This is a genomic window from Nocardia camponoti, from assembly GCF_014646135.1.
In the GTDB taxonomy this organism is placed as follows: domain Bacteria; phylum Actinomycetota; class Actinomycetes; order Mycobacteriales; family Mycobacteriaceae; genus Nocardia; species Nocardia camponoti.
Window position 1 is genome coordinate 997359 of record NZ_BMMW01000001.1, and the last position, 229528, is coordinate 1226886.

General features: G+C 64.9%; 225 protein-coding genes, 4 tRNA genes and 4 pseudogenes (2 of these 233 only partly in view). 83 read left to right on the top strand and 150 right to left on the bottom strand.

All coding sequences use genetic code 11. From position 1 onward, the window contains the following. A protein-coding gene (locus IEX78_RS04565) for an Rv2578c family radical SAM protein (protein ID WP_188827529.1) crosses the window boundary here: on the top strand, positions 1-722 show its 3' portion. Its footprint begins 304 nt before the window's first position; only the last 722 of its 1026 coding nucleotides appear in the window; its start codon lies off the left edge, out of view; its stop codon occupies positions 720-722. Here the strand turns inward: IEX78_RS04565 and IEX78_RS04570 are convergent. Continuing rightward, positions 719-1354, bottom strand: a complete 636-nt coding sequence (locus IEX78_RS04570; RefSeq protein WP_188827530.1) for a hypothetical protein — start codon at positions 1352-1354, stop codon at positions 719-721. The genes IEX78_RS04565 and IEX78_RS04570 overlap by 4 nt on opposite strands. 23 nt (positions 1355-1377) lie before the next feature. After that, positions 1378-2652, bottom strand: a complete 1275-nt coding sequence (gene hisS / locus IEX78_RS04575; RefSeq protein ID WP_188827531.1) for a histidine--tRNA ligase — start codon at positions 2650-2652, stop codon at positions 1378-1380. A gap of 85 nt (positions 2653-2737) precedes the next feature. Here hisS and IEX78_RS04580 point away from each other — a divergent pair, with 85 nt between their 5' ends. Both IEX78_RS04580 and IEX78_RS04585 read left to right on the top strand, forming a co-directional pair. Further along, the gene (locus IEX78_RS04580) at positions 2738-3634 is read left to right on the top strand and encodes a peptidylprolyl isomerase (protein ID WP_188827532.1); all 897 of its coding nucleotides are present in this window, start codon (positions 2738-2740) and stop codon (positions 3632-3634) included. A gap of 52 nt (positions 3635-3686) precedes the next feature. Continuing rightward, entirely contained in the window at positions 3687-4229 is a 543-nt protein-coding gene (locus tag IEX78_RS04585; RefSeq protein ID WP_188827533.1) for a hypothetical protein, read from the top strand. 61 nt (positions 4230-4290) lie between these two features. Here IEX78_RS04585 and IEX78_RS04590 read toward each other — a convergent pair whose 3' ends face one another. The 26 genes and pseudogenes from IEX78_RS04590 to yajC form a co-directional block, all read right to left on the bottom strand. Beyond that, the gene (locus tag IEX78_RS04590; protein WP_229683703.1) at positions 4291-4770 is read right to left on the bottom strand and encodes a DUF4913 domain-containing protein; all 480 of its coding nucleotides are present in this window, start codon (positions 4768-4770) and stop codon (positions 4291-4293) included. Further along, entirely contained in the window at positions 4767-6581 is a 1815-nt protein-coding gene (locus tag IEX78_RS04595) for a type IV secretory system conjugative DNA transfer family protein (protein ID WP_188827534.1), read from the bottom strand. Before IEX78_RS04595 ends, IEX78_RS04590 begins: the two co-directional genes overlap by 4 nt. Before the next feature lie 29 nt (positions 6582-6610). Beyond that, the gene (locus tag IEX78_RS04600; protein WP_188827535.1) at positions 6611-7120 is read right to left on the bottom strand and encodes a hypothetical protein; all 510 of its coding nucleotides are present in this window, start codon (positions 7118-7120) and stop codon (positions 6611-6613) included. Positions 7121-7167: 47 nt separating this feature from the next. Next, entirely contained in the window at positions 7168-8868 is a 1701-nt protein-coding gene (locus IEX78_RS04605; protein ID WP_188827536.1) for a peptidoglycan DD-metalloendopeptidase family protein, read from the bottom strand. 64 nt (positions 8869-8932) lie between these two features. After that, positions 8933-9241 (bottom strand): transposase, encoded by a 309-nt coding sequence (locus IEX78_RS04610; RefSeq protein ID WP_188827537.1) that lies wholly within the window; start codon positions 9239-9241, stop codon positions 8933-8935. Next, the gene (locus IEX78_RS04615) at positions 9238-11703 is read right to left on the bottom strand and encodes a putative type IV secretion/conjugal transfer ATPase (protein WP_188827538.1); all 2466 of its coding nucleotides are present in this window, start codon (positions 11701-11703) and stop codon (positions 9238-9240) included. Before IEX78_RS04615 ends, IEX78_RS04610 begins: the two co-directional genes overlap by 4 nt. 7 nt (positions 11704-11710) lie before the next feature. Next, positions 11711-13216 (bottom strand): SCO6880 family protein, encoded by a 1506-nt coding sequence (locus IEX78_RS04620; RefSeq protein ID WP_188827539.1) that lies wholly within the window; start codon positions 13214-13216, stop codon positions 11711-11713. Then, a complete protein-coding gene (locus IEX78_RS04625; protein ID WP_188827540.1) occupies positions 13213-14661 on the bottom strand; it encodes a hypothetical protein in 1449 nt (482 codons plus the stop codon). Before IEX78_RS04625 ends, IEX78_RS04620 begins: the two co-directional genes overlap by 4 nt. Positions 14662-14699: 38 nt before the next feature. Further along, positions 14700-15512, bottom strand: coding sequence for a DUF8175 domain-containg protein (locus IEX78_RS04630; RefSeq protein WP_188827541.1), 813 nt, complete (start codon positions 15510-15512; stop codon positions 14700-14702). Further along, on the bottom strand, positions 15509-16129 hold the full coding sequence (locus IEX78_RS04635; protein ID WP_188827542.1) for a DUF8175 domain-containg protein: 621 nt from the start codon (positions 16127-16129) through the stop codon (positions 15509-15511). The genes IEX78_RS04630 and IEX78_RS04635 overlap by 4 nt, the downstream gene beginning before the upstream one ends. 8 nt (positions 16130-16137) lie before the next feature. Next, positions 16138-16383: a hypothetical protein gene (locus IEX78_RS04640; RefSeq protein ID WP_188828233.1), complete on the bottom strand. Its 246-nt coding sequence runs from the start codon at positions 16381-16383 to the stop codon at positions 16138-16140. A gap of 5 nt (positions 16384-16388) precedes the next feature. After that, on the bottom strand, positions 16389-16685 hold the full coding sequence (locus IEX78_RS04645) for a hypothetical protein (protein ID WP_188827543.1): 297 nt from the start codon (positions 16683-16685) through the stop codon (positions 16389-16391). Between the two features lie 109 nt (positions 16686-16794). Next, complete coding sequence (locus tag IEX78_RS04650) at positions 16795-17430, bottom strand: hypothetical protein (RefSeq protein WP_188827544.1); 636 nt, start codon at positions 17428-17430, stop codon at positions 16795-16797. Next, positions 17427-18287 (bottom strand): MinD/ParA family ATP-binding protein, encoded by an 861-nt coding sequence (locus IEX78_RS04655; RefSeq protein WP_188827545.1) that lies wholly within the window; start codon positions 18285-18287, stop codon positions 17427-17429. The genes IEX78_RS04650 and IEX78_RS04655 overlap by 4 nt, the downstream gene beginning before the upstream one ends. Before the next feature lie 11 nt (positions 18288-18298). Continuing rightward, a complete protein-coding gene (locus tag IEX78_RS04660) occupies positions 18299-19159 on the bottom strand; it encodes a DUF8176 domain-containing protein (protein ID WP_188827546.1) in 861 nt (286 codons plus the stop codon). Between the two features lie 55 nt (positions 19160-19214). Next, positions 19215-20840: a cutinase family protein gene (locus IEX78_RS04665; protein ID WP_188827547.1), complete on the bottom strand. Its 1626-nt coding sequence runs from the start codon at positions 20838-20840 to the stop codon at positions 19215-19217. 155 nt (positions 20841-20995) lie between these two features. Continuing rightward, positions 20996-23398, bottom strand: coding sequence for a RelA/SpoT family protein (locus tag IEX78_RS04670; RefSeq protein ID WP_188827548.1), 2403 nt, complete (start codon positions 23396-23398; stop codon positions 20996-20998). A 140-nt stretch (positions 23399-23538) separates the two neighbouring features. Then, entirely contained in the window at positions 23539-24219 is a 681-nt protein-coding gene (locus IEX78_RS04675) for an NUDIX hydrolase (protein ID WP_188827549.1), read from the bottom strand. A gap of 745 nt (positions 24220-24964) precedes the next feature. After that, positions 24965-25960 (bottom strand): annotated as a pseudogene (locus tag IEX78_RS24705) (adenylosuccinate synthetase); the annotation flags it as partial. A 536-nt stretch (positions 25961-26496) separates the two neighbouring features. Further along, positions 26497-27399, bottom strand: a pseudogene (locus IEX78_RS04685) (hypothetical protein); the annotation flags it as partial. Positions 27400-27467: 68 nt separating this feature from the next. Next, positions 27468-29042, bottom strand: a complete 1575-nt coding sequence (locus IEX78_RS04690; protein WP_188827551.1) for an ABC-F family ATP-binding cassette domain-containing protein — start codon at positions 29040-29042, stop codon at positions 27468-27470. A 235-nt stretch (positions 29043-29277) separates the two neighbouring features. Further along, on the bottom strand, positions 29278-29850 hold the full coding sequence (locus IEX78_RS04695) for an adenine phosphoribosyltransferase (protein ID WP_188827552.1): 573 nt from the start codon (positions 29848-29850) through the stop codon (positions 29278-29280). Between the two features lie 20 nt (positions 29851-29870). Beyond that, a complete protein-coding gene (locus IEX78_RS04700; protein WP_188827553.1) occupies positions 29871-31577 on the bottom strand; it encodes an ABC transporter substrate-binding protein in 1707 nt (568 codons plus the stop codon). 24 nt (positions 31578-31601) lie between these two features. Continuing rightward, entirely contained in the window at positions 31602-32738 is a 1137-nt protein-coding gene (secF, locus tag IEX78_RS04705; RefSeq protein ID WP_229683704.1) for a protein translocase subunit SecF, read from the bottom strand. Further along, entirely contained in the window at positions 32735-34420 is a 1686-nt protein-coding gene (gene secD / locus IEX78_RS04710; RefSeq protein ID WP_188827554.1) for a protein translocase subunit SecD, read from the bottom strand. Before secD ends, secF begins: the two co-directional genes overlap by 4 nt. Positions 34421-34521: 101 nt before the next feature. After that, positions 34522-34881: a preprotein translocase subunit YajC gene (gene yajC / locus IEX78_RS04715; protein WP_188827555.1), complete on the bottom strand. Its 360-nt coding sequence runs from the start codon at positions 34879-34881 to the stop codon at positions 34522-34524. Between the two features lie 188 nt (positions 34882-35069). Between yajC and IEX78_RS24595 the strand changes: the two genes are divergently transcribed. Next, positions 35070-35648, top strand: a complete 579-nt coding sequence (locus IEX78_RS24595) for a DivIVA domain-containing protein (protein ID WP_188827556.1) — start codon at positions 35070-35072, stop codon at positions 35646-35648. Positions 35649-35664: 16 nt separating this feature from the next. Here the strand turns inward: IEX78_RS24595 and IEX78_RS04725 are convergent, their stop codons facing one another. From IEX78_RS04725 to IEX78_RS04770, 10 genes are all read right to left on the bottom strand, one after another. Further along, positions 35665-36177 carry a GtrA family protein gene (locus IEX78_RS04725; protein WP_229683705.1) on the bottom strand — a complete coding sequence of 171 codons (513 nt, stop codon included), beginning with the start codon at positions 36175-36177 and terminating at the stop codon, positions 35665-35667. 41 nt (positions 36178-36218) lie between these two features. Beyond that, complete coding sequence (gene ruvB, locus IEX78_RS04730) at positions 36219-37301, bottom strand: Holliday junction branch migration DNA helicase RuvB (protein WP_188827557.1); 1083 nt, start codon at positions 37299-37301, stop codon at positions 36219-36221. Positions 37302-37307: 6 nt separating this feature from the next. After that, positions 37308-37907 carry a Holliday junction branch migration protein RuvA gene (gene ruvA, locus IEX78_RS04735; protein WP_188827558.1) on the bottom strand — a complete coding sequence of 200 codons (600 nt, stop codon included), beginning with the start codon at positions 37905-37907 and terminating at the stop codon, positions 37308-37310. Then, positions 37904-38473 (bottom strand): crossover junction endodeoxyribonuclease RuvC, encoded by a 570-nt coding sequence (gene ruvC, locus IEX78_RS04740; protein WP_188827559.1) that lies wholly within the window; start codon positions 38471-38473, stop codon positions 37904-37906. Before ruvC ends, ruvA begins: the two co-directional genes overlap by 4 nt. 81 nt (positions 38474-38554) lie before the next feature. Beyond that, entirely contained in the window at positions 38555-38866 is a 312-nt protein-coding gene (locus tag IEX78_RS04745) for a MazG nucleotide pyrophosphohydrolase domain-containing protein (protein ID WP_188827560.1), read from the bottom strand. Positions 38867-39101: 235 nt separating this feature from the next. After that, positions 39102-40235 (bottom strand): ABC transporter substrate-binding protein, encoded by a 1134-nt coding sequence (locus IEX78_RS04750; RefSeq protein WP_188827561.1) that lies wholly within the window; start codon positions 40233-40235, stop codon positions 39102-39104. A 35-nt stretch (positions 40236-40270) separates the two neighbouring features. Beyond that, complete coding sequence (locus tag IEX78_RS04755) at positions 40271-41119, bottom strand: ABC transporter permease (protein WP_229683706.1); 849 nt, start codon at positions 41117-41119, stop codon at positions 40271-40273. After that, on the bottom strand, positions 41116-41925 hold the full coding sequence (locus IEX78_RS04760; RefSeq protein ID WP_188827562.1) for an ABC transporter ATP-binding protein: 810 nt from the start codon (positions 41923-41925) through the stop codon (positions 41116-41118). Before IEX78_RS04760 ends, IEX78_RS04755 begins: the two co-directional genes overlap by 4 nt. Before the next feature lie 68 nt (positions 41926-41993). Continuing rightward, positions 41994-43196 (bottom strand): amidohydrolase, encoded by a 1203-nt coding sequence (locus IEX78_RS04765; RefSeq protein ID WP_188827563.1) that lies wholly within the window; start codon positions 43194-43196, stop codon positions 41994-41996. A gap of 38 nt (positions 43197-43234) precedes the next feature. Beyond that, positions 43235-43996, bottom strand: coding sequence for a sulfite exporter TauE/SafE family protein (locus IEX78_RS04770; protein ID WP_188827564.1), 762 nt, complete (start codon positions 43994-43996; stop codon positions 43235-43237). Positions 43997-44170: 174 nt separating this feature from the next. On the opposite strand from IEX78_RS04770, the gene IEX78_RS04775 reads away from it, so the two are divergent. Together IEX78_RS04775 and IEX78_RS04780 are read left to right on the top strand one after the other, a co-directional pair. Continuing rightward, on the top strand, positions 44171-44827 hold the full coding sequence (locus IEX78_RS04775; protein ID WP_229683707.1) for a GntR family transcriptional regulator: 657 nt from the start codon (positions 44171-44173) through the stop codon (positions 44825-44827). 81 nt (positions 44828-44908) lie between these two features. Further along, positions 44909-46180, top strand: a complete 1272-nt coding sequence (locus IEX78_RS04780; protein ID WP_188827565.1) for an amidohydrolase family protein — start codon at positions 44909-44911, stop codon at positions 46178-46180. Positions 46181-46245: 65 nt separating this feature from the next. Here IEX78_RS04780 and IEX78_RS04785 read toward each other — a convergent pair whose 3' ends face one another. Genes IEX78_RS04785 through IEX78_RS04805 form a run of 5 tightly spaced genes read right to left on the bottom strand, consistent with a single transcriptional unit; the run spans position 46246 to position 51314 of the window. Beyond that, the gene (locus tag IEX78_RS04785) at positions 46246-47055 is read right to left on the bottom strand and encodes an ABC transporter ATP-binding protein (RefSeq protein WP_188827566.1); all 810 of its coding nucleotides are present in this window, start codon (positions 47053-47055) and stop codon (positions 46246-46248) included. A gap of 8 nt (positions 47056-47063) precedes the next feature. Further along, complete coding sequence (locus IEX78_RS04790; protein ID WP_188827567.1) at positions 47064-47945, bottom strand: ABC transporter permease; 882 nt, start codon at positions 47943-47945, stop codon at positions 47064-47066. Continuing rightward, entirely contained in the window at positions 47942-48913 is a 972-nt protein-coding gene (locus tag IEX78_RS04795) for an ABC transporter substrate-binding protein (protein ID WP_229683708.1), read from the bottom strand. The genes IEX78_RS04790 and IEX78_RS04795 overlap by 4 nt, the downstream gene beginning before the upstream one ends. Next, positions 48910-50196 carry an amidase family protein gene (locus tag IEX78_RS04800; RefSeq protein WP_229683709.1) on the bottom strand — a complete coding sequence of 429 codons (1287 nt, stop codon included), beginning with the start codon at positions 50194-50196 and terminating at the stop codon, positions 48910-48912. Before IEX78_RS04800 ends, IEX78_RS04795 begins: the two co-directional genes overlap by 4 nt. Then, positions 50193-51314 carry an acetamidase/formamidase family protein gene (locus tag IEX78_RS04805; RefSeq protein ID WP_229683710.1) on the bottom strand — a complete coding sequence of 374 codons (1122 nt, stop codon included), beginning with the start codon at positions 51312-51314 and terminating at the stop codon, positions 50193-50195. Before IEX78_RS04805 ends, IEX78_RS04800 begins: the two co-directional genes overlap by 4 nt. 175 nt (positions 51315-51489) lie before the next feature. Between IEX78_RS04805 and IEX78_RS04810 the strand changes: the two genes are divergently transcribed. Beyond that, positions 51490-52179, top strand: coding sequence for a FadR/GntR family transcriptional regulator (locus IEX78_RS04810; RefSeq protein ID WP_229683711.1), 690 nt, complete (start codon positions 51490-51492; stop codon positions 52177-52179). 47 nt (positions 52180-52226) lie between these two features. On the opposite strand, the gene IEX78_RS04815 is transcribed toward IEX78_RS04810, so the two are convergent. From IEX78_RS04815 to IEX78_RS04825, 3 genes are all read right to left on the bottom strand, one after another. Next, positions 52227-52982 (bottom strand): YebC/PmpR family DNA-binding transcriptional regulator, encoded by a 756-nt coding sequence (locus IEX78_RS04815; RefSeq protein WP_188827568.1) that lies wholly within the window; start codon positions 52980-52982, stop codon positions 52227-52229. Positions 52983-53066: 84 nt separating this feature from the next. Next, complete coding sequence (gene pdxT / locus IEX78_RS04820; protein ID WP_188827569.1) at positions 53067-53672, bottom strand: pyridoxal 5'-phosphate synthase glutaminase subunit PdxT; 606 nt, start codon at positions 53670-53672, stop codon at positions 53067-53069. 48 nt (positions 53673-53720) lie between these two features. Continuing rightward, positions 53721-54542: an acyl-CoA thioesterase gene (locus IEX78_RS04825; RefSeq protein WP_188827570.1), complete on the bottom strand. Its 822-nt coding sequence runs from the start codon at positions 54540-54542 to the stop codon at positions 53721-53723. An 81-nt stretch (positions 54543-54623) separates the two neighbouring features. Between IEX78_RS04825 and IEX78_RS04830 the strand changes: the two genes are divergently transcribed. After that, the gene (locus IEX78_RS04830) at positions 54624-55235 is read left to right on the top strand and encodes a nucleoside/nucleotide kinase family protein (RefSeq protein ID WP_188827571.1); all 612 of its coding nucleotides are present in this window, start codon (positions 54624-54626) and stop codon (positions 55233-55235) included. A 26-nt stretch (positions 55236-55261) separates the two neighbouring features. Here the strand turns inward: IEX78_RS04830 and IEX78_RS04835 are convergent, their stop codons facing one another. From IEX78_RS04835 to IEX78_RS04895, 13 genes are all read right to left on the bottom strand, one after another. Beyond that, positions 55262-55834: a Fic/DOC family protein gene (locus tag IEX78_RS04835; protein WP_229683712.1), complete on the bottom strand. Its 573-nt coding sequence runs from the start codon at positions 55832-55834 to the stop codon at positions 55262-55264. Continuing rightward, on the bottom strand, positions 55831-56148 hold the full coding sequence (locus tag IEX78_RS04840; protein WP_188827572.1) for an antitoxin VbhA family protein: 318 nt from the start codon (positions 56146-56148) through the stop codon (positions 55831-55833). The genes IEX78_RS04835 and IEX78_RS04840 overlap by 4 nt, the downstream gene beginning before the upstream one ends. Before the next feature lie 98 nt (positions 56149-56246). Next, on the bottom strand, positions 56247-56747 hold the full coding sequence (locus IEX78_RS04845; RefSeq protein ID WP_188827573.1) for a WKL family lipoprotein: 501 nt from the start codon (positions 56745-56747) through the stop codon (positions 56247-56249). A 182-nt stretch (positions 56748-56929) separates the two neighbouring features. After that, complete coding sequence (locus IEX78_RS04850) at positions 56930-57664, bottom strand: sulfite exporter TauE/SafE family protein (RefSeq protein WP_188827574.1); 735 nt, start codon at positions 57662-57664, stop codon at positions 56930-56932. A 202-nt stretch (positions 57665-57866) separates the two neighbouring features. Continuing rightward, positions 57867-58775 (bottom strand): pyridoxal 5'-phosphate synthase lyase subunit PdxS, encoded by a 909-nt coding sequence (gene pdxS / locus IEX78_RS04855; protein WP_188827575.1) that lies wholly within the window; start codon positions 58773-58775, stop codon positions 57867-57869. Positions 58776-58880: 105 nt separating this feature from the next. Continuing rightward, positions 58881-59897, bottom strand: coding sequence for an NUDIX hydrolase (locus IEX78_RS04860; RefSeq protein WP_188828243.1), 1017 nt, complete (start codon positions 59895-59897; stop codon positions 58881-58883). Then, entirely contained in the window at positions 59897-61021 is a 1125-nt protein-coding gene (locus IEX78_RS04865) for a glycosyltransferase family 4 protein (RefSeq protein WP_188827576.1), read from the bottom strand. Before IEX78_RS04865 ends, IEX78_RS04860 begins: the two co-directional genes overlap by 1 nt. Further along, a complete protein-coding gene (locus tag IEX78_RS04870) occupies positions 61018-61941 on the bottom strand; it encodes a phosphatidylinositol mannoside acyltransferase (protein ID WP_188827577.1) in 924 nt (307 codons plus the stop codon). The genes IEX78_RS04865 and IEX78_RS04870 overlap by 4 nt, the downstream gene beginning before the upstream one ends. Further along, positions 61938-62606 (bottom strand): phosphatidylinositol phosphate synthase, encoded by a 669-nt coding sequence (pgsA, locus tag IEX78_RS04875; protein WP_188827578.1) that lies wholly within the window; start codon positions 62604-62606, stop codon positions 61938-61940. The genes IEX78_RS04870 and pgsA overlap by 4 nt, the downstream gene beginning before the upstream one ends. 5 nt (positions 62607-62611) lie before the next feature. Beyond that, positions 62612-63148 (bottom strand): ATP adenylyltransferase, encoded by a 537-nt coding sequence (locus IEX78_RS04880; RefSeq protein ID WP_188827579.1) that lies wholly within the window; start codon positions 63146-63148, stop codon positions 62612-62614. Beyond that, a complete protein-coding gene (gene thrS / locus IEX78_RS04885; RefSeq protein ID WP_188827580.1) occupies positions 63145-65205 on the bottom strand; it encodes a threonine--tRNA ligase in 2061 nt (686 codons plus the stop codon). Before thrS ends, IEX78_RS04880 begins: the two co-directional genes overlap by 4 nt. Before the next feature lie 121 nt (positions 65206-65326). Continuing rightward, the gene (locus IEX78_RS04890) at positions 65327-65947 is read right to left on the bottom strand and encodes a (2Fe-2S)-binding protein (RefSeq protein WP_229683713.1); all 621 of its coding nucleotides are present in this window, start codon (positions 65945-65947) and stop codon (positions 65327-65329) included. Continuing rightward, entirely contained in the window at positions 65920-66285 is a 366-nt protein-coding gene (locus tag IEX78_RS04895; RefSeq protein WP_373291536.1) for a TIGR02611 family protein, read from the bottom strand. Before IEX78_RS04895 ends, IEX78_RS04890 begins: the two co-directional genes overlap by 28 nt. A 201-nt stretch (positions 66286-66486) precedes the next feature. Between IEX78_RS04895 and IEX78_RS04900 the strand changes: the two genes are divergently transcribed. From IEX78_RS04900 to IEX78_RS04940, 11 genes and pseudogenes are all read left to right on the top strand, one after another. Then, positions 66487-66948: a YbaB/EbfC family DNA-binding protein gene (locus IEX78_RS04900; protein ID WP_188827582.1), complete on the top strand. Its 462-nt coding sequence runs from the start codon at positions 66487-66489 to the stop codon at positions 66946-66948. Beyond that, entirely contained in the window at positions 66945-67262 is a 318-nt protein-coding gene (locus IEX78_RS04905) for a hypothetical protein (RefSeq protein ID WP_188827583.1), read from the top strand. The genes IEX78_RS04900 and IEX78_RS04905 overlap by 4 nt, the downstream gene beginning before the upstream one ends. Before the next feature lie 3 nt (positions 67263-67265). Then, a pseudogene (locus IEX78_RS24860) lies at positions 67266-70724 on the top strand (toxin glutamine deamidase domain-containing protein); the annotation flags it as partial. A 103-nt stretch (positions 70725-70827) separates the two neighbouring features. After that, a complete protein-coding gene (locus IEX78_RS24865; RefSeq protein WP_505806205.1) occupies positions 70828-71355 on the top strand; it encodes an SUKH-4 family immunity protein in 528 nt (175 codons plus the stop codon). A 122-nt stretch (positions 71356-71477) separates the two neighbouring features. Beyond that, positions 71478-72830, top strand: a complete 1353-nt coding sequence (locus tag IEX78_RS24870; RefSeq protein WP_505806206.1) for a DNA/RNA non-specific endonuclease — start codon at positions 71478-71480, stop codon at positions 72828-72830. A gap of 1 nt (position 72831) precedes the next feature. Beyond that, positions 72832-73344 (top strand): hypothetical protein, encoded by a 513-nt coding sequence (locus tag IEX78_RS04915; RefSeq protein WP_188827585.1) that lies wholly within the window; start codon positions 72832-72834, stop codon positions 73342-73344. 29 nt (positions 73345-73373) lie between these two features. Then, complete coding sequence (locus IEX78_RS04920; RefSeq protein ID WP_188827586.1) at positions 73374-73733, top strand: hypothetical protein; 360 nt, start codon at positions 73374-73376, stop codon at positions 73731-73733. 21 nt (positions 73734-73754) lie between these two features. Further along, positions 73755-74465: a DUF6882 domain-containing protein gene (locus IEX78_RS04925; protein ID WP_188827587.1), complete on the top strand. Its 711-nt coding sequence runs from the start codon at positions 73755-73757 to the stop codon at positions 74463-74465. Between the two features lie 5 nt (positions 74466-74470). Then, positions 74471-75040 (top strand): IQM protein middle domain-containing protein, encoded by a 570-nt coding sequence (locus IEX78_RS24875; RefSeq protein WP_505806201.1) that lies wholly within the window; start codon positions 74471-74473, stop codon positions 75038-75040. Beyond that, entirely contained in the window at positions 75037-75609 is a 573-nt protein-coding gene (locus tag IEX78_RS04935; RefSeq protein ID WP_188827589.1) for a hypothetical protein, read from the top strand. The genes IEX78_RS24875 and IEX78_RS04935 overlap by 4 nt, the downstream gene beginning before the upstream one ends. Positions 75610-77306: 1697 nt before the next feature. After that, entirely contained in the window at positions 77307-78362 is a 1056-nt protein-coding gene (locus IEX78_RS04940) for a CHAT domain-containing protein (RefSeq protein WP_188827590.1), read from the top strand. 325 nt (positions 78363-78687) lie between these two features. Here the strand turns inward: IEX78_RS04940 and IEX78_RS04945 are convergent, their stop codons facing one another. From IEX78_RS04945 to IEX78_RS04990, 10 genes are all read right to left on the bottom strand, one after another. Further along, positions 78688-79434: an ESX secretion-associated protein EspG gene (locus IEX78_RS04945; RefSeq protein WP_188827591.1), complete on the bottom strand. Its 747-nt coding sequence runs from the start codon at positions 79432-79434 to the stop codon at positions 78688-78690. A gap of 7 nt (positions 79435-79441) precedes the next feature. Continuing rightward, positions 79442-80737: a hypothetical protein gene (locus IEX78_RS04950; RefSeq protein ID WP_188827592.1), complete on the bottom strand. Its 1296-nt coding sequence runs from the start codon at positions 80735-80737 to the stop codon at positions 79442-79444. Between the two features lie 2 nt (positions 80738-80739). Then, entirely contained in the window at positions 80740-81111 is a 372-nt protein-coding gene (locus tag IEX78_RS04955) for a hypothetical protein (protein ID WP_188827593.1), read from the bottom strand. Between the two features lie 18 nt (positions 81112-81129). Beyond that, positions 81130-81651, bottom strand: a complete 522-nt coding sequence (locus tag IEX78_RS04960) for a DUF3558 domain-containing protein (RefSeq protein WP_188827594.1) — start codon at positions 81649-81651, stop codon at positions 81130-81132. 142 nt (positions 81652-81793) lie between these two features. Continuing rightward, positions 81794-82111 (bottom strand): hypothetical protein, encoded by a 318-nt coding sequence (locus IEX78_RS04965; protein ID WP_188827595.1) that lies wholly within the window; start codon positions 82109-82111, stop codon positions 81794-81796. A gap of 72 nt (positions 82112-82183) precedes the next feature. Beyond that, the gene (locus IEX78_RS04970; RefSeq protein WP_188827596.1) at positions 82184-82705 is read right to left on the bottom strand and encodes a DUF3558 domain-containing protein; all 522 of its coding nucleotides are present in this window, start codon (positions 82703-82705) and stop codon (positions 82184-82186) included. Between the two features lie 95 nt (positions 82706-82800). Continuing rightward, entirely contained in the window at positions 82801-84288 is a 1488-nt protein-coding gene (locus IEX78_RS04975; RefSeq protein ID WP_188827597.1) for a DUF4246 domain-containing protein, read from the bottom strand. A 211-nt stretch (positions 84289-84499) separates the two neighbouring features. Beyond that, positions 84500-86686: a SulP family inorganic anion transporter gene (locus IEX78_RS04980; RefSeq protein ID WP_188827598.1), complete on the bottom strand. Its 2187-nt coding sequence runs from the start codon at positions 86684-86686 to the stop codon at positions 84500-84502. A 260-nt stretch (positions 86687-86946) separates the two neighbouring features. Continuing rightward, the gene (locus IEX78_RS04985; protein WP_188827599.1) at positions 86947-88404 is read right to left on the bottom strand and encodes a glyceraldehyde-3-phosphate dehydrogenase; all 1458 of its coding nucleotides are present in this window, start codon (positions 88402-88404) and stop codon (positions 86947-86949) included. A 98-nt stretch (positions 88405-88502) separates the two neighbouring features. After that, entirely contained in the window at positions 88503-88772 is a 270-nt protein-coding gene (locus IEX78_RS04990; protein WP_188828245.1) for a cation:proton antiporter regulatory subunit, read from the bottom strand. 177 nt (positions 88773-88949) lie between these two features. On the opposite strand from IEX78_RS04990, the gene IEX78_RS04995 reads away from it, so the two are divergent. From IEX78_RS04995 to IEX78_RS05005, 3 genes are all read left to right on the top strand, one after another. After that, positions 88950-89936 (top strand): sensor histidine kinase, encoded by a 987-nt coding sequence (locus IEX78_RS04995; RefSeq protein WP_188827600.1) that lies wholly within the window; start codon positions 88950-88952, stop codon positions 89934-89936. After that, complete coding sequence (locus IEX78_RS05000) at positions 89933-90580, top strand: response regulator (RefSeq protein ID WP_188827601.1); 648 nt, start codon at positions 89933-89935, stop codon at positions 90578-90580. The genes IEX78_RS04995 and IEX78_RS05000 overlap by 4 nt, the downstream gene beginning before the upstream one ends. 142 nt (positions 90581-90722) lie before the next feature. After that, positions 90723-90941, top strand: a complete 219-nt coding sequence (locus IEX78_RS05005) for a hypothetical protein (RefSeq protein WP_229683714.1) — start codon at positions 90723-90725, stop codon at positions 90939-90941. A 397-nt stretch (positions 90942-91338) separates the two neighbouring features. Here the strand turns inward: IEX78_RS05005 and IEX78_RS05010 are convergent, their stop codons facing one another. Continuing rightward, positions 91339-94764, bottom strand: coding sequence for a DEAD/DEAH box helicase family protein (locus IEX78_RS05010; protein ID WP_188827602.1), 3426 nt, complete (start codon positions 94762-94764; stop codon positions 91339-91341). 188 nt (positions 94765-94952) lie between these two features. On the opposite strand from IEX78_RS05010, the gene IEX78_RS05015 reads away from it, so the two are divergent. Next, a complete protein-coding gene (locus IEX78_RS05015) occupies positions 94953-95408 on the top strand; it encodes an Ltp family lipoprotein (RefSeq protein ID WP_229683715.1) in 456 nt (151 codons plus the stop codon). A 112-nt stretch (positions 95409-95520) separates the two neighbouring features. On the opposite strand, the gene IEX78_RS05020 is transcribed toward IEX78_RS05015, so the two are convergent. The 5 genes from IEX78_RS05020 to IEX78_RS05040 are packed head-to-tail and all read right to left on the bottom strand — an operon-like array spanning position 95521 to position 100088. Next, positions 95521-95745 carry a transposase gene (locus tag IEX78_RS05020; protein WP_188827604.1) on the bottom strand — a complete coding sequence of 75 codons (225 nt, stop codon included), beginning with the start codon at positions 95743-95745 and terminating at the stop codon, positions 95521-95523. A gap of 33 nt (positions 95746-95778) precedes the next feature. Next, positions 95779-96744 carry an Rpn family recombination-promoting nuclease/putative transposase gene (locus IEX78_RS05025; RefSeq protein WP_188827605.1) on the bottom strand — a complete coding sequence of 322 codons (966 nt, stop codon included), beginning with the start codon at positions 96742-96744 and terminating at the stop codon, positions 95779-95781. Between the two features lie 37 nt (positions 96745-96781). Continuing rightward, entirely contained in the window at positions 96782-97366 is a 585-nt protein-coding gene (locus IEX78_RS05030) for a hypothetical protein (RefSeq protein ID WP_188827606.1), read from the bottom strand. Beyond that, on the bottom strand, positions 97363-98559 hold the full coding sequence (locus tag IEX78_RS05035; protein WP_188827607.1) for a restriction endonuclease subunit S: 1197 nt from the start codon (positions 98557-98559) through the stop codon (positions 97363-97365). Before IEX78_RS05035 ends, IEX78_RS05030 begins: the two co-directional genes overlap by 4 nt. Then, the gene (locus IEX78_RS05040; RefSeq protein ID WP_188827608.1) at positions 98556-100088 is read right to left on the bottom strand and encodes a type I restriction-modification system subunit M; all 1533 of its coding nucleotides are present in this window, start codon (positions 100086-100088) and stop codon (positions 98556-98558) included. Before IEX78_RS05040 ends, IEX78_RS05035 begins: the two co-directional genes overlap by 4 nt. 181 nt (positions 100089-100269) lie before the next feature. On the opposite strand from IEX78_RS05040, the gene IEX78_RS05045 reads away from it, so the two are divergent. Beyond that, complete coding sequence (locus tag IEX78_RS05045; protein WP_188827609.1) at positions 100270-100680, top strand: hypothetical protein; 411 nt, start codon at positions 100270-100272, stop codon at positions 100678-100680. Positions 100681-100687: 7 nt separating this feature from the next. Here the strand turns inward: IEX78_RS05045 and IEX78_RS05050 are convergent, their stop codons facing one another. From IEX78_RS05050 to IEX78_RS05075, 6 genes are all read right to left on the bottom strand, one after another. Next, positions 100688-101311, bottom strand: a complete 624-nt coding sequence (locus IEX78_RS05050) for a HEAT repeat domain-containing protein (protein ID WP_188827610.1) — start codon at positions 101309-101311, stop codon at positions 100688-100690. 143 nt (positions 101312-101454) lie between these two features. Beyond that, on the bottom strand, positions 101455-102087 hold the full coding sequence (locus tag IEX78_RS05055; protein ID WP_229683716.1) for a HEAT repeat domain-containing protein: 633 nt from the start codon (positions 102085-102087) through the stop codon (positions 101455-101457). A gap of 136 nt (positions 102088-102223) precedes the next feature. Then, entirely contained in the window at positions 102224-102847 is a 624-nt protein-coding gene (locus IEX78_RS05060) for a HEAT repeat domain-containing protein (RefSeq protein ID WP_188827611.1), read from the bottom strand. A gap of 45 nt (positions 102848-102892) precedes the next feature. Next, positions 102893-103327, bottom strand: coding sequence for a type II toxin-antitoxin system VapC family toxin (locus IEX78_RS05065; protein ID WP_188827612.1), 435 nt, complete (start codon positions 103325-103327; stop codon positions 102893-102895). Beyond that, positions 103324-103578 (bottom strand): ribbon-helix-helix protein, CopG family, encoded by a 255-nt coding sequence (locus IEX78_RS05070; protein ID WP_188827613.1) that lies wholly within the window; start codon positions 103576-103578, stop codon positions 103324-103326. Before IEX78_RS05070 ends, IEX78_RS05065 begins: the two co-directional genes overlap by 4 nt. Positions 103579-103666: 88 nt before the next feature. Beyond that, positions 103667-104290, bottom strand: a complete 624-nt coding sequence (locus IEX78_RS05075) for a HEAT repeat domain-containing protein (RefSeq protein WP_188827614.1) — start codon at positions 104288-104290, stop codon at positions 103667-103669. Positions 104291-104854: 564 nt separating this feature from the next. Between IEX78_RS05075 and IEX78_RS24495 the strand changes: the two genes are divergently transcribed. From IEX78_RS24495 to IEX78_RS05095, 5 genes are all read left to right on the top strand, one after another. Next, on the top strand, positions 104855-104980 hold the full coding sequence (locus IEX78_RS24495; protein ID WP_268240874.1) for a hypothetical protein: 126 nt from the start codon (positions 104855-104857) through the stop codon (positions 104978-104980). Then, positions 104971-105570, top strand: coding sequence for a hypothetical protein (locus IEX78_RS05080; RefSeq protein ID WP_188827615.1), 600 nt, complete (start codon positions 104971-104973; stop codon positions 105568-105570). The genes IEX78_RS24495 and IEX78_RS05080 overlap by 10 nt, the downstream gene beginning before the upstream one ends. 120 nt (positions 105571-105690) lie before the next feature. Continuing rightward, a complete protein-coding gene (locus tag IEX78_RS05085) occupies positions 105691-105999 on the top strand; it encodes a type VII secretion target (RefSeq protein WP_188827616.1) in 309 nt (102 codons plus the stop codon). After that, positions 105999-108425 (top strand): TPR repeat domain-containing protein, encoded by a 2427-nt coding sequence (locus IEX78_RS05090; protein WP_188827617.1) that lies wholly within the window; start codon positions 105999-106001, stop codon positions 108423-108425. The genes IEX78_RS05085 and IEX78_RS05090 overlap by 1 nt, the downstream gene beginning before the upstream one ends. Further along, entirely contained in the window at positions 108422-109198 is a 777-nt protein-coding gene (locus tag IEX78_RS05095; protein WP_188827618.1) for a hypothetical protein, read from the top strand. Before IEX78_RS05090 ends, IEX78_RS05095 begins: the two co-directional genes overlap by 4 nt. A gap of 35 nt (positions 109199-109233) precedes the next feature. Here the strand turns inward: IEX78_RS05095 and IEX78_RS05100 are convergent, their stop codons facing one another. Together IEX78_RS05100 and IEX78_RS05105 are read right to left on the bottom strand one after the other, a co-directional pair. Beyond that, the gene (locus IEX78_RS05100) at positions 109234-109860 is read right to left on the bottom strand and encodes a DUF3558 domain-containing protein (RefSeq protein ID WP_188827619.1); all 627 of its coding nucleotides are present in this window, start codon (positions 109858-109860) and stop codon (positions 109234-109236) included. Then, positions 109857-110240: a hypothetical protein gene (locus tag IEX78_RS05105; RefSeq protein ID WP_188827620.1), complete on the bottom strand. Its 384-nt coding sequence runs from the start codon at positions 110238-110240 to the stop codon at positions 109857-109859. Before IEX78_RS05105 ends, IEX78_RS05100 begins: the two co-directional genes overlap by 4 nt. Before the next feature lie 99 nt (positions 110241-110339). On the opposite strand from IEX78_RS05105, the gene IEX78_RS05110 reads away from it, so the two are divergent. Both IEX78_RS05110 and IEX78_RS05115 read left to right on the top strand, forming a co-directional pair. Beyond that, positions 110340-112076 (top strand): hypothetical protein, encoded by a 1737-nt coding sequence (locus IEX78_RS05110; protein ID WP_188827621.1) that lies wholly within the window; start codon positions 110340-110342, stop codon positions 112074-112076. After that, complete coding sequence (locus IEX78_RS05115) at positions 112073-112810, top strand: ESX secretion-associated protein EspG (RefSeq protein WP_188827622.1); 738 nt, start codon at positions 112073-112075, stop codon at positions 112808-112810. Before IEX78_RS05110 ends, IEX78_RS05115 begins: the two co-directional genes overlap by 4 nt. Positions 112811-113521: 711 nt before the next feature. On the opposite strand, the gene IEX78_RS05120 is transcribed toward IEX78_RS05115, so the two are convergent. Then, positions 113522-114673, bottom strand: coding sequence for an FAD-dependent monooxygenase (locus IEX78_RS05120; RefSeq protein ID WP_188827623.1), 1152 nt, complete (start codon positions 114671-114673; stop codon positions 113522-113524). 206 nt (positions 114674-114879) lie between these two features. Further along, entirely contained in the window at positions 114880-115392 is a 513-nt protein-coding gene (locus tag IEX78_RS05125; protein ID WP_229683717.1) for an alpha/beta hydrolase, read from the bottom strand. A gap of 157 nt (positions 115393-115549) precedes the next feature. Between IEX78_RS05125 and IEX78_RS05130 the strand changes: the two genes are divergently transcribed. After that, complete coding sequence (locus tag IEX78_RS05130) at positions 115550-116122, top strand: TetR/AcrR family transcriptional regulator (RefSeq protein WP_229683718.1); 573 nt, start codon at positions 115550-115552, stop codon at positions 116120-116122. Positions 116123-116278: 156 nt separating this feature from the next. After that, positions 116279-116554 (top strand): hypothetical protein, encoded by a 276-nt coding sequence (locus IEX78_RS05135; RefSeq protein ID WP_188827624.1) that lies wholly within the window; start codon positions 116279-116281, stop codon positions 116552-116554. A 251-nt stretch (positions 116555-116805) separates the two neighbouring features. Here IEX78_RS05135 and IEX78_RS05140 read toward each other — a convergent pair whose 3' ends face one another. The 6 genes from IEX78_RS05140 to IEX78_RS05160 all read right to left on the bottom strand — a co-directional run bounded on the left by IEX78_RS05140 (position 116806) and on the right by IEX78_RS05160 (position 121350). After that, entirely contained in the window at positions 116806-117135 is a 330-nt protein-coding gene (locus IEX78_RS05140) for a transcriptional regulator (RefSeq protein WP_188827625.1), read from the bottom strand. Between the two features lie 274 nt (positions 117136-117409). Further along, entirely contained in the window at positions 117410-118582 is a 1173-nt protein-coding gene (gene hsaA / locus IEX78_RS05145) for a 3-hydroxy-9,10-secoandrosta-1,3,5(10)-triene-9,17-dione monooxygenase oxygenase subunit (RefSeq protein ID WP_188827626.1), read from the bottom strand. A gap of 211 nt (positions 118583-118793) precedes the next feature. Beyond that, positions 118794-119033, bottom strand: coding sequence for a hypothetical protein (locus IEX78_RS24880; protein ID WP_505806207.1), 240 nt, complete (start codon positions 119031-119033; stop codon positions 118794-118796). Between the two features lie 209 nt (positions 119034-119242). Then, positions 119243-120427, bottom strand: a complete 1185-nt coding sequence (locus IEX78_RS05150) for an NAD(P)-binding protein (protein ID WP_188827627.1) — start codon at positions 120425-120427, stop codon at positions 119243-119245. Then, complete coding sequence (locus IEX78_RS05155) at positions 120424-121074, bottom strand: TetR/AcrR family transcriptional regulator (protein WP_188827628.1); 651 nt, start codon at positions 121072-121074, stop codon at positions 120424-120426. The genes IEX78_RS05150 and IEX78_RS05155 overlap by 4 nt, the downstream gene beginning before the upstream one ends. Positions 121075-121278: 204 nt before the next feature. Then, positions 121279-121350: transfer RNA gene (locus IEX78_RS05160), tRNA-Val, on the bottom strand. Positions 121351-121782: 432 nt separating this feature from the next. Here IEX78_RS05160 and IEX78_RS05165 point away from each other — a divergent pair. The 6 genes from IEX78_RS05165 to IEX78_RS05190 all read left to right on the top strand — a co-directional run bounded on the left by IEX78_RS05165 (position 121783) and on the right by IEX78_RS05190 (position 124716). After that, positions 121783-121854 (top strand) — tRNA-Gly (locus IEX78_RS05165). 47 nt (positions 121855-121901) lie between these two features. Further along, positions 121902-121972 (top strand) — tRNA-Cys (locus tag IEX78_RS05170). Between the two features lies 1 nt (position 121973). Beyond that, a tRNA-Val gene (locus tag IEX78_RS05175) sits at positions 121974-122048 on the top strand. Between the two features lie 93 nt (positions 122049-122141). Next, positions 122142-122333 (top strand): hypothetical protein, encoded by a 192-nt coding sequence (locus tag IEX78_RS05180; protein ID WP_188827629.1) that lies wholly within the window; start codon positions 122142-122144, stop codon positions 122331-122333. Positions 122334-122447: 114 nt separating this feature from the next. Continuing rightward, positions 122448-123521 carry a phospho-N-acetylmuramoyl-pentapeptide-transferase gene (gene mraY, locus IEX78_RS05185; protein WP_188827630.1) on the top strand — a complete coding sequence of 358 codons (1074 nt, stop codon included), beginning with the start codon at positions 122448-122450 and terminating at the stop codon, positions 123519-123521. A 37-nt stretch (positions 123522-123558) separates the two neighbouring features. Further along, the gene (locus tag IEX78_RS05190; protein ID WP_188827631.1) at positions 123559-124716 is read left to right on the top strand and encodes a hypothetical protein; all 1158 of its coding nucleotides are present in this window, start codon (positions 123559-123561) and stop codon (positions 124714-124716) included. Here IEX78_RS05190 and IEX78_RS05195 read toward each other — a convergent pair. Continuing rightward, entirely contained in the window at positions 124706-125659 is a 954-nt protein-coding gene (locus IEX78_RS05195) for a hypothetical protein (RefSeq protein ID WP_229683719.1), read from the bottom strand. The genes IEX78_RS05190 and IEX78_RS05195 overlap by 11 nt on opposite strands. A gap of 394 nt (positions 125660-126053) precedes the next feature. Between IEX78_RS05195 and IEX78_RS05200 the strand changes: the two genes are divergently transcribed. Then, positions 126054-128813, top strand: coding sequence for a hypothetical protein (locus IEX78_RS05200; RefSeq protein ID WP_188827632.1), 2760 nt, complete (start codon positions 126054-126056; stop codon positions 128811-128813). 410 nt (positions 128814-129223) lie between these two features. Here IEX78_RS05200 and IEX78_RS05205 read toward each other — a convergent pair whose 3' ends face one another. After that, the gene (locus IEX78_RS05205) at positions 129224-130150 is read right to left on the bottom strand and encodes a LysR family transcriptional regulator (protein ID WP_188827633.1); all 927 of its coding nucleotides are present in this window, start codon (positions 130148-130150) and stop codon (positions 129224-129226) included. Positions 130151-130208: 58 nt separating this feature from the next. Continuing rightward, positions 130209-131720, bottom strand: a complete 1512-nt coding sequence (locus IEX78_RS05210) for a flavin-containing monooxygenase (RefSeq protein ID WP_188827634.1) — start codon at positions 131718-131720, stop codon at positions 130209-130211. Positions 131721-131772: 52 nt separating this feature from the next. Here IEX78_RS05210 and IEX78_RS05215 point away from each other — a divergent pair, with 52 nt between their 5' ends. After that, on the top strand, positions 131773-132312 hold the full coding sequence (locus tag IEX78_RS05215) for a GNAT family N-acetyltransferase (protein WP_229683720.1): 540 nt from the start codon (positions 131773-131775) through the stop codon (positions 132310-132312). On the opposite strand, the gene zapE is transcribed toward IEX78_RS05215, so the two are convergent. Next, a complete protein-coding gene (gene zapE / locus IEX78_RS05220; protein WP_188827636.1) occupies positions 132309-133325 on the bottom strand; it encodes a cell division protein ZapE in 1017 nt (338 codons plus the stop codon). The genes IEX78_RS05215 and zapE overlap by 4 nt on opposite strands. Before the next feature lie 35 nt (positions 133326-133360). Here zapE and IEX78_RS05225 point away from each other — a divergent pair, with 35 nt between their 5' ends. The 4 genes from IEX78_RS05225 (at position 133361) to msrB (ending at position 137605) form a co-directional block, all read left to right on the top strand. After that, complete coding sequence (locus tag IEX78_RS05225) at positions 133361-134122, top strand: pyrimidine reductase family protein (RefSeq protein ID WP_188827637.1); 762 nt, start codon at positions 133361-133363, stop codon at positions 134120-134122. 32 nt (positions 134123-134154) lie between these two features. Beyond that, positions 134155-135717, top strand: a complete 1563-nt coding sequence (locus tag IEX78_RS05230; protein WP_188827638.1) for an alpha/beta fold hydrolase — start codon at positions 134155-134157, stop codon at positions 135715-135717. A gap of 82 nt (positions 135718-135799) precedes the next feature. Then, on the top strand, positions 135800-137113 hold the full coding sequence (locus tag IEX78_RS05235) for a glycosyltransferase family 87 protein (protein WP_229683721.1): 1314 nt from the start codon (positions 135800-135802) through the stop codon (positions 137111-137113). 39 nt (positions 137114-137152) lie between these two features. After that, positions 137153-137605, top strand: coding sequence for a peptide-methionine (R)-S-oxide reductase MsrB (gene msrB / locus IEX78_RS05240; protein ID WP_188827639.1), 453 nt, complete (start codon positions 137153-137155; stop codon positions 137603-137605). Between the two features lie 51 nt (positions 137606-137656). On the opposite strand, the gene hemQ is transcribed toward msrB, so the two are convergent. The 4 genes from hemQ to hemE form a co-directional block, all read right to left on the bottom strand. Further along, positions 137657-138352, bottom strand: a complete 696-nt coding sequence (gene hemQ / locus IEX78_RS05245; RefSeq protein WP_188827640.1) for a hydrogen peroxide-dependent heme synthase — start codon at positions 138350-138352, stop codon at positions 137657-137659. Positions 138353-138357: 5 nt separating this feature from the next. Further along, complete coding sequence (locus IEX78_RS05250) at positions 138358-138540, bottom strand: hypothetical protein (RefSeq protein WP_188827641.1); 183 nt, start codon at positions 138538-138540, stop codon at positions 138358-138360. Between the two features lie 57 nt (positions 138541-138597). Then, complete coding sequence (locus IEX78_RS05255; RefSeq protein ID WP_188827642.1) at positions 138598-139941, bottom strand: protoporphyrinogen oxidase; 1344 nt, start codon at positions 139939-139941, stop codon at positions 138598-138600. Positions 139942-140161: 220 nt separating this feature from the next. Further along, positions 140162-141217, bottom strand: coding sequence for a uroporphyrinogen decarboxylase (hemE, locus tag IEX78_RS05260; RefSeq protein WP_188827643.1), 1056 nt, complete (start codon positions 141215-141217; stop codon positions 140162-140164). A gap of 202 nt (positions 141218-141419) precedes the next feature. Between hemE and IEX78_RS05265 the strand changes: the two genes are divergently transcribed. After that, a complete protein-coding gene (locus tag IEX78_RS05265; protein WP_188827644.1) occupies positions 141420-142052 on the top strand; it encodes a DUF3000 domain-containing protein in 633 nt (210 codons plus the stop codon). Positions 142053-142080: 28 nt separating this feature from the next. Beyond that, on the top strand, positions 142081-143328 hold the full coding sequence (locus IEX78_RS05270; protein WP_188827645.1) for a ribonuclease D: 1248 nt from the start codon (positions 142081-142083) through the stop codon (positions 143326-143328). A 6-nt stretch (positions 143329-143334) separates the two neighbouring features. Here the strand turns inward: IEX78_RS05270 and dxs are convergent, their stop codons facing one another. Beyond that, a complete protein-coding gene (gene dxs / locus IEX78_RS05275; protein WP_188827646.1) occupies positions 143335-145266 on the bottom strand; it encodes a 1-deoxy-D-xylulose-5-phosphate synthase in 1932 nt (643 codons plus the stop codon). Positions 145267-145445: 179 nt separating this feature from the next. Between dxs and IEX78_RS05280 the strand changes: the two genes are divergently transcribed. After that, on the top strand, positions 145446-146147 hold the full coding sequence (locus tag IEX78_RS05280) for an SIMPL domain-containing protein (protein WP_188827647.1): 702 nt from the start codon (positions 145446-145448) through the stop codon (positions 146145-146147). Between the two features lie 199 nt (positions 146148-146346). Here the strand turns inward: IEX78_RS05280 and IEX78_RS05285 are convergent, their stop codons facing one another. Both IEX78_RS05285 and IEX78_RS05290 read right to left on the bottom strand, forming a co-directional pair. Then, positions 146347-147699, bottom strand: coding sequence for a class I SAM-dependent RNA methyltransferase (locus tag IEX78_RS05285; RefSeq protein WP_188827648.1), 1353 nt, complete (start codon positions 147697-147699; stop codon positions 146347-146349). A 19-nt stretch (positions 147700-147718) separates the two neighbouring features. After that, positions 147719-149713 (bottom strand): APC family permease, encoded by a 1995-nt coding sequence (locus IEX78_RS05290; RefSeq protein ID WP_188827649.1) that lies wholly within the window; start codon positions 149711-149713, stop codon positions 147719-147721. A 148-nt stretch (positions 149714-149861) separates the two neighbouring features. On the opposite strand from IEX78_RS05290, the gene IEX78_RS05295 reads away from it, so the two are divergent. Continuing rightward, on the top strand, positions 149862-150527 hold the full coding sequence (locus IEX78_RS05295) for a potassium channel family protein (RefSeq protein ID WP_188827650.1): 666 nt from the start codon (positions 149862-149864) through the stop codon (positions 150525-150527). A 1-nt stretch (position 150528) separates the two neighbouring features. Next, complete coding sequence (locus tag IEX78_RS05300) at positions 150529-151200, top strand: potassium channel family protein (protein ID WP_188827651.1); 672 nt, start codon at positions 150529-150531, stop codon at positions 151198-151200. 1 nt (position 151201) lies between these two features. Here the strand turns inward: IEX78_RS05300 and shbA are convergent, their stop codons facing one another. The 3 genes from shbA to IEX78_RS05315 form a co-directional block, all read right to left on the bottom strand. After that, on the bottom strand, positions 151202-151801 hold the full coding sequence (gene shbA / locus IEX78_RS05305) for an RNA polymerase sigma factor ShbA (protein WP_188827652.1): 600 nt from the start codon (positions 151799-151801) through the stop codon (positions 151202-151204). Positions 151802-151914: 113 nt separating this feature from the next. Continuing rightward, a complete protein-coding gene (locus tag IEX78_RS05310; RefSeq protein WP_188827653.1) occupies positions 151915-152577 on the bottom strand; it encodes a DUF3159 domain-containing protein in 663 nt (220 codons plus the stop codon). A gap of 3 nt (positions 152578-152580) precedes the next feature. Further along, a complete protein-coding gene (locus tag IEX78_RS05315; protein ID WP_188827654.1) occupies positions 152581-152988 on the bottom strand; it encodes a single stranded DNA-binding domain-containing protein in 408 nt (135 codons plus the stop codon). A gap of 75 nt (positions 152989-153063) precedes the next feature. Between IEX78_RS05315 and IEX78_RS05320 the strand changes: the two genes are divergently transcribed. After that, the gene (locus tag IEX78_RS05320; RefSeq protein WP_188827655.1) at positions 153064-153786 is read left to right on the top strand and encodes an alpha/beta fold hydrolase; all 723 of its coding nucleotides are present in this window, start codon (positions 153064-153066) and stop codon (positions 153784-153786) included. Positions 153787-153904: 118 nt separating this feature from the next. On the opposite strand, the gene IEX78_RS05325 is transcribed toward IEX78_RS05320, so the two are convergent. Together IEX78_RS05325 and dut are read right to left on the bottom strand one after the other, a co-directional pair. Further along, positions 153905-154798 (bottom strand): DUF3710 domain-containing protein, encoded by an 894-nt coding sequence (locus tag IEX78_RS05325; RefSeq protein WP_188828250.1) that lies wholly within the window; start codon positions 154796-154798, stop codon positions 153905-153907. A 2-nt stretch (positions 154799-154800) separates the two neighbouring features. Beyond that, complete coding sequence (gene dut, locus IEX78_RS05330; protein WP_188827656.1) at positions 154801-155271, bottom strand: dUTP diphosphatase; 471 nt, start codon at positions 155269-155271, stop codon at positions 154801-154803. 85 nt (positions 155272-155356) lie between these two features. Here dut and IEX78_RS05335 point away from each other — a divergent pair, with 85 nt between their 5' ends. After that, positions 155357-155902 (top strand): DUF3093 domain-containing protein, encoded by a 546-nt coding sequence (locus tag IEX78_RS05335; protein ID WP_188827657.1) that lies wholly within the window; start codon positions 155357-155359, stop codon positions 155900-155902. On the opposite strand, the gene IEX78_RS05340 is transcribed toward IEX78_RS05335, so the two are convergent. Beyond that, positions 155899-156201 (bottom strand): DUF4193 domain-containing protein, encoded by a 303-nt coding sequence (locus tag IEX78_RS05340; RefSeq protein WP_188827658.1) that lies wholly within the window; start codon positions 156199-156201, stop codon positions 155899-155901. The genes IEX78_RS05335 and IEX78_RS05340 overlap by 4 nt on opposite strands. Positions 156202-156578: 377 nt before the next feature. Here IEX78_RS05340 and cei point away from each other — a divergent pair, with 377 nt between their 5' ends. Next, complete coding sequence (gene cei, locus IEX78_RS05345) at positions 156579-157262, top strand: envelope integrity protein Cei (RefSeq protein WP_188827659.1); 684 nt, start codon at positions 156579-156581, stop codon at positions 157260-157262. A 13-nt stretch (positions 157263-157275) separates the two neighbouring features. On the opposite strand, the gene IEX78_RS05350 is transcribed toward cei, so the two are convergent. Further along, positions 157276-158148 carry an inositol monophosphatase family protein gene (locus tag IEX78_RS05350; protein ID WP_188827660.1) on the bottom strand — a complete coding sequence of 291 codons (873 nt, stop codon included), beginning with the start codon at positions 158146-158148 and terminating at the stop codon, positions 157276-157278. Between the two features lie 74 nt (positions 158149-158222). On the opposite strand from IEX78_RS05350, the gene ppgK reads away from it, so the two are divergent. From ppgK to IEX78_RS05365, 3 genes are all read left to right on the top strand, one after another. Next, positions 158223-158981: a polyphosphate--glucose phosphotransferase gene (gene ppgK, locus IEX78_RS05355; RefSeq protein WP_188827661.1), complete on the top strand. Its 759-nt coding sequence runs from the start codon at positions 158223-158225 to the stop codon at positions 158979-158981. A 238-nt stretch (positions 158982-159219) separates the two neighbouring features. Beyond that, the gene (locus tag IEX78_RS05360; RefSeq protein ID WP_188827662.1) at positions 159220-160599 is read left to right on the top strand and encodes an RNA polymerase sigma factor; all 1380 of its coding nucleotides are present in this window, start codon (positions 159220-159222) and stop codon (positions 160597-160599) included. A 203-nt stretch (positions 160600-160802) separates the two neighbouring features. After that, on the top strand, positions 160803-161714 hold the full coding sequence (locus tag IEX78_RS05365) for an MHYT domain-containing protein (RefSeq protein ID WP_188827663.1): 912 nt from the start codon (positions 160803-160805) through the stop codon (positions 161712-161714). Here IEX78_RS05365 and IEX78_RS05370 read toward each other — a convergent pair. Genes IEX78_RS05370 through IEX78_RS05380 form a run of 3 tightly spaced genes read right to left on the bottom strand, consistent with a single transcriptional unit; the run spans position 161711 to position 163802 of the window. Next, entirely contained in the window at positions 161711-162892 is a 1182-nt protein-coding gene (locus IEX78_RS05370) for a cation:proton antiporter (protein ID WP_188827664.1), read from the bottom strand. The genes IEX78_RS05365 and IEX78_RS05370 overlap by 4 nt on opposite strands. A 6-nt stretch (positions 162893-162898) precedes the next feature. Beyond that, entirely contained in the window at positions 162899-163381 is a 483-nt protein-coding gene (locus IEX78_RS05375) for a cation:proton antiporter regulatory subunit (RefSeq protein ID WP_188827665.1), read from the bottom strand. Positions 163382-163415: 34 nt separating this feature from the next. Next, the gene (locus IEX78_RS05380; RefSeq protein WP_188827666.1) at positions 163416-163802 is read right to left on the bottom strand and encodes a DUF952 domain-containing protein; all 387 of its coding nucleotides are present in this window, start codon (positions 163800-163802) and stop codon (positions 163416-163418) included. Between the two features lie 351 nt (positions 163803-164153). On the opposite strand from IEX78_RS05380, the gene IEX78_RS05385 reads away from it, so the two are divergent. Beyond that, positions 164154-164348, top strand: a complete 195-nt coding sequence (locus IEX78_RS05385) for a DUF7455 domain-containing protein (RefSeq protein WP_188827667.1) — start codon at positions 164154-164156, stop codon at positions 164346-164348. Between the two features lie 79 nt (positions 164349-164427). Here IEX78_RS05385 and IEX78_RS05390 read toward each other — a convergent pair whose 3' ends face one another. Beyond that, complete coding sequence (locus IEX78_RS05390; RefSeq protein WP_188827668.1) at positions 164428-165159, bottom strand: TetR/AcrR family transcriptional regulator; 732 nt, start codon at positions 165157-165159, stop codon at positions 164428-164430. A 67-nt stretch (positions 165160-165226) separates the two neighbouring features. On the opposite strand from IEX78_RS05390, the gene IEX78_RS05395 reads away from it, so the two are divergent. Both IEX78_RS05395 and IEX78_RS05400 read left to right on the top strand, forming a co-directional pair. Then, positions 165227-167212, top strand: coding sequence for a DEAD/DEAH box helicase (locus IEX78_RS05395; protein ID WP_373291519.1), 1986 nt, complete (start codon positions 165227-165229; stop codon positions 167210-167212). Next, positions 167212-167754, top strand: coding sequence for a hypothetical protein (locus IEX78_RS05400; protein WP_188827669.1), 543 nt, complete (start codon positions 167212-167214; stop codon positions 167752-167754). The genes IEX78_RS05395 and IEX78_RS05400 overlap by 1 nt, the downstream gene beginning before the upstream one ends. On the opposite strand, the gene IEX78_RS05405 is transcribed toward IEX78_RS05400, so the two are convergent. Next, positions 167720-168496, bottom strand: a complete 777-nt coding sequence (locus IEX78_RS05405; protein WP_188827670.1) for an SDR family NAD(P)-dependent oxidoreductase — start codon at positions 168494-168496, stop codon at positions 167720-167722. The genes IEX78_RS05400 and IEX78_RS05405 overlap by 35 nt on opposite strands. 111 nt (positions 168497-168607) lie before the next feature. Between IEX78_RS05405 and IEX78_RS05410 the strand changes: the two genes are divergently transcribed. Then, complete coding sequence (locus IEX78_RS05410) at positions 168608-169213, top strand: TetR/AcrR family transcriptional regulator (RefSeq protein ID WP_188827671.1); 606 nt, start codon at positions 168608-168610, stop codon at positions 169211-169213. Between the two features lie 147 nt (positions 169214-169360). Here IEX78_RS05410 and IEX78_RS05415 read toward each other — a convergent pair whose 3' ends face one another. Beyond that, complete coding sequence (locus IEX78_RS05415) at positions 169361-171100, bottom strand: DEAD/DEAH box helicase (RefSeq protein WP_373291537.1); 1740 nt, start codon at positions 171098-171100, stop codon at positions 169361-169363. A 198-nt stretch (positions 171101-171298) separates the two neighbouring features. Here IEX78_RS05415 and IEX78_RS05420 point away from each other — a divergent pair, with 198 nt between their 5' ends. Further along, positions 171299-172375: a YihY/virulence factor BrkB family protein gene (locus tag IEX78_RS05420; RefSeq protein ID WP_188827672.1), complete on the top strand. Its 1077-nt coding sequence runs from the start codon at positions 171299-171301 to the stop codon at positions 172373-172375. Here IEX78_RS05420 and IEX78_RS05425 read toward each other — a convergent pair. Continuing rightward, positions 172348-172584 carry a DUF3039 domain-containing protein gene (locus tag IEX78_RS05425; protein WP_188827673.1) on the bottom strand — a complete coding sequence of 79 codons (237 nt, stop codon included), beginning with the start codon at positions 172582-172584 and terminating at the stop codon, positions 172348-172350. The genes IEX78_RS05420 and IEX78_RS05425 overlap by 28 nt on opposite strands. An 83-nt stretch (positions 172585-172667) precedes the next feature. Here IEX78_RS05425 and IEX78_RS05430 point away from each other — a divergent pair, with 83 nt between their 5' ends. Beyond that, on the top strand, positions 172668-173084 hold the full coding sequence (locus IEX78_RS05430) for a DUF3099 domain-containing protein (protein WP_188827674.1): 417 nt from the start codon (positions 172668-172670) through the stop codon (positions 173082-173084). Here the strand turns inward: IEX78_RS05430 and IEX78_RS05435 are convergent. Then, the gene (locus tag IEX78_RS05435) at positions 173074-174363 is read right to left on the bottom strand and encodes an MFS transporter (protein ID WP_188827675.1); all 1290 of its coding nucleotides are present in this window, start codon (positions 174361-174363) and stop codon (positions 173074-173076) included. The two genes, IEX78_RS05430 and IEX78_RS05435, sit on opposite strands and share 11 nt — an antisense overlap. A 136-nt stretch (positions 174364-174499) precedes the next feature. Here IEX78_RS05435 and IEX78_RS05440 point away from each other — a divergent pair, with 136 nt between their 5' ends. From IEX78_RS05440 to IEX78_RS05450, 3 genes are all read left to right on the top strand, one after another. After that, the gene (locus IEX78_RS05440; RefSeq protein WP_188827676.1) at positions 174500-175231 is read left to right on the top strand and encodes a VOC family protein; all 732 of its coding nucleotides are present in this window, start codon (positions 174500-174502) and stop codon (positions 175229-175231) included. A gap of 93 nt (positions 175232-175324) precedes the next feature. Then, on the top strand, positions 175325-176842 hold the full coding sequence (locus IEX78_RS05445; RefSeq protein WP_188827677.1) for a DUF7782 domain-containing protein: 1518 nt from the start codon (positions 175325-175327) through the stop codon (positions 176840-176842). 168 nt (positions 176843-177010) lie between these two features. Next, on the top strand, positions 177011-177979 hold the full coding sequence (locus IEX78_RS05450; RefSeq protein ID WP_188827678.1) for a sigma-70 family RNA polymerase sigma factor: 969 nt from the start codon (positions 177011-177013) through the stop codon (positions 177977-177979). A gap of 3 nt (positions 177980-177982) precedes the next feature. On the opposite strand, the gene IEX78_RS05455 is transcribed toward IEX78_RS05450, so the two are convergent. The 3 genes from IEX78_RS05455 to IEX78_RS05465 form a co-directional block, all read right to left on the bottom strand. Next, complete coding sequence (locus IEX78_RS05455; RefSeq protein ID WP_188827679.1) at positions 177983-178291, bottom strand: DUF4333 domain-containing protein; 309 nt, start codon at positions 178289-178291, stop codon at positions 177983-177985. Between the two features lie 85 nt (positions 178292-178376). Next, positions 178377-181097 carry a bifunctional acetate--CoA ligase family protein/GNAT family N-acetyltransferase gene (locus IEX78_RS05460; protein ID WP_229683722.1) on the bottom strand — a complete coding sequence of 907 codons (2721 nt, stop codon included), beginning with the start codon at positions 181095-181097 and terminating at the stop codon, positions 178377-178379. Then, positions 181090-182331 carry an acetoin utilization protein AcuC gene (locus IEX78_RS05465; RefSeq protein WP_188827681.1) on the bottom strand — a complete coding sequence of 414 codons (1242 nt, stop codon included), beginning with the start codon at positions 182329-182331 and terminating at the stop codon, positions 181090-181092. The genes IEX78_RS05460 and IEX78_RS05465 overlap by 8 nt, the downstream gene beginning before the upstream one ends. Before the next feature lie 129 nt (positions 182332-182460). On the opposite strand from IEX78_RS05465, the gene IEX78_RS05470 reads away from it, so the two are divergent. After that, entirely contained in the window at positions 182461-183147 is a 687-nt protein-coding gene (locus tag IEX78_RS05470; RefSeq protein ID WP_188827682.1) for an iron-dependent transcriptional repressor DtxR, read from the top strand. Between the two features lie 3 nt (positions 183148-183150). After that, positions 183151-184131 carry a UDP-glucose 4-epimerase GalE gene (gene galE, locus IEX78_RS05475; protein WP_188827683.1) on the top strand — a complete coding sequence of 327 codons (981 nt, stop codon included), beginning with the start codon at positions 183151-183153 and terminating at the stop codon, positions 184129-184131. A gap of 44 nt (positions 184132-184175) precedes the next feature. On the opposite strand, the gene IEX78_RS05480 is transcribed toward galE, so the two are convergent. Then, positions 184176-185339, bottom strand: a complete 1164-nt coding sequence (locus tag IEX78_RS05480) for a DUF4192 domain-containing protein (RefSeq protein ID WP_188827684.1) — start codon at positions 185337-185339, stop codon at positions 184176-184178. A gap of 140 nt (positions 185340-185479) precedes the next feature. Further along, entirely contained in the window at positions 185480-186181 is a 702-nt protein-coding gene (locus IEX78_RS05485) for a sensor domain-containing protein (RefSeq protein WP_229683723.1), read from the bottom strand. Between the two features lie 225 nt (positions 186182-186406). Between IEX78_RS05485 and IEX78_RS05490 the strand changes: the two genes are divergently transcribed. The 5 genes from IEX78_RS05490 (at position 186407) to IEX78_RS05510 (ending at position 192947) form a co-directional block, all read left to right on the top strand. Further along, a complete protein-coding gene (locus IEX78_RS05490) occupies positions 186407-187351 on the top strand; it encodes a PAC2 family protein (RefSeq protein WP_188827685.1) in 945 nt (314 codons plus the stop codon). A gap of 26 nt (positions 187352-187377) precedes the next feature. After that, on the top strand, positions 187378-189876 hold the full coding sequence (locus IEX78_RS05495; protein WP_188827686.1) for a DEAD/DEAH box helicase: 2499 nt from the start codon (positions 187378-187380) through the stop codon (positions 189874-189876). A gap of 81 nt (positions 189877-189957) precedes the next feature. Then, the gene (locus IEX78_RS05500; RefSeq protein ID WP_188827687.1) at positions 189958-191064 is read left to right on the top strand and encodes a type III PLP-dependent enzyme; all 1107 of its coding nucleotides are present in this window, start codon (positions 189958-189960) and stop codon (positions 191062-191064) included. Positions 191065-191071: 7 nt separating this feature from the next. Further along, positions 191072-192274 (top strand): adenosylmethionine decarboxylase, encoded by a 1203-nt coding sequence (gene speD, locus IEX78_RS05505; protein ID WP_188827688.1) that lies wholly within the window; start codon positions 191072-191074, stop codon positions 192272-192274. Between the two features lie 58 nt (positions 192275-192332). Continuing rightward, positions 192333-192947, top strand: coding sequence for a hypothetical protein (locus IEX78_RS05510; protein WP_188827689.1), 615 nt, complete (start codon positions 192333-192335; stop codon positions 192945-192947). Positions 192948-192950: 3 nt separating this feature from the next. Here the strand turns inward: IEX78_RS05510 and IEX78_RS05515 are convergent, their stop codons facing one another. The 4 genes from IEX78_RS05515 to IEX78_RS05530 all read right to left on the bottom strand — a co-directional run bounded on the left by IEX78_RS05515 (position 192951) and on the right by IEX78_RS05530 (position 195790). After that, the gene (locus IEX78_RS05515) at positions 192951-193550 is read right to left on the bottom strand and encodes an energy-coupling factor transporter transmembrane component T family protein (RefSeq protein WP_188827690.1); all 600 of its coding nucleotides are present in this window, start codon (positions 193548-193550) and stop codon (positions 192951-192953) included. Then, positions 193547-194227, bottom strand: a complete 681-nt coding sequence (locus tag IEX78_RS05520) for an energy-coupling factor ABC transporter ATP-binding protein (RefSeq protein WP_188827691.1) — start codon at positions 194225-194227, stop codon at positions 193547-193549. Before IEX78_RS05520 ends, IEX78_RS05515 begins: the two co-directional genes overlap by 4 nt. After that, positions 194224-194817 carry a biotin transporter BioY gene (locus IEX78_RS05525; protein WP_188827692.1) on the bottom strand — a complete coding sequence of 198 codons (594 nt, stop codon included), beginning with the start codon at positions 194815-194817 and terminating at the stop codon, positions 194224-194226. The genes IEX78_RS05520 and IEX78_RS05525 overlap by 4 nt, the downstream gene beginning before the upstream one ends. Positions 194818-194881: 64 nt before the next feature. Next, positions 194882-195790, bottom strand: coding sequence for a hydrogen peroxide-inducible genes activator (locus tag IEX78_RS05530; protein ID WP_188827693.1), 909 nt, complete (start codon positions 195788-195790; stop codon positions 194882-194884). 109 nt (positions 195791-195899) lie between these two features. On the opposite strand from IEX78_RS05530, the gene IEX78_RS05535 reads away from it, so the two are divergent. From IEX78_RS05535 to IEX78_RS05545, 3 genes are all read left to right on the top strand, one after another. Then, positions 195900-196487, top strand: coding sequence for a peroxiredoxin (locus IEX78_RS05535; RefSeq protein WP_188827694.1), 588 nt, complete (start codon positions 195900-195902; stop codon positions 196485-196487). A 37-nt stretch (positions 196488-196524) separates the two neighbouring features. Beyond that, the gene (ahpD, locus tag IEX78_RS05540) at positions 196525-197064 is read left to right on the top strand and encodes an alkylhydroperoxidase, AhpD family (protein WP_188827695.1); all 540 of its coding nucleotides are present in this window, start codon (positions 196525-196527) and stop codon (positions 197062-197064) included. A 76-nt stretch (positions 197065-197140) separates the two neighbouring features. Further along, the gene (locus IEX78_RS05545) at positions 197141-197848 is read left to right on the top strand and encodes a PhzF family phenazine biosynthesis protein (protein ID WP_188827696.1); all 708 of its coding nucleotides are present in this window, start codon (positions 197141-197143) and stop codon (positions 197846-197848) included. Here IEX78_RS05545 and IEX78_RS05550 read toward each other — a convergent pair. From IEX78_RS05550 to IEX78_RS05565, 4 genes are all read right to left on the bottom strand, one after another. Then, positions 197845-198855 (bottom strand): RskA family anti-sigma factor, encoded by a 1011-nt coding sequence (locus tag IEX78_RS05550; protein ID WP_188827697.1) that lies wholly within the window; start codon positions 198853-198855, stop codon positions 197845-197847. The genes IEX78_RS05545 and IEX78_RS05550 overlap by 4 nt on opposite strands. A 56-nt stretch (positions 198856-198911) precedes the next feature. Next, entirely contained in the window at positions 198912-199436 is a 525-nt protein-coding gene (locus IEX78_RS05555) for a DUF5134 domain-containing protein (RefSeq protein WP_188827698.1), read from the bottom strand. Between the two features lie 177 nt (positions 199437-199613). Beyond that, positions 199614-200840 carry an aminotransferase family protein gene (locus tag IEX78_RS05560; RefSeq protein ID WP_188827699.1) on the bottom strand — a complete coding sequence of 409 codons (1227 nt, stop codon included), beginning with the start codon at positions 200838-200840 and terminating at the stop codon, positions 199614-199616. Between the two features lie 48 nt (positions 200841-200888). Continuing rightward, a complete protein-coding gene (locus IEX78_RS05565) occupies positions 200889-201530 on the bottom strand; it encodes a Pr6Pr family membrane protein (protein WP_188827700.1) in 642 nt (213 codons plus the stop codon). A 138-nt stretch (positions 201531-201668) separates the two neighbouring features. Here IEX78_RS05565 and hrpA point away from each other — a divergent pair, with 138 nt between their 5' ends. Further along, positions 201669-205787: an ATP-dependent RNA helicase HrpA gene (gene hrpA / locus IEX78_RS05570; RefSeq protein WP_188827701.1), complete on the top strand. Its 4119-nt coding sequence runs from the start codon at positions 201669-201671 to the stop codon at positions 205785-205787. Here the strand turns inward: hrpA and nrdR are convergent. Genes nrdR through IEX78_RS05585 form a run of 3 tightly spaced genes read right to left on the bottom strand, consistent with a single transcriptional unit; the run spans position 205774 to position 208134 of the window. Beyond that, positions 205774-206241: a transcriptional regulator NrdR gene (gene nrdR / locus IEX78_RS05575; RefSeq protein ID WP_188827702.1), complete on the bottom strand. Its 468-nt coding sequence runs from the start codon at positions 206239-206241 to the stop codon at positions 205774-205776. The two genes, hrpA and nrdR, sit on opposite strands and share 14 nt — an antisense overlap. 51 nt (positions 206242-206292) lie before the next feature. Further along, complete coding sequence (locus IEX78_RS05580; protein WP_229683724.1) at positions 206293-207477, bottom strand: hypothetical protein; 1185 nt, start codon at positions 207475-207477, stop codon at positions 206293-206295. 57 nt (positions 207478-207534) lie between these two features. Beyond that, positions 207535-208134 carry a hypothetical protein gene (locus tag IEX78_RS05585; protein ID WP_188827704.1) on the bottom strand — a complete coding sequence of 200 codons (600 nt, stop codon included), beginning with the start codon at positions 208132-208134 and terminating at the stop codon, positions 207535-207537. A gap of 186 nt (positions 208135-208320) precedes the next feature. On the opposite strand from IEX78_RS05585, the gene lexA reads away from it, so the two are divergent. Beyond that, entirely contained in the window at positions 208321-209034 is a 714-nt protein-coding gene (gene lexA / locus IEX78_RS05590; protein ID WP_188827705.1) for a transcriptional repressor LexA, read from the top strand. Here lexA and IEX78_RS05595 read toward each other — a convergent pair. The 4 genes from IEX78_RS05595 to dapF form a co-directional block, all read right to left on the bottom strand. After that, entirely contained in the window at positions 209031-209759 is a 729-nt protein-coding gene (locus IEX78_RS05595) for a pirin family protein (RefSeq protein WP_188827706.1), read from the bottom strand. The genes lexA and IEX78_RS05595 overlap by 4 nt on opposite strands. A 119-nt stretch (positions 209760-209878) precedes the next feature. After that, positions 209879-210751, bottom strand: a complete 873-nt coding sequence (locus tag IEX78_RS05600) for a lysophospholipid acyltransferase family protein (protein WP_188827707.1) — start codon at positions 210749-210751, stop codon at positions 209879-209881. A 100-nt stretch (positions 210752-210851) separates the two neighbouring features. Further along, positions 210852-212276 carry a GTPase HflX gene (gene hflX / locus IEX78_RS05605; RefSeq protein ID WP_188828254.1) on the bottom strand — a complete coding sequence of 475 codons (1425 nt, stop codon included), beginning with the start codon at positions 212274-212276 and terminating at the stop codon, positions 210852-210854. A 147-nt stretch (positions 212277-212423) separates the two neighbouring features. Beyond that, positions 212424-213296: a diaminopimelate epimerase gene (dapF, locus tag IEX78_RS05610; protein ID WP_188828255.1), complete on the bottom strand. Its 873-nt coding sequence runs from the start codon at positions 213294-213296 to the stop codon at positions 212424-212426. Here dapF and IEX78_RS05615 point away from each other — a divergent pair. After that, a complete protein-coding gene (locus tag IEX78_RS05615) occupies positions 213295-213564 on the top strand; it encodes a hypothetical protein (RefSeq protein WP_188827708.1) in 270 nt (89 codons plus the stop codon). The genes dapF and IEX78_RS05615 overlap by 2 nt on opposite strands. An 18-nt stretch (positions 213565-213582) precedes the next feature. Here IEX78_RS05615 and IEX78_RS05620 read toward each other — a convergent pair whose 3' ends face one another. From IEX78_RS05620 to IEX78_RS05630, 3 genes are read right to left on the bottom strand one after another with little or no spacing between them, the layout of a single operon-like run. Continuing rightward, positions 213583-214407, bottom strand: a complete 825-nt coding sequence (locus IEX78_RS05620) for a TrmH family RNA methyltransferase (protein WP_229683725.1) — start codon at positions 214405-214407, stop codon at positions 213583-213585. An 8-nt stretch (positions 214408-214415) separates the two neighbouring features. Beyond that, positions 214416-215348, bottom strand: a complete 933-nt coding sequence (miaA, locus tag IEX78_RS05625; RefSeq protein ID WP_188827710.1) for a tRNA (adenosine(37)-N6)-dimethylallyltransferase MiaA — start codon at positions 215346-215348, stop codon at positions 214416-214418. After that, positions 215345-216100: a class III extradiol ring-cleavage dioxygenase family protein gene (locus IEX78_RS05630; protein WP_188827711.1), complete on the bottom strand. Its 756-nt coding sequence runs from the start codon at positions 216098-216100 to the stop codon at positions 215345-215347. The genes miaA and IEX78_RS05630 overlap by 4 nt, the downstream gene beginning before the upstream one ends. 264 nt (positions 216101-216364) lie before the next feature. Here IEX78_RS05630 and IEX78_RS05635 point away from each other — a divergent pair, with 264 nt between their 5' ends. Beyond that, positions 216365-217756 (top strand): DUF349 domain-containing protein, encoded by a 1392-nt coding sequence (locus IEX78_RS05635; protein WP_188827712.1) that lies wholly within the window; start codon positions 216365-216367, stop codon positions 217754-217756. A gap of 60 nt (positions 217757-217816) precedes the next feature. Here the strand turns inward: IEX78_RS05635 and IEX78_RS05640 are convergent, their stop codons facing one another. Then, positions 217817-218395 (bottom strand): Rv2732c family membrane protein, encoded by a 579-nt coding sequence (locus IEX78_RS05640; RefSeq protein WP_188827713.1) that lies wholly within the window; start codon positions 218393-218395, stop codon positions 217817-217819. 89 nt (positions 218396-218484) lie between these two features. Further along, entirely contained in the window at positions 218485-219951 is a 1467-nt protein-coding gene (gene miaB, locus IEX78_RS05645; RefSeq protein ID WP_229683794.1) for a tRNA (N6-isopentenyl adenosine(37)-C2)-methylthiotransferase MiaB, read from the bottom strand. Positions 219952-220262: 311 nt separating this feature from the next. Here miaB and IEX78_RS05650 point away from each other — a divergent pair, with 311 nt between their 5' ends. The 4 genes from IEX78_RS05650 (at position 220263) to IEX78_RS05665 (ending at position 223513) form a co-directional block, all read left to right on the top strand. Then, positions 220263-220991: an amino acid ABC transporter ATP-binding protein gene (locus IEX78_RS05650; RefSeq protein WP_188828256.1), complete on the top strand. Its 729-nt coding sequence runs from the start codon at positions 220263-220265 to the stop codon at positions 220989-220991. A 40-nt stretch (positions 220992-221031) separates the two neighbouring features. Continuing rightward, positions 221032-221868 (top strand): glutamate ABC transporter substrate-binding protein, encoded by an 837-nt coding sequence (locus IEX78_RS05655; protein WP_188827715.1) that lies wholly within the window; start codon positions 221032-221034, stop codon positions 221866-221868. A 92-nt stretch (positions 221869-221960) separates the two neighbouring features. Further along, positions 221961-222632 carry an amino acid ABC transporter permease gene (locus tag IEX78_RS05660; RefSeq protein WP_188827716.1) on the top strand — a complete coding sequence of 224 codons (672 nt, stop codon included), beginning with the start codon at positions 221961-221963 and terminating at the stop codon, positions 222630-222632. Further along, the gene (locus tag IEX78_RS05665; RefSeq protein WP_188827717.1) at positions 222629-223513 is read left to right on the top strand and encodes an amino acid ABC transporter permease; all 885 of its coding nucleotides are present in this window, start codon (positions 222629-222631) and stop codon (positions 223511-223513) included. The genes IEX78_RS05660 and IEX78_RS05665 overlap by 4 nt, the downstream gene beginning before the upstream one ends. A gap of 73 nt (positions 223514-223586) precedes the next feature. Here the strand turns inward: IEX78_RS05665 and IEX78_RS05670 are convergent, their stop codons facing one another. The 8 genes and pseudogenes from IEX78_RS05670 to recA form a co-directional block, all read right to left on the bottom strand. Next, on the bottom strand, positions 223587-224447 hold the full coding sequence (locus IEX78_RS05670) for a 3-hydroxyacyl-CoA dehydrogenase (RefSeq protein ID WP_188827718.1): 861 nt from the start codon (positions 224445-224447) through the stop codon (positions 223587-223589). An 89-nt stretch (positions 224448-224536) separates the two neighbouring features. Further along, on the bottom strand, positions 224537-225514 hold the full coding sequence (locus IEX78_RS05675; RefSeq protein WP_373291520.1) for a glycine betaine ABC transporter substrate-binding protein: 978 nt from the start codon (positions 225512-225514) through the stop codon (positions 224537-224539). After that, positions 225511-226308 carry an ABC transporter permease gene (locus IEX78_RS05680; protein WP_188827719.1) on the bottom strand — a complete coding sequence of 266 codons (798 nt, stop codon included), beginning with the start codon at positions 226306-226308 and terminating at the stop codon, positions 225511-225513. Before IEX78_RS05680 ends, IEX78_RS05675 begins: the two co-directional genes overlap by 4 nt. After that, positions 226305-227495, bottom strand: a complete 1191-nt coding sequence (locus IEX78_RS05685; protein ID WP_229683726.1) for an ABC transporter ATP-binding protein — start codon at positions 227493-227495, stop codon at positions 226305-226307. Before IEX78_RS05685 ends, IEX78_RS05680 begins: the two co-directional genes overlap by 4 nt. Next, positions 227488-228138, bottom strand: a complete 651-nt coding sequence (locus IEX78_RS05690) for an ABC transporter permease (RefSeq protein WP_188828258.1) — start codon at positions 228136-228138, stop codon at positions 227488-227490. Before IEX78_RS05690 ends, IEX78_RS05685 begins: the two co-directional genes overlap by 8 nt. Positions 228139-228296: 158 nt before the next feature. Then, the gene (locus IEX78_RS24710) at positions 228297-228554 is read right to left on the bottom strand and encodes a hypothetical protein (protein ID WP_373291538.1); all 258 of its coding nucleotides are present in this window, start codon (positions 228552-228554) and stop codon (positions 228297-228299) included. Next, positions 228528-229070 (bottom strand): annotated as a pseudogene (locus IEX78_RS05695) (regulatory protein RecX); the annotation flags it as partial. The gene IEX78_RS24710 and the pseudogene IEX78_RS05695, both read right to left, overlap by 27 nt. Positions 229071-229366: 296 nt before the next feature. Further along, a protein-coding gene (recA, locus tag IEX78_RS05700; protein ID WP_188827721.1) for a recombinase RecA crosses the window boundary here: on the bottom strand, positions 229367-229528 show its 3' end. Its footprint extends 876 nt past the window's final position; only the last 162 of its 1038 coding nucleotides appear in the window; its start codon lies beyond the right edge, outside the window; it ends in the stop codon at positions 229367-229369.

The following is a 229528-nucleotide window of genomic DNA, read 5'->3' on the forward strand; positions in this document are numbered from 1 at the left end:
TTGAGGTGCTGCGGCGCGAGTTGGCGCGGCCGTCGTGGAAACGGGAAACGGTCGCGCTTGGCACCAATACCGACCCCTACCAGCGCGCGGAGGGGCGGTACGCGCTCATGCCGGGGATCATTTCCGCGCTGGGCGAGTCGGGAACGCCGTTTTCGATCCTCACCAAGGGGCCGTTGTTGCGGCGCGACTTATCGCTGCTCACCGACGTGGCCGCGTCCGGCGTTGGGGTGAGCGTCGCGGTGTCGATCGCGATTCTCGACGTCGCGTTGCATCGCCGCATCGAGCCAGGCACACCCACCCCAGCCGCGCGCCTCGCCCTAGTGCGTTCGCTCGCCGACGCGGGATTCGACGTGCACGTGATGATCGCGCCGATCATTCCGCTGCTCACCGACAGCGACGCGCACTTGGAAGCCATCATCGCCGAGGTCGCCGCGGCGGGGGCAAGCACCGCGATGGCGTTCGCGATGCACCTGCGCGGCCCAACGCGGGGGTGGTTCCTGAACTGGCTTGCCGCCGAGGAACCGAAGCTGGTCCCCCGCTACCGCGAGCTCTATGTGCGCGGCGGATACGTGACGCCAGCGTACCGAGACTGGTTGCGCACCAAGGTAACTCCCCTGCTCGACCACCACGGCTTACGTTCGTCGCGCTCGATCGGCCCACCCCCAGCCGCCGTGGAAGCTCCCGACCCGACCGTCGCCCCGCAACTCACACTGTTCGGCTAACCGAGTTCGACAACTTCCTGATCGGTCAACACCACCGGCGACACCGCGTCCTTCGACCGCGCCAAGCCAACCGCCCGGTACAGCGGGCGATCCGCAAGCCCGGCGTCGCGCGCTTCCGCCCGCAACTGACCAACGAGCACATCCGAAATGGCAACGGCGGCAACGAGTTCACTGGACGAAAGCGCGTCCGCCAGTTTGCGCAACCCGAGCAGGTGGAGTTCACGAGCGCCGCCGGCGTCGGTGTACAGCGCGAGCGGAATCTGCTGGGCCCGACCGTCGCTCAAGGTGAGTTGCAGCGAAACGCGACTCACCCGTCCCGGATATACCCGCAGCTGCGCACCGGTGACCTGCGCGAGGTCAAACTTTCGCGTCCCCGAAAGCCGATGCGCCGCAAGGACATTCCCCGTCAGCGACAGCCGTCGTCGACTAAACGCGAACAGCGACAACATCGTTGGCAGCGAAACAAGCAGTCCAAGCCCCACCGCCCACGCCACCGACAACCAGATCGCCGAAACCAACGCGACAACGATCCCCACACCGGCCGCGACCAAGCTCAACTTGCGCAGCATCGGCGACAGCAGTTCCGGCGCGACGAGGTCGAGCCCGACCGCGTCGCCAGCCCGTTCAGTCACGGGTCATCCTCTCCACCAACGGTTTACGCGGCGAGCGCAGCGCGCAATTCAGCGACAACCGTATCGAGCGAAACCTGCCGCTGCTCGCCGGTCGCCATCTCCTTGACGCCGATCGAGTTGTCAGCGAGGTCGCGATCGCCAAGGACGAGCGTGTACTTCGCACCCGACCGGTCGGCACCCTTCATCGCGCCCTTGAGCCCACGACCGCCATAGGCGAGGTCAACGCTCACCCCGGCAGCGCGCAATTCGCCCGCCAGCGCGACGATCCGCGCACGCGCCTCGTCACCGAGCCCGACGCCGTACACCTGGCAACGCGCCGGGTCAGCGGCCGTTTTGCCTTCGGCAGCAAGCGCGAGCACCGTCCGGTCGACACCAATACCAAAACCGATGCCCGACAACGGCTGTCCACCGAGCTGCGCCATGAGCCCGTCATAGCGACCGCCGCCACCGATGCCCGACTGCGCACCGAGCTTGTCGTGCACGAATTCGAACGTGGTCTTGGTGTAGTAGTCGAGGCCACGCACCATGCGCGGGTTCACCACGTACGGCACGCCGAGTGCGTCGAGGTGGGCGAGCACCTCATCGAAGTGCGCCTTCGCCGATTCCGACAGGTGGTCGATCATCAGCGGTGCGTCGGCGGTGAGTTCGCGAACCTCGGGGCGCTTGTCGTCGAGCACGCGCAGCGGGTTGATTTCCGCGCGACGCCGCGTCTCCTCGTCAAGCGGCAGCCCAAGCAGGAATTCCTGCAGCAGCTCGCGGTACTGCGGACGGCACGTCTCGTCGCCAAGCGACGTGATTTCCAGACGGAACCCGTCGAGGCCGAGACTGCGGAACCCGGCGTCGGCAACGGCGATCACCTCGGCGTCGAGCGCCGGGTCGTCGATGCCGATGGCTTCGATGCCGACCTGCTGCAACTGCCGGTATCGACCGGCCTGTGGCCGCTCATAGCGGAAGAACGGGCCCGCGTAGCAGAGTTTGAGCGGCAGCGAACCGGTGCGATCAAGCCCGTGCTGGATCACCGCGCGCATCACGCCGGCGGTGCCTTCGGGGCGAAGGGTGAAGCTTTCGCCGTTGCGGTCGGCGAAGGTCCACATCTCCTTGCTGACCACGTCGGTTGACTCACCAACACCCCGCGCGAACAGGGCAGTCTGCTCGAAAACCGGCAGCTCGATGTGCCCGTAACCGGCAAGTCGCGCGGCCTGAATCAACCCGTCGCGCACGGCGACGAATTCGGCCGAGCCGGGCGGGGTGTAATCGGGAACCCCCTTCGGGGCGCTGAAGCTGCTGGTCTTGGTCACGATTGTTCAGTTTTCCTCACAGTCGACTCTCAAGTCCAACCGGTTACCCTCTAGGCGAACCTGACGACACGGGAGGAACGCGGTAGTGCCGAGTAACGAACAGCGACGGGCGGCGGCCAAGCGCAAGCTGGAACGCCAGCTGGCACGACGGGCCGAGCAGGAGAAGAAGCGCAAGCGCTGGATGATCGCGGGCTCGGTGGTGGGCGTCGTTGTCGTCGCCGCGGCGGTGACCGGCGTGTATTTCCTCACCAAGGGCGACGACGACACGTCGACGACGGCAACTTCGCAGGTGCCGACGACGCCATTCGTGAACACTCCGCTCGACCTGCCCGGGCCGCCCGCGCCCGCTGCCAAGCCCGCGACGGTCGATTGCACCTACCCGGCAACCCAGGGCGAGCCGCCCGCCAAGCCGGTCACCGCGCCGACGCAGACCACGGGCGTCGCGACGACCGGCCCTGAGGTGAAGGTCGCGATCGACTCGACGCAGGGTCCGATCGGGCTGTCGCTCAATAGCGCGGAAGCGCCGTGCACGGTGAACTCGTTCGTGAGCCTGGCCAAGCAGGGCTACTTCGATAAGACGAGCTGTCACCGCATCGTCGCCAAGCCCCAGTTCGGCATCCTGCAGTGCGGCGACCCGACGGCGAGCGGCATGGGCGGCCCCGGCTACGCGTTCAACAACGAGTACCCGACCGACCTCTACCCGCTCGGCGACCCCGCTCTCCAGACGCCGGTGAACTACAAGCGCGGGGTGATCGCGATGGCCAACGCGGGCATCAGCCCCGACGGCACGGGCACGAACGGCAGCCAGTTCTTCCTGGTGTTCGGCGACACCACATTGCCGCCGAACTACACGATTTTCGGCACGATCGACGAGGCTGGCCTCAAGACGTTGGACAAGGTCGCGGGCGCTGGCACCAAGGGCGGCGCTGAAGACGGCGGGCCCGCCATGCCGATCTCGTTTAACAGCGTCAAGGTGAGTTGATCAGGGTAGGCTCGGTTATCCACTCGCACAGCGACATCGGGGAGTAGCAGTCATGGCCGAACTCGACGACATCGGCAGCGAAACAGCGGCCATGATGCGCACCATGCTCCAAATGGCAACGTTGGTCGCGCTCAAATCGCGCGAGCACGGCCAGAAAGACGCCGAAGCGCGGGCCAAGGCCATTGAGGCCAAAATGAAAGAGGCCCGCGAACTGCAAATCCGCGAAGCACGCGACGCGAAGGCGAAGGACCCGCGCAATATCGAGTTGTTGCGTGGGCTCGCTCACTCTCGCGAGATTGGTGAGCGGTCACTTCAGCGAGAATCGGTCGGTGCGGCGATTGGTCGCACCATCGAGGGCCCGGAAATCGGGTACGACTCGGTGGAACGGCGTTCGGCTATCGCGGCGCATTTGCAGCGCGAAGGCGTCGCACCCGATTTGGCTGAGGCGCGAATGCTGATGGAAATCGGACGTGGCATTTCCCCTGAGGAAACGGCGCGGCGGGTGAACCCTGAGGCGCGCCGCATGAACGATCTGGGCCGTGAACTGGCACGCGAACGGGAGCGCGGCACGCGCGGTATCGAACGAGGGCGCTAAGCGCGCGACGACAAAGCCACCGTATCGACGGAAATCGATACGGTGGCTTTGTTATTACGGGCTATTCCGGCAGCACGTCAAAAGTAGAAGCTGTTCGTGCCCCTTCGGTGATGCGCGGTTCGATTGTTTTGTGCAGCAGCAATGTTGGTTCGCCGCCACGGCTTGGATCAGTGATCGCTTTCGGGTCGGGTTCATCGACCTGAAGGCTGGCAAGCATCTCTTTGTGTCCGTTGCGGACGCTGCAGTATTTGAAGGGCCCACTCGGGTCAAAGAGCTTGGCCATATGCGGGTCCGCATGTTGCAGGAACCAAATGCTGATGCCTACGCCACCTTGTAAGCGGTAGTGCTCCCAGCTTTGCCACAGCGCATCAAGGCGAATCAACGCTTCTGGGTGACGTTGCCATTCCGGGCACCACACGGTGTCGCTCACGTCGGTCACCTGACGGCGAAAGACGCGGCTTAGGTAATGCACGACGAATTCAACAACGTTCGGATAAGCGTTGGTGATTTCGGGTGCGATGACTTGGCTCTCGTCGGTCACAGTGGCTTCGCTTCCTGGATCTCATCCACATTTGTTTCTGGGAAATTGGCTGGCTCAGTGGGAATCGTGATCCGCGTCTTCTTCGTTGGATCATTCGCTTCGATGGAACTGCGCACGGCGTCGGCGTACGGCGATTCCCACCACGGCACCGTCCGCACGAGCACCGCTGGCTGGCCGGAGGTGAAAACAACCGCGCGCCCACGCGGCAGTGTCGCGAGACCTTGCGCGGTGAAGGTGACCGACGACGAAAGCGAACGCGAATAGCTCTTGCTATTGCCCGACTGCGACATCGATTGCGAAATCGAGTCGTATTCGCCAATGGCTTCGGAGCGGTCGCGCAGGAATGCCATGTCGTCGAGGCCGCTGCCGAGCACCTTAATATTCGCCGCCGACCACAGCGCGTTCATGCCATCTTGGCCCCAGCAGCGCGCTCCTTGGGCCCACGACTGCAACACCGTCATCACGACGATGCCGCGCGAACCAAAGTGGCTGTACTGCTTGGGCAGATCCTTCCACTTGACCACGTTCGCGGCCTCATCAAGCACCGCGAGCAGCGGGATCGGCAGGCGACCACCGGTCGACTGCGCCGCCTTGCGCATCGCCACATCGATCACCGCTTCCGTGAGCGCGCTCACGAGCGGAGCCGCCGAGCCACGACCCTCCAGCGACAGGCTGTAGAGCGTGCCGTTGCGGTCGATGAACTCGCTTTCATCGAAGCCGTACCGGTCGCCACCGGGGACGATCCACGGGTGCACATTGCTGAGCTGCAAGCAGCGGATCATCTTCTTCGCGGTACCGAAAATGCCACTTTTGGTTCGGCCTTCGGCGTTGTACTGCATCGCGAGGCCCGATGCGGTGAAGTGGTGGCCAGCTTCGCGCAGGTAGGCGATCGGCGCGTGGTTTTGGGCATCGGTGACCCACTCCCACACCTTGGTAATCGGCTCTCCCGCGATCGCCGCCGCGAGAAACAGTCCGGCGAGCAGGTCCTCTGCCTCGGGGTCGAAGAACGAGTCCTCACCGCTGTTGTCCCCGCTGTCGGCTTCGCTGTCGGCAAAATGTCCAGCCAACCGCGCCGCCCGCATCTCGCACCCGTCGGACAGATGATCAACCCACGCGAGCGGGTCCCAGAACCACGTTGCCCGCTCCCCCGCGACCCCCTGCGGGTCGAAGACGAACGTGCGACTTCCCTTGTTCTCCCGCACATTTCGCGTCGCGTCGACAACGTCGCGTTTGTTGGACGTGGTGAGCACCGGCCCGATCGCCGACAGGATCGCCGGGATCACGCGCGACGTCGACTTGCCTTGCCTAGGGCCCCAAATATCAAGGTGCAGATCCTCATACGAGCCGAACAGCGGCACCCCGTCGGCGATACCAACCCCAATCGGCACGCCGGGCGAATCCTGCGTACCGAGCGCGATGCCGAGTTCTTTGGCCTTCGCGCGCACCCCTTCCTCGGTAATCGCCGCGATCGCACTTCCGCTGCCCATGTAGTCGGCCTTGTCGTCGACGGCGAGTCGCCCGACCGATGCCCGCTTCTTCCGGTGCCGCTTGAGCAGGAAGAAACCGATGATCGCCGCGATTACCAGCGCGATGATGACCGTCGACATGGTCGGCCAGTGCAGTTTTCCGCGCACTAGCTCGGTAACGACGGCGATCGGATTGAGCGGAATCGACTGTGGCTCAGCCGAAAGCGCGTTGCCAAGATGCAGCGCGACGGCGACGGTGATGAAGGTCGCGAAACCCAGATATATCGACCACAGCGTCATGTCAGGCCCGATCGCGGCCGGGTCTGTCACCTTCTTCTTCGCCACCTGTGCCTCCTAAAGGGTTTCGTCGTTGGTCAGCGGAACGCGTCGAGTCGCCAGCCTTGCGGCGTGCGCACGACGGTCGCGATGACCGTGTTCGGGGGGAGCGCCTCGGTGCGCCCGTTGGGGTAGACCACGGTTTGTTCGATGCCGATTTTGTACTGGGAGATCGCGCTGTCGGTGCTGGTTGGCGGTCGCTCACCGGACGCGAACGCGAACGCGTCGACGCGTGCTTTTGCTTTGGCCCACTCTGCCCATTGGAGAGTAGGTTTCGGCGCTTCGCTTGCCGCTGGCGCGTCTAGCGTCCGAATCATGCTTGGCCCCAACAGGTTCCGCGCGCGAGCGAGCGAGTCGCCGGGTTGCTCGGTGACGGGCCTCCATGTGTAAATCTCGCGCAGCGCGGCAACCGCGACCCCATCGGGAGTGGTCGTATCGACGGTGGCGGCGGCTTCGAGCAATCGCGTTGTCGACGTGACCGCGCTCGCGGGCGATTCCGTCGAAGTTCCCCCACCGCAGGCGAGCACAAGCATCGCAACACCAGTCATGAGCAGCACCGCCCTCGTCACGCGGAATGGACTCTTCCAGTGTGCCCTCACAGCACCCTCCTCGCGCGCGCGTCGCCCGGCAGCGCCGTTTTCGCAACGCCGCCACCGCCACCGGAACTGGTCGGCGGCAACGCTTCGATGACCTGACCATCGCCGGTCGCGATCCCAACCCGGGTCGGACCGAGCCGGCCAAACGAACTGAAAACGAGGTCACCAGCGGCGACCTTGCTGATCGACACCTCAACGCCCGCTTCCCACTGCTGTTCGGCGGTGCGCGGCAACGTGACCGCACCGCCGGACGCCGCGAAAACCGCTGCGGCAGTGAGGCCGGGCGCGTCGAAACCGCCGTTGCTTGGCCCCTGCGCGCCCCCGCCACCCCACACGTACGGGGTGCCGAGCCAATCCTCGGCGGCGTGGGCGACCTGCCCGCCGCGCGCACCGTCTTCGGGGACGAACCGACCCTGGGCGCCCGGAGCGCGATACTGGGGCTCCATCGACAAAATGTTGGTGACGTACGGCTGCGTCTCGGAATAGTGGGCGGCAACCCGATTGGGCATGCCGCCCGAGGCGAGCACCGCGCCTTCGCCCGCGTTGTAGCCGGCGAGGGTGAGCGCCGGCAGGTCGCCCGAAACCTGGCCGGACGCAAGCCAACCGGCGACCTTGTGCGCGATCGAGCACATGTAGCGGGCTTGGCCGATGATCGCGTCCCCGTCGTCCCACACGCTCGCGGTGCCGTTGCCGTCGGCGTCGATCACGTACGGTTTGCCGTCATCGGGATTAATGCTTGCCGCCGTCCCGGGAAGGAACTGCGCGAGCCCCTGCGCGCCAGCGGGCGAGGTGAGACCACGGCGAAAACCCGACTCCTGCTTGGCCTGTGCGGCGAGCAGCGACGAGGAGATCTCCGGGCACACCGAACCGGCACGGCGGTACCAGATTTCGAGTTCGGCGGGGACTTTGCCGTCGGCCAACGCGCCGCCCGCGCTACCAAATCCGCGCACACAGTTCGCGTCAGCGGAAAACGCCCGCGCGCCACCAACATCCGGGGTTGGGGCACCGTCGAGCCACGGCAGCGGGTCGATCTGGCGACCACCGGTGAACCGACCGCCGGGCACGATTTCGAAGTGCAGGTGCGGCCCGCTCGACTCCCCCGCCGACCCAACCATGCCGATCGGCTGACCCGCCGTGACGGTTTCGCCGGTGCGGACTTTCACGCCGGTGGCCCACATGTGCCCGTAGACAGCCGAATACGCGCGGCCGTTGGTGTCGACCGAATCGACGACAATCCAGTTGCCAAAGCCCGACGCCGGTCCTGCCGCGACAACGCGCCCGTCGGAAACGGAGTAGATCGTTGTGCCGTCGGCGGCGGCCATGTCGACGCCGAGGTGTTGACCACCGCGCGCGCCGAAAACGTCAGAGACCGTGAACTTCCCACTCTCCAACGGCAGCGTGCGCCGCAGTGGGCCGACGCCAGCGGCGAGTTGCGGTGTCGCGGTGACGGACGGGTTCCCCGTCGAGGTGACCACTGCGGTTGAGGTCGCCGCCGTTGAGGTTGCCGCCGTTGACGTCGCCGCAGCGCGATTGCCAAAGGTCGACCCGCCCAGCTCCGGCAACGCCGAAACGGAAGGGTTCACGAGCACGTCGTCGGTCTCGCACGTGTCATCCGACGACGGCAACACGACCACCAAAATCAGCGCGACAAGTCCAACGATCGCGACCATTGCCGTCAGCGCGAGCGTGCGCACACTCATGCGAGACCACCTCGCGCCGGGCCGTTGGGATGGCCGCGGCGAACCGGGTCCGCCGCGGCCCGGCTCACGTGCGGCGCCTGGTCTCGTTGAGCGAGTCGGCGAGCACGCGATTCATCTCGGTGGCGGCGGCTAGTTGTTGTTGTAGCGCAACAACTTTGCGACGCAGCGCGGTGGCATCAAGCCGGTCGACGCTCGGATCTTGCGCGGCGCGCACCCAGTTGCGCACCGAATTGGCATGCACGCCAATCTGTTCGGCGACCGCACGGCACGCTTCGGACTCGCTGCGCAGTTTCTCGGTAAGCGCGTGCACCTGCTTGACCGCCGCGCTGCGCACCTCCGGCGACACGCGTCGATAGGAACGATGCGGCATCATGGCCGCTCCTCGTCGGTTCGGGTGTCGCCGAACTCGCTGAACCGCTGGTTGGTGTCGTGAATGCCGCTTGCCTTCTCCGACATCGTGAACTCCATGTGGAACGGGATTCCTGGCCTGCGATCCTCACCGATTTTGAGCAGGAACTTGCCGGTGCCGGGCGGCGACGGACGCTGCTGCCCCGGTTTCAATGCTTCACCGGTGAGCGCTTGGGGTGCCGACCACCCGGTGACCATCTCGGTTTCGGCGGTGGTGAACGGCACCGTCGAGTCGAGGCGCGTGAGTTCTTCGGCGGGGAGCGCCCCAAAGATCTTGGCGCGCGCGCGTTCCAGGAAGCCGAGCGCTTTGGCAATGGCCGCTTCGGAACCGAGCGCCTGCAAGTCCTTGATGGTGTGGCTGATCATGATCAGCGCGGTCGCCAACCCGCGCTGCAACCGGGTGAGTTCGTCGACGCGGTCGACCATGAAGTCGCCAAGTCCGAGGACTTGCCAGAGTTCGTCCATGACGACCTGGAAGTAGCGCTGCGGACCAAGGTCGGCATCGGCCAGGACGTGCGCAGCCTCAACCGAGGCGAACCCGTCGGCCCAACAGGCAAGCATCACTGCGGCTTTGAGCTTTTTGTCGCCCGTCGGGATGTGGGAGACGTCAATGCACACCGCGACGGCCCCGGTGTCGATCGGCACGCTGGTCTGCCCGTTGAAGATCGCGCCGAACGGACCCTGGGTCAGCGCGCGCAGCGAGCGACGGAGGTTCTTGATCGCGTGCGCGTACTCGTCTTCGTCATCCGCACCCGCGTCGAGCATCAATTCCGCACCGCCAGCGACGATCACCTCGAGGAGGTTCTCCATGATCGGCGGCTTGTCGGGCGCGTACTCCGAACCCGGCGCGTACAGCACGCGCAGTGCGGTGGCGATAAGCGTTTCCTCGAAGTCGGCAACCCGTGCGCCACGGACCAATTCGACGAGGCCAGCAATCAGGGTGACCTGCCGCGCGCGCAAATCCTGCAACACCTGACGTTGCAAAATGGGCTTGTCTTCGAGCATCGGCACCACCGAACCGAGCACCCCCGCCGCGAGCGGATTGAGTTTGCCGTGCCCGTACCCGAGGTCGATCACCTGACCACCGACAAGTTCGACGAGCTTGCGGTAGTCGGGTTTCACGTCGGCGAGGATGAGCGGCGTCACCCCTTGCGCGACGCCACCGAGCACGATCCGGCGAACCAGCGACGACTTACCAAACCCGTTGAGCCCCAACACAAACAAGCTCGGCGCGGTGATGAAACTGCCGCGCATGAACCAGTTCATCGGGTCGAAGCACACGGGCGCGCCGGTATGCAGATGCGAACCGAGCGGCGTTCCGATCAGCGGCGCGCCAGCACCCACCGACCAGGGCCACAGGCCAGCGACTTGTGCTGTGGTCGCGCGGTATTCGACCGGGCGGCCAACCACGTTCATCTTGCCGCCGCCCGCACCCGAGTATCCGCGATCGGTGAGTTCGGCGGTGGTGCGTTCGAACCCGTCCTTGTCGATGGCCTCATTGCGCGCCTGGGCGTTGTTGCGGCGCAGGTCGTCGGTGTGGATGCGGAAGGTGGCCCACGCGGCGCGCAACCCGGACTGCTCGCGCGCGATCATCTCGTAGCGTGCGCGCGCCGCGTCGTCGAGAAGACTCGGGCCGCTTCGCTTTTCGGGCTTCTTGGCCTTGGTCGGGCCGACGCCCATCAGCCGATCGGCGACGTCATCGTGGAGCGTGTCGCGATCGGGTTTCCCAACGCGCTGCGGTTTACGAGCACGCGTCTGCTTGGGCGGCTTCTTCGCGCGAGGTTCGGCATTCTTCGCGCGCGCTTCCGGATTCGCGCGCTCGTGCTGCAGGCGCGGACCGTGGTCTTCTGGGCGCAGCGAAGGAAGCGTGCGGCGCGGGATGCGCTTGCCGCGCGCGTCGACATCGCCCGCGATCTGCCCGCGGGTGCTCTCGCGACCGTCGCTTCGGCCGCCGCCAGCCCGCGCACCGCGAAGTCCGCGACCGCCTGAGTTTCGCGACCGCTCGCGATCGGCTGGCTCAGCAGGGTTATCGCGCCCGCGACGGACGCGGCCGCTCCCGGGTTCGCCAACCTCGGCGCGCCCACGATCGACGTCACGTCGCCGGTCCGCGCTCGGCCGCCACTCATCGTCGACCGCGCCGCGATGAGTGTCGGCCGCGTTGCGCAGTTCCTCTTCTTCCAGCGCGCGACGACGCTCGGCCCGCGCGCGTGCCGCCTCCTCGCGTGCGCGTCGATCCTGTTCTGCCAGTTCGGCATCCGAAAGAGAACGCGTGCCGCGCGCGGATGCCGTTTCGGTCCGTTCGCTGAGATCGAGCACGTCGTCGCTCACGCGCGACGCGCCGCCAGCCGGTCGTGGCTCGGCTTCACCGCGAATGCGGGGTGGCCGATGCACAGGCCGGAGCGCGATGTCTTCGTAGTCGCGTCCCATAGTCGCCTCACCCCGCCAATGCCTTCGGAATCGTCGCGTGCTCAGGCAGGATCACGCCGCACCCGAGCGAGGCCGCGAACGCCGCGGCCTGGTAGCGGTAGCACCGCCGAATCTTCAACCGCGCCTGCGTCGACAGGTCGCGCGTGATGGCTTCGATGCGCGGGAGGTCGCCGCGCAGCGGTTCGGTGATCGTGACGAGCGCGCCGAACCGGGTGACCCCGTGACCACGCGCTTGCTCTTCACGCGCCTGCTGCGTCGCGCCGACGCGCAGTGTCGCGGCTGCCGAAACAACGCCGCGCTCGCTTTGCTGGGCGACGAGCGCGTTCTTGAAGTCGTCATCGACGATTTCGGCGGCGTCGGCGGCTGAGTGCGGCCGGTAGACGATCGCGATGCGCTTGCGCGGCACTTCGGGATTCGGTGCGAGCAGGCGTTGCAGCACGCGCTCGTCAACGGCTCCCTCGGGCGCGGCATCCATTTCCCAGGTCACCGAACGACCGCCGTCGTGCAGGAAGTGGTCCCACTTCTCGTCGTGCGAGACCGGGCCCGCGTCGTCCCAACCGAGCCCATGACCACCCGGATCGGCAGCGGCGACCTCAAGGTCGGCCTGCGCGGCCGGGTCGTAACTGCGGCGAATGAACGAGATGACCTCTTCGGCCGACATCGGCTGCGCGCGCACGCCCGCTTCGGCCAACGCGGCGCAAATACCGGGCAGGCGACGCCCAATCTCGACGGCTTCCTCAGCCGGGTTCTTGCGTCGTTCGGCCGTTGTCGCCTTGAACGTGATCGCCACGCGCGGCAGCAATTGCACCCGCTCCTGCGGCAACTCGGTCGCCAACTCGTACATGACCTGCTGCGCGAGCTCCGGCGCTTCGGGCCGGGTGATGGTCGACACCTCGTTGAGCAACCGGTTGCCGGTTTCGGGGACGGTGTCGATGACCGGGACGACAGCGACGATGTCGCTGGTCTGGCCAACGGAGGCGAGGAAGGTGCCCCACGCTGAGACCCAGCGGTCAATGACCGGCTGGTCGACAGCCTCGTGGCCCTGCGGCCACGCCCGCAACACCACGGTGTACTGGGCGAACGCGGGCAGGTGGATCATGCCGAAGTGGTAGCCGCCAGCATCAATGCCCTCGTACAACTTCGACGGCGCGAGCAACCCGGGCAGCTTCGTGACACCACCGGGGATCTTGGAAAACCGACCGCCGCGATACACGTGCTCGCCTTTGCTTCGCGTGCGCATCCAGTTGAACATCATCAATCCCGTCTCGTAGCCCGAGCGGCCCCCCGTCCGCCAAACCAAGGGCAACATCACCAGCGCGCCAACGCCGCCGACGACGAAACCCCAGGAAAATCCACCAACCATCGCGCTGATGAGCGCCGTGATCACCACGACGAAACCGATGACGGTTTCTTCCCAGCGCAAGCCGAAAAGGCCAGCGCTACGCGGTTTTTGCCACAGCCCGTAGGAGCGGCGTTCGTACAGGTCGGCCGAGGTGCTCGTTGTGCTGCTCATCGCGGAATCGTGCTCCTGCCCAGGTCAGGTGAACGGTTGGCCCAGCGGTCGCCTGCCATGTCGCCCGCGCTCTGCTCGGCTCGACTCGCGGTTCCCGCCGCCGCGCGTGCGGCCGCGATGTTGCGTGCCGCACCGGATGGCACCGACCCCGAACTCGGCGAACCGGTCGTGCCGCCGCCCCCACCGCGCGGCGGCGGCGTGGCTCGCGGTCCGCCGCCAGCAGGGCCGACCCCACCTGGTCGCGGGCCGCCCGCACCGCCACCACCGCCGAAGTACCCCGCCGAACCTGGTGCGGCATGAGCGCGTGCGGCAACAGCTTTCGTGCCGATCGAACCGAGCGCCATCGCGCCAATCGCGGTGCCACCGGCAACCATCAGACCCGAACCGCCCGTACCAACCGTGGCGACCGCTGGCGCGACAAGTCGCATCAGCGCGGGCAACACGAACGCGACGCTGCACAGCAGTACAAGCGCGACCAACATGCGCTGCGCCTGTTCACCGTCGGGCAGCGCGGCACCGCCTGGCGTCGTCTCGTCCACATGACCAGCGGTGACGAACGCGATCATGTACACGATCGCGGCCACCGGCTTAAACAGCATGAACGCGATGATCCAGCCGACCAGTTTCTGATACGACTGCTTGCCCGTACCGGTCGCCGATGCCGCTGCCGCGAGAGGCAAGACACCGGCCGCGACGACGAGCAATCCCTGTCGAACGATGGCAAGCACGATCTGGGCGAGCGCGCCAAGCAAACCAACAATCGCGATGATCAACACCAAACCGGGCGAAAACGCTTGCAGCTTAGACGTTTTCACCATCAGCTCGGCCATGTTCTTGGCGTTGCCGCCAGTGGCATCAGCGATGATCCACTCGGAGAACTTGTCCGACGCGCGGGTGCCAGCCACGATCACCGCGCCAAGCATCCACGAGCTGAAAACCACCCGTGCGAAGAGCCGGAACGACTCAGCAGCCTCACTGACCGCGGCGCCGCGGCGCGCTTCCGCAAGTCGACCACCGGTGATGATCACCGACGCGATCAACAACAGCATCTGAATCTGATACGTGTAATCGTTGATCTTGGTGAACAATTCGCCCGAGTTGCTGACGGCCTCGTTCGGCACCTTCATCCAGAAGGTCAGCGCCAAAATCAGCGCCTCACCAAGGCCCTTCATCAGCGAGTCGACCACCTTGCCGAAGGTCGAATCCCACGCCTTGTCCTTCACGGCCGTGGCCGCGTCGCCCGGGTGCGACGCCGCGTTGCCCGCCTTGCACACCGCCGACGCGGCATCACCAAGCGAAACACCAGGAATCGCGACGCTATCGAGCGTGTCGTGAATCTCGTTGCACGTGGCATCGAAGCCGTAGGGCTCACCCATCGCCACCGTCGGGGTCGCGATCATCACGGTGAAAATCACCGCGAGAATGGTGACGATCCGCCTCAGCATTGTTGGCACCCCTCGCAAGTCGGCAGCAGCAGCACTATTCACCATTTCGTCCACCCCGCCAGTGATTCGACGAACTCCGTCTGAGCGTTGGTCGTGGTCGATGGCTTGAGCCGCCAGTCGCCCGAGTCCCACACCATGATCAACCGCATTGCCGCGTATGTCTGCTTACCTGCGATTACGGGCCCACGTGAGGCGAGTCGCACGATCGCCATATCGTCGGCGTAGTCATCAACTTTGAACGCATCCGAGGCAACGAAGTACCGCGTGACCTTCTCGGGCTGCTGCTTGGGTAGTCGATTCGCCGACAACGCCGACTCGTACGCGGCCAACTGCGTCGCGCTGACGCGCACCTGGCTGGTGTAGAGGTCGCGGTCGGCAGGCCGCGCGTTCAGGCGGTAGGTGATTTGCGCGGCGGCAAGCGCGGCACCCTGCGGGGTGTGCGCGTAGCCGACAACTTGACCGCCCTCGATGCGCGTCGGGCCGTCGGAGGTCGAAAACGGAACGGACGCACCGTAAACGCGCTGCCACCCATGCGAAGCGGTGGTGCCGACTGGTGCGGCGGTGAGCCAATCACCGTCGTTCGGCCCGCGCTGCTTGCTCGGATCTTGCGCCAACGGTTGACCGACCGGATTGTTGGGTATATCCACTCGGCGACCCAACACATCAACTTCGGGTTCGGCGAACCCCGTTCCGCCACTGGCCTGCGGAGGTGGTGCTGCCGCTTCGGCATTGGGATCACCGCCGGTGAAGTACACAACCGCACCGACAACGAGGATCAACGCGAGTAAGGCACCGGAGGCGATCATGCCGAAGGACGCGCGCTCGCGCGTGCTCGACTCCTTGTCGCTCACTTCGGTGCCTCCAATGCAACGATGCCTTCGGGTAGTGCGTCTATCGCGTCGATGGGTCGGGCCGTTGAGCCCGGATCGGGAAGTTGTAATCGCCAATCGTCGCCATACCAGCGCACCGTCGTGTGGTTCACCGCGCGCGATGCGTCGGAATAGGCGGTGTACACATCCACTTTCGACTGCTCAGCACCGTATTCGGTGATGTTGTAACCCAACAATTTTGGTGCGTACTCCACCTGCGCCGCAGCGGTAATCGACAATTGCACCCGATTGATCGCCCACTCGTCGCGGGCGGGACCCGGCACAACCTGCGCGTTCACCACTCCGCTCCACTGACTGTCGGGCGCTACCGACAGTCGAATGGTGTGGTTGATCGCGGCAAGCCCAGCCCCGCGCGGTGAGTGCTCGAATCCCGTTGCCACCCCGGATGATACCGAGGTCGGCCCCTGTTCGGCGACCGGTACCGCGACGCCCTGATAGTCCTGCCAACGCACGCCAGTGGGAGCGGCGGCGAGGTCGGGACCGTCAGCGTCGTGCCCGCACCCAGTCGTCGCGGCGAGCAAAACAACGCCAACGATGACCGGGCGCACTGCGGCACGACAAGCGGCACTGATTCCCATCGATCACCTCACGCCGGCAGGAACGCCAGCGCGATCCCGGAGGCGGTGCTTGCCACGGCTGCCCCGAGCAGACTCATCAGCACGCCATGCGACGCGTCGTTGACGGCGAGGTCGCTGCGGAAGGCGATCCACAGGCGACCAGCCGAGAGAATCATCCACGCGAGGCACGTGAGCAGCACGAACCACAACAGCCAGTTGAGCAACTGCATCATCGGGGCGAGCACATCGGCCGGAATCTGTTTGTACGCGAGCATAGTGATCACGTGCCGATGACCGCGTTCATAATAGTGCCCGCGCTCGTCGCAACAACACCGCCAATCATGGCTCCCGCCACCATCTTTGGTGACTCAAGGCCGCCGCCGGTCCAGCGTTCCCACGCGAATTTGCCACCGGCATAGGTGATCCCGCAGATGCCTGACAGCAGCACGAACCAGGTGAGGTAGCGAACGAGCTGCAAGATCTTCTCCGACCCGGGCGGAGCTTCCGGGGTCGGATTGCCCACCTGGGCAAGCACGGTGCCGTACGTGTCCTGCACGGCGAGGAGGAGCATGCTCATCGGGTGCCTTTCTCCCACTGTAAAGGTGTTGTGCCACAACCACTTCGACCTTGTCGAACGCCGTCACCGCTCACGTTTGTACACCAAGGTGATCGCCATCGCTCCATGATCATCGGCGATCCTCGCGAGACTCGCCGCGCAGCCGCTCGCGCACCGCCGCGACCAGGTCGATTCCCAAGTCGCCAACTTCGGGCGGCACTTCCTCGAAGGGGTCGGAACGCCGCTTGCGCGAAGGCGGTTCGTCGCCGGGCGACCACACCGGCAGTTCCGCCGATTCGACCAGCGTCCACTCTTCGAACCACGGCACCTGCCACACGTGTCCGGCAAGTGAGCCGACGACGTCGCGGTAGCGTCGAATCTCCGGTGCCATGCGGCCAGGCCGCGCGGCGACGGTAAGCAACCCAAGTACTTCGACCGAACCGGCGAGGCCCGCGTGATGCTGACGCAGCAGGTCGTGTGCGCGCGTGAGGCCCGAAATCGTCTCGCGTGCAACAAGAACCACGTACGGCGACTCGCGATCGAACCCGCCGGGCCACTTCCCCCGCGCATCAGCGGCGGGCGCGAGGACATGTTCGAGCGTGGAAGCACCCGAACCGCCGTGAACACCAAGCAACCACAGCAACGGGGCACGGCCGATCCCGGGAACCGGACGGTCCCAGATCGCCGCGCGACGCGACTCGGGCGGGGCGACAACACCTGCGGGCGCCTGCTCACGGCGACGACGAAGATTCATAGCGGCCGTCATGATGCCACCCCCGCGAGCAAGCTCGCATATGCCGAACGCGTGGCTTCGGCCAGCTCTCGGTGGGCGACGAGTTCGCCGCGCGCCAAATGCGGATCGTAGGGAATCTCGACGACCTCACGCACCCAGCCCGAAAGGTGTTCGCGCAAATGCTCGGCAACTCGGGAGTCGTCGTGCGAATACTGGTGCGAGACAACGATTGTCGTGTCGGCAACCACACCAGCGCCGTCGTCGCCATAGTGGTCGTCGAGCCATTCCAGCGTGACGCGCAGCCGGTTGGCCGCGTCGACGCGGGCGGGGATCGTGAGCACGAGCGCGATGTCGGCGTCGTCGAGCAGCGGGCGCAGTTGACGCCCGGCAATCGCGTTGCCGCCGTCGTAAACCGCGGTGTAGCCGTCGGTATCGAGGGCACGGGCGACAGTGAGATATGTCGCGCGCCGTCGCAACGGGGTGGCGTCGCGCCAGAGCAAACCGAAGCCCGACGTCGACCGCGACAGGCACTCCTCGATCGGGGCTGGTTCGTCGTCGCCGCGCCCGTACACCCAGGACTGCAGATTCACCGGGTGCAGGTGTTTGTCCGCGCCGCGCAAGGCGAGATCGCTGCCTGCGGCGGTGGCGTCGACGGCGACCGTCGCGACGCCGTCGGCCGCGAGTTCGGCGGCCAACCCCAAGGTGGTTGTGGTCGTGCCCGCTCCGCCGCAGCCGCCTACGACCAAAATCGGTCGGCCCGACCGGCCTTGCTCAGGCTTGCGTCGTAACCGCACAACCGGAGCCGAGTCTGCTACCGCCTCGCTCGATGCCTCAACCGAATCGTCTTCGCCTGATTCATCGAGCCAGCGGCTCCAGTCGTCGTCTGTCATCGCTTGCCTCCTTACGCTGCCGCGATGCCGATAATGAGCGTGCGGTCGCCGACCCGCTCGGTGCGGACCAGCTGTTTCGTGTAGGTCGCAGGGGCCCCGGCGGGCCGAAATTCGGTGACCTCAACAGTGAACCGGTCCGCGGCCAGTGTGGTGACGCGGACACAGTGGGTTGTGCCGACCGGAATGGAATCGATGCCGCGCTGGATGAGCTCGGCCGACGACACGTCCGCGTCGGGCACCACCACCGCGCGTGCCGCGGCACCCGACCGGGTGACGTAATACGCGTGCTGGAAAGCCAATATCGCGTTCGGTCCCGAATCGGTGCCGCCCGGTGCGGCACTTCGCACAGTGGTTGCTGAGGTTTCGGTCGGGCAGTCGCGGCTTGGCGTTGCAGTCGCCGCACCAGCGGTGACGAGCAGCGGATCAGCTGATGTGCCGTTGCCGCCCCGACCGAAAAGCAGAAAAACCACGCCGGTCGCCGCGAGGACGAGAATGAGCACGGAAATGCCAAGGACCAGCCATGCGCGACCACGACTCGGGCGAGCATCGGTGCGCCGCAACGGGCCCGACGGGGTGAGCACGGGCGCCGGTTCGTATTCGTCGTCGACGGAAGCTGACCACGGGAACGGCACGACAGCCGCTTCGCCCGCGTCGGCTTCGGCTTCGCGCGGGTCGACCCAGTCCGACCAGCCACCGCTGTATTCGCCTCGGCGATCGGCCAGTTGAGCGGGCGGGGTGAGTTCGGGTTCACGTTCGGCGGGCTGTGGTGCCACCTGCTCGGGCTCGGCGACGCGCGAGGGCTCAACGGCAGCATCAGGTTCGGGCTCGAGCGGCGTGTACCACCGCGATAGTTCGTTGTACGACTTCAACATTGCCTCCTCTCCACGGCACTGGACACGAACATCGACATCGTTGACCCCTCGGCGCTTAGTTCACCGAGGACGGACGGCTAGTTGGTGCGGTGGTGAGGGGTGTCGCGGCAGGCGGAGTCGTCGCGCCGCCGGATGAGGCGCCATCGGCTCCTGTCCCGAACGGAAATTGTCCCCCAGCAGTGGGTGTTGGTGTGGCTGACGCGCCGGTCGTCGTGAAGATTCCGACGGGCGGCTTGTCGGAACCGCCGACGGGCGTGACGCTGGCGCCGACGCCCGGCCCGCTTGACGCGTCGCGCGCCAACGCGGCAAACCATTGCGCGACATAGTCGGTGGGGGTAGTGCCATCGCTACCAACTCCCATCCGCGAGTAGCCGTCGTGACGTTGCATGGCGTCCCAATAACGCACCCACGTTGTCACGTCGAGCAGTTCCTTGTTGTCGGTGATGTTTTGCTGCACCGCCGTGAACGCCTCGTTGACGAGCCGCACCCCGGTGGTGGGTGGAATCAGTTGCGGGATCGCGCCGACGAGCTTGGTGCCGAGCAGCGTGAGCCCCGCGAGGGGGTTAACCAGCGTTGCCGTTGCCAATTGAGCGATGGTGGCCGGGTCGAGCACGGTTTTCACCACGGTAACCACCGCGTTGAGACCAATCATCCCAACCTTGAGCAACGCTTGGAACGCTGAGTTCACGTCGAGCGTGCTGCGCGGATCGGCGGCGTCAGCAAGTCGTTGGGAAATCGACTTCTTCGGCGAGATCGACAGATCGGCCAACGTGGAACCCGAGATGTCTTCGTTAACGACGGTACTCGCCGTTTTGATCGACGTGAAAGCCAAAGCTTGGGCGATCGAGACGAGCGAGCCGATGGGATCGCCGCCAGAGACCTTCATTTGGCTGACCAGGTTGGCCACCGCGCGCATGATCGGGGCGCCCTGCGGGGCATCGCACGCGAGATCGCCGGTGGCACAGAAACTTGCGACGCGACCGGTGAGCGCGCCGAAATTGGCGGCCTGCTGGCTTTGCGGTCCGATGCCCGCGCCGGGCGTTGGCGCTTGCTTGACTTCCGCGATCTCGGCGAGCGCTTTGCCGGAGGTGCCCGGCGCGCTCGCGGGTCGGGTGCGGTCGGCAGCGCCGGGGAACAACGCGGAGTTGGCTGCGCGAGTGGGGTCGGCGAAGAGCGCGACGGCGGCGACTTTGTCGGCAGCGACCGCGCCTTTGCCCGCGCCGACTTCTTGCGCGAAGAGCGAAACCACATGTGCGCCTTGGGAATACCCGACGACGGCCAACCGCGTACCTGGGCACCGCTGGGTGACCTGCTTGGCCATGTCGCGCAGGTTCGCGAGCCCCTTGTCGACAGATTGGGTGTAGGGCACCGCCTCGCCTGGCGTGACGCCGCCGGCGCCCGCCGGATACGGGACGTACGCGCGGTCAACGAGGCCGGGCTCGGCCGCTTTGGACAGCATGGGCCCAAAGACGGTGGACAGCATGCCCGTATCCGTGCTCGGGGCGGCATCCGGCGACGATTCGCCCGTGCCTTGCACGCCGAGGGCGAACAGGGCGGGGCAGGTGTCGATTGATACCTCTTCAGCGTTGGCTTCCCCCGCCGATACCGCAGTTGAGCAGACGGCAAGCGCGATGATTGTTCCCGCGAGCCGTGCCGTGTACCGAGCCAATTCGATCCGCATCACAGTCCCGTTCCGCCGACCATCCGAGCGTTGAAACGCACTAAACGGTAACAGATTCGGCGGGGCGAAATCCTCGCTTGGGCAGCGTTAGGGCAGGGGTACAGCAAACATGACGCGCGCAGCTAACTTCGGGCAGAAGCGACTATTCGCCCGGGTCAGGCTGCTGACGTAACGCGGTAGACGTCGTAGACGCCTTCCACGTTGCGCACCACATTGAGCAGATGCCCAAGGTGCTTGGGGTCGCCCATCTCAAAGGTGAACTTGCTGATGGCAACCCGATCGCCGTGGGTGGCAACCGAAGCCGACAGGATGTTGACCTTCTCGTCGGCGAGCACCTTCGTGACGTCGGACAGCAGGCGCGTGCGGTCGAGCGCTTCGATCTGAATCGCGACGAGGAACACCGACGACGGCGACGGCGCCCACTCGACATCGATGATGCGCTCGGCTTGCTCTTGGAGCGACCCGGCGTTGGTGCAGTCGGTGCGGTGCACACTCACCGCGCCACCGCGCGTGACGAAACCCATGATCTCGTCGCCTGGTACGGGCGTGCAGCATTTCGCGAGCTTGGCGACCGTGCCCGGCGCGCCGGGGATGAGCACGCCAGCGTCGCCGGTAATGCGTTGGCGCGCGGGCGTTGTCGACGGGGTCGACCGTTCGGCGAGTTCGTTCTCGACGTCACCAATGCCGCCGAGCTGAGCCATGAGCCGTTGCACGACGTGATGCGCCGAAACCTGATGCTCGCCAACGGCGGTGTAAAGCGCGGAGATATCGCCGTAGTGCAGTTCGTGGGCGACGGCGGTCATCGCGTCGACGCTCATCAACCGCTGCAGCGGCAGCCCAACACGCCTGACCTCCTTGGAGATCTGGTCCTTGCCGCTTTCGAGCGCTTCCTCGCGACGTTCCTTAGCGAACCACTGGCGAATCTTGGCCTTGGCACGGGGCGACACGACAAAGTTCTGCCAGTCGCGGCTTGGCCCGGCATTTTGCGCCTTCGAGGTGAACACCTCGACGACCTCGCCGTTCTCCAGCTGCCGTTCCAGCGCGACAAGGCGACCGTTGACGCGCGCGCCAATGCATTTGTGCCCCACCTCGGTGTGCACGGCGTAGGCGAAGTCGACCGGAGTCGACTTCTGCGGCAACGTGATTACGTCGCCCTTGGGCGTGAAGACGAAGATCTCGGGCGACTTGAGGTCGAAGCGCAGCGATTCAAGGAACTCGGCGGGGTCGGCGGCCTCCCGCTGCCAGTCGAGCAGCTGACGCATCCACGCCATGTCGTCGACTTCGGCCTGTTCGCCGGAGTGCTTGCCCTTGGTTTCCTTGTAGCGCCAGTGCGCCGCGATGCCGAATTCGGCGGTGCGGTGCATGTCGTGGGTGCGCAGCTGCACCTCAAGTGGCTTGCCGTCGGGGCCGACGACCGTGGTGTGCAACGACTGGTAGACGCCGTACCGCGGTTGGGCGATGTAGTCCTTGAACCGGCCAGCCATCGGCTGCCACAGCGAGTGCACAACACCGACCGCGGCGTAGCAGTCGCGCACGTCGTCGCACAAAATGCGCATGCCGACGAGGTCATGGATGTCGTCGAAGTCTTTGCCCTTGACGATCATCTTCTGGTAAATCGACCAGTAGTGCTTGGGTCGACCTTCCACGACAGCGGTGATGCGCGAGCTGGCGAGCGTGTTGATGATCTCGGCGCGCACTTTGGCAAGGTAAGTGTCACGTGATGGTGCGCGGTCGGCGACGAGGCGCACGATCTCGTCGTACTTTTTCGGGTGCAGGATCGCGAACGCGAGGTCTTCGAGCTCCCACTTGACCGTGGCCATTCCGAGTCGGTGCGCGAGCGGGGCGATGACCTCAAGGGTTTCCTTCGCCTTTTTCGCCTGCTTTTCCGGCGGCAGGAAGCGCATCGTGCGCATGTTGTGCAGGCGGTCGGCGACCTTGATCACGAGCACGCGGGGGTCGCGTGCCATCGCGATGATCATCTTGCGGATGGTCTCGGCCTCGGCGGCCGCACCCAGGTTCACCTTGTCGAGTTTGGTGACGCCATCGACGAGATGCGCGACCTCTTGACCGAACTCTTCCTTGAGTTGCTCAAGGGAGTAGCCGGTGTCTTCGACGGTGTCGTGCAGCAGTGCCGCGACGAGGGTGATGGTGTCCATCCCCAGCTCAGCGAGGATATTCGCGACGGCGAGAGGGTGGGTGATGTACGGGTCGCCCGACTTGCGGAACTGCTTCGCGTGCCGTTCGTCAGCGACGTCGAAGGCGCGTTGCAGCAGCGCGAGGTTGGCTTTGGGGTACAGCTCCCGGTGGACGGTGGCGAGCGGTTCGAGCACCGGCTTGACGGCGGCGATTCCGCGCTGACCGGTCATCCTGCGGGCGAGCCGGGCACGCACGCGACGCGACGCCGAGCTGGGCACCGATGCCGAAGGCGACGGTTTCACCGGGGGCTGCGTGGGGGGCGGGATGACGGGGCCAGCCTGGGTGGTGCCGTTAGCGTCGTTGTTGCGCGGGGCTTGAGTCAACTCCTGTCCAACCTTCGCCTCGCCGAGTTGTCGAGTCATGCCACCGCCTTCCACGCCGCATCCGGGACCCGCCCGGATCACCAACTTTACAGCTTGTCCGCCGTACCCGTCGCGCCTGTACATCGGGTGCGCCGCACGCCGATCGCGGCGCGTTTTTCCGGCCGCATCCAGCGCGAACGCTACTCGCTTCGCGCGTGTGTTCGACGCTGATCGGGCGAGTTGGTCTCGGGTTGATCGTAGGCCCACACGACGGCGGGGCGGCCGGTCGCCTTGACCCGTCGACGTTCGCCGGTGCGGGCGAGGCCGGGGATGGCGGCGAGGGTGCGATTGAGGTTGGCCGCGTCGGGGCGCGCGCCGGCGATCGAGGTGGCGAGGGCGACCGCGCGGCTCGCTGGGAATTCTGGGCCGGTCAGTGCGCGGGTGAGCGACTGGTCTTTCCACAGCAAGTCCGCGAGCAGGTCACGGCTGGTTTCGATGATGCGGTTGTGGTCGAAGGCGAGGAGCGGAACGGCGTCGAAGTCGACCCAGTCGACCTGGCCTGTCGCGGTGGGGTCGATCACCGCCCACATCGCGATGGACAGCGTCGGGCCGCGCGGGTCACGATGGGGTTCGTCGAAGGTGGCGAGTTGGCCGACGGCGGCAATCGCGTCGTCGGGCAGCCCCAGTTTGGTGACGACCGCCCGTCGCGCCGCCTCCGCAAGCCGTTCGCCCCTGCCGAGCAGGACACCGGGGAGCGCTAGTTGCCCAGTGAACGGTTCGAACGCGCGGGGCGCGACCCCAACTTTGACCGCGTCCGCGTCGGCTTCCCGCGTCGACCGACGCAACGCGACAACGTCAATGGACACCACCGATTGCTCCACGCGCCACATCCTGCCTGACGCGAGTGGGGTGGTCGATATTGGGCGAAGCGGCGAGCTTGACTTCGGCGCGATTTGAACGCCTGCCATTTGGAGTGCTGCCGCGAGCGGATTGGTCAGCGCTGACCGCAGCGTGGGTGCGACTGTCTGCGCGGGCTGGCCCGTGGTCGCCGAAGCCGATGGGGTGGTTAGCGTCGGCCATAGCAGCGACCTGGACCCGGGTCGGTCGGCGCGATTTCGCCCCGGGGCTGGCGAGAGCGCCACTCCGAGTGTGGGACTCGGCGTTGGGTGCGGTGCCCAGCGCGGCGTGGGCGCGACGGTCGGCGCGGGTTGGGCCGTGGGCGGTTAGGGCGAGGGGGATGTCTAGGGAGGTGCTGATCCAGGCGCCCATGTCGCCGTCGATGTCGTGGAGTTCGGGCTGTGCGGTGGTGATGAGGTCGGTGAGGTGCTGTTGGTGTGCGAGGTCTTGCCATGTGCCGAGCGGTAATTCGGTGATGCGACCGGATTCTTGGGTCGAGTAGGCGACCGCTGCGCGCCACGTACCCGCAGCGGGCGTGGGGTCGTCCGTGCCAGCGGCAATGGGCACAGTTCCGGCAGCCGCCGAGTTGCTGCACGTAGCCGCAGCGGGTGTGGCGTTCTCTGTGCCAGCGGCACTGCGCACACTTCCGGCCGCCACCGAGTTGGAGCCCGGCCGATGGTCGGCCGCGCCGGAGTTGCGACTGACTCGGTTGGCCCTGAGGTCAGGGACGACAGCGTCGAGGTGGTTGACCACCAACGCGTCGACGCGACCACATGCCGCAACGGCATAGCGAGCAAGAACCAGGTCGAAGTGACCCTGGCGGAAATCGCCCTGATAGTGACCAAAACCGTTGTGCGGCTCCGGTATTTCCAGCGGTGCTTCAGTCGGGAGTGGTCCTGCGCCATGCCGCGTGGCGTACGCGCGCGTCACCCCGAGCACCTGCCCGCTCGCGCCAACTTCCGCGAGTAGCGCGTGCGCGTTGCGCGGTTCCACCGTCGACCAAGTGGTGTGCGGGTGGAAGCCGCGCCACTCGTCAAGCAGCACACCCTGCGCGCCCTCGAACACCACCCGGCCACGCGCAACCATCCGCGCCAACTCAGCAGCCCCGTCGACAATCCTTACCGCGCAAGTGAATTCGCGATACATGCGAACAAGATCGTCGATGGGTTCGAACCCGTGCGCCGATCCGGTGAGCAGGGGCGCGTAGTGCGCGGCGAGCTGGTCGAGTTTCGCGCGAAGGAGCACCGGGTCGCGACAGTCACGGACGCGCGGGGCATCGTATTCGAGTGCGTACGAAGCGGTTTCGCCGATGCCGCGCCCGCAGGAACCGTGGCGCGAAGAACCCCTCGCGTCCTCGCGCGCACGGTTCGCGGCAATGTGGATGGGCGTGGTGAGCAGGGCGTCACCGTCAATGGCGACCAACCCGAGCGGATCAACCACCCCGAGCGCGGCCAACCGCTCGGATTCACTGGCCAGCGCCATCGGTTCAACAAGGCAATACCGCGAAAGCAGGGTCGGCACCCGACTGAACGTCCCCGCCCCGAACTGGGCGAAGCAGTGATGCCTCCCGTCGACCACCACGTTGTGCGCGGCTTGCGCGCCCCCGTTGAACCGCACCACCCCAGCGACCCCGAGCCCGGCCTCGGCGGAGCACAACCAGTCGACCGTCGCCCCTTTCCCCGCATCCCCAAACCCGAGGTCAACAACGATCAGATGCGCACTCACCGCGTCCTCCTGTCCGGTCCGTCCACCTCGTCGGGAGCAACCAACCGCCGCACCGCTTTCCGCCCCGCCGCCTCAGCCCGCCCCCGCGCATCATCGCGCCGACCAACGCCGCGCCGCACCCCCGCACCTCCATCACCCGATTCGCCATCAGCCGACACCGCACGAGCAGCGTCACCCCTCCGACCCGCACTCGACCCACTGCGACCACGCGAGCCCGCGTCACCGCCCGCACCGTCGACCCCTCGCGAACTCGCGCTCCGACCCGCGCCCTGACCGCGCCTTCCCCCGTCACCACCAGCGACATCACGAGTACCGGCACGGCCCCGCACTCGCGCACCCCCGTGGCTATCCCCACCGGAGCCCGTACGAGCAGCGCCACCACGTCGGCCAGCGCTAGTCCCGCCGTCACCACGCGAGACCGCCGCACCCCCATTGCGACGATCGTCAAGATCCCGCAAGTCCGCAACGCCCGCACCATCCCCCGCACGCGAGCCCCGACCCTCAGCACGCCGACGCGGCCCGCGACCCTCAGCCCCCGACAACGCCTGCTCAACCGCATCCGCCTCGGCAACCGAACCCAAGTCGCGCAAATCCGCCAAACCCTCGTCCAGTTTCACGCGCTGCTCCCCCAATCCGATGGCGAGCGCGATCAATTCGCATACCGCGCCCGGGTCTTCCAACTTGAGGAACCGCTCGCCAAGCAGCCCACTCCAGTGGTCGGCGATTTCGGGGTCGAGGTAGTACGACGACTCGTTCGGCAGGATGAAGTACACGTTCCAGCGCTCGGCGAGCACGCGGTAGATCGACTCGACGCTCACATCGGTGTCCACGTGGTCGCCGATGACAGCGCGGATGTGGCGAGCGGTGAGGCGGGGCTTGTTCAGCTCATCGCCGATGAGGAACAGGTAACCGCGCTTGCCCCGCTTCTCCCACGCGTCCGTCACCATGTGTCGCGCGACGAAATACGCTGCCAATTCATAACTTTCGGACTTCTGGCCGCCGCCTCCTCCTTCGAGGAGAATCTCGCGCAACTGGTCGTCCATGCGGTTGTCGGATTCGAACTGGCCGATCTGCAACGGCACCCGGTCGGACTCGGCGTCGCCGATCGCGCCGAAGCACACCTGCGGGTCGTCGGCGTAGCCGCGCGCGGCGAGCAACCCGTGCAGCTTGGCGAGTTTGGTCTGCATGATGCGCGGTACCCGGCCCATCGACCCGGTGACGTCGAAGAGCACAACAACCGGCAACGAATTGCCATGTTCGGCGCTGTCGCGGCTCTCCCGGTACGCGACGTCGAACGGATCGAGACTCGGGTGCGCGTGCCAGGTGTTGTAGTCCTGGTCGCGCATTCGCGCGGTGTACCCGAAGTCGTCGATGCCGTTGCGTGCGCGGTAAGTCTGGCCCGCACGGTAGGCGGTGTCGTCCCAATTTCCGTATCCCATGTGTTTTAGTCTAGATGACTAAAACAAGAACCGTCAAGGGGAAACCCACCGTGCGAGCGTTTTTCGCGTTACTCGACCAATCCGTCAGCCGTGAGCTCAAGCGTGCGCGTGACCCCGATATCGGCAAGGAACCGCTGGTCATGACTCACCACGATCAGCGCGCCCTCAAACCCCGACAGCGCCTGCGTGAGATGCGCGAGGCTGGGCAAATCGAGGTTGTTCGTCGGCTCATCGAGCATCAGAAAGCGCGGCGCGGGATCAGCGAGCAGCAACGTCGCCAACGCCGCCCGCAACCGCTCCCCACCCGACAGCGCCGCCACCGGCCGGTCGGCGTCGGCCCCGCGAAACAGGAACCGCGCGAGCTGTCCGCGAATGGTTTCCGCGTCCGCGTGCGGCGCGGCGGCAGCCACATTGGCGAACACCGACAGTTCCTCAGAGAACACGTCGAGCCGCTGCGGCAACATCCGCCACGCCACCTTTGGCCCAGCAGCCGCGATCTGCCGCAGCAACGTCGACTTCCCAGCCCCGTTGCGCCCGGTCAGCGCGATCCGCTCCGGCCCACTCACCCGCAGGTCAACGACAGGACCGTTAGCCAACTCGAGACCGGCCAGCTCGATCACGTCCTGTCCCGGATACAACCGCGTCGCGGGCAGTTCGATGCGCACCTCACGGTCGTCGCGCACCAATTCGGCTGCGCGATCAAGGTTTTCGCGGGCGGAGTCAAGCTTGTCGATGTGGGCGTTGCGCAGTTTGCCCGCCGACACCTCGGCGCTGTTCTTGCGCATTCCCATCACGATCTTGGGTTCACGCTTTTGGTCGTACATCTTCTGCCCGTAGCGAGCGCGTCGGTCGAGTTTGATCCGCGCCTCAACCAACTCACGTGCCTGCTTGCGCACGTCGCCACGCGCATCGCGCACCGCCGCCCGCGCCGCTTCCTGTTCGGCTTCGATCACCTCTTCGTAGTGCGTGAAATTGCCACCAAAGCAACGGATTTCGCCCGCGCGCACCTCGGCGATCACGTCGGCCCGATCCAACAATGCGCGGTCGTGACTGACAACCACAACCATCCCGTCGAACTGCCTGATCACCTCGTAGAGACGCTCGCGTGCCGCCGAATCCAGGTTGTTGGTCGGCTCATCGAGCAGCAGGACGTCGGGTTCGGCGAGCAGTTCGGCGACAAGCCCCAGCAACACCGTTTCACCACCGGACAGCGTGTCGACGGTGCGGTCAAGATCGGCAACCGACCCGGCGACGTAATCGAGCCCGAGCCTGCCAAGCAACGCGACAGCCTCGTCCTCAACCTGCCATTGCGTGCCGACGGTGTCGAAGTCGGCTTCGGTCCCCTCCCCCGCTTCAATTCGCGCGAGCGCGGCACGTTGCGGGGCGATGCCAAGCAGTTCGTCGACGCGCGAACCGACGCGAAGTCCCAGGTCCTGGCGCAAATAGCCAATACGCCCGGCCACGGTGACCGACCCGCGCGCGGGCGTCAGCTCGCCAACAACGAACCGCAACAGCGTGGATTTACCAGCGCCATTAGCGCCAACGAGACCGACAACCGTGCCGCTGAGCACCGCGTTGAGCCCGTCGAAAACGGGGGTGCCATCAGGCCAGGAAAAAGTGAGATCAGAAAAGGAAATAGACATGCGGACCGCCTCAAAGGGTGCAACGGAAAACGCGGTGCGCGAGTGCGGACCGCCCGAAAGCGCCTTAGAGGATCAACGCATGAACTCCGATCGTCGGGAATAAGACTCGACAGTTCTACACCCAACGCAACGACGAACGCAACCCCTTCGTTCGCCTAGCGTAGGAGTTTCCCGCCTGCCGCGAATGCGGAAAACCCCCGCTCACCTGCATGAACGGGGGCCGGTAAAAAAACTTCTACAACTTCACGATCGACTCGACCGGGTAGTCGCCCTGATGCTTGCGCCCTTCAAGGAACTCCAACTCAAGCACCACGGCAGCCGCGACGACGACCGCACCGACCTCGGCGAACAGCCCAGCGGCAGCGGCGAGCGTGCCACCGGTGGCGAGCACGTCGTCGAGCAGCAGGATGCGCTTGCCCTCAAGCTCGACCCCGTTGGCCGGGATTTCCAGTGCGGCAGAACCATATTCGAGCTTGTACTCGCGCGACACCACCGGCGGAGGCAGCTTGCCACCCTTGCGGATCGCGAGCACACCGGTGCCGAGCGTGGCCGCGACACCCGCGCCAAGCAGGAACCCGCGCGCGTCGACGCCAGCAACAATATCGATATCCGGCGCGACGGCGGCGAAGCAATCGATGACCGCGCGGAACCCGTCGGCGTCGGCGAAAACCGGGGTTAGGTCCGCGAAACGCACACCGGGAGTGGGGAAGTCGTCGTGCCAGCGGGTGAGCCGCTCGACCGCCTTCGCGGCCTGTTCGGCACGTGCTCCCGCGTGCTCACCGGACTCGACAACCGCGTGCTTGCTCATCGGCACCTCTCCACTACGACTCACCGCTGCAACACCCAGCGGTCCATGTTCCATCCAGTTCCGGCCTGCGTTGGTCCGGGGATTCCGTTCCGCATGCCGTTGCCGAACGCGATGAGGCGCGGCGTGGCGAACAAGGGGATGCTCGGCAGCTGTGCCCACAGCAGATTTTCGGCTTCGGTCAGCAGATTCAGCGTCGCGGTCGAGTTGGCCTCACCGGCGAGCTGGTCGGTAATGGCATCGTAGCGAGTGTTGGTGAACCCGCCGAAATCGAGCCCGCTACCGGCGCGCAACGCGCTGAACGCGGTGGTGTTGGTCGCCGAACCGGCTGGTCCCGGCATCGACCCTTGCCCAGCGAGCACGACGTCAACGGCACCTTCGGCCAGCCGCGACGGCGTGAAGTCGGGTGCGCCGGCATCGACAACACCAAAGCCAGCGCCTCGACACGATTCGGCGATCATCGCGACAGTCTGCGCGCGACGGGCGTCGGGACCCTGGTATCCGATGCGAATCGTCGGCTGACGGGCCCCGGCCGAAGCGAGCGTGGCCGTCGCGGCACCGACATCGGCACCAAGGTACTTCTCCCCCGCTCGCGACGCCGGGCCGTAATACAGCGAATCCTGTTGCACCACATGGGCGTTCAACGGTCCAGCGCCGAGCCCGTTGGGCGGAACCTGACCAGCCTTGCCGAGGGTGTCAAACAGCGCTTGACGCGGCACGCACTGCGCGAACGCGCGTCGCACATCGACAGAGGCGAACACCCCGCCGGTCGCGAGCACAAGCTGCTCAACGCCACGACTTGCGACGGTGTGCTGGTCGAACCCGTCGAGCTTTAAATTCGCGACCGAACCCGCGCCCAGGTCAACAACGCCGAGCGCGTTGTCCTTGGCCTTCGCCGCGTAGTCGGTCCCGCGTTCCCAGACAACGATGCGACTGGTCTTGGGTGGCGCGCCCCACCACTTCTCGTTCGCGACGAGCACCAAACCGTCTCGCGCACTGAAGGATTCGATGCGGTAGGGCCCCGATGACGGGAACTTGGTGAGGTCGAGGGCGCCGGGCGCGAGTGCCCAGCCGCCGTTCCAAAAGTCGGCGATGCGACCGAGCACGGCACCGTCGCCCGACTGCAACGCCGTCACCACGTCAGCCACGCCCGCCGCTTTCGCGACAACGTGCGCGGGCATCAGTTCAGCAGCGGAAAACAGTGTGCGCCAAGGTAAATAGCGTCGACCGGGTCGGAAGACGACGGTCGCGTCCTTGGACCCCGGCTGACAATCGATGCGCTCGATGTCGGCGTATCCAGCCGTGCTCGCCGCATCGAAGAATCCGGTCCGCTCGCCGGGCCGCGTGAAGCGACCCGAGCGGGCGGCCCAGGTGAGGTACAGATCGTCACAGGACGTTTTGACCCCGTCGGAATACACCCCGTCGGCATTGAGCCGATACTGCACGGTTTGGGTCTCGCCCGGCACTTCCTTCGCGGTGCCCGCGTCGGTGTCGGCCACTGGCTGACCGTCGGGTCCGGTGTAGAAGAACCCGGTCAGCACCCGGCCGAACACCGCGGTCGCGCCGCTCGCGGCCCCGACCGTGCTGCCGCCGTTGTAGCTGGCGATCTTGGCGTCGACGGCGTAACCAATCGACGGGACCGCGTTCGTCGTCGAACATCCGACGACGAACCCGGCGGCAGTCGCGGCCGTGGCGAGCACGGTGACTAGTCGGATCGTGCGCGTTCGCATGAAGAGACCCCTGTGCTCGGTGGGTTAGGTGCGCTTGTGCCGCTTTCCGCTTGGCCGTGCGCCGGGACGAGGCGCGCCCGTGCCAGCACTGGTGCGCGCGGGACGCGCCCCAGCCGACGACTTCACCAGCTCGGGAGCAGCAGCGCCCGCTTCGCGCTTGGCAAGCACCTTGCGCGTGTGCGCCGCGACCGGACCCCAGCGTTCCTTGATCGAAACCAGGATCGGCACCGCGAGGAAGATCGACGAGTACGCGCCGACGACCATGCCGACGAGCTGCACGAGCGCGAGGTCCTTGAGCGTGCCAACGCCCAACAGCCACACCGCGATCACCAGCATGCCGACGATAGGCAGGATGCCGATGACGGTGGTGTTGATCGAGCGCATCAACGTCTGGTTGGCCGCGAGATTGGCCTGCTCGGCGTAGGTGCGTTTATTCAGATACAGCACGCCGCGCGTGTTTTCCTCGACCTTGTCGAAGACGACGACGTTGTCATAGAGCACGTAACCGAGGATCGTCAGCAAACCGATGACCGCCGCGGGCGTGACCTCGAATCCGACGAGCGAATAGATGCCAGCGGTGACGACGAGGTTGAACAACAGCGACACGATCGCCGCGATTGACATGTCGCGTTCGAAGCGAATCGCGATGTAGATCATGGTCAACCCGATGAAGACAACAAGCGCGAAGAGCGCCTTCTTCGTGATCTCGCTACCCCAGGTTTCGCTGATCTCGGCGATCGAAATCGCGTCGCGGTCAACCTGTCCCGCCGAGTTCTTCGGCTGCAACTGCGTGAAAAGCGCATTCTGGAGCTGGTCGGTCTGGGTGGCGTCGAGCGTGTCCGAGCGGACCTGGATGGTCGCGCTCGCACCCGAACCGACGCGCTGCACGGCGACCGGCCCGTGGCCGAGGGTTTGGGAGTAGATGTCCTCGACCTGCTGGGTGCTGACGTTGTCGGCGGGCAACTGAATGCGCGACCCACCGGCGAAGTCGATACCGAGGGTGAACCCGCGCACCGCGATGCTCAGCAGCGAGATCAGCAGGAACGTCGCCGCCATCGCGTAGAAGAACTTGCGCCGCGACACGATGGGGAAACCACCGGTGCCGGTGTAGAGCCGTTCGAAGAAACTGTGCTCAGGCGCGTTGGAGTTGGGGTTGGTCATCGTGACATCTCCTTGGCGCGTGCTTCCTCGGCGCCGCGTTCGCGAGCGATCTGTTGCACCGCGCCGAGCCCGTTCACCGACGGTTTCGCCCAGAACGGCGAACGCGAGGCGAGCATCATCAGCGGCGCGGTGACCAGGTAAAGCACGATGACGTCGAGCACGGTGGTGATACCGAGCGTGAACGCGAAGCCCTTGACCTGACCCGCCGCGAGCACGTACAGCACCACCGAGGCGATAAGGCTGACGGTCTTGCCCGACAGGTTGGTGCGCTGCGCGCGCTGCCAACCACGTGGGACGGCCGAGCGGAAGCTGCGACCCTCACGCATTTCGTCCTTGATGCGTTCGAAGAACACGACGAACGAGTCGGCGGTCAGACCGATACCGATGATCAAACCGGCGATACCGGCGAGGTCGAGGGTGAACCCGATCCAGCGCCCAAGCAGCACGATGATGCCGTACACCGCGAATCCGGCCGCGATGAGCGAGAACCCGGCGAGGAAGCCGAGCATGCGGTAGTAGAGCAGGCAGTACAGCAACACCGCGATCAAGCCGATCAGACCGGCGAGCAGCGCGGCCTTGAGCGACGACAACCCGAGCGTCGCCGAGACGGTTTCGGCTTCGGACACCTGGAACGACAGCGGCAGCGAACCGTACTTCAACGTGTTCGCGAGCTCAGTCGCGCTTTCCTTGGTGAAGCTGCCCGAGATCGAGGTACGACCACCGAGCTGCGGACCCTGCTGTACCTGCGGCGCGCTGACGACCTTGGAGTCGAGCACGAACGCGACGCGCTTGTAGACGTATTCGCCGGTGAGCGCCGCCCACGCGTCAGCACCCGAGGACTTGAACTCAAGGTTCACTTCCTGACGTGCCTGCTGCGAGTTCAGGCCAGCGGTCGCGTTGGCGATTTCCTGGCCATCGATGCGGCTCGGCCCGAGCAGGAACACCTCGGTGCCGTCCTGGGAGCAGGCAACCAGCGGCAGTGCCGGGTCGTCGTTACCCCTGAGCGGGTCGGGCTTGGTGCAGTCGAGCGACTGCATCGCCAGCTGCTGGACCGTCTGATCGGTGCTCTGACGCAGGGCCTTCGCGTCGGCGATCTCCTTGGCCTGCTGCTGAGCGGGGGTGAGATTGCCGTTCCCGGGCGCTGGCGCGGGCGTGGTCGGTGCCTGTGCGGGGAACACGCGCGACTGCGGGGCGGGCGTCGTCGGCTCGGTCGGCGCCGGGGTTTCCCCCGTCGTCGGCGGGGTCGGCGCGTCGGTTGCCGGGGCGGGTGCGGGCGCGGTCGGCGCGGCACCACCCGCGGTCGGCTGACCAGCGGCGAGCACCGGGCGAATGTAGAGCTTCGCGGTGGTCGCGAGCGCGCGCGCCTGCTGGCTGTCGTCGCCTGCGACGGTGATGACGATGTTGTCGCCGTCGATCACAACTTCCGAACTGGAAACACCGAGGCCGTTGACGCGGCTCTCAATGATCGCCTGCGCCTTCTTGAGGCTGTCTTGGCTCGGTCGGCTGCCATCGGGCGTGCGCGCGGTCAGGGTGACGCGCGTGCCGCCCTGGAGGTCGATGCCAAGCTTGGGTGTCGGCGAATGATCACCGGTGAAGAACACCAGGGCGTAGATCACGGCCAGCAGCGCGGCGTAAACGCCGAGCAGCCGGTACGGATGCGCCGATCCTTTCGAAGGTGGCACAGCAGGTCATCTCCTAGGCGGAAGTCGAGGTTGAAACGAATGGGCACAGCGGTGCCCGGTCGGCCCCACAAACCGCGGGACCGACGGGTAAACGTGGGAATTTAGTCTTTGCTGAGCCGCGTCGCGGTCTGGTCGGCCGACTCATCGACGGGAGCGGCGTCGTCAGCGGTGTCCGCGACGGCGGCATCTTCGCTGGTGGTCGCGGTGTCGTCGACGCGCACCTCACGGATGGCCGCGCGCAGCCACGTGGTGACAACGTCTTCGGCGATCTCAAGATCAACGGTGGTGTCGTCGAGATCGACAACGGTGCCGTAGAGGCCCGACGTGGTGATGACCGGGTCGCCCACCTTCAGGTTCTCCTGCAGGGCGGTCACTTTCTCCGATTCCCGCTTCTGTTTGCGGATACCGAAGAACATCGGCACGAGCAGCGCCAGGATAAGCAGCGGAAACAGGAAGTCCATCGTCGAAGTCAGTCCCTAGTGGAGTGGGTGGGCGTGCGGGTACGCCTGACAGTCTGCCAGTAGTTGACATTGTTGCCACAGCGGCCACCGATCTGCCTGCTCAAGGGCCCTCCCTGACAGGTGTAACGCCGGTAACATCTTTCTGGGCGCATCGAAGGCGTTCATACGAGGGAAGAAGTACTGACACAATGACGACCGTGACGCCCGACGATGTGAGCCGCACCCACTTCGCCATGCCGAACCTGGGTCATCGCGGCTATCACGCAGACGAAGTCGACGCCTTTCTTGAGTTGGTGTCGGCCACTCTCGACGGTCAGGGTGCGCTGACCGCCGACGATATTCGCCATGTCCATTTCGGCGCGCCGCGTTTTGGCGGCCGTGGATATCAGGCCGACCAGGTCGACGACTTCCTCGACCGGGTCCGCACCGAGCTTGAGCATCGGCAAAAGGGCGGCCGACCAGTGCCCGCCGCGCGCGTCGACGACGACGTCACCCAAATGCTCACCCCCGACGATGTGCATCGCATGCGCTTCACCCAGTCGGCGGTTGGTCGTCGCGGGTATCACGAGGAAGAGGTCGACGCGTTTCTCGATTTAGTCGCCGCGACGCTCGCGCACAACGGGCCGGGCAGCCTCACCGTCGCTGACGTGCGCGGCGTGCGGTTCAACGACACCCGTCTCGGCACGCGTGGCTACGCGCGCGAGGAGGTCGACGCGTTCATCGACCTTGTTGTCACCGCGCTTGAGCACGCCGAGCGGTCAGCGTAGGAAAATTAACGTCGAATTAGCCTTGGATGGAATGCAATTCGGCTTCGCGCAGGTCGTGGGGGAAAACAAACCGGCGGAAAGCCCAGAACCGGAACGCCATCGCTAACAGCACGCCAAGGATCTGGCCGCTGATGAAGTTGGCGACGGCCTGGGTCACCGGTGCGACGTCGGGTACGCGCAGGTCAAGGGCATAAAGTGAGATCGCTTGCGGGATCATCGTCACGCCGATACCCAGCGCGCTGATCGCGAAGAACAGCGCCGCTTCGTGACTGCGCGCGCGTCCGCCGCGCGTGTTGAACGACCATTCCCGGTTGAGAATGTAGGAGGCGATGGTCGCGATCAGGGCACCGAGAAGCCTTGCGGTGAGCGGCTTTTCGCCAAGAACGGTCAGTTTTACCGCGTAGACGACGCCGGTATCGATGAACCAGGTGATCGCGCCGACGACGGCGAATTTCAGCAGTTCACGGTGCGTGAGAAGCCGGGCACGCAGCGGTTCGGGAATTCGCCGCACGATCGCATCAATAGCCACGACAAAACAGTAATGGACTCAACGGTCGCGCGCCTGGCGGGCTAATCGATAACGTCGACGCCCGGATGTGGTTCGCGCCCACGCACTTCGATCGTGCCAATCACCAGGTCAGGGGGCGGAACGAGGCCAAGGTGCTCCCATGCGGCTGCCGTCGCGACCCGGCCGCGCGGCGTTCGCGCGACCAGCCCGGCGCGCACGAGGAACGGTTCACAGACCTCTTCGACGGTGGCCGCTTCCTCGCCGACGGCGACCGCCAACGTCGAAACCCCAACGGGCCCACCGCCAAACGAACGGACAAGCGCGCCGAGGACCGCGCGGTCGAGGCGGTCAAGGCCGAGTACGTCGACGTCGTAGACCTCAAGCGCGGCGCAGGCGATGTCTCGGGTGATGAAGCCGTCGGCACGGACTTCGGCGAAGTCGCGGACGCGGCGCAGCAGGCGGTTGGCGATACGGGGCGTGCCGCGCGAACGGCCTGCGACCTCGGCGGCCGCGTCGTAGTCGATCGCGACGCCGAGAATGCGCGCGGACCGTTGCAGGATCGCGAGTAGTTCGTCGGGTTCGTAGAAATCCATGTGGCCGGTGAAGCCGAAGCGGTCGCGCAAGGGGCCGGTGAGCGCGCCCGATCGCGTTGTCGCGCCGACCAGCGTGAACGGGGCGATGTCGAGCGGAATCGACGTGGCGCCGGGGCCTTTGCCGACGACAACGTCGACGCGGAAGTCTTCCATCGCCAGGTACAGCATTTCTTCGGCGGGGCGGGCCATGCGGTGGATTTCGTCGATGAATAAGACGTCGCCTTCGACCAGGTTCGACAGCATCGCGGCCAAGTCGCCGGCGCGTTCGAGTGCCGGGCCTGAGGTGATGCGCAGGGCGGTGCCGAGTTCGGTCGCGATGATCATCGCCATGCTGGTTTTGCCCAGGCCAGGTGGCCCGGACAGTAGTACGTGGTCGGGCGTCGCGCCTCGCCTGCGCGCGCCGCGTAGGACCAGCGCGAGTTGTTCGCGGACGCGTGGTTGGCCAATGAACTCGTCGAGCGAGGTGGGGCGAAGACCCGGTTCGACGTCGGTGTCGGCGACCAAAGGCGTTGCGGCCAGCGCTGATTCGTCTGGGTCGAAGAATTCCGTCATCGGGCGCTACCGGTTCTTCCCGAGGAGACCGAGTGCGGAACGCAACGCTGACGAGGTGGTGGCGAGCGGGCTTTCGGCGAGCACCGAGTCGACGGCTTGTTCGGCGTGTTTGAGCGGAAAGCCAAGGCCGACAAGGGCTTCGGTGACTTGTTCACGGACGGGCGTCGCGGTGGTTTGCGCGCCGGGCGCACCGGTGGGGACGGGAACGGCGTTGACCTTGTCGCGCAGTTCAACGCACATGCGTTCCGCACCGCGCTTGCCGATGCCGGGAACGCGAGTGAGCGCGCTGATGTTGCTCTCCGCCAACGCTTTTCGCAACGCTTCCGGTTCGAGCACGGCGAGCACCGCCATCGCGAGGCGCGGGCCGACGCCCGAGACGGTCTGGAGCAGGCCGAACAGGTCGCGGGCTTCGGTGTCGGCAAAACCGTAGAGCGTCATGGAGTCTTCGCGCACGATCATCGATGTGAACAGGCGCGCTTGGTCCCCGCGATGCAGGCCCGACAGGGTGGCGGGGGTGACGTTGAGTCGGTAGCCGATGCCCGCTGCCTCGATCACGACATGGTCGAGTGCGATTTCGAGCACCTCACCGCGCACTGACGCGATCACGGGCGCACCACCTTCCGCTGTTGAGCTAGGCGCGCCTCGTACCGGCGCTTCACCTCTTCGGCTTGAGCTTGGGCCGCGGCCATCCGGTCGATGAGCGGCGCGCGCCAAGAATGACAGATCGCGAGAGCGAGCGCGTCGGCCGCGTCGGCGGGTTTCGGCGGGGCGTCGAGCCCGAGAATACGGGTGACCATGGCGGTGACCTGGGCTTTGTCGGCCGAACCATTGCCGGTGACAGCGGCTTTCACTTCGCTTGGCGTGTGAAAAACCACCTTGATCCCCCGCCGGGCCGCCGCGACCGCGATCACGCCACCGGCTTGCGCGGTCCCCATCGCGGTACTCACGTTGTGCTGGGCGAACACGCGCTCAATAGCGACCGCTTCGGGCTGATGCCGTTCCATCCACGCTTCAGCGGCATCAGCAACGGCCATGAGCCGCAGCGCAAGATCGCTTTCGAGCGGCGTACGGACCACAGTGACAGCAACCGGAACAACTTTCCTGCCCGGCCCACTGTCAACAACACTGAGCCCGCACCGGGTGAGCCCGGGATCAACCCCCATCACCCGCACGGGCTCACCTTCCGATCGAAACGAACAGTTGTTCGAGAGTCTAGGCCATCCGCCGCCGCACCCGACACAACGAAACGCCTTTTACCCCCGCTCCCCCCAGACCAGCCATTTCGCGGCGACCGCCGCCGGCAGGTCGACCCCTTGGTCGCGCGCGAGCAGCAAGGTCTGGCACAACACGTCGGCAAGTTCGTCCCGCACGTCGGCAGCTAGCTCATCAGCGGACTTTCCGCGCGCACGGCCCTGCCCGGTGCTAGCGAGGAACGCTTGCGTCAACTCCCCGACCTCTTCGTGGAGCTTGAGCAGAAACCACGTTGCGTCGCGGGTGATGGAGTTTTTGGCGGCATAACCAGCGGAGATCTTTTCGACCTGCTCGGCAAGTTCAGACAGTTCCATTGGGCCACAATAGGTTTGCGGCGCCCCATCGCGCACTGTCGGCCGTTCACTCGCCACCGTCCGCGCGGCACACGCGCACTCGCTCCAGCAATCCCTGCGGCAGCCCGGCCTGGTCGGCGAGGTCGCCATCGTTACACGGTCATGCGAAAGCACCACCCTAGATTTCTAGGGCGGCGCTTTCCGCAGCGACCTCGTCGGAGATGTCGACTCAAGCGGATCTGGTCTCGTGCCTCGCTTACGGTGTTGCGGGCAGACCAATTGCCGGATTGATGAACTTGTTCGTCACGATCGTGTCGGCGGTGATGCCGTCGCGGACGTCCAAGCCGCGCTTGCGCAGGATCGGGGTGACGACACCGATCACGCGGTCAACACGCGTGGTATCGAAGTTCCCCAGGGTCGCGTCGGGGCCGTTGCCCACAATCTTTTGGGCCAGTTGGACTTTCACCGAATCGGTGTTGCCGCCCGCGGTCATCGGCGGGCCGTCCGGGATGGTCTGGGCGATCCGAAGCAACGCCTGGTTGACTGGCTCCGGGTTGCGCACGTAGTCGACCTCGGCCTGCTGCAACATCGGAACGAGCTTCGTCAAACACGGGGAAAGCTTGTCCATGTCACCGGTGCGCACCGACCACGCGTGCGGGTAAATCTCGTAGCCCGACTCGTGCACGAGCAGCGACTTCACCGGCTTCAACCAGCCCTTCACGTCGTGTTCCCAACGGTAGGGCTCGTTGGAGACGTACCCCTGCTGCATCGCCTTGCCACGCTCGGCGACGAAGCGGCTTGGGGTGCCGTCGAACGACGCGTCAGCCTGGGCTGCGGAAACATCACCATGCGCGATCAGGTAGTCCATGAACAGCTTGCCCTCGCTGTACACGACGGGCGCACCCGTTGCTGGCACGTCCTTCCACGACTTGACCTGGGGATACGTCGCGGGATCGAACAGCACGATCTGCGGGTTCACGTCCAGCGACGCGAACACCCCGGTTACCGGGAACTTCGCCGCCGCACGCACCGCATCGTCGGTTGGGACGAACCCCAACGTGATGCTCTGATCCTGATACATCTGCGCGGGCACCGGCTGACCACCGAGGAACGGACCACCAAGGCGCACTTCAACATTCACGCCGGTGTCGCCGAGTGGCCCCGAGTACGCGCCCTTCTTCACGTCGACGGTCCCGTTCGGTCCGACGAGTTGATAGGCGGCGGCGCGTTCCGGGGTGGCGAACCAGTCGGTCTGGATGACGATGTTCGCCGGGCACACCCCGGCTAGCGCGCCGTTGCCGGTAGGCGCTGGCGCCGACGTCGCGCCGGAACAGGCGGTCAGCGCCGTGACGCTGGCCAGGACGGCCGTGGCTATGAGTGTTTTCTGCACCGGGTTTCCTTCGAGGTCGAGCGAGTACGAGAGGGTTAGACGTTGCGGCGGAGACCCTGTGCGCGGTCAACGCGACGGGCGAGAAAGTCGAAGAGCCAGAACAGAATCAGGCCGACGAGCGAAGACAGCAGCAGCGCGGTGAGCAGTTCCTCGGTGGCCAACTGCTGGCGGTAGACGTCGATCATGCGACCGATGCCGGGTTCGCCCTGTCGGAAGAAGAAGTCGGCGACGATCGACCCGATAATCGCCATTCCGCCGGAAATCTTGAAGCCCGAAATCATCGCGGGCAGCGCGGTCGGCAGTTGCAATTTCACGAGGCGCTGCCAACGGTTCGCGCCGTGCAGGGTGAACAGGTCGTGTTCGGCGGGCGCGACCGATTTCAGCCCGAACAGCGTGTTGGTCACGACGGGGAACAGCGACACCATCACGCACACGATCACGCGGCTAGAGAATTCGTACCCGAACCAGAAGCCGAAGAGCGGTACCACGGCGAGAATCGGAATTGTTTGCAGCACAACGGCATAGGGATACAGCGAATACTCGGCCCAGCGTGCCTGACTCATCACCACCGCGAAACTCACGCCAAGCGCGATGGCGACAACGAGCCCGACGAGCGCAACCTGCACGGTCGACCACAGCGCCGAGAGAATGGTTGTCCGGGCGAGCGGGTCGAGCAGGCCCTTCGCGATCACCTGTTCCGGCGCGGGCAGCAGAAACCGTGACGCCGGGTCAAGCAGCACGTGACTGACCAACGACCAGCACGCGAGCACCGCGATGAACACGACAATCGGCGCGAGAATTCGGATCGGAGCCACCCGAAAGGGCCACGCAACCTTCATCTTTGACCTTTCCCCAGCCACGCCCGCAGCGACTACGGCGGTCATGCGGCCGTCTCCATCTCAGCTCCACGCAGCGCCGCCGATACCTCGGCAGAGACGGCGGCGAACTCGGGCGTGTAGCGCAGCGCGGGCAGCCGCGGGAAGTCGAACGGCACGCTGATCTCAGCCGCCACGCGCCCTGGCCGCCCGGTCAAAACAACAACCCGCGTCGACATGAACACCGCTTCGCTCACCGAGTGGGTCACGAATACTCCGGCGAAGGCGTCGCGCCGAAAAAGCGCGCTGACCTCCTCGTTCAGGCGTTGCCGCGTGATCTCGTCGAGCGCGCCAAAGGGTTCGTCGAAGAGGAAAAGTTCCGGCCGCAGTGTCAACGCACGGGCGATGGACGCGCGCATGCGCATGCCGCCCGACAGCTGCGCCGGTTTATGTTTCTCGAAACCGTTAAGCCCCACCCGGTCGATGGCGTCTTGGGCGTCGGCGCGCCGAGTTGCCCGGTCGACGCCAGCCAGCTCGGCAGGCAATTCAACATTGGCGAAAACGCTGCGCCACGCAAGCAGCGTCGACTCCTGAAAGACGTAGCCGAGTCGGTTGGTTCCCAGTTTCACGCTGCCCGCGGTCGGCTTCTCGAAGCTGGCGGCCAACCGCAGCAGCGTGGACTTCCCGCACCCCGATGGACCGACCAGCGAAACGAATTCGCCTGGCTTAACAGCAAAGTCGATGTCCGACAGTGCCCGGGTGCCGTCGTCGAAAACAAGGGAAACGCCGTCGAAAGCTAGGGCCGGTTCGGGCTCGCTGCCACTGCTCGTATACGAGACCTCAGCGGGCGACGTGGTGGAAGCGGTTGCGCTCATGGACTATTTCTAGTGACTGGTCATTGCCGATCGCGGTCCAGCGGATTACACCCTTGTTTCGTATACGATCAATTCAGCACGGCGAGAACACCATTCGCGGCAACCACACGCCCCCGTTTAAGCACGAGGCGACGTGTCGGCACCGCGACGACCGCGTGCGCGGGTGTCGCGGCGTCAATGACGCACAGGTCAGCGGACGCGCCGGGCGTGAGCCCGTAGTCGCGCAGCCCGAGAACCGTTGCTCCGCCGTACGTTCCAGCGTGAAGCGCGAGTTCGATCTCAGCATCGGCGACAAGGCGGTCACGGTAAGCGACGGTGCCGATGCGGCGCAGCATGTCGCCGTCGCCGTAGGGCGTCCACAGGTCGCGGATGCCGTCGTTGCCGAACGCCAGCGTCGCGCCCGCGGTGTCCATGACACGCACGGGCACGACCGGCGCTTCCCCGACGGCGCAGGTCACCAGCGCGACGCCAGCGTCGGCGAGGTCTTCGGCGATCCGCCGCTGCTCGTCGGCTTCTTGCTGCCCCATCGCATAGGCGTGGCTGATGGCGACGCGGCCCGCAAGCCCGAGCGCACGGGTGCGTTCGGTGATCAGGCCAAACTGCCATGCACCGAGCGAGCCGCCATCGTGCAGGTGGATGTCAATTTTCGCGCCGTAGCGCTCGGCGAGTCCGAAGATGAGGTCAAGGTGACCTTTGGCGTCGTTGTCGTAGCCTGCCGGGTCGAGGCCGCCAATCACCTCGACACCTTCGAGCAGCGCCGCTTCCAGTAATTTCGCGGTGCCAGGACGAGACAGGAGCCCGCCCTGCGGGAACGCGACGAGCTGCACGTCGACGCGGTCGCGGTGTCGTTCGGCGGCTTCACGCACGACCTCGACGCCCTTGAGCCCGATTTCGGGATCGATGTCGATGTGGCTGCGAACGTGGGTGGTTCCGCCAGTGATCATGGCGCCCAACAAGTTTCCCGCGTAATCGACGTTAGGGATGTTGAGCTCAACGCGCCGACCCTCGCCATTGGCGATGCGGCCAGCCAGCGTGCGGCCGCCGGTGTTGGGCACCCACGGCGCGCTCCACAATGTTTTGTCGAGGTGGCAGTGCGTGTCGACGAGGCCGGGCAGCACCAGCGCGCCGTCGATGTCGATCACCTCGGCTCCGGGCGCGGCAAGGTCGGGGCCGAGCGCGGCGATACGCCCGTCGCGGATGTGCACGTCGGCCAGCGTTGCCACCTCGCCCGGCGTCCACGGCCTGCCGCCACGCAGAAGCAGTTCGGTCATGTCGTTCTCCTTAAAAGTTCTGTCTCAGTTCGGCGAGGTCAGGCGGTCAGCAACATGGCGGTACCAGCGGTTGCACCGAAGGCGATGACGACGTAGCGAAATACCTTGGGCTGCAATCGGTCTGCGAATTTCGCGCCGAGGACGCCACCCAGCAGGCACGCGGGCGCGAGCAGCGCGACCGCCACCCAGTGCACCGGACCAAACAGCGCGACCGCGATCATCGCCGTTGTCGACACCGCAACGGTGAGCACGCTCTTGAGCCCGTTCAGCAGTTGCGCCGATGCGTCGAGCCCCAACGCGAGCGCGGTGAGCAGCACGATGCCCATTCCGCCGTTGAAATAGGCACCGTAGGCACCACCGAGGAAGACACCAGCGAAGAGCATCACCTGCGAATCCGATTGGCGCGCGGACAGTTTTCGGGAAATCCAGGGTTGCGCGGCGAAGAGCGCGGTCGCGCCGAGCACCAGGTAGGGAACCAGCGCGGCGAAGACCGCTGGCGGGGCGGCAAGCAACATGAGCACGCCACCGACCGCCCCGACTGTCCCCGTGATGACTAAGCGCGGCAACAAGTTTCGATAGTCGGTGGCGCGTTTGCGTAGCGCGGCCGCACCACCCAGATAGCCGGGCCACACCGCGACCGCGTTGGTGACGGTCGCACTGACCGGCGGCAGCCCAAACGCCAACAGCGCGGGAAACGACAGCAAACTGCCGCCGCCAGCGATGGCGTTGCAGAAACCCGCCCCAACCCCAGCGGCCAGCAGCAGGGCCATGTGCACGGGATCCATGACAACCTTTCGCATTTCGATAAGAGCACGTCGCAGAAACAACGTGGCGAAATCGTATACGAATACGGCTTGACCGGCCTAGCGAGCGGCTCTCACACCGGAATGCCGTAGATTTGATGGCACATTCCTTGGCAATGGCCGCCGATCGTAGACAAGCGGCACTCCCCCGTACTCGCACCTGGAGGTGACGTGAGCAGCACCGTGCGCCGGATGACGCCGCAGCAAGTCTGTCGAGCCATCCGTGACGACATCATTCGCGGCGACTTCACCTCCGGCCAGCGGTTGACCGAAGACACCCTCGCTGAGCGCTACGGGGTTTCGCGGGTACCAGTGCGGGAGGCGTTGCGCACGCTTGAGGCCGAAGGTTTCGCCTCGTCACGCCCGTATGCAGGCACCTTTGTCGCCGAGCTCACCGAGGTCGAAGCTGCCGATCTGCTCGAGATTCGCGCGCTGCTTGAACCGTTGTGCGCGAGTCGCGCGGCGACGCGACGCACGCCTGAGCAGCTAGGTCGGCTCAAAGAACTCACGTCATTAGGACAGGAGGCGGTCCGCGATGGCCGACTCGATGAGTTGGCGCGGCTGAACAGTCGGTTCCATGAAGTGCTCGCCGAAGCGTCGGGCAGCGCGTTGCTCACGCAGTTGATCACCCAGCTCAGCTGGAAAATCGCGTGGGTGTACGCGGTGGAATTGCCTCGTCGCGCCGAGGATTCGTGGCACGAGCACGAGCAGATTTGCGCCGCGCTCGAAGCGGGTGACGCGGACCGGGCGCGGGCGGTCGTTGCCGAGCACATCGCGCACGCTGACTCGGCTTATCGCCTACGGAGTCAGCCGAGTCCCGACGTGTAACACGGACGCAGCATCGTTCGACCGCACTGGAAACACGAGCGTCGTATACAAAGACGGTCCCTCGCGTTTTTAGGAGCTTTCGTGGTCGATTTGGTGCTGCGGCGCGCCCGTGTTGCCGATGATGCCGACCTGGTTGATATCGCGGTTGTCGACGGGCACATCAGCGCGATCGAGCCCGCGGTTCCCGCGACAGCGGCGGTCGAAATCGACTGTGCAGCAAGGGTTGTCATCCCTGGGCTGATCGAGCCGCATCTACACCTCGACAAAGCATTGCTCGACGGTCGCGCGAGCACACCCGACGACACCCTCGCCAGCGCGATCGCGGTTACCGGCGAATTGAAACGGGGCTTCACCGCCGCCGACGTTGCCGCGAGGGCTCGCCGCGTGCTTGACCAGGCAATAACCAACGGCACCACCATGATTCGCGCGCACCCGGACGTCGATCCGATCGTGGGACTGCTCGGCGTTGACGTCTTGGTTGAGCTGCGCGAGGAATATCGGGGGCTGCTCGACTTGCAGATCGTCGCCTTTCCGCAGGAAGGGATTCTGCGCGCGCCCGGCACACTTGAGCTGATGCGCGAAGCATTGCGACGCGGCGCGGATGTGGTTGGCGGGTGCTCGTATAACGAGGTCGATGTCGACGATTGCCAACGACACGTCGACCTAGTCTTTGAGATGGCGGCGGAATTCGGTGTGCCCGTTGACATTCACGCGGATTTCGCCGACGACGCGACCGACCCCCGCTTCGCGATGGCCGACTACATCGCCACCACGACAACACGCGCTGGTCTCGCGGGACAGGTCGCGATTGGTCACGTGACTTCACTCGCTGGCCGCCCGTTCGCTGAACGCCAGTCGACAATGGCGCGACTGGCCGAGGCAGGTGTGGCGGTGGTCCCGCTGCCCGCGACGGATATGCACTTGGGCGGCCGTGCCGACGAAGTCGCGGTACGCCGTGGCGTCGCTCCGGTGCGCGAACTGTGGGACGCCGGCGTGCGAACCGCGTTCTCGTCCAACAATATTCGCAACGCGTTCACCCCGTACGGCAATGCCGACCTGCTTGACATCGGGTTGTTCCTCGCCCAAACAGGCCACCTGTCGAGTCCTGCCGACCTACGCCGCGTCTTGTCGATGGCGACAACAGACGCGGCCGCGATCGTCGGCATCGCCGACCGGCACGGCATTCGCGTTGGGGCGCAAGCGGATTTGGTCGTGCTTGGCACGCAGCGAGTAGCCGACGCGCTACTCGACCGCCCCGATCGGTGCTATGTGGTGAAAGAGGGTCGCGTTGTCGCCCAGACAACGCGAGTGGTGGAGCTCATGAAACATCCAGCGCGGGCCGCACTGAGTTAGGTGTTAGCTGCGGAACCGCTGGCCGACCCTAGCAGCGACGTGGAGGCGTTCGCACCGTGCGGCCCTCACGATGCGGCAGCCGTGGTCCCCTCGTGCACCAGCGCGTCGATCCGTCGCTTGTATGCGTTGAATTCCGGGGTGGTCGAATCACGTTCGCCGGGCAGGTCGATGTCGATGATCTCGCGCACGTGGCCGGGAACGCCGTGCGCTGCGCCGCCCGCCATCACCACGACCCGGTCAGCCAGGTACACCGCCTCGTCAATCCCATGCGTCACAAAAACGACGGTCACCGCCGTCTCACGGTGGATGCGTTTCAATTCGGCCTGCATGTCGGTGCGGGTGAGCGCGTCGAGGGCCCCGAACGGTTCGTCCATCAGCAGCACCGCCGGACTGTTGGCAAGCACCCGCGCGATCGCGACGCGTTGCTGCATCCCACCAGAAAGTTGATGCGGGAACGACTTTCGCACCCGAGTAAGCCCAACCGTCTCCAGCCACCGGTCGGTGACCTCCCGCACGTCGGGCCGCGTCATGCGCGCCTGCTTGGGCCCGTACGCGATGTTCTCGGCGACGGTCAACCACGGGAACAGCCCGTAGTCCTGGAACACGACGCCACGGTCGGGGCCTGGCCCCGTCACGGGTTCGTCGCCAACGGTGACGGTGCCGACGGTGGGCTCTTCGAAGCCCGCGAGGATGCGCAGCAGCGTTGACTTTCCGCAGCCGCTCGCGCCGACGACGCAGACGAATTCGCCTGCGGCGATATCGATTTCGACGCCGTCGACAGCTAACCCCGGCGCGTCGGGGTAGTGCTTGCCGAGCCCGTTGATCGCGATCGTCGCTGGCCGGTGCGGGCGACGTCGCGTGGTGTAAATCTTCATGCCGATCCTTAGCGAAGCAGGGGCCTGCGGCCCGCGATGAGCCGGACCGCGAGCATCAGCAGCCGGTCGGCGAGAAATCCAGCGAGCCCGATCACGATCATCACCGCGATGATGAGATCCGTGCGCGACTGTTCGCGCGCTTGAGTGATCAACGCGCCCAACCCAATTCGAATGCCGACGGTCTCGCCGACGACGAGGATCACCCAGGAAAGCCCGAGCGCGATCCGCAATCCCGCGACAATGCTCGGCACCGCTGCCGGCAGCACGACTTTGTAGAGCGTGTGCGCGCGTGGTGTGCCGAGCATCGCGGCCGCTTCGAACAGTCGTTCAGGCACGGCGTGCACGCCCGCGATGGTGTTGAGCAGGATCGAGAACACCGCGGCGAGGAACACGAGGAAGATCGTCGAGCGGTCGCCGAAGCCGATGATGAGCAGCGAGAGCGGTGCCCACGCCGTCACCGGGATCGGGCGGACAAGGTTGATCGTCGGCTCAAGCATGCGGTAGACCAGCCGGGAGCGACCCATGATGATGCCGAGCGGAATCGCGATGACGGCAGCGAGAGCGAAACCCTGCACCACGCGCAGCGTGCTCGCGTAGAGATGCAACCAGAGGGTGCCGCTGTACGTGTCGTTGATGATGCCGCCCGCGGCGAGGTCGGCCAGCCGTCTGCCTACTTCGTAAGGGGTTGGCAGAAACCGCATTTGGATGCCGAAGGGCAGTGTCCACCCGCCAGCGACGCCCCGGTCCCACAGCAGTCCGAGGAGCAGCGGGACCGGAAGCGCCCACAGCACGGCGACGAGTCGACCCGGCAGGCGGATGGCGCGTCGGCTAGCCCGCGCGGCTACCGGCGGCACGATCACGGTGGCATCAACGGGTTTGACGGTGGTCATCGTCCCAGGCTCGCGGGTGCGAGAAACTGCGGATCGACCAGTTTCGCCAGATCCGGCTCCTTCGCCAACTGGTCGAAGGCGCGCATCTGCGTGGCGAGCGCGGTCAACCGACCCCGGTATTCGTCATCGAGTTCCCAACGCAGCCAGACGTTTTGCGATGCCGTCTCGACGATGGTGCGATCGAGCCCGAAGGTGGTGACCAGCCCGTCGACCCACGCTTTGCGGTCACCCTTCATGAATTCGATGGCCTGGACGAAGGTGCGGACGGTCTGTTGCACGCGGTCGCGGTCGGAGTTGACGAGCGTGCCGCGCGTACCGAAGACGATGTTCACGCCGCCAATCGGGGTGTCATAGGGCGACAGAATGTCGTGTGCGCCAAGCTGTTTGACGATCGACGGCGCGGTTTCCGCGCTCAAGAACGCGTCAATCTGCCCGGATTTGTAGGCATTGGCCATGTCCGAGTAGGCCAGGTTGACCAGTTGCACGTCGGTCGCCGGGTCGATGCCGTTCGCACGGAGGGTCAGCTTCAGCACGATTTCTTGCGACGATCCCGGCGGGAAACCAATCTTCTTCCCGCGCAGATCATGTGGCGTCTTGATCTCGGGCTTGCCGACGAAAGCCGACCCGCCGTTGGCTGCCGACGCGACGATGCGCACGTCCTGCCCACCCGCGCTGCCCGCCAACATGGACGGGGCACCGAGGACACCGAAGTCGATGGCTCCCGACGCGATGGCGTTCTTGATGTCGGGTGAGTTTTCGAAGAGGACGATGTCGTAGGTAGTGCCGGGCGGCGCGAATCGCTGCATGAAGTAGGGCGCGTAAAGGTGGGGTTGGCCGCGCAGGGTGCCGATGCGGATGGCGGTTGAGTTGCCGCCGCCGTCGGGGGTGGAAATACAGGCGGTCAGCGCACCGACGAGCAGGAGGGCGGCGATCAGCATCGAAAGCAGGTGGCGCAGTTGGGGTCTCATGATGGGGTTCCTTCGCAAGCAGGTTCGACGAGTGCCGCACCGCAGCGGGCGGCGAGATGGATCAGGTCGCGGTCGGTGTTCGGCGCGCCGATGAGGCACAGGCCGACAGGTGGTCCGTCGCGAAGGGGAAGCGGGACAGTGACGGCGGGCAAACCCGCAATGGAGGCGAGGCAGGTCAGTCGCAGAGTCGCGGTGCGGACCGCTTCGGTTGTCGCGGCGTCGGCATCGCGGTAGGGCGGAGGCCCGGCGGTGGTTGGCAGGAGCAGAACACGGTCGGCGATCACGTCGCGGATGCGGATGGCTGCTTCGCCGACGAGTTCCCTTGCCCGCGTCGCACTTTCGTCGTCCACGGTGGACGCCCATTGGAACCGTTGCGCGACTTCGGGTGCGAGCGCGTCGGGATGCGCGGATATCCAGGCACCATGTCGCCTCCACGCCTCGTTGGCTTGGACGGTGCGGAACGCGATGAACCAGTCATCAAGGGGCGCATCGAGCGAGATCCGCGATGCACCGAGAGACGAAGCGGCACTGAGGCACTCGTTGGCTGTCACCGGCTCGGCTTCGCGATAAAGCGCTTGGTCAATGACAAGGGGCTGAGGGCTGCTGGCCGATTGAGTCGCGGCCGACCGATGGCCGTATGCCCGCGAACCGCTATCAACCGGGTCGCTCGCGTTCCGGCCAAATACCACGTCGGCGACAGCGGCGAGGGTCGCGGAGTCGTGCGTCAACCAGCCGATTGTGTCGAACGACGGTGCGAGAGGAAGCAATCCAGCGGTGTCGATACTGCCGTGCGTAGTCCTGATGCCCCACAGCCCTTGATACGCGCCGGGCACCCGGATCGACCCAGCAGTGTCAGTGCCGAGCCCGATACTCACCTCCCCTCGCGCGACCGCGACGGCGGGCCCACTGGACGATCCGCCCGGAACCCTTCCGGGGACAAGCGGATTCACCGGCATCCCGGACCGCCCGTTACCACCGGTGATGCTGTAGGCGAACTCGTCGGTCGTCGCGATCCCCGCGACGTCAGCCCCGGCCGCAAGCAGCTCCGCGACAACGGCCGCGTGCCCCGTCTCGACCGCCTGTTCGGCGAGAAACGCGGCGACACCACCGCCCACTCGCTGCCCCGCAACGGCGAACAGGTCTTTCACCGCGACACTTTGGCCAGCCAGTGGTCCGCCCGGCGTCCCCGCGACGAGCGGAGCACCCGTCACCCGCCACACCGTCTTATCCGGCGCGGACATCGAGCCCACCGGCTTGCGCTCGCCGCGCCCGACGGTGCTCACCCCGCTCTCCCCAACACATACCGCGCCAACGCGCTCCCCGACGTATGTGCGAAGTCGGATACGCGAATCTTCCCGTGGACTCCGCGCGTCAGGTCAACGGCTTGCGAAATCGTGAAATCCGTTGCGGCACTGAGGTAGAGGTACGCACTGCGCGGGTCGGTTTCAAACAGCGCGCCCAAAAGGTCAACCGCGTTGCCAACACACGTCGACAGCGCCACGTTCAAATCAGGGTCGAGTCCAGTCGGGATGACAAGGCCATGCCCGGCGGCGAACGGCCCGATCCCGACATCAGCAACCTGCTCGGCTGGGATCACATCCAGGTGCAGGGTCGCGCGCAACGGCGCTTCCAACGCGGTCAACGCCACTTCGCCGTCGCCTTGCGCGAAGTGGGGGTCGCCAACGTAGAACAGCGCGTCCGGCACCTGGACCGGCAGGAAGAGCGTCGCACCGGCGGTGAGCAGCTTGACGTCGATGTTGCCGCCATGCCGACCAGGCGGTACCGAATGGACGCGCTCGGCAGTGTCGGTCGCCACGCCCATGATTCCGAGGAACGGCGCGAGCGGAAACCGGGCAAGATGCGGGCTTCCCGGTGCGATCGGCATCGTCCCGAAGCGCCCATCCTCAGTCACCGTGCAGAACTGGCCGTACGACCCGTCATACGGCGTCCCCGCCAGCATCCCCCGACCATGCCGTGTCGAAATCACCCCGTACGGCGCGCGCAGCGCGAGGTTGTCGACCCGAATCGCGAGCAAATCCCCCGGTCGCGCCCCGTCGACCGCGATCGGCCCGGTCACGACGTGCGGACCCGCTCCCGGTTCCCGCGTCCGCCGCGCGACCACCTCGACGGCGTCGGCAAGCACCTGATCCCGCGCGACCCCGTGTCCACCGAAGTAGGCAACCGGATCCGACCCTTGATCATCGAGCAATCCCTCGTGACTGATCGTGTCGACAACGACGGTCGCGCCGGGTTCGACCGTCGCCACCGGGACGTCGCCGCGCCGGGGCAGTCGCCCCCACAGCACTTGGGCGGGGTCCGCGGGGACGTACGTGGCGTCGGCCGGAACACCATCGCCGGATTGCAGGACTGAGAAAAGGGGCGCGCCTTGCACTGCCGTCACCGTGAGTCCTCCGCTTTCGCACTATTGGTCGGACCATTTGCCGTAACCGTAAGCGACGTCGAAAGCTGTTGCGACCGGGCGAAATAGGCGTAACGGAGGTTTTACGCCCCGGCAATACGGGCTATCGCGCACACATCAAATAAGATTGGCCGGACCAATGTGAAGGAGGCTGCTCGTGAGTTCCATTCCCCCACTGCGTCGCCGCACCGGCAGCGTCAGCGCCGAAGTGGCCGCCCACCTGGAACGCCTCATCATCGACGGCACCCTCCGCGCGGGCGACCGCCTCCCACCCGAACGTGAGCTCGCGACCAGCCTGAACGTCTCCCGGTCATCGCTGCGCGAAGCGATGTTCGAACTCGAATCCAAGAAGCTCGTCGACCGCAAACAGGGCAGCGGAAGCACGGTCGCGGCGTTCCCCGTCGGCGCGACCGAGCTGCACGACAACCTCGCCGACCTCGACACCGAACTCGCCTACGCGACCGAACTACGCGATCTCGTCGAGCCCCGCATCGCCCAACTCGCCGCGCAACGTGCGGTTGAGTCGAATCTGCTGTCACTGCACGACGTCATCGAGCGGTCCGACGAGTCGCTGAGTCCCGAGGAGTCGATGGCGCTCGACATCGAATTCCACACGCTCCTCGCACATTCCGCGCAAAACCCGCTGCTTGTCACGCTGTGCGCGATGACAACCGCATGGACGCGCCGCACCCGCGTCCTTTCTCACCGCACCCCACTCGGCCGTCGCGTCTCCCTGCACGGCCACATGGAAATCCTGCGGGCGGTCGACGCCAACGACGGCCCGTCGGCCGCCGCCGCGATGGAACAGCACCTGCGCGAGGTACGCGAAATCAGCTCGCCACATTAAAAAGCACCGCCCCGGATGTCCAGGGCGGTGCTTGTTAAGCGCGAGTTTTACTCGTCGTCCAGTTCCGCGGCGACCTCGTCGGAGATGTCGACGTTGGTGTACACGTTCTGCACATCGTCGGAATCTTCAAGGGCGTCAACGAGTTTGAACACCTTGCGCGCGGTGTCGGCGTCGACGGCAACCGAAACCGAAGGCTGGAAGCCCGATTCGGCCGAGTCGTAGTCGATGCCAGCGCCCTGCAACGCGGTGCGGACGGCGATCAAATCGCCTGGCTCGCTGATGATTTCGAACGCGTCGCCAAGATCGTTGACTTCCTCAGCGCCCGCGTCGAGCACGGTCTCAAGGATGTCGTCTTCGGCGAGGCCGTTCTTCTCCAGCGTGACCACACCCTTGCGGCCGAATAGGTACGACACCGAGCCCGGGTCGGCCATGTTGCCGCCGTTGCGGGTCATCGCGACACGCACCTCGCCAGCGGCGCGGTTGCGGTTGTCGGTGAGGCACTCGATCAGCACGGCGACACCGTTGGGGCCGTAACCCTCGTACATGATTGTCTGCCAGTCGGCGCCGCCAGCTTCTTCGCCGCCGCCACGCTTGCGGGCCCGCTCGATGTTGTCGTTGGGCACCGACGACTTCTTCGCCTTCTGAATGGCGTCGTACAACGTCGGGTTGCCGCCCGGGTCACTACCACCGGTGCGGGCCGCCACCTCGATGTTCTTGATCAGCTTGGCGAAAAGTTTGCCACGCTTGGCATCGATTCCCGCCTTCTTGTGCTTGGTGGTGGCCCATTTGGAGTGGCCGCTCATGCCCTACTTCCTTCAAGGTCGGTTGCGCGTATGCCCGGGCGGACAAGCTTGATCAAGCCTACTCGGCCGCTTAGCGGCGGTGAGTCAGACCCGGTTACGAACAGCGTTGACGAACAAATCGTGCACGCGAAGGTCGCCGGTGACCTCGGGGTGGAACGACGTGGCGATCACGTCGCCTTGCCGCGCCGCGACGATGCGTCCTTCGGCTGGTCCGGTCGGCACGGTTGCCAGCACCTCGACACCGTCGCCGACCCGCTCGACCCACGGCGCGCGAATGAACACCGCGCGCACGGGCGAGTCGAGCCCGGTGAAGTCGACGTCGGTTTCGAACGAATCCACTTGCCGCCCAAAGGCATTGCGCCGCACCGTCATGTCGATACCCGACAGGTGCTGGGCGTCAGCGCGGGTGTCGAGGACCTCGCTGGCGAGCAGGATCATGCCCGCGCAGGAGCCGAACGCGGGCAGCCCGTCGCGCAACCGGGCGCGCAGGGGCTCAAGCAGTTCGAAGGCTTGCAGCAGTTTGGAAATGGCGGTCGATTCGCCGCCGGGCAGCACGAGTCCGTCGATCTTGTCCAGCTCGGACTCGCGTCGCACCAGCACCGCTTCGGCACCGCAGTGGGCGAGCGCGTTGACGTGCTCGCGGACGTCACCTTGCAGGGCGAGGACACCGATGGTGGGGCGTGTAGTCACAGCCGATGAGCTTACGAGTTCAGCGGCTGTGCGCCCGCTCACGCCCGGTCAGTTGTGGCGCAGGTGGCGGATCAGACCTTCCTGGACCACCGACGCGACCAGGTCGCCTTGCTGATTCCAGATCTTTCCGCTGGTCAGGGCGCGACCATACCCGGCGGACGCCGATGTCTGGTCATACAGCAACCACTCGTCGGCGCGGAACGGGCGGAGGAACCACATCGCGTGGTCAAGGGAGGCGTTCTGGGTCGGCTCATCGGGATGGATGACCTTCGACGAACCGAGCAGCGTCATGTCGCTCATGTACGCCAGGGTGCTCACGTGGAAAAGGGCGTCGTCGGGCAGCGGGTGCCGGTAGCGGAACCACACCTGCTGCTGCGAAACCTCGCCAGCGCGACGGAAAATCACGTCTTGGGGAACGGTACGGATGTCCCAGTGTTCCCATTCGCGCATGGCCCAGAGCCGCTCGGGAGTGAGGGTCACGCTGGCGTCGGGGAGGTCGTCCGGCGGCGGGACAACCGGCATTTCGTCCTGATGTTCGGGGCCTTCGTCGCCGTGGTGGAACGACGCCGACATCATGAAAATCGCTTGCCCGTCTTGCACGCCCGTCACGCGACGGGTGCAGAACGAGCGACCATCGCGGATGCGTTCGACCAGGTAGACCGTCGGTTCTTCGGGGTTGCCCGAGCGGATGAAGTACCCGTGCAGCGAGTGGACGGCGAAGCCGGGGTCGACGGTGCGCACGGCCGAAATCAACGCCTGGCCAGCAACTTGCCCGCCGAACGTGCGGGGCAGCTGCGACTCGGTTGACGCACCACGGAAGATGTCGCGTTCGAGCCGCTCGATCGCGAGGGCCTCTTCGATTGTCGCCATGAGCTACAGAGATTATCGCCTTTGGCGAAGATCGGTTTGTCCGGCTCGACGCGGCGTCGCGAGATTTGCTGTGATATTCCGATGCCGACTTTTACGCCCATCACGCCGTCCGCGTTGGCTGGGCTGGTCGCTGAGCGGCTGACCGAGCTCCCGGGCCGTCGCGTTGTCGCCGTCGATGGGGCGGATGCGGCGCGGCCGACCGAGTTTGCCGAGCTGGTTGTCGCGGCCGTCCGCGCGACGGGCCGATCGGCGGCAGCGGTTTCCTTGCACGATTACGTGCGCCCGGCATCGTTGCGGATGGAGTACGGCCGCACCGACGAATTGTCTTACCGCACAGCATGGTTCGACTATGCGGCCATCGACCGCGAGGTGCTCACGTCCCTACGTGAGTCGGCGCGCTGGTTGCCAGCATTGTGGGACGAGGCGACCGACCGCTCAGCGCGCGCCCGCGTTGTGCAAGCCCCTGAGGACCAGGTGTTACTGGTGGCGGGCCCGATGCTGCTAGGTCGCGCACTCCCTTTCGACCTGTCGGTGCGTTTAGAACTGAGCGAGCCAGCCCTGCGCCGCACGACCCCGCCCGACGAGCACTGGACCCTGCCAGCGTTAGCGACCCACACTCGCCTTTCCCGCGAAGAGGCGACATGGACGGCCCGCTGGGACCACCCGGCCCGCCCAGCACTGCGTTCCAGATAGCGCTGTCGTCGAGCGGTTACCTAGGCTCAGTTCGCGCACAGTTTCTCGAACAGCGAATGCAGGGCCGTGTTGTCCCCCCGCAACGAACTCATCGATGCGAATGTGTTCTCGGTCGCGTCGAGACGCGGCCAGTCGATCGGCCACCCGGCTTCCCGCGCCAGCTGTCCGAAGAACGCCCGTTGTGTTCGTCCGTTCCCCTCGCGGAAAGGGTGGAGCGCGTTGACTTCCGCGAAGAAATGCGTCAGCCCGACGATGAAGTCCGCGCGCGTTCGCCCTCGCAAGTAACGCTGCTTAGCGAGACCGTCGAATACTTCGGTCGCGTAGTCATCGATGTGCTGCGGCAGGCAAAACGGCTCAGTTTTCGCGATCACGACCGTGCGAATTTGTCCCGCCCATGGGTAGATGTCGCCAAAAATTTCGCGGTGGAAAGCGCAGAGATGCGCGAGGTCGTATCGCCCCCGCAACGGCAGTACGCCCAGTTCGGCCAAAGCCGCTCTGCTGAGGTCGGCTTCGACTTGCCGCAGTGCCTCCGCATCGGTAATGCCGAGAAGGTTACGAAGGATACGGGATTCGGGATCAAGATACGGGTCGGTGATCACGCGACGTTGTGAAGCGCGCGAATCTGATCACGCATTTGCGCGGTGCTGAGTTCCCCGCGCGACCAACTCTGCATGATCGCGTCTGCGGGAGCGCTCCCCGTCTGGCCTTCGGCCCGCAAGGAGGCGTCCGCATCAGCTAGCGAACGCGCGCGCTCGGCCGTGAGTTCTTCAAACACACCGATCGGGACGAGGACAGCCTCGGTTTTGCGATGTGAGCCGACGCGTACGGGGCGGCGGTCGCCGCGTCGAAAGCGCGCTAAGGCTTCAGACAGTTGCGCGCGCGCTTCACGCACCGAGAGCGTCTCGATCAGCATTCCTAAAGTGTACCCGAATGTGTACACGTTTCCCCTTGACTGCCCTAACCAGGTGGCCCGCACCGACTCGATCGATGAGGGCCACGCTCGCTACTACATCAGGCGCAAGCCGGGGAGGTCTGGCCGAAGTTGGTCAGCATCGTGCATGCCCACGCCTTCTGGATCTTCCACTTGCCGTCTTCAGCGACGAACGGGACGTCGACCACGTTGGTCTGGCCGTTCACGGTGAAGTTGGCCTTCGCGTTCACCGCGTCGCCGAAGGAGGTGACCTCGGTGACCTCAACCAGCACGTTCGCGTCCTTGGCGGCCTGCGCGAGACGGTTCGGCAGGCCAGCATCGGCCTGGCCGCCCTGCACGAAGTCGAGCTTCTCCTCGTTCGGCACCGACGGGTCGAGCGCGGTGGTGAGCTGGGCGCTGAGGTCGGCGACCGTGGGCACCGGAGGCAGGTTCGTCGCCGCTGACGTGGTCGTCTTGATGCTGGTGGTGGCCTTGGCGGCCGGCTTGGTTGTGCCCTTGTCGTCGCTGCACGCACTCATGCCAAGCGCGGCAACAACCACGAGTCCAGCGATCGCGACACGTCCGGTCTTACGAAACTTCATCCACTCGTCCTTATTTGTTCGGTCAGCAGCGCGAGTCGCGCTGTCGTGCGCGCCGACGCTACCGAGTCAGATTGTGGAAACCCTGAGATCCACGCCTTGACCGCCGTCGACGTGCAGCACAGTACCGGCCGCGTCGCCGTTACGCGCAACGGCGAGAACAACTTCGAACGCTCGCGACGGCGTTAAGGCAGCAGATACAGCGCGAGGCCGAGTCCGCCTATGCCAACCCCAACGCGCAGCGCGTTTGGCGGGATCACCTTTACCGTCGGCGGCCCACACCAGCCGCCGACGAACGCGCCGAGTCCCAGCGCGACAGCCGCCGCCCAATGCACCGGTCCGAAGATCGCGAAGCCAACGGCGGCAACGAGATTCGCGATGCCGAGCAGGAAACTCTTCAAAACTGAAGCGCTCCACACCGTTTCGGAACTGACGAGCATCATCATCGACAGGTAGATCACGCCAGCGCCCGCGCCGAAGTACCCGCCATAAATCGCGATCAGGAACACCCCAAGCGGCACCACCCACGGCGCGTTCAGCTCACCGATGTGCCGCCGCACCACCGGTTGCACAAGCAACGCGAGCGACGCGAGCGCGACAAGGAACGGCACGATCACCTCGAATGCCCCCGCAGGAGCGACAAGCAGCGCGACCGCGCCAATCACCCCGCCGATCGCCGACAGCACCGACCAGACAACAAGCGTCTTGCCGCGCCCAACGAGCTCGCGCCCCGAATTGGCGGTCGCCCCGACCCCAACGGCCACCATCGCGACGGTGTTCGTCACGTTCGCGGTCACCGGCGGCAGCCCGGCAGCAAGCAACGCTGGGTAGGAAACAATCGAGGCCATCCCAGTGACAAAACCGATCAAGCCGGTAAAGAATCCCGCGACGACCAGCAAGAACAAGTCGAGCGCAGTCACAAGCCGACTGTACGGTATGCACCGCGCCTCACCCCGCCCGGGCCGTTAGCCCCCGAAACCACTTCGCGCGGCACCGTTACTCGCCTCGGTTCTACAGCGCGTCCCGCAAAGGCCCCGATCGGGGTCACGCGGAACACCTGCGCAAAGAAAACGGGCGGGTGCCGCTAAGCACCCGCCCGGAAACTCGCTCAGTGAGCGAAGATCACCAACCGCGCTCGGCCAGGCGGTGCGGCTGCGGGATCTCTTCCACGTTGATGCCAACCATCGCCTCACCAAGGCCGCGCGACACCTTCGCCAGCACGTCCGGGCCGTCGTAGAACGTGGTGGCCTTGACGATCGCGGCCGCGCGCTGTTCGGGGTTGCCGGACTTGAAGATGCCCGAGCCGACGAACACGCCTTCGGCGCCGAGCTGCATCATCATCGCCGCGTCGGCCGGGGTCGCGATGCCACCGGCGGTAAACATGACGACGGGCAGCTTGCCGGTCTGGGCGACCTCGCGCACCAGCTCGTACGGCGCCTGCAGTTCCTTCGCGGCGACGAACAGTTCGTCTTCCGACAGCGACGTCAGGCGACGGATCTCCGCGCGAATCGTGCGCATGTGCGTGGTCGCGTTGGAAACGTCGCCGGTGCCCGCCTCACCCTTCGAGCGGATCATCGCCGCGCCCTCGGTGATGCGACGCAGCGCCTCGCCCAGGTTCGTCGCCCCACAGACGAAGGGAACGGTGAAGTTCCACTTGTCGATGTGGTTGGCGTAGTCGGCGGGGGTGAGCACTTCGGACTCGTCGATGTAGTCGACGCCGAGGCTCTGCAGGATCTGCGCCTCAACGAAGTGACCGATGCGCGCCTTGGCCATGACCGGGATCGACACCGCTTCGATGATGCCGTCGATCATGTCGGGGTCGCTCATGCGCGACACGCCACCCTGGGCGCGAATGTCGGCGGGCACACGCTCAAGCGCCATCACGGCGACGGCACCCGCGTCTTCAGCGATCTTGGCCTGATCGGGGGTGACCACGTCCATGATCACGCCACCCTTGAGCATTTCGGCCATGCCGCGCTTCACGCGCGCGGTGCCGACGGTGTTAGTGGTTTCAGGCGTCGTCGATGTCATGGCGCCCATTCTAGAGCCGCCCGAAAGCGGCCTTCATAGCCAGTTGCAGTGCACTGGCCTTGCTACAACCTGCGGATTTGCCGACGACACGCCCGACTGGACCGCTCAGCGAATTGACCGAACAACCGGTTCCGTGTCGGCGGCGGCCGCCAACGCGGCCTCGGCGACCAACTCGTCCAAGTGGTACGGATATACCGATTCTCCGCGCGCGTCGAGCGCCTTGATATCGGCGGGCGCGCACCAGCGGTGGCCCGTAATCGTGTCTCGCTCAAGCTGACTCAGCCCCACCGGGCGCGGTTCGAAACGCGACACCCGCAGCGTGAAGAACAGTTCTTCCGACCGCGTGAGCTCCCCATCGAAGGGAAAAACCGCGACGCGTCGCCAAATCGGGCCCCGTAACGCCGATGGGTCAGCGCGATGCCCGGTCTCCTCATGCAGCTCGCGCACCGCCGCTTCGCGCAGGTTCTCCCCCGGCTCAACTCCACCGCCGACGGTGAACCAAAATGACACATCCGGCGCCTGCGGATCGTGCCCGCGCAGCAACAGCACACGGTCGCGCTCATCGAGCAGCACAACGCGCGCCGACGTGCGGGTGGTGTGCACCTCAAGCCCGGTCGACGCGGCGGGCGTTGCCCGTTCGGTGATTTCGAAATAGTGCGGCAGCGGCGCGGTGCCGCCGAGGTGCAGCAACCGAACCGGTCGACGCGTTCGCAAAGCCAGGGTGTCGCGAACGGCGTCGTTGTGGAAGCGACGGGCGATGAGCACCCGCGCTTCGGCATCAGCCAACTCCGCGACCAACTGCGGTCGCAGATCGCCAATATCCACCGTCGACAGTGCCGCTGACAATTGGTTTTCCACCGTTTCGCGTTCCCCGCGATCGGCCCGCTCGGCACGATCAGCGAGCGAAGCGAGCGCGGTGGTGTCGGCAGCGACCGACATCGCGATCGCGCGCGCGACCACCGCCCGCCGCGCCAACGCGGCGTCGAGGGCCTGCCATGACTGGTCCGAACGCACGTGCAGCCGGTCGAGCCGGTTGGCCGTCGACGCGGCCCAAATACCCAACGCGAGCACGAGCAGTGCGACGATCCCCAGAATCAGGATCGTTGTTGCGGAGAAGGTGATCATCCGGCGGCCCGCACACGGTAATCGCCAACGGTGACGGTCTCGTACACCCGCAGGATCTGTTCGGCAACGACAGGCCAGTCGTATTCAGCGACGACCTGAGTTGCGGTGCGCACCAAGCGATCTCGCGTTTCCGAGTCGGTGAGCACGGTGTCGATCGCGCGGGCGAGCGCGGCCGAGTCGCCGATCGGGGTGAGCATCCCGGCGGCACCGTCACGCAGCACGCGCCGGAACGCGTCGAGTTCGCTCGCGACAACGGGCGTGCCCGCGGCCATCGCCTCGATCAGAATGATGCCGAAGCTTTCGCCGCCGAGGTTAGGCGCGATGTAGACGTCGGCGCTGCGCATCGCGGCAGCCTTCTCCTCGTCGGAAACCTGCCCAAGGAACCGCAGATGCGACGCGAGATCGCCTGCCTCCCTACGCAATCGGTCTTCGTCACCGCGCCCGACAATCAACAACTCAACGTCGGGGTACCGCTCAACCACCTCGGGCAACGCGCCGAGTAACACGTCCATCCCCTTGCGCGGCTCGTCGTATCGACCGAGAAACAGCACGGTTTTGCCCGCGCGCGGGTACCCGTCAAGGGGCTCGCCGCGCGTAAACGCCGACACGTCGACACCATTGGGGATTTCCACCGCGTCCGACCCGAGCGCTTCAACCTGCCAGCGGCGCGCGAGTTCGGACACGGCGATCCGCCCAGCGATCTTCTCGTGATACGGGCGCAGCACACCTTGAAAAGTGCTGAGCACCAACGACTTTGTCGTCGACGTGTGGAACGTCGCGACGATCGGCCCCTCGGCGATCTTGAGCGCGAGCATCGACAAACTGGGCGCGTTCGGCTCGTGAATGTGGAGCACGTCGAAGTCGTTCGACTCGATCCACCGCCGAATGCGGGTGTAAGCCATCGGCCCGAACGACAGTCGCGCGACCGACCCGTTGTACGGGATCGCGACAGCGCGACCCGCCGAAACGACGAAGTCGGGCAGCGGCGTGTCGTCGGAGGCGGGCGCGAGCACGCTCACCTGATGACCACGCTCGATGAACACGCGCGCGAGCTCGACGACGTGCGCCTGCACCCCGCCCGGCACATCAAACGAATACGGGCAGACCATGCCGATTTTCACCGGCTGCCCCCGGCCTGTTGCTGAGCGATGCGCGCGAGCCGCTCGGGCGACAGATCCGCTTCCCACAGCGGCTGCAGCATGTGCCAGTCGGCGGGGTGTTCGGCGATATTCGCGGCGAAACAGTCGGCGAGCTGTTGGGTCGCGTCGGCAACACCACGCGAAACGTCAAGCGGCGCACCGGTTTTCAAGCCCCAGTTTTCGCTGCCGTCGGGGTTGGTGGTGAACCACGCGTGCACCGGCATCAACGCCGCGCCAGTTTCGATCGCCAATTTGGCCGCCCCGGCGGGCATCCAGGTTCGTTCGCCGAAAAAGTCGACGGGGACACCTTTGCCGGTGAGGTCACGTTCGCCCATGAGACACACGATGCGATTGTGCCGCAAGCGGTCGGCTAATTGCGTGAACGGCGGGGCTTCGCCGCCGGTCAGCGGGAACACTTCGAACCCGAGGCTCTCGCGATAGGCGACGAACCGCTCGAAAAGCGACTCCGGCTTGAGCCGTTCGGCGACGGTGGTGAGGTTGCCGTAATGCTGAATCAGCCAGACGCCAGCCATGTCCCAGTTACCCGAATGCGGGAGGACGAAGACAATGCCGTTGCCGCGTTCGAGGGCGGCGTCGACGTGTTCGAGGCCGTCGACGTAGTAGTCGATCTTGGTGTGGTCCATGCTCGGCAGCCGAAACGCCTCACGCCAGTACCGCGCGTACGAGCGCATGCTCGCGCTCATCAGCTCGGCAGGCACCTCAGCGGGCGCGACGCCAAGCACGCGCGCGAGGTTGCGCCGCAACTGTTCGGGGCCACCCTTGCGCACCGCGCGGTTCGCGCCAGCATCAAATACTTTGCGCACCAACGATTCTGGCGCGCTACGCACCAGTCGCCAGCCCGCGGCATAGCCGAGGTCACTCAGCCGCTCGGCAACTGTCACGAACCCGACCCTTCCGTTGACTCCTGAGGTGCGATCACCGTGCGCGCACCGGGCGAATTCCGCACGGCGAGCACCCGCTGAAACACCGTGATCACGCTCAACACGGCAAGCACCCACATCGCGACATACACCGACCAGGTGAGCCAGCCGATACCGAAATACCCACCGATGCCGGTGAACCCGGCGCCAACAAGCCCGATGACAAGGCGGTCGGGACGCTCGATGAGCCCGCCGTCGGCCGAAAGCCCGCTCGCTTCGGCACGCGCCTTCGCATAGGAGATGACCTGCGAGGTGACGAGCACGATCAACGTGGCGACGAGCAATGACTTGCTGTGCTCGTGATAGATCGCCCACCACGCGAGACCGGCGAAGATCGCACCGTCAGCGACCCGATCGCAGGTGGCGTCGAGCACCGCGCCGTACTTCGTTCCGCCGCCACGCGCGCGGGCCATCGCCCCGTCGAGCATGTCGAACATGACAAAAAGCCAGATGACCATCGCACCCCAAAACAGGTGCCCGGTCGGGAACAGCGTGACCGCCGCGACAATCGACGCGACGGTCCCGATGAGCGTCATCGTGTCCGGTGTTAATCCGGTACGCACGAGCGCTTTGCCCAGCGGCGCAGTCGCTTTCGCAAACGTCTGGCGGCCGAAGATGCTGAGCACTTGAGTTATTCCTCCCACGCCTCCGCCAGTAACTGTCGCGTTTCACGCAACAGTTGCGGCATGACTTTCACCCCGCCGACCACGGTGATGAAGTTCGCGTCCCCACTCCAGCGCGGAACAATGTGCTGGTGCAGGTGGTCGGCAAGCGAACCACCGGCCACGCCGCCAAGGTTGAGACCAACGTTGAATCCGGCAGGTCGCGAGACCCGCTTCATCACGCGAATGGCCTGCTGGGTGAACGACATCAGCTCCGCGCTTTCGGCGGCGGTGAGGTCTTCCAAATCAGCTACTCGGCGGTAAGGCACCACCATCATGTGCCCTGGGTTGTACGGGTACAAGTTGAGGACGGCGTAAACGTGCTCACCTCGGGCGATGACGAGCCCGTCTTCGTCCGACATCTTGGGAATGTCGGTAAACGGATGCCCAGTCGCATCTTTGGGTTTCACCTCACCGGTGATGTAGGACATCCGGTACGGCGTCCATAGCCGTTGCAGGCGGTCGGGTGCGCCCGCGCCCGCGTCGGTGACGGCGTCCTCGCTCATGCGGGGGTGCCTGAGACGATTTCGAAGCCCTCAGCGGTCGGCGACGCGTTTTCGCGGTTGCCCACCCATGCGGTGATGGTCGCGATCGCGTCGGCGACCGGCACCGAGTTCACCTGGGTGCCGTCGCGGAAACGGAAGCTGACCGCGTTGGCTTCCACATCGCGCGCGCCGGCGAGCAGCATGAACGGCACCTTTTGCGCGGTCTGGTTGAAGATTTTCTTCTGCATGCGGTCGTCGCTGCGGTCGACCTGGGCGCGCACGCCCGCCTTGCGCAGTGCGGCGATGACGCCGTCGAGGTGCTCGGCGAAGTCGGCGGCAACCGGAATGCCAACCACCTGCACCGGCGCGAGCCAGGCCGGGAACGCGCCAGCGTAATGCTCGGTGAGCACGCCGAAGAACCGTTCGATCGAGCCGAAAAGCGCACGGTGAATCATCACCGGACGGTGCTTGGCACCATCGGCACCGGTGTATTCGAGTTCGAAACGCTCGGGCAGGTTGAAGTCGAGCTGAATGGTCGACATCTGCCAGGTGCGCCCCAGCGCGTCCTTGGCCTGAACCGAGATCTTCGGGCCGTAGAACGCGGCGCCGCCCGGGTCGGGAACGAGGTCGAGCCCGGATGCCTCAGCCACCGACGCGAGCGTGGCGGTTGCCTCTTCCCACAGCTCATCGGACCCGACGAACTTCTTCGGATCCTTGGTCGACAGTTCAAGGTAGAAGTCGTCGAGGCCGTAGTCCTTGAGCAGCGACAACACGAAGTTGAGCGTGGTGGTGAGCTCCTCGTGCATCTGCTCTTTGGTGCAGTAGATGTGCGCGTCGTCCTGGGTCATGCCACGCACGCGGGTGAGGCCGTGAATCACGCCGGACTTCTCGTAGCGATACACCGAACCGAATTCGAAAAGCCGCAGCGGCAGCTCACGATACGAGCGACCGCGCGCCCGGAAAATGAGGTTGTGCATCGGGCAGTTCATCGGCTTGACGTAGTAGTCCTGGCCGGGCTTGCGCACGGTGCCGTCTTCGTTGAGTTCGGCGTCGAGGTGCATGGCCGGGAACATGCCGTCGCGGTACCAGTCGAGGTGGCCGGAGGTTTCGAACAGCGTGCCCTTGGTGATGTGCGGGGTGTTGACGAACTCATAGCCAGCGTCGATATGGCGCTGACGCGAGTACTCCTCCATCTCCTTGCGGATGATGCCGCCCTTGGGGTGGAACACCGGCAGGCCCGAGCCAAGCTCGTCGGGGAAGGAGAACAGGTCGAGCTCAAGACCCAGCTTGCGGTGATCGCGACGCTCCGCTTCGGCGAGCAGGTGCAGGTACTCGTCCATCGCCTCGGTCGACTCCCACGCGGTGCCGTAAATGCGCTGGAGATCTTCGCGGTCCTGGTCGCCACGCCAGTACGCGGCCGAGCTGCGGGTGAGCTTGAACGCCGGGATGAACTTGGTGGTTGGGATGTGCGGGCCGCGACACAGGTCGCCCCACAGCTTCTCGCCGGTGCGCGGGTCGAGGTTGTCGTAAATGGTCAGCTCGTTGCCGCCGACCTCCATGATTTCGGGATCATCAATGCCCGACTTGTCGCTGATCAGTTCGAGTTTGAACGGCTCATTCGCCAATTCGACTCGCGCATCATCGATTTCGACGACGCGACGCGAAAAGCGTTGCGCGCCTTTGATGATCTTCTTCATCCGCGACTCAAGCTTGGTCAAGTCTTCGGGTGTGAACGGCCGGTCGACGCGGAAGTCGTAGTAAAAGCCATCCTTGATCGGCGGGCCGATGCCCAGCTTGGCATCGGGGAATTCCTGCTGAACGGCCTGCGCGAGCACGTGCGCTGCCGAGTGCCGGATGACGCTGCGGCCATCTTCGGTGTCGGCGGCGACGGCTTCGACCTCGACGTCTTCTTCCGGGCTCCACGACAGGTCGCGCAGGTTGCCCTCGGCGTCGCGAACAACGACGATCGTGTCGGGGCCCTTCGTCGGCAACCCGGCCTCTCGCACCGCCGCTCCCGCGGTAGTCCCGGCCTGCACCCGGACGAGGGCGGCTGGGCTCAAGGGTGCAGAGATGGTCACGGGAACGACTCCTCGACGTCTCGTCCGGACGAGACGATCCCGCCCGGTGCAGGCAAATGCTGCGAACGCGACAATATTAGCGTCACCCACTGACAGGGATTTCGCTCAGCCGCTGGCTTCTTTAGATTCGTGCTAGGCGCGCGTCGCGCTCGGCTTTCGGCCGTTTCGGGCAGCTTGTGCACATCTCGCAGGTCGGGACCTCGAAAACGAGGCAGCAGGAGATGCGGTTCACGAAGGTGCGGGCGTTGACTTCGATGAAGCGCGGCGTTGGGGTGCCGATGTCGGCGGCTAGCTCGGTCGCGATTTTCGCGCCATGCGCCTGGGTGCCCGCAGCGTCGAGCGCGCGGTTGCCGATGGCGTCGGCGACGACCGCCCAGAGCGCCGCCTTGCCCGCGCCGGACACCGTCGCGACCTGGTCGATGACGGTGGCGAGCGTTTGGTGCAACGCGGTCGGCTCGGTGGTCGCGGTGCCATAGACACGGTCGATCCCGCCGTCTGGGCGGAGTTCGCACTCGATGCTGTCGAGCGCCATCGTCGGCTCGGCCGTATTGACTAGCCGCGCTCTAATGACAGGATCGACGAGCGCCGAGGCGAGCATGCACCACCAGAGCGTGCCACCGACGCGGGCCGCGTCGGTCCCCCACGACGCGCTCATCGCGGCGATCGCGCGCTCAACGAACGCGGGCTCGGCGAGCACGTCGCCGCGCACGCGACTCATGACATCAGCGGACTCTTCAACCATGGCCAATCGACTCCGATCCACCCATCGACTAAAGCGAACGTGCCAAGCAACCACATCGTCAGCACAACAACAGCGAAAGTTAGTGCGGCACCGGCAATTTTGATGAACCACCCACGCGAGGTGTACCAGTCCATCGCCGTCCGATACTTGCCGCGCACCCACTGCAAACTGTGGTGCGCCCACACGAATTCGGTGGCGAGAATGCCGAACCCGGCGAACACCAGCGCCCACCCGGGCCCGGGATAGGGAATGGCGATGATGCCCGCGATCAGCACGAGCCCGCCAATGAGCGCGACGCCGACTCGGTAACCGGCGTTGAGCGTAGGGCGCGCGGCAATGCTGGCCCGGTAGGCGCGCCCACGCGCCCGCCACCGCCCGACCTCTTCGACCTCAACCTCGGTCTCACTGACTTCGCTGTTCACGTTGTCCAGGGTACGAGGGGTTGTTGGTGAGACGTCACTCACAGCGTGGAACGGATGGTCGGTGGGGTACGTCCAAGACCAGTGAGTTGATCTTTTCTGCGAGTGAGTGAGCTTTACATGGATGACTGGCCGACCCGCGCTAGCAATGACGGGCTGCGTCAGCAGGTCGACGCGATGGTCGCGGCGTACGCCGACCAGCGATCGGTGCTGGCCGCGGCGAAAGCGGCTGCCGACGAGCCCGTGCAGTGTTGGTCGGCCAACAACCTCGTGCGCGTCACCGGCAATGCGTCCGGTGTTTCCGAGGTGCACCTAGTACCCGAGGCGTTCAAACGGTCAACACCGGAAACTCTCGCCCGCTCGATCACCGAAGCGTTAGGTGAACTGTCCGCTCGGGTCGCGCTGTCGCGGGAACGTGCGCTTGGCGCGCTGGGCGACCTCAGCGACGAGATGCCCGAGCTAGCTGAACTCATCCCAGGCGCACCGCCGCTGCGGGAGATCGCCGAGCAAGTTTTGCCCGCTGATCGCGCCCCCTACGTCGACGAAGACGAGTACTACCGCAACGGGGGCTACTTGCGATGACCTCCTTTGAAGCCAACACTGGCGCACTGCGTGCCACCCAACCGGCGTTCGCCAGCGCCGCGTCAGCGATTACCGCCGCAGGTCAAGCGCTCGCGAAAGTGATTGCGGCTGAAGGCAAATGCTGGGGTGGCGATGAGGTCGGCACTAACTTCGAGAAGGGTTACTTGGGCGGGGTCGAGCCCGCACAAAAAGCGATCGAGGGACTCGCTAAGGCGATGTCGAACCTGGGAACGAACGTCGTCACGATCGCCAATGCCCTTGATGGGCAAGACAATTCGAGCGCCGTCGATATCAGTAAGGCGGCCGGTTCCTAGCTCATGGGCATTGAGATTCCAGGCGAGCTGCAATGGGTCGCGAAATACGTTCTAGGCGCGGGTGATTGGCCCGACGGTGATGAGACCGCGATGCGGCGCGTCGCCGACGGGTGGACGGCGATGGCGTCGGCGCTCAACACCATCGACGACGATGCGTTGAAGGCGCTGAACTCGTCGCTGAGCGCGTTATCGGCAGGACAAACCCACACCGAACTCGCCACGATCCGCGACGCGTTGCTCAAAGGCGACCAGTCCGGGTTCACATCACTGCGTAAATGGTGTGAGAAACAAGCCGAGATTCTCGAAGACGGCGCCAACGACATCGAACACACCAAACTCGTCATCATCGGCACGATGGTGATCGCCGCGATCGAAATCGCGGCAACCGCCTGGACCGGGATTGGGTTGATCGCTTCGGCCGCTGGTCGCGTTGCCGCCCAGGTCGCGGTGCGGATCGCGGTCCGTCAACTCATCGCTCGCATGCTGACCCGGGGTGCGGCGAAAGCAGCGGGTCGACTTGCCTTGCGCGGCGCAGCTTTTGAAGCGTTGGAAGAAGGTGGGACCGACCTTGGTGCTCGCCTGATTCAGGTCGGCCAGGGCAATCGTTCGCTCGACAAATTCGGCGTCAGCGACTTCTTGCTAGCGACCGGCGCGGGTGCCGTTGGTGGCGCGGTGGGCGGCGTGCTCGGTGGGGCTGGCGGCGCGTTAGCTGATAACGCGTCGGGTGCTGCGAGCAAGTTCGTCGGGCACACGGTCGCGGGTGCGACCACCGAACTCGGCGCGGACCTGTCCGCGCAGGTCGCCGCTGCCGGAGCGAACTCGCTGCTGACGGGTCAGGACTTCAAGCTCGATATCGGTGTCGACACGTTCACCAGTGCTGGCGCGGGCGGGGTGCAGAGCTCGATTGAGAATGGGGTGCACTCGGCGCAGCACGGCGCGCCGTCGGTGCCGGAGGTCGGGGACCTGTCAGGCTCGGCGCTTGGCGCGACTCCTGCGGTGGCTCCTTCGAGTCTGAACGGCGGAAATCCTACTGCGCCAGCGGGATTGGATGCCGCCGCGAACCCCGGTGCTGAGGCACCGGTGGACTCGGCTGGCGGGGCACCGACAGCGCCGGCGGGACTGACCGATCCCGGTGCGAACGGGAATGTGGGGTCAACTGTTGGGCCTGGCGCGCCTTCCGCACCGGGTGATGCCGGTTCGAATGCTGGATCCCCATCGAACGTTCTTGGCGGAACCTCAACTGCGCCAGCTGGTTTGGGCGATACGGGCGCGAGCCCGTCTCCGGGTCTGGTTGACACCGGCGCGCCCACTTCCGCGCCAGGAGCGGGCGAGAGCGGCGCGCCTACTCTCGCACCGGGATCGGGCGATGCAGGCGCGCCTACCTCTTCACCAGGATTGAGCGACACCGGTGCACTTGCTCCCGCGCCAGGGTCGGGCGACCCGGGCGCGCCGACCGCCTCACCAGGATTGGGCGACACCGGTGCACCTACTCTCGCGCCGGGATTGGGCGACCCGGGCGCGCCAACTGGCTCGCCAGGATTGGGCGATGGCACGAGCGCACCCGCCGTAGGCCCGACGAACGGCGGGACGCCAAGCGCTCCTGCGGATCTTGGCGACACGGGATTGAGCGCCACTCCTGACACGTCCGCTCCCCAGAACTCGCCGGGTGATTCGAACCCTGCGCCTCCCGCGACGACTGGGGCGCCCGGTCCTGTGGCACCGCTCCCGGACAGCACCGGCAGTGACAATCCCACCATCCTGGGTGCACCCGACGCGCCCGGCTCGACCACGATCGTGCCCGGCGACACCCCACCTGGCCAGCCGTCGAATACTGGACAGCCAACTCCCTCACTTCCGACCAACGGGGCGAATCCTGCTGCACCGCAGACGGATTCCCCGGCGCCAGCTTCGAACCCCAACGCGAACCTTGGCGTCACCGCACCCAGTCCCGCACCGCCGTCGACCCTCAATCTGCCGCCGATTAACCAACAGCCGGGTCCGGTCGATCAGTCGACCCCCACGGTTGCGCCGACAGTCGTTGCAGCACAGTCCCTTTCGGCGACAGCTAGCCCTGATTCGCTACCTTCGACGTCGGCTCCCGTCAACACCGCTCCGCCTGCCCAAGCCTCCGGCCCACAGGCCGCCCCAGTGCCGAGCGCACTGCCAACCACGGACGCGGCCGCACCCGCGCGGCCAGCGAGCCAGTCACCGTCGGCCAGCCCGTCACCGCTGTCCGGTCCGCCCTCGCCGAATGCGGCACCTTCGACGCTGGCACCGCAGTCGAACACTCCCGCGCCTAGTCATACGACGCCGGGCACCACGCCGAGTTCGGTTCCGCCTTCGTCCACCCCCTTTGGTCCCGCGGTCGGCCCGGTCCACGCCCCGCCTCACAGCCCGACCGCTCCGAACGCAAGGGCGCTGCGCGAACAGTTGCGCACCCAGACCCCACCCGACGCTCGGACGGTCGACGTCGAAGCGCGCCGCAGTCCGTTCGACCCGAACCCGACACGCTATCGAGTACGCAGGTTCCCGCTCGGCCCGAATGCACACGTCATGGTCGCGAGCGTGCGCGCGCACATCCCGAACGCGCACCTGTTGAGCCCCACAGATCAACAACGCGTTGCGGAGAGCATCCAGGCGACGGTTGACGCGACCCTCAACCACGCCCAACGCCTCCTTTCTGGCGACCAGTTCCTCTTCGATCTCGACTTCACGGCCGACCCCGCAGCGGCGGATATCTCGTTGTCGCCGATGCAGACTCCTGCCGACATTGCGCGGTCGCTGCGCGAGCACTTGGGCTTGTTCCCGCCCTTCGACGGAGGGTTGAGCCCGACGGACCTGCGCGAAATCAGCAATGACATCGCACGGGCGAATACGCCGTCGAGATTCTCGGATCCTTCTGACTCGCGCGATTTCGGCCACTTTCGACTGGCACACATCGAAGACGCGACCTATCAAGCGTACGTTGAGGATTCACTCCGCGACGGCAACCAATTCACGGTTGGTGCCGACCCCCGCACGCACCCTTACGGCGGCCTTATCAACGACGGTGGCCGCGCGGTCGCGGGTCGCGCCAACAACTGCCTTGACTGTTCGCTGTCGGCGCTGTCGTCCTTCTTTGGCGTGCCAAACATCTCCGCGCCGCGGTATCCCGATTGGAACGAAGACGGGGCGCGCGACGAGTCGAATGGCGAACGCGGTGGGTCGGAGCGAGCAGCGAACTGGCTGTCCAGCCAGGCGGAGCATTTCCCGAATCTACCGATTGCGGCTCAGTTCGACGCGCTACACAACCTCATGACCGAGCTTGGTCCTGGTTCAGCAGCATTGGTGTGCAACGCCTGGCACGCGGTGGACGACAACGGAAATCCGCGATACAACGACGACGACGGTACCCCGATCTACGACGGCAGCCACGCGACGGTCATCGTCTTCCCGCCGGGCGCGACAGGGCCCGTCTGGTGGGATCCACAGGCTGCGACCACCTCAGACATCCCGCCACCCGGAATGGTGGCAGACTCGGCGGCTCTCGTATTCACGATTGTCGATCCCAGCGAAGGAGCGCAGCATGGCGGAACCAATTTCAACCAGGGAGTCGGCCAGGGAACTGCTCAGCCGGGTGTATCCACGCCGCGAGTTCCGGATCTTGGAATGCCAGCACGGGTGGGTATGCCGCGGAGTCCTGAGCCCGGAACAGATAGCGGCGGGCGCGGGCCTGGGCCAAGGCAACCTGGTGATCAACAAGCAGACAGGGACGGTGACCGCGCACTCGAGCCTGTCGCCGAGAATGATAGGGGAGGAATACGACCAAGCGATCGACTCGGGCCAACCAGTCCAGGGCTACCAGGTTTACCCACCTCGGAATCGGATTCACCTACAAGTGTCCAGCGAGGACCAGCAGACGATCACGTATCAAATGACGGTGATCAACCTGCAGCAGCCCAACGACCAGGGCCGCACCCACCAGTTAGTGATCGACAAGGCGACGCAGCGCTACCAACCAACGGACACGCTGTCGTCGACAGCCCTGTCGTGGGTGATGGCCCGCGCCCAAGCGACGGGAGCCTGGCCCCAGACAGCGACCTTCGACAGCTAGCGGACGTCGCGCCCGAACTCGACAGTGCGCCAAGCCTTTCCGCAGTCGAGCTCGACTCGCTCCACGCCCGCTACGCCGATGACACGCAGGCGGGCGTCTCGTATCACCGTGGCGACCCCGCGATGGGCGACCTCCCCCACCGCGTCCCCGCCGATCCCACTCGCTTCACCGCCGACACGCACGTCACCCCAGACGGTTTCGCGCGCATCGGCGACCAGACGCTGACGCCAGAGGAATACGGCGACCTACTCCGCCGCTCAACGTGGGACGGCCAAACCCCCATCCACCTGATTGGCTGTGATGCAGCAAGCAACGATTTCGCCGCCCGCCTGTCAACCCACTTGGGCGTCGATGTCCTAGCCCCAACGCTGCCCGCGTGGACAGACGCCAACGGAAACGTTTACACCGCAACAGCTTTGACGTCCGCCGACGGCACCCGCCACCCCCGAATCCCCCCGGACGGCCAGTGGCAGACTCACCACCCGAACGGCACAACGACGGCCCACAACACCGCGACGTCGCCGGGCACCGTCGACCCGACCAGCTACAACACTGACTCGGCCCGCGACCGAAGCGCCTTCCACCGCCCCGCGCACAACCAACCCAACGACTACACCGCCGCCGCGCGAGGTTTGCCCATTGAGAACATCACGCGATCAGATCCACGCGCGCCGACGGGAACGCGCCCTTTCGGCCGCGAACGCCGCCGCAGCTTCTCTTTCCTCAACCCTCCCCCTGCGACCCCGCTCGAACCAAACCGCGCATACCGCGTGACGGACACCTCCGGCCGCGACCGTGGTCTGTTCATCACCGACGACAACGGCAACATCATCGAGGTCGTCACGGATTCAGGCGAACGCAACAACCCGGCCTTCAACCCCGACCTGCGCGCCCCCTTCCCGAACTGCACGTACACGGTCGACGGCGGGCGATTCACGTACCAGACCGACGATCAGCGGCGAGTTGTCGAGGCCCGAGGCCGCTTGGACCTGGTCCCGTCGTTGGAATCGCGGCGCGGGCCGGGCCAGGGACCCGTCGGACACGTGGGTCAACGGGAGTACGCCGAGATCAACCAGCGAATTCGCGACACGTTCGTAGCGGAGAACGGCCGCGAGCCATCCGAGGCCGAGGTTGTGCTCTACCAAATCGTCAGCTTCGACGGCGGCCACCTGTTCGCTACGCAGTTCCTCGGTCCGGGCGAAGAACTGAATATGGTCTCCCAACTAATGACTTTGAATCGCCGAATTGGCGAGAACCGCACCGTAGACGATTGTTGGCGTGTGCTGGAACAGAGCATTGCCGAGGCACTGAGCCGAGTTCCGCCACCCCAGGCCGACTTCCATATTTCGCTAGAATACGATCCCGATCGGCCAGACATGCGAACACCGACTGCGATAGAAGGACTTCTGCTGCTCGACGGTGTCGAGCTGTACCACAACCACTATGTAAATGTTCCAGCATTGGAGGGAGAATAACGTGGTAAAGAAATACGCCAAGGCAGACGCCACGAAGCAGAATGAATACCTACAAGACCTGGTGGCCAAGTTCGTAGAATCCGCACCAGAGGGTTGGCGGCGACTAAAATACGTCCAGGCCGCCACAATGTATGTCAGCAGCATTTTTGCAACTGTAACTCTGGAAGACGGCGTGGAAAAAAGAGTGCGAGGCCCTCGCGGGGTGGCGATTTCAATGAGCCGTCTCCGTTCGGGGATGTACGAGCCCTTGGTGGGCACCTGGTACACACTAACCGTCACGATCGAGCCATCGGGAGAGTTTTCCGCGGCATACGACTACGATTCAAAGCCGGACGCGATGCCGCCATTCCCTGACAGTGCTTTCATCTCCGATTTCGAATTCTTTCCCCGTGATCGCGAACACACTCCCGACTGGCTCAGTGAAATACTTCACAAGGAGTTCACGCCCGAACAACTCGCACTCATGCACAACGGTGAGGGACCGGAACCGACGTTCGTACCGGCATTCGGATAACTGATTCACGAAACCTAAAGGATCAACAAATGCGAATAGTCGCGGTTATAGACGGAACAGACCCGAGCGGACGCCCCATCGTCAACCGGCAGCAACTTCATCCCGAGGTCGCGAACTCACTTCTCCACTACCTGCAGAACGCTCCCGTAGTGCTCGCCGCCCGCAGCTACGACACCGACATGTTCGCCCCATCTGACCGCGATGTCCCGATGAATTTCCACACCGACGGCACCTTCATCTGGCCGGGCGCAGTCTGGCACTACCTGCGCAAATACGGCCTACCGCCGTCGCCCGAACTGATGGAACACGTTGCGCGACAAGGTTATCGGGTGCCTGACGTGAGCGAAGCCGCACGCCAGGCCGCAGTGCAGACGATCGTCGGCCAATAACGAAATAGGTAGAGTTCGAGCATGTCTGAAGTCACGTTAACGAATTTGCTGGACGACGCCGCGCTGTTGTCGTTGGAGTACCAGTTGCGGTTGTCGGAGGTCGCGAGTGGGCGTCCGTTCAGCGTGGATCTTGCTGGCGGCGGCCAGTTTTCGTTCACGGGAGACCAACCGCTGGTCGCCGACCGTGTGCACCTGCTGGGTTCAGCGGCACCGGGCCCGCGGTCGTGGTTGTGGGCGTGGGCGAACCCGAGCGGCTATTCCGCCGAAGTGACCGCTCTCGCGCAATCCGTGCGCGAGTTCGGCAAAGAGCACGGAATTGCGGAGCTCAGCGAGCCGGAAGTTCCTTTCGATGCGCTCCCAGGCGCGCCAACTGACCCCGTTCGTGTGGTCACCCTGCTCACCGACGCTGCGAAAGTCATTACCGGCAAATGGACTTCATACAACGCGCCGGTCGGCCGAGGCTCGCGCGCTTCCCTCGTGATCGAGCACCCATCATTCGCCCTGCCAGCCCCAACCGGCCCGCATCTGGCGACAATCCTCGAACAGGGAATCGCTGCCCTTCCCTTGTATGACCAGCGTCGAGCGGTGCATAGCTACGCGCTCAAGCGCGGCCTAACGCCCAGCTGGAATCCCGATTGGTCTCACCTGACCATCCCGGGCCCAGATTTCGAGGCAACCCTCACTTTCGATCAGAACGCCCGAACACAGAGCATCAACGTTAAGAGCGCTTGAACACAATGCCACCGAATTGCTGGCGCTCAGCCATTAGCCGAATAACGGGTCGAAGCCGCCATCAAGACGATGCGGCCGGGTCAGAGAACTACGCGACTACTCCAGTAAACGCGGAATTCGTCGGGGAGCATGTCCCTGGCAACCGGGTTTGGAATGGGACACACGTCAAATACCTGACGGAACAGGAACGTCAGCTGTATCTGCTTCGAGCTGCCGACGGCCTGCTATATGACAGCCAGGGCAGAATTTACGACACTAGCGCCGCCCGGACGCTTTGGTCACCCGAAGGCGGCCGAGCCATATTCGCGATGGACCGCAACGGCCGCATCTACTCGGCCCCGCACCACATCCTCGGCCAGTTTCACCATTCAAGTTTCCTTGCTGGCCGGCCCGTCGCCGGGGCAGGCGAAATCGAGGTGCGCCAGGGCCGAGTGGTACTGATCAGCGACCACAGCACCCACTATCGACCCGCCCGCGAGTTCACCGCACAGGTCCTGGACAGCTTGAACAAGCAGGGAATTCCCGCCGAGGAAATCACCGTCGAATTTCACCAGCCACCGAGCGTTGGCTCGTGACTACCGTCAACGTGCAGGGCTGGGGAATTGTCGAAGTCGGCACCGACATCGACGCCGACTTTCTCGTCAACGAGTGCCGACGGACCTCGATCCCGGCGTTGTCGGATTGCCAGCCAAACGCTTTTCGCATGAGTATCGAGGTGCAACAGCGTTGGGGCGGGATCGCACCTCGCGCCCTACTCGGCTGCGAATTCATTCCTAGCAAGGGCACGTCGACGGAGCTCGAAGTTGGTGTCTCATCGTTCGGAATGCTCGACGCTGGCGGTGAACGGACCTGTCCGAGTCGCCTCTGGAAATTCCCCTTCACTGCGGGCCTGCCGACTGATCTCGCTGAAGCAGTCATGAGCGGCCTCACGCGCACGCTCGCCATCCGGTTGCGCCCAGGAACACTGCGCATCGATCGCGCCGGTTTCGACGTGGTGAATTCTGCAGACCCCGTCTTTGCATCGGCGGCTTCGCTACTTATCGTTGCCGTCGCCGCCCAAGCAAATGGCACGAATCCTGTTGCGGCAGTGCGCATGACAATGGAAACGTGGCGCCGAGAGAAGGAGGATCCCCAGCGATCCTAAAACCAGTGGTCCTGAAGGGGCCGCAGGCTCGGACGAACGGTCTGTGACCGTTTTGATCAAACCGGCCGCAGACGTTCCAGGGCTGGGCGCACCAGGATCCAATTAGCTGCGGCTCGGACCAACGGCGAATAGTCGCAGACCACGTCGGATCTTCTCTACCTGTGCGCCGACTCCGCTGCGCAGTTCGTTATCACAGCTCGCATCTTGCAATGTTTCACCGAAATACGTTCTTACAGAACTTCTTTCAACGCAGTACGATTGCGCGGTGAGTTTGCAGCAACACCCCGGCAGCCCGGTCCCGAACCAGCCTTTCACGCCAAACGGAAATCACCCGGTGCAAGGAAATACACCTCCACATCAGCAGCAGCCTGCGGCGTCGCAACCACGTCGCTTCAGCGAGCATGGTCCTGCGTGGATCACTGCTATCGCGGCAGTCGTTGCATCCGTGGCTGCGCTGTCGGGAGGCGTCGTCGGACGTGCGACTGCGCCCTCGGCAAGTGTTTCTTCAACCGAAACGCGCACTGTCACGGTCGTTGCTAGTCCGTCCGTAACAGCGACACCGTCGCGTCAACCTGGTTCGTCGTCGCCGTCGGTGTCCGCCCCTCCAACGTCAACAGTCGCGGCGGGAACCGTGATTGTTGAGAATTGTGCTATCGACGTTCCCGAGGGTTACTCCCTCAATATTCATAGCAAGATAACTACGTGCCCTACTCCTATCGCGGACACCTCCGCAGGGATTGCGATCCGCTCGTACAACCCGTACATCGTGGTCGAGGGGAAGGGGACACTAGCGCCCCACGACGACGCCGAGCCGACTTTCCAGTCCTGCAGCAAGAACACGCGGTACACACAGTCGGTTCAGTTCCGCGCGGGAAGCGCAGTCTGCTTCATCGGAAACCAGACCGTTGCGTTGATTACCACGCCCACTGGCAGTGCTGGCAAGTACACGCCCGTGGTCGTTACTATCTGGGCCGCATGAATCACAGACCCTGGTACTTCCATTAGGAGTCGAACTCGGAGGCTGCGGGTCAAAAGTCCATGTCCTCGACGTCGGTGCGGCAGGTAGGTCCGTCTATCACCTTCGCCAACATCTCGTTCATGATCGTCGCCAATGCCGCGCGGACTCGGGTCGGATCTGCTGGCTTGATGATCAAAGTTCTTGTGCCGCAAAGGACGTGGCGGGCCGTCTGGGCGGTTATCAGCTGGAAATCGTCTGAGCGCTCCACGAGCCCGTTGCCATGCTGCCGTAAGGGTAAACGGCGATGTGGTAGTCCGCGTCCTTGTGGTTCTCCCAGAAAGCGTCGAATTGTTTTCGGGGAGTGGCGTTCCACGGTCGCGGGCATGCAGGTGTGCGCGGCATCGCAATCGATTCCGCAGTTCAGGCGATCGACGAGCAGATCACGACACTGACCCGCTCACTCGCCGCTGGTTGAGACGCGCGCGACCACCCCACTGAAGGCTTGCCCTCCTGCGCGGTGAGAGTCAGTCCAGATCCCAGTAGCCATGCAATGTCGAATACTCGTTGTCGCTATTCGGCAACGCCGCCAACTGCTTGGTCCGCCGCTCGGGTGCCGGATGATGGCATCGTGGCGGCGGTTTCAGCATCTTCGAAGTCGTTCAGAATGTGTCAGTGCCGCGGCGTAGCGTGACGCCGCCCGACCGTCGTCGAGCGAACAAATCCGGGAGAGGCGACAACCATGAGCGTGAACCAGTATCGGAGCCAGCTCAACAACAAGCGTAAACAGCGCGTCGAGGCCGAGAAGAAGGCTGGTGAATTTCGGACGAAGGAGTCGAAGAAGCGTGCCGAGGCCGCGGCGGCTCGCGCGGCAGCCTCGAAGACCACCACCGCGTCCACAGCAAAGAGCAAGCTCGGCGAGGCCACGCGCAAAGACAAGGACGCTGCAACCGCCGGAAAGGACGCTGGCCGTTGGCAGTCCAAGGCCAGCACCTACGCCCGGGAAGAGTCGGCGATCCAGTTGAAGTTGTCCAGGGCCGAGAAAACTGCAGCCGACACCATCGAACGTGATCGCAAGCGGCAGGAGCAGCAGACCCGACGGCTGAGCGCAGGGCTTGAGGCGGCGCTAATGTCAAAGCCTTCGCAGACCCTTCGAGAGCTGCGGGCACCCAAGCCTGAGAAGCTGCGCCTGCTCATTCTCGGGGCTTCGTCGGAGGGAGACATTCGCGTGGGCCGCGAGCAGAAGCGGATCCGCGCAGCGGTCGAGTCCGCTCTTCACCGCGACAGGATCGAGTTCGACGTTCGACCTGCGGCAACGGCGGCCGATCTGCTCGATGGGATCTCCCGATTCCGTCCGCACGTTGTTCACTTCTCCGGTCACAGCGATGAAGGCTTTCTCGAATTCGAGAAGGATCTTGACGAGCGCCACACTGGGATCGACGTCCGTGCTGGTGCGTTTGCCCGGGCGATTCAGGCGACCGATACTCCCCCGCTGCTGGTGCTGTTGAATTCGTGCAATTCCGCATCTCAGATCGATGACCTCGTCGCAAAGGTAGTGCCGTTTGCGATCGGCATGGCTGATGCGATCGAGGATGCCGACGCGATCAACTATGCGGCCCAGTTCTACGCCGCAGTTGCCAACGGGCAGTCCATCAACGCAGCACATCTTTCGGGACAAGCCGCCCTCGAGCTCGCGGGATTGAACGGCGCTGACCTGCCCACTCTTGCCTCCGCGCCCGACGTCGACCCCCGCTTGACGATCTTGGTCGAGGCCACGAGACAGACCAGTTTCGATTGATCAGGACCGTCACACCGTGCCCGACCCACCACGTGGAATGCCAGCTCACGGATTCCAGGTCCTGGAACCTCACGAAATTCGGCCTTGTCGGCGGCCACGCGCACCGTCCACACAATCCGGTCCTGGCCTACGGCAAAGAGAGAGGGACGGTCGACGATGAGCAGTTACTCGATTGGCCCGCGACGAGTACCACAAACGCGTAGGCGAGGATGAAGCCGCCCGCCGCCGCGCCGCCATCATGGAAGAACAATGGGTCAGCGCGCCTACTGCCCCTTCTCCAATCGGTCCTCGCCGATCTCACAAATGACGGTTGGCGACGGTCGGTCTAATGCGGCAGGTAGGTCCCGTCTAACACCTTCGCCAACATCTCGTTCACGATCGTCGCCAACGTTGCGCGGACACGAGCTGGATCTGCCGGCTTGATGATCAAAGTCCTTGTGCCGTAAAGGACGTAGCGGCCGTCGGGGCGGTCCGTTAACTGGAAATCGTCTCGGCCCTCCACGTGGCGGTTGTCCATGCTGCCGTGGGGGTAAACGGCGATGTGGTAGTCCGCGTCTTTGCGGCTGGCCAAGAAAGCGTCGAATTGTTCTCGGGGAGTGGGGTTCCACGTGTCGCGGACGTAAGGACGTGGAGCATCGAGTTCCGTTGCGGGAAGCTGGATTTGGGGTGCGGTGCCCGGCGCGCGGCTCGGCAAAAGGGACAGGGTTGCAGCGGGAAGGTCCGCGGCTGCGAGCAACGTGAGTTCCACTGTGCCGTTTGCCGATTGAGACGCCAGACTCGCGTAACCATCACCGATAGCGCCGTGCGCACGCACCGTACGCTCCCGACCCACAAACCCCGCAACCTCAACGCGCACTTGCGGATTCAGCAGCAGGTGCACAGCGTGAGCCAAGTCGTCATTCAGCTGTGGAACCACTACGCTGGCCGCCTCGGCACGTAAACGATTCGCGTCGGACTGTAGTTCGACCGACCATTCGTGATGCAGCGGATACGGCAGCACGTCGCGGCCAGTCGACTCCCACAAGGTGCGGAATTCCAGTGCGGTGAACCGCCATTGAGCGTATGCGGGCATCGCGGGACTACTCTCCGATCACTGGCGGCACCACGCTGGGCAGGTTGCCCAAGCCGGTGAGTTCGTCGCTGTTTTCCTGGGTGATCAGGTAGTCGGGGATGCCACGCGAACGCTCGTCGTCCTCGCCGCGGCCGCGTCCCGCGCCCGGCATGCCCATGCCCGGCGTTCCCGCGCGGCCAGACGTCGCGCCGCCAGCGGTAGCGGCCGCAGGACGTGCCCCGCCTGGGTTGCCCGGGGTTCCGGGGACGGAACTTCCCGGCGTTTGCGCGGGACTTCCACCGCCAGGACCGGTGCCACCGGGCGAGCCGGGGCTTCCGCCTGGCGTGGTCCCTGCCGGAGTGGTTCCTGTCGGCTTGGTCGCGTTCGGGTCGGTGGTTTGTGGCGTTGTCGGGTTCGTGCCGTCCGACGGGGAGTCGGAATCGTTGCCGTTGTCGTCGCCGTTCGACGGCGAATAATTCTGCGGCGTACCAGGATTCGTCGGTGAGCCTGGCGCGTTCGGGTTGCTCGGTTGACCGTTGTCGGGCACCCCAGCCGGCCGACCGGTCCCGCCGGGATTGCCGCCCCCGGGATTCCCGCCGCCATTGTTGACGAGCGACTCAGGTTTAGGAATCACCGGAACCTGATTGTCGGATTCGTGAACAACGGGCGCGTACACCGTTTTCAGTACGCGGCGCGCTTCGGCGGCCGAATTTGCCTCTGCCACATCGTCATTGCGCCAGCCGCGCCCGACGATCCAGGAACGTGCGTTGTCGAGTCCGCTGCGATGGTCTGGTGCGTGCGGAACGAGCTGCTTCGTCGGCTCAAGTCCGGTCCGCAATTCGTCAATCTTGTTGCCCGTCAACGCCGCTGCGGTCGACACCCGCGTACCCGTGACGTGGTAATCCGCGACAGTCTTAGCCGCAGCCGCGCTCGCCGCACCACTCCATACGTCGGCGGACGTGCCTTTAGCGATCATCTTCTGGAACTCGTTGATCGATGTGGTGTTGTCGGTCTGAATCTTGCGCCAGGCGGCACTCAAGTCGGCGACAGCTTGAAGGTCGATCTTGTCGACCTTGGCCCGCAATTGTGCTGTGCTGCCTGAGAATTCGTCGGTGTTGAGCACTTCGAGCGGACGGTAAGTACCGGTATAGCCGAGTTGACCTGCTTGGCCGCGCACGGTGTCGCGCTGCTTGTTGTATTGAGTTTGGACGGCGTTCGCGTCGGGGGTGTTCTCGGCTTCGCCGCCCGCGATCACGTTGGCGAGGCCGTGGGTGATGTTGGGGACGAGGTTCTGCCACGGGAGTTGGGGGGCGACGTAGGTCATTACTACTCCTTGCCCGCGTATTTGATGGCGTTAGCGGATTCGACGTCTTGGCCGGTTAGGCGTTTAAAAGAGAGTGCGAATACTTCGCGGAGTTCGGTAACCACCTCGACGTCTGCGGCAATCACCGCGTCAATCGAATTGGGTTCTCCGGTTGCCTGCTTGCGGAACTTCGCCTCTAGCTCGCGCCCCATCACGAAGTCGCCAAAGCCGCTGACTCGTTGAGTCAGCGCCGCTGTCCTGTCCAGCGCGCGAAGATCTGCTAATCGCTTGTCACACGCTTTGAAGCAAAAGTACGCAGCGACTTCGTCGTCGAGATAGACCTCCCCGGCCTTCACCTGCGCAAGTAACTGGCTGTACGCCGTCGATTCAGTCATTGAAGTAATTCCCTGCTATTACCGTGGAAGTCCCGGAACGACAACTTCGCCAACCCGTGCGAGCACAGTGCACGGATCTTCGAGCTTGGACCGGTAAAGGATGGGGTTGTCGAGGACGTTCAGTTGCAGCACGCCCTGCTGAGCAGGGAAAACCACGTCACAGGCGCGATCCTTGGATGCACCTTCGACGCGGAACTGTCGGCCCTTTCGTCCGGCGATCGTGACATCTTGGAAGTCAACGTTGCCACCCTTAGCCTCAAACTCGGCCACGGAGCGCCCCGTAGATAACACTGCGAGGCTGTATTCGGGCGCGTCCCACGAGCAGATTTCCCACCCCGACTGATGCACCCCACCCGCCCCACTCACCTTGCTTGCCGGATCCACCCCCGCCGCCCGCAACACATCCTCCGAAATCTGCGTACACGGATCAAACAACGCCGCCGCCGCAGTGGTAGTCGCTCCCCCACTCCCACCCTGCTCAGGCCCGCACCCAGCGGCAACAAGCCCACAGGCAACAAGCACCAAAACGCTGCGCTTCATCCCCACCCCTCCCACCTTCGATCAGTTACTTCGCGAGCCGAACTTACCAGGGAGCTCTTCGAACCGACGTCTCCCTTGGACGGCTCCGAGCGCTTCCCGTGTTCGCCAACTCCCACGCCAATCGCGCGGGGGTCATCGCTCTCTACGCTTGCCCGGCGTATTTGATGGCACTGGCGGATTCGACGTCTTGGCCAGTTAAGCGTTTAAACGACAGGGCGAACACTTCGCGCAATTCTTTGACGACCTCGATATCCGCCCGGATTACCGCATCGATCGAGTTCGGTTCGCCCGACGCTTGCTTGCGGAACTTCGCTTCCAATTCGCGACCCATGACGAAGTCACCGAAACCGCTGACTCGTTGGGTGTACTTGGCAGCAGTCATCAGCGAGTCAAGGTCTGCAAGCCGCTTGTCGCACGCCTTGAAACAGTGATACGCCGCAGCCTCGTCGTCGAGGTACACCTCCCCAGCCTTCACCTGCGCGAGCAGCTGCGTATAAGCCGTTGACTCACTCACTATCGAATCCCCCGTTGTCTACCGCGGAAGCGCCGGAACGATGACTTCGCCCGTCCGGGCGGCCACCACGCATGGATTCTCCAGCTTGGCCGCGTCGACGATGGCGCTATTAATGATGTTTAGAGCGACCGCCCCCTGGCGCGCAGGGAAGACGATGTCGCAATCGAGATCGTCCGTCGCGCCCTCCACTCGGTACTGCCGACCCTGCCGACCAGCGACAATCACATCCTGAAAATCAACATTGCCCGGCTTGTTCTCAAACTCGGCGACGCTGCGACCAGTCGAGAACACGCCCAGTCTGAAGTTGTGGCCAGCCCACGAGCAGATTTCCCAGCCCGACTGATGCACCCCACCCGCCCCACTCACCTTCGTCGCCGGATCAACCCCCGCCGCCCGCAACGCATCCTCCGAAATCTGCGTACACGGATCAAACAACGCCGCCGCCGCAGTGGTAGTCGCTCCCCCACTCCCACCCTGCTCAGCCCCACACCCAGCGGCAACAAACCCACAAGCAACAAGCACCCAAACGCTGCGCTTCATCCCCACCCCTCCCATCGCCTATCTACTTCGCGAGCCGAACTTACCAGGAACAGCCAACGAGCAGGCAGATGGCCCAAGCCGTCAAACGTCCGCGATCAATGCTCGCAGAGCGAGAATTCGCGCTCGTAAATGTCGTCATTGTGCTCGTCAACAAAATACTTCCGCTCGTGCATCAGTTGCTCACGAAATTCCATTGCCTGCGCGCGTGACATCGTCGACGTCGGCGCCCACGGCTGTTGCGGCGGGATGTCGGAGGTCGACGTAATCGTGACGGTTGGGTCGACGAGGAAAAAGGCGAGAATCTTGCGGTGACCTGGGCGGGCCTCGTCGGCAAGTCGGAACGGCGCGACGCGGTGCTGGTAGATGTTGGGGAACGCGATGCACCGGCCTTCGGGCGTGCGCACAGACCCTAATTCCTGATTAAGCGGGTCCTCGTCGTTGAGCCCAAAGATGTCGCGAACACCGTTGGTATCGCTCTGCTGATACGCCGGATCGTCTATCGCCGCACGGAAACCGAGCTTGCTTTCGGTGATATTCGAACTGTTCCAGTAATAAATCGCTGTCGACACAATTCTTTCATTCAGCATTGCCTCCACATGCCACGAACCGCCGGGATATTCCGGATTGTCAGGCGTCAGGTGAATATTCGCAAGTTTGACAATTACCTGCAAGCGTCGGCCGTTGAGGGCAACGGGAATCGGCAGCTCGGGCATCACGAATTCCGGTGCATCCGGCTGCGCCGGGCGGCGGTTCGCCCACCACTCGTCCCACGCGGCTTCATACGCCTCGTACAACGTGCCCTCTTCGTCGTCGTCTTCTGGCTCCTGTGGCTCGCTGTCGCCGTACCACGACCACGGGTCAACCTCGATGCGCGGCGGTCGCGGGTGCTGTAAGTCACCCAAAACGTTCGAGAACAGCGGAAGCACCTTGGTGAATACCTCGGGCAGCAGTTTGTCGAGCGCATGATGTCGAGCTGGGTCGACGTTGTTCACATACGACAGGAAGACCGGACCACCCTCGACGTCGACGTCGACGTCGGTCGGCAACCATTGAAACTTCGGCGAAAGCGCGTACGTCGCTTCATCTTCGGCGAGCTGCGGCCACGGCGCGCTCTCGGGTTGACTCACTCCGCGCACCCGGCAATACAGCGACGGATGAACGAGATCGAGCACCTGTCCCTTCGATCCAGGATGCCAATCCTCTTCGGCCGCAGGCACATCCTCCAACACCGCGACAGCAGCACGCAGCCGGTCCCGCAATTCATCGCCGATCAGCGAGTCCGATTGCCACACCCCGTCAACCGCCGCGACCTCAATCCCAGTGGCCGCATCACGCCGCAAGGCGTAGTAGCCCAGCTCAGCTAGGACAAAAGCGATTTGGTCGTCGGTCGCGCCCTGCTCGGACGCCTCACGTGACCATCGCGCGACGATCCCCGCATCGAGCATCTTCTCGTGCCACTGCGGCTTGCTGCGAATACCCGCACTCAGCCGCGTCATCTCAAGCTCACGCACCGTCTTTGGTGGCGCGACGGCAACCAGGTAGTCGACGCGAAACGGCAACGGGAACGGGGCTAACTCGGTCAACGCGCAACTCTCTTAACAACTTTCCGACGGCAAGCGGCGTCGACGACAGTAGTTGACCGCTCAATCACGACTTTGTCGGTGTCCTCGAACGCAAGGAGGGTGGCCTCAGCACTTTCGCATGCAACGACGTGACCGAGACCGAGGTCACCTGGGAGCTGAAAGCAGTTGGGGCGCCGCAGATCCCGAAGTTCGTGTTCTGCGTCGCCGACGTTTAGCGCACCGCCAACGCCGCCCGGTCGTCAATCGCACGCACGCCGTCGACCGTCACCTCAAGCACTCGCGCGCCCGCGATGTCAAAGAACAAGCCCGACAACGTGATTCCCCGTTCCCGGAGCGCACGGCGGACGGCTGGGTGGCGGTGCAGGGTTTCCAATTGCATCGCCACGTTCACCATGCCGAGCTGGTCGACCTCCTCGTACCCCAATGCCCGCGCGGCAACCGCCACCGGGTGACCTGCCCGGAAGCGACGCAGCGACGGTTCGGCATGCCGCAACCACGAGCTCAACCCGCCGCCCGGCTCGGCGTCGTGCAGCAGCGATTTCATTGCGCCACAAGAGGAATGACCGCACACCACCACCGAACGCACCGACAACTGCGCGAGCGCGAAGCTCAACGCGGCTTCGACGGAATCGTCGCCACGCACCGGGACCAGGTTGCCCACGTTCCGGACGGTAAACAGGTCGCCGGGGCCGCTGTTGGTGATCACGTTCGGGACGATGCGTGAATCCGAGCAGGTGAGGAAGAACGAGTCGGGGTCTTGGCTGTCGTGGAGGTGGTCGAGGTGCGGGCGCACGACGTGCGCGTGCCGGCGGTGGAACGCGGCGATGCCCGCGGTGACCTTGTCGACGCCGGTGCCGTGCGGACGCCACGGGCCGAGCAGGTCTTCGATCGCGGCGCGGCCGAATCCGCGCGAAGGTGGGGCGTCGGCGGTGCCCTCCATACGCGCGCTGCCGATTTCGATGAATTCGACTGCGCCGCCGGTGGTTTCGTGCTGCCGTCGCCAGTCTTCGATCGCTTCGACAGCGGCGTGGTCGAGGAAGTCGACGGCCATCTCGACGGTCACGTCGGCACCGGCCGGGACCTTCGCGAGTTCGCCGGTGAGTTTGGGCAGCGCGAGGAACGTGGCTGAGCCGTCGAGGTGAACGTGCCAACGGCCGTCTGGGAGTGCCGCCGCGCTGATTTGCACACGCACGACGCGCCACAACAGCAGCGCGAACGCGACGGCGAGTCCGATGAGCACCCCTTCGAGCAGGTTCGTGAAAACCACCGCGACGACCGTGGTGACGTAAACGAACAGTTCGCCCGTGCGGCGCGCGAGGCGGATATGCGCGAGCTTCACGAGATTCATGCCGATCACGATCAACAGCCCAGCGAGCGCGGCCTTCGGCACCTGCTCAACCAGCCCGACGAGCACCACCGCGAACAGCAGAATCCACACGCCATGCAGCACCGCCGACGCTCGCGTGCGTGCGCCCGCAGACACGTTCGTCGCGCTGCGGACGATCACGCCGGTGATCGGCAGACCCCCGACCAGGCCCGATACGACATTCGCTGACCCTTGACCGATGAGTTCGCGGTCGAAGCCAGTGCGTTGGCCGCTGTGCATTTTGTCGACGGCGACCGCCGACAGCAGACTCTCGACGCTCGCGATGAGCGCGATGGTGACGACAGTCAGCGAGACGGCGAACCAGTCGCCGGTTGGCAGTTGTGGCAGTTGGAGCGCGTCGAAGACCGAGCCGGTTATGGTGATGCGTTCGATGTCGATGACGAACAGCGACAGCAGAGTACCGATCACGACGGCGGCGAGCGGACCGGGCACCACGCGGACGCGAGCGGGCAGGTATTTCCATCCGAGCATCACCGCGATCACGACGATGCCGATCGCCGCGCCGCCGAGGTGCAGGTTCATGAGACCGTCGGGAATGGCGGCGATATTCGCGAAAGCCGTGCTCTGCGAACGTGATCCGAACAGGACGTGCAGTTGTTGAAGTGCGATGGTGATGCCGATGCCAGCGAGCATCGCGTGGACAACGACCGGTGCAACCGCCAGCGCACTACGCGCAATTCGACTGAGCCCGAACAGGATTTGCAACACGCCAGCCGCAGCGCCGATGAAACAGGTTGTCGCCCAACCGAATTGCGCAATGGCTTCGGCGACGACCACCGTGAGCCCGGCGGCGGGGCCGCTGACCTGCAACACCGACCCACCGAGCGCCCCCGCGACCACTCCCCCGACCACAGCGGCGATGAGTCCGGCGGCGACCGGCGCCCCCGAAGCGACCGCGATCCCGAGCGAAAGCGGCAACGCAACCAAAAACACCACGATCGACGCGGGTAGATCGTGCCGTAGCAGGGTGTGCCACAACGACATTCGAGGCGCGGCCGAAACTTCGCTCATTGACTCTCCTTCGCACAGGGCCCGATGCACCGGTGAACCGGGGAGGTGGGTGAAGCCGAGAAGCTCAGAGAAGTGACCTGCGACACAGCGTCGGAGCAATAGTAAAGAACACCCCAAGCAAAAGGAAAGCCCTGGGGTGTCAACGTCGGCGTTTCGCGACGGAACCGAGATGGGGCGTGATGTTTTAAGCGGCCGACTGCGCCTACACCCGAACCCGCGTGAGTTGCCCGACAACCGGGCAACTCACGCCAACGGCGAACTTAACCCGCAGCTGCGGTCAAAACCTCGGTGCGCGGGTACGTCGGGTATTCGATGCCCGAGATGTACTGCACCGTGCGCACCACCTGGCACGAGTAGCCGAACTCGTTGTCGTACCAAACGTAAAGGATCGCGGTGTCGCCCTCGACGATCGCGGCGTTCGCGTCGATGATCGACGCCGCGCGCGAGCCGATGAAGTCGCTGGACACCGCGTCGGTTGCCGCGGTGTAGTCAAGGTTGCGACTCAACGGACCCGACAGCGAAACGTCACGCAGGTAAGCGAGTACCTCTTCGCGCGTAACCTCTTGTGCCAGTTGCAGATTCAGAATCGCCACCGACACGTCCGGGGTTGGGACGCGAATCGAGTTGCCGGTGATCTTTGCCTTGAAGTCGGGCATCGCCTTCGCGACGGCCGACGCGGCACCGGTCTCGGTGAGCACCAGGTTGAACGGCGCGGAGCGGCCCCGGCGGTCGGCCTTGTGGTAGTTGTCGAGCAGGTTTTGGTCGTTGGTGAACGAGTGCACCGTCTCGACATGTCCGCGCAGGATGCCGAACTGGTCGTCCATCGCCTTGAGCGGCGGCACGATCGCGTTAGTCGTGCATGACGCGCAGGAGAAGATCTGCTGGTCAAGGTCCTGGTCGCGGTGATTGACGCCGTGGACGATGTTGGGCACGTCGCCCTTGCCGGGCGCGGTCAGCACCACCTTGGCGATGCCGGGGCGCAGGTGCTGTTCGAGGCCGGCGCGGTCGCGCCATTTGCCGGTGTTGTCGATGAGGATCGCGTCGTTGATGCCGTGTTCGGTGTAGTCGATGTCGGCGGGGCTGTCGCTGTAGATGAACTTGATCACGTTGCCGTTGGCGATGATCGAGTTGTTCTCAACGTCGACCTTGATGGTGCCGTTGAAGTGCCCGTGCACCGAGTCGCGACGCAGCAGCGAAGCGCGCTTGGCGAGGTCGTCGTCGCTGCCCTTTCGCACGACAACGGCCTTGAGCCGCAACCCATTTCCCGAGCCGACCTTCTCGATCAGCAGGCGCGTCACGAGGCGACCGATGCGACCGAACCCGTAGAGGACAACGTCGCGCGGACCCTGCGACTCGGCCTTGTTGCCACCGATCACCTCGGCGAGCGCGGTCGCGGCGAACTCCGCTTCCGACAGCCCAGCCCCGTTGGCGCGATACGCCGTGACGAGCTGACCAAGATCGATCTTGCACGGGCCAAGATCCAGGTCGGCGAGCGCGCGCAGGAATGGCAGCGTCTCATCGATCGACAGTTCTTCGCCCTCAATCTGCCGCGCGAAACGGTGCGTGCGCAGGATGCTGATCACCGACTTATTCACCAGCGACCTGCTGTGCAGCAGGATGGTGACACCCTTATCCCGATACAGGGTCCCGATAATCGGGATCATCGCCTCCGCCGCTGCTTCTTGAGCGTTCCAGCGGTCCAAATTTGCGGTGTTCAACGCAATCCCTCTAACCCTCGATGTTCTCGTGTGTTAGATGGTAGTAACGCGGTTTTGTTCACAAACATGCGCTCTGGGGCGGTGAGATTGGCCGCACGTCAGCGCTCAGCAGCCCGCAACTCGCGGACTTCTCGTTCCAGCTTCGCGAGGCGGTCGTCGATCGAGCGGATGCGCATGAGGTCGGCGACCTGGTCGGCTTCCTCGCGCGCCAACGCGAGGTCGACGACCGGCTCGTCGCGGTCGGCTTCATACATCAGCAGGTGCCGGTCGCCGCTACGTTTGGTGAGCAGCGCGAAGCGGGCGCCAGCGCGCGTGCCGAAGGTGTGCAGCACGCCGGTGCCAGGAACTGTTGTTCGGCCAATTTCCATCGACACGCAGCCTCTCTCGTCTGAACTCTTGATGCGCTTTCCAGTCTCGACGGTGAGCGGCTGTTGTTCTATTGGGTCAACTACCCATCTTGATCCAGTCAGCCGAGCCGCGACCCGTCGCGAAATGGGGGTTGAGCCTCATAGACACCGCGCCCGTTGGCACGCAAGCTGAGAACTATGCGACAAACGCGGTGGGCTCGAACGCCGGTGACGGCCCTGTTTTGGCGTGTTTGTCTGCTGAACGGCGTGATCTTCACGGTCGGAACGCTCGTGCTCGCGCTGTCGCCGGCCACCGTGTCGGCGCGGGTTCGAGCGACGGAATTACCTGTTTTGGTAATCGGGCTCGCGGTGATTCTCACGGCGAACGCGATCGCGTTGCGCACGTCGCTCGCGCCGCTTGACGAGGTGGTCGCGTCAATGCGGCGCGTCGATCCCCCGATGCGCGCGGCCCGACTCGACGGGCGGGGCGGCGATTTCCACCACCTCATCGACACCTTTAACGCGATGCTCGACCGGCTTGAATCCGAACGGTCGGTAGCGGGCGCGACGGCGTTGGCCGCACAGGAAGGAGAGCGTCAGCGCATCGCACGGGAATTGCATGATGAAATCGGCCAGAGTTTGACCGTCGCGCTTTTGCGGTTGAAACGGGTGAGCGATCGCGTCCCAGCAGAATTGCGACCGGAGGTTTCGGTTGCGACCGAAACCGTGCGCGGGTGTCTGGATGAGGTGCGCGAAATCGCGTGGCGCTTACGCCCGGATGTGCTTGAGGACTTGGGACTCACCAGTGCGATCAACGCGCTCTGTCATGAATTTACCCGTGCCAGCGGGGTTTCCGTGATGCGGGAAATCGATCCCGCACTTACCCGGCTTGACCCCAGTATCGAATTAGTGTGCTATCGCGTCGCCCAGGAATGCTTAACGAATGTGCTTCGTCATTCCGGCGCCCGCGAGGTCAGATTGGAATTGCGTCAGGATGCCGAGCGGATCGTTCTTCGCGTGGTCGACGACGGACAAGGCGGTGTCGAGGTGACGGGCGCGGGAATTCGCGGCATGCGCGAGCGCGCGATGCTCGTGAACGCGGCACTGACGATCACCTCACCGCCCGAACATGGCACTACTGTCGAATTGATGGTTCCCACTCGACAGCCGACGGAAGCGCCATGACCACGCGAATCCTGCTCACCGACGACCACGCTTTGGTGCGCAGCGGTTTGCGGTTGATCCTCGACAATGAACCGGACCTGACCGTGGTCGCCGAGGCAGCCGACGGTTTCGAAGCGGTGCGCGCGGTAAGCGAAACGCCCCTCGACCTGGTTATTCTGGATATCGCGATGCCTCGAATGACCGGCATTCAGGCGGCACGCGAAATTAGTCGATTAGGCACTGGCGTCCGGATTTTGATGCTGTCGATGTATGACAACGAGCAGTATTTCTTCGAATCGTTGAAGGCGGGCGCGTCGGGCTACGTGTTGAAATCAGTGGCCGACCGCGACCTTATCGAGGCATGTCGGGCGACAATGCGCGGCGAATCCTTTCTGTATCCGGGCGCGGTGACGGCGTTGGTGCGTGACTATTTGCAGTTGGCCCGTCAGGGCGCGGCGTTGCCGGAAGCCATTTTGACTCCGCGTGAGGAAGAGGTGTTGAAGCTGATCGCGGAGGGATATTCGACAAAGGACATGGCGGCGACTTTGGTGATTAGCGCGAAGACGGTCGACCGCCACCGAGCGAACATCCTGCAGAAGTTGGGCCTGCGTGACCGACTTGAGCTGACGCGGTATGCGATTCGGGCGGGATTGATCGAACCGTAGGTCGACGGGTTGGGCGACAAACTTGCCGACGACGGCACGCGCTACACCTCCGCACCGCTATCGTGAAATACGCGGTGCCGGAACGCTTCACGAGGGCTGGCCCGTGTTGAACACGTCGTCAGCTTCACACGGAGGAACCAGCGTGACCACCCGAACCCGCATCGCCGCCATCGCGGTCGCACTCGTACTGCTACCTGGTCTAGCAGCCTGCGGCAAAAACCAGCGTTGGTGCGAACGCGACCAGGGCGACGTTCTGGTGTCGAACTCGTACTGCGAGAAGGGGATTGCTGGTTACGAGTGGGAGCCGGACCATGACAAGCCGAAGTACAAGAAGAAGCCGAATAAGAAGAAGGTGCACTAATTGGCGAGGACGGCACGCGGGCAGCGGCTCAAATCCCGCGAGTCCCGCAACTCATAGCAGTGAGCGTACGGCCCGCACGGCCGTTAGCCGTTCTGGACTAAATCGCCCGGGCTAGCGTGGCGTCATGAGCGACGCGACGCACTGCTGTCGGCACCGGACCCGAAGCCACAACGTCTCGCTCCATCACAGCACTCTGCACAGCCTCAAGGAGTTGCGGCCGCCGAGCGCACGTGGCCCGCGTCAGCGCGTTGGAGCGCGGCGACATGGACGGAGTGACACTCTCGACACTGCGCGCCTACGTGCGGGCGCTCGGCGGCAAGCTGAATGTGATCGCTGACTTCGGCGACAGGGAATACCGCTTGAGTTAGGCCTTTCGCTGGTTGCGTCGGGCCAAACCTCAGGCCGTCGCAACAGCCGCCTCGTTCAGCGAACGGATCACTCCCAGAAGCCTTTTCGTCTGCTCCGGTGGGAAGAGATGCGTCGGTCCCTGGGGTGCGGCATCGATGAAAGGCGGCTCGAAAAGGAGCTTGGGGTCCATTTCGCCGTGCTTTGTCAAGTGGTTGACCACCAAGTTCACGAAGTCGATCTGGTTTGCCGTCGCGGTGCGCTCGCCCAGGAACTCCGCGAACGCTTCTTGCACTGCCACCTGGTCCAGGCCGACCAGTGAGCGGATGAAGCGGCCGAGGCCGTTCGCCGCGGCCCTTTCCAAATCGGCGGTCTCACCAGCCCCGCTGCTCGCCAACAACTGCTCAAGTGACGCCAAGTCGGCGGCCGTCAACGGCTTGCCCGAGCGCACCTTCCGCAACGCTAAGTTGTCGGGCTGACGGCGCAGATAATCGCGCACCTTCGCGGTGTATCGCTCAACATCGGTGCCCGAGCGCATTTCCGGCATCGCCCGCTCAGCTACTTCGCCGAGGGTGTCGGCGAAATCCGTGTACACAACAACGCGCTTCTTCTTATCGAGCAAGCCCACGATCGAACGAACCTCGCGGCGTGCGTGTTCGAGCATGTCGACGGTGATGTCGGACCACCATTCGTCGCTCGCGACCTCGCGCAACAGTTCTTCCTTCGCCTTCACCTTCGGGATCGCGAGGCCCTCCTCAAGGAGGCCGTCGGCAACCCCACGAATGGTATTGGCGTGCTTGGTCACATCGTCGCCAACTACCACAGCCAGCTGCCCACGCAACATCACCAGATCGAAGCGCTTCGCCATCTCGTCGCTGTCGCGGACCGTGGTTGGCAGGTCGGCCAAGCTCTCGACAATCTCAACGGCCTGTTGTTCAACGACGGAATCCCATGCCGCTCGCTCGCGATACTTCTCCACCTCGCGGCGATGCGGGCGGACGATGAAGTTATCGAGCCGCATTCCCGCGACCTGCTGGTGCAGCGTGTCGGCGGTGGCGGCGCGCAACTCATGCGAAGCACCTGATCGGTCGAGTTCGACAAGCAGTTCCGTGCGCGTGCTGAACAGCCGCTGCGAAAGTGACGGCGCGAGAGCACCTTCCGACGCATCCGGGTGCTGCTCGAAGTAATCGAAGTTGCCGCACACGTCGAAAACGAAGAAGTCGGTCTTGTCTTGTCCCGGCCCATACAGGTCGGGGCGCAGCCGCGTGCCGCGACCGACCATCTGCCAGAACTTCGACTTCGACCGCACCGGCTTGAAGAAAACGAGGTTCACCACGTCGGGGACGTCGATGCCGGTGTCGAGCATGTCGACCGAAATCGCGATGTGCGGTTCCTTGTCGGCCTGCGAGAACTTGTCGATGAGGTCCTGGTTGTAGTTCACCGAGTGGGTGATCACCCGCGCGAAAGCACCCTTGAATTCGGGGTAATTCGCGTTGAAGCGTTCGGCGATGAACTGTGCGTGCAGCTCGTTTTTCGCGAAGATGATGGTCTTGCCGAGCCGGTCGCCGCCCGCGACGCGATGCCCGTGCGTCATCAGCGTTTCGAGCACCTTGTCGACGGTGTCGATATTGAACAGCCACTTGTTGACCGCCTCGGCCTGGATTACCGCCGGAATCTCGTCTTCAGCAACGTCGTCGCCCCAGTCGGTCGACTCGTACCGCGCTTTCTCCTCGTCGGAGAGGTCGGCGTAGCGAATTCCCTGCAGCGGGAACGTCAACGGAACGCTGACCGCGCGCGGGCGAACCAGGTACCCATCGCCGATGGCTTCGTCGAGCGAATAGTCGTTGGTCGGCACGCCAGTTTCGAGGTGGAAAAGCTGGTAGGTGTTGTAGTCGACGTCGTCTTTCGGGGTGGCGGTGAGGCCAAGCAGCAGTGAGTCGAAGTACCGGAAGATGTGCCGATACTTCTGGTACACCGAGCGGTGTGCCTCGTCGACCACGATCAGGTCGAAGTAGCCAGGGCCGAACTTCCTTGTGCCGCCCTCGATTTCGTCGATGAGCCCCATCATCGTCGGGTACGTGGACACGTAAATGCGGCTGTCGGTGTTTTTGTCGGTAAGCAGATTCACCGGCGACGAGTTCGGCAGATGCGTATTGAACGCGCCAACCGCCTGCTTCACGAGGGCTTTGCGGTCGGCGAGGAACAGGACGCGCTTGATCCAGTTGGCGCGCATCAGCATGTCGGCGAGCGCGACAACAGTGCGCGTTTTACCAGCGCCGGTCGCCATTACGAGCAGGGCGGCGCGGTGGTTTTCGGTTTCGAACCGTTCGGTGACCGCGCGGATCGCTCGCTCCTGGTACGGCCGCCCGGCGATTTCCTGCGGGACGGGGATATCCGCGAGCGATTTAAGCGACGTGCGACGCGCGACGATCAGCGCGAGTTCTTCGCGAGTGTGGAACCCCGCGACCTCACGCGACGGGTAGCGCAGGTCATCGAAGAAATGGTGTTCAATCCCGTTGGTGCAGTAGATGACTGGCCGCTGACCGAACCGCTGCTCAAGGCAGTCGGCGTAGAGGCGTGCCTGTTGTTCACCAGCCAGCGGGTCGACCGACGTGCGCTTGGCCTCAACAACCGCAAGCGGGAGCCCGTCGGTTCCCCACAGCACGTAGTCGACGAATCCCTTTTTTCCATCGGGCATTCCGTCGACCGGGAATTCACGGTCGCGCTTCTGGTCGAGCAGCCAACCGGACTCGCGAAGGAGCAGGTCGACCAGGTCGCGCCGAGTTTGCGCTTCGTCGTAATCGTGCGTATCGGGCGCGGCGGCGCTTGCCTGCTGCGCGGCGAGGATCTGCGCGCGCAACTCGGCGATGAGCTGCTCGTAGCTGAGTTCGGCCGTCTCGGCTGCCTCGTCGCGGGCCTTGAGCTGGGCGATGAGATCTTGTTTCTCGGCCTCGGACTGCTCAAGCAGCTCATCCTTGGCGGCCAGCTCGGCTTCGAGTTTGCCAAGTTGCGCAACAGTTTTCGCGACGGCAGCGCCGCCACCAGGCTTGGGCAGCAAGTTGACGTCGAACTGCTGTTGCGGCAACGGCTTACTCGATACCTGCGTGGCGTGGGTGCGCGCGAGCCACGACAGGATATGGAACAACTCGGTGAGCGCCCGGGTGCCCGATTCCTTCGTGACCGGCCGTTCGTCGTGGACGGCGGTGTTGCCGAGGCGACGGATGAGGTCCATTTTCGTGACGAGCCCGTGCCCGACCGCGCTGACGAACTTGCCGTCGTGGAGGTGAGCGGCGAGGTCGGACTTGTATGGCTCAGGCAGGTTTCGATACCGGTAGATCCAGTTGACGGTGTGCTCGACGGTGCGGCGCGCGTAAAAGCACGTGGTGCGCGGGTCGAAAAGCGCGTCGCGCTCAGCCTTCTTTGCCTCGGCGTACAGCTGCGGCCACTCGGCCTGCAGAAAATCGAAGTTCCCCACCATTGCCCGGTCCTCCGTGCTCGATCTTGGCACCGGAACCCGAACTGTCCGGCGCTATCGAACATTACCTGCGGGGTCCGACAAGTTCGACGCTTCACTCAAGAGAGTTTCTGTTTGACACTGTTGTCACTTGCGTTAGGCGTGTACCGTGTCATCTTGTTCGAATGTTTGCCTCGTTAACAGGAGCAGGAATGACCAAGCACACCCAGTTCACGAAGAAGTGGTCGCTGTCGATCGGCGCGTCGGTCGTGGCACTCGCCGTAGTTGCGCCGGTTTGGAGTGGCGCGGTCGCGACGGCCGATGTCGCGGTTCCGAGCGCGGGCGCACCGACGTTCGAATTCGCTTCTCCGGCAAGGGAACAGACGAGCAGCCAGCGCAACGCGATTCAGAAGGCTAAGAGCTACCTGGAGCTGACCTCGTTCTCCCGCACGAGCCTCATCGCGCAGCTTGAGTACGAAGGTTTCAGCACCGCGGACTCCACCTTCGCCGTGGACAGCTTGGATACGGACTGGAACGAGCAGGCGGCGAAGAAGGCGAAGAGCTACCTTGAGCTCACTGCGTTCTCGCGCTCAGGGCTGCTCGCCCAGTTGAAGTACGAGGGCTTCACGCAGCAGCAGGCGGAGTACGGCGTGAATGCCGCCTACTGACGAGTCTTGTTGGTGGCCAACGGATCCCGATACGCCGTCGTTGCGCGAGAGCGCTTCGGCGGCGTGCGGTTGCCGTAATGTATGTGCGGGTCCGCGTGCCGTTTCGGTGGGCTTAGACGATGCCCATGTCGTCGATGGAGTCGGCCGTCAGCACACGACGCAACCACTCATCGAGGCGAACAGGATCGGCAGCGACAACTTCCGCGCGCACAAGCGGGGGGACTTCGCCAAACTTCTGCGCGAGCAGCATGAGCAGCGCTTGTATCCGGCCTTTAGCCTCACCCTTAGCAACGCCGATGGCTTCGCCCTTGGCAACCAGCCGACTCGCGGTGGTCATAAAAGTCTCCTCCACCTCCCGGCCTTACCCCAGCTACGCAATCCCCAAATCATCGAGGGACTGAGCGGTGACGGCCCGATCAAACCACTCGTCGAGCCTGGCCACGTCGGCCGCGCCGATCGCTTCACGCATGAACGGCGGCACCTCACCGAACTTGAGCGTGATGAGTCTTAGCAGCGTGCGCACCTGAGCTTTCGCCTCACCCTTGGCAACCAGCCGGTTCGCGGTGGTCATGAAGGCCTCCTCTGCCTCAGGTCCTACCCGGACAAAAAACGTGCGCAACTCATCGTCGTCTGTCTCGCTGACATCTTGAATATACCGGACGAACCCAATCAGCTCATCTGTGCTGAGCTGCGCAAACGCCACCAGAAGCGGTTCAAGGTCGATCACGAGGTGCTCGTGCTTCGCCGCCACCTTGAGCAAGACGCGCAAGATGAGCGCCGGTGCGTTGCTGGTGTGGGCATATAGGTCAGCCAACGGTGTCGCGCTGATGTCGTCGAGCACGTAGCGCAAGTGCGGGAGGAACGGCTCGACCTCCTCACGCAACTCCGGGCTGATCGCGACCAAGTCGGCCACGTCGGTCACCGCGGTCCATTTCTCGCTGCCCGCGTAACTGACGATGGTGATCACGAACGGGATCGTGGTCGGCTTCGGTTTTGAGTGTTCGCGCAGATGTTGGCGGACGGCAGCCACCTGGTATTCCATCACACGGAAGGCCATCAACAGGTCGTTGCTCGACTGGTGCTCGTGGGCGAAATACAGGTATCCGGTTTCCCCGGTATAGAGGCTGACGCGGAAAAGTAGGTCGCCGTCGGTGTTGTCGAGGACACGGCTGATGTAAGCGGTCGACTGGCGTTGCAGGCTCGACCAGTCGATCGCTTTCGCCAGCAGCGGCGCGACCGCTTCGACGAGCGGACGTGCGTGAGCCGCCGCCGTTGCCGGGTTGCTCAGGGTGTGCTTGACGACCGAGTCGTGTGGATGATGGACCGAATCCCCCATAGCGGGAGACTATTTCACGCGTTAGACGAGGTGCAAATCACGCGTACGCGCCGCCGACGCGGGTGAGGACTTCGGAGGCGAAGGGGCGGTTGTGGTACTGCGCGTAGGGGCCGCGACCCTTGGTTACGAGGTGGTCGGCGAGGGGGCGGATCGCGGCGGCTAGCGGGAGGGTGAAGAACTGGTCGTCGGCACCCTCGTCGGAGACGAACCAGTCGATGAGGACGCCGTCGCCGTCCGCCGATGCCAGGCCGGATGGCTCGAAACGCAAGAGCGGCAGCGTATTTCGCAGCTCGTCGATGGTGCGCGACGTTGTCGCGGTGAGCGCCGACGCTGAAACGTAAAGCGCGACGCGGTAATCCACGATCTCGCCGTCCTCAAGAAACCGTTCGACGAACAGCACCTCCATTGGCCCGACATTCAACGTGAACAGCCGCTCGCGCTCGGCGGTGCGGTTCGTTGACGGGAGCGCGCTGAGCGTCCAGCGGTCGACCTCACCGCTCGCCGGCTTGTCGAAAGCGTCGGTGAGGTAGTCGGCGATAAGGTCTGCTGCTGGTTCGAAGAACGGGTCTTGTTGGAGCGCAAGGAAATTGGCTTCGCTTGCGGAGGCGTTGGTTTCGGTCAAAGTTCGCCCCGGAAGGCGCGGGATTGGAGGGAGGAGAAGAGGGTGTCGAGTTCGGTTAGAGCCACCCGATTCCGGCTGTCTACCTCTGCCAACTTGGCGACCCGAATCCCAAATGCGCGCTGCAACTCTAACGGGGGAAGGGGTACAGGAAGCTCGCGCAGTCTTGCAAGTGTGATCTCCCGAAACGTGGCTCCCTTCACCTGTCGCGAGATCCAGTGCTGCGTTTTCTCGTTCCGCAAAAACTCCAGCAGGTACGCACCGTCGACGTCGTCACCGGGCGAAATCCGGGCGGTCCCCTGCGTGAGGTTAGCGCCGTGCAGTTCGTCGGTAACTACTGCAGTGGTTCCCACCGTGGCGCGGATGCTCATCACGATGTCTCCCCGCTGAACTTTCGACCTCTCATACTTTGCCGCGAGCGCAGGATCGGTACGTCGCAATGAATTCGCTGCGATCTGACCATTAGAGATGTCCCCAGTGCGGATGTACGGGACACCGCCCGGGTATTCCTCCCCGGCTTGCACGATGCCGTAAGTGACAATCGTTCCAGTTTGCACAGCTGCAGATAGCGGCCGGACTTCACACCTCTGCTCGCCCGCGAGATACGCGCCGAACATGTCGATGAAGATCGACTGGGTCAGCTCGTCGAGGCGGGCGAGGGCTTCGCGGCGCTTGGCGCGGAGGGCGTCGGCGTGGTCGAGGATCGCCGCGATCCGCCGCTGCTCCTCGATCGAAAGAAGCGGCACTTCCCATTTCGCGAGTGCAGCCCGACCGAGATGGTTGATGCCGGTGCCTCGACTTCCCCGCACGAATGCGCCCGTCTCCGCTTCTCGGCGAAAAAAGTGCAGCAGGTAGCGCGAATCGACCGCATCGTCATGCAGGCGAACACGCAAAAGTGTGTTCTGAAAAGCGCATTCGTCGATCTCGCCTCCCCATATCGCGGACTTACCCACCTCGCGAGGCGAGCCCGACGCCTCGTTCAACAGGATGTCGCCTGGCTCCAAACGGAATTGGACCATCTCAGCGTCGGTGAAATTCATCGTCTTAACGTCATCGAGTAGAAGGCCACCCCAGCCAACATTCGCCGCGCGCAGGTATTGCCGCATTTTGGGGCCGTCATGATTCTTCGGCGACCGCTGACGCCCAAGTTTGACTTCGGCAATCTGTTCGACAGACACGATCTTCGGCGTGCTCACGCGAGCATCTCCCGCAGCTGCGCCATCCCGTCGGCGATTTCATTCTCAAGACGGTCAAGCTCGTCGAGGATGATCTGAGGCGACCGGTGCTCAACTTCCTCGTGATCAATCTCCTTGTACCGGTTCAGCGACAGGTCGTATCCCTGTGCGGCGATATCGGAGCGCGGCACGCAGAAGCTCTGTTCGGTGCGCGCACGCGCCAGCTCGCTCGTTTCACGAGAAGACCAGCGGCGCAACACATCTGGGAGGTTGTTCTTAGCGAGTTCGGCGTCGGTCAGTTCGGCGAGCACGCCCAGCTTGTCTTCGTCGAGCAGCGGGTTGCGTTTGTCGTCGAGCGACCATCCGTCGGACTGCACGTCGTAGAACCAAACGTGGTCGGTCCCACCGGAATTGGTCTTGGTGAAGAACAGAATCGCCGTCGAAACTCCCGCGTACGGCTTAAACACGCCCGACGGCAGCTTCACCACCGCGTCGAGTTTCTGATCTTCAACCAGAATGCGGCGAAGTTCCTTGTGCGCCTTCGATGAGCCGAAAAGCACCCCGTCGGGCACGATCACCGCGGCGCGACCACCGGGCTTCAACAGTCGCAAGAATAACGCGAGGAACAGCAGTTCGGTTTTCTTCGTCTTCGCGATGTCTTGCAGGTCTTTCGCGGTGTTCTCGTAATCCAACGAACCGGCGAACGGCGGGTTGGCGAGGATCAGCGAATAGGCTTCGGCGTCACCGGTATTGGCTTCGGCGAGGGAGTCGCGGTAACGGATGTCGGGCTGTTCAATGCCGTGCAGCAGCATGTTCATCGAACCAATGCGCAGCATGGTGTTGTCGAAGTCGAAGCCGTGGAACATCTCGTGGTGGTACTGGTGCTTGCCCACGTCCGCGCCGATTTCGTCGGCGTAATTGGCGCGCACATACTCCGACGCGCCAACGAGGAAGCCGCAGGTGCCCGACGCGGGGTCGACGATGGTGTCGCCGGGTTTGGGGGCGGTCATGTTGACCATGAGCTCAATGATGTGGCGCGGGGTGCGGAACTGGCCGTTCTGCCCAGCCGACGCGATTTTCGCGAGGAGGTATTCGTAGATGTCGCCCTTGGTGTCGCGATTTTCCATCGGCACCTTGTCGAGGCGGTCGACCACCCGCTGCAACATGCCCGCGTTGGGAATCGTGAGCCGCGCGTCCTTCATGAAGTGCGCGTAGGTGGAGTCCTCGCCGCGCATTTCTTTGATAAACGGGAAGACGCGGTTGCCGACGATCTCAAACATGGTGTCGGCGTGGAGTTCTCGGAACACCGACCAACGGAGGTCGTTGTAGGGGCGACCAAGCTCGTCGTCGCCTTCGGGGAACGGGTTGCCCTCAAGCTTCTCCCCGAACAGGTTCGCCTTTTCTAGCGCGCGGGTTTGCTCGTCGTCGAGCCTGCGGATAAACAGCAGGTAGGTGATCTGCTCCATCACCTCGAGGGGATTGGAGATACCGCCGGTCCAGAACGCGTCCCAAACCGCGTCGACCTTGTTCTTAATGTCACCGGTGATCACGAAGCCCGATACCTGCCTGTTCTGCTTGAGGGAGCCCAACAGAACTGTATAGAGGACGACCGACAGCCCCGCTCCCCCGCCCCCGTCGCAAGGCCGTGCGCCCACGGGGCGTTGCGTACGATGACGACTGGCAACGTCTGACCGCAAGGGGCGACCAGACCGACGGAAAGAGAACGCACCGATGTCCTGGCGCGACACCACCCCGCAAGCTGTCCAAGACGACATGGATGACCTGCTCGACGCGGCACTGGACCTGGCCGAAGAGCACTTAACTAAGAGCGGCGAGTTCGTTCCGTTCGGTTTGGCTATCGACGCCGACGGTCGCACGAAACTCTTCGGTTTCGCAACAGGCGACGCGCGACAGGCGCAAAAGCTCGCCTTCGACGCGCTCAAGGACATGCGCACCGAGATTCGCGCCGCGGCCGTCGCAACCGATGTGTCGCTGCCCGAAACTGGGATGAGCGGGATCGAGGTGCACATCGAGCACGCGAACGGTCCCGCGATCGGCGTGCTCAAGCCGTATGCGCTGGAAAACGGGGCGATTCGCGCCGAGCCCTTGGAGGGGTTTACCGCGACGCGGGCGATTTGGTGAGCCGGGATTAGGCCTCGTCGTAGCGGATGATGCGCTCGGCGCTGCGCCGATACCAGGGGAACTCTGAGCTTTGAAACGGCTCGACCTGCTTGCTCACGCCCTGTGCGCGCAGTTTCGATAATGCGTCGAGCGCGTGCCCTTGGACCGACTCGTCATCGAGTTGAGCGAGCGCTACTTCGACGGCGTCGGGGTGGCGGGATTTACCCAGCCAGTTGACCACCATTCGACGTTGGCGCCCAAAGCGTCTGTCTGCAGCAATGACCGCGAGTTCGTCGAAGAATTCTTTCCCTGCGGGAATGCTGTAGATACCGTTCCCGGCGGCCCAGCGCGTAGAGGGATCGATCCCCTTCTCATGGTCGAATTGACTGATTAACGCCGGAATTGCAATGGTTTTGCGTGCTTCCTTGCGATTCAACGCTTCAATCAGGCTCAGTCGCGCCAATGCCCTTTTTTCAGTTTCAGGTCCGGTCCACCGCTGCTCAAGGTCGATAAGCCACTCTCCCATGAGTTCGATAACGAACGGCGGATAGTGTAGCGAGTCGGCTATTCCAGATATGGTGCTTCCGTGTCCGCCAGCGCTGCGATACTCCGCTAGCAGCCGCGCCGCACCAAGGTCATCAGTCGTTGTCATATCAGCACCAAAAAACCTTGGCCGCGTCGGCGAGTTCCGTCGGTGTGGCAGTGAGTGTTTCAGGTGTAGACATCGGTTCCCATTCGATCGCCCACTAACTTAGCGCACCTAACCGCTGGCACACGTCGTTCGAGGCTGCCCGATTAGCCCTCGTCGTAGCGGATGATTCGCTCCGCGCTGCGCCGATACCAAGGGAACTCTGAGGTCAGAAAGGGCTCGACCTGCTTGCTGACACCCTGGGCACGAAGCTTCGACAGGGCGTCCAAGGCGTGCCCTTGGACCGACTCGTCGTCGAGTTGAGCGAGGGCGACTGCGGCGGCGTCGGGGTGGCGAGATTTACCGAGCCAGTTGACCACCATTCGACGTTGGCGCCCAAAGCGTCTGTCTGCAGCAATGACCGCGAGTTCGTCGAAGAATTCTTTCCCTGCGGGAATGCTGTAGATACCGTTCCCGGCGGCCCAGCGCGTAGAGGGAGCTATCTCCTTCTTGAGGTCAAATTGACTAATTAACGCCGGGATCGCATTGGTTTTACGCGCTTCCCTGCGATTCAACGCGTTGGTCAAACTTATTCGCGCAATTCTCCGCCCTTCCGTTTCAGGACCGGGCCAGCGCAGTTCGAGTTCGATAAGCCACTCTGCGATTTGCTCGATGACAGGAAGCTCAGAGCTTGGGCGCTCGCCAATCTCTGCAACAGTGTCGCCGTAGCCCCCAGCGCTGCGGTAATCCGCGAGGAGTCGCATAGCGGCGATGTCATCAGTCGTTGTCACATCAAGCACCGAATGACCTTGGCCGCGTCGGCGAGTTCCGTCGGTGTGACAGTGAGTGTTTCAGGTGTAGACATCGGTTCCCCATTCGATCGCCCACTAACTTAGCGCACCTAACCGCTGGCACACGTCGTTCGAGGCTGCCCGATTAGCCCTCGTCGTAGCGGATAATTCGTTCGGCGCTGCGTCGATACCAGGCTGACTCCGCAATGAGGAACGGCTCGACCTGCTTGCTCACGCCCTGTGCGCGCAGCTTCGATAATGCGTCGAGCGCATGCCCTTGGACCGTCTCGTCATCGAGTTGAGCGAGAGCGACTGCGGCGGCGTCGGGGTGGCGGGATTTACCGAGCCAGTTGACCACCATTTGGCGGTCTTCCCCGAACCTTCGGTCTGCAGCTATGGCAGCCAACTGCTCGAAATATTCTTTCCCGGCCGGAATGCTGTAAATGCCGTTGCCTGCCGCCCACCGTGTCGACGAGGCCATCGTCTTCTCATGGTCAAACTGACTGATGAGTGCCGGAATCGCTGAGGTTGTGCGCGATTCCTTTCGGTTCAACGCCTTCGTCAAACTGATGCGCGCGAGTCGTCGATCGTTGGTTTCAGGCCCCGGCCACCGCTGTTCGAGGTCAGTGAGCCATTCAGCCATCAACTCGATGACCGGCGGCGTGTAACTCAGCTGGTCGCCGATCTCCCAGAAGGCGTTGCCGTACCCGCCAGCACGCCGATAGTCGACAAACAGTCGCGCACCTGCGGTTTCGTCTGTGTTAGTCATGTGCCTGAAGTCCGTCGCGACTCGCTGAGCGAGGCGGGCAATCAATTAAAAGTCGTCGGGCAAGACGCGAAAGGCGTCATGTGCCGTCAGAGGTGCGACCGCCCGGAAGTCCCTGCGGTCGAGAGTCAGAATATCGGCGGTTTCGTATCGCTCGGCCAGCGCCACGTTCGTCGCGTCGGTGAGGTCCAATTTCAGTGCGGCATACCGACGTTGAACCTGCCGGGCGACCCTTAGCACCTCGGCGGTGACTTCGGCGATCGCGATCCGCCCGCCTCGCTCCTGCGCCAGCAACCAGTCATTGACCGCGTACGCGGCGTCACGGTTGATATTTCGCGTTGTCACATGCTCGATTTCCAGCAATACGAGAGGAGAAAGCACCGTCAGCGCCGCCTCCTGCAACACCGCGCGCGCCCGCGAATGTTCTTCGTCCGCCGGATTGAAGGCCGCGACAAGACCCGAAGTGTCCCCCACCACGATCACTCGCGCACCGAGCCCTCTCCCTCATTAATACCCTCGCTGACCGCCCGCTCCACTCCGGCCTGACCAACCGGCCCGCCGAAGTCGAAGGTTGGAATATCCCATTCGTCGGCCCACCGTTGGCTACGCAGTGCGGCAAGGTGGAACGCCTCGCGAAAAAGCTCGGATTCCGGCCGCCCCTCGCGAGCGGCCGCAGCTTTAATCAGCTCCAGGTCGCGCTCATCGACCATAACCGTAGTTTTCTTTAACGCCATGCTGGTTATGGTACCCGCGCCATAACACGAAACGGTCGTGAGCTGGCGCGACCGCTAGCTGACCACGTCGGATGCTTGCGTCCCGCTGTCAATCTTCGTCGTAGCGGATGACACGCTCGGCGCTACGGCGAAACCAGGGGAACTCTGACGTCAGAAAGGGCTCGACCCGCTCGCTGACACCCTGCGCACGAAGCTTCGACAGGGCATCCAAGGCGTGCCCTTGGACTGACTCGTCATCGAGTTGAGCGAGGGCGACTGCGGCGGCGTCGGGGTGGCGGGATTTACCGAGCCAGTTGACCACCATTTGACGGTCCGTACCGAACCCGCGGTCCCTGGCGATCGCGGCCAGCTCTGCGAAATACTCTTTCCCAGCGGGAATGCTGTAGAGCGCGTTACCTGCCGCCCACCGCACGTCAGGATGCGCAGGCTTCGCGTGGTCGAACTGACTAATCAAGGCGGGGACCGCAGCGGTGTTCCGTGATTCCTTGCGGTTCAGCGCGTTTATCAGGCTCAGGCGGGCCAGGTGACGTCTGTCCGTTTCCCGCCCAGGCCACCGCTTCTCAAGGTTCGTCAGGGCATCAGCGATGAACTCGATGACGGATGGCGAGTTACTCATTTCGTTCCCAATGCCCGAAAGTGTGCGCGCGTAGCCGCGAGCACGTATATACGCTTCAAGTAGGACTTGCTCGGCGACCTCGTCCGGATCAGTCATGTGCTGAAGTCCATCATGCGATGCCTAATCGCACGACTCTTACTACTTTGGCCGACGCAGAGCCTCGCTGATACCGTGGCGGGCGTCAATTATCTTGAGTGGCAAGCTCGTTCCATCCGAAGGTGAGTCATGATGCCGCGAACCATCAAGCTCCTTCTTGCGGCGAGCGTCATCACCATCCCGCTGGTTGGATGCGGCGGCGACCCGTCTCCCATCGCTATCGACTCCAAACATGCTAGGAGCGAAGTATGCGCGGTCGCCGAGTCGATTACACGGGAGCAAGTCCTGATCCCACAGATTGCGTCCCGCACTGACGGTTTGGTCCGAGACCCGCACTTGCCCATCGCACATGGGACTACGTGCAGGGTAAAGCGGGAGGAAACGCTTGAACGGATCATGACCCTGACGCTCTCACGCCAAGAGCCGTGGTCCCCGCCAGCCGGTTATCAAACAATTGACGTCACCGCGAGTGGAACGGACGGAAAGGTTCAGACCGTCTTCCAGAACAGTTCTGGGTCCCGCAACCGGTTTTTCTACGTCGAGCTAAACGGATGGAAAGGGTTTATGTACCTCTACGACGAGGGAATCGACCCAACCGGCACGCGCGGCGACGATCTCGTCCAGGCTCAATCCAACGAGCTAGCGAGTCGACTGTTCACGATGATGAAGGAATTAGGGGCGTGGACGTAGAAATCACCAGTGATGCGACGGCCGTTAGCGTTTTGCCGCGAAAAACCAAGCTCCTCCTGGTGGCGAGCGTCATCACCACCTTGCTGGCTGGATGTGGCAGCAGCCAACCACCAGTCGCCGTCGACTCCAAACACACCGTGGGCGAAGTGTGCGCAGTCGGTGAGTCTATTGCGCGGGAGCAGGTCCTGATTCCACAGGTTAAATCCGACATCTCCGATGTGACCCAAGATCCAAATGTGCTCATCGCACGCGAGACAACGTGCAGGGTACTGCGGGAGGAAACGTCCGAACGCATCATGACCCTGACATTCTCACGCCGCCAACCGTGGTCCCCGCCAGCCGGTTATCAAACAATTGACGTCACCGCGAGTGGAACGGATGGAAAGGTTCAGACCGTCTTCCAGAACAGTTCTGGGTCCCGCAACCGGTTCTTCTACGTCGAGCTAAACGGATGGAAAGGGTTTATGTACCTCTACGACGAGGGAATCGACCCAACCGGCACGCGCGGCGACGATCTCGCCCAAGCTCAATCCAACGAGCTAGCGAGTCGACTCTTCACGATGGTGAAGGAATTGGGAGCGTGGAAGTAGCGGCAACCGCCGAATGAGGCAAGCGCCAAGCCGGGCTAGCCACGCCGATAGCGCGCGAGTACGATGCCCTGCGACTATGAGTGGTCCTGACTGAGGGGCCGACCACTAGACGGGGCGGGCATGCTGAAGGTCGATATCGATAATCTCAATCAACTTGCGACAACGGTCGGAACTGCCGCGACTGACATCGACAACCTCGACGTCCGGACGCTAGGCGACACGATCGGGGCGGCGCTTCCTGGCTGCCAACTGGGAGCCGCCTGCTCACAGGCTGGCGAGTTTGTCGAAGGCGCGTGGTTGCGGGCATCGCAGCGGCTACAGAAGTTGTCGACGCTCGTCCGAGAATCCGCCAGCGCGGTGCAACTCACCGACGAGGAATTCAAGAAGCGACTCGACACCATGGACTTTGTCGCGCGGGGTGAGCGCTGATGCCGAGTCGCTCGCAGGTCGACGCGTGGAATACCGCGAAGTTGTCGGAATGGGCGACCGCGATCGACACCAACGTCGCAGCATACGAAGCCAAGCTCGGCACGATTACTGGCCAGTTCGCGAACGCGCAGTGGACCGGCAAGGCGAAAGATGCTGCCGCAGACCGCTTTACCGAAGAAGACACGCAGGGACGTTATCTCTCCATCGAAATTCGCGACATCGCGGCGGCACTGCGCGCGGCAGACACACGTCTCGCCAACGAGCGACGCATTCTCCTTGGCCGCGTTGCCGATGCTGAACACGACGCCGAATCGCCCATTCGCTTGAAGGTCGATGAGAAATGGGCCGTGTCTGCTGACGGGACGGTTAGTGACGACGAAGCGAGACAGAAAGTTGTCGAGCGACTTAATCACCACCAAGGTCTGATCAACACCGCGTACTACAGCATGATGACCGCCGCCAGCGAAGCGGCCACCGCGATAAGTACTGCCGCACAAGAGGTTCGAGTGCGGGGCGACCAGTTCGGCAGCGGCGTCGACGCCACCGACGACGACTTCAGTCGGTCCGGCCTACTCGGCGAAGAAGACGGCAAGCGCGTGCGCGACGCTGGCGACAAATACGGCAAGATCGACAACGCGATCTTGGACGAAGTTGCCAGCCACCTACCCGTCGGCGTACTTACCGACGAACAACTGACCGCGCTGGCCGCAGGGGGCGAGGTTTCGACATTGCCCGCGTCCGTGCAGGACTACTACCGAGAGTTCTACAAGGCCGCTGGAACAGACGGTGTGATCGCACTGAGCGAACGGCTGAAAGAGCAAGAGCTCGCAGGCAATGTGACAGCCGCAGGGCGGCGAGACTCCCTTGCTAACGGGCTCATGGTGCTCTCGAACGAGAAGATCGGAACGGGCCGAAATCCCGACGGGAGCTTGCAATCACCCGGCAGCTATCAGAATTTGCCGAAAGAAATTCGCGACGTGATTTCCACGCGAGTTACCGGCCCGGGCGGTGATGGAAACGCGCTTGGATATCCGCAGGTAAGCGATTGGAATAAGGCGGTATTCCTTGCGGATTCCGCGAAGCTCAGCGACCTGATCGGAGAGGCGAATCCCGGTTACACGCCCGGTACCGAGTTCGGTCGGGAAATGATTCGACAGGCATCGACGCTCGGTCAACTCGATCCCGACAACCCCGCGCTTGAATCGACGATGCGCGACTATGTCGAGGCGGGAGCCCGCAACCACACCTCGATGACGCAGTTGTTGACCGGCCACACCGAGCCGGGTGAGGTCCCTCTCGATAAGGACTACGACCCGAACAAGGTGATGAAGCCGCTGCTTCAGTACGACTGGAGCGACAGCAAGCCGGACGGTTCTGCGCCGGAGATGTTCAGTTGGATCGGCAAGGATGCGATTCCGGTCCCGGGAACGGATGGAAATCCGGGCGTGACGGTTGATGAGTCGAAATTGGCTGGTCGGGCTGCGCAAGGTTTGACGGAACTGATGACGGGCAAGGGCAACTTCGAGTCCTACATGAACATCGGTAGTCAGGATGATAAGTCATTGGGACAGGTGAATCCTGGACTGACGCAGCAGATTACGAAGTCGATGGTGCCGTATCTGGACTCGATCGCTAAGGCACCGGAAATCCCAACATCGGGCGACATTCTGGGTCGTGGAGACAACCGCGACCTGAAAGCCATCCGTTTGTCCGCACTACTGAACTCCGATCCTGATTCGGGGGTGATCTGGAACACCGCGCTCAACGACAAAACAAACCAGTACGCCGCGCAGTTCGGATACCTCGACGATAAATCCGAAAATCGGCAAATCGGCTACGCAGACGCGGCCGCCCGGCTACTCGGATATCAAGATCAGGGAATCAAAGCAGAGGCCTACGACCGCGGACTCAGCGATACAGAGGCGAAGAAAGAAGCAGCCGAGAAAAAGACGCTCGCGCTGGGTATCGGTACCTCCATCCTCTCCGAGAGCGTCGGAAGAGTTCCAGGCGCTGGCGCGGCTGTCGACATTGCTTCACAGTTAATCGAGCAGGGAATTGAGCCCGAGAAAGGTAAACTTCCCGAGGCCTATTATCGGGTAGATCCCGACACTGCCGCGAGCCAACGCTACTACTCGATGCTGCAGGGCTTGGCGCGCTCGGACCCGGACTTCTTCACCAATCCGCCTTCTGGCGCTGGCCCACTGCCAGCAGCCTGGTTGCACGACGGCAAGCTCGCCAGCTTTCAAGAGATCCTGGATTCTGGCCCGAGATCAGCTGATGAATTCAGTTGGGCTTCGAGAAAGTGGCTTGATGCGACCGGCGTGAACTATGTGAATTTCACGAACGAGCAGGCTCAAAAGAACATTCACCTGGACGACTATACGATCGACCCGGGAGAGTACGAGGATAAGGTTCTACGCGGATGAAGAAACAGGGCTTCATGAGAGCAGCTGTCACCCTATCTATGGCCACCGCCTGCGTATTAACCGCTGCATGCGACCGGCCATCGGATGAGCAAATAGCCGCCCCAGCATTCAATATCTCTTTCCGGTGGAGTGCGGAAGCTAACGTTGATTTGCAGTCCGCTGGCCTGAAATCCGCTCGCGCAGCGATAGAAAGCAACCTCGTGGGCGAATATCTCGGAGTCGAGTACACCTACCCTGGGTTCCCGGAATTTTCCGATCTCGCTCGCCTGTCCCGCAATCGCGGGTACACGCCCGGACGCCCTCGTCTGGTCGAAGGTGTTGGGACCGCCTATTTCCATGTGATCCAGCGAAAGTCGCTCGGGGACCACCAGGCGTACTATGTATGCCGAGACCTGACCGGCACCGCGCGCAAGGACGGTTCGTCGTACCCGTATCCGGATGCTGAAAATATCGCGGAGACGTTCGATGTCGTCGACGTACTCGTTTCGAGCAGCCCGCTCCCGTTTGATAATCGCGGGAACGGGACAGGAACAACAAAATCGCCACTATCACCGTTAGTGAAACCCGAGGCGCCGAATCGCCATTCACGGCCTACTGGGATAGTGTTCGTGATCGACACTGTGACTTTCTACGCGCCCAGCAAGTCCGCAGTTGACGAGACGCCGTGCGCTCAGTGGTTCGAACAGCGTTGGGGCACGCGCGATGTGCCTACGCCCAAGCGTCGCGTTGATGAAGCGCCTGTGGTTGAGCCGTTCACGCCTGGGTGGGAGTGAAGCGAGGGCGTAGCGGCCTTCGCTGAATGATCGGGCTATCGCCCAACCGTCTCCGTAGCGGCGGCCTCCAAAACGGTCGCCGCGTTTTGGAGATTGTCGCAAGGCGCTTCCTGCGTGTACAGGCCGGAGCTCGATGTCACATCCAACACGAAGCCAGGGAATTCGATTGCCATCGAGCACGACTTTCTCTCCGGGGTGTACTGGATTGCCGGGCGGCCCGCCACCTGTGTGTCCGTGGCACTCCCCTCCCAGCGTTTCCGAAATTCAGCAAGGCTGATGTTGCTGGTCCAGACTGTGGAGTACCGAACGGTTGTCATTTCGCCGAGACTGCCCCGAGGCTCTTTCAAGTTGAAGGAGCAACCGACAAACGCATACTGATTGTGGATCTGGTCCGAGCGTTTTCGACTGTCTGGGTTAAATCCCGCACGAGTGATAGTCAGATCATCAAACTCGGTGCAAGGGTCGAACTTTATATCGCTTCGTCCGCCTTCGTTGATCTGGGAAGTCGGCGGCGCGGCCGTGACCTTGATTTGCTTCGACGTGCTGGCCGAAGCGGACGCCGTTCCAGGTTCCGGGTCGCCACCGGGCTGACCGCACGCTGCTAATAATCCGGCGAGGGCGACACCGGCCACGGCAGTCACGCAGGCGCGTTGCACGTTCATTTCCCGTCAAGCCCCTCGTTGATATGGGCGATCGCAGCGCGGTTGGCCTCGTCGGCTGCCTCAACCATGCCACCTGCACGCAAGTACGCTTCCTTGAGCCTCAACGCGCCCTCAATGAGCTGGTCGAGAATGCGGATCGCTTCCGCGGCCTTCCACCCGAAACCCTGTTGGAGTTGCCGCCCCGACTCGAAGCCGCCGTATCCATCGGACTGTGGCAACTGCTGCATCTTCGCGCGAAGCTCAAGCAACCCGTCCGCCATGTCGTGATACATCCGCCCCGCCTGCTCAGCCGCCCCCTGCTCATACCGCAAAGTCCCAGCTCGCGCCGCCTCGTTAAACGCGGCTACGCTCTGTTTTCCGTAGTCGAATGTCGCGGCCACACGCCCCCCTTGCTCGGTTAGATAGCCGCACCCTACCAATACGTCGGACCCTCCTGATAGCTTGTTCACGCATACTCAACGACCCGGGGGGATCGCGAAATGGCTCCACAACAGCCCGGCGGCGCGGGCGGATTTCTGCCGAATGTGTTGAGCCTCGCCGAGGCGGCAACGAAGGTCGAAGGTGCGCGTGCCCGCGCGACCACCGACGATCGCGCGCTGCAAACCGGTGGTCACGGCACTGATCCCGACTACGTCGCGAGCGCCGACCGATTTCAGGGTTACAGCGCCGATCAGATCGTCGCGGCGGTGCACGGCAGCGGCGGCCTCGATCCCGCTGGCATTCTCGGGCACGCGAAAACCTGGCGCGAAGTTTATTCGGGGCTGGTCAACCTTGGGTCGTTCAATCTGATTGGGATGAACCGCATCTTCAATAGCGGCCAATGGCAGGGCGCGACCGCCGACGCTGGACAAGCTGCTACCGAACGGTTCGCCAAACTTGTGCAAGAAGTCGGGTTGGTGTGCGAATCCGTCTTTAATCGGATCGAGGCCGTCGGATGGGCCGCCGAAACGGTGAAGGTGGCAATTCAACAGAGCCCCGCTGTGACGACTGGTGCAATCGACCCCGACAATCCGACTCAATCAATTCTGCCCGGATTGAGTAATCCCGAAACAGACGAGAAGAACCGCAACGCGGAAAAAGAACGTCGCGATGCGATGATTCGCGCGCTCGATTCGATGTACACGCCGGTCTTTCCTCCGTCTGGCGCGGGAGTTCCCGCATTCCTTGAGGTCGCTGCGGCGGGCGGCCCAGGCGGTCAGCCCGCCGGACCTGGCGCGAACGGCGACGGCGGTGGCTCAGGCGTGCCCAACGCGGGCCAGAAACCGGCCAGTACACCCGAGCAGCCCACAGCTCTCACCGGAACGCCTGCCGACACCAACGCTCCCAAAAATACTGATACGAAACAAGATTCGACGCCTTCCGACGCCCCGGCCACGACACCCGCGGAGACGACCCCCGCGTCCACCCAACCCGGCGCAACGACTCCGGGCTCAAGCCCCGCTGTCCCCGGCGGACAAAGCTCGGCGCCTGGCGGAGGCAGCCCTGGCGGGTCACCCGGACTCGGCGGGACGATAGGAGCGCCGACAGCGGGTCGCGCGATCCCCGGCGGCGCGGGCGCGCCCGGCGCAACTCCGGTCGGTGCGACGAGCTCCGGAGGCCGAGGGGCGGCAGACGGGCGATCGATGATGCCCGGAATGCCTGGTGCCGCTGGACGCGGCGCTAATCGCGACGATGAGTCCGAGCATTACGCACCCGACTACCTGCGCGGTGTGCACCCAGATTGGACCGACGGGATCGTCGCCTACAGCGGAGTGATTGGCGGCGAAGCGGATTCGGCCACAACGCCGGCGTCAGCCGAGACCCTGCCCGCGCGCGAGCAAGCAGCTGGCCCCATACCGTCCAGCCAGCTCAATTTGCCACCGCAGGGCGTCGCGGCTCAGCCTCCGCCGTCGGAAAGCTTCAACCCGCGTCCGACTGACTCGTCGGCGCAGAGTCCAGCCTCCGCGGGTGCCGCTGGTCCCCGTTTGAACATGGGAACCGACTCTCCGCCGCGTCTCGGCACCACGGGGGAACCCGCTCGCACCGAACCGCCTATCCCGGTTCACGCAGCCACCGTTTCTGACGACCCGGCGCTCAGCGACCAGCCTCAACCCGAGGCGGAACGTCAACCGAACGCGAGCGAGACTCGTTCTGCTCCGGTGGAATTGGCAGTTTCACTGACCGGCGCCGGTCCAGTCATGGCCGACGACACGCAACCCCCGGTGCCCCGCCCGTGACCGTCTTTACTTCGTGGGAATTAACCTCGGACGAATTCGCGTGGCTATGGTTCGACGCCGACCTCGATGCGTTCCCTGATCCGATCGACGTACGCGAATCTCTCACTAGCGCAGCCGAATACGACGATCATTGCCGCGCTCTCGCCGCAAAGTTTCCGCGTGGCGACGCGAACGATCCACGGCCCGCTCTACGCGCCATCGTCGAAGCCGAAGTCCGGATCACGGGCAGTGGGTTTGTCCACGCTACTGGCGATCGAATTCGCTCCATCGCCGCCGCGACCAGGGACCGCAACGTACTTCTCGTCCAATCACCTTCTGCTGAGCCGACTTTCGGCGCGAACGTGCGGATTGCAGTCGTCCGGCGCCCAGATCTATTGCGCTCCTTCGCCTTTACTCTTCCCGAGGCGAACCCCGGAAACGCCGGTTTGCTCGTCGGCTACACCCCTCGTGTTCGCGGCGATGAACAACCGTCGTCGTACGCCAGCGCGGCCCCTACCGTGGAAGAACGTATGCGAGTCCTGCTGCGGCAGCCGCGCACCGCCGAGGGTGCGATCCGCTTAGACCATCCGCGCGCGTACGGCCCGACCTACTTGAGCTGGATCGACGTCGCTGGGGCGCGGTCGAGTGGCCGGTACTTGATCAGCGTCGACGAGGGTTGTTCTGACACGGTTTTCACCCCGACGGGCCCCGAGCAGCTCGCATCCGAGCTTCGCCGCCGGATTCAGCCGATCTAGTTTCGCCCTACGCACGCATTGACAAGATCATCAGGCTCTCCGGGATTTTCCTTCTCGACGTTTGTTTACCTGAGAGCCTGATGATCGCTCGTCCAACTTCTCGCGGCCCGATCCAGTCCCAAAACCGGACCGCACCTGCGTAGATAGCGAACCCACATCCGAAACCACAAGTTAGCCAATGTGCTACTCTCGCAGTACAAGTCAGGCCCCACGGGAGGTTGCAACTCCCATGAGGCCCTGGGCGGAGACTGATACAGGCAGTCCGATCGCCGTAGGCGCAGCCTACCGCATTCGGCTATTCAGCCACCTTCCCCCTTGCCGCGCTGCGACCGTCGTGTCCCACGGTTGGGCTGCCTCACTGGCAGTGCCGTCGCCCGTTAGAGGGGCCACCGCACCTATTTCCGATGAGGTGGAGTCGCGCGTAAAGGCGGACTCGGAGCGCTCCCGCGTTGTTGCGGGACTCACCGTCGGACAGCATCCGGGTTCCCCGCGCACCGCGTCCAACGGCAGGACTCTGCCCAACGTACCCAGTCCCGAGGACCGGCCGAGTAATACCCGGCGTCCTGTGCGAACCGAACCGACCGAAGCGACCGACCGACCGGCGGAAAATCCCCAAAGCTTCAGGGGCGCACCCAGTACCGCGGTACTGGGGTACCCGTGCCCTCCCTACGCTCCCTCGCTCCCAGCGGTAGGCGAAACCCGCTGGGCAAGCTAGTCCCGGTCATAGTCGCGCAACTCAACGCCGTTCAGAGCGCGGTCGACTAAATCGGCGAACCACTCCCCTGCGAAGTCGACGTCAGCGTCGCGACTCCGCGTGTGCAACCGGCCAATCTCCTGGTTCGCCTCAACGCACGGACGCATCCGCTGCTCATAGGCCGCGAAGCCGACGTTCGGGTCCCAATTCGCGGCGGCCAGTTCGCCAGCCAGCACATACGCGCCGATCAACGCCAAGCTGGTGCCCTGTCCCGACATCGGCGACGAGCTGAATGCCGCGTCGCCGAGCAGCGCCACTCGTCCATTCGACCAGCGGTCCATCACCACCTGGGCGACCTGGTCAAGGTAGAAGTCGGGCGCGTCGTCAAGGTGTGCGAGGAGGTCTGCGGTCAACCAGCCAAGGCCCGCCAATTGCTCACGGAGCAAACGTTTTTGGGCGGCGATGTCGCGGTAGTCGATGTCGAGATCCGACGACTCGAACGACAGCACCGCCATCGCCTTGGACGCATCGGGCACCGGACGCAAACCAGCCGATCGGCCAGCGTCGACAAAGTCGAGCAGCCAGCCGTCAATACCAAACTCGTTGGGGACGGTGTAGAACGCGAGCATGCGACCGAGGTGGCGGACGAACTGCTCGTGCGGGCCAAACACCTTGGCGCGCAATGCCGAATGCAATCCGTCAGCGCCGATCACCAGATCGAAGCGTCGCTCAGCACCGCTCGCGAAAACCACGTCGACACCGTCAGCGTCTTGAACAAGGTCGACGATGTGGTCGCCGAAGATGTACTCCACGTTGTCGCGTGTGTGGTCGTAAAGGACGCGGGAAAAGTCGCCGCGCAGAATTTCGATCTCGGCGATAAAGCCGTCGCCCTCATTATCTTCGACGCGGTAAGTCTCAAGAATGTTGCCGTCCGCGTCGACATTGTGCCCGCCAAGGGTTCGCGTGCACGCCGCGCGCACCGCGTCGTCAATGCCCATGCGCCGGATCACCTCTTTGGCGATGCCGCGCGCGTCAACAGCCTGCCCGCCGGGGCGCAGTTCGGGCGCACGTTCAACGACGGTGACCTCGGCCCCGCGCCGATGCAACCAGTGCGCGAGCGCCGGTCCTGCGATACTCGCCCCTGCCACCAAAACCCTGGTACTGCTCACCGCTCGCCTCCCACTGATGTAAACCCAGACCGATGCGGTGTAGACGACGGACGGCCGCCGAATTCATCGGTTACGGATTTCCGCACGCTGCTCGGCCAGAATAAGGCTGCTGAAGCGATCCGGGTCAGCGAGCGGGAGGTAGTGGCCTGCGCCCGGGACCACGGTCAATCGACCGGCTCTGCACGCCCGCATGAAGCGACCTTCGTTTATCCGGAAATGATCGCGACGGCCGTTGATAACGAAACCGGGCCGGAGTATGCGGCGAGCGCCGAGAGCGGATCGAATTGGCTGAGTTCGACGACAACGTCCGGGATTACCTCGGTCGCGATGCCTGCGGCGCTGATCGCGGTTGCCACCTGCGGCGGAAGTATCGCGTCGAAAAGGCGTGCGCTGGCTCGGTCGCCACCGTCGGATCGCATTGACAGAACCCGATGCATCACCGAGAACGGGAGCGTGCGGGCTCGGGTCGGCACGCAGGTTGAACCTGCTACGACGAGCCCGGCAACCTTGTCGGGGGCCTTAGCTGCTGTCGCGATGCTCACGTATCCACCGAGGGAGTGGCCGACGACTAGCGCTTGACCACCAACAGAATCTATTGCGGTGCCGACTGTTTCGATTGCCCCGTCGAGCGTAAACCGTTCCCCGCGACGCTTTCCATGCCCCGGCAGGTCGACCGCGACTACCGCCCGATCCTCGCTGATGCGATCGACGACAGCCACGAAGGCCGCACCGCTCAACCTGATTCCGTGAACGAGAACTACCGGCCGATGGTTTGACATCGCGAACCCCTCCTTGCGAATTGCAACGCAACGTTGCGTTGCATTCAACGTAGCTCAGGTGGGAATGCAACGCAACGTTGCGTTGTAGGGTGGAAGCGTGCCCGACTCCCCCGCCGCAGGCCCGCGCAAAGCTGAAACGATCTACCTGACCGCCATCGACCTTCTCGCCGATTCGGGCTATGACGAGCTGACAATGGAGGCGGTCGCCCAGCGGTCGGGGGTGAACAAAACGACGCTGTACCGCTGGTGGCCTTCCAAAGACGCGCTCCTGGCCGCCGCGCTAACGGCCGCCGCGCCGCTGCAGATTTCTATCCCCGACACCGGCTCGTTCCGTGGTGATCTCACGGCTCTCGCTGGCGAGATCGCCCGGCTGCTGACCGCCGATGAGACTGCGGCGATCGCGGCGGCGGTGCTGTCGGCGTCGGCATCGCGCCCCGCACTGGCCGCCGCTGGTCACCAATTCTTCAGCGAGCGACTTGAGCGTGAGCGAGTGATTTTCGACCGGGCAATTGCGCGCGGGGAGGTTTCCGCCGATATCGATCCTGGTGTGGTGATCGATTTGTTAGCGGGGGCATTGTGGGCACGTTTAGTGTTGCGCGGGTTGGCAATTGACCCGCGCTACATCGACGCCATCGTCGACGTCGTCGCTTGTGGAACGCGGTGCGAGTGATCCATGGGACCGAAGCAACTATTCGTGCGAGCAAATAGTTTCGCGTGGGCTATAACCATTATTGCCGCACTGGCAATCTCCGGATGCTCAAGCGGGTTGCGCGAAAACACCGCTCTCTCAAGGCAATTGGCCGAACTCCGCGCCCATGGAGGAGTCGTGCAGCTTGCTGAGATCACCAAGCGTGGATGGGACCGAGTCTATATTTCTCAACACCCGGTGAGCCGCGAGTACGTCGAAAAACAAGTGGGGACCGCCGTTGAAATGGAGGAGACGTTCACTAGTCGCGGGAATGTTCTGGTCTTCCTCAAGGGCAACGAAGTGATCGACTCGACCTACGTCAGTCCAGACTTGCTTCCGCCCGGAATGTACACGGCCGCCGTGCGGATAACAGGGAAGGGCTACCCAGAACTGCTTGAGGTTAGTAACGGCTAGAGCCGATACTTGCCGAACGAGAAACTCGTTGGACAGTGTGAGACCAAGGAGTTTGGCTGCCCGGCCGGATCACACAGAGGTCGCGTGGCCGCGACGGTACCGGCCTGGTGCCATGCCGATCTCCCGCGAGAAAGCGAATTCCGAGGTGCCCATTCCATGCAAGGCGACCGCGTGACCGCCTCCCAGCACAAATCCCCGGTTGCCAATTGTATGGAGAGCGGTGCGGACCAGGTCAAGCTGGCGATCGTCCACTAGGCGCCCGCGCGCAGCTGCGGGAATTGCTTTTCCCACAATGCGCGAACCTGCCGCGCCGGGCGCATTTGCGCCCAAATCGCGGCGAGGAGCCGACCGCTGATGAGTTCACGCAAATGACGGTCGGTCCCCTCCTCCAGGACAATCTTGTACGCGGCAGTGCGGTCGTACGAGTCATCCAAATCGAACTCAGTACGTCCGCCCCAAGCGAGTTCCGTCGGCAGACGCAGGACCCCATGCTCCGGGCCGTGTAGATCCGCCAAGGAGCTAACGACCTCATAGGGCCTGACCTCGGCAAAGCTAAATGGCGCGGCTCGGTGATCCGACATGCGACTAGTCTGCCTGACGGATTGGCCGTACGTAAACTGCTGCGTTGCGCGCAGGGTGCGACAACGAAATGCCTCGATCCGGGAAGATCGGGGCCGGGTGTAGACCCAGTTGGTTTCAATCGGCGGGAGTCATATCTCGAACCTAGGCCTTAGCCTTGCAGAATCCTCCCTGACAGGGTCTCACGTCGGTCGATCAACGCATCGCCACCAACTGTCAACCTGCGCGAACCACCGACCGAACTAGGGTTGTACGAACCTTCATTGTCTTGGCCTGCTAGTACATTCCGTTTCCATCGAAGATCTCGAACTCGCTGGCACCGTACATCTGGTACGACCGCTCAGGATCGTTAGAGGCGTGGAGGCGGCCAGCATGCGCATCACGCCAGAACCGTTGCAGCGAGGCACCCCGAAACATCACGCGGGCGCCCGAACTGTCCATCATCTTGTCAATAGCTGCGACCGCCCGCTGCGTGCCGTGGACCTGGTCACGGCGGACCCGCAGTCGCAACTCCAGAGGAATCGCCTCGCCCTGTTGCGCAAACTCCCACTCCTGCCGAATGTTATCGGTGAGCTGTAGCCACGCGGCGTCGATTTCACTCGCAACCTCGGCGACGCGCACGGACGTGAACGGGTCGTCCTTGGCTTTCTCGCCAGCGTATGCCGCGCGGACGCGCTGCCCTTGATGCTCAAGATAGGCATCGTATGCGCCAGTCGCCATCCCGATAATCGGCGCGGCGATCACGGAAGGGTGGATCGACCCGAACGGCATCCGATAAAGCGGTCCCGGGTTGACGGCTTGACCAGGAACCTGACATTTGGCGGTGTGCCGGAAGCTCAATGCTCTGTGCTCCGGCACGAAGACATCTTTTACGACGATGTCATTCGAACCGGTACCGCGAAGGCCGAAAGTGTCCCAGGTGTCCACAATGCTGTAGTCACTAATCGGAACCAGGTAGGTGCAGAGGTCTACAGGCTCGCCGTCCTTCATGACCGGGCCGCCGAGCAGCGCCCACGTGCAGTGGTCGCTGCCGGAAGAAAAGCTCCACCTCCCGGAAAGCTTGTATCCGCCCTCAACAACCTCAGACTTTCCCATCGGTGCGTACGACGAGGAGATCAGCACATTCTGATCCACGCCCCACACCTCCTGCTGAGCCGCGTCGTCGAACAGTGCAAGGTTCCACGGGTGCACGCCGAGGATGCCAGCGACCCACCCCGTCGAACCACATGCCGATGCGATCTTCTTGACCGCGGTGTAGAAGGCAACGGGGTGCGCCTCATGTCCTCCATAGCGCTTCGGCTGTAACAGCTTGAAGAACCCGGTGTCGGCGAGCGCTTTCACTGAGGCCTCGGGCACACGACGGAGGTCTTCTGCTTCCTCGGCGCGTTCCCGCAGCGTGGGGAGAAGTTCTTCGACCGCTGACAGAACCTGCTCGACGCTATGACTCATTGACTACCTCTCCTGCTGTTCAATTGACAGCCCAAGAATAGAACGTGTTCTCATTCATGTCGATGTTCTTCCGGCTCTACTCCAATACATGCAGGCAAACACCGATACTCCAGCCAATGTGGCAACCCAGATTGAGTTAGAACACGTTTCATACGTCGACGTGATGGTCAAGCGGCCGGGTGCGGAACTTCCGCGCTTAACGGCTCCGCGACTAGACGACCCGTGGCTCGTGACTACGACGGAGTTCCTCGCGCTGGCTGACGGCCTGGGCGAACGCCGCCCAGTTCTGCGAATGCCTCCGGGCCAGCTCTACAATCGCCGGGGCGCAGTGCGAGGGCAGAGCGTCGACCATACAGACCCACGAGCCTGGATCCTGAGGTAGACCGCCGAGCATGCGCAGCACCCGTCGACCGATTTCGGTGAACCGCATCCACGGGTCGGCTTGAAGCATCCGGACGACCCGTTCGGCATCAGCCGCACCGGGGCGATCGGCCGGCGACACTACCCGCGCCTCAAGACCCAGCGCACGCCGCTGCGATCGAGGGGTTGAGCAAATCTTTCACGTCCTGACCAGCCCGGCGCGTGGTGTTCGGAAAACGACCGTTTTCCGAACACCCAACCGCGACGGCTAGAACCGGGGATCCGGTTGCCAGACGTGGCCTAGGCGGGTTCCGTACTCGACCAGGCGCCGGAGTCCTTCCGTACCGCGGCGACTGCCGACCTGGCGGCGGTGAGGGCGCTGTTGATCGAGATCTCACCGCGCATCCCCGGCGCCGCGACCATGTCGCCAGCCAGGTAAACCCCGTCGCCACGGACGATGGCAGGCCGGTCACGCCAGGTGGTGCCCGGCAGGTCGAGCGCGCCGGTACGACCCTTCGCGGTCGAGGTGCGGCGGAAGGTGTTGCGGGAGCGCCAGTCCGGGATGGTCGCATCGGCGAAACGCTCAAGGCGCCGGTGCGCGTCCTCGCGCGATTCGTTGTCGCGTACCGGCATCTGCAGTTGGAACAGGGATTCGCCCGCGGGAGCGATCGTGTCGTCTTGGGCGGTATAGCACTCGTGGAAGCCGCCCTCGTCCAGGTCGAAGCACAGGAAACGATCGCGGCGGTCCTTCCGCACGCCAAGGTCGAGTAGTGCGGTGAAACCGCCGGTGCCATGCAGGGAGTCGTCGCCTAGGAGGCGGCGTGCGGAATCGAGATCGGTGGCGACGATGACCGGGCCGTCGGTCGGCAACGCGTCCACACGCGAACCGGTCTCGATGACGACACCGAGTTCTGTTGCCCGCGAGATCATCCGATCGATCACCTGCTGCCACCCGCCACGAACCCACCGGACGCCGGGGACATTCGGGCCAAGTACGCGCTGGAAGAGATCCCAGACGTAGGCGGCCGAGAGCCTGCCCGTGTGCGCGTCGTAGGTGACCACGCTGATCGCGTTGGCGACCTGGATGGCGGTGCGTTCGCCCCACCGGTCGGCGGCCCACGTGTGGAAGTCAACGTCGACCGGTGCCTGCAGCCGCTTGCGTGACTGGGCGCGCAGCATCCCGAGCGGCGGCACGTGCCGGACCCGGTCGCCGACCCGGAAGCCCACCTTCATCGCGTCGGCGATGCCCGGCCAACCGAGCCCGGCCACGAAGCCGCGCTCCTTCAGCCAGGTGTAGTGCGGGCCGTCGGCGTAGAAGACATGCGCGCCCTCGTGGGCGACATGCGGGGGCGAGGTTGCCCGCCCGCGCCCGCCCAGCGTCTGGTGTGCCTCGTGCAGCAGCACCGGCACGCCGGTTTCGGCAACGGCGATCGCGGCAGTCAGGCCTGCCAGTCCGCCCCCGACCACGGTGATGGTTGTGTTCATCCTCGGTCCTCTCCCTCGGTACCCGCCCAGTCCAGCCGGGCGGCGATCATCTCTGCGATGGCTCGCAGATAGCGGTCTTCGTCGACATTGGCCGGATGACCGCCGTCGAAAATGTCGCCCATGATCCAGAAGTGGGCGAGGGCGCCGACGAGTACGGCGGCGGTGGCGTCCCAGTCCTGGTCGAGCACGCGGTCACCGGCGAGCTCAGCCAGTCCACGGGTGACCGCCGACATCACCACCGCGTACTCCCGCTGCTGGAACACTTCGAGCAGGTTGGCGGGAATAGAGTTGTCCCGCAACAGGATTCGGGTCACATCACGGTCATGGTCGAGGCGATCCAGGCCGATCCGGCACAGCGCGATGATCATGTCGACGGTGGATCCCCCGGCGGAGAACAAGCCCAGCGCGGCAGCGAGGTCGAACTCCGGCGACAGAAACTGATCCCACTCGGCTCGATCTTCGAGCCGAGTCGCCACGGCCTGCACCAGCAGTTCGTTCTTGGATTTGAAGTGCCGATACAGCGCCCCCGACCCGCCCGACAGCCCAGCCGCCTGTTCGATCTGGGCGACCGAGGTTTTGGCAAAGCCCTGCTCCCCGAACAGGCGCAAGGCCTCGGTCATGATCCGGTCGCGCGATGTAGGCGCCACGTCACCTCCAGGAAAGTAACTACTTACTTACATCATGACCGAGGCTGTGACGAGGCGCAAGACCCCGTTAGATCGCCAGCAGGGTGAGGACACCGTAGATACTTCCCAGCGCCACGCCGACGAGGCCTCGGCCCGATGGCTCCTTGGTCGGAACGAAAAACGCCCAGGTCGTTGCCGGGATGGCGGTGACCTGGGCGTTGAGTGTGGTCCCAGCTGGTTTCGAACCAGCGACCTTCCGCGTGTGAGGCGGACGCTCTCCCGCTGAGCTATGGGACCGGGATTAGCCGAGTGGCGCATGCCGCTCGAACGAGATGGAACATTAGCATGACGCACCCGGTGGGTACCAAATCGCCAGCCTGGGCGGGTAAATCAGTGGCGCGGCGTGGTCCGCGACAGATTCGACCCAAGGCGGTCGAGCCAAGGGCGACGATTCGCGCGCCCGTCCGCAACCAACCGCGATGCTCGCGCACGCAACGCAAGATCAGCCCGCGCCGCCGATCTCGGCGACTGCGACGACGACGAAAAGCGGAATCGGGCGGGCAACCGTGGTGCCGCGCACCTAGAAGCGTGCGATGCAATCGCGATTTACCCCCATCTACCAGGCGATTTGTAGTCTGCCGCAAACGTCGGCTAATGTTCTCATCGCACCACGGAGAGCAGCTAGCCCAGCCGGAAACGAGCTGAGCGAGTTACTCCCGGAAGTGTAATGCGGATGTAGCGCAGTGGTAGCGCATCACCTTGCCAAGGTGAGGGTCGCGGGTTCAAATCCCGTCATCCGCTCGAGAGGTAGGTTAGGCAGCAGTTTGAAAGCCCATCCTCCTTTGTACGGTGGAGTGGCCGAGTGGTGAGGCAACGGCCTGCAAAGCCGTGCACACGGGTTCGATTCCCGTCTCCACCTCGCGCGATTAGCTCAGCGGGAGAGCGCTTCCCTGACACGGAAGAGGTCACTGGTTCAATCCCAGTATCGCGCACCACCGTAGCAAGTTTGGCCCCCTTTCGAGGGGGCCAAACTTGTTTCTGCGCCCTTTCACATGAACCCCACCATCATCAGGAACCGAGGTCAGCGCGTGAGCCTGGCAAAACATTGCGATCGTGACGGCTGCGATTCTTGGCAGCACATTGACGCCGAGCCCTCCGACTGGGCCGAACTGCACTTCGTCGACGATGTTCGGCACTTCTGCTCGATCGACTGCGTCATGAACTGGGCCGCGGCGAACAGCCAGCCCAGCGAGACGATCGTCGTTACCGACCCCCACTAGGGTCCCCACTGCCGCGTCACCTCGCCTACACTCGCCTGCGGCGTCGCCGGGCTTGCGCGAGACCGCGCGGATTCGGCGGGTCAACGCTCCATTCGCCAGCGCTCAGGGGACCCGATGAGGCAGATTCTGTTGTCGGCGGCGATCGCGCTTTTGGTGACGATCACGCTGACCCCGGTGTTAATCCGGGTTTTCGCTCGACGCGGGTTCGGTCAGGAAATCCGGGTCGACGGGCCCGCGACACACCACACCAAACGCGGCACCCCAACCATGGGTGGGCTGGCGATCGGCGCTGGCGTGTGGGCCGGGTATCTCGGCGCGCATCTGCTCGGACCGCTGTGGGGTGCGCCGGGACCGAGCGCGTCGGGCATTCTGATCCTCCTGCTGGCGTCGGCGTTGGGGCTCGTCGGGTTCCTCGACGACTCCATCAAGCTGCGCAAACACCGCAACCTCGGGCTCACCGCCGCCGGTAAATATCTTGGGCAGATCGCGGCTGCGGTCGTTTTCGCGGTGCTCATCCTGCGTTTTCCCGGCGCGACAGGGCTCACGCCGGGCAGCCGCAACCTCTCGTACGTGCGCGATATTCCGACGATCACGTTCGGTTCGCTGTTCTTCGTCGCGTTCATCTGTCTGCTTGTTGTCGCCTGGTCGAACGCGGTGAACATCACCGACGGACTCGACGGGCTCGCCGCCGGGTCGATGGGCTGCACGCTCGGCGCGTACGTGATCATCACGTTCTGGCAGTACGACCATTCCTGCGAACTCAACCCGGGCCGCGCCTGCTACACCGTGCGCGACCCGCTCGACGTGGCGATGGTGTGCGCGGCGGGGGCGGCGGCGTGCGTTGGGTTCCTGTGGTGGAACGCCGCGCCCGCGAAGATCTTCATGGGCGACACCGGTTCGCTCGGTCTTGGCGGCCTGCTGGCTGGGGTGTCGATCACCTCGCATACCGAATTGCTCGCGGTGGTGCTCGGCGCGCTGTTCGTCGCCGAGATCATGTCGGTGGTGCTGCAGATCGTGGTTTTCCGCACCACGCACACGCGACTATTTCGGATGGCGCCGTTCCATCACCATTTCGAACTCAATGATTGGCCCGAAACGGCGGTCATTATTCGGTTTTGGATGTTGGCTGGCATCGCGGCAGCGAGTGGGCTCGGATTGTTCTACAGCGACTACCTGACGGCGCTCTAACCGCGAATTCTCGCGTGCCCCAGCTAGGCTCATGGCGATGAACGCCACGCCAGCTCCGGGCTATGACATCGCGCGCGATGTGAGCTTCGAACTTGAGGAACTCGACGACCTCGTCGGCGAACTGCTTGTCGACCATGCCGAGCGGGCCCCTCGTGATGCGCGAATTGTCGCGCTGCGCTTGGGGATTGGGGGCCAGCGGCCGCAGACGTTAAGTCGTATTGGCGCTGGGTATGACCTCGCGCGCGACCGGGTGCGCCAGCTTTATACGAAAGCCGTTGGGCGCGTTGTGATCGAGGCTGCGGCGTCGCGGTTGCCGATTCGGACGGTGTTCGCTGGGCGCTATCCGATCGACCTGGGTGACAACCGACTTGTCGCCGCGCTGCTTGCCGAAACCTATGCCACTGACACCGATCTCGTTGCGACGGAGTGGTCGTATCTCAAATTGCGACTAGCCGGGCACTCCCCCACCGACGCGAAACGTGTTGCGGGATATGTGATGCAGCGAATCTTGGGGTGGCAGAAGAAGACCGCGAGCATTTTGGGCAAGTTGCATCCGGCTGATGATCCGGGCGACTTCACGGCATTGCTTGACGGCATTGAGTGGTCGCCGGGTCCTGTTGCAGCACTGCCGCATTCGTCGGCACGGGTGCTCGACGGGGATGACGACGGGCGTGGGCGGTTCTATCTCGCGAAGGTCGGGCGCCAGGTTTGCTACGACTCGGCGATGACCGCGCGACTGTTGCGCATGCTCGACGGTGCCGCGAATGTTGTTGCGTTCCAGGAGGAGCCGACCGCGCTCACCTACGACTTCGGTGGGATTGAGCAGGTGCATTACCCGAGCGTGGTGGCGGGATTCGCCGACGGGCGAGTGGCGCTGATCGACGTGCTTCCGTTGGGGCGCATCGCATTTCATCACACCCGCGTGCAACGCAGCCTGGGGCGCGCGTTCGCCGCCGAGCGCGGGTGGGGGTATCTGGCGTGGACGGGGAGTTCGCTGGATGAGCATCGGCTTGTTGGGCGACCCGACGTCGCGCGACTTGCCACGACGCTGGGTCAAACCCGCTGGAGCCGAGGGGATTTGGCGCGGGAGTGCGCCGAGACCGGGCTGCTCGACCTTGCCGGTCTCGTGTTACGTGACGAAGCGACACGACGACTCGACCGGCTGCCGATTCGACTGAGCACCGTTAACGCGTAACGATCGCTCCCACCACAACAGTGAGCACAAGCAGCATCGCGCAGCAGGTGAGCCACTGCCACTGGTTGATCGCCCGGTCCATGCGCGCGACCGTGGCCCGCAATCCCATCGCAATGCGTTGCTGCGCAAGCAGTTCACTGCGCACGCCCGCCATCGTGATGGCGTCGGCATCGGCGTTGACACCCGCGCGGTCGATGCGATTATGCAAGCGCGACACCGTTTTCTGCTTATCGCGGACCGCCTGACGCGCAACGGCCAACTCGACGCGCTGATCGCGCAGCTCGCGTCGTTGGTGCTCGATCATCGCGGCCTGCGCCGAAGTGTGCCGTTCCCAGGTGCCCACGTGCGCCCAGCCTCCGTTCGTCATATCTAGCTGCGCCCACTCGATGTCGCCGGCGACCCAGCCGTCGAGGAACGTGCGCAACTCAGTGTTATCGGTAATCGGTGCGGCGAAATCGAATTCGCCAGGGGCGACCATGCCCTGTTCGATGCGGTAGTCGAGCCCGGTCGGAGCGAAATCGGCGATGCCTACTGCAGGGACGAGAGGCACCCAGTATCCGGCGGGGCAGATCCAGAGCACGTCGGTGATGCCAGCGGCTTCCAGGCGTTCGCGGTGTGCGCGGGCGGCGGTGATGTCGAGGGCGGCGCTGTGCAGTTCGATGACGCAGCGGCGGTTGCCTTTGCGCCAGAACACGTCGACATTGATGCCTTTGACGGTGGCGTCGACCGTTGCCTCTTCCGCACCCGCCGCGGTGAGGCGACCGGTGAGCCAATGTTGCAGGCGTTGGGTATTCCATTGCGCCGCTGAGCATTCCGCGCAACCACAGCCGTTGTCGGGACGTTCGGAACTGAGGCGTCGACTGCCCTCGGAAATACCAAGTTCATCGAGCAACGCCCGCCGTCCGCACACCACCTGGGTGTCGCTTCGCCGCTTTGTTCTCACGCCCACACTCCCTCATCGGGGACTTGACGTGTGCCGCGCGCACACGCCCTGTCTCCAGGTTCTCCCACTCGCGAAAACGCCGCCAGCCCCCTTGACCCGCGCTCGGGTGCGGCTTAGTGGGGAGAAGGCCTCGTGATCGTAATCACAATGACGATTGTACTTGTATATCAAGCCCTTTCGTTGCGTGCGCGGCGCGACGGCGGGGTCATATCTTCACCATTTCGCAACACTGACCGGGCCTGTTGCGTGTCCGTTTTCTCCGCTTTTTTGGGCGATTCGCGAACTTCGTCGCACCCTAGCCCGGAGAGCGCGAAGTCACCCTGAGTGACACCGGTGGATATGATCGCACCGGCCGAGGCGGACACGCTCGCCGACCACGGGAAGTAGGGTGTGCATGAAGGACGCGGAGCACGACGAAACCATCGGGTCGATGCTTGCTGGCATCGCCGCGACGCTGCGTGAGGTCAGCGACAAGCTCGATGCGGTCGCCGCGCGCGTCACCCAGGAACTCACGCCGACGCTCGGCGACGAGTCCATGCCCGATCGCACCCGTATTCATCGGCTTGAGTCGTGGGCTTTCCATGCGTCACAGGACATTTCGCGACTAGGTGCGCGATTGGATGCGCTTGACGGGGCCGATGGTGCTGCGGTGCGGCCGCGCGGGGGTGCGAGTCGTCGGGAGGTGAGGGAGGCAGCTGAGCGGGCTGCTGCTCTCGCGGAATTCGCTGGGACGCAAGAGGATTCGAGTGCTACCCCCGCTAAGCCGCCGCTTGAGCGTCGGCGGGCTACGCACGATCAGCTTGGCGACCCGCTGCCGTTGTCGGCCGTGCCGGTGCCGCGGGTGTTTGGTGGGGATGATGCGGGATTCGCGGAGCCCGCTTCGATTGGCAGCATTTTGAGGGGCTGGGGAGCAGGGGTTGATGCTGGGCGGGCGCGGAGGTCGACGGGGGCTGCGGAGGAACACGGTGTTGGCGGGGTTGGTGCTGGTCAGTCGCCGAGACCTTCGGGGGTGTCCGAGGAGCACGGTGTCGGCGGAACTGACGCTGGCCAGTCGCGGAGGACGTCGGGGACTCCAGAGAAACACGGTGTCGGCGGGGGTCATGAGGGATCGCGGCGGTCGTTCGTGGGCGGGGGCGACGAAGGGGCGACGCGGCCTCGGATTGGGGTGGTGAAGAAGAACGGGCGCTTCGTTGACGTCGCGGATGCGGAAGGTGAGGTCGCGGTCGCGCGGAGTGGGCCGCGTTTCGACGGGGCGACGGGTCGCGCGCTTGAGCCTGAGGTTGCGCCGACGCAGGGGTACACGCCGCCGTCGGGCGGGCTGATTGTGGGAGTTGGGGCTGTCGCGGCGGCTTTTGATGCTGCTGATGAGGGTGTGGGGCATGCGTCCGCGCGGAGTGGGCGCACTGGCGTCGCCGATGTTGCGACAGATGCGAGTGCCGGGACCGTGTCTGCACGGAGTGGGCGGCTCAGCGTCGCCGATGTTGCGACCGATGAAGGTTCCGGGCCCGCGTCTGCGCGGAACTGGCGGCCCAGTGGTGCCGACTCCGCGACAGATGAAGGTGCAGGGCCCGTTTCTTCACGGAGTGGGCGGCCCAGCGCGGCCGATGCCGCGACAGATCAGGATGCGGAGCCTGCGGCCGCGAGGGGTGGGCGACCAAGGGCTGCCGACGCCGCGACGTCCCGCACGGTCGGTAGTGCTGCGGACGAGCGCGGGGACGGTGGGCATCGGCATCGCGTTGATGACGCTCACTCGGTGAGCGAGGCGCCGGTGGCGAGTGCGGGTGTGCGGTTGGACCGGCCGGGGGTGAGTGATGGGGCGAATGCGGGACCCGAGGTTGCCGACTCGCCTGCCGCTGCGTGGACCGCACAAGACGGGACGACGGGACGTACTGTCGCGACTACAGGTCCCGGGTCTGCGACTGGATCCGCATCGAGTGCGGTGCCTGGCCCGAGCGTTGACGCTACGGCTACTCGGACTGGGGAAGCCCAGCGCGCTGTTGCGACGTCGCTCAGTCCCGAGCAGGACGCCGGGCCCGCGATCCGCGAATGGGAAGCAGGCGGCGACATGGCTGTCTTCGCCGCGGGCGACTCCGGCAACGACGAGCAGGTGCCGGGGCCGAATCCGCGGCTTACGCAGTCGCCTGCGGTCGGAGCTGAATCGGCAAGTGGCAGTGCGGATTCCGCGAACGCTGGCGAGGTTCCTGAGCGGGCGCGGCCGGTTTCGCGGAGTGCTGAAAGTGCGAGTCGATTCACCTCGCCGCCCGCATCCAGTGGGATTGGGTTGTCTGGCAACGGGTTTGGGAGCAACAACGGCGGGGTGCGGTTCGCGGATACCAGTGGGCGGCCACCGAGTGGGTCGACCTATTCGCGGTCGGTGAGTGGGCTCACCTCCCCCGCGACCGACGGGCTCGCGAGTTCGTTCCGCGCTAACGACAGTTTTGGGCCGCCAGTACCGCCGTCGTCGAGTTCGTCCGGGATGTTTGGGCCTGCGGTGGGCGGCGAGACGCGCGGGGACAGCCCGTTTGGTGGCGGGGTCGCGGACAACAATGTGCCGAACGGTGCGGTGATCGGCGGACTGGGCTGGTCGTACGCCAGCGACGCGCCGGAACGTTCGGACGTGGCGAATACCGACAGCACGCTGAGCGCACCGAGCGGCCCTCACTCCGATGAGCAGCGTGGTGCAACCTCGTTCCCCAACGCGCCTGCCGGTAGCTCGCGTGCGTCCGCGGAAGATTCCAACGTAGGTGAGCGGCAAGAGCAGCGGGGCGACTCGTTGTTTGGCGGGTTCACTCGGCGCGATCAACTCACTGCGGAGCGGATTCCCGCCAGCGCCGCTCCGCCAGAAAGCGCACCTCCTCGCCTCTCCGTCCCCTCAACTAACAACGCGCACAAGGAAACTCAGCCCGTTCACCCCGGTTTCGATGACCCAACCATGCCCGCGAGCCGCGCGATCACCGATTCCATCGGCTCGTTCCCCATCCCGCCGACCGACGTCGACGAGGCAGGCATGACGGTCACCGGCACCTACCGCGCCTTCGACCTGGAACGTGCAGCCCACGTCGACAAGCTGCAGGCAATGCTCAACGAACTGAAGCGATCGACGGGCATCGAATCACGAAGCAACAGCGACGTTTTCGGGCCGCCAACGCCATAAGCGAGCAACGCCCCAGCTGAGGCGGACCCAGGTGCTGCACCTCGGTATCCGCTGCCCGGTGTGATGCGCAGGGTTCGTCCAGGCGTGTGCCCGCCAGTCAAACGGGGTGCGAATTACGGAGCAGCCGTGACCTTTTCGGCCCGCCAACGCCGTAAGCCAGCAACGCCCCAACGTCAGGCGGACCCAGGTGCTGCACCTCGGCATCCGCTGCCCGTTGCGATGCGCAGGGTTCGCCCAGGCGTGTGCGCCCGCCAGTCAACGGGGGCACATTGCGAAGCGCCCGTGGCCTTTTCGGGCCGACGCACGCCGTAAGCGACAACGGCCGCACGCGAGGCAGGACGGTCCAGACGCTGCGCCTCGGCATTCTCCGACTGTGCGGCGTGCCAGGTCGCCCACGCTTGCGCGCCGACTCAAACCAAAGCTGCGGGGACCGGGGTCGCGGCCGGGTGGTCGCGCAGAACTTCCGCGATCAGGTCGCGTAGTAAACGGTGGCCGCTGTCGGCCGTGTTGCGCGGGTGCCATGCCATCGCGACCACCGGGGCCGGTAATGGGAGCGGGATTTCGAACATTCCTAAACCCAGTGAACTCCGCGCCGAGCGGGACAGGAATTCTGGTGCGGGACAGATCAATTCGGTGTCGCGTACCGCGAACAGGGCCGTCGGCAAGTCCGGGGCCGTTGCCACTACCCGGCGCGTGCGGCCGAGCAGGGCAAGGCGGTCGTCGATCGGGCCGCGCGGGTGGCCGGTTGCCGAGACCTCAAGGTGGGGTGCCGACGCGTACGCCGCCACGGTCGGGCGGCCAGCGACGAACGGGTGGTCGGCAGCCGCGATGCCGATCCAGCGATCTGTCACCAGCCGGGTCACCACGGTTTCCGGGTCGGTGTGGTTGATCATGCCGACCTCAACGTCAACGCGACCGTCGCGCAAACCGACGGCCGCGTCGGCGCGGTCGGCGGCAAGCAGTCGCACGGTTACGCCCGGCAACTCGGCGCGCACCGCGGCGAGCAGCGGGCCCGACAAGGCAGGGGCAACCGCGTCAGCGACCCGCACGGTGAATTCGCGCGTGCGAAGCGGGGTCGCGGCACGCGAGGTCAGCAGTTCACGTCCCTGCTCAACCAATGTCGCGACGGTGTGGCGCAATTCGAGTGCGCGCGGCGTGGGGACGAGCGTGCGACCCGACCGCACAAGCAGCGGGTCGCCAAGGACGGTCCGCAACCTGGTCAGCGTGCGGCTCATCGCCGACGTCGAGGTGCGCAAGCGCCGTGCCGCCTCGGTGACGCTGTTGGTGTCGAGCAAGGCGTCGAGCGCGAGCAACAGGTTCAGGTCGAGGGCATCCACGCGAGGATTATCACCGTGGTCGACGCCGTGACCTCGAACTTCGTGCGGCCGTGTCGGATCAGCCGCGGTCACTGGTCATCAGCGGACGCGCCGCGTCGCCAGTGCCGACCGGTCCGCGCAGCACGCCACGGTACGCACTCGCCCGCAGCGGCAACACCCACTGCCGCAGCCGCGCGCGCAACGGCAACTTCGTCCCCAAGTCGCGCAACAACGTATCGAGGTAAGCCAGCGTGAACGGCGCGACAGACGCTCCGTGCAGGTGCCCTTCGGCGGGCACGTTCGCGCGCGACCAGGCGAGGCGCTCGTCAATTTCAGCGGACATGTCGTCGACGCTCGGCGTGCGGACCTTGCCGGTGAGCAGCCCCGCGATCCAATGCGCGCTGACCTCGGCGGTGAGGAAATCGGCAGCCGACGAGTTGTAGCCGACGAAGCTCAGGTTCGCGACGCCGACGGGCAACAGGTGCCGGTAGAGCCGGAAGTCGCCGTTGTCGTCGGTGAGCGCGCGACGGACGAACGGGGTGAGGAACGGGACGGCCTGGCGGTAGCCGGTCGCGCAGACGACGATCTCGGCCAGTTTGAGGCTGCCATCGGACAGTCGCACGGCAGGACCGTGCCTGCCGCCGATCAGTTCGACGATCTCGGTGTCGCGATGCACGGCGATGCGCCCGGCTTCGATTTGGGCGGTGAACCCCTCGGTCGCCAGGTGCACGCCCGCGCCAGCGGAGTCGCCGAGCCGGCCAGCGGGGATGAGGTTGAGGTCGCGCAGTTTTTCGCGACGGATCACCCGCTCCTGCATCAAGTCGAGGTTGGCTTCGCTAAATCGGAACCAGTTCAGCAGGCGTTCGGGGCGGCTCGGTTGCCGCGACGCCAGGTGCGCCTCGCCGAGCCTGGTGAGCACGAGCTGTTCGTGGTCGACCCCAAAACCGAAGCGGCGCGGCAACTTCCACGGCAATGACGTGGCGACAATGCTGGTTTCGTCGGCAAGGTGGCTGACCGCCTCGGCGAAATCGCACGCGTCGCTGCCCGCGCCGACAACGACGACCGACCGGTCACGCACCCTGTCGACGTCGGGGAAGCGCGACACGTGATGCAGTCGACCGCCCGCCGCTTCGAAGGCGGCTTGGCCTTCGAACTCCGGCATGAGCGGGTCGCTTGCGATGCCGTTGGCGACGATGAGGTGGTCGCACGAGGTGTGATGTCCGCCGGTTTCGTCGCGAATCTCAAGAAGCCAGCCGCTGTCGACGGGGTCGGCGGCGATGACTTCGGTGTTCAGGCGCAGCTTCGGGCCGAGACCGAATTCCTGGACGTAACCGGCGAGGTAAGCCTGCATCTGCTGGCCGTCGGGGACGCTTGGGTAATCCTCGGGCATCGGGTGGTCACTGAACGCGTCGGTGACCTTGCGCGTGACCGAGCGCAAACCCGGGTATCGCCTGGTCGCGCTCCAACCACCGCCCACGTCCGGTGTCTTGTCGAAAACCTCGACTTCGAACCCGGCCTGGGACAACACCTTGGCGCAGGCCAAGCCCGCCACTCCCGCACCGACGATCCCGATGCGGCTACCGCTCGTCATGGGGTCAGAGAATACCCGGCGTGTGCGTGGCCCGACATGCTGTACTCGAACGGTGACTAACCGAAGCACTGTTGTCGAGCTGGCTGAGCCAGCCGACGCGGCGGCATTGAGCGTGCTCGCCGCAGCCACGTTCCCTCTCGCCTGTCCCCCGCACGCCACGGCGGCCGACATCGCGGCGTTCATCGCCGACGTGCTGTCGAAGGAGCGGTTCGTCGACTACCTCGCCGACGCGAATCGCACGGTCTTGAAAGCGGTGATCGACGGCGACATCGTCGGCTACGCGCTGCTCGTCGCCACGCGCCCGACCGACCCGGATGTGCTCGCGGCGATTGCCGATGGGCCGGTTGTCGAGCTGAGCAAGCTCTACGTCGCCGAAGATCACCACGGCAACGGCATCGCCGACGACCTCATGAACGCGGCGGTCGCGGTCGCGCGGGATCGCGGCGCGCCCGCGCTGTGGCTTGGCGTGAATAACGAGAACGCGCGGGCGCAGCGCTTCTACGGCAAGCAGGGTTTTGTACGGGTCGGTACAAAAACCTTCACCGTAGGAGCGCAGCTACACCACGATTTCGTGCTGCAACGCGAGCTTTAAACAGCCGCTTCGAAGCGAGAAAGGGCGAGTAACCGCGAGATCGCGCGCAGGTACTTCTTGCGGTAGCCGCCGTCGAGCATTTCGGTGGAGAAAATCTCGTCGAGCTTCGCGCCCGACACCGTGACCGGGATGCCAGCGTCGTACAACCGGTCGGCGAGCACGACGATGCGCAGCGCGACGGCCTGGTCGAAGACGGTGTGGACGCCGTCGATGTAGACCGACGAGATGCCGTTGATGAGCGCGCCGTACTTCGACGGGTGCAGCGTGCTCAGGTGCTTGAGCAGGTCGTCGAAGTTGTCGAGGGTGGCGCCGGCAGTCGCGGTGGCGCGTTCGACAAGCTCGTCCGACGACGTCGGCTCGGGCGCGGGCGGCAGGTCGCGGTGACGGTAGTCGGGACCGTCGACGCGCACCGGGTTGAAGATCGAGCCAAGCTTCTTGATTTCGCGCAGGAAGTCCTGGGCGGCAAAGCGGCCTTCGCCAAGCTGGCTCGGCAGCGTGTTCGACGTGGCGGCGATGGAAACGCCCGCCGCCGACAGCTCGGTGAGCAGACGCGAAACCATCGTGGTGTCGCCCGGATCGTCGAGCTCGAATTCGTCGATGCACAGCAGGCTGTTGGCCGACAGTCGCTCGACGGCGTTCACGAAGCCGAGCGCGCCGACGAGGTTGGTGAGCTCGCCGAAGGTGCCGAACGACTTCGGCGCGGGCGCGCTGTGGAAGATCGAGGCAAGCAGGTGGGTCTTGCCGACGCCGAAGCCGCCGTCGAGGTACAGGCCAGCACCCTGGGCGGTCTTCTTCTTGCCGAAGAGCCCTTTTTTGTTGTTGCCCTTGAAGATTCGATTGACCTGATCGGCGAAGTCGGCGGCGGTGCGCACGGCAGCGGCCTGGCTCGGTTCAGCCGGATCGGGGATGTAGGAGGCGAAGCTCACTTCGTCGAACATGGGCGGCGGGACCATCTGCGCGACGAGTTGGTCGGCAGGGACCTCCGGATGGCGGTCGACGAGGCGTTGCAGCATAGTCCGAGCTTACGGACGTGGTTGCATGGATACCTATGCAGCGTATCCACAATGTGACCCAGCTCGCAGACGTTGATGACGACGAACTGGCGAGGAGCTACGCCTATCCGCGCCAACTGGAACGACCGTGGGTGCGCGGCAATTTCGTCGCCAGCATTGACGGGGCGTTCACCGTCGACGGGGTGTCCGGCGTGTTGGGCGGACCCGCCGACAAGAAGGTGTTCGCGTTGCTGCGCGCGCTCGCCGAGGTGATCGTCGTTGGCGCGGGCACTGTGCGGGCCGAAAACTACGGCGGCGCGCACCCCGACCGCGCGCTCCGGCAGCGGTTCTACCAGCAAGGAATCGGCGGTTCCGAAGATGGCGCGCCGCCGCCGATCGCGGTGGTGACCGCGCACGCGTCGCTCGACCCCACCGCGCGACTGTTCACGAACGCCGAAACGCCGCCGATCATCATCACCACCCGACAGGCACCGGCCGACCGGATCGAAGCGCTCAAAAACGCGGGCGCGGACGTGGTGATCGCGGGCGAAGCGACGATCATGGGCGCTGCCCTGCTCAAAGTGCTCAGCGAGCGAGGACTCAACCGGGTGCTCTGTGAAGGCGGACCGACGCTGCTCGGCCAGTTGGCCGAAGCGGATTTGGTCGACGAACTGTGTTTGACAACCGCCCCGGTGCTGGTCGGGGGCACGGGCGGGCGAATCACGCTGTCGTCGCGCCAGTTCGACACCCCGATGGCACGCAAGCACCTGCTGCTCGCCGACGACGGGACCATCCTCGCCCGCTGGGCCCGTCGATGAAAGCGCGGGCCAAAGGTGGCAATGTGTAGCCCATGCGCTTGACTCGGGCCGCCGCGACGGCCGCGACACTGTCGATGTTGGCAGCGATAGTTGCCGGTTGCGGGGTTGGTCCGTCGGATCGTCCCGCTGTCGCGGTCGAGCGGCCGGGGTCCGGTGGCGCGGTGCAGCCTGGTCCCGACGCGCCCACTAACGCCAAAGCCGAGAAGCCCAAGACCGACCTCGCGTGGCGCGACTGCACCACGACGACACTCAACAGCTTGGATTTGGGCGCGCCCCCCGCCGGGTTGGTGCTCGAATGCGCCGATTTCGCAACGCCGATCGACGCTGCGGGCTCGGTGATTGGCACCTTCCACGCTGCCGCGATGCGCGCGCGACTGCCACAGACGCCGGTGGACGCGCCGCCGCTCGTGCTCACTTCCGGCGCGGATCGGTCGTCGGGGTCGACGCTCGCCGGTCTCGCGATCGGTCGCAATACCGCGTTGCTCGCCGCGCAACCCGTTGTCGCCGTCGATCGACGTGGCATCGGCGCATCGCAGCCCATCGACTGCATTCCGGCTCAGCTGCGCGCGGTGATGAGCGACCTCGGCCAGACCGGTGTTGGCAGCAACGACCCGGTCGCCGCGGTCGCGAAGTACAGCCAGGACGCCACGATCGCCTGCCGCGACTTCCTCCAGCCGTATGAGGGCACGTTCGACGCGACCCATGCCGCCGATGATCTTGAGCAGCTGCGCAAGCAGTGGCAGGTCGACAAGATCAACCTGCTTGGGTCGGGCAACGGCGGCAAGGTCGCGTTGAGTTACGCCCGTCGCTACGGCGACCATCTCGCGCGGCTCGTTCTCGACGCACCGCAACCGGTCGCATCCGATGCGGTCACCGTCGCCGAAGCGCAGGTGACCGGTGCCGAAGCCGCGCTCACCGCGTTCGCGCAACGCTGCAAGGCGATCAACTGCGCGCTCGGCGCCGACCCCCGCGCGACGGTCACGTCGCTGATGGGCAAAGCGACAGCGAACCAGCTCGGCGACATTTCCGCCGCCGATCTGTCGACCGCGCTGACCGGGTTCCTGTCGAGCCCACGCGCCGATCAGGCCGACCGGGTGCCCGTCCTCGCCGACGCGCTCGCCGCCGCCGACCGAGGCGATCGCGGGCCGCTAAGCGCGATCGTCACCCGCGAGACCGCCGCGATCAACTCCGACGGCGAGTTCGTGAACCGCTGCACCGACAGCCTGCAAGCGCCGCCACAGGAACGCGCGCGTGAGCTGGCCACCACCTGGGCGACGAAGTACCCGGTGTTCGGCCGCGACGCCGCGATTCGACTGATGCTGTGCTCTGCGTGGCCGGTATCGACCGCGCCGCCGCTGCCCAGTGACCTGAAAATGCCCGTGCTTGTCTTCGCGGGCGCGGCCGACCCCGTTGTTGGCGGCGCTGCCGCGTCGGTGACCGGCGCGTTGGGTGTGGCGGGCGCGACACACGCGACGATGACGTGGCAGGGCTGGGGTCATCCGGTCGCCGCACATTCCGGGTGTGCGCAACAGGTATTGACCACCTATCTCGCTGACGCGAAATTGCCCTCCGACGGCGGCGCCTGCCCCGCCTGACGGCCCCGGCGACCTGCGTTTGTCGGCGCGTCGAGCGACACCGGGGACACGTGTTGGTCTCGATTCGGTGTACCGTGCCCAAGTGTTGTTCCGACAGCTCGAGCCTCGTACCGCTCGCACCTCCGCCGAGGTGATCAAGTTCGCATTGTGGCCATTCGCGGTCATGACGGTGCTGAACCGCGTCTTCATCAAGGCGATCAACGGGTTCGTCACCGACGACTACCGGCCGGTGTACAACGCCTCGTTCGAGTTCCTGAACCGCAGGCCCGTGTACACGGCCGACTTCAGTTCTGTCGACCCCCATTACCTCTATCCGCCGAGCGGCACGTTGCTGATCGCGCCCGTGGCGGTGATCGAATACGAGTTGTCGCGGTGGTTGTTCATCGCGCTCAATACCGCGGCGATTCTGCTGGCGTGGTATTTGCTGTTGAAGCTGTTCAACTTCGGGCTCAACTCCGTTGCCGCGCCCGCGTTGCTGCTCGCGATGTTCGCGTCGGAGACGGTCACCAACACGTTGGTCTTCACCAACGTCAACGGCTGTTTGCTGCTCGCTGAGCTGGCGTTCCTGCATCTGCTGCTCAAACGACGCGACCTGTGGGCCGGTGCCGCGCTTGGGTTATCGATCGCGGTGAAACCCACGCTCGCACCGCTGCTGCTTGTCGCCGCCGTGCGCGGGCAGTGGAAGGTCTTCATCACTGGGCTCGGCGTGCCGGTCGCGTTGAACATCATCGCGTGGCCGTTGTCGAAGGACGCTGGCAAGTTCTTCACTGACGTGATGCCGTATCTGATGGAGTCGCGCGACTACTTCAACAGCGCGATCGTGGGCAACGCGGCTTATTACGGGCTTCCCGAGTGGCTCACGTTGCTTGTGCGGGTGCTCATGGCGGGCGTTGTCGCGGTCACGCTGTGGTTGCTGTGGCGCTACTACCGCCAAGACGAACTGTTCTTCGTCACCACGTTCTCTGGCGTGCTGCTCACCGCGTACTTCCTGCTGCCGTCGCTCGGCCAGATGTACTACTCGATGATGCTTTTCCCGTTCCTCATGACCGTTGTCCTGCGCAATTCGGTGCTGCGCAACTGGCCAGCGTGGTTGGCGATTTTCGGGTTCATGACCTACGACAAGTGGCTGTCGGATCGCTGGCAGGACATCGGCCGCAACCTTGAGTATCTGCGCGTCACCTTCGGGTGGGGACTGCTGCTCATCGTTGTCTTCTGCGTTGTCGGCGACCGGTATTTGGCGGCACGTCGCCAGGGTCGACTGCAGTACGGAATCGACCCGATCTGGATGACGTCAGCGCCCAAGCCGGAACCGGTCGCCTCAGTGCCGCAGCTTGACGACGAACTCATCGACGATGACGCATCGGCGATCGACGACAGGCAACCCGCGCTCAAATAGGTACGGGCGCGAGCGCGGAGAAAGCATTAGCGTGGAGTTATGAGTGCTGACTCTTCGCTGCCTAACTCTTCGCTCCCCGCCCCGCGTTTCCAGCTCACGCCGCAGGAGTGGCGGGCCAAATTGGATCCCGAGGAATACGCCGTGTTGCGCGAAGCGGCCACTGAGCGCCCGTTCGTCGGCGAGTACACCGACACCAAAACGCCGGGCGTGTACACGTGCAAAGCGTGCGATGCCGAATTGTTCCGCAGCACCGAAAAGTTCGACTCGCACTGCGGTTGGCCGTCGTTTTTCGACCCGGCCAATTCGGATGCGGTGATTCTCAAGCCTGACGACAGCATGGGCATGCGCCGTGTTGAGGTGGTGTGCGCGAACTGCCACAGCCACCTTGGGCATGTATTCGAGGGTGAGGGGTACGCCACCCCGACCGACCAGCGGTATTGCATCAACTCGATCGCGTTGAAGCACGCGCCGGAATCGTCGGACAGCAAATAACGACAATGCCCGCCAGCACCGGTGTTGGCGGGCATTGTGTCAACGTGTGCCTTACGGCAGCGACGCGACCAACTGCTCAACGTCGACGCGCGGTCCAGTGAAGAACGGGACCTCTTCGCGCACATGCAGTCGCGCTTCGGTGGCGCGCAGGTCGCGCATGAGGTCGACGATGCGGTGCAGTTCCGGCGCTTCGAACGCGAGCAGCCACTCGTAGTCGCCCAGTGCCATCGAACTCACCGTGTTGGCGCGCACGTCGGGGTAGCCGCGCGCGGCCTTGCCGTGGTCGGCGAGCATCTTGCGACGCTCGTCGTCGGGCAGCAGGTACCACTCGTACGAGCGGACGAACGGGTAGACGCAGATGTAGTTTCCGGGTTCTTCGCCAGCGAGGAACGCGGGGATGTGGCTTTTGTTGAATTCGGCGGGGCGGTGCAAAGCGACGTTGCTCCACACCGGCGCGCTCGCCTTGCCGAGTTCGGTGGTGCGACGGAAGTCGGCGTAGGCGGCCTGGAGATCTTCGACGCGCTCGGCGTGGGTCCACAGCATGAAGTCGGCGTCGGCGCGCATGCCAGCAACGTCATAGATGCCGCGCAGCACAACACCCGAGTCGGCGAGCCCGTCGAAGAACTCGCGCGCTTCCTTGATCGCGGCAGTCCGGTCGTCGCCGAGGACGCCCGGTTGCACCTGGAACACCGAGAACATCAGGTAGCGAATGGTGGAATTGAGTTCCTGATAATCGAGTCGCGCCATGGGTCCTATGGTGCCACTGCGCTGTTTTCGGCCGATCTGCGGGCACGCCACGGGCTTGTTTCGTCGGCACCGAAGACGCCAGTGACGGTGTTGCGTGCCGCGCGCGTTGGGTCGATTTCGATGGGGCCCAGTTCGGGGTCAAGGCACAGGATGCGCAGGGGCATGGTTGGCGGGTCGGTGATAGTCACAGCGAGCAATCATGCGGGAGGGCTATCGGTTGTGGTCGATGACACGCCGAATGGTGGTTAGACCTGCGAAAGTTGGGTCACCGCACGGGTTCCGCTCGCCACGCAGGCGGGGACGCCGACGCCGTTGAGGTAGGCGCCGGCAAGCGCCAGGTTGGCGAATTCGCTTGTCCGCGTCTGCAATTCGGTGATCGTCGCGCCATGGTTGGGTGCGTATTGGGCGAGTGCGCCGGGCCAGCGCTGGACATGAGCGTGTGCCGGGGCGATCTTGACGCCGGTCACGGTGGCGAGGTCTTCGCTTGCGGCGGTGATGAGTTCATCGTCGGACCAGCGTTGCGCGCTGTCGTCGCCGAAGCGGCCGAAAGAGGCGCGGACGAGAAGGTGCTCACGGTCGGCAAGGTGAGGCCATTTGCGGCTGGACAGGGTAAATGCCTTGGCGCGCAAGGGTTCTCCGGTGGCGATGAGGATGCCGGAGTTGTCGGGGAGTTCGGTGTCGAGTGGGAGCGCGAGGGCGACGACGACCGAGGACGAGGGTTCGATTGTCGCCGCTGTCGCGGCCGCTTCGGGGGCGAAGGGGCGAAGGAGTCGCGCGACGGTCGGGGCGGGGACGGCGAGGATGAGGGCGTCGACGCGGCCAAGTGGGTCGACGATCCAGCCACTTTGGGCGGCGGGCGCGATTCGGGTCACCGCCGTGTTGGTGATGACGCGTGCGTCGGATGCGGCGACCAGTGCGGCGGTCAATGTCGCGTAACCGTCGCGCAGGGCACCGAAAACGGGCTCGGTGCTTGGCGCGGGCAGCGCCGCTTTGACAGCGGCGGTGAGATTCGGGGCACCGCGGTCTAAGGCTGCCGCCAGTGTCGGGAGGGCCGCGCGAACGCCAATCGACGACGCCATGCCCGCGTAGACACCGCCCAACAGGGGATCGACGCTGCGGCGAACCACCTGCTCACCGAAACGGTCGACGACCAGCGACGCGACGTCGGTATCGCTGCCTGGCGTCCAGCTAAACGGGCGCTCAGCTTCGGTCTCGATCCAGTTCAGCGCATCGTCGTCGACCAATCCACGCAGGGATTCGGCGTCGGACGGAATGCCCATCAGGGTGCGCGCGGGCAGCGGGTGCGTCGCGCCGCCCGCCCACACCAGCGGTCGCTTGCCTGCCGGGCGCACGAGTTGGTCGGCGAGACCCAGCTCGGTCATGAGGTCGATCACCTCGGGGCGTCGTCCAACGAACGCCTCAGCACCGAAATCGAGTGGGCCACCGCCTAATTCGCCGGTATGCAGCACTCCCCCGACGCGCTCGCCGCGTTCGAGGAGGACGATGTCGGCGTCGGGGCCAAACCGCTGTCGCGCCCGATACGCTGCGACGAGCCCACTAATTCCACCACCGACAACCGCGATCCGCATGGGACAAACGGTAGTCGCGCGACCTAGATCACCCGGACGCGCACGGGTGCTCACCGGCCCGGAGCTCTGGTGTTGCCCGTAGGACGGTCGCCACCAGCACCGGACGGTGTCGCACGCCAGCGCCCGCAGGTCCGGCCGGCAGGGCATTGCCCGACAGGACCGTCGTCACGAGCGCGGACGGTGTCGCGTGCTGGGCGGGCGACGGTTGGACAATCGCGCCCTACAGCGAGTGGATCAGTGCGACTAGGTCGGTGAGGACGGTCGGGTCGGTGTCGGGGAGGACGCCGTGGCCCAGGTTGAAGACGTGACCCGTCGCGCCGAGGGTCAGCGCCTCGTCCGCTTCCGCGACGATGCGGCGCGTTTCCGACTCGACCGCGTCGAAACCGGCGAACAGAATCGCCGGGTCGAGGTTGCCCTGCAAGCCCTTGCCCGGGCCAACTCGGCGCACGGCTTCGGTGAGCGGCACTCGCCAATCGACGCCGACAACGTCAGCGCCCGCTTCGCCCATCGCGTCGAGCAGTTCGCCGGTACCAACGCCGAAGTGGAAGCGCGGCACGCCCGCCTCAGCGACCTCGGCGAACACCCGCTGCGAATGCGGCAGCACGTATTCGCGGTAGTCAGCGAGCGACAGCGCCCCCGCCCACGAATCGAACAGTTGCAGCGCGTCGATGCCAGCGGCCAGCTGCGCTTGCAAGAAGGCGATGGTGATGTCGGTGAGCGCGCCGAGCAGCGCGTGCCAGGTTTCGGGGTCGGCGTGCATCATCGCCTTTGTGCGCTCGTGGTTCTTGCTCGGACCGCCCTCAACCAGGTACGACGCGAGCGTGAACGGGGCACCGGCGAAGCCGATCAGCGGCGTGTCGCCGAGTTCTTTGGTGAGCAGCCGCACGCCTTCGGCGACCGCGCCCACTTCTTCGGCGGCAAGGCGCGGCAGCGCGCGCACGTCGGCGACCGACCGCACCGGCGACGCGACGACGGGCCCAACGCCAGCGACGATGTCGAGGTCGATGCCCGCTGCCTTGAGCGGAACGACGATGTCGGAGAACAGAATCGCGGCGTCAACGTCGTGGCGACGGACCGGCTGCATGGTGATCTCACACACAAGCTCGGGGTTGAAGCAGGACTCAAGCATGCCGACGCCCTTGCGCAGTTCCCGATACTCGGGCAGCGAGCGACCCGCCTGGCGCATAAACCAGACCGGGCGTCGGGTTGGCGTCGCGCCAGTGGCAGCGGCCAGGAAAGGGGCATCGGGCAACTGGCGACGGGAATAAGTGCTCATCGGGGTTCATCCTAAGCGGCGACGCGAACGTCCGATTCGTCGCCATCGGCAATCCCTTTAGCCCCTCTAACCCCATCTGTCCCATTAGCCCCGAAACGGTGTCGACTCCGCCCAGAACCGCCTTTCCCGGGTGCATTCACCCCGGCGCGTTGGCGGCGCGCCTCCGACGTGGCCGCATGCCCACGGTCTAGCGTTGCCCCCCGTGACACCGCTCGACATCCGCGACGGCGCCGCACCGACCGGGGGACCTCCCCGCGAGCCTGCTTCTTTTCGGGCGGCGGTCGATGCGATGGGCACCGCAACAGTGCATCCCCGTATCGAGCTGGCGCCTATCCGTCCCCCACAACGGTTAGCGCCCTACTCGTATGCCCTGGGTGCTGAAGTTCTCCACCCCGAAGCGCCGACCGTGCCGATTGATTCCGACGGCGACGCGTTCGGTCGCCTAATCCTGCTCCACGACCCCGACGGCGACGCCACCTGGAACGGGGTATTTCGCCTTGTCGCCTATATCCAGGCCGACATCGACGCCGCGCTAGCCGCCGACCCGCTGCTACCGGAGGTGGCGTGGAGCTGGCTGGTCGACGCGCTTGAGTCGCGCGATCAGGACTACACCGCGCTCGGCGGGACCGTCACCGCGACCAGTTCCGTGCGCTACGGCGACATCGCGGGCCCACCGCGCGCCCATCAGCTGGAGTTGCGGGCGTCGTGGACGGCGATGAACACCGAAACGCGCACTCACGTGGAAGCCTTCGCCGAAGTCCTCGCGTTCGCGGCGGGTCTGCCTCCTGCCGGAATAACCCATTTGCGCCCGGAGTCCTATACCCGCACCGATTAGGGGCCGACGCCACGTAGAGTTCAGGGTTATGTCGGTCGCCGAGGAACCTACCGCAGCAGAGCCGCTGCTCGCCCCTGCTGAAGGGGTTCCCCCTGTGTTGGCGATCGCTGAAGAGGTGGCCGCTGCCGCCAAAACGCTCGCCGGTGGCACTGGTCCGTTGGCGGTCGACGCTGAGCGTGCTTCGGGTTTTCGCTACTCAGCGCGCGCCTATCTGATCCAGTTGCGCCGGGCAGGTGCTGGCAGTTTCCTCATCGACCCCATTCCGGTCGCTGATGCGCTCGCGCCGCTTGCCGAGGTGATCAATGAGCTGGAATGGGTTTTGCATTCGGCCGACCAGGACCTGCCTGGTCTCGCCGAGTTAGGGCTCGCGCCGGCGCGGCTGTTCGACACCGAACTGGGCGGTCGCCTCGCCGGGTATGAGCGAGTGGGGTTGGCCGCGATGGTGGAGAACCTGCTTGGCCGGTCGTTGCGGAAAGGCCACGGCGCGGCCGACTGGTCGTCGCGGCCGTTGCCTGCCGAGTGGCTCAATTACGCGGCGCTCGATGTGGAATTGCTGCTTGAACTGCGCGACCAGGTGGCTGCCGATCTGGACGCGCAGGGCAAATTGGGTTGGGCGAGTGAGGAATTCGAGCACGTCCGCACGCTCGACCCGCCCGCGCCCAAGGCCGATCGCTGGCGCAGGACTTCCGGGATTCATAACCTGCGGAGAAGTCGGCAGTTGGCCGTTGTTCGCGAATTGTGGACTACGCGTGATGAATTGGCGCGGGCGCGCGATGTTGCCCCGTCGCGGATTCTGCCGGATTCGGCGATTGTGGCCGCCGCGAATGGCGATCCGCGCACCATCGCACAGTTGCGCGCGCTGCCCGTTTTCGGCGGACCGCGTCAGCGGCGCTATTCCCGCGACTGGCTCGCCGCCATCGACCGCGCTCGCGCGCTCCCCGACAAGCAACTACCCCCGCTGAGCTTGCCGTTCGATGGCCCGCCGCCGGTGAACCGGTGGGAGCGGCGCGATCCGGCGGCGGCGGCGCGCCTGGCAACGGCTCGCGCGGCGATGGGCGAACTGTCGACCGAACACAGCATCCCCGTTGAGAACCTGCTGTCCCCCGATTTGGTGCGCCGCCTGTGCTGGGATGGGCTTCCCGATTACACGAATGTCGGTGCGCCGGAAGAACTTTCGGCAACGATCGAAGCACTGTTGCGCGCCGGCGGGGCTCGGCAGTGGCAGCTCACGTTGGCGGTGCCGGTGCTCACCGCGGCGCTGACACCGAAGAGCTAGGAAAGGTCAGCTCCCCTGCAACCAACCGCCGATGCGCTTGGCGATCAGTTCGGGGGTCAGGCCCAGTTCTTCCAGGAGTTCGTTGCGGGACGCGTGGTCCAAGAACTGTTGGGGCACACCAAGATCGCGGGTGGGGACGTTCAAGCCCGACTCGCGCAAACGCGCCGAGATGGTTGAGCCGATGCCGCCGTGCAGGCCACCATCTTCGACCGTCACCACAAAGCGGTAGTTCTCCGCGAGCTTCACCAGGGTGTCCGAGACCGGGAGGACCCAGCGCGGGTCGACCACGGTCACCGAAATGCCCTGCGGCTCAAGGAGTTCCGCGACAACCATCGCGGTCTCGGCGAAAGCGCCGACCGCGACAAGCAGGACGTCGCCGTGTTGATCTTGCGCGGAGCTGCCCGCCCCGAACAGCGCGGCCTCGGAGCCGCCAACATTCGGTGTCGCGAGGCGCAGCACGTCGACGCCGTCCAGGCGTTCAACGGCCGAAATATTGTGTGCAACACTGCCTTTGGGAAAGCGCACCACCGTTGGTCCATCGCTGATCGCCAGGGCCTCAGCCAGTTCCTCGCGCAAGGTGGCCTCGTCGCGCGGGGCGGCGACGCGAATGCCGGGGATAATGCCAAGCAGCGAGAAATCCCACATGCCGTTGTGGCTCGCGCCGTCGGGGCCGGTGATGCCAGCGCGGTCGAGCACGACGGTGACCGGTTGTTTCAGCAGCGCGACATCCATCAGCAACTGGTCGAACGCGCGGTTGAGGAACGTGGAGTAGATCGCGACAACCGGGTGCATCCCGCCGAGCGCGAGGCCAGCCGCCGACGTCATCGCATGCTGTTCAGCGATGCCCACATCAAACATGCGCTTGGGAAACCGCTCGCCAAAGGCGGCGAGGCCGGTCGGTCCGGGCATCGCTGCCGTGATCGCGACAATGTCGTCGCGGCGTTCGGCATGGGCGATGAGCTCTTCGGAGAACACCGCCGTCCACCCCTTCGCCTTGCCGCCCGCCAACGGGCGACCAGTAAGCGGGTCGATGGGGTCGCACGCGTGCATCTGGTCGGCCACATGGTTTTCGGCGTGCTCGTAGCCATTGCCCTTACGGGTGACCACATGCACAACGACCGGTCCACCAAAGTCCTTGGCGCGCCGCATCGCCGCTTCCAGCGCGACGAGGTCGTGACCGTCAACGGGACCGACATACTTCAACCCAAGGTCGGCGAACAACTCCTGCGGACTGACCGCGTCTTTGATCCCAGCCTTGAGCGCGTGCACCACCGAATACGCCGAATCCCCCACTGCCGGAATCGATTTGATCAGGCGTTTCCCCGTAACAAGCGCGTGTTCGTAGGCGGGTTGCGTGCGCAGCGCGGTAAGTCGGTCGGCGAGACCACCAATGGTCGGTGCGTACGAGCGACCGTTGTCGTTGACCACAACAACAACGGGACGATCGGGCGCGGCGGCGATGTTATTGAGCGCTTCCCAACACATGCCACCGGTCATCGCACCGTCGCCAACAACCGCGACAACGTGACGATCCTGGCCTGAGAGTTGGAACGCCTTGGCGAGCCCGTCGGCATACGACAGCGCCGCCGACGCGTGCGACGACTCAACCCAGTCGTGCTCGCTTTCGCTGCGACTTGGGTAGCCGGACAACCCATCGCGCATGCGCAGGGTGTCGAACTGATCCTTGCGACCGGTGAGGATTTTGTGGACGTACGCCTGATGGCCGGTGTCGAAGATGATCGGGTCGGCAGGCGAGTCGAAGATGCGGTGCAGCGCGATCGTGAGTTCGACAACGCCGAGATTGGGACCGAGGTGCCCACCCGTCGCGGCGACCTTCCGCACCAGGAATTCCCGGATCTCGTCGGCCAGTTCGCGCAATTCCGGTGCGCGCAGCTGGCGCAGATCCTCGGGCGAATCCACCCGCGACAGCACTCCCACTTTGCACACGCTCCCTCCGGACAGCCTGGGTAATCCGCCCAGTGTATTTGGTGGCACGAGGTGCGGGCCGTGAGGTCTGGTGGCTGGTAGGTGCCCCGCGCGTTTGTTCGACGAGCCTACGCGCGGGACCTACAGTGGCGACGGGTGCCGCGCTACCGCCACAGCCACGAGGAGTTGCCATGACCCACCCTGAACCACTCGTCCCGAGCATCACGATGTCGGGTCGCGGCACCGTGCGCGCCGTGCCGGATGTGGTCGAGTTGTCGCTCGCCGTACAGACCCGCGCCGGGCGTGTTGTCGCCGCGTACGAAGAGGCGGGGCGCGTGATCACGGCGGTCCTGCAAGCTCTGCGTGATGCCGGTGTCGACGAAAAGGACACGGCGACAACAGGATTGAGCATCGACCCCGAAACACGCTACAGCGAACGCAAGGGCAACGAGATCGTTGGGTACGCCGCCAGTTCGCGCATCCGAGTCGCGCTGCGCGAAGGGGTTGTCGACCCGGCGACGGCCATCGCGGCGGCCGTGCACGCGGGCGGCGACGCGATCCGTCTCGACGGCCTCACCCGCACGGTCGCCGACCCGGCCCCGCTGCTCACCCAGGCTCGCGACCTCGCCTTCGACGACGCGCGTGCCAAGGCCGAGCAGTACGCGACCCGCGCCGACGTGGCGCTGGGCCCGGTACTGGAAATCACCGAGCACACCGGCACCGCGTCCCCGCCGCCGATGCGGGCGCGCGAAGTGGCGTTGATGGCGTCGGCCTCGGCCGTCCCGGTAGTGGCTGGCGAAACCGAGGTCGACGCGACCGTGCGCGTGACCTGGGCTTTGCGCGCCCCGGATAGGTCACTCGCCCGCAGCCACTTCCAGAACGTCGCGGGATAACGTCAGCGCTCAAGCAAAGCGTGCGCTAGCCAGTGGCGACCGGTCCGCATCGGGGCGCACCAGCCGCGATCGCTCGCATCCACGCTCAAGCAAGACGTGCGCTAGCCAGCGGCGACCAGTCCGCATCGGGGCGCACCAGCCGCGATTGCCTCGCACCCGCGACCAAGGAAGCGCGCGCGCCCAGCAGGATTAGCCCGAATCAGCGCTCAAGCAGCGCCACGCACTCCACGTGGTGGGTGCCTGGGAACGCGTCGAACGCGCGCAACTGCGCCAGCGTGTATCCCGCGTCCAAGTACAAACCGAGGTCGCGGGCGAAGGATGCCGGGTCGCAGCCGATATGGATGATGCGTTGTGGGTCGGCGTCGGCGATCGCGCCGATCACCTCCTTGCCCGCACCCGCGCGCGGTGGGTCGAGCACGACCACGTCGGGCTGCACGACCGCGGCCTTGCTGTTCACCCACCGCTCGACCTTGTCGACGGTGAGGTCGAGCCACGGCAGGTCAGCGAGCGCGGATTTCCCATCTGCGACCGCGCTGCGCGACGACTCGACCGCTTCAACCCGACCGGTCGACCCGACCTGTTCGGCGAGTCGCGCGGCGAACACACCGACGCCGCTGTAGAGATCCCACGCGGTGGCACCCGGTTTCAGGTCAGCCCATTCGGCAACCAGATCCGAATACTGTTGTGCCGCACGGCGATGCGCCTGCCAGAAGCCCGTCGGCGACAGTTCCCACCGGCGATCAGCGACGATTTCGACCGGTCGCCCAGTGCCCTCGATCAGCAGTTCCTCACGCGGCGCGTTGGTCGCGGCCTTGCGCGCGGCGGCGTGATCGCGGACAGCGGCGCGGTCGTCACGGCCACCTCGGCCACGTCCCGGGCGCTGCCCACGTCCACGCGACGCACCACGCGGGGTGTCGGGGCGCACGTCGTCTGGCGACGCGGCCAGTTCGACGATGTGGCGCGTTCCCTCGCTGTCAACGGCGACGATGAGGTCCGACCCCGGCGTCCACGACCGGTCGGCGATCCCGTCGAGCGCGCCGTCAACGGCCTGCGGACAGCGCAGATCGGGGAGCACTTCGTTCGACCGAAGCTTGTGCACACCTGCCCGGCCAGCCGCGTCAACCGCGAGCCGCACGCGCGAACGCCACCCGCCGATCCCACCATCAGGACCGGCAACGTCACCGGGCATGGGCTCAACGACTATGTCGCGCTCAACGCCGGCGATGCGGCGCAGCTGGTCAGCGACCACCTTCGCCTTTAGTGCACGCTGAGCTTCTGGCTTCGCGAACGAGAAATCGCAACAGCCAGCGCCGCCCGGTCCCGACACCACGCAGGTCGCCGGAATCCGGTCGGGTGACGGTTCGATGATCTCGATCGCGTCAGCCCGGCAGAACGAGCCGCCGCGATCCTCGGTGACTTTCGCGCGCACCAGTTCGCCCGGCAGCCCGTGTCGCACGAAAACCACGCGACCCTCGTGTCGACCGACACAGAATCCACCGTGTCCAGGGTCGCCTAGTCGAATCTCGAATTCGTTTCCACGCCAATCACTCACGTGCCGTCCACCTCTCGGGTCATCGGCTGCCTGGCCGTTCGAAACCGCGGCGCACCGAACCGGGCGCGTTCACGTCGGCGGCCTGCTTGGCCTTACTCGACGAACTCAATTGCCATGGCACGGACGTGACCATCACGCCCGGCTCGAAAAGCAGTCGGCCTTTGAGTCGCAGCGCCGACTGATTATGCAGCACTTGTTCCCACCAGTGACCAACCACGTACTCGGGGATGAACACGGTGACCACGTCGCGCGGCGCGTCCTTGCGCACGCGTTTGACGTATTCGAGTACCGGTTTGGTGATCTCGCGGTAGGGCGATTCGATCACCTTCAACGGCACATTGATTTCGCTATTTTCCCACTCGCGCACCAACTTTCGCGTGTCGGCATCGTCGACGTTGACGGTGACGGCCTCAAGCGTGTCCGGGCGCGTCGCGCGGGCGTACGCGAGAGCGCGACGGGTTGGCAGGTGCAGTTTCGACACAAGCACGATCGAATGCGTGCGGCTTGGCAGCACACCGTCCCAATCGGACTCGTGCAGCTCACGCGACACCGAATCATAGTGGCGCCGAATGAGTTTCATGACGATGAAGATCGCGACCATTGTAATAATCGCGATATAGGCGCCGGCGAAAAACTTGGTGAGCAACACAATAACGAGCACGGTGCCCGTCGCGGTGAGGCCAATGGCGTTGATCACGCGCGAGCGCTTCATCTTCGCCCGCACCGACGGGTCGGTCTCGGTGCGCAACAGTCTCGTCCAGTGCCGCAGCATGCCGGTCTGGCTCAGCACGAACGACACGAAAACGCCGACGATGTAGAGCTGGATGAGCTTGGTGACCTCAGCGCCGAAGAACACGACGAACGCGATCGCCGCGCCCGACAGGAACAGAATGCCGTTGGAGAACGCGAGCCGGTCACCGCGCGTGTGCAGCTGACGCGGCAGGTAGCGGTCTTGGGCCAGGATCGACCCGAGCACCGGGAAACCGTTGAACGCGGTGTTGGCCGCGAGCACCAAGATCAGCGCGGTGACGATGGTGATGAAGAAGAAGCCGATCGGGAAGCCGTGGAAAACGGTTTCGGCCAGCTGCGCGATGAGCGTTTTCTGGTGATAGTCGGCCGGTGCGCCAACGAGGTCGGCGGAGTCGTGGGCGTACACGATGCCCACCTTCTGCGCCAGGATGATGATGCCCATGAGCAGCACGATCGCGATCGTGCCGAGCAGCAACAGCGTGGTCGCGGCATTGCGCGACTTGGGTTTGCGGAACGCGGGAACGCCGTTGCTGATGGCCTCAACGCCGGTCAGCGCCGCACAGCCGGACGAGAACGCGCGCGCGATCAAGAACGCGAACGCCAGCCCGTAAAGGTGCTCGTGTTCGGAGTCGAGTCCGAAGCCCGCCGATTCGGCACGCAACGGCTCGCCGAGGATATACACCTGGAACAGGCCCCAAAACAGCATCACGAACATGCCGACAATGAACGCATAGGTCGGAATCGCGAAGGCGGTGCCCGACTCACGCACCCCACGCAGGTTTACCGCCGTGAGCAGCGCGATCGCCACCACCGCGAACAACACCTTGTGCGTCGCCACAAACGGTACGGCCGAACCAATATTCGACGCCGCCGACGAAATCGACACCGCGACGGTGAGCACGTAGTCGACCAACAACGCGCTGCCGACGGTCAGGCCAGCGTTGGGCCCAAGATTCTTCGTCGCGACTTCATAGTCGCCACCACCGGACGGGTACGCGTGCACGTTCTGCCGGTAGGAGGCAACAACGATCGCCATCACCGCGGCGACGGCCAACCCCACCCAGGGCGCGTACACGTAGGCGCTGAGCCCACCCGCGCCCAAAACAAGGAAGATCTCCTCAGGGGCATACGCCACCGACGACATCGCATCGGATGCGAAAACGGGCAGCGCGATGCGCTTGGGCAATAACGTATGGCCGAGGGAATCGCTGCGGAACGGCCTGCCCAGCAGCATACGTTTAGCTGCTGTCGTCAACTTGGACACTGGGCTGAGCATAGAGCAGGAGATCCAACCCCTCAGTGCTGGCGTTAGGGTTTGCGCCGCGCCGCGCCGGGGAAAATGGGCGGTGGGTGAGGACGCCGGGTACGGTCCTTGCCGGGGTGCCACGGTCGGCGAGGAACGAGGATGCACGGTGTACGTAGTGATCATGGGCTGCGGGCGGGTCGGATCGTCGCTCGCACGCGCGCTGACCAGGGTCGGCCATGAAGTTACGGTGATCGATCGCGATCCCACGTCGTTCCGCAGGCTCGGTGACGATTTCCCTGGCCAGAAAATTGTGGGCGTCGGTTTTGACCGGGATGTGTTGACTCGGGCCGGGATCGAACGCGCCGACGCGTTCGCCGCTGTGAGCTCCGGTGACAACTCGAACATTATTTCCGCGCGCGTCGCCCGGGAAATGTTTGGTGTTGACCGTGTTGTCGCGCGCATTTATGACGCGAAACGCGCCGAAGTTTACGAACGCCTCGGCATTCCGACCATCGCGACCGTGCCGTGGACAACCGACCGATTCCTGCGCACGCTCATCGGCGATAACTCGACAACAACGTGGCGTGACCCAACGGGCGCGGTCGCGGTCACTCAACTCACGCTGCACGAAGACTGGTTCGGTCGCACCGTGCGCGACCTGGAACGCGAACTGCGCGTGCGGGTGGCGTTCATCCTGCGCTTCGGCCAGGGGCTGCTTCCCGAATCCAAGACGATCGTCCAAGCCGACGACGTCGTGTACGTCGCCGCCGCATCGGGCACGGTCGGCGAGGCCATCGCGTTGGCCGCCAATCCCCCCGTGAGCGAGGACTGACATGAAGGTAGCTATTGCGGGCGCTGGCGCGGTCGGTCGATCGATCGCGCGCGAACTGCTGCGCGGCGGTCATCGGGTGATGCTGCTGGAACGTCAGCTCGACCACATCGACCCGGCAGCTATTCCCGACGCGGTGTGGGTCCACGCCGACGCGTGCGAGTTGTCGCTGCTGGAAAACGCCGATTTAGAGACCTACGAGGTGGTCATCGCCGCGACCGGCGACGACAAGGCCAACCTCGTGCACAGCCTGCTCGCCAAAACCGAGTTCGGGGTGCGCAGGGTGGTCGCGCGGGTCAATGACCCGCGCAATGAGTGGCTGTTCGACGAGTCGTGGGGCGTTGACGTCGCGGTGTCGACGCCGCGCCTGCTCGCCTCGCTCGTCGAAGAAGCGGTGTCGGTCGGCGACCTCGTTCGACTGATGACGCTGCGGCAAGGTCAGGCCAACCTGGTTGAGATCACGCTGCCGGGCGATACCGCGTTGGCGGGCAAGCCGGTTCGCACGCTCAACCTGCCGCGCGACACCGCGCTCGTCACGATCCTGCGTGGCGGTCGCGTGATCGTGCCCCAGGCCGACGACCCGTTCGAAGGCGACGACGAACTGCTGTTCGTGACGTCGGTGGAAGCCGAGGAAGACCTGCGGCTTTCGCTCGCGACCCACGGCATCACGCCGTAGTTCACGCGACCTGCAATTCCCTGCGCAGCTTGTTGAGCGCGCGGTGCTGGATCACGCGCACAACACCGGGGCTCGTACCGATCGCCTCGGCCGTCTCGGCGGCACTCCAACCCATCACCACGCGCAACAACAGCACTTCCTGGTGATTCGGCGCGAGCACCTTCATCAGTTCGCGAGCGTGGGCGCGACGTTCGAACGCCAACGTCCACTCCTCGGGTCCCGGTCCCGTCCCCGCGTGATCGGGCAAGTCAGCCATCGGAAACGCGGTGTGCTTGCCGCGACGGAACGCGTCGGAAACCTTGTTCGCGGCGATGCCGTAGACGAACGCGAGGAATGTCTTGCCCTGGTCTTCGTAGCGGCTGATGCTCGCGACGGTGGCGATGAGGATTTCCTGCATCACGTCGTCGACGGTGACGGTGAGGTGGCTGGTGTTGCCCATGCGGGCGATGCAGTAGCGCCGGATCAGCGGGGAGATGATGCGCAGGATCTGGTCGACGGCGTGCCGGTCACCGCGCGCGGCGGGGGAGATCAACGTGTCGAGTTCGGCGGCGATGCGCTTGCTCTCCGACTGGGCGGGGCTTCGACGGGGCTGGATTGTCATCTGTCGCCGGTCCTTTCACGAACGATGCGTTTGCTTATGCATTGATCGTGCGTCGAACCGGGCTCACAAAACAGATACCCCAGGGTGGGTAGTGCCCCACCTCCGAATGTGGGCTAGACCACCGAGGTGTCGTCGGTTTTCTTACCGAGCGGCAGATGCCCGGCACGCCGAACGGCCCACACCGTGACCGCGAGCGCGATCGCGGTGAGCGGCCAGCCCATCGCGATGCGGGCTGCGGCGAGCCAGCCGGTGTGGTCGGTGTCGTAGAGCTGCGACTGGACCAGATAGCGCGCACCGAAGACGACAACCCACACCGCGGTCGCGAGGTCGTAGAGCTTGCGGATGCGCCGGTCAGCACGCCACGCGGTGCCGTGACCGTTGAGCGCGCCCCAAATCACGCCGACGAGCGGCCAGCGGAACAGAATCGACAACGCGAACGCGCCCGCGTAAACGAGGCTGGCGTAAATGCCGAAGAGGAAGAACCCCTTCGCTTCGCCGGTGCGGTGGGCGATGAACGCGCACAGACCAACACCGAGGAAACCGGAAATCGCGGGTTGAATCGGTTCGTGGCGGAACAGTCGCCAGCCGAGAATCGCGGCGGCGATGCCAAGCGACGACCAAATCGCGACGGTGAGATTGGCGAAGGAGTTGACCGGGACGAACACCAGCACAGGAAGCGTGGAGTAAATCAGGCCACTGAGCCCGCCGAGTTGTTCGAGCAGGGTTTGCTCGGCTTCCGCGACTTCGACGTCGTTGGCTTCAGAACTAGAAGGCATGTGTTAGCTGTTCCCGCGCAGTTCGTAGTAGGGGTTGAAAATCACTTTGCGACCACCACGGTCGCCGACACGGCCACGTACCAGGATGCGACGACCCGGCTCGATACCCGGAATGCGCCTGCGGCCAATCCACACCAGGGTGATGGCGTCGGTGCCATCGAAAAACTCGGCTTGCACCGTCGCGCCGACCGACTTCGGACACGCTTCGACACTGCGCAACCGACCGAGCATGGTTGCTTCCTCACCGCGACAACAGTCGACGGCTCGGCGCGCACCTGACGCATCAGCCGTTTCGGCCAGCTCTTCGGCGTCGAGTTGGTTGATATCGGCGGTCAGCCGTCTGCCTAGGCGTCGGAAATACCCCGAGTCTGGACCCGAACCTGATTTGTGTCCGCCCGTGGATGACGACATGGCACGCTTCTCCCGCTAGTTGGCCGTACAAAAGCCACTGTAGATGGGCAAACGGGTGGCCGCTACGCTCGCCTCGTGTTAGCGACCCCCGCCCAGGTCACCGTGGTGGCCATGCCAGGAACCGGTTCCGACGCCCACTTCGCCACGCGCGCGTTTAGCGCGGCCGCAGCGCGTGCTGGCATGGGTTTTCGCGCGGTCGAGCCCGACCCGCGCGCGGTGATTGCTAGCTGCATCACGGCATTAGATGAGACGGCTATCACCGGGCCGGTTGTTGTCGCGGGGATCTCGCTGGGCGCGGCGATCGCGCTGGAATGGGTGTCGCGCAACGCTCACGCCACCGTCGGGGTGATCGCCGCGTTGCCCGCGTGGACCGGGCCGGATACGACCTCGTGCCCTGCCGCGTTGAGCGCGTCGGTTACCGCTGAGCAACTGCGTGCCGACGGGCTCGCCGCGGTGGTTGAGCGGATGCGGGCGTCGTCGCCGGAGTGGCTCGCCGAGGCGCTGACTCGGTCGTGGCACACGCAGTGGCCCGACTTGCCGCAGGCGCTGGATGAGGCTGCCGCGTACCAGTGGCCGACGTTGGACGCGCTCGCCGCGATTGAGGTGCCGGTCGCGGTGATTGGGGCAAGTGACGACCCCGTGCATCCGGTCGCTGTCGCGCATGAGTGGGCCGACGCCATGCCAAACGGGCGCGTCACCGAGGTGACCTTGAGCGAAATCGGTTGCGACCCAAGCATTTTGGGTGAACGCGGCCTCGCGATGTTAGCCGAACTGACGCAACTGAGCGCGCCGCGCTAGCTACCTGCGCGTGGTCTTTGTCGCCGATACGCACACTGAGGCGCGGCGTCGCGGTCCTTCGCGCGAAACGCATCGAGCCGCCCCGCGGTTAGTGCGGAGCGGCTCGATTGTCGATTGGTTAGCTCAAGCCCAACTGCTGCATCGCTGAACCGTCAGCACCGCGACGCGGCTCGTCCGGCAGCTGCGGGGGCAGCGCCGACACCGGGCCCGCTGCCGCTGCCGCCTGAGCGGCCTGCGCCGCCTCCATCGCCTGCTGCTGGGCGAGTGCCTGCTGCTGGTGTGCGGCGGCGAGCTGCTCGGCCAGTTCCTGCGGCAGCACGACCGGCAGCGGGTCGCGCACGGGCAGCGGCTCGTCACCGCGACGGACCAGCGTCGCCCCGAGGACCGCGCGGGCGGCGGCGATCAGCGGGCCGTGTTCCTCGACCGCGCCCGTCGGGCCAGCGGCGACCATGCGGACCATCCAGCGCGGCCCGTCGACGCCGACAAAGCGCAGATCGGCCCCTTCAGTGACCGCCTTGATTTCGCGCCCCCAGGGGCCCTTCTCGATGGTGACCGTCGCGCCGTCAGCGCGCATCGACGCGGCGAGGTCGGCGGCGACGGTGCGCCACTGGCCAGCCGACTTCGGCGCGGCATACGCGGCGACGGTGAGTCGACCGTGTTCGGTTGCCAAGTGCACCGCCTGCGGCGTGCCGTCGGGACTCATCTCGACCTGCAACTGGCCGCCGTCGGGAACGGGAATCAACACCGAACCCAGATCGAGGCGCTGCTCGATGAGTTCCGCCGACACCTCGGAGATGTCGTACGGGCCGAAGCCGACGCCCGCATCAGTGTCGGGGTCGTCGTCAAAGTCATCAAAGTCATCGAACTCATCGAACTCATCGAACTCGTCAACCTCATCGACAACGTCTGCGTCCGGTGCACTGCCCAAATCGCCGTAAATGCGCTCGTCCGTTGGGGATTCGGCGAAATCGTAGTCGGTTTCGCGCTTGCGCTTCTTGCCGAAAAGCCCCATCGTCACGCCTCCTCAACCGTCAAGCTGGCGTGGCCGCCGCTTGATCCGTGGCCGCCAACGCCACGACTCGTGTCATCTAGCTCGTCGACCTCGACGAAATCAACCAACTCAACGCGCTGCACAAGCAGCTGCGCGATGCGGTCGCCGCGACGCAGTTCGATCGCGGTGCGTGGGTCGAGGTTGATCAAACACACCTTGAGCTCACCGCGATACCCGGCGTCGACCGTGCCCGGCGCGTTCACCACCGACAACCCGGCCTTGGCCGCCAGCCCTGACCTCGGATGGATCAGCCCGACCGTGCCGTGCGGCAACGCGATCGCGATACCGGTACCAACAAGCACCCGTTCACCGGGCTCGATGATCACGTCCTCGGTGGTACACAAATCAACGCCCGCGTCGCCAGAATGGGCACGCGTCGGCACGGGGATGCCGGGATCGAGCCGCCGCAGCGGAATCGGTGCAAGTGCGTTCACATCGGTCGAGCCTACGCGCCCGCGCGCGTATCTTCCTGGTGGCCCGGGCGGGCACCGAGTTCGTCTCGTGACCTACTGTTGAGGGGTGTCCGACCAGCCCCAACCTTCGCTCACCGACGGCGTCAGCACTGACGCGCTAACCACGGTCCCGGTCTCGCGCTATCGCGAACGACTCTGGGTTCCGCTGTGGTGGTGGCCGCTTGGGCTGGCGATCGCGGGCCTGCTGGCCGCCGAAATCCAGATGGCAACGCGCGCGGATTACGCGTGGTTGCCGTATGTGCTGATGGCACCGATTCCGGTGTGGGTTTTGTTGTGGATGAGCCGGCATACCGTCGAGGTCACCGAAAATGCTTCGGGCACAACAGAATTGCGCGTCGACCGAGCCCACCTGCCGGTGAACTTCGTCGCGCGCGCGACCGCGGTGGCACCCAGCGCGAAAAGCGCGGCGCTAGGTCGTCAGCTCGACCCCGCCGCCTATGTGCGGCATCGAGCCTGGATCGGCCCGCTCGCACTGCTCGTTCTTGATGACCCGGACGATCCGACGCCGTACTGGGTGATCAGCACGCGTCATCCTGACCGGGTCTTGGCCGCGCTCGGAGTACCGAGCGCGGGCCGACCCGTTACCTCTTAGGCAGCGCAGTCCATGCAGATCAGCTGGCCGCCGCTTTCCTCGGCCAGTCGACTGCGGTGGTGCACAAGGAAACAACTTGAGCACGTGAACTCATCTGCCTGCTTCGGGACTACCCGAACGCTCAGAACCTCATCGGACAAGTCCGCGCCGGGAAGCTCGAACGATTCCGCTGTATCGGATTCGTCGATGTCCACGACGGCGGACTGCGCCTCGTTGCGGCGCGCTTTCAGCTCCTCAAGCGAATCCTCGGAAACCTCGTCGGATTCGGTGCGCCGCGGTGCGTCATAGTCGGTTGCCATGTCGTCTTCCCCTTAAGTCCTTACTCCGTATATCCCGGATCAGTTCGATTGCCCGGTTCCCGAGGGAAACGAGCCCGTGAACCGCCCCGCCGGTGGTGCACCTCACACGTACACCGCTCGCCTATCAGGGTCGATCGGCGAAGATCTACTCCGACAGCGTTCGGTTAACGCAGGACATGCCCTGGTTGTTCCCGCGACCAACCACCGATTGACCGGTGATTATTCGATCTGGGCGGGCAGACAATAGCGGACCCGAGGACAAAAGTCGCAATCAATGACCGGCGGGTGGCTAAACCGACTACGAATCTTCACCTTCAGACAAACGCGCCGAGACCTCCCGTCCTCACGGTTGTGCGTTGGACTCGTAGAGTGAGCGCGTGGTTTCACTGATCACCGAAGGCAGCGCGACCGATCGCGACGGCAAACCCTTTCCGCGACGGCGCCCCGAGCTGTGGCTCGCCATGGTGCTAGTCCTGGCGTTGGTGAGCCTGTTCGTGTGGATCACGGCGTTTCGGACCCATGACGACAGCAACGCGCCGATGGCATGCAACGCCCCCGGCACCCCAACCGCGACGAACGCGCCGCAACCGGCCGCCCTTGGCGACCGAGTCGGGCAATCGCGCCTTGACGACGTCGACCCGGCGCCGCTCGCACAGTCGAAGGTGCGGGTGTTCAACGCCAACGGCAAGAGCGGCCAGGCTGGCCACATCGCGTCGGCGTTGGGCGACTTAGGCTTCGCTGGCGCGCCAGGAACACAAGTGGGTAACGATCCGGTTTATGTCCTCGGTGACCTCACCTGCACCGGCCAGATTCGCTTCGGCGTGAACGGTCGACCGGCAGCGGCGTCGGTGCAGTTGGTCGCGCCATGCGCCGAGCTGATCGAGGATCCGCGCACCGACGACAGCGTCGATTTGGTCCTCGGCGTCGCCTTCGGCGAGTCGCTGCGGCCGTCGACCGACGCCGAGGAAGTACTGCGCGCGCTGAAAAACCCTGCGCCAGGCAGCAATTCGACCGAGATCGACCCTGATCTGTTGAAGGCAGCGCGAAAAGCTAAGTGTTAGAACGGCTTTCGCGTTAGTCGGGCAGTGCTTTCGTCGCGCCGGTGCGGGTGAGCAGGTCGCTGAGCTGCTCGGCCACGCCCGGCGCGGCGACCATCGCCAACTCCCCCGCCGCGCCGCCGACGGTGATCGCGGGCACTCGCACGACCGCGCCCGCTTCGGCGGCGATCAACGCGCCCGCCGCCCAATCCCATGCGTTGAGGCCGTGCTCGTAGTAGGCGTCGAGGTGACCCGACGCAACGTGGCACAGATCCATCGCGGCGGCACCGAGTCGGCGAATGTCGCGCACTTCGGGCAGCACTTCGGCGACCGCGCGTGCCTGTTCGGCGCGACGCGCCCGGCCGTACGCGAAACCGGTACCGACTAACGCGAGCCCCAGGGTGTCCTCGGTTGAGCAGCGCAGGGGCGTAGTCGTGCCGTCGGCGCTCACCGCGGTCGTCCCGCCCCCCGCTGACGCGCTGTAGGTGACGTCGGCGGCAACGTCGACCACCGCGCCAGCGACCGGCACGCCGTCGCGCACAGCGGCGACCGAGACGGCGTAGCCGGGCAGCCCGTAGAGGAAGTTCACCGTGCCGTCGATCGGGTCGACGACCCAGGTGATCGCGCCGGGCGCGGTCGCGCCAACGTCGCCGCCGCCTTCTTCGCCCAAGATCGCGTCATTGGGCCGACGTCGCGCGAGCAGTTCGCGAATCACCTGCTCGGATTCGGTGTCGACGATGGTGACCGGATCGGTCGCGTGACCTTTCGTCCGAACAGCGCCCTCGGCGGGCCCGTCAGCGGCGAACACCTCGGTGCGGCGACGGCGCACGTGCGCGGCGGCGGTCTGGGCCAACTCAACGGCCAATTCGCGGAGACTGTCGTTAGTTTCGATCGCGGCATCGTCAACCATGTCCCCAATCGGATCACATCGCCGCTACGCTGTGCCACACCACCACATCGGCCGCGCACACAAGGGGTTGCACCATGTCCGCTCGGGGGCTTTCGTTCGGCATCGATATCGGGGGCAGCGGCGTGAAAGGGGCGATCGTCGATCTCACGACTGGCGAGCTCACCCACGAACGCATCAAGATCACTACCCCGCAGCCATCGACCCCGGCCGCCGTGGCTTCGGCTTGCGCGGAATTGTGTACGCGGGCGAACTGGGAAGGTCCGGTCGGGCTCACCTTGCCCGCGGTGGTCCTTGACGGCTACGCACGCACCGCGGCCAACATCGACCCATCGTGGATCGGCACCGACGCTCGCGCGCTCTTCAGCGAGGCGCTGGGCGGGCGTACGGTCAGCGTCCTCAACGACGCCGACGCCGCCGGACTCGCCGAAGATCGTTACGGCGCCGCGCGCGAACTCGACGGGCTCACGCTGTTGCTCACCTTCGGCACCGGCATCGGTTCGGCGGTGCTCTACAACGGCACGCTCGTCCCCAATTCAGAGCTTGGCCACCTCGAAGTTCATGGCGTCGAAGCCGAGCACATGGCCGCCGCGTCGGTGAAGGATCGCGAGGACCTCACCTACGCGCAATGGGCCGAACGAGTATCAACAGTGCTGGTCACGATGGAAAACCTGTTCTGGCCGAAAGTGTTCGTCGTCGGCGGTGGCATCAGTCGCGACTACGGGAAGTGGATTCCCTTGCTAAGCAACCGAACTCCCGTGATTCCGGCGGTGCTGAAGAACACCGCGGGCATCGTCGGAGCGGCCATGGCGGTCGCCGAAGGCATCACGCCATGACGACGCCGCAACGCCTGAGCGGCATCGTGCCATGAGTACCCTGGTTCGATCGTTACAATGGAACACGTCCGGCGGTGAGCCGGTGACCCCAGCCGGTTCGCAGACCAGTCGGCAAGCCATCGGCAAGCACCGCCGATCGCGCCACCGACCAACGCACTGCCGGTGAAACCCGACCGACCGCTCCGCCGGAAAATCCCTCTGGCGTGACGCCGCACGAGACCGTCACGAAAGGGCGTACGTGGTAGCCACGAATACCCGTCAGACCGCCGACTCGGCTGAAGCCGAGGCCGACGCCGCAGCAACCCCTACCCCGGCTAAGAAAGCGCCGGCGAAGAAGGCTGCCGCTAAGAAGGCCCCCGCCAAGAAGGCGGCGGCGAAGAAGGCCCCTGCGAAGAAGGCCGCGGCTAAGAAGGCGCCTGCCAAGAAGGCAGCGGCGAAGAAGGCAGCGTCGCCCGCTGGTGAAGGCGAGGCGCAGCCCGACGAAGAGTCGATCGAGCTTGACGATCTCGGCGATCTTGAGGTTTCAGAAGAAGACCTCACCGGCGACGAGGTAGTCGTCGAAGAAGTTGTCGTTGAGGCAACCGAAGACGCCGAAACTGAGGAGCCGTCCGAAAAGGACAAGGCCTCAGGCGATTTCGTGTGGGACGAGGAAGAGTCCGAAGCGCTGCGTCAAGCGCGCAAGGACGCTGAGCTCACCGCTTCCGCCGACTCGGTTCGCGCTTATCTCAAGCAGATCGGCAAGGTCGCGCTGCTCAACGCCGAAGAGGAGGTCGAACTCGCCAAGCGCATTGAGGCTGGCCTGTTCGCGGCGGAGAAGATGCGTGAGTTCGCCGAGGCTGGCGAGAAGCTGTCGGTCACCACGCGTCGCGATTTCAACTGGATCGTGCGCGACGGCAACCGGGCGAAGAACCATCTGCTCGAAGCCAACCTGCGCCTTGTTGTTTCGCTCGCGAAGCGCTACACGGGTCGCGGCATGGCCTTCCTCGATTTGATTCAGGAAGGCAACCTCGGTCTCATTCGCGCGGTCGAGAAGTTCGACTACACCAAGGGTTACAAGTTCTCGACGTACGCCACCTGGTGGATCCGTCAGGCGATCACCCGCGCGATGGCCGACCAGGCGCGCACCATTCGTATTCCGGTGCACATGGTCGAGGTCATCAACAAGCTCGGTCGTATTCAGCGCGAACTGCTCCAGGATCTGGGTCGCGAACCCACTCCCGAAGAGCTCGCCAAGGAAATGGACATCACGCCGGAGAAGGTGCTGGAAATCCAGCAGTACGCGCGTGAACCCATTTCGCTCGACCAGACCATCGGCGATGAAGGCGATAGCCAGCTCGGCGATTTCATCGAAGACTCCGAAGCGGTTGTCGCTGTCGACGCGGTCAGCTTCACGCTGTTGCAGGACCAGTTGCAGTCGGTGTTGGAAACGCTGTCCGAGCGTGAGGCGGGCGTGGTTCGCCTGCGCTTCGGCCTCACCGATGGGCAGCCGCGCACGCTCGACGAGATCGGTCAGGTGTACGGCGTCACGCGTGAGCGCATTCGCCAGATCGAGTCGAAGACGATGAGCAAGCTACGCCACCCCAGTCGTTCGCAGGTCTTGCGCGACTACCTGGATTAATTTCCCAAGACAAAGTACGGCCCGTGGACACCTAAGGTGTCCACGGGCCGTACTCGTATGCAAGAGTAATCATTTCGTGATCAACCCCACAGTGACGAACGTGGATCTGAATGGAGCAATTTCACGATTGTCACCGTATTGTCACATGCGGATTTTCATTCCACTGTCATCAGTTTGCCGATCTGCATTGAGAGTTTCGCGGCGTGGTCGATATTTATCACTTCAGTTATGGCTGGATCACTCCGGTTCTCGCCTACTTCATGTCCGTGACGGGCTGTCTGCTCGGACTCCAATGTGCCGCCCGTGGGCGTAATGCCACCGAAGGGCGTGCTGGTTGGCTCATCGGCGCGGCCATCGCGATTGGTGGCACCGGCATTTGGGTTATGCACTTCATCGCGATGCTCGGCTTCACCATCCGGGGCAGTGAGATCCGCTACGACGTGCCGCTCACGCTTTTTAGCGCGGTCACGGCGATGGTCGTTGTTGGCATCGGGCTGTTCATGGTGAACAAGCCGCAGCCCACGCTGCGTTCGCTTGTCGCGGGCGGCACGATCACCGGGCTCGGCGTCGGCATCATGCATTACTCGGGCATGTACGCGATGAAGTCGACCGCCGATATCGACTACGACGCGCGCATCGTCGCGTTGTCGATGGCGATCGCGGTGGTCGCGTCGATCGTCGCGCTCTGGTTTACGTTGCGCGTCAAGGGTTTTCTCGCCACCGTCGGTGCCGCGATCATCATGGGTGTCGCCGTGACGGGCATGCACTACACCGGCATGGCGTCGATGCACGCGCACACCGTTCATCACGCCGCCCCACCGGTTGGCGCCGGCGCGATGGAACTGCTCGCGCCGCTCATCGGCATCAGCAGCATCGTCACCATGCTCGTGCTAATCAGTGTCAGTTTGACCGAGATCGAGAACGAGGAAGCGCTGCCGCGCATGTGGCTCACGTCGCGTCACCAGCCTCGAACTCCCGCCGCCCCCGCGGGCTCCGCCGCGCCGTTGCGCCCGACACCCGCGCCGGTTCCCGTCTCGTCGCCCGCCGATCAATATCGCACTGACGAACTCGTGTACGACGTCGCTGGGTCGTGGCCACGACGTGTGATCGACTAGCTCGCTTTCACCTCGACCCGCCGATCGTTGAGTGCGTCCATGACCGGCTCGACAACTCGGGCCGCGATGGGGCCAATGATGGCCATCAGCAGGACATAGGCCGACGCCAACGCCGCGAGGCGGGCGTCGGCCTTGCCGTAGGCGACGGCCAGTCCCGCGATGACGATGGAGAACTCGCCGCGCGCGACAAGCGCGGCACCCGCGCGCGCCCTACCCATCCGCCGAATGCCCTGATGCGCGGCGGCCCACCACCCGGTGGCGACCTTGGTCGCCGTGGTGATGACGGCGAGGGCGACCGCCCAACCGAACACCGGCGGAATCGCGCTCGGGTCGATCGACAGGCCGAAGGCGACGAAGAAGATCGCCGCGAACAAGTCGCGCAACGGTTCGAGCAGTCGGGCCGCTTCGTGCGCGGTTGAGCCAGAGATCGCGATCCCGAGCAGGAACGCGCCGACCGCGGCCGAGACGTTCAACGCCGACGCGATCCCCGCTACCAGCAGTGCCGCGCCGAGCAGTTGGAGCAAGAAGACTTCGCGATCGGCACTGTCGACCACCGCCGAGACAACGCGACCAAACCGCAGCGCGACGAACAGCACAACCGCGATCGTCGCCAACGCGATGGCCAACGAGAACAGCCCGCTGAGCAGGCTCAACCCGGCGAGCAGCATCGTCAGAATCGGCAGATATACCGCCATCGCGAGGTCTTCGAATACCAGGATCGACAGCACGACCGGGGTTTCGCGGTTACCGAGTCGACCAAGATCATCGAGCACTTTGGCGATGATGCCCGACGACGAGATGTAGGTGACGCCGCCAAGGACCACCGCGCCAATCACGCCCCACCCGAGGAGCAGCGCGACCGCGACGCCGGGCAGCGCGTTGGCGATCAGGTCGACAATGCCCGCGGGCCACGACCGCCGCAGCCCGGTCATGAGTTCGGGCGCGGTGTATTCCAGGCCGAGCAGCAGGAGCAGCAGGACCACGCCAATCTCGCTGGCGACGTGCCCGAATTCGGTGGCAGCGTGCAGGTCGATGATGCCGCCGCGCCCGAACGCGACCCCGCCAAGCAGGTAGAGCGGGATCGGCGACATCCCGAACCGTCCCGCGATCCGCCCACAGATGCCAAGGCCGAAAAGAATGACCCCGAGCTCGACTAACGCCAGCGCCTGGGAGGTCACGGCCGGTCAGCCGTGCGTGAGAATTCTCGCGGCCGCGTCGAGGCCATCGGGGGTGCCGACAACCACAAGCAGGTCGCCCTCGGTGAAAGTGAAGTCGGGGCCAGGCGAAGGGTGCAATTGACCAGCGCGCATCACCGCGACGATCGAGGTTTTGGTGCGGGTGCGCATGGCGGTTTCGCCCAGCGTGCGGCCCGCGTACGGCGACTCGTCAACGATGCCGAGCTGGCGGGTGGTGATGCCAGGCAGATCGGAATGCTCATCGTTGAGCTTGGCAACCAATTGCGGCGCGCCAAGCAGGTTGGCCAGCACCGACGCCTCGTCGGTGGTGAGCGGAACCTGCGCGGCGATGGCGTCCTGGTCTTCGGCTTTGGACACGATCAGATCGATATCGCCGTCTCGGTGCGCGACAACGCCAATGCGGCGGCCGGACCGGACTTCGAAATCCTTACGCACTCCGATGCCCGGTAGCGCTGTGACGTCGACGTTCACCTGTCGACCATAGCCCGGAGCCCGACCAAATGTGTCAAGCCCCACTCGACGGCTGCTGCGGGGTGCGGTAAATCCCGTCGTGACCAGGCACATAGCGCGTGACCGCCACCACGGCGGCGCGCGGTAGCGGACCGTAGAGATGGGGGAATCGCATCGAATCGGGGTCGGTCGCCACGCCGGGTTCGAACTTCACTTCATCGGTGAGTCGGGCCGCGTCGATCCACAGCAAGACCATGTCGTCGCGGCCCGCGAAAAGGCGGTTGGCGGGCAGGTGAACCTGGTCGGGCGTCGACAGGTGGACGAAGCCCGATTCGGCGAGCGAAGGCGGGCGGCGATATCCGTCCTTATGCTCGTCGTTATCGAGCTGGTCCCATTCTTCGGAACTACACAGATGAACAAGCGTGTGGACAGTCACGGTCACGGGTAATCTCCCGGTAGACAACGGATTCGGACTACGAGAGAGCCTGTCATACCGGGTGGCGTAACGGGCAACCAGCCAGCCAGCGACAGGACTAATGAGGGACAAGATCGACAAGTGTGTGTTAGGTGCTCGGCGCAAGGCCCCCAAGACCGCGTTCGCTTTCAGCGAAACCGCAGGTCGTGTTAGAGAAAACACAAAGATTCACATCTGGGAACAATGCCGCGACGCCGAACGTCTGACAGAGTAGTCGTACCACTGCTGGGAAGTAGCGGACGCGAGCCACGTGGAGTGACCACGGGGCCCACACCTAGGCGGCGGCAACGAATTGTCGCGAGCCGGGACGGAGGAGTCATGCCAACAACCCTGACCAGCACCACGCTGACCGCGGTCGATCGCTGCGACCGCTGTGGGGCGGCCGCCAAAGTGCGTGCCGTACTTCCCGCCGGTGGCGAGTTGCTCTTCTGCCAGCACCACGCGAACGAACACATGGACCGTTTGCGTGAGCTCGAAGCCGTGATCGACACGGATTCGGCTCCCGCTCTCTGACCTCTCCTCGCGTCCTAAAACAACAACATCTGACAACAGAATCCTCGAAGCGGGTGCCCGGAATGGGCACCCGCTTTCGTTATGTATTGGCCAGGATGCCGTCGGCGAGCAGTTGTGCGCCGTAGACGAACGCGCCGTCGGGGTCGGCGGGGGCGCCGTAGTGTTCGCCCGCTCGCGCACCGACGCGCGCTGCCAGCGGGAATGCGTCGGCGGGCACCAGTTCGGCGAGCAGCGGGCCGTTGGTCGCCCACCAATCGGCATCGCTGAGCTCTTCGCTCGCGCGGGCTCGGCCGACGGCGAGGCGGGCGTTGCCGGTGGCGAAGTCGGTGAGGATGGCGATAGCGCGGTCGGCGGCCAGGTCGTCGAGGTCGGTTAGCTCGGCGAGGGCAGCGAGTTGCCTGTCGTAGCGGCCGGTGCGGCCGGGGCCGAGGACATGTCGCCACGGGGTGATTTCCAGCAGCCAGGGGTGGGCGATAAGTTCGGCGCGCACCTGGGTGGCGATGGCGATGAGCGCTTGTGTTCCGGTCGGGAGGGGGTCGTCTTCGGTCGCGAGGTGGTCGACCATCAGGGTGAGCAGTGCTTCCTTGCTCGGGACGTAGGTGTAGAGGCTCATTGGTCGCATGCCCAGTTCGGCGGCGACGGTGCGCATGCTCAGTTTGGCGATGCCATCGCGGTCGGCGATACGAATGCCTGCGAGCACTACGTCGTCGACGGTCATGCCCGGTTTGGGGCCGCGTTGAGGTGGGCGCTCGGGGCGGTAGTGCCGCCAGAGCAGTTCGATGACGCGCGCGTCGTCGGCTGGGGTGCTCATCGCCACATTTTCCTTTCCCCATCGGGAACTAATCTCAGTACACTGTACGTTATTAACCTGGTTGGCGTTGCGAGCAGAGGAGAACGTTCTGTCATCAATTCAGGTCACGTACCTGCCAGACCGGCACCTTTTCGCCCTGTGGACATGGAAAGGCGACGCGCCGGGACCCGCACCTGACCTTGGTGATCGCGAGGAAATGCTGCTCGCGTTGCCTGGTGGGGCGCGTGGGGCGATTGAGCCTGTTGCGACGCCGGTCGCGGTGGTGACGGGCGCGGAGTTAGTCGGACTGCCGGAGACGGAATTGGCTGCGTCAGGGTTGGCGTTGCGGGAGATGATGGTCGCGGGGCGGGATGCGCGGGCGGCGGGCGGCGGCGGTGCTGGGGTCGGCGATGTCGGTGCCGGTCCAGCGGTTCTGCCCGTTGCCGCGCATGCCGTGCCTGATGCAGTGGGCAGCGCGATCGTCTCGGCCGAGCGGGCCGGGCGGGTGTTGCGGGAAACCGAGGCGCTTGAGGGTGAACTCGGCGGGTTACTTTCGGCCACGTTGCGCCCCTATCAGGTGCGCGGGGTTGGGTGGTTGCGCGAGACCGTCGCGGAGTTCGGTGGGGCCGTGCTCGCCGACGAGATGGGGCTCGGTAAGACCGTGCAAACCATCGGGTTGCTCGCTGGGCGCGTTGGTCGTCCGCAGCTCGTCGTGTGCCCCACTTCGCTTGTTGGGTGGTTGCGCGAGACCGTCGCGGAGTTCGGTGGGGCCGTGCTCGCCGACGAGATGGGGCTCGGTAAGACCGTGCAAACCATCGGGTTGCTCGCTGGGCGCGTTGGTCGTCCGCAGCTCGTCGTGTGCCCCACTTCGCTTGTTGGCAACTGGACCCATGAGATCGCCAAGTTCGCGCCGGGGCTCGCGCCTGTCGCGTGGCGGGGCGGCGGCGTGCCGACCGAGGCGAACGCGGTGGTTGTCACCGGTTATCCGACGCTGCGGTTGCACGGCGGACAGTTGAGCGAAACCCATTGGGGCACGGTCGTTTTCGATGAGGCGCAGGTGTTGAAGAATCCGCGCACCCAGGTTGCGAAGGCGGCGCGTGCCCTGCCGACGGACGCGCGTGTCGCGCTCACCGGCACGCCGGTGGAAAACCACCTCGACGAACTGTTCGCCCTGCTCAACCTCACCGCACCGCGCCTGTTCGCGCATCGAACCCAGTTCCGTCGCCGGTTCGTGCGCCCGATCAGCGAAGGCTCAACCACCGCTGCCGCCCGACTACGCGATGCGATCGAGCCAGTTGTCTTGGGCCGCAAGAAGATTCAGGTTGCCACCGCGCTACCCGCGAAAATTCATAGCGACCTGCGGTGCGACCTCACCGAGGAACAGGAACGCGTCTACGACAGGGTGCTCGCCAACGCCATCGACGAGGGTTTCGGCGCGGGCGCGCAGCGGCAGAGTCGCGTGCTTGCCGCGCTCACACAACTCAAGCAGGTGTGCAACCATCCTGGCCTCATCACCGGGGACCTCAGCGACATCGCCGGTCGCTCAGGCAAATTCGACCTCTGCATCGACATCGTCGGCACCAACATCGAAACTGGCGATCCCACCCTGGTTTTCACGCAGTACCGCAAGACGGGCGAACTCCTTGTCGAGCATTTCGCCAACGAATTCGGCGTTGCGGCGCCGTTTTTCCACGGCGGGCTCAGCGCGGCCGACCGCGCGAAGATCGTTGCCGACTTCCAATCGAGCGACGGTCCTCAGGTGCTCATCCTGAGTTTGCGGGCGGCGGGCACCGGCCTCACCCTCACCCGCGCGGCCGACGTGATCCACTTCGACCGGTGGTGGAATCCGGCCGTCGAAGCGCAGGCGTCGGACCGCGTGCACCGAATTGGGCAGACGCGCACCGTCACAGTGACGACGTTGACCAGCGCGACAACGGTCGAGGAACACATTGCCGCGATGCACAGTCGCAAGTCGGCGCTCACCGATCTCGCTGACAGCGCGGGGATCGCCGAACTCGCCCGGCTCGACGACGACGCGCTCGTCGATATCCTTCGACGTAAGCGGGAGAACTGATGGGACTCAACGACTTTGGTTACACGCGGTGGGGTCGCGACTGGGTTCGGCTTGCTGAGCCACTGAACCAGACGCGCCCCGACCCGCTACTCCCCCGCGCGCGGCGGGTCGCGGCGAGCGACGGGCTGACGCTGGAAGTGGAGGGCCGCGTTGTCCGGGCCCACCTACATCGGGGCGGCGAAGCCTCGGTAACGCACGTGGAGTTCGCGCCGCTGGCGCGGGAGGTGGTCGCGGCCGTCGCCACCATCATCCCGGGCGCGGCTACGGCGGTGACCGACGCCGATCACACCGCGTTGGTCGCCGCGGGCCACTCCCCCGCGCCAACGTTGGCGAACAGCGATTGCTCCTGCTCGGCCCGCACTCCACGCTGCCTGCACGTGCTCGCGACGTTGTACGCGGTCGCGCAAGTGGTGGACAACGAGCCGAGCAAGGCCCTGTCGCTGCAGGGCTATTTCGAGGCCACCCCCACCGCTAACGTGGCGGCCGCCGAGCCACGCTGGACCGCAATCAACACCCTCGACCCAGCAGCCTTTTTCGGATAGTCCTGACCTGTGCGTTCGTTCCGCCGTCGACAGTCAGGACCGCGCCGGTGATCGAGCGCGCTGCCGGGCTTGCGAGGAAGGCGACCAGTTCCGCGACGTCGTCGGGGGTGCCAAAGCAGCCGAGGGCGTTGAAGTCTCGTTGGGTCGACGCGTGCGCGCCATCGGCGGGGTTCATCTCGGTGTCCGTTGAGCCCGGCTGCACCAGGTTGACGGTGATGCCGCGTGGGCCGAGTTCGCGTGCCAAAGCCTTGGTATAGCCGGTGAGCGCTGACTTACTGAGGTTGTAGAGCGCGAGGCCGCCGAAAAGGGCGCGGTCGGTGAGGTTGCTACCGATCGAAATAATGCGACCGCCGTCGCGGAGGTGGGCGAGCGCGGCCTGACCAGCCACAAACGGCGCGCGGGCGTGAATTGCGAGCGCGTTGTCGATCTCATCCAGGGTGAAGTCGGCGTAAGGCTTCGCCGGGAAAATGCCCGCGTTGTTTACGAGCACATCGAGGTGACCGAATTCGCGCGCGGTCGCGTCGACGGCGTCGACCACCTGAGCCGCATCGGCGCTGTCTGCCTTGAGCGGCAGCGCCCGGCGACCGAGCGCGGCAACTTCGTCGGCAACGCCTTTCGCGGCAACCTCGTCGCGCTGGTAGGTAAACGCGACGTCGGCACCTGCGCGCGCGAGCTTGCGGACAATCGCCGCCCCAATCCCGCGACTTCCACCGGTAACCAGCGCGACCGTTGTGCCTGTCATGAACGAACTCCTTTTTGTATTGATCGTTACATAAGTACCCAAGCGCACCGCACCCGTCGCCGTCAAGAGTTAGCGCGGGTATATTTAGCGATCACTACAGAAAGGGCGCGAATGGCGGCGACACGTGGCAGGCCCCGGGGCTTCGACCGCGACGTAGCGCTGCGCCGCGCGATGGAAGTGTTCTGGGAGCACGGGTACGACGGCACGTCGATGACTGACCTCACCACCGCGATGGGCATCAACTCTCCCAGCCTGTACGCGGCGTTTGGCGACAAAGAGGCGTTGTTCCGCGCGGCCGTTGACCTGTACGGGCAGTCGGAAGGGTCGATTACCGCCCAAGCCCTGCGCAACGAGCCGACGGCATATGCGGCCGTGTCGAAGATGTTGCGCGACAACGTCGTTTGCTACACCGCGCTGGGCAAACAACGCGGGTGTCTCGTTGTCCTCGCTGGGCGCCCGGCGATCACCCGCACTGAGGGAGTGGGCGAATTTCTCGCCACCGCACGCCTTTCGGTGACCGACGCCCTCCGCGCCCGCTTAGACGCGGGGGTTGCGGCGGGCGAGTTCCGCCCCGAAACCGACACCGCCGCCCTCGCCACCTTCTACAGCACGGTGCTCAACGGTTTGTCGATCCAGGCGCGCGACGGCGTCTCACGCGACGACCTGCTGGCGTCCGCCGACCAGGCGTTGACGGTACTGGCGGCCGCACGGCAGTAGCGTGAGCGCGAACCCGTCGGGCTGACTTCCCCAGGGGTGGCGGCAGCCGCCCGCCAACGCGGGTGGCGGCCGCTGCACATTCGCGACGCGCCACACGCCAATCAATCCGCTTGGCGCACAGCCACATTCCAGCGCGGCTTGGGGGTCCTACCGCCGACGCAAAGCCGCGATGCGCTCGGTCAACTGGTCGGCGGTCGCCAAAGCCGTTGGCGGACCACCACATTCGCGACGCAACTCGCCGTGAATCACGCCGTGCGGCTTGTTCGTTCGGTGGTGGTACATCGCGACCAAGCTGTTGAGTTCCTTGCGCAGCTCACCCAACCGGTCAGCGGTCGCGACACGTTCGGCGACCGGGGCCGGGGCGACCACTTCCTTTGCCGCCGTGCGGTTGTCGAGCTGACGCGTTTGGCGGTCGCGAAGCAAAGCGCGCATCTGGTCGGCGTCGAGCAGGCCAGGGATGCCGAGGTAGTCGGCTTCCTCATCGGAACCGGCGATGGTCGCGGTGCCGAACGACGAACCCTCGTAAATCACCTGGTCAAGCTCAGCGTCGGCCGCCAACGCGACAAACGACTTCTCTTCTTCGCCCGGCTCATCTTTGCGCTTGTTCGCGTCGACGAGCAGTTCGTCGTCGAACGCGCCCTTTTCGCGATGCGGCTTGCCGATCACGTGGTCGCGCTGCACCTCAAGCTGCGCGGCGAGGTCGAGGAGCACGGGCACCGACGGCAGGAACACGCTCGCGGTTTCGCCCTTGGCGCGGGCACGCACGAAGCGCCCGATCGCCTGCGCGAAGTACAGCGGGGTCGACGCCGACGTCGCGTACACCCCAACGGCGAGGCGCGGCACGTCGACACCTTCGGACACCATGCGCACCGCGACCATCCACGGCTGCGTTCCCTCGGCGAATTCACCAATGCGGTTCGACGACTGCGGGTCGTCGGAAAGCACGACCGTCGGCCGCTCCCCACTGATGTGTTCGAGCAGTTCGGCATAGTCGCGCGCGCGTTCCTGGTCGGTCGCGATCACGAGACCGCCCGCGTCCGGCATGCCCGACGCGCGCAGCTGACGTAGTCGCGTGTCGGCGGCGCGTAGGACGGCCGAGATCCAGTCGCCTGCCGGGTCGAGCGCCGTCCGCCACGCACGCGCGGTCTGTTCGGCGCTCAGCGGCTCGCCGAGGCGGGCGGTGTGCTCTTCGCCCGCGCTGTCGCGCCAATGGGCGTCGCCGGAGTAGGCGAGGAATACCACGGGCCGGACGACGCCGTCAGCGAGCGCGTCGGCGTATCCGTAGGAGTGGTCGGCGCGCGAACGCGGCAAGCCCGCTTCGTCCGGTTCGTAGGTGACGAACGGGATTTTCGAATCGTCACTGCGGAACGGCGTACCGGTGAGCGCCAGGCGTCGAGTCGCGTCGCCAAAAGCTTCCTCGGTTGCCTCACCCCACGTTTTCGCGTCGCCAGCGTGGTGGATCTCGTCGAGAATCACCAGCGTGCGACGGTTTTCGGTGCGCACGCGGTGGCGGGCTGGGTGCGCGGCGACTTGGGCGTAAGTGACGACGACACCGTGATAGTCGCCTGACGTGCCGCCGGTGCTGTTAGAGAAGCGCGAGTCGAGCGCGATCCCCGACCGCGCCGCCGACGCGGCCCACTGGTGCTTGAGGTGTTCGGTCGGCGCGACCACGGTGATCTGGTCGACGGTCCGATCCGCTAGCAACTCAGCAGCTACCCGCAGCGCGAAGGTGGTTTTACCTGCACCCGGCGTCGCGACCGCGAGAAAGTCGCGCGGCTTGCTCGACAAATACTTCGTGAGCGCCCGCCGCTGCCATGCGCGCAGCGAACCACCACCGGTCGGCTGCTCGCCCGGTGTACTCGCATTTATCGCCGTAGCGGCGCCCACCGACCCAGTCACGCAGTCGACCCTAGCGGCCCGCTCCGGCGTGTCGCCAAACCGACGCGGCGCGGGCGAGAAGCGTCACAACTGAGCACCGTACGAACAGGTGGTCGAACGCGTCACCGTCCGTTTGCCCGCCGTGCGCCGACACGAACAGCGGCCCGACCCACGCGAGTTACCAACGTGGGAGATGCTTAACCCGAGATGAACGAGGACAAGGCCACCACTTCCGAGCCAAGCGGGCAACGCGCGGGCGAACATCGTCGATGGTTTCAGACGGTGTGGCGGCTGATCGTGCGTGTCGCGCAGAAGTGCTGGGACCACTCCATTTTCGACAAGTCGGCGGCGGCGGCGTTCTGGCAGACGATGTCGCTGGCACCGCTTTTGCTTGGGCTGTTGGGCTCGCTTGGCTGGTTGGGCGGCCTTTTCGGGCCCGACACCGTCGACATTGTCGAGGCGAAAATCATCACGTTCAGCCGGGAGTTTTTCAATCCGAGCGTGGTCGCTGATCTGATCGAACCCACGGTTGCCGATGTGCTCGGTCGCGGTCGGGGCGCGGTGGTGTCGATCGGCTTCGTGTTGTCGCTGTGGGCCGGTTCGTCGGCGATGGCAACCTTCGTTGACGCGATCGTGCACGCGCACGGTCAGGAAGACGCGCGCAATCCGGTGTGGCAGCGAATTTTCGCGCTGCTGCTGTACGTGCAATTCCTCATCGCGGCGGTGCTGATCCTGCCGCTCGTCGCGGTGGGGCCCACGATCGTGGGGCGCATCCTCCCCGAGAGCTGGCGCGAACCGGGCCTGCGGCTGATCGATGGGTTCTACTACCCGATCGTTGGCCTGCTGCTGATTGTCGGGCTGACCACGCTGTACAAGCTCGCGTTGCACAAAACACTGCCGTGGCATCGGCTGCTGTGGGGCGCGCTGATCGCGGGCGTTTTTTTCATGGGCGCGAGCGACGTTTTGCGGCGCTACCTGTCGTGGATCACCGACACCGGCGTGACCTACGGCGCGCTCGCGACGCCGATCGCGTTTCTGCTTTTCACGTACTTTCTCGGCTTCGCGGTAATTCTCGGCGCGGAATTCAACGCCGCTGTGCAGGAGTTTTGGCCCGCCCGCGCCACGCGAATGGAACAGATTCGCGACTGGCTCACTCGACTGCGCAACGGCGAGGACATCGAGAGTCTCGATTTGTCGGATGAACACGACCGCGCATCCGTCGACTCAACAGAGCCGACGGTGCCGGAAATGCGTGCTCAGTCGCCTTTACGCAAGCCGTCGTAGACCTTTTTGCAGTCTGGGCAAACCGGCGAACCGGGCTTGGCCGAGCGGGTAACGGGGAAAACCTCACCACATAAGGCGACGACCATCGTGCCCATGACGGCGCTTTCGGCAATCCGGTTCTTTTTCACGTAGTGGAAGACCTTGGGAGTGTCGTCGCTCGTCGTCTCGTCAGTGGTGGTTTCCGGGCGCACCAGGGTGTCTGTACTCACGACATCCATGATGCCGCATCGATGCGACAGCGCGCAGACCAGCCGCTTGTGCGGGCATCTGACCAAAGTGGAAGACTTGGGCTATGCGCGACAACGGCGATGTCCCCGGCGCCGACGAAAACCCCGAGGTCACGGTACCCACTCCGCCCGCCGACACCCCCGGCGTTCGGCGGAGCTTCGCCAGCTCTGACCCGCGTCATGCGGTCTTGATCACCGAGGCGGCACCTTCGCTGGAAGACCAGCATCGTGCCCGCGTGCGGCGCTACATGCTGATCATGGGCCTGCGCATTCCGTGCCTTGTTTTGGCGGCGATTTCGTACGTGACCTTCGAAAGTCCGCTGCTCGCGATCTTGATCATGCTGGCGTCGGTGCCGCTGCCGTGGATCGCGGTGCTCATCGCCAACGACCGGCCGCCGCGCGACAAGACTGAGCCGAGCCGCTGGGATGGGCGCGACGCCCAACTTCAACTCGAAGCGCGCAAACACAACATCATCGAATGATTTTCGGTCGCACAATCAGCAGCGACATCACCGCCGCGATCGCGCACAATCCGCCAGCGACGTACCAGGCGAGATCGTAGGAACCATTGATGTCGCGGATCAGGCCAGCGCCCGTCGCGGCGATCGCGGCACCAACCTGGTGCGCGGCGAAGACCCAGCCGAAAGCGATGGGGCCGTCCTCGCCGAACAGTTCGCGACACAGCAGAACCGTCGGTGGCACGGTCGCGATCCAGTCAAGTCCGTAGAAAACGACGAACACCCACATGCTCGGTTGGGTGTACGGGCCGAGCAGTGACGGCAGGATCAGCAGCGAAAGCCCACGCAGCGCGTAGTAGCCGACGAGGAGATAACGCGGGTCGAAGCGGTCCGACAGCCACCCGGAGGCGATCGTGCCAGCGACATCGAAGATGCCGACGAGCGCGAGCAGCCCGGCGGCCGTCGTCGATGGCATGCCGTGGTCGTGGGCAGCGGTGACGAAGTGCGTGCCGACGAGCCCGTTCGTCGACGCGCCACAAATCGCGAATCCGCCTGCGAGCAGCCAGAATCCGCGCGTTCGCGCCGCTGTCGCGAGCACGCGCAGCGCACGCGTCGCCGAACCGCCGGTGTGGGCCACGCGCACGCCGACCGGCGAGTCGGCTGGGGCACCGTAGGCGCGCACCCCGAGGTCGCTCGGGTAATCGCGCAGGCACAGCCACACCAGCGGCACCACCGCGAGCGCGACCCCCGCGACGAGCAGCGACGGCATCCGCCAGCCGTGCTCGTTCGCCAGTTTCGCGACGAGCGGGAGGAAAACCAGTTGGCCGGTCGCGCCCGCTGCCGTGAGAATGCCGGTCACGAGGCCACGACTCTGGACGAACCAGCGGCCGCCAATCGTGGCGACGAACGGCATCGACATCGATCCGACGCCAACGCCGACGAGCAATCCCCAGGTCAGGACCAACTGCCACGGCTGGGTCATGAAGACCGTGAGCCCGGCGCCAGCCGCGATGAGCACCAGCGCGCAACAAACAACCTGGCGAATGCCGAAGCGGTCCATCAGCGCGGCGGCGAACGGCGATATCAGGCCGTAGAGCAGCATGTTGAGCGAAACCGCGCCCGCGATTGTGGCGTGTGACCAGCCGAATTCGACGTGCAGCGGGTCGATGAGCACGCTTGGCACCGAGCGGAACGCGGCCGCGCCGAGCAGGGTCACGAACCCGACCGCCGCGACGATCCATGCTGGGTGGACTCGGCGACGCGGGGTCGACTGGTCGGTCGGCGGGGTGCGCAGCTCGGTCACGCGTCCAGCTTGACGGACGCGATGGGGCGTGCGCGAGGCGACCCGGTGCCATCTTTCGACAAGATGGCGCCACCGTCGTGCAGTGGTACTACCGTGCACATCGCGTGAACGTGGTGAACCGAGGAGGACGCAGGGGATGATCAGCTGGACATGGGCCTTCTTAGACCGTCCCGCATCGACTTTCGAAGCATGCGCGCACTTTTGGGCGACGGTCACCGGGTCGACGCTGTCGCCGCGACGGGGTGGGCGCGACGAGTTCCTTACTCTCCTGCCCGCGAGCGGTCCGGCGTGGTTGAAGATGCAGGTGATTGAGTCGGAGACACCGGGGACGCATCTCGACCTTGATGTTGTCGACGTTCCGCGCGCTGTCGAACGTGCGATTGCCCTGGGCGCGAAGGTGATTGCGGAAGGCGACGACTACACGTCGATGACTTCGCCTGCGGGACAGGTCTTTTGCTTCACCACCGCAGACCCCGCACCGCGCGAGCTGATCGGACTCAGCGCGAGCCCGGACGGCAACGTCACGCGACTCGATCAGATCTGTCTGGATGTGAGCGCGTCGAATGTGGTTGACGAGACCGCATTTTGGCGCGAGTTGACGGGATGGTCGCCACAGCCGACACCGCGCCCCGAATTCACCCGACTACGTGACCCCGGTCAGCCGCTGCAGTTTCTCCTGCAACGACTCGACGAATCCCGTCCTCCCTCCGCCCACCCCGACCTCGCCTGCACCGATGTCGCGGCCACGGCAACCTGGCACGAACTACTCGGCGCGACCTTCGTCGCCGACGGGGCCGGCTGGCTCGTCCTGCGCGACCCGTCCGGTGCCCCGTATTGTCTGACGGCGCGAAGCCCGTTCGCGGGGTGAGATTTTCGCCGCCCGTATGAAGGCGGTGCCCGCGCGCGACACGCCGACACCTCCGGCGGCGGCACGCCGGGGCCGGACTGGCACAGTGTTCGGGTGCCGAACAACCCAACGACCACCCATTCCCAGCTCACCGCGCTCGCGCCGGACCTGCGAAGCGCGCTGCTGCGCGTCGGTTACACCGCCGACGGCCTACTCGACGTGCTCGGCGACGATGTGCACGCCGCGCTCGGTCGATCCGAACCGGTTCCGGTTCGTCGCGCCGCGCTCGCCGCTGGCGAATTGGGCACGCTGATCCGGCTGCTGTTACTGGGTGACCCGCTGCCGGTCGACGAGGTCGCCGCCGCGATCGCGCCTGCGAGCGTCGATGATGCAGTCGCCGCCGGATTCCTTGTTCGCGACTTTGACCAGGTCAGGGCCGCGATCGACCTGCGTCCGCTCGATACCGGATCAGGCACGCGCTGGATCTTTTCCGATCTTGACGACTCGATGCGCCGCCGCACGCTCACCGAGGATCACGTGCTCGGCGTCGGGCACGCGTCGCTTTCGCTGCTGCGGGCGACCCCGACCGAACCGGTCGGCACGGTATTAGACCTGGGCACCGGATGCGGTGTGCAGGCCGTGCACGCGGCGGAGTATTCGGGCAAAGTGACCGCCACCGACGTCAATCCACGCGCGCTGTGGCTCGCCGAAGCGACGGCCGCGCTCAACGGGTTCGACTTCGAACTGCTGGAAGGCTCGTGGTTTGAACCGGTCGCTGGTCGGCGTTTCGACCAGATCGTCGCGAATCCGCCGTTCGTTGTTGGGCCAGCGCGCATCGAACACACCTATCGCGACTCCGGTCTCGCGCTCGACGGCGCGTCGGAACTGGTGATTTCGCAGGCCGCTGACCTGCTCGCGCCCGGCGGGACCGCCGCGATGCTCGCCGCCTGGGTGCACGTTGATGGCCAAGATTGGCGACAGCGCGTGTCGTCGTGGTTGCCCGAATACGGCGTTGACGCCTGGATTGTGCAGCGTGATGTCGCTGATCCGGCGCTGTATGTGGGCACGTGGCTGCGCGATGCTGGCCTCGACCCGCGCGACCCGGCCGCCCAGGAACGTGCGCAGGCATGGCTCGACGCGTTCGAAGCCGCCGACGTCGAAGGGATCGGCTTCGGTTTCGTCTACCTGCACGCCATCGATGGGCCGACCGAACTGCTCGCCGAAGACCTCACGCACGGTTTCGATGACCCGCTCGGGCCCGAGGCGAGCGCGTACTTCGCCCGGTCAGCGTGGCTGCGTGCGGTCGCGCGCGATCCCGACCTCGCGTGGACGTCGCGGTTTGAACCAAGTCCGGCGACCGCGCTTGAACGCGTTTACCTGCCCGGCGAGTTCGGTTGGGATGAGCAGGTCGCGCGACTGCACCGTGGCGACGGACCGCGTTGGCAGCACGAAGTTGACGACGCGACCGTCGCGCTCGTCGCCGGAATGCGCGCCGACGGACTGACGCTGGCCGAATTGCTCGAACTGTTATCCATCGCCCAGGGCGAAGACGAGGTGAGCCCCGAATTCGCCGCCCAGGCATTGAGTGTCGTTATGGGATTGGTGCGGCACGGGCTGATTCGGCCGGTCTGAGGCCCTCGCTCGACCGTTTTCGGCCAACCTGGCCGCGCTTCTCAGGAACTTCTCAGCAGTCGTGACCTAAATGCGCAGCTCAGGGCCGTTTACGGCGGGCGATACCGGGAACTTTCCTTCTGTCGGGTCCGTTGATCTGGATGAGACACCACCGACAGGAGGCAAGTCATGACAAGCCCCGCCACAACTCGTGTGCGCCCCAGCGAAGCTGATATCGACGCCCAGAGCCCCGCCGCCGATTTGGTACGCGTGTACTTGAACGGAATCGGTCGCACGGCACTGCTCACGGCAGCCGACGAGGTAGAACTGGCCAAGCGCATCGAGGCGGGCCTGTATGCCCAGCACCTGCTTGAGACCACCAAGCGATTGTCGGCCACGCGCAAGCGCGACCTGGCGATCCTGGTTCGAGAAGGTCAGGGTGCTCGCTCGCACCTGCTCGAAGCCAACCTGCGTCTCGTTGTATCGCTCGCGAAGCGCTACACCGGTCGCGGCATGCCGTTGCTCGACCTGATCCAGGAAGGCAACCTCGGGCTCATCCGCGCGATGGAGAAGTTCGACTACGCCAAGGGCTTTAAGTTCTCCACCTATGCAACCTGGTGGATTCGCCAGGCCATCACGCGTGGCATGGCCGACCAGAGCCGCACCATCCGGCTGCCAGTGCATTTGGTCGAGCAGGTCAACAAGCTCGCCCGCATCAAGCGTGAGTTGCACCAGCAGCTCGGTCGCGAAGCCACCGATGCCGAACTCTCGGAAGAGTCGGGCATCCCGGTCGAGAAAATCGCCGACCTGCTCGACCACAGCCGCGACCCGGTCAGCCTGGACATGCCGGTTGGCAACGACGAAGAGGCTCCCCTCGGCGACTTCATCGAGGATTCCGAAGCCACGTCGGCCGAAAGCGCCGTGATCGCTGGCCTGCTGCACACCGATGTGCGCAGCGTGCTTGCCACCCTCGATGAGCGCGAGCAGCAGGTCATCCGCCTGCGCTACGGCCTCGACGACGGCCAGCCCCGCACGCTCGATCAGATCGGCAAGCTCTTCGGGCTCTCGCGCGAGCGCGTTCGCCAGATCGAGCGTGAGGTCATGGCCAAGCTGCGTAAGGGCGACCGCGCTGAGCGATTGCGGGCTTACGCCAGCTAGTCGCTAACTCGGATCGACGGCGATGTCGTAATTCACGATGTCGCCGTCGACTGCTGTCACGGTCACGTTGGTGCCCAACTGTTCACCGTCGACGGTGATGGTGCAGCGCATGGTGGTCCCCACCTTCCCGCTCAAATCGCCTGGGCAGTCAACCTCGCTCACAGGCGTGCCGATCTTCGTCGACAGGGTTTCCGAGACCGACCGTTCGAGGTCGGCCTCGTTCACCTTCGCTCCGCCGATCTCGAAGGAACACCCGGCCACGGCGAAGGTGATGGCGAGAGCGGAAAAGCCAACGACGACGGTGGTTTTCATGGGATTGCCTACTTTCTGCGAACGATCAGGTCGCGACAAGATCTCCCACCGGGTCGGTCGATGTTAACCACCTCCACGGCCTCGATCAGGGAAGCCGACGCGGTCCCGCGTCGAACCGGCTCGGTTCAGGACCAATCCGCACGCGGGCATAAAGCACTTCTGCCGACGTTGGCGCGGCAAGCACCGGGTCTACCGACAGTTCGCGCAGTTCGGCGATGTCGTCGAACAGGGCCGAAATCCGTTGGGCCAGTTCAACTAGCGCGTCAGTGTCCGCGCCGTCGAGCAGAGGGGCCGCGCGCGGGGCGCGGATCAGGGCCACTGACTCAGCCTCGGTCAAGGGCAGTGCGCGATAGGCGCGGTCACCGAGCAGTTCGATGATGCGACCCGAAAGCCCAAAGGCGATCACCGAGCCAAACGACGGGTCATCGGTCACGCGCAAGACGCAGCCAACACCCTTGGCGGCCATGCGCTGCACGTGCAGCACCGGGTCACCGCAGATCTCAACCAGATCCGCATAGGCTTGGCGCACCGCGTCCGGGCCCCACAGATCGAGCCGTACGCCAAGCAGATCGGGCCGTTGTCGCCACATTTCCCCTGTGGCCTTCACCGCGACGGGATAGCCAAGCTCCGTTGCCGCGGCGACCGCCTCGTCAGCGTTGTTCGCCACGCGGAAGGCGACGACGTTGATGCCGTAGCAGGCGAGCAGCCGCGCGGCCTCCACATCGTCTAGCCAGCGCGGGCCGCCGTCGGCGAGCCAGTCGGTAACCAGGTGGCGCGCTTTGTCGACGTCGATGCCCGGTGGGCGCGCGATCGGTGACGGCGGTTGGTCGCGCCAGCGGGCGTACCGTTCGACCATTGCCAGTGCGGCTGCCGCGCGTTCCGGGTCGGGGTAGGACGGGATCGACCCGCGCGCGGGTGCGGCGTTGGGCGAACCGACCGCGAGGTTGCTCGGGATGCCCGATTCGGCGACGAATGTCGTGAGCAGCGGTTTCGTCGCGCGCGCTGCGGCGGTTCGGAGGGCGTCGGCGAAGCCATCCATCTTGACCGGGACGGGTGGCGCGACGATGACCATCACCGCGTCGACATGATCGCAGTCGAGGGCGGCGCGCACCGCTTGCTCATAGTCGCCGGGCGTTGCCTCTGGTCCGAGGTCGATGGGCGCTGCTGCCGACGCGGGGTTCAGCCCGCGCTCAGTTGGACGCACCGTTGTCCCGCGACCTGCCGCCCGCTCCGGACGCTGCACTGAAAGTCCCTGTGCGACAACAGCATCCGTTGCTAGCCAATTAAGTGCGGCACTGTTTCCGATGACGGCGACGCGCGGGCCTCGCGGCAGCGGCTGCGTCGCCAACAAAGCGGCACAGTCGAACAGCGCCGAGATCGACTCAACCTGAATGATGCCCGCCTGGGCGAACAGGTCGCGGACGACGGTGCGGTCCATGTCAACGCCACCGGCAAGCCTGCCACTGCTCACCGCGACGATGGGTTTCGCACGGGCGACGCGGCGGGCCAGTCGCGAGAACTTGCGCGGATTACCGAAGCTCTCCAGATACAGCAGGATGACCTCGGTGTCGGCGGCGGTGTCCCAGTACTGCAAAAGGTCATTGCCCGACACGTCCGCGCGATTGCCCGCCGAGACGAACGTCGACAGACCAAGGTTGCGCGCGGCCGCCTCACCCAAAATCGCCGCGCCCAACGGGCCTGACTGGCAGAAGAAGCCGATCCGACCGCGCTCGGGCAACACCGGGGCGAGGGTGGCGTTGAGGCCGACCGCTGGATCGGTGTTGGCGATGCCCAGCGCACTCGGCCCGACCACCCGCATGCCGTGTCCGCGCGCGGCGGCGACCAGGTCGCGTTCGGCGGTCAGGCCAGCAGGCCCAGCTTCGCCGAACCCCGCGGTGAGCACGATGAGCCCCTTCACGCCCTTGGCGAGACAGTCGGCGAGCACGGACGGGATCGCTGGTGCCCCGACCGCGACGACGGCGAGGTCGACGTGGTCGGGGATGTCACGCACGGTCGCATACGACCGAACACCTTGCACTGATTGCCGATTCGGATTCACCGGATAAACCGGCCCGGAGAACCCGCCCGCGAGCAGATTCGCGAATACCGCGCCGCCGACGCGCGCGGGGTCGACCGTGGCACCGATGACCGCGACCGAGCCGGGTGCCAGCAGGTTGCCCACGCTGCGCGCCTCGGAGGCAGCTTCGCGCGCGTCGCGCACCGTGCGTAGCGCTTCGGTTGGGTCGATCGCGAATTCCAGGTGCACTTCCGCGCCGTCGCGGCTGCGCCGTAACTGATAGCCCGCGTCGCGGAAAACCGTGATCATCGGCTCGTTTTCGGCGAGCACTTCCGCGACGAAGGTCGTGATCTCGTGCTCAGCCGCCGCGCCCGCCAGGTGTTCGAGCAGCACGGAACCAAGGCCGCGTCCCTGATGTTCGTCGGCGACAACGAAGGCGACTTCGGCCGCGCGCTCGTCGGTGCGGTCGAGCAGTTCGTAGCGGGAAACGCCGATGATGTCGTTGCCGAGTACCGCGACCATGCCGACGCGGTCGCGGTAGTCCAGGTGCGTCGTGCGGTACATGTCGCGCGGCGAGATACGTGGGTACGGGCCGAAATAGCGCAGGTACCGGGTGCGTTCGGACAGCCGTTCGTGGAACGTCGCGAGGGCGTCGGCGTCGTCGGGGGTGATGGGTCGGATTCGCACCACTCCCCCGTCGCTGGCGAGCACGTCGCCCGACCAATGTGGGGGCGGCGCAGGCGGATTCGCTGGAGTATCTGCCGTATCGGGCAGCAGCGGCTCAGTCACGGGGGTCGTCCGGGTCGAGGCCGAGCAGGCCGAAGCTGGCGCGGCGCGTTGCTGTGATGGCGGTGTCGACAGCCCGTTGTCGGCGGACGTCATCTGGATCGCCGATGTCGGGCGTCCCGCCTGGCCCATCCCACGGCTGGTAACTGACGTTTCCGCCGTCGCTCATGGTGGTCGGTGGCGTGACGCGCGGCGACGCGGCGCGTACCTCGGCGAGCCAGTCGTCGGGGATCGCCGTTTCTGGCGCAACGGGCCGGTCCAACGCGGTCGCGAGCAGATGCGTCCACGCCCGTGGCACAACGCGTACTACGCCGTACCCGCCGCCGCCGATGGCAAGCCACCGTCCGTCGGCATAGCGATCAGCGAGCTCGCGCATAGCGATAAAGGCCGCACGCTGACCATCGACGGTGAGTTCCAGATCGGCTAGGGGATCTTCGCGATGGGTGTCGACCCCGCACTGACTGATGATGATCTGCGGCTCAAACGCGGCGACCGCGCTCGGCACCACCGCGTGAAACGCTCTGAGCCACTGGGCATCTCGTGTTCCTGGCAATAGTGGCACATTGATCGATGTGCCCTCCCCTCGACCAACTCCCGTCTCTTCGGGCCAGCCGGTATTGGGCCAGAGCGAGGACGGGTGTTGGTGCAGCGAGACGGTCAGCACGCGAGGATCGTCGTAGAAGGCGCGCTGCACCCCGTCGCCGTGATGCACGTCGACATCGAGATAGGCGATGCGGTCGAAGCCGTTGTCGAGCAACCACGAGATCGCGATCGCGGCATCGTTGTAAATGCAAAACCCCGCCGCCGCGTTCGGCATCGCATGGTGCATCCCGCCGCCGATGCTGACTGCCCTTCGCGTACGACCCGCCGCGATCTCGCCAGCGGCAGCGAGGGTGCCGCCCACGATCACCGACGCCGCCTCGTGCATTCCCGAGAAAATCGGGTTGTCGGCGGTGCCGAGACCATAGGTCGTGTCGTCGGCCGAAGCCGGTCCCGAATCCGCTCGGCGGACCGCGTCGAGGTAATCGCCGCGATGGATGCGCAGCAAGTCGGCTTCGGTCGCCGCGCCCGGTTCAAGCAACTCGACACCGTCGAGCACACCAAGATGGCGTGCCAGTGACATAGTGAAGCGCAACCGTGACGGCTTCATCGGGTGCTCAGGACTCCAGGTGTAGCCGAGGAATCGCTCGGACCACACCAACGCCGCGGCGGCATCGCGATCAGGCGAGGTGACCATGGTCGCCACGCTAGTCGGAAGTGTTAGTGCCGGTGGTGCGTTGAGATGCAGTAGAAATAGGCCCGCTGGTCCGGCGCAGGGTCGGACGTTCGCGCGTGGGTAGAATTCGTACCGACGAAGGGGTATTAGGTGAAGGATCTGGTGGATACCACGGAGATGTATCTCCGTACCATCTACGACCTCGAGGAAGAGGGCGTTGTGCCGCTGCGTGCGCGCATCGCCGAGCGGCTTGAGCAGAGCGGGCCAACGGTGAGCCAGACGGTCGCGCGCATGGAGCGCGACGGCCTGCTGCTCGTTGCTGGCGACCGGCATTTGGAGCTCACGGACAAGGGCCGCGCGATGGCTGTCGCGGTGATGCGTAAGCATCGGCTCGCCGAGCGCTTGCTGGTCGACATCATCGGCCTCGACTGGGAGAACGTGCACGCCGAGGCGTGCCGCTGGGAGCACGTGATGAGCGAGGAGGTGGAGCGGCGCCTGATTGAGGTGCTCAACCATCCCACTACCTCGCCCTACGGCAACCCCATCCCTGGGCTCGACGAGCTCGGGCTCGCCGATGGCGCTACGCCCCCGGAGACGCTGGTGCGGCTGTCGGACCTGCCCAACGGCGCGCTGCACGCGGTGGTGGTGCGAAGGCTCGCCGAGCACATCCAGACCGACCCCGAGGTCATCGGCAAACTCCGTGAAGCCGGTGTTGTTCCGGACGCGCGCGTGACTGTCGAGACCAAGCCGGGCGCGGTGCTCATCACCGTCCCTGGCCATTCCGGGTTCGAATTGTCCGAGGAGATGGCGCACGCCGTCCAGGTGAGGCTGGTCTGATTCGTGAAACTTCTGGTCACCGGCGGTGCCGGCTACGTGGGTGGCGGTACCGCCGCCGTGCTGCTCGATCAAGGGCATGACGTCGTTATCGTCGACGACCTGTCCACCGGCAACACCGAAGGCGTCCCTGCGGGCGCGCGGTTCGTCGAAGGCGACATCGCCGACGCCGTCCCCGCCCTGCTCGCCGCTGAATCCTTCGACGGTGTCCTGCATTTCGCCGCCCAGTCGCTGGTCGGCGAGTCGGTTGAGCAGCCCGAGAAGTATTGGCACGGCAATGTCGTTAAGACGCTGCGGCTGCTTGAGGCGATGCGCGAAACCGGTACGCCGCGACTGGTTTTCTCGTCGACTGCCGCGGTGTACGGCGAGCCCGAACAGGTGCCGATCACCGAGTCCGCGGCCACCCGTCCCACCAACCCCTACGGGGCGAGCAAGCTCGCGATCGACCACGCCATCACCTCCTACGCGGTCGCGCACGGATTGGCCGCGACGAGCCTGCGGTACTTCAACGTGGCCGGTGCTTACGGCGGTCTCGGCGAGAACCGCGTTGTCGAAACTCATCTGATCCCCCTTGTTTTGCAGGTGGCACTCGGTCATCGCAAGGCCATCTCGGTGTATGGCACCGACTGGCCTACGCCCGACGGCACCTGCGTGCGCGATTACATTCACATTCGCGATCTGGCCCAAGCACATTCGTTGGCGCTCGCCTCGGCTGAGCCCGGGACGCATCGCGTGTTCAATCTCGGTTCGGGTACGGGTTTCTCTGTGCGCGAGGTGATTTCGGCGTGCGAGCGGGTCACCGGGTTGCCCATCGAAGCCATTGACGCGCCGCGCCGCGCTGGCGACCCCGCCGTGTTGATCGCCTCAAGCGACGAGGCCATCGCCGCGCTCGGGTGGCGGCCCGAGCACAACGATCTCGACGAAATCGTCTCTGACGCTTGGGAATTCCTGCGTTCACTCGGCGATCGCGCGCACAGCGCCCGCTGATTCGGCAGTCGAACCTCGGCCCGGTCATCGCGACGAACCTCAGTTCATCGCGTGATCGGGCCGAGGTCTATCCCGAGGTCAGTGGCGAGTTGATGCCCGCATTCGCCGAGCTTGTGTAGCCGGTCGGGCCGCAGTCCCGCTTGCAACGACGTTTCCAGCAACACCGACATGGTGTGGTCACCATCGGCCTCCACTGCCAACCCGAGCGCGATGCCGGCGAACGGTCCGTCGCCACGCACGTACGCGCTGTAGCCGAGCAGCGAGGCCGCTTCCGCGCGGTCCCGGTCGACGGTGGCGCGAGCGAGTTGGGTCCACAGCAGCTCAGCGGCTTCGGCGTGCTCGCCAAGGGCGATGCCGTACATGACATCTCGGATCGGTTGATCGCGCACCAGCACCGCGATACGCGCGAGGTCGGCATTGGTACGCGGTTCGCCCGATTCAACGTCGGCGATCTGCCACAGGATCCATTCCAGCATTTGACGTTGCTGTTCGGCGTCTCGCCCTATGCGTCGAGCAGCGGCGACGTCGCGGTGATAACTGCGCGCTGCCCCGCACAGCAGCCGTTGCACGCCGGCGCGGCGCAATTCGTCGGGTGCGAGCAGTGCGATGAGGTCGGCTCGCGACTGTCGAATGGGCCGACCGTCAAGCACTTGCGACACCGCGACGAGCGAGCTGGACGGGTCGGGTACCACCCCGCCTGCACCTGGATCGAACAGATCGCGATAGCGCGCGCCAGCGCTGATCGAGCCAACGGTCCACGCACCGCGAATCGGCACGCCTTGGCCCGCTAGCGCGTCGAGCAGCGCGACCCGCAATCGGGTGATGGCCAGCGATGGTCCAGCCCGATCGTCGACTTGGACGGCTAGCACCCCCACCGCTTGTTCGCGCACACAAATGGACACAACGCAGTCGGTGAATTGCTCAAGCGCGCCGGGCTCAACGAGGCTGTCCAGGTCGAATCGCATGACCGCTTCAATCACCTCAGCACCCCGATGCCCGCCCGGGCACAGCATCGCGAGCACAAGCGACCGTTCGGGGGTGAAGCCCAATAGCGCGGGAATCGCCGCGATCAGGTCCCCTGGTTCGTCGACGCGAACCGTCGGTGGCGCCGAATACGCGGGCGACGCTTCCGAACAGCCGAGGGCGCGAGTGAAGGGACCGGATCGCCGAAGCAGGCGAGGACTGGAGTGCGATGCGGGAGTGGTCATGCCGATGAGCATCGCCGATGGGCGTCGGTGCCTCGCGTGACTTACCTGGGCTTTTATTCGGCCTGTGGATAACCGCCAACCTGTGCATAACTGACGCTCTCGCAGTCACTTTCGACCCAGTTTGTCGGTGCGGCGTGGTATCAGCTCCCAGCGACGTTCCCCACCGCGACCGCGAACAGTTCGTCAACAGCACCGGCGTCGGGCTGGCTCGCACCAAAACCCATGGCGGTCACGGTAATTCGCACATCGGCCACTTGGCCAACGGTCGTCTGCATCGTCTGGGCAAGCCCTGCTCCGCCAACGTCGGGAACGACCGTTCGGCGCAGCGAAACGGCGTCATCTGCCCCGTTGAGAGTTGTTTCCGACAGCGTCGTTGTGACCGTCGATGACGCACCCGCGCGGACGACCCGCATCACCGCACATCGCGCCGCCCATTCGCGCAGGTGAGCGACCGATTCCGGGCTGCGCGCGAGCTCGACAGTCACGCTCACGCGACTCGCTTCGTTAGTGCCAACCGCCACCGCGACCGGTTCGGTTTCGCTCGCCCCGGGCGGCACGCAATCGACGGGTTCAACACTCGCCCCAGTCCCAACGCCGTCAAGGTCCCCTGCCGCCGCTGACGCGGCTTGCGGCGGCAAAACAACAGCGGGGTAAACCGCCGGGAATTGCGCGGGCGTTGGCAGCAACTCGCCGAGCGGACGGTCGACGTGACCGCGCGTGTCCGCGTTCGTCGCGACCGGAATGCCGGTCACCTCGTTCCCGCAGGCGACGGTCAACCCCATCGCGACGCCGATGACCAGCACTAACCCGAATCCGCGCAATGTCTTGTCGGCCGCTCGCACATCGTCTACTGTGCCGTACCAGCGCGATCGCGCACCGGTTGCCACGCCGCGCTACGCCACCTGTCCCGGCGCCGGTCCAAGTCGGGAATTCCCTCGCCGCGCTCGCTGTTATCCACCAAAACGAGCCGTCCTCCGGCCGTTTGCGAGCCGTCGGCGCGCGTGGGGGACAATGGATGTTGTCTCCGCGCCGCGAGCGATGGTGGACCGCGCAGGAAGGAGTTCGCGATGGATGATCAGTCGCACATGTACGAACTGGAGTTCCCCGCCCCACAGCTGTCTTCCGAAGACGGCGCGGGTCCCGTGCTCGTGCACGGTCTTGAGGGTTTCACCGATGCTGGCCACGCTGTCCGGCTGGCCACCACTCACCTACGCGAGAGTCTCGAAACCGAACTTGTCGCGTCATTTGATGTCGATGAGCTGCTCGATTACCGGTCGCGTCGTCCGTTGATGACATTCCAAACCGACCATTTCGCCGATTACGCCGAACCCGAACTGAACCTGTGGGCGTTGCGCGACACCGCGGGCACCCCGTTTTTGCTGCTGTCCGGGCTTGAACCGGACCTACGCTGGGAGAAGTTCACCACCGCGGTGCGTCTCCTCGCTGAACAGCTCGGCGTGCGTCGCACGATCGGCCTGTCGGCCATTCCGATGGCGATCCCGCACACGCGTCCGCTTGGCGTCACCGCGCATTCGTCGGACCGTTCGCTGCTTGGCGAACACCAGCGCTGGCCCGGTGAGCTGCAGGTTCCCGGGAGCGCGTCGTCGCTGCTTGAGTATCGAATGGGCCAGCACGGACATGAGTCGCTTGGGTTCTCGGTACATGTGCCCCACTACCTCGCCCAAACCGATTACCCCGAGGCCGCCCAAACGCTGCTGGAAAATGTTGCCGAGAACGCCGGCCTTGAGCTGCCGCTGACCGCGCTTGGCGAAGCCGCCGCGCGTGTTCGCGAGCAGGTCGCCGAGCACATCGCGGGCAATGACGAAGTCGAGACGGTTGTCACCGCGCTTGAGCGCCAATACGACAGTTTCGTCACCGCGCAAGAACGCCAGTCGAGTTTGTTGGCAGGCGACGGCGATCTACCCAGTGGCGAGGAGTTGGGCGCGGAGTTCGAACGCTTCCTCGCCGAACAGGGCGGTTACAGCGACACTTCCGGCGACGGCGAGGACTAACCGGCCAACCCAGTAGGGTGGTCGGAGTGGATCTGACCGACCTGCTGGAAATTCCCGGAACCGACGCCGACGCGCTCTACGAGAGCTTCGCCGCGTGGGCGAGCGAGCAGGGCACCACGCTCTATCCAGCGCAAGACGAGGCGCTGATGGAGTTGGCGTCGGGGGCCAATGTCATTTTGGCTACCCCGACGGGTTCCGGGAAGTCGCTTGTCGCGGTCGGCGCGCACCTTTTCGCGATGGCGAACGGCCAGCGCAGCTACTACACCGCGCCGATTAAAGCGCTGGTCAGCGAGAAGTTTTTCGCACTCTGTGAGCTATTCGGCGCTGAAAACGTTGGCATGGTCACCGGTGACGCCGCCGTGAACCCGGACGCGCCCATCATCTGCGCGACCGCCGAGATCCTCGCGAATCTCGCACTGCGCGAAGGCGCTGCCGCTGAGGTGGGCCAGATCGTGATGGACGAGTTCCATTTCTACGCTGACCCCGATCGTGGGTGGGCGTGGCAGGTGCCGATTATCGAACTGCCGAACGCCCAATTCCTGCTCATGTCAGCCACTTTGGGCGAGGTCGACTTCTTCGCCGACGACCTCACCCGACGCACCGGCCGCTCAACGGCAATCGTCGCTGGCTCGGAACGCCCTGTCCCCCTGACCTTTTCGTATGTGCGCACCCCCATTCAGGAGACCATCGAGGAACTGGTGTCGACGCATCAGGCTCCGGTGTATGTCGTGCACTTCACCCAGGCCGCCGCGTTGGAACGCGCACAGGCGCTGACCAGCTCCAACTTCGCGAGCAAGGCGGAGAAGGAGGCGATCGCGGCGGCGATTGGCGAGTTCCGCTTCGCGTCGGGCTTCGGCAAAACGCTGTCGCGGCTGCTGCGGCACGGCATTGGTGTCCATCACGCTGGCATGCTGCCCAAGTACCGCCGTCTCGTTGAGAAACTCGCCCAAGACGGGCTGTTGAAGGTGGTGTGCGGCACCGACACGCTCGGCGTCGGGATCAACGTGCCCATTCGCACCGTGCTGCTGACCGGGCTTACCAAGTACGACGGCGTGCGCACCCGCAGGCTCAAAGCGCGCGAGTTCCATCAGATCGCGGGCCGCGCTGGTCGCGCTGGCTTCGACACGATGGGCACCGTTGTCGTTGAAGCACCCGAGCATGAGATCGAGAACACGCGCCTGCTCGCCAAGGCTGGCGACGACCCGAAGAAGCTACGAAAGGTCGTGCGACGCAAGCCTCCCGAGGGCTTTGTTTCGTGGAGCGAGGAAACGTTCGACCGACTAATCGCCGCGCAACCCGAGCCGATGGTGTCGCGGTTCTCGGTCACGAACTCGTTGCTGCTCAATGTGATCGCGCGACCCGGCAACTGTTTCCAGGCGATGCGGCACCTGCTCGAAGACAACCACGAAACCCGCGCCCAACAGCGCAAACACATCCTGCGCGCGCTTCGCCTCTATCGCGCGTTGCGCGATGCCGGTGTGGTGCAACAGCTTTCCGAGCCCGATGCCACGGGTCGCATGGCGCGACTCACTGTCGACCTACAACGTGATTTCGCTCTCGATCAGCCGCTGTCGCCGTTCGCGCTCGCGGCCTTCGAATTGCTCGATCGCGACAGCCCCACCTACACCCTCGACGTGGTTTCGCTCATCGAGTCGACGCTGGAAGATCCGCGTCAGCTCGTGATGGCGCAGCAGCATAAGGCGCGCGGCGAAGCGGTCGCGGAAATGAAGGCCGACGGCATCGAATACGAAGAGCGCATGGAGTTGCTTGAGGAGGTCACCTGGCCCAAGCCGCTCGCTGACCTCATCGAGCCCGCGTTCGAGACCTATCGCGGCGGCCATCCGTGGGTGTCGGAATTCGCGCCGTCGCCCAAGTCGGTCGTGCGCGACATGATCGAACGCGCGATGACCTTCGGCGAGCTGATCGCCTTCTACGACCTTGCCCGCTCCGAGGGCGTTGTCCTGCGCTACCTCGCCGACGCTTACCGCGCGCTGCGACGCACCGTGCCCGACGCGGCGCGGACCGAAGAACTCGATGACCTCACCGAATGGCTTGGCGAACTCATTCGCCAGGTCGACTCGTCCCTGCTCGACGAGTGGGAACAGCTCACCAACCCGGGCGCGGAAACCGACACCGAGCAGGTGGCCTTCGGCGCGGAATCGGTGCGCCCGATCACCGCGAACGAACGCGCGTTCCGCGTGATGGTGCGCAACGCGATGTTCCGCCGCGTTGAGTTGGCATCGCGGCAACGCTGGTACGAGCTTGGCGAGCTGGCCGACGGCCCGGACTGGCAACTCGACCTCGCACCCTACTTCGAGGAGTACGAAACGCTCGGCGCCGGCCCGGACGCGCGCGGCCCGCAGCTGTTCCAGGTGGAAAAGCGACCGGAGTTTTGGCACGTTCGCCAGATTCTCGACGACCCCGCTGGCGACCACGGCTGGGCGTTGACGGCGATCGTGGACTTGGCCGAATCGGACGCGGCGGGGGAAGTGGTGTTCGACGAGGTCACCCTCGTCGTCGGCTAGCCCCAAAAGCAGGTTTGCCGGATTCGTAATCGGGTAGTGGCCGCTGATAGTCTCTCTCGGCCGCCGACCGAAAGTTCAACTATGCCCGAATCCCCGTACCTTGTCATCTACCCCGAGCGGGTACGTGCCAACTACCGAGCCCTCGACACCGCGCTCACGGTGACGGGCACCCGGATCAGGTACGCGGTGAAAGCGGCACCCGTTGACGACCTGCTTGTTTTGCTCGCCGACGAAGGCGCGGAATTCGATGTGGCAAGCATCGGCGAGATCGAGCAGTGCATCGCGTTAGGCATCGCCGCCGACCGCCTTTGCTACGGCAATCCGATCAAAAAGGCCGCTCACATCGCCCGCGCCTACGCGCTTGGTGTGCGCCGGTACGCGTTCGACACCGAAGACGACCTTGAGCGCATCGCCGAGCACGCGCCCGGTTCGGAAGTCGAGTGTCGGTTCCTGTCATCAGCGCCGGAATCCAAGACGCCGTTCGGCACGAAATTCGGATGTCGGCCCGATGAAGCGACGAATTTGCTCATCCGCGCTCATGATCTTGGTCTCATTGTCGGCGGCCCGTACTTCCACGTTGGTTCCCAGCAACTCGACCCGAGCGCGTGGCGCATCGGCATCGAGCAAGCGGGCGCGATCGTGCAGGCGTTGGCGGACAAGAACATTGCCGCCACCGTCGTCAACGTTGGCGGCGGCCTCCCAGTTTCCTACGTTGACACCGCCCCCGAACTCAGCGACATCGCCGCCGCGATCAGCAGCGCGGCCGCTGAATTCCTCCCCGAATCGGTGCGCGTCATCGTCGAACCGGGACGCGCGTTGGTTGGCAACGCGGGCACAATTCACGCCGAGGTCGTAGGGGTGCGCGTCGCGCCCGACGGCCGACGCTGGGTGTATCTCGACATCGGCCGATACAACGGTATGGCCGAGACAGAGAACGAGTACATCGCCTACCGTTTCGTCACCGATCGCGATGGCGATCCGGTTGCTGAAGCGGTGGTCGCGGGTCCGACCTGCGACGGAGACGATGTACTGTATCAACGCACAAAGGTCCTTCTGCCGACCACGTTGCGAGCCGGTGACCGCATTCAAATCCTGCACACCGGCGCCTATACCGCGAGTTATTCGTCGGTGTCCTTCAATGGTTTTCCGCCCTTGACCGTTCATGTCTCGGGCGCTGAGCGAGAGTGAGTTTGCCATGACGGCGGAATTCACCGGCTGGCACGTGCTAGCCGAGTTCGGTGGTGTCGACACTGCTTTGTGTGACGATCTCGAACGACTCGAATCGGCGTTGCGCGAGTCTTTGCTCTCGGCGGGCGTCACCATCTGCGATGTCGTTCACAAAAAGTTCGATCCGCAGGGGGTGACCGTCCTCGCCCTGTTGTCGGAGTCTCACGCCTCGATTCACACTTATCCGGAGTCCGGCGACATCTTCGTCGACGTTTTCACCTGCGGAAGCATTGGTGCTGGCGCGACCAAGGCAGTCGACGAACTGCGGAAGAAGCTGAACCCCACCACGGTGGAGATGAATGTTGTGCAGCGTGGCCACGGTGCCCGCAAGATCTACGAACCGGTGGGCGATGGCCTGACCCGGATCTGGGATCTGCACGACGTGATCATCGACACCAACACCCCGTACCAGCACATGGTGATCGCGCGGACGCAGCAGGGCATTTCGCTGTTCTCCGACGACGATCGTCAGTCGACGGAGTTTTCGCAGGTCACCTACCACGAGGCCATGATGGTCCCGGCGTTCGTGCTTGCCGAGAAGCTCGATCGCGTGCTGATCATCGGTTCAGGTGAAGGTGTGGCGTCGCAGATGTCGGTCGCGGCGGGCGCGAGCCTCGTCGACCACGTCGACATCGACCAGCTCGAGGTGGAGCTGTGCGCTGAGCACCTCCCCTACGGCTACACCACCGACGAACTCGCCGCCGCTGTCGCCCACGATGGCCCGGTCCACGTGCATTACGCGGACGGCTGGGATTTCCTCGCCCAGGCGCAGGAAGCGGGCACGCGCTACGACGTGATCGTCATCGATCTGCCTGATGAGCGGGTCGAAGACGCGCAGCACAACCGCCTGTACGAGTCGGAGTTCCTGTCGCGATGTAAGGCACTGCTTGCTCCCGGCGGCGTGCTGTCGGCGCAGGCCGGTTGCGCGACGATGTGGCGCAACGAAACCCTCAAGCGTTCGTTCGCCCGTTTCCGCGAGCAGTTCGCCACGGTCGTTCCGTACGGCAGTGACGAGCACGAGTGGACGTTCCTTTTCGGCCTCAACGAGACCATCGACGAGCCCGTGCGCGGGATGCTCGACCGGTTGGCGTTGCTGCCGTACAAGCCGGAAACGATCGATGGTCGCGCCCTGGAGCGCGGCGCGATCGAGCCGTACGCGCTGCGTCGCTGACGCGCGTGAGCTGACCGAAGGCGGTGTGCTGGGTTTCTCCTGGCGCACCGCCTTTGTCGTGAACGAACCGGTACTGTCGGCAACGATTTCCCAGACAGAATCGAGTGCCGCTGTGCCGCAAGACGTCTCCATCCCCGCCGGTGTGATGCCGGTTCGCCGCCCCGCTGACGAGCGCCCCCGGCTCGACGCCCTTTCTGAGAAGGGCATCGCCGAATTCCCCGCGCTGTTCGGTGACGCGGCATCGGTAACCGATAGCGATTTCGCTCGCATCTCCGGCGACCTCGTGATGCGGTCCTTTCCCTGCACCGGCGCGAAGTTCTTCGCCCGCTTCATGAATAAGCCGACCTACTTCTGGCTCGGCAAATCCTTCCGGCACGCCGAGCCCGGAGTTGCCTACGGCCACAACATCTTTCGTTTCCTCGGCGGCGTGCGGGGGTTGAACTTCGTCGCGACGATCAAAGATTCCGAACTCGATGGTCGCCCCGCGGTGGTGATGGATTACGACGACGCGCGGCTAGGCAGTCGTCGCCCGGGTCGCGCCATCTACGACGAGTTGCGCGAGGTCGAACCTGGATTGTGGCTTGGCCCAAGCTTTCACGTGCGTAACGGCAAGAAGAAGCTGATGGGCTGGTGCGTCCTTGACGCATCGGTGCCGTTTGACGGGCTGTTCTGAGAGTCAGTCGTCGACGCCGCGGGCCGCGAGCGCGTCGCCCATCGCGTCGGCGGTCCGCAGCGCTCGCACCAACACGGGCGTGACCAACGCGGTCGCCGACCACGACACTCCCCTTGCCCGCCGCGCTTCGCCGACGTCGGTGACGATCTGGGCGAGCAGCGGAACGCACCGAATGGCAAGGGCGAGAAGCAAACTGACGCGCTCGGGGTTCACGCCGAATCGGCGAAGCGGGCCCAACGCGCGGGTGAGCGCGTCGAGCATCGCGGTGACCCGGGTGGTCACGGTGACCAATGCGGCGAGCGCGACCGAAACGAGCAGGACCCCGCACACCGCGACGGCGCGCGTCGGCGACGTGGTGAGCAGCTGGAATACGCCGATGATCGCGGTCATCCACAGCACCGGACGAATCTGTGCGAACGCCACCCGCAAGGAAATGCGGGCCAGCGCGTACAAGCCTGTGACCAGGGCCGTCGCGATCAGCACACCGAGCGGACCGCGCACGAAGACGGTCAGCGCGACGATCGCGACGAGCAGCAGCGCGAGCTTCACTCCCGCTGGCATGCGGTGCAGCAGCGAGTCGCCCGGGCAGTAGAGACCGATCATGCGATGAGCTGGCGATACATGTCGACCGCCGCGCCCGGAGGTCCGTCGAAAACGACAGTGCCGTTGTCCAGCACAACAACTCGATCGAAGTCATCGAGCAGGGCGAGGTCGTGCGTCACCACGATCACTTGCTGATCGAGCGAGTTCAGCGCCTGCGATACCCGTCGAGCATTGCGCAGGTCAAGCAAGGTGGTCGGTTCATCGGCGACGATCACCTCGGGTTCGCGGATGAGCGCGGATCCGATGGCGAGCAGTTGTTTCTGGCCGCCGGAAAGCAGATGCGCTGGGTGGTCGGCGTGGGCGGCGAGTCCGAAACGGTCGAGCATGCGCTGAACTCGTTCGGCCACTTCGGTTTTGCTTAGCCCGCTGCGGCGCAGGGAGAACGCGAGGTCTTCGCCGACCGTCGGCATCACGATCTGGGTGTCGGGATCGGTGAAAACGAACCCGACTTTGCGGCGCACCTGCGCGCCTTTGCGCGCGACATCGAGCCCGTCGACGGTCACCGTGCCAGCCGACGGTTTCAGCAGGCCGTTGAACATGCGCGCCAGCGTCGATTTGCCCGAGCCGTTGGCACCGATGAAGCCAACCCGGCGTTCGGTGATGCGAAGGGTGACGTCGCGCAGCACGACGCGGTCGCCGAAACGGTGGCCGACCGCGTCGACAACGATCTCGCTCACGACGTCTTGGTGCCGATCAACCCCGGGTACGCGCGGTGGACACCCTTGGCGACGACGGTCGCGATCACGACCTTGGCGAGGTCACCGGGGATGAACGCGAAGTTGGCCGACACCGCCGCCCACACGTCAAGCTTGGTGCGCACGAGCAGACCGATGGTGCCGAACAGGTAGATGACGACGATGCCGCCAAGCGCGTTGATGAGCAGGCCGAGCACCAGCGGGTACTTCGGCAGGATCGCGGCGGTGAGCCAGCCGATCACCAGCGTCGCCGGGATCCAGCCGATCAGGTAGCCCGCGGTCGGCGAGGCGAGCGCGGTGAGACCGGTACGACCGCCGGAGAGCAGCGGCAGCCCGATCATCGTGAGCGCGATGAACACCGCGACCGCGGCCGTTCCCTTGCGAGCGCCGAGGATCGCGCCGGTGAGGATCACGCCGAGCGTTTGCAGGGTGATCGGCACACCGCTGAAGCCGACGGTGATCGCACCGGGCAAACCGAGCGCGGCGATCAGGGCGGCGAAGACCGCGATCTGTGCCAGATCCCGTGCGTTGAATGCGGTTGCCCGTTGCGGGGACTTCTCGACTTCGGGCACGACAAACTTCCTTCACAGCAGAATTGAACGATGTTCAAAATAACAGGCGAGCTGGGGTGACGCGTTAGAACGGTCGCTTGGAGCGGATGATCGCGCCGAGGTATTCGTAGTCTTCCGCGCGTGCCGACGACGCTCGGAACGCGAGACCGATCGTGCGGCCAGGCACCGGCGCGGCGAAGCGCGCGACGTCGAGGGTGCCGCGCGCGGTTTCGGAGTCGAGTGCCATTTGCGGAATCAGCGTGACGCCAAGGCCGCCCGCCACGCATTGCACGACCGTCGCGAGCGAAGCCGCGCGGGTGTCGCCGACGGAACCGACCTCGATGTCGGCGTTGCGACAGAGGTCGAGCGTCTGGTCGCGCAGACAGTGGCCTTCGTCGAGCAGCAGCAGCGGGAGTGCGGTGAGGTCGTCAGCGGCGAGGTCACCGCGACCGGCGAGTTCGTGCCCGCGCGGGGTGATGAGCACGAAATCCTCGGTGTAGAGCGGTAATTCGACTAAGCCCGGGGTGTCGGTTGGCAACGCGAGCATCGCGACGTCGAGCACTCCGGTTCGCAGGCCGTCGAGTAGCCGCGCGGTTTGGTCTTCGACTACCTGCGGAACCAGGCCGGGCAGTTTGCGGCGCAGCTCGGGCAGGAGGTCGGGCAAAACGTACGGCGCGATGGTGGGAATGATGCCCAGTCGCAAGACGCCGCCGAGGCCGTCGCCGGTCGCGGAGGCGACGAATCGGTCGGCCGCTTCGAGCGTCGCCATCGCTTGCGGAAGCAGTCGCATGCCTGCCGCGGTGACCAATACGCGACGCGTGCTGCGCTCGATCAATTGCAGGCCAAGCCCATTTTCCAGCGATGCCAACGCCTGCGATAACGTGGGTTGGCTCACACTCAATCGCGCTGCGGCAGTGCCGAAATGCCGGTATTCGGCGACAGCGACGAACGCACGCAGCTGCGACAGGGTTGGCTGATAAGTCTGATCAGTCACGCCTATCAGTGTACGACGAGCGATCGGCTTTACCTTTCAGTAGTCTTTGGGCACTATCTACTCCCATCGCGGCGCGCGAGCGACCACCCCAACACCCAGGAGAACAAGCATGGCTCTGCTGACCATCGGCGACCAGTTCCCGGCTTACAACCTCAAGGCCGTCATCGGCGGCGACCTGTCCAAGGTCGACGCTCAGCAGCCCGACGATTACTTCACCCAGATCTCCAGCGACGACTACGCCGGCAAGTGGCGCATCGTGTTCTTCTGGCCGAAGGACTTCACCTTCGTTTGCCCCACCGAGATCGCCGCGTTCGGCAAGCTGAACGAGGAGTTCGCCGACCGTGACGCCCAGGTGCTCGGCGCTTCGGTCGACAACGAGTTCGTGCACTTCCAGTGGCGCGCACAGCACGACGACCTCAAGACGCTGCCGTTCCCGATCCTGTCGGACCTCAAGCGTGAACTTGCCACCGCGACCGGCGTCCTCAACGCCGATGGTGTCGCCGACCGCGCCACCTTCATCGTTGACCCCAACAACGAGGTGCAGTTCGTTTCGGTGACCGCCGGTTCGGTCGGCCGCAACGTCGACGAGGTCCTGCGCGTGCTCGACGCTCTCCAGTCCGACGAACTGTGCGCATGCAACTGGAAGAAGGGCGACCCGACCATCAACGCGGGCGAGCTTCTTTCGGCAAGCGTCTAATCCCTTTTAGTTTCACCAGTTAGGAGCCCCACACGTTATGAGCATCGAGAACCTCAAGAACTCCCTGCCCGAGTACGCCAAGGACCTCAAGCTCAACCTGTCATCGCTCGCGCGCACCACGGTGCTCAACGAGCAGCAGCTGTGGGGCACCTTGCTCGCGTCGGCGGCGGCGAGCCGTTCGGCAACCACCCTGCGTGAGGTCGCCGAAGAAGCCGCCGACGTGCTGTCGGCCGAGGCGTACGAAGCCGCGCTCGGTGCCGCATCGATCATGGGCATGAACAACGTGTTCTACCGTGGTCGCGCGTTCCTCGAAGGCCGCTACGACGACCTGCGCGCCGGTCTGCGGATGAACATCATCGGCAACCCGGGCGTCGACAAGGCCGATTTCGAGCTGTGGAGCTTCGCGGTTTCGTCGATCAACGGTTGCGCGCATTGCCTTGAAGCGCACGAGAAGACGCTGCGTGACGCGGGTGTTTCGCGTGAGGTGATCTTCGAGTCGCTGCGCGCCGCGGCGATCATCGCTGGCGTCGGCCAGGCGGTTGAGTCCACTCAGGCGTTGGCTGCGGCAGCCGTCTAAGTCGCACATCGCCTTTCGGCCCTGTTCCAATCTTGGGACAGGGCCGAAACGCGTATTCGGCGCTAGTCTCGGTGGCATGAAGAACGCACACGAGGTGCCCGAGGATGCCCACACTCAGGTCGAGGTCGTTCGAGTCTTCACCGACCCCACCGGTGCGGGCGGCAATCCGCTAGCAATTGCCCGCGCGCAAGATGTTGTCGCGCTCGACCACCAGATGCTTGCCGCCCGAATGGGTTTGAGCGAGACGACCGTCGTCACCGAACCGGTTGACGGCGTTGCCGAAATGCGCATTTACACGCCCGCGGTCGAGTTGCCGTTCGCCGGTCACCCGACGGTGGGGACCGCGTGGTGGCTCGCCCGGCAGGGTCATCCGGTCAAGCAGCTCGACGTCCCCGCTGGCGCGGTCGCCGTTGATCAGGCTGACGGGATCACGTGGATCACCGCCCGCGCGTCGTGGGCCCCGACGTTCACCTTCCATCAGCTCGACGACGTCGACGCGCTCGCCGCCGTCGACCCGAGCGCGATCACTGACGGTCAGCATTACTACTGGACCTGGGTCGACGAAACGCGCGGCGCGGTGCGCTCGCGAATGTTCGCGCCCGCCATGGGCATTGTCGAAGACGAGGCAACCGGCGCGGCCGCTGTCGCGCTCACCGCGCAGTTGCGGCGCGGGCTCACCATTACCCAGGGCGAAGGCTCGCAGCTCTTCACCGAATGGGATTCCGACGGCTGGGTGCGGCTCGGTGGTCGCGTTGCCGAAGACCACGTTGTCGATATCGACTAGACGTCGCCTGGGCGACGCAACCACGGCGGTCGCGTCGCCGCCCAATATCCGCGACGGCTTGCCGCCCCGTTGAAGTCGGCGAGTATCCGCGCTTCCAAATGGCGAGGTGGCGGACGTTCGTCGGACTTCGCTAGTCGCGCGAGTAGGTCGTGGACGGCCGTCACACGCGCGTCGAATTCGTCGCCGCTTTGGGCGGCGATCGTGGCGAGTTTGGCTTGGATGTGGTGGCGTTCGAGTTCGGCGACGGCGTCGAGCGCGTAGGCGTCAGCTAGGGCGAGTACCGACCGGGGTGGTCGCCAGCGGTGCCGCGGCGCGAAGTTGGGCACCGCGCGTTGCTCGGCGAGTCGGTCGATACTTTCGCCGAGCAGTCGCGTGACGGTCGGCACCGCCATGCCCGTTTCGCGACTGATCCCCCGATACGTGCGACCGCCGTAGTAGGCGAGGACGAACACTTCAAGGTGTGGGTCGAGCGGGTCGGCGAAGCCTAGGCGGGCCGATGCGGAGAACCATGGCAGGTCGTTGCGATCGTTGCGGTCGGCGCGAAGTTGTTCGATCGCGACGCGATGAACTTGCGCGAGCAGCGCGTGCGAATGGCGTGCTGGCGCAGGGGGTTCAGGACGGGGCGGTGGACCGTAGGCGTAGTCGCGTCGCGCAACGGGCAGGAACGGCAAGCCTGGTTGACCACCGTCGGGAGGCATCGGCACTTTCCAGGTCGTGCGGAAACCGAATTCCGCTCTGCCCCAAGGAGTTTGAAGGTCGGGCGCGGAATCGGGCGGGCTCGGGTTCGGCGGCGCTTCCGGTGCCGATGGCGGCGCGGACATGATCAACGCGCGACTGCGTCGATAGCCTTCGCGGACAACATCTTCGGCGAGGCCGCGCCGATGCAGTACGCGTAGCGCGAGCCCGAACGCGGCGGCTCCGGTCGCACGGTAAAACTCCTGGCATTTGCCGTCGGCGAGACCATTGTCACCAGTGGCAGAGCTAGACCTATTCGGCTGCCGATTCATCGGTGAGTTCGGAGTCCACACTAGGGCAATTCGCAGCGCGGGCTAAGTCGGATCGGTCATTGTGTGCCAGTCATGCCAATGAGCATGAACGCGGCCGAGCAATTCATGACGACATGCGGAACAAGATCGGTGAATGCGCGTCGCTGTCCCGGCAACGGTCGTGCCCCGGAAAATGCCGCCGCGAGCAGCAATACGGCCAGCGCGTACGCGAACACGCTTGGTCGCTGGTCGTGTTGGTCGAGCGCGTAGGACATCGCGCCAACGGCGATGAGGTGGGTGGCGATGTCGGACGCGCCGCTGGGTGGTCCGACACGCGCGCGCAGCCGGTCGACGAGGACCATGCCAAGGGCGATGGCCAGCGCGAGCAAGAGACCGCGCGAGACGTGCGGGGCGAGCGCGGTGGGGTCGACGAACATCGCGACCATCAACACGCTCATCAGGACATGCGACGCGTCTACGGCGGAGTCGCCATGTTGCCTGCTGCCCCCGATCAGTCGACTGACGACGAGCACGGTCGCGGTGAGCAACGCCGCGACCATGAGCCAGCGCACGACGGTGAGCCACCCATCAATTTCGTGCACGTTCACCCCTGCCCGCGACGCGCGGATAACTCACGTGCGTTCATGTTCGCACCAAAGGCCGTGCGCCGTCCCTCAATTCGGCTAGCCCTTGTCGGCGCGCAAGTTCACCAGCCCGTGCGCACCAAATGCGAACGGCCGCCCCGACATTCGGGACGGCCGTTCATTTAGCGCGAATCTTTACCCCAGTGCGCGGGTAAAGCGAGCCGCGAGTTCGCCAACCTGTTCGTCGGTCATCACGAACGACGGCGAGATCTGCATCGCGCCAGCGCCCGCCGCTCGACCCGAAACACCGTGCTCACGCAGGGTTTTCACGAGGCCGGGGCCTTCGCTCGGGTCGGCCAACTGCACGGCCGCGACCGCGCCGACACCGCTGCGCACCTCGGCGACGCGCGGGTGGTCGGCCAGTGGCGCGAAGGCGGTGTGGATGGTCTGCTCAAGGCGCAGCGCCTCGTCGAGCAGGTTTTCGCGCTCGATGATCGCCAGGTTGGCCAGCGCGGCGGCGGCCGAACCGGCGTGACCGCCGTAGGTGTAACCGTGACGGAACCACGTACCACCGGCGAAGAAGGGCTCAGCGATGTGCGGGGCGATGAACACCGCGCCCATCGGCAGGTACCCCGACGTTAGGCCCTTCGCGGTGGTCATCAGGTCGGGCCGCAGATCAAACCGCGTCGACGCGAACCACGAACCACCGATGCGCCCGAAGCCGGTGACGACCTCGTCGGCGACAAACAGGATGTCGTTGTCGCGGCAGATCTGCCGCACCTCGGCGAGGTAGCCGGGCGGCGGCGGGTAAACGCCACCGGCACCGATGATCGGCTCGCAGAAAAACGCGGCGATCTTCTCGGCGCCGACCTCTTCAATGGTGGCGAGCAAGGACTTGGCGTCGTTCCATTCGACCTGACGGGTCTCGTCGACAAGCGGGCCGTCGTAACCCTCTTTGTTGGGCGCGAGGCCACCGATCGCGGTGCTCGCGTAGTGCATGCCGTGGTAGGCAAGGCGGCGGCCGATGAGGATCTTCTTGTCGGTTTTACCCTGCTCAGCCCAGTAGCGACGCGCGAGCTTGGCCGCGGTTTCCACCGAGTCCGAACCGCCGGAGGTGAAGAAGATCTTCGAGCCCGGCACCGGCGCGATCGTGGCCAGCTTTTCGGCAAGCGCGGCCGTCGCGGGCTCGGTGATGTCACCGAAGTTCGAGTAGTGCGCGATGGTGCGCAACTGGTCAGCTACCGCGTCGGCGATCTCGGAGCGACCGTGTCCGACGTTGGTGAACCACAGGCCCGCCGTCGCGTCGAGGTACTGCTTACCTGCCTCGTCGTAGACGTAGGCACCGTCGCCGCGTGCGACGACAAACGCGCCGTCGCGGGTGACGGCGCCCATATCAGCGAATCCATGCCAGAGCGCATTCATGGCTACACACTTACCCGAACCGTGTCGCGCCCGCACAGCCGGTACCGGTCATGGCTGAGCGCGCTTGGCCCGAATGCGGCCGGGGAGGTCACCGATGCTGGCCATCGCCACCGCGAGCATCGCGAAAACACCAGCCAAAATCACGAGACCAATCGTGAGCGACAGGTAGCCCTGCGTGCGCGGGTCGATAAACGGGTACGGGTACCAGTCGACGATCGGGCCACGGATGAGCGAGTAAACGCCGTAGATCAGCGGGAAGATCAACCACTGCCCGATCAGCGTGAGGCTGGGCCGCAGCCGCTGCGGCATCGCGACAAGCACCCAGTCGGCGAGCAGCACGAGCGGCAGAATGCGATGCAGTACGTCGTTGATCCACTTGTCGTTGAGCATCACGTCGACGCTGGCGAGCAGCACGGCGTAAACGACCATCGTGATGGTCATGTACAGCGTGACCGCGCCGCGAAAGCGCTGCCACGTTTCGCTGGTAGGCGCGGCGATCGCACCGACGGCCAGCACAACGATGGCTAACACATTGGATTCGATCGTGAAGTAGCTGAAGTAGTTCGTGAGCGAGAACGTCGCGCTGTCGACGTTGCGCAACGGGATCCACGCCACCGCGACAATGCCAAGAATGGCGAACGCCAACCGCAAACCGCGAATCCACAGCGGCGTGCTCATGCCTGTACCCATGCGCGGATCATCCCACGACCCGGGCTAGCTAGCGCGGACACGCGGCGACGACCATGCGCCCGCCGTGGTGTGTCGCACCTCTCGTGAGCACGACGCGACGGGAAAATCACTGGCGACCTTCGCTAGGCTGGAGTCGCGATGACCAGCACAACCTCCCGTTCCCGCGCACTGCGCACCCGCCTCGCCGAGGTTTCCCTGCGCGACGAACACCGGCTTCGCCGCAAGGTGGATCGCCTCCGCGCCGACGACGCGCCCGCATACGAAGCACTTGATGCCGAGATCACCGCGGCTGCCGCACGGGTGGAGAAGCGTCGGGCCGCGGTGCCGACGATCAGCTACCCCGAACAGTTGCCGGTGTCGGCTCGGCGCGACGACATCGCCGCCGCCATCGCCGCCAACCAGGTTGTGATCGTCGCTGGCGAAACCGGGTCGGGCAAAACGACGCAGATCCCGAAAATCTGCCTTGAGCTGGGACGCGGCGTGCGCGGCACGATTGGCCACACGCAACCGCGCCGGTTGGCCGCGCGCACGGTCGGCGAGCGCATTGCCGAAGAACTCGGCACCGAACTGGGCGACGTTGTCGGCTACACGGTCCGCTTCACCGATCAGGCGTCGGACCGCACGCTGGTCAAACTCATGACCGACGGCATCCTGCTCGCCGAAATCCAACGCGACCGCCTGCTGCGCCGCTACGACACGATCATCATCGACGAGGCACACGAACGCAGCCTCAATATCGACTTCCTGCTTGGGTATTTGAAGCAGCTGCTCCCCAAGCGTCCCGATCTCAAGATCATCATCACCTCAGCGACGATCGACCCCGAGCTGTTCGCGCGCCATTTCGCCGACGCGCAAGGCAATCCCGCGCCGATCGTCGAGGTGTCGGGGCGGTCGTTCCCGGTCGAGTTGCGGTATCGCCCGCTTTCGCTTGAGTTGCCGAATGATTCGGACGACGAAGATGAAGCGCGCGTTGTCGATCGCGACCCGACTGACGCCATCACCGACGCCGTGCGTGAACTCCAAGACGAAGGCGACGGCGACATCCTCGTTTTCCTGTCGGGCGAACGCGAGATTCGCGATACCGCCGACGCACTGCGCGATCTTCGACTGCCGCGCACGGAAGTTGTTCCGCTGTACGCGCGATTGTCGGCCGCTGAGCAGCACAAAGTCTTCACCCCACACACCGGGCGACGGGTTGTGTTGGCAACCAACGTCGCCGAAACCTCGTTGACCGTGCCCGGTATTCGCTACGTGATCGATCCGGGCACCGCACGCATTTCGCGGTATTCGATGCGCACGAAGGTGCAGCGACTGCCGATCGAACCGGTGTCGCAGGCGTCGGCGCGGCAGCGGTCGGGTCGCTGTGGTCGCGTTGCCGACGGCATCGCGATCCGTCTTTATAGCGAAGACGATTTCGACGCCCGTCCCGCGTTCACCGAACCGGAAATCCTGCGCACGAACCTCGCCGCGGTGATTTTGCAGATGACCGCGCTCGGGCTCGGCGATATCGAAAGTTTCCCGTTTGTCGAAGCACCTGACCGCCGCGCGATCCGCGACGGCATCGCGTTGCTTGAGGAATTGGGCGCGCTCGCCCACGGCAGTTCGAAAACCGTTGGTGCTGACGACAATTCCGGCCATCTGATGCTCACCGCGACCGGCCGCGAGATGGCGCAACTGCCGGTCGACCCACGTATGGCACGCATGCTGGTCGAAGCGCAGCGCAATGGTTGCCTTGATGACGTGCTGGTGATCGTCTCGGCACTGTCGATTCAGGATGTGCGTGAACGCCCGGTCGAGCACCAGCAGGCGGCCGACACCCAGCATGCCCGCTTCACCGTCGACGGCTCCGATTTCCTCACGTACTTGCGACTGTGGGATTACCTGACCGAGCAACGAAAGTCGTTGTCGTCGAGCCGTTTCCGTCGCATGTGCCGCGACGAATTCCTGCACTACCTGCGTATCCGCGAGTGGCAGGACCTGCACGGCCAGTTGCGCACGATTACCCGTGGCTTGGGGTGGACCAGTTCCGCCCCGAGTGAGTCAGCCCCAGCCGACGTCGCCACTCAGCCGCGACGCGGCGGCGGGCGACGAGGACGCGGACCTCAGTCCGCTCCCGCAAGTGGCGACGCCCTCGCCAACCGTCGCTCAGACCAGGGGCTAAATGCCAGCGCTGTGGCGAGCGACGCCGACCCCGACGCACTCCCCTGGCCTAGCAACCAGATTCATCAATCGCTGCTCGCCGGGATGCTTTCCCATCTCGGCGTGCGCGAAGCCGAGTCGCGTGAGTTCCTCGGTGCGCGCAACGCGAAGTTCATGATCTTCCCCGGCTCGTCATTGGCGAAGAAACCGCCACGATGGGTGATGGCCGCCGAGCTGGTCGAAACCTCGCGGTTGTGGGGCCGCATTGCCGCGCGGGTCGAGCCGGAGTGGGCCGAACGGCTCGCTGGCGACCTCGTGAAACGCACCTATTCCGAACCACATTGGTCGAGCAAACGCGGTGCGGCGCGGGCCTATGAGCGCGCCACCCTGTACGGCGTTCCGCTCGTGACCGGTCGGCCCGTCGATTTCGGTCGCATCGACCCGGAGCTGTCGCGCGAACTATTCATCCGCCACGCGCTCGTCGGCGGCGAATGGCAAACGCGCCACGGCTTTTTCGCCCGCAATCGCGCCCTGATCGACGATGTTGCCGACCTCGAACATCGCGCTCGCCGCCGCGACATCCTCGTTGACGACGAGGTACTTTTCGCGTTTTACGACGAGCGTGTGCCCGCCGATGTGGTTTCGGTGCGTCACTTCGACAGTTGGTGGCGCAAGGCGGAACGCACAGACCCGCAGCTGCTCGACTTTTCGACCGAAACGGTGGTCAATGCGAACGCGAGTTCGCTCGATCCGACTGATTTCCCTGATGCTTGGCGCCAAGGCGAGCTGAGTTTCCCCCTCACCTACCAATTCGAACCGGGGCAAGACGACGACGGCGTCACCGTGCGGATTCCGGTCGAACAACTCGCGCACGTGCGCGCGGTCGGCTTCGACTGGCTCGTGCCCGGCATGCGCGACGAACTCGCCGCCGCCTACATCAAAACCCTGCCAAAGGCACTGCGGCGTGCGGTTGTTCCCGCACCAGACTTCGCCGCCGCCGCGTTGCGCGAACTCACGCCACGCGCGGAACCGCTGCGCACCGGCCTCGCCCGCGAACTTTCCCGACTGGGTTCGGTGACCATCGCGGCCGAGGAACTCGACCCGACCGCGCTGCCCGATCATCTGCGCATGACCTTCGCCGCCGTGGATCAGCGCGGCAAAGTGCTCGCGAAAGGCAAGAATCTCGCGCAGTTGAAAACCCGTCTCGCCGACCAGGTTTCGCAGTCGGTCGCCCGCGCGACCGCCGGGGCCGAACGTGCGCCCGCGACGGTGTGGACGTCGGAGTCGCTTGGCTCGGTCGCGCCGACGGTCAAGCGGAAAGTGGCGGGTCAGACAGTCACGGGTTATCCCGCGCTCGTCCCCGAGGGCGACGGCGTCGCTGTTCGCGTGCTCAGTTCGCCCGCCGAACAGGCCGCCGCGATGCGCCGAGGCGTGCGAACCCTGCTGCTCGCCGCGATTCCGACATCGACGCGCGCTGTCACGGCAGGACTGTCGGCGCGAGATCGCTTGGCGCTAAGCCAAAATCCCGACGGTTCGCTCGACGCGCTCGTTGAGGATTGTCGTGTCGCCGCCGCCGACGAACTCATTGCCGCCGAGGGCGGTCCAGTCCGCACGCCCGCTGACTTCGATCAGCTTGTCGCTAAGATTCGGCCGAAATTAGCGGGGACGGTCGCCGAGCTAGTGCGCACGGTCGCACCGGTTTTGGCCGCCGCACAAGAGGCTCGATCGGCGCTCACTCGAACGAATGAACGCGACATCGCCGACGACGTCAGCGCCCAACTCGACGACCTACTGTTCAAGGGTTTCGTCGCCGAATGGGGTCGCGCGCGCTTGCGTGAACTGCCGCGCTACCTGCGTGCCGCCGCGTACCGACTCGACGCGCTCCCCGGTTCGGCCGTGCGCGACCGCCAAGGCATGGTCGAAATCGACCGCATGCTCGCCGCCTACGACGCCCTGCTCAAACGCTTGCCCGACGGTCGCAAGCACGGTCGCGACGTGACCGAAATCTGGTGGATGATCGAGGAACTGCGCGTGAGCACGTTCGCCCAAAAATTGGGCACGCCCTACCCGGTGTCGGCGAAGCGCATTGAGAAAGCGATCGCCGCTATTCGCCGCTGACCGCTTCGGCGGCGGCAGCGCGCATTTCGCTGATCTCACGTTCGAAGTCGGCCGCGCTGGTGAACGACCGATACACCGACGCGAAGCGCAGATAGGCGACCTCATCGAGGTCACGCAGCGGTCCGAGGATCGCCAAGCCAACCTCGTGGCTGGGGATTTCGGGTGAACCCTTCGCGCGGACGGCGTCTTCGACCTTCTGCGCGAGCAGGTTCAGGGCGTCGTCGTCGACTTCGCGACCCTGGCACGCGCGACGCACGCCGCGAATGACTTTCTCGCGCGAGAACGGTTCGGTGACGCCGCTGCGCTTGACGACCGAAAGGATCGCGGTCTCAACGGTGGTGAATCTGCGCCCGCAGGTGGGGCAGGAACGCCGTCGACGAATCGCCGTGCCTTCTTCGACTTCGCGCGAGTCGACCACTCGCGAGTCGGGATGACGGCAATACGGGCAATGCATCCGAGGGTTCCTTCGTCGATGCGCACTCCATGGCTCTTGACAGGATACCGGTCATGATCGTGAAACCTGCCACTGCGTGGTCAGATCGGCGAGCATGTCGGGCAGTCGCGCGACGAGTCGGCCGCGCGTGATCTTCGTTGCGAACGGCTCAAGGTAGACCGCGCGTGCCCGATTTTCGTCGGCGGTGACGTCGAGGTGACGGGGCAGCAGTTCGGCGTTGAGGTAGTCCCAGCGGGCGGCCCGGTCGGCCCAGTTGAAGGCGGGCAGCGGTGCGCGCAGGGTCATGATGTCGGGCCCGACCTGCGCGGTCACGGTGACGGGCGCGTAGACGCCGGGCGCGTGGACGCCCGGTACCGCCGCTTTTCCGGCCAGTGTTGAGACGTAGGTGAGGACGCGGCCCATGCCGTCCCGTGCGCTTGTCGTCTCGTCCCATTGGTCGGCGACGATCACGTTCTGTTCGCGGTCGGTCATCGCGATGATGGCGTCGATACGGCCCTGGCGGGTGCCGCTGTCGATGCCCGCCCACGCCGCGCGCAACGCTGGCGTCAACAAACCGGCCGCGGCCATTTCGTCGATCGCCGCCATGCCGCCCGCCACATACGCCTCGTGCATGGGGACGAGGTCGGTGAAGATGTGTTTTTGCATGATCATCAGCCGGGTCTGATACCAAGCGAGGTCTGCGCCGGTCAGGCGCGGTGCGCCCGCGACGAACGCGGCGAGGTCGGCGGGGACTTCCGCGCGCAACGGTGCTGGGGTGGTGGCGACGAGGTCGGCGACCGCGCTGCCCAGGGCGTGGATGCCGGGCAGGTCGATGAGCGCGCCGGCGTCGCCGATGTCGAAGAAACCGGATGCGAAGGACGCGCCCGCGATGCCCGCTAAACCGGCCCAGTAGAAGTCTGGTCGCGCTGCCGCGATGCGAAAGTAGTTGACGTACACCGCTGCGAAGGCGGCGGCGTTGGCGGCGACGCCGGAGGTGGGCGACCAGGTGCGTGGGTCGATGTGGGCGTTGGTGACCGAGACAAGGAACCAATACTGGTGCAGCAGTGCCGAATACCGGTGCGGGGCGATGCCGTCGGCGCGGGCCTGTGTGAGCGCGGTGAGCGCCTCGTCGATGTCGAGTGGGAGTGCTGGGTGCAGTCCGCCGCCGAATTCTCCTTCGCCGTTAGTGACCGGCAGATCGAGATAAGGCTGGTAGGAGGGGGTTTCGGCGACCGCGGGCGCTGCGGCGACGAGCATGAGCAAGGGAATAACGAGAGCGATCGCGCGACGGCGCACTTGACCTCACTACCGGCGTCAGCGGTACGCGACCCCTTCCGCGAACCGAGGAGCGTCCACGGTAGCAACACGTTCTAGTTTTTGGGTGCCGAACTCCGCCTGCCCAGCGAAATCGCCAGCGCGGAGATGGGCGAGCGCGAGGAAGGCAACGACGATGAGCGCGCTGGTGAGCGAGCAAATCGCAAGGGTGGCGAGGCCGACGCGGGCTTGGTCGACGCGATAGTTCGGAACAGGGGTCGACAACGTGGAACGTACCGAGTACGGAGTGCGCGCAAGCTGGTCGGTGCGAAGAGCGCGCGTTTGCCTGCCTTCCCGGACGGGAATTCCAGCAGCCTTGCGCGCTGACGCTTCGGAGTCGACCGACATCGAGCGCCGCCCGAGTGCGTGCGACCCCGCCGAACTTGATAGCACGGGGGCCGCGACAACGGTCGCGCGCGCGAGATGCGTTGCGGACACTGCCCAGCGAGGGCCAAATCCGGGGCAGATCGAATGATCGCGCGGAATTGATTCGAACGCACGATCGAGTTCCTCGTCGACCTCGCGAGCACGCGCGAGCGCGAGTCCACGATCAAACAGGAGTGGAAGCGAAAGTTGTTGTGCCAGGGACATTGTGGGCATCGAACGAACCTCCTCAGATGAGCTCGGGCGGGCTCAGCGTGTTCGAACCTATGTTCGATTTGTACCACGCGCGAAGCCGAATGTCAGCACGAAACGCCCGACATGCTCGAACAGATGTTTGATAACTGGCCGCGCCCCGACTAGCCTCGATTCAGTGCGATTCGGCGAACGAAAGGGCGGGATACGGTGACCCACACAGACGACACGGGTGGCGAAAGCGGTACGGACACCGTCACATCGGAGTCGCGCGCCGACCTCACCGTGCGTCAGCGCACGGTGCTCGACGTCATCCGCACCTCGGTCACCGAACGCGGCTACCCGCCCAGCATTCGCGAAATCGGCGACGCTGTCGGGCTCACGTCCACCTCGTCGGTCGCTCACCAGCTGCGCGCGCTTGAGCGCAAGGGCTACCTGCATCGCGACCCCAACCGACCACGCGCGGTGAATGTGCGCGGGCTCGACGAAGCGGTGCGCGCGGTCACGTCACTGCCCGGCGAGACCGACGAAGCCGATCCGAGTCGGCCAACGCCCACGTTCGTCCCCGTGCTTGGTCGCATCGCGGCTGGCGGGCCGATCCTGGCTGAGCAGGCCATCGAAGAGGTTTTCCCGCTGCCGCGCGAACTGGTCGGCGACGGTTCGCTGTTCCTGTTGAAGGTCGTCGGTCAGTCGATGGTCGACGCGGCCATTTGCGACGGCGACTGGGTGGTTGTTCGCCAGCAGAACGTGGCCGAAGGTGGCGACATTGTCGCTGCGATGATCGACGGCGAAGCAACGGTGAAAACCTTCAAGCGCAGCGGCAAAGACGTGTGGCTGATGCCGCACAACCCGCACTTCGAACCCATCCCCGGCAACGACGCGCAGATCCTCGGCAAGGTCGTCACGGTTATCCGCAAGATCTAGACGCTGGCGGTCATCTCCCAGACCAGGACTTCGGCAGCTTCGGTGGCGGTCACGCGGTGGCCGCCATCGGCCGTCAACCGCACCACGTCGCCCTGGTTCAGCGGGCCCGCTCCTTCGAAATCAACCTGCCCGCGCGCCACGAACACATGCCCATACGGCGCGTCAGGCACGGTGATCGAAGCGCCAGCGTCGAGTCGCGCCACGTGGAAAGTCGCGTTGCTGTTGCCGATCCCGATCGCGGCCTCGCCTCGATACTTCGTCATGCCCGATGCCACCGGAATCAGGACGTTGCGCCGCAGTTCACCGGCGATATCGAGTTCCTGGTAGCTCGGCACCGCGCCGGGCGCGTCCGGTGGAATCCACATTTGCACCACGTGCAGTTTGTCGCGTTCGGCATACCCTGCTCCGTTGCGTTCGGAATGCAGAATGCCCGTGCCCGCCGACATCCGTTGCGCGAGACCGGGGTGGATCAGGCCGGAGTTCCCCACTGAATCCTGGTGCACCACCGTGCCTTCCAGCACCCAGGTGATGATCTCGGTATCGCGATGCTGGTGAGTGTCGAAACCCTCGCCGGGCCCGACGACATCCTCGTTGTGAATGAGCAGCAGCCCGTGCGCGTGGTCTTCCAGCACGAAGTTGCCCGTCGCGGGGAACGACTGTTTCGAGTCGAGCCACTCGTTCCACCAGTGGCCGCGTTCGCCACTTTGAATCACCGTCGTCGCCATGACCGCCACCTCTCGCCGCCCGCTTTGTCGGGCCTTCGCAGCAACGCGGCGAGCCGACCCGACATTCCGGACCGAGGTGCGGCAGCGAGATCGGTCACATTCTCAGCAACCGGCTGGCGTCAGAACGGGAGTGCGGCCCTCAGTCGGCCAACGAGGGTGCGGCCGTTATCGCGGTCGCGTTCGCGGAAGAGGAATTGCATTTCCTCCTCGAGGGCCTTGCGGACCACGTCACGCAAGTCGGTCGCCGCGGTGTCGAGGTCGTCGCGATCGAGCCACGGCGTGGGGTCGATCGGTGCGCCAGCGGCGAAGTAGAACCGTTCGGGACGCGGAATCGGAAGCGGCCCAATACCTTTCACCAGCGGCGGGCTGAGCTCGGGGTTGATCCCGAGAATCGACGCGAGCCAGCGCACCGGACGCATCGCCAGATGCTGACCGTCGAAGACGATGTCGTACGCGTCGTCGATGCCGATCATCGCGACCGGCACGATCGGCACCCGCGCCTGCAACGCCATCTTCGCGAAACCGGTGCGACCCTCCCACTTGAGCACGTACTTCTCGCCCTTGCGACGAATCGCCTCGCGGCCGCCACCGGGGAAAACGATCACGGCCTCACCGCGTTCGAGCAGCGTGAGGCAGTTGCCACGGGTGCCGCGCACCGAGCCGTAGCGGTGCAGAATGTCGCGGACCACCGGCACCATCAGCACGTGTTCGGCCAGGCCACGGATCAAGCGACCACGTTCGCGCAGGATTTCCGGGAACAGCAGTGGCGCGTCGATGCCGCCGAGCAGGTTGTGGTTAGCGACAAGCAGCACCGGGCCCTCGGCCGGAATGTTGTCCAACCCGAAGAACCGTGGACTCGTCCACGCCTTCAACGGCGCGAGCACCGTTTCCAAGGCGAGCAGGTCGAGCGCGCTCGGCGCTACCTCGAGTGGCGCCCCGTCGCTCAATTTGTTTTCGCGCACTACTGATGTGCCCCGCTGATCGTTTGACATAACACCCTCCTGCTGTCGATTTCGACACTAGCGCCGTAAAACGCTTGTGTCGCACCGGCTTCCGCAGGCAACTGGCTGGCAAATAAGCCCGCCCCGACTCTTATTCCGCAGGCTCGGCCGAACCCGCATACGGCGACAGTGCCGACGCCAACGACGCGGGGACCTTCGCCCGAATGCGCGTGCCGCCCTCTTCGTGATCGGACGAAATGATCCGTCCATCAGCGTGGATGCGGGCGAGCAGGTCGCCGCGCTGGTACGGCAGTAGCACGCTGACGTCGACATCGAGGCCGCCCAGCACGATCGACAGGCGGTCGCGCAGTTCGTCCAAGCCCTCGCCAGTTTGCGCGGAGACGAACACCGCGTTACCCAGCGTGGCGCGCAGCCGGGTGAGTTCCGTGGGGTCGGCGGCATCAATCTTGTTGACAACCAACAACTCTGGCGGTGCCGTCGCGCCCTGTTCCTTGATGACGTCGGCGATCACCTCGCGCACCGCCCGAATCTGTTCCAGCGGAAGCGGATCGGCACCGTCGACGACATGCAGCAGCAAGTCGGCGCCGGTGACCTCTTCGAGGGTGGAGCGGAACGCCTCAACCAACTGCGTTGGCAAGTGGCGAACGAAACCGACGGTGTCGGTGAACACCATCTCGCGACCATCGTCGAGTGCCGCACGACGCGTGGTTGGATCGAGGGTGGCGAATAGCGCGTCTTGGACGAGCAGGCCAGCGCCGGTAAGCGCGTTCATCAGGCTGGACTTGCCGGCGTTGGTGTAGCCGACGATCGCGACGGCAGGCACGCCACTAGCGTTACGCTTGGCGCGCATGGTGTCGCGCGCGGTCTTCATCTCGCGAATCTCGCGGCGCAACTTGGCCATTCGCTCACGAATGCGACGGCGGTCGGTTTCGATCTTGGTTTCACCGGGACCACGCAGACCGACGCCACCGTTGCTGCCCGCGCGACCACCGGCCTGCCGCGACATCGACTCACCCCAACCACGCAGGCGCGGGAGCATGTACTCCATCTGCGCGAGCGCGACCTGAGCTTTGCCTTCGCGGGAGGTGGCGTGCTGGGCGAAGATGTCGAGAATCAGGGCCGTGCGGTCGATGACCTTGACCTTGACGACCTTTTCCAGCGCGGTGAGCTGAGCTGGCGTGAGTTCGCCGTCGCAGATCACGGTGTCGGCGCCGGAATCGAGCACGATGCCGCGCAGTTCCTCGGCCTTGCCGGAACCGATGTAGGTGGCTTTGTCGGGTTTGTCGCGGCGCTGGATGAGGCCGTCGAGCACCTCGGAGCCTGCCGTTTCGGCGAGGGCGGCGAGTTCGACCATGCTCGCGTCGGCTTGGGCCGCGCTGCCCGAGGTCCACACCCCGACAAGCACGACGCGCTCAAGGCGGAGCTGTCGGTATTCGACCTCGGTGATGTCTTCGAGCTCGGTCGACAAACCGGCAACACGGCGAAGCGAGGTGCGCTCGTCGAGCTGCATCTCACCGCGCGTTGGCTCGGCGGGTGCCCAACCGCGCCGCTGCATGCGCTCGGCATGGCGGGTCAGGGCTTCGTCGACGGCCTCGGCGGACTGGTCGGTGGCGTCGGTGTCTGGGGTGGTGGCGTCTGGTTTCGTCATACGCCCTCTATGCTCCCACGTCGCACCGACACCGTGCACCTGGTTAAGCCGTCGCTACTGCGCGTCGAACCAGGCGCGGGCGATCACGCCGGTCGCGAGCAGGGTCGACGGGCCACGCAACCACGCTTTGCCCTCGGTGATCCCGACGCGAACCGCGCCGCCGGGCACGCGAACGGTGACCTCGCCCGAACCAGTCGCCAGAGTGACGCCGGCGTCGACGAGCGCGGCCGCCGCAGCAGCGACGGTGCCGGTGCCGCACGAGCGGGTCTCGCCCACGCCGCGTTCGTAAACGCGCATGTCAACGCCGCCTTCGGTGAGCGAGGTGAGCAGTTCGACGTTGGTGCCCTGCGGGAAAAGCGCGGGGTCGAAACCGGGCGCGACGGTGAGATCGAGCTTGGCGACCTCGTCGGCGCTGAGGCCCGCGCAGGCCAGGTGCGGGTTGCCGACGTCGATGCCGATGCCCGCGAAAGTTGAGCCGCCGACGGTCGCGGTCGACGGACCGAGTTCGCGGACGGTGCCCATGTCGACGGTAACTTCGCCGTCGACGGGACCGGCCTCGTGAACGACAACAGGACGTGCGCCAGCGCGACTCCCGACGACGAACTCGGTGCGCGACTCAAGCCCGGTCGCGACCAGGTAGTGCGCGAAAACCCGAACGCCGTTGCCGCACATTTCGGCGATGGACCCGTCGGCGTTGCGGTAATCCATGAACCAGTCGTCGGCGGCGATACCGTCGGGCAACTCGGCGAGCACGTTGGCGGCGAGCAGCGCGCCCGCGGTCGCAACGCGCAGCACGCCGTCGGCACCGAGGCCCTGCTGCCGGTCGCACAGGGCGGTGACGCGGGCTGCCGTCAGGTCAAGCGCGACGTTGGGGTCGGGCAGCACGACGAAATCGTTCTGCGTGCCGTGGCCTTTGGTGAAGTCGATGTCGGACACGCCTGCCATTGTCCCTCGCGCGGTCGGCGCGCCCAACGGCCGCCCTCGACAGACGTCGCCGAGCCTGTCAGCGGGCAGTGCGGGCGCGCGTCAGGCGGCCGCCCTCGACAAAACGTCGCCGAGCCCGTTAGCGGGCAGTGCGGCGCGGCTGGCGACCGCCCTCGGCATGACGTCGCCGAGTGCGTCAGCGGCGACCACCATCGATAGACGTCGCCATGTCCGTCAGCGGGCAGTGCGGGCCACCCCGCCAGCGCCCTGATATCGGCGCGAACGTCCCCTACCGCGCGAAGGTCCGGCGCTGTCGCGAAATCTCGTACAACCCGACCGCCCCGGCCGACGGCGCGCCCAACGAACTCGCCGTTCCGCCCATTGGGATGGTGACCAGGTCGTCGCATGCTTCTGCCCACGCGGCGCTCATGCCCGTCGTCTCGTTGCCAACAACCAGGATTGTCGCGTCGGTGAAATCGTGGTCGTAAATGTCGACGGTCGCGCGTTCGTCGGTGCCAACGATGCGCGTTGGAATTCCGCGCGCGACCTGCCGGTCCCGAAACTCGACCACCTGCGCGGCACCGGGCGCGCGCAGCACGGGAACGCCGAAAAGCGAACCCGTGGACGCGCGTACGGCCTGCGGGTCGAACTGGTCGGCGCCGTGGCCGGTGACAATCACGCCCGACGCGCCGAACGCGTCAGCTGAGCGGATCAGCGTGCCCAGGTTGCCCGGTGAGTTGGGTCGGTCGAAGACAACGACAACCGGCGCGTCCTCGCCTGGTTCACCGGGCGCGAAGTCGGCCAAGTCAAGTTGCCGTGACTCAGCGACCGCGACGATCTCCGGCGCGTTCCCTTCCTTCTCGCCCAGTTCAGCCATCAGTTCTGGGACGAGCCCGACGGTCGGGATATCGGCGGTGTCGAGCACCTCACGCGCCCAACTCGACAGGTCGGGAGTGCCAAGCCGGTACAGCAGCGTTTCGATGGGCCAATCGTTGGCCAGCGCCTGGGTGATGGGGCGGACGCCCTGAATGAGGAACCGGTTGTCGCGGTTGCGCTTGGTCCGATTGTGCAGGTACGCCTGCCACACCTGCACCGATGCGTTGCGGGTGCTCACTCGTCGGGTCACTGCGGAGTCCGTCCTGTCTTGTCGAGCTGGGAAAGTGTGGTTGACGCCAGATCGGGATCGGCCCCGTCGACCCACCGCACGCGCGGGTCGCGGCGGAACCACGAACGCTGGCGGCGGACGTAACGGCGCGTGCCGATGAGGGTGCGTTCTTGGGCGTAGGCGAGGTCTTCCTCGCCGTCGAGGTAGGCGAGCACTTGCGCGTAGCCGATGGCCCGTTTCGCGGTTTGGCCGTCGCGTAGGCCGAGGTCGATGAGGGCTTTCACCTCGTCGACGAGGCCGGTTTCGAACATGGTCGCGGTGCGTAATTCGATGCGAGCATCGAGTGCCGCTGTCTCGCGGTCGACGCCGATAATGGTTGTCCCCCACCGTGGTTCGCCGATGGTCGGGGCCGAAGCCGCGAACGGCTGTCCGGTGAGTTCGACGACCTCGAGCGCACGCACCATCCGTCGACCGTCCGTCGGCAAAATCGTGTCGGCGGCAACGGGATCGGCGGCCCGCAACGCCTCGTGTACCGCGACGACTCCGCGTTCGTCAAGCAGCGCTTCCCATTTCGCGCGGATGTCAGGGTCGGTTGCCGGGAAGGCCCAATCATCAAGCAGCGCTTGCACATACATCATCGAACCACCGACGATCACCGGCATGCGACCGCGCGCGAGGATGTCATCGACAATCGCGCACGCCTGCTCTTGATAGGCGGCCACGGTCGCCGTTTCGGTCACGTCGAGTACGTCGAGCAGGTGGTGGACGATGCCGCGCCGTTCGGCGACGCTGAGCTTCGCGGTGCCAACGTCCATGCCCCGATAAAGCTGCATCGCGTCGATATTGACGATCTCGCCGTCGAGTTCCTGGGCGAGGTCGAGCGCGAGATCGGATTTGCCGGTCGCCGTTGGTCCAACGACCGCGATGGGTCGATCGAGTGGTCCGGTCACCGCGCCGCCTCCCACAGGCTCACGTCGTAGGCGACGCCGAGCGGTGCGCCCTGGTAGAGGGTACGCACGGCCGGATCGGCGGCGTCGACAGCGAAAAGACCGGCTAACGCCTGGTAGGCGGCACGGCCGGACAACCACAGGTCGGCGCACAGCGCGGGGTCGAGCGCGGTCAGGTCGGCGCGCGAGCCCGTTCGAAGGGCATCGTCGAGGTCGGCTTGGGCGGCGGCCGCGCGCGAGTCGAAGTAGCCGGGCGCTTTCTCGGTCAACGTCGCTGCACCGTCGGCAACGACGAGCACACCTTGGGGCTCGGGAATCGCGTCCAATTCCGCGCGCAGGTGGGCGCCGAACGCGACGCAGTCAGCGACGGGAGTGTCAACGGCAAGTACGTGCGCGCGCACCGAAACGTCCGGCCCGACCTGCTCGCGCAACCAACCAGCAATCAGTACCGGCAACGGTAGCTCAGCGTCAACAACGGCAATCGAATGTGCTTGGGGCGCAAGGCCGACGACCACATCGGCACCGAAGCCGCGAAACGTTCCGCGCGTCTCGGCGGGAAAGCTGGCCGTCGCATCGCCGACGCCAACAACGACCCACTCGCGCGCGCTAGTCGCCAACGCAGTCGCGGCGCTCAACGCGGCCGCGCGCACCGCCGTAGGCGGCTCTTCGGTCGCCAGCTCAGCACGCATTGGCCGCCCGCATAGTTGCGGTACCAGCATCGGGGGTGACGGGACCAGGGCCGCGAGAGACAACACCTCTCGCACGGTAGTCGCCTACTCGCGTCGTGACCGCATCCGTCCCGGTCGTGCCACGTGACGGTGTTCGAGTGTCCGACGCGGCGATACCCGTCGCCATTGCTACTGTTTTCTGATGCGACTACCCACGTCGTGCACAGCGAAATCCTCGGATTTCCCAGGTGCCATCGCCCAGACCGTTGGTTTCGGCGGAACCGACAAGGTTCAATGGGAAGTGCTAGGGCGTAACCAGGCAGCCGTGACGCGCGGCAGGGACGGAGAGCAATGACCGACAGCAACGGAACCGCGAAACCAACTCCGCCAACTCCCGGGCCGGGCGCTACCCCCAAGCCGGGCGGCGCACCGAAGCCCGGCGGCAAACCCGCGCCACCTAAACCGCACGCCGCGAAACCGGTGCCTGGTGGCACCGAAGCCCATCCGCATCCGGTTGTCGTTGCCGCGGCGAGCGACCCGGCGAAGTGGGGTCGCGTCGACGAAGACGGCACCGCGTGGGTGAAAACCGCCGACGGGGAACGCGAGATCGGGTCGTGGCAGGCAGGCGACGCCGCCGAGGGCCTCGCGCACTTCGGTCGCCGCTTCGATGATCTCGCCACCGAGGTCGCGCTGCTGGAAGCACGTCTCGCCGCCGGTGCCGACGCGCGCAAGACCAAAGCCGCCGCGCTCGCGCTCGCGGAAACGCTGCCGACCGCTGCCGTGATCGGCGACGTCGACGGACTCGCCGCGCGCCTGCAGGCCATTACCGAGCATTCGGATGAGGCCGCGGCGCAGGCGAAGGAAGAAAAAGACCGCACGCGCCACGAGCACACCGAACGCAAGGAAGCGCTCGCTGCCGAGGCCGAGCAGATCGCTGCCGAATCCACCCAGTGGAAGGCCGCTGGCGACCGGTTGCGCGAGATTCTCGACGAGTGGAAGTCCATTCGTGGCGTTGACCGCAAGGTCGACGACGCGCTGTGGAAGCGCTACTCGAAGGCGCGTGAGTCGTTCAACCGTCGTCGGGGCGCGCATTTCGCTGAACTCGACCGGGAACGCGCGTCGGCGAAGACACGCAAGGAAGAGCTGTGCGTGCAGGCCGAAGCACTGTCGGATTCCACCGACTGGGTTGGCACGGCCGCGGTTTTCCGCGATTTGCTCGCCGAGTGGAAGGCGTGTGGTCGGGCACCGCGCGAAGCCGATGAGGCGCTGTGGAAGCGGTTCAAGGGTGCCCAGGACGTGTTCTTCGCGGCCCGCAACGCCGCGGCCAACGAGCGCGACGCCGAGTTCGAGCACAACGCCGACGCGAAGGCCGAACTGCTCAGCCATTACGAGAACATCGACCCCAGCGCCGGTCTCGACGCCGCCCGCAACGCCCTGCGCGAATTGCAGGAGAAGTGGGACGCGCTTGGCAAGGTGCCGCGTGAGCGGATGGGCGAGCTTGAAGGCAGGTTGCGCGCGATTGAGAAGCGTGTGCGCGAGGCCGTCGACCAGCAGTGGCGTCGGACTGACCCGGAAGCGGTCGCGCGTGCCGCGCAGTTCCGCGAGCGGGTCGCCCAGTTCGAAGAGCAGGCGGCCAAGGCCACCGCCGCGGGCAAGAAGCGTGACGCGGAGAAGGCGCTTGAGCAGGCCAAGCAGTGGCGTGAATGGGCCGAAGCCGCCGAGGGCGCGGTCAGCAACCGCTGAGTTCGAACAAACAGCGAGGCCCCCGACCAATGTGGTCGGGGGCCTCGCTTGTGCTTGGGGCTATTCGCCGCGCAGGCGCTTGCGGTCGCGGTCCTCGGCTTCGCGTGCGGCATTGCGACGCTGTTCTTCGGCAGCCAGTTGCACGGCCGTGCGACTCCACACCACGCGAATCCAGTGGAAGGTCAACACCATTGACGCGATGGTGCCGATGATGAGCCCGATGCCGGGGCCCGCGCCGATGTAATTCGCGATGCCCGGCGTCTGCCGGTGCCAGATGGCGAGCACGCCGAACACGCTGGCCAGTGCGCTGCCCGCGCAGGCAAGCCAGGCGAGCGTCCAGCGACGGGTGGTGAGCGCGAGCAGCGAGAAGCCGACGCCGAACACGATCACGAACCACACGAACAGTCGCGACGGCAGTCCGACGTGTTCGATGCGGGCGGCGTCGGTGCTCATCAGCACGTCAAAGCCGCGCGCTGACCCGGTGTGCGGCAGCAACACGAGCGAGACGAGCAGGACGAAGACCGCGCCCGCGACCACCATCGCCCGTACGCCCGGATCAATCTCGCCCGCGATGCGGCGTTCGACGGCGTCGAGTTCGCCACGGAACTGTTCGAACTGGTCTTCGTTTACCCGGTTCACCGGTTCGCTCCTTGCCTTCGATTCGCGTCCGTCAACTGTGCCACCCTCGTCTGACGGCTCTTCCGGCGACCCACTACCGCCGGTAGTAGTCATGCCGAGCAGCCGGTCGAGCACCCGTCGACAGCGGCGGCGACCGGCGCGGGCGCGCCGATGCTCGGCAGGCCGAGGCCCACGCCGATCGGCGCGGTTTTGGGCGTGACGCCACGCTCATGCGCGTCGCCAGCGGCGGTGCGCCGATGCGACTTGACCACGCCGTCGGCGATGAGGTGATGCGGGGCAGCGGCGGTGATGTCGACGGTGATCACGTCGCCGGGGCGAATGCCCGCGTTGTCGCCGGGACGGAAATGTACGAGTCGACCGTCGCGTGCGCGTCCACTCATGCGCGCGGTGGCCGCGTTCTTCTTGCCAGCACCATCGGCGACAAGTAATTCGACTTCGGTGCCGATCAGCGCTTCGTTGAGCTCAAGCGAAATGGCGTCTTGCAACGCGATCAGACGCTCATAGCGTTCCTGCACAACGGCTTTCGGCAGCTGATCAGGCAGCTCGGCGGCGGGCGTGCCCGGGCGCTTGGAGTACTGGAACGTGTAGGCGCTGGTGAACCGCGCGCGCCGCACCACGTCGAGGGTTTCGAGGAAATCCTCTTCGGTTTCGCCCGGGAAGCCAACGATGATGTCGGTGGTGATCGACGCGTGCGGCATCGCGGCGCGCACCTTGTCGATGATGCCGAGGAAGCGTTCCTTGCGGTAGGAGCGGCGCATCGCCTTGAGCACCCGGTCCGAACCGGACTGCAACGGCATGTGTAGCTGCGGACACACCGCGGGCGTCTCGGCCATCGCCTCGATCACGTCGTCGGTGAATTCGGCCGGGTGCGGCGACGTGAAGCGGATGCGCTCAAGGCCGTCGATGCGGCCGGCCGCACGCAGCAGTTGGGCGAAGGCACCACGGTCGCGTGGCTGGTCGGCGTCGACGAAGTTCACGCCGTAGGAGTTCACGTTCTGTCCGAGCAGCGTGACTTCCAGGACGCCCTGCTCGACGAGCGCGCCCACTTCCGCGAGCACGTCGCCGGGTCGACGGTCGACTTCCTTGCCGCGCAGCGCGGGCACGATGCAGAACGTGCAGGTGTTGTTGCAGCCCACCGAGATCGACACCCAGCCCGCGTACGCCGATTCACGCTTGGCGGGCAACGTCGACGGGAACGCCTTGAGGGATTCGAGGATCTCGACCTGGGCTTCTTCGTTGTGGCGCGCACGCTCAAGCAACACCGGCAGCGAACCGATGTTGTGGGTGCCGAACACCACGTCGACCCAGGGCGCCTTGCGCACGACGGTGTCGCGATCCTTCTGCGCGAGACAGCCGCCAACCGCGATCTGCATGCCGGGACGACCCAACTTCACCGGGGCGAGATGGCCGAGGGTGCCGTAGAGCTTGTTGTCGGCGTTCTCGCGTACGGCGCAGGTGTTGAAGACGAGCAGATCGGGCGTCGCGTCGGGTTTAGCCTTCACGTAGCCCGCGTCTTCAAGCAGGCCGGACAAGCGTTCGGAGTCGTGTACGTTCATCTGGCAGCCGAAGGTGCGAACCTCATAGCTACGCGCGGGCGCATCAGTCTGCGCGACCGCGTTTCCTCCGTTCGAATCCACCCATCCAGAGTACGGGCCGGGGTTAGGTGACCTGCGTCGCGGTGGGCGCAATCGAAGTCGAACAGTTTATTGGCGCGTTACTTGCGGGTGTCATCTCGGCGTGGCTAGTCGGCGAGTCACCGAAACCCGGGCAAATTTCCAAAGAGGGCCTAAGGTTTTGGACCATGACCGACGACGCCGTACCCGTGCCCGGGACCGACGACGCCGCAGCGAAGTCCGCCGCAGCGCCAATGATCTCGATGCGCAACGTGGAAAAACACTTCGGTGACCTGCATGTATTGCGTGACATCAACCTTGACGTGCCCCGAGGGCAGGTCGTGATCGTGCTCGGCCCATCCGGGTCGGGCAAGTCAACATTGTGCCGAACCATCAACCGATTAGAGCCAATTGACTCCGGTGACATCGCCGTCGACGGGGTCGCATTGCCTAACGAAGGCAAAGCATTGGCCCGATTGCGTGCTGAAGTTGGCATGGTTTTTCAATCGTTCAATTTGTTCGCACACAAGACCATACTGGAAAACGTGATGCTCGCGCCGATGAAAGTGCGCGGCAAACGCAAAGCCGACGCACGCGAGCACGCGCTCGCGTTGCTCGATCGCGTTGGCATCGCCAACCAGGCCGACAAATACCCCGCGCAACTGTCGGGCGGTCAGCAGCAGCGCGTCGCCATCGCGCGATCGCTCGCGATGGACCCCAAGGTCATGCTCTTCGACGAGCCAACTTCGGCGCTTGACCCGGAAATGGTCAACGAGGTGCTTGACGTCATGGCCTCGCTCGCCAAGGAAGGCATGACGATGCTCGTCGTGACCCACGAGATGGGCTTCGCGCGCCGGGCAGGCGACCGGGTGCTCTTCATGGCTGACGGCCAGATCGTCGAAGACGCCGACCCCGAAACTTTCTTCACCACCCCCTCTTCGGATCGTGCCAAGGATTTCCTCGGCAAGATCTTGAGCCACTGACGAAACCGATCACCACCAAATGGGAGAGAAGGACATCTCGATGAGGATCAATCGTGCGATGCGCGTCGGTTTGGGCGCGGTCGCGTTGACGCTCGCGGCCACGGTCACCGCGGCGTGTGGTGGCGGCAGCGACAAGTCCGCGCTGGACAACGCCAAGGACGGCAAGCTCACCATCGGCATCAAGTTCGACCAGCCTGGCCTTGGCCTGCGCAACACCGACGGCACCTACAGCGGCTTCGACGTCGACGTCGCCAAGTACGTTGCCAACAAGCTCGGCGTGAAGCCCGAGAACGTCACGTTCAAGGAATCGCCGTCGGCGCAGCGCGAGACGCTGATTGAGAACGGGCAGGTCGACTACATCGTCGCCACCTACTCCATCACCGACAAGCGCAAGGAGAAGGTCGACTTCGCTGGCCCGTACTACGTCGCCGGTCAGGACCTGCTTGTCAAGGCCGACAACACTGCCATCACCGGCCCCGACTCGCTCGGCGGCAAGAAGGTTTGCTCGGTGAAGGGCTCGACCCCGGCCCAGAACATCGAGAAGAACTTCCCGCAAGCGCAGCTGCAGACCTACGACACCTACTCGCTGTGCATTGACGCGCTGCGCAACGGTGCCATCGACGCGGTCACCACCGACAACGTCATCCTCGCCGGCTACGCGGCGCAGAGCCCGGGCACCTTCAAGCTGGTGAACAAGCCGTTCACCACCGAGAAGTACGGCATCGGCCTCAAGAAGGGCGATTCGGAACTGCGCGGCAAGATCAACGACGCGATCGAGGCGATGATCGCCGACGGTTCGTGGAAGGCCGCCCAGGAGAAGAACTTCGCCGGTACGGGCTTCGCGGTGCCGCAGGCGCCCACCGTCGACCGCTACTGATCCACACCCTCCGACGCCCGCGGTGACTGATCATCGTGGGCGTCGGGGTTTTCCCCGTTCACTCGCTATCACCGATCGGAGGACGCGCGTCCGTGTTCGACCTGATCTCGAAGTATCACTCCGAAATCCTCGACGCCTTCTGGGTCACCATCAAGCTCACGTTCTTCTCGGCTATTGGTGCGTTGGTCATCGGAACGATCGTGGCCGGAATGCGCGTGTCCCCGATCCCGGTCGCGCGCTGGGTCGGCACCGTGTACGTGTCGATCGTCCGTAACACCCCCCTGACCTTGATCATCGTCTTCTGCTCGCTCGGCCTGTACTCCACGCTTGGGTGGAAACTTGCGGGAGATTCGTTGCGCGAGAACAACTATCGCTGGGCGATCGTTGGATTGAGCGTCTACACAGCGGCTTTCGTGTGCGAGTCACTGCGCTCGGGCATCAACACCGTCGCGCTTGGGCAGTCCGAAGCTGGCCGCTCGCTTGGCTTCGGCTTCTCGCAAAACCTGCGACTTATCGTGCTGCCGCAGGCTTTTCGCGCGGTCATCGCGCCGCTGGGCAGCGTGCTGATCGCGTTGACGAAAAACAGCACGATCGCGTCGGCGATCGGCGTAGCTGAAGCCGCGTACCTGATGAGCGAGATGAATGAGAACGAGGCGGCCGTGCTCGCCGTCGGCGCCATCTTCGCGCTCGGCTTCATCATTCTCACTCTGCCAACCGGCCTGTTCTTCGGCTGGCTGGCCAAGCGATACGAGGTCGCGCGATGAGCTCAGCTTCGGTTCTCTTCGACGCACCGGGCCCCCGCGCGCGGGTCCGGCACTGGATCTATTCGGGTTTGGTGCTTGTCGCTGTACTCGCGGCCGGGTGGTGGCTTTACGACGCCTTCGCCGCAAAAGGCCAGTTCACTGCCGCGAAATGGAAGCCATTCCTCGAAGCTGGCGTGTGGGAGACCTACCTGCTGCCCGGCTTGAAGGGCACGCTCACCGCCGCGGCCATCTCGATCGTGTTCGCGCTGCTCTTCGGCATGATCTTCGGCATTTTGCGCATGTCGGATCATCGGTGGGTGCGCTGGGTCGCTGGTGCGATCGTCGAATTGGCACGCGCGATTCCCGTGCTGATCTTGATGATCTTCCTGTTCGCGCTGTTCGGTGACTACAAGCTCTTCCCCGCCGACAATCTGGCGCTCGCGGCCGTCGTCATCGCGCTGGTCGTCTACAACGCGTCGGTGATCGCCGAGATCGTGCGCGCTGGCATTCGCTCACTCCCCAAGGGGCAGAGCGAAGCGGCGGTGGCACTCGGTATGCGCAAGGGCCAGTTGATGCGGCTGATCCTGCTGCCGCAGGCCGTCACCGCGATGCTGCCCGCGCTGGTTTCGCAGATGGTCGTTGTCCTCAAGGACACCGCGCTCGGTTACCAGATCACCTATGTGGAATTGGTGCGCGCTGGTCAGCAGGAAGGCGCGTCGCAGCAAAACACCATTCCCGCGCTCATGGTGGTGGCGATCATCATGATCTCGCTGAACCTGGTGCTCACCGGTGTCGCGACGGCCCTGGAAAAGCGGCTGCGTAACCGTAAGAAGGGCGGCGGGCTTGTTGACCCGGCGACCGTCGTTGTCGACGGGGCGCCTGGCCTCGACCTGTCGAAGTAGCCTGCTTCGTCGCTCCGCCGTTTCGCCGCGAGCCCGGTCCAGTGATGGACCGGGCTCGTTCGCGTTGGGTCGACTAGTCGTTGTACTTGTAGAAGCCTTCGCCCGACGCGCGACCCAGCTTGCCCTTGTCGATGTAATTGGTTTTGAGCCATTCGGCCAACTTCTGGTGCGCGGCGTCGCCGTTTTTCGCGATGTTGTAGGGCGTGGTGAGCCCAACGACGTCCAGGATTTGAAACGGGCCTGACGGTGAACCGGTTGCGATGCGCCACGTCGCGTCGATCGCGGCGGGTTCGGCGTACCCGCCAGCGGCAAGCGCCATGCCCGAGTTCAGGAACGGCACGAGCAGCGAGTTCAGGACATAGCCCGCCTTCTCCTTGTGCAGTTCGATCGGCACCATCCCGATCTGCTTCGCGAACTCGACTACCCGCTGAAACACCTTGGGATCGGTTTGCGGAGTGCCCATGATTTCGGCGGTGTTGAACTGCCAAATTCGGTTCGCGAAATGCAGCGCGAGGAAGCGGTCGCCGCGGCCGGTCGCGTCGACGAGGTCGCTTGGCAGCAGCGTCGACGAGTTGGTCGCGAACACGGTCCGCTCCGGCGCGAGCGTGGCAAGTTTGGTGTAAATATCGCGTTTGACCGCGAGGATTTCCGGGACCGCCTCGATGATGAGGTCCGCGTCGGCGGCGACGGCGAGGTCGTCGGTGAGCTGAATTCCCGTCGCGGCGGCCTCGGTGTTGGCCGTGTCCGCGCCTTTGACTTCCTGCTGGTAGATCTTCGCCAACCCAACGAATCGGGTGCGCGCCTTAGCCAGCGCCTCGGCGTTGATGTCGTAGGCCGTGACATCGAAACCGCGGATTTTAGTCTGATAAGCGATCTGCGATCCGAGCACACCGGTGCCGAGCACCGTGACTTTCGGGAACGTCTTGTCGGTCATACGCTGTTTCCTCCCACCTCGGGAAAAACCTTGGCCGTGGTCCATCTTTGCCCGGATCAGCCGTGCTGAATAGGCCGCGCCGCGATCAGTTAGGGCAGCGTGACCATTCCCTGCTCAACGAGCCATTCGCGGGCGACGTCGGCTGGTTCGCGGCCTTCCACGTCGACTTTGCGGTTGAGTTCGGTGATGCGCGGGTTGGTCAACAGTGCCGAGATCGGCGTGAGGACGTCGATGACGGCGGGATGCGCTTGGGCGAAGTCGGCGCGCATCACGAGCGCGGCGTTGTATTTCGGGAAAAAGGCGCGGTCGTCTTCGAGCAGGACGAGGCCGAGGGCGGGAATGCGCCCATCGGTGGCGGCGACGGAGCCGAATCGGCATTGTTTCGCGTCGGCGGTTGCCTGATAGACAAGCGGGTCTTGCAGGATTTGTTTTTGGACCGCGTTGACGTCGATGTCGTACTTTTTCGCCATGCCAGGGTAGCCGTCTTGGCGCACGTTGAATTCGGTACCGACGCAGGTCGCGGCAGCGGATGGGTCTTTCGCGATCAAGCGCGCATAGTCCGACAGGGTGCGCACGCCGGTTTGTTCGACCGTGGTTTTGCTCGCGACTAGTGCGTAGGTGTTGTTCATCGGGGCCATCGCCGCCCACTCCATGCCATTGGCGGCACGGTCGGCGGCACGAACCGCGTCGAATTGGCCTTGTTCGTCGGGCACGGGTTTCTCGTTGCCGAGATAGTTCATCCAGCCGGTGCCGGTGTAGTCGTAGGCGATGTCGATTTGGCCGTGTAATTGGGCGTCGCGCAGGCTATTTGAGCCCTGAATGTTGGTGAGGTCGCGGACGTTCGCGCCAGCGGCGGTAAGGGCGAATTCGATGAGGTAGCCGAGAATGTTGGCTTCGGTGAAGTCTTTTGAGCCGACGGTCACGTTGACGCCTGCCAGTGCGGGAACGGGCTTGATCGAGCCCGATGCGACAGGCAGCGGTACCGCGCTGCCCGATTCGAGGCCGCATGCCGCGGTAAAAGCGATGAGGAGCGCGCATGCCGCTGCGGTGAGGGTGCGGCGCATCATCGCAGCCCCTTAGGCCCGAGGAAGTTCTCGGCTAGGGCACCAAGCCAGTCGACGGCGAGTGCCAACGCGACAGCGAGCACCGCGCCGAGCACGAGGGTGACGTTGTCGCGCAGTTTGTAGCCCGTGTCGATGAGAATCCCTAGCCCGCCCGCGCTGACCAGGAACGACAGCGTGGCTGTACCGACGGCGAGCACTAGGGAGGTGCGTAGCCCGGCGAGGATGTAGGGCACCGCGAGCGGAAACTCGATGCGCCGCAACACTTGCCACGTCGACATCCCTTGACCGCGCCCGGCGTCGATGAGCTGCGGATCGACCTCCTGGTAGCCAAGAATCGTGTTGCGCAGCACCGGAAGCAACGAGCAGAACGCGATCGGGGCGACCCCAATCCAGAATCCCGTTGTCCGCGTGGCGAGATAGAACAAGACGATGAGCCCGATAGCGGGCGCGGCAGCACCAATATTGGCGATACCGACGAAAACCGGTGCGAGAAAACGGAATCCAGGCCTGGTGAGCAGCGTCCCGAGTGGCACCGCGACAGCGAGCACGATCGCGACGACGGTCGCGGTGATGACAATGTGCTGCCAGGTGACGTGCGCGACGTTGCCGACGCTGACACTGGCCTGCTGAGTGAGCGTGAGGTCGCGGGAGAACGCCCAGACGAGGACGCCGATAGCGAGGACGGCCACGACAAGCGGTTGGATGAGCAGGCGCGTCCAGGTGGGCAGCTTCCGAGGGGTTGACGCGCTCGCGACGGCAGTTCGGGTAGGTGCGGGCGTCGCCGCGATCGCCGTCATCGGAGCGCTCCTGCCGCATCGAGTTCTTCGGCCGGAGCGGAAGCTGTTGTGGCCGTTGATAAGTGACCAACCAAGAGGTCGATGGTCACGATGCCCAGGTAGCGGCCTGCCTCGTCGACGACGACCGCGATTCCTGCCGGGTCGGCAAGGAGCGCGGCTAGGGCGTCGCGCAGGGTGTCGGTGACGGCGAGTGAGCGCGCGATCGGGGTGCCTGCTTCGGCAAGCGACGGCGCGGTGGTGAGGTCGGCGGTGGAGACGCGCCGGAGTGGTCGACGGTCCTCGTTGACGATAACCACCGCGTCGACCAGGCCGTTCGCCGTTGCGGTGTGGAGTGCTTTCGCCGCAGTAGCGGGGTCGGCGTCGGCACCGACCACTCCCCCTGGTGCCAAGGTGATGTCGCTCAGAGTTGCGAGGCCAAGCCGGTCGATGGTCGCGGTCGCACCAACGAAACCCGCGACGGTGGCGTCGGCAGGCGCGGCCAAAATGGCCGCGGGCGTGTCGTATTGGAGGACGCGCGAGCCCGCGCCGAGGACGGCGATGCGGTCGCCAAGTTTCACCGCTTCGGCGAAATCATGCGTGACGAACACGATGGTCTTGCCCAATTCGCGGTGCAGGCGCAGGAATTCGTCTTGCAGCGACGCACGGGTGATCGGGTCGACCGCACCAAACGGCTCGTCCATGAGCAGCACGGGCGGGTCGGCAGCTAACGCGCGGGCAACCCCAACGCGTTGTTGCTGACCACCAGACAGCTGCCGGGGATACCGGTCGCGATACAGGCTGGGGTCGAGACCGACGAGGGTGAGCATCTCGTCGACGCGTTCACTGATCTTGCTACGCGACCACCCCAGTAGCGCGGGGACAGTCGCGACATTTTTGGCGACGGTGAGATGCGGAAACAGCCCGGCCTGTTGAATGGAATAGCCGATGCCGCGCCGCAATTCGTCGGGAGCGATGGTGCTCGCGTCCTTGCCACCGATGGTGATGGTGCCCGACGTTGGCTCGATGAGGCGGTTGATCATGCGGAGCGACGTGGTTTTCCCACAGCCTGACGGCCCAACGAACACCACGATCTCGCCCGCCGGAATGGTGAGACTGAAGTTATCGACCGCCGGAAGTGCTTGGGCGGGATAGCTTTTGGTGACGCTGTAGAAGACGATTTCCACGCCGGTGCGAACTGAGTCAGTCACGAATCCCCCTTGAGGTAGTGAACTTGCCGAGCGCGACGAGCACGCCGTCGAGTGCGAGCGCGAGCACCACAACTGCGACGGTGCCGGTGATCGCCTGCGGGATGGCATTGGGGCTACCCAACCGCGCGAGACCCGAGAAGATGAGATTGCCTAGGCCAGGGCCTTTGGCGTAGGCGGCAAGCGCGAGAATGCCCATGCTCATCTGCGCGCTAACCCGGATGCCAGCGAGGATTGACGGCCAGGCGAGCGGCAATTCGATGGTCGACAGCATGCGCAGCCGCCCCATTCCCATCCCCCGTGCCGCATCGATGACGGCTGGGTCGACCGACGACAGCCCAAGCACGGTATTGCGCACGATCGGCAAAAGCGCGTACAGGACGAGCGCGACGATGGTGGGTGCGACGCCCAGCCCGAGTAGCGGAATGAGCAGCCCGAGTAGCGCGAACGATGGCACCGTGAGAATCGCGCTGGCACTCGCGGTAGCTGCCGCCGCCCCAAATGGGCTGCGATACACCACAATCGCCACGGCAACCGCGATAAGCGTGGCGATGATGACGGACTGCACAACGGCTGAGACGTGCAGGTACGAATCGGTAAGCAACTGTTCGCGCCTGCTGACCACGAACGACCACAGTGTGTCCAGGGTCCCCACCCCTCACAAATTGGTTTGTCGGCGGCCTATTTTGGCCCTGTCCCCACATCACCTTGCTACGCGAAACACCTTGCGCGCAGCCACTTTTCATCGATCCTTAGCGATTCTACGCGCCTTCGCCCACCAGCACAGCGGTTCGCGATACTCGATCAGAGATCCCGTTGCGCCAGTTCCTCTTTGACCACCGCGTACGCGACCGAGGGGCCGTACCCCCGCCGCGCGAGCATGTCGACGAGCCTTCGCGTGAGCTTGGCCCGGTCGGTCTCGGTGCTGCCCCGCAACTTTCGCCGCACCAGTTCTCGTGCGGCCTCTTCATCGTCAGCAGCCTGAGGAGGGCTAGCCGAATCAGCCAGCGCTACAGGCGATTTCGCCGGAGCAAACTCCACCCCGGCAAGCTCGGAGTTCACCACCGCGAACGCCGTCGATTGGTCATACCCCCGCCGCGCGAGCATCCCCACTAAACGCCGAACCGCCTTGTCGCGAGTCAGCCCCGGCGGCAACGTGCGCACTTTCCGCCGCACCAACTCCGCCGCCCGCGCCCGCTCAGCGCGATCGCTGACCTGCGCTAACGCCGACTCCATCGCCAGCTCGTCGACGCCCTTTTCCTTCAGCTCACGCTGTAGCGCCTTTTTCCCTTTACCCCCGTAGGTGTGACGCTCATGCACCCACTGATGCGCGAACGCCGCATCGTCGATGAGGTCGACCTCGGAAAGCCGCGTGAGCGCTTCCTCAATGATGTCAACACGAAAACCCCGCTCCCCCAACCGTTTAGCGAGTTCTGCACGACTGCGCGCACGGACCGCGAGTAGCCGCAAACACGCGTCTTTCGCTTGGTCGAGCGTGGCATCGGGCCGGTCACCCGGGGCGAGCCGACGCTTGCCGGCTCGCCGCTCGGGCTCTCCCGACACGGACTCGGCCGCCACCGAGCCCGACTGCCAACCTTCGTCACCACCGACGGTGGTCGACAGGGAGTCATCACCGCGGGGAGAACGCGTCTCCCCGCTGCCCCACCTTTCCCGATTCCCCCAGGTTTCCGCAGCCGAACGAGACAGAAAACGTCCAGTTCGACCGGGTTCGGCAGGCTCGGGTGCCACCTCGATCCCCCGCCGAGCGAGCTGCCGACGCATGTCTTCCACCGGGTCGAAGCCCGAAGTTAAACCAGCATCGGAGCCCTGGTCGGCGCCAGCTCGCGCGGGGTTAGCCGAGGGGGACATGAAGGTCAGAAGTCGGCAGGTGCGTCGGCATCGACGGTGATATCGGCACCGATGCCCAGCTTCTCCTTGATCTTCTTCTCGACCTCGTCGCGGATGTCGGTGTTTTCCAGCAGGAACTTGCGGGCGTTTTCCTTGCCCTGACCCAGCTGGTCGCCCTCGTAGGTGTA

What these genes read in the sequence shown, in the direction of transcription:
- IEX78_RS05650 (WP_188828256.1), top strand. Translation starts at nt 220,263, where the DNA reads ATGATCTCGATGCGCAACGTGGAAAAACACTTCGGTGACCTGCATGTA.
- shbA (WP_188827652.1), bottom strand. Translation starts at nt 151,801, where the DNA reads ATGACAATCCAGCCCCGTCGAAGCCCCGCCCAGTCGGAGAGCAAGCGC.
- IEX78_RS05270 (WP_188827645.1), top strand. Translation starts at nt 142,081, where the DNA reads ATGTCGGTCGCCGAGGAACCTACCGCAGCAGAGCCGCTGCTCGCCCCT.
- IEX78_RS24880 (WP_505806207.1), bottom strand. Translation starts at nt 119,033, where the DNA reads ATGCTTCAAGCCGACCCGTGGATGCGGTTCACCGAAATCGGTCGACGG.
- IEX78_RS04830 (WP_188827571.1), top strand. Translation starts at nt 54,624, where the DNA reads ATGCCGACTTTTACGCCCATCACGCCGTCCGCGTTGGCTGGGCTGGTC.
- miaB (WP_229683794.1), bottom strand. Translation starts at nt 219,951, where the DNA reads ATGAACGTACACGACTCCGAACGCTTGTCCGGCCTGCTTGAAGACGCG.
- IEX78_RS04635 (WP_188827542.1), bottom strand. Translation starts at nt 16,129, where the DNA reads ATGGGAATCAGTGCCGCTTGTCGTGCCGCAGTGCGCCCGGTCATCGTT.
- secF (WP_229683704.1), bottom strand. Translation starts at nt 32,738, where the DNA reads ATGACCAACCCCAACTCCAACGCGCCTGAGCACAGTTTCTTCGAACGG.
- IEX78_RS05550 (WP_188827697.1), bottom strand. Translation starts at nt 198,855, where the DNA reads ATGAATCGGCAGCCGAATAGGTCTAGCTCTGCCACTGGTGACAATGGT.
- IEX78_RS05410 (WP_188827671.1), top strand. Translation starts at nt 168,608, where the DNA reads ATGGCGGCGACACGTGGCAGGCCCCGGGGCTTCGACCGCGACGTAGCG.
- IEX78_RS05230 (WP_188827638.1), top strand. Translation starts at nt 134,155, where the DNA reads ATGCGCTTGACTCGGGCCGCCGCGACGGCCGCGACACTGTCGATGTTG.
- IEX78_RS05210 (WP_188827634.1), bottom strand. Translation starts at nt 131,720, where the DNA reads ATGACGAGCGGTAGCCGCATCGGGATCGTCGGTGCGGGAGTGGCGGGC.
- IEX78_RS05315 (WP_188827654.1), bottom strand. Translation starts at nt 152,988, where the DNA reads ATGTCGTCATCCACGGGCGGACACAAATCAGGTTCGGGTCCAGACTCG.
- IEX78_RS04665 (WP_188827547.1), bottom strand. Translation starts at nt 20,840, where the DNA reads ATGCGGATCGAATTGGCTCGGTACACGGCACGGCTCGCGGGAACAATC.
- IEX78_RS04755 (WP_229683706.1), bottom strand. Translation starts at nt 41,119, where the DNA reads ATGACCGCCGTAGTCGCTGCGGGCGTGGCTGGGGAAAGGTCAAAGATG.
- IEX78_RS04960 (WP_188827594.1), bottom strand. Translation starts at nt 81,651, where the DNA reads ATGAAGCGCAGCGTTTTGGTGCTTGTTGCCTGTGGGCTTGTTGCCGCT.
- IEX78_RS05405 (WP_188827670.1), bottom strand. Translation starts at nt 168,496, where the DNA reads ATGACAGGCACAACGGTCGCGCTGGTTACCGGTGGAAGTCGCGGGATT.
- IEX78_RS05515 (WP_188827690.1), bottom strand. Translation starts at nt 193,550, where the DNA reads ATGATCGGTCTCTACTGCCCGGGCGACTCGCTGCTGCACCGCATGCCA.
- IEX78_RS04890 (WP_229683713.1), bottom strand. Translation starts at nt 65,947, where the DNA reads ATGGTTGAAGAGTCCGCTGATGTCATGAGTCGCGTGCGCGGCGACGTG.
- IEX78_RS05615 (WP_188827708.1), top strand. Translation starts at nt 213,295, where the DNA reads ATGTCGGACACGCCTGCCATTGTCCCTCGCGCGGTCGGCGCGCCCAAC.
- IEX78_RS04790 (WP_188827567.1), bottom strand. Translation starts at nt 47,945, where the DNA reads ATGACCACCGTCAAACCCGTTGATGCCACCGTGATCGTGCCGCCGGTA.
- IEX78_RS05095 (WP_188827618.1), top strand. Translation starts at nt 108,422, where the DNA reads ATGAAGAAACAGGGCTTCATGAGAGCAGCTGTCACCCTATCTATGGCC.
- msrB (WP_188827639.1), top strand. Translation starts at nt 137,153, where the DNA reads ATGAGTGCTGACTCTTCGCTGCCTAACTCTTCGCTCCCCGCCCCGCGT.
- IEX78_RS24495 (WP_268240874.1), top strand. Translation starts at nt 104,855, where the DNA reads ATGTACCTCTACGACGAGGGAATCGACCCAACCGGCACGCGCGGCGAC.
- IEX78_RS05600 (WP_188827707.1), bottom strand. Translation starts at nt 210,751, where the DNA reads ATGTCAAACGATCAGCGGGGCACATCAGTAGTGCGCGAAAACAAATTG.
- IEX78_RS05420 (WP_188827672.1), top strand. Translation starts at nt 171,299, where the DNA reads ATGAACGAGGACAAGGCCACCACTTCCGAGCCAAGCGGGCAACGCGCG.
- IEX78_RS04655 (WP_188827545.1), bottom strand. Translation starts at nt 18,287, where the DNA reads ATGACAGACGACGACTGGAGCCGCTGGCTCGATGAATCAGGCGAAGAC.
- IEX78_RS04925 (WP_188827587.1), top strand. Translation starts at nt 73,755, where the DNA reads ATGTCTGAAGTCACGTTAACGAATTTGCTGGACGACGCCGCGCTGTTG.
- IEX78_RS05480 (WP_188827684.1), bottom strand. Translation starts at nt 185,339, where the DNA reads ATGACCACTCCCGCATCGCACTCCAGTCCTCGCCTGCTTCGGCGATCC.
- IEX78_RS05340 (WP_188827658.1), bottom strand. Translation starts at nt 156,201, where the DNA reads ATGGCAACCGACTATGACGCACCGCGGCGCACCGAATCCGACGAGGTT.
- IEX78_RS04770 (WP_188827564.1), bottom strand. Translation starts at nt 43,996, where the DNA reads ATGCGAAAGGTTGTCATGGATCCCGTGCACATGGCCCTGCTGCTGGCC.
- IEX78_RS05680 (WP_188827719.1), bottom strand. Translation starts at nt 226,308, where the DNA reads ATGACGGCGATCGCGGCGACGCCCGCACCTACCCGAACTGCCGTCGCG.
- IEX78_RS04845 (WP_188827573.1), bottom strand. Translation starts at nt 56,747, where the DNA reads ATGAAGTTTCGTAAGACCGGACGTGTCGCGATCGCTGGACTCGTGGTT.
- IEX78_RS04605 (WP_188827536.1), bottom strand. Translation starts at nt 8,868, where the DNA reads ATGAGTGTGCGCACGCTCGCGCTGACGGCAATGGTCGCGATCGTTGGA.
- IEX78_RS04745 (WP_188827560.1), bottom strand. Translation starts at nt 38,866, where the DNA reads ATGGAACTGTCTGAACTTGCCGAGCAGGTCGAAAAGATCTCCGCTGGT.
- IEX78_RS04950 (WP_188827592.1), bottom strand. Translation starts at nt 80,737, where the DNA reads ATGACCTACGTCGCCCCCCAACTCCCGTGGCAGAACCTCGTCCCCAAC.
- IEX78_RS04610 (WP_188827537.1), bottom strand. Translation starts at nt 9,241, where the DNA reads ATGATGCCGCATCGTTCCTATCGACGCGTGTCGCCGGAGGTGCGCAGC.
- IEX78_RS04700 (WP_188827553.1), bottom strand. Translation starts at nt 31,577, where the DNA reads ATGCGAACGCGCACGATCCGACTAGTCACCGTGCTCGCCACGGCCGCG.
- hemE (WP_188827643.1), bottom strand. Translation starts at nt 141,217, where the DNA reads ATGAGCACTTATTCCCGTCGCCAGTTGCCCGATGCCCCTTTCCTGGCC.
- ruvB (WP_188827557.1), bottom strand. Translation starts at nt 37,301, where the DNA reads ATGACGGAATTCTTCGACCCAGACGAATCAGCGCTGGCCGCAACGCCT.
- IEX78_RS04600 (WP_188827535.1), bottom strand. Translation starts at nt 7,120, where the DNA reads ATGACTGGTGTTGCGATGCTTGTGCTCGCCTGCGGTGGGGGAACTTCG.
- IEX78_RS04880 (WP_188827579.1), bottom strand. Translation starts at nt 63,148, where the DNA reads ATGAGCGAGGACGCCGTCACCGACGCGGGCGCGGGCGCACCCGACCGC.
- IEX78_RS05535 (WP_188827694.1), top strand. Translation starts at nt 195,900, where the DNA reads ATGGCTCTGCTGACCATCGGCGACCAGTTCCCGGCTTACAACCTCAAG.
- IEX78_RS05655 (WP_188827715.1), top strand. Translation starts at nt 221,032, where the DNA reads ATGAGGATCAATCGTGCGATGCGCGTCGGTTTGGGCGCGGTCGCGTTG.
- IEX78_RS04945 (WP_188827591.1), bottom strand. Translation starts at nt 79,434, where the DNA reads ATGCCCGCATACGCTCAATGGCGGTTCACCGCACTGGAATTCCGCACC.
- hflX (WP_188828254.1), bottom strand. Translation starts at nt 212,276, where the DNA reads ATGCAGCGGCGCGGTTGGGCACCCGCCGAGCCAACGCGCGGTGAGATG.
- IEX78_RS05465 (WP_188827681.1), bottom strand. Translation starts at nt 182,331, where the DNA reads ATGGTCACCTCGCCTGATCGCGATGCCGCCGCGGCGTTGGTGTGGTCC.
- IEX78_RS04825 (WP_188827570.1), bottom strand. Translation starts at nt 54,542, where the DNA reads ATGGCGACAATCGAAGAGGCCCTCGCGATCGAGCGGCTCGAACGCGAC.
- IEX78_RS04795 (WP_229683708.1), bottom strand. Translation starts at nt 48,913, where the DNA reads ATGAGACCCCAACTGCGCCACCTGCTTTCGATGCTGATCGCCGCCCTC.
- ppgK (WP_188827661.1), top strand. Translation starts at nt 158,223, where the DNA reads ATGTCCGCTCGGGGGCTTTCGTTCGGCATCGATATCGGGGGCAGCGGC.
- IEX78_RS04620 (WP_188827539.1), bottom strand. Translation starts at nt 13,216, where the DNA reads ATGAGCAGCACAACGAGCACCTCGGCCGACCTGTACGAACGCCGCTCC.
- IEX78_RS04640 (WP_188828233.1), bottom strand. Translation starts at nt 16,383, where the DNA reads ATGCTCGCGTACAAACAGATTCCGGCCGATGTGCTCGCCCCGATGATG.
- IEX78_RS05190 (WP_188827631.1), top strand. Translation starts at nt 123,559, where the DNA reads ATGAACGCCACGCCAGCTCCGGGCTATGACATCGCGCGCGATGTGAGC.
- IEX78_RS04905 (WP_188827583.1), top strand. Translation starts at nt 66,945, where the DNA reads ATGACCTCCTTTGAAGCCAACACTGGCGCACTGCGTGCCACCCAACCG.
- IEX78_RS05325 (WP_188828250.1), bottom strand. Translation starts at nt 154,798, where the DNA reads ATGGGGCTTTTCGGCAAGAAGCGCAAGCGCGAAACCGACTACGATTTC.
- IEX78_RS04650 (WP_188827544.1), bottom strand. Translation starts at nt 17,430, where the DNA reads ATGACGGCCGCTATGAATCTTCGTCGTCGCCGTGAGCAGGCGCCCGCA.
- IEX78_RS24595 (WP_188827556.1), top strand. Translation starts at nt 35,070, where the DNA reads ATGACGACCGTGACGCCCGACGATGTGAGCCGCACCCACTTCGCCATG.
- hrpA (WP_188827701.1), top strand. Translation starts at nt 201,669, where the DNA reads ATGACCAGCACAACCTCCCGTTCCCGCGCACTGCGCACCCGCCTCGCC.
- IEX78_RS04980 (WP_188827598.1), bottom strand. Translation starts at nt 86,686, where the DNA reads ATGAGCGAAGTTTCGGCCGCGCCTCGAATGTCGTTGTGGCACACCCTG.
- IEX78_RS05000 (WP_188827601.1), top strand. Translation starts at nt 89,933, where the DNA reads ATGACCACGCGAATCCTGCTCACCGACGACCACGCTTTGGTGCGCAGC.
- IEX78_RS04990 (WP_188828245.1), bottom strand. Translation starts at nt 88,772, where the DNA reads ATGGAAATTGGCCGAACAACAGTTCCTGGCACCGGCGTGCTGCACACC.
- IEX78_RS05500 (WP_188827687.1), top strand. Translation starts at nt 189,958, where the DNA reads ATGCCCGAATCCCCGTACCTTGTCATCTACCCCGAGCGGGTACGTGCC.
- IEX78_RS05075 (WP_188827614.1), bottom strand. Translation starts at nt 104,290, where the DNA reads ATGACTGATCCGGACGAGGTCGCCGAGCAAGTCCTACTTGAAGCGTAT.
- IEX78_RS04615 (WP_188827538.1), bottom strand. Translation starts at nt 11,703, where the DNA reads ATGGGACGCGACTACGAAGACATCGCGCTCCGGCCTGTGCATCGGCCA.
- IEX78_RS05090 (WP_188827617.1), top strand. Translation starts at nt 105,999, where the DNA reads ATGCCGAGTCGCTCGCAGGTCGACGCGTGGAATACCGCGAAGTTGTCG.
- IEX78_RS05545 (WP_188827696.1), top strand. Translation starts at nt 197,141, where the DNA reads ATGAAGAACGCACACGAGGTGCCCGAGGATGCCCACACTCAGGTCGAG.
- IEX78_RS04690 (WP_188827551.1), bottom strand. Translation starts at nt 29,042, where the DNA reads ATGTCTATTTCCTTTTCTGATCTCACTTTTTCCTGGCCTGATGGCACC.
- IEX78_RS05385 (WP_188827667.1), top strand. Translation starts at nt 164,154, where the DNA reads ATGCCAACAACCCTGACCAGCACCACGCTGACCGCGGTCGATCGCTGC.
- IEX78_RS05310 (WP_188827653.1), bottom strand. Translation starts at nt 152,577, where the DNA reads ATGCCTTCTAGTTCTGAAGCCAACGACGTCGAAGTCGCGGAAGCCGAG.
- IEX78_RS04785 (WP_188827566.1), bottom strand. Translation starts at nt 47,055, where the DNA reads ATGAAGATTTACACCACGCGACGTCGCCCGCACCGGCCAGCGACGATC.
- hemQ (WP_188827640.1), bottom strand. Translation starts at nt 138,352, where the DNA reads ATGGCGCGACTCGATTATCAGGAACTCAATTCCACCATTCGCTACCTG.
- IEX78_RS24875 (WP_505806201.1), top strand. Translation starts at nt 74,471, where the DNA reads ATGCCACCGAATTGCTGGCGCTCAGCCATTAGCCGAATAACGGGTCGA.
- IEX78_RS05150 (WP_188827627.1), bottom strand. Translation starts at nt 120,427, where the DNA reads ATGAACACAACCATCACCGTGGTCGGGGGCGGACTGGCAGGCCTGACT.
- IEX78_RS04940 (WP_188827590.1), top strand. Translation starts at nt 77,307, where the DNA reads ATGAGCGTGAACCAGTATCGGAGCCAGCTCAACAACAAGCGTAAACAG.
- IEX78_RS05200 (WP_188827632.1), top strand. Translation starts at nt 126,054, where the DNA reads ATGAAGGACGCGGAGCACGACGAAACCATCGGGTCGATGCTTGCTGGC.
- IEX78_RS04900 (WP_188827582.1), top strand. Translation starts at nt 66,487, where the DNA reads ATGGATGACTGGCCGACCCGCGCTAGCAATGACGGGCTGCGTCAGCAG.
- IEX78_RS05110 (WP_188827621.1), top strand. Translation starts at nt 110,340, where the DNA reads ATGGCTCCACAACAGCCCGGCGGCGCGGGCGGATTTCTGCCGAATGTG.
- pdxS (WP_188827575.1), bottom strand. Translation starts at nt 58,775, where the DNA reads ATGACATCGACGACGCCTGAAACCACTAACACCGTCGGCACCGCGCGC.
- IEX78_RS05070 (WP_188827613.1), bottom strand. Translation starts at nt 103,578, where the DNA reads ATGGCGTTAAAGAAAACTACGGTTATGGTCGATGAGCGCGACCTGGAG.
- speD (WP_188827688.1), top strand. Translation starts at nt 191,072, where the DNA reads ATGACGGCGGAATTCACCGGCTGGCACGTGCTAGCCGAGTTCGGTGGT.
- IEX78_RS04840 (WP_188827572.1), bottom strand. Translation starts at nt 56,148, where the DNA reads ATGCTGATCGAGACGCTCTCGGTGCGTGAAGCGCGCGCGCAACTGTCT.
- IEX78_RS05665 (WP_188827717.1), top strand. Translation starts at nt 222,629, where the DNA reads ATGAGCTCAGCTTCGGTTCTCTTCGACGCACCGGGCCCCCGCGCGCGG.
- IEX78_RS04645 (WP_188827543.1), bottom strand. Translation starts at nt 16,685, where the DNA reads ATGAGCATGCTCCTCCTCGCCGTGCAGGACACGTACGGCACCGTGCTT.
- IEX78_RS05580 (WP_229683724.1), bottom strand. Translation starts at nt 207,477, where the DNA reads ATGCTCGTCGCCGCAGCGCCCGCGGTCGCCGAAACCCCCTCCTACCAG.
- IEX78_RS05025 (WP_188827605.1), bottom strand. Translation starts at nt 96,744, where the DNA reads ATGGGGGATTCGGTCCATCATCCACACGACTCGGTCGTCAAGCACACC.
- IEX78_RS05350 (WP_188827660.1), bottom strand. Translation starts at nt 158,148, where the DNA reads ATGGTTGACGATGCCGCGATCGAAACTAACGACAGTCTCCGCGAATTG.
- IEX78_RS05225 (WP_188827637.1), top strand. Translation starts at nt 133,361, where the DNA reads ATGCAGCGTATCCACAATGTGACCCAGCTCGCAGACGTTGATGACGAC.
- IEX78_RS05455 (WP_188827679.1), bottom strand. Translation starts at nt 178,291, where the DNA reads ATGAAAACCACCGTCGTCGTTGGCTTTTCCGCTCTCGCCATCACCTTC.
- IEX78_RS05585 (WP_188827704.1), bottom strand. Translation starts at nt 208,134, where the DNA reads ATGCCCACAATGTCCCTGGCACAACAACTTTCGCTTCCACTCCTGTTT.
- IEX78_RS05045 (WP_188827609.1), top strand. Translation starts at nt 100,270, where the DNA reads ATGTCCTGGCGCGACACCACCCCGCAAGCTGTCCAAGACGACATGGAT.
- IEX78_RS05100 (WP_188827619.1), bottom strand. Translation starts at nt 109,860, where the DNA reads ATGAACGTGCAACGCGCCTGCGTGACTGCCGTGGCCGGTGTCGCCCTC.
- IEX78_RS04970 (WP_188827596.1), bottom strand. Translation starts at nt 82,705, where the DNA reads ATGAAGCGCAGCGTTTGGGTGCTTGTTGCTTGTGGGTTTGTTGCCGCT.
- IEX78_RS05050 (WP_188827610.1), bottom strand. Translation starts at nt 101,311, where the DNA reads ATGACAACGACTGATGACCTTGGTGCGGCGCGGCTGCTAGCGGAGTAT.
- IEX78_RS24870 (WP_505806206.1), top strand. Translation starts at nt 71,478, where the DNA reads ATGGGCGACCTCCCCCACCGCGTCCCCGCCGATCCCACTCGCTTCACC.
- IEX78_RS05440 (WP_188827676.1), top strand. Translation starts at nt 174,500, where the DNA reads ATGATCAGCTGGACATGGGCCTTCTTAGACCGTCCCGCATCGACTTTC.
- IEX78_RS04760 (WP_188827562.1), bottom strand. Translation starts at nt 41,925, where the DNA reads ATGAGCGCAACCGCTTCCACCACGTCGCCCGCTGAGGTCTCGTATACG.
- IEX78_RS05430 (WP_188827674.1), top strand. Translation starts at nt 172,668, where the DNA reads ATGCGCGACAACGGCGATGTCCCCGGCGCCGACGAAAACCCCGAGGTC.
- IEX78_RS05400 (WP_188827669.1), top strand. Translation starts at nt 167,212, where the DNA reads ATGGGACTCAACGACTTTGGTTACACGCGGTGGGGTCGCGACTGGGTT.
- IEX78_RS05140 (WP_188827625.1), bottom strand. Translation starts at nt 117,135, where the DNA reads ATGTCGGATCACCGAGCCGCGCCATTTAGCTTTGCCGAGGTCAGGCCC.
- yajC (WP_188827555.1), bottom strand. Translation starts at nt 34,881, where the DNA reads ATGGACTTCCTGTTTCCGCTGCTTATCCTGGCGCTGCTCGTGCCGATG.
- IEX78_RS04955 (WP_188827593.1), bottom strand. Translation starts at nt 81,111, where the DNA reads ATGACTGAATCGACGGCGTACAGCCAGTTACTTGCGCAGGTGAAGGCC.
- IEX78_RS05280 (WP_188827647.1), top strand. Translation starts at nt 145,446, where the DNA reads ATGACCCACCCTGAACCACTCGTCCCGAGCATCACGATGTCGGGTCGC.
- IEX78_RS05560 (WP_188827699.1), bottom strand. Translation starts at nt 200,840, where the DNA reads ATGAATGCGCTCTGGCATGGATTCGCTGATATGGGCGCCGTCACCCGC.
- IEX78_RS05565 (WP_188827700.1), bottom strand. Translation starts at nt 201,530, where the DNA reads ATGGGTACAGGCATGAGCACGCCGCTGTGGATTCGCGGTTTGCGGTTG.
- IEX78_RS24865 (WP_505806205.1), top strand. Translation starts at nt 70,828, where the DNA reads ATGGCGGAACCAATTTCAACCAGGGAGTCGGCCAGGGAACTGCTCAGC.
- ahpD (WP_188827695.1), top strand. Translation starts at nt 196,525, where the DNA reads ATGAGCATCGAGAACCTCAAGAACTCCCTGCCCGAGTACGCCAAGGAC.
- IEX78_RS05490 (WP_188827685.1), top strand. Translation starts at nt 186,407, where the DNA reads ATGGATGATCAGTCGCACATGTACGAACTGGAGTTCCCCGCCCCACAG.
- IEX78_RS05300 (WP_188827651.1), top strand. Translation starts at nt 150,529, where the DNA reads ATGAAGGTAGCTATTGCGGGCGCTGGCGCGGTCGGTCGATCGATCGCG.
- nrdR (WP_188827702.1), bottom strand. Translation starts at nt 206,241, where the DNA reads ATGCATTGCCCGTATTGCCGTCATCCCGACTCGCGAGTGGTCGACTCG.
- IEX78_RS04625 (WP_188827540.1), bottom strand. Translation starts at nt 14,661, where the DNA reads ATGCTGAGGCGGATCGTCACCATTCTCGCGGTGATTTTCACCGTGATG.
- IEX78_RS04765 (WP_188827563.1), bottom strand. Translation starts at nt 43,196, where the DNA reads ATGACCGAACTGCTTCTGCGTGGCGGCAGGCCGTGGACGCCGGGCGAG.
- IEX78_RS05255 (WP_188827642.1), bottom strand. Translation starts at nt 139,941, where the DNA reads ATGCGGATCGCGGTTGTCGGTGGTGGAATTAGTGGGCTCGTCGCAGCG.
- IEX78_RS05060 (WP_188827611.1), bottom strand. Translation starts at nt 102,847, where the DNA reads ATGACTAACACAGACGAAACCGCAGGTGCGCGACTGTTTGTCGACTAT.
- IEX78_RS05450 (WP_188827678.1), top strand. Translation starts at nt 177,011, where the DNA reads ATGACAAGCCCCGCCACAACTCGTGTGCGCCCCAGCGAAGCTGATATC.
- hsaA (WP_188827626.1), bottom strand. Translation starts at nt 118,582, where the DNA reads ATGAGTCATAGCGTCGAGCAGGTTCTGTCAGCGGTCGAAGAACTTCTC.
- IEX78_RS05010 (WP_188827602.1), bottom strand. Translation starts at nt 94,764, where the DNA reads ATGGTGGGGAACTTCGATTTTCTGCAGGCCGAGTGGCCGCAGCTGTAC.
- zapE (WP_188827636.1), bottom strand. Translation starts at nt 133,325, where the DNA reads ATGCTGCAACGCCTCGTCGACCGCCATCCGGAGGTCCCTGCCGACCAA.
- IEX78_RS04920 (WP_188827586.1), top strand. Translation starts at nt 73,374, where the DNA reads ATGCGAATAGTCGCGGTTATAGACGGAACAGACCCGAGCGGACGCCCC.
- IEX78_RS04695 (WP_188827552.1), bottom strand. Translation starts at nt 29,850, where the DNA reads ATGAGCAAGCACGCGGTTGTCGAGTCCGGTGAGCACGCGGGAGCACGT.
- IEX78_RS04815 (WP_188827568.1), bottom strand. Translation starts at nt 52,982, where the DNA reads ATGAGCGGCCACTCCAAATGGGCCACCACCAAGCACAAGAAGGCGGGA.
- IEX78_RS04995 (WP_188827600.1), top strand. Translation starts at nt 88,950, where the DNA reads ATGCGACAAACGCGGTGGGCTCGAACGCCGGTGACGGCCCTGTTTTGG.
- IEX78_RS05595 (WP_188827706.1), bottom strand. Translation starts at nt 209,759, where the DNA reads ATGGCGACGACGGTGATTCAAAGTGGCGAACGCGGCCACTGGTGGAAC.
- IEX78_RS04660 (WP_188827546.1), bottom strand. Translation starts at nt 19,159, where the DNA reads ATGTTGAAGTCGTACAACGAACTATCGCGGTGGTACACGCCGCTCGAG.
- IEX78_RS05635 (WP_188827712.1), top strand. Translation starts at nt 216,365, where the DNA reads ATGACCGACAGCAACGGAACCGCGAAACCAACTCCGCCAACTCCCGGG.
- mraY (WP_188827630.1), top strand. Translation starts at nt 122,448, where the DNA reads ATGAGGCAGATTCTGTTGTCGGCGGCGATCGCGCTTTTGGTGACGATC.
- IEX78_RS05675 (WP_373291520.1), bottom strand. Translation starts at nt 225,514, where the DNA reads ATGATGCGCCGCACCCTCACCGCAGCGGCATGCGCGCTCCTCATCGCT.
- IEX78_RS05015 (WP_229683715.1), top strand. Translation starts at nt 94,953, where the DNA reads ATGACCAAGCACACCCAGTTCACGAAGAAGTGGTCGCTGTCGATCGGC.
- IEX78_RS05390 (WP_188827668.1), bottom strand. Translation starts at nt 165,159, where the DNA reads ATGAGCACCCCAGCCGACGACGCGCGCGTCATCGAACTGCTCTGGCGG.
- IEX78_RS04585 (WP_188827533.1), top strand. Translation starts at nt 3,687, where the DNA reads ATGGCCGAACTCGACGACATCGGCAGCGAAACAGCGGCCATGATGCGC.
- IEX78_RS05670 (WP_188827718.1), bottom strand. Translation starts at nt 224,447, where the DNA reads ATGACCGACAAGACGTTCCCGAAAGTCACGGTGCTCGGCACCGGTGTG.
- IEX78_RS05020 (WP_188827604.1), bottom strand. Translation starts at nt 95,745, where the DNA reads ATGACCACCGCGAGTCGGCTGGTTGCCAAGGGCGAAGCCATCGGCGTT.
- IEX78_RS05085 (WP_188827616.1), top strand. Translation starts at nt 105,691, where the DNA reads ATGCTGAAGGTCGATATCGATAATCTCAATCAACTTGCGACAACGGTC.
- IEX78_RS04670 (WP_188827548.1), bottom strand. Translation starts at nt 23,398, where the DNA reads ATGACTCGACAACTCGGCGAGGCGAAGGTTGGACAGGAGTTGACTCAA.